180 protein-coding genes, 1 tRNA gene and 5 pseudogenes (2 of these 186 only partly in view) are annotated in these 230,686 nt (G+C 46.0%); 66 read left to right on the top strand and 120 right to left on the bottom strand.

The window, feature by feature from the left end; translation table 11 throughout:
- From ACXACM_RS05295 to ACXACM_RS05250, 10 genes and pseudogenes are all read left to right on the top strand, one after another.
- Positions 1 to 4,847, top strand: the 3' portion of a protein-coding gene (locus ACXACM_RS05295) for a discoidin domain-containing protein (RefSeq protein WP_474820287.1). 193 nt of this gene lie to the left of the window's left edge; 4,847 of the gene's 5,040 nt are visible here — the last part of the coding sequence; its start codon lies beyond the left edge, outside the window; its stop codon occupies positions 4,845 to 4,847.
- A gap of 216 nt (positions 4,848 to 5,063) precedes the next feature.
- Positions 5,064 to 7,319: a TonB-dependent siderophore receptor gene (locus ACXACM_RS05290; RefSeq protein ID WP_474820286.1), complete on the top strand. Its 2,256-nt coding sequence runs from the start codon at positions 5,064 to 5,066 to the stop codon at positions 7,317 to 7,319.
- 133 nt (positions 7,320 to 7,452) lie between these two features.
- Positions 7,453 to 8,679 carry a PepSY-associated TM helix domain-containing protein gene (locus ACXACM_RS05285; RefSeq protein ID WP_474820285.1) on the top strand — a complete coding sequence of 409 codons (1,227 nt, stop codon included), beginning with the start codon at positions 7,453 to 7,455 and terminating at the stop codon, positions 8,677 to 8,679.
- Between the two features lie 342 nt (positions 8,680 to 9,021).
- A pseudogene (locus ACXACM_RS05280) lies at positions 9,022 to 10,304 on the top strand (tyrosine-type recombinase/integrase).
- A 67-nt stretch (positions 10,305 to 10,371) separates the two neighbouring features.
- A complete protein-coding gene (locus tag ACXACM_RS05275) occupies positions 10,372 to 11,511 on the top strand; it encodes a hypothetical protein (RefSeq protein ID WP_474820283.1) in 1,140 nt (379 codons plus the stop codon).
- Complete coding sequence (locus ACXACM_RS05270) at positions 11,511 to 13,643, top strand: hypothetical protein (protein WP_474820281.1); 2,133 nt, start codon at positions 11,511 to 11,513, stop codon at positions 13,641 to 13,643. Before ACXACM_RS05275 ends, ACXACM_RS05270 begins: the two co-directional genes overlap by 1 nt.
- 120 nt (positions 13,644 to 13,763) lie before the next feature.
- Complete coding sequence (locus ACXACM_RS05265) at positions 13,764 to 14,741, top strand: hypothetical protein (RefSeq protein WP_474820280.1); 978 nt, start codon at positions 13,764 to 13,766, stop codon at positions 14,739 to 14,741.
- Positions 14,738 to 15,217 carry a Panacea domain-containing protein gene (locus ACXACM_RS05260; protein WP_474820279.1) on the top strand — a complete coding sequence of 160 codons (480 nt, stop codon included), beginning with the start codon at positions 14,738 to 14,740 and terminating at the stop codon, positions 15,215 to 15,217. Before ACXACM_RS05265 ends, ACXACM_RS05260 begins: the two co-directional genes overlap by 4 nt.
- Positions 15,218 to 15,551: 334 nt before the next feature.
- Positions 15,552 to 16,029: pseudogene (locus tag ACXACM_RS05255) on the top strand (transposase); the annotation flags it as partial.
- Between the two features lie 188 nt (positions 16,030 to 16,217).
- On the top strand, positions 16,218 to 18,932 hold the full coding sequence (locus ACXACM_RS05250; protein WP_474820277.1) for a hypothetical protein: 2,715 nt from the start codon (positions 16,218 to 16,220) through the stop codon (positions 18,930 to 18,932).
- A gap of 605 nt (positions 18,933 to 19,537) precedes the next feature.
- On the opposite strand, the gene ACXACM_RS05245 is transcribed toward ACXACM_RS05250, so the two are convergent.
- The 3 genes from ACXACM_RS05245 to ACXACM_RS05235 form a co-directional block, all read right to left on the bottom strand.
- Positions 19,538 to 21,337 carry a DUF2357 domain-containing protein gene (locus ACXACM_RS05245; RefSeq protein ID WP_474820276.1) on the bottom strand — a complete coding sequence of 600 codons (1,800 nt, stop codon included), beginning with the start codon at positions 21,335 to 21,337 and terminating at the stop codon, positions 19,538 to 19,540.
- Between the two features lie 9 nt (positions 21,338 to 21,346).
- On the bottom strand, positions 21,347 to 23,863 hold the full coding sequence (locus ACXACM_RS05240) for a hypothetical protein (RefSeq protein ID WP_474820275.1): 2,517 nt from the start codon (positions 23,861 to 23,863) through the stop codon (positions 21,347 to 21,349).
- A 228-nt stretch (positions 23,864 to 24,091) separates the two neighbouring features.
- Complete coding sequence (locus ACXACM_RS05235) at positions 24,092 to 25,183, bottom strand: hypothetical protein (RefSeq protein ID WP_474820273.1); 1,092 nt, start codon at positions 25,181 to 25,183, stop codon at positions 24,092 to 24,094.
- Between ACXACM_RS05235 and ACXACM_RS05230 the strand changes: the two genes are divergently transcribed.
- On the top strand, positions 25,160 to 25,489 hold the full coding sequence (locus tag ACXACM_RS05230) for a tyrosine-type recombinase/integrase (RefSeq protein WP_474824229.1): 330 nt from the start codon (positions 25,160 to 25,162) through the stop codon (positions 25,487 to 25,489). The two genes, ACXACM_RS05235 and ACXACM_RS05230, sit on opposite strands and share 24 nt — an antisense overlap.
- Positions 25,490 to 25,520: 31 nt before the next feature.
- Here ACXACM_RS05230 and ACXACM_RS05225 read toward each other — a convergent pair.
- From ACXACM_RS05225 to mutY, 3 genes are all read right to left on the bottom strand, one after another.
- Positions 25,521 to 25,596: transfer RNA gene (locus tag ACXACM_RS05225), tRNA-Phe, on the bottom strand.
- A gap of 196 nt (positions 25,597 to 25,792) precedes the next feature.
- Positions 25,793 to 26,065: an oxidative damage protection protein gene (locus ACXACM_RS05220; RefSeq protein WP_474820271.1), complete on the bottom strand. Its 273-nt coding sequence runs from the start codon at positions 26,063 to 26,065 to the stop codon at positions 25,793 to 25,795.
- Positions 26,066 to 26,093: 28 nt separating this feature from the next.
- A complete protein-coding gene (gene mutY, locus ACXACM_RS05215; RefSeq protein ID WP_474820270.1) occupies positions 26,094 to 27,134 on the bottom strand; it encodes an A/G-specific adenine glycosylase in 1,041 nt (346 codons plus the stop codon).
- 38 nt (positions 27,135 to 27,172) lie between these two features.
- Between mutY and ACXACM_RS05210 the strand changes: the two genes are divergently transcribed.
- From ACXACM_RS05210 to arcA, 6 genes are all read left to right on the top strand, one after another.
- Positions 27,173 to 27,904 (top strand): alpha/beta fold hydrolase, encoded by a 732-nt coding sequence (locus ACXACM_RS05210; protein ID WP_474820268.1) that lies wholly within the window; start codon positions 27,173 to 27,175, stop codon positions 27,902 to 27,904.
- Between the two features lie 139 nt (positions 27,905 to 28,043).
- On the top strand, positions 28,044 to 28,760 hold the full coding sequence (trmB, locus tag ACXACM_RS05205) for a tRNA (guanosine(46)-N7)-methyltransferase TrmB (protein WP_474820267.1): 717 nt from the start codon (positions 28,044 to 28,046) through the stop codon (positions 28,758 to 28,760).
- A gap of 21 nt (positions 28,761 to 28,781) precedes the next feature.
- A complete protein-coding gene (locus ACXACM_RS05200; protein WP_474820266.1) occupies positions 28,782 to 29,870 on the top strand; it encodes a methyltransferase in 1,089 nt (362 codons plus the stop codon).
- A 76-nt stretch (positions 29,871 to 29,946) separates the two neighbouring features.
- A complete protein-coding gene (gene glgA, locus ACXACM_RS05195) occupies positions 29,947 to 31,383 on the top strand; it encodes a glycogen synthase GlgA (protein WP_474820264.1) in 1,437 nt (478 codons plus the stop codon).
- A gap of 74 nt (positions 31,384 to 31,457) precedes the next feature.
- Positions 31,458 to 33,119, top strand: a complete 1,662-nt coding sequence (locus tag ACXACM_RS05190) for a sensor histidine kinase (protein ID WP_474820263.1) — start codon at positions 31,458 to 31,460, stop codon at positions 33,117 to 33,119.
- Between the two features lie 127 nt (positions 33,120 to 33,246).
- Positions 33,247 to 33,954: a two-component system response regulator ArcA gene (gene arcA / locus ACXACM_RS05185; protein ID WP_474820262.1), complete on the top strand. Its 708-nt coding sequence runs from the start codon at positions 33,247 to 33,249 to the stop codon at positions 33,952 to 33,954.
- A gap of 65 nt (positions 33,955 to 34,019) precedes the next feature.
- Here the strand turns inward: arcA and pmbA are convergent, their stop codons facing one another.
- Positions 34,020 to 35,351 (bottom strand): metalloprotease PmbA, encoded by a 1,332-nt coding sequence (pmbA, locus tag ACXACM_RS05180; RefSeq protein ID WP_474820260.1) that lies wholly within the window; start codon positions 35,349 to 35,351, stop codon positions 34,020 to 34,022.
- Positions 35,352 to 35,422: 71 nt separating this feature from the next.
- On the opposite strand from pmbA, the gene yjgA reads away from it, so the two are divergent.
- A complete protein-coding gene (gene yjgA / locus ACXACM_RS05175) occupies positions 35,423 to 35,974 on the top strand; it encodes a ribosome biogenesis factor YjgA (RefSeq protein WP_474820259.1) in 552 nt (183 codons plus the stop codon).
- A 70-nt stretch (positions 35,975 to 36,044) separates the two neighbouring features.
- On the opposite strand, the gene tldD is transcribed toward yjgA, so the two are convergent.
- The 25 genes and pseudogenes from tldD to ACXACM_RS05050 form a co-directional block, all read right to left on the bottom strand.
- Complete coding sequence (gene tldD, locus ACXACM_RS05170; RefSeq protein WP_474820258.1) at positions 36,045 to 37,487, bottom strand: metalloprotease TldD; 1,443 nt, start codon at positions 37,485 to 37,487, stop codon at positions 36,045 to 36,047.
- Positions 37,480 to 38,304, bottom strand: a complete 825-nt coding sequence (locus ACXACM_RS05165; protein WP_474820256.1) for a carbon-nitrogen hydrolase family protein — start codon at positions 38,302 to 38,304, stop codon at positions 37,480 to 37,482. Before ACXACM_RS05165 ends, tldD begins: the two co-directional genes overlap by 8 nt.
- Complete coding sequence (locus ACXACM_RS05160) at positions 38,297 to 42,154, bottom strand: YhdP family protein (RefSeq protein ID WP_474820254.1); 3,858 nt, start codon at positions 42,152 to 42,154, stop codon at positions 38,297 to 38,299. The genes ACXACM_RS05165 and ACXACM_RS05160 overlap by 8 nt, the downstream gene beginning before the upstream one ends.
- A 15-nt stretch (positions 42,155 to 42,169) precedes the next feature.
- On the bottom strand, positions 42,170 to 43,636 hold the full coding sequence (gene rng, locus ACXACM_RS05155; protein WP_474820253.1) for a ribonuclease G: 1,467 nt from the start codon (positions 43,634 to 43,636) through the stop codon (positions 42,170 to 42,172).
- Positions 43,633 to 44,214, bottom strand: a complete 582-nt coding sequence (locus ACXACM_RS05150) for a Maf family protein (protein ID WP_474820252.1) — start codon at positions 44,212 to 44,214, stop codon at positions 43,633 to 43,635. The genes rng and ACXACM_RS05150 overlap by 4 nt, the downstream gene beginning before the upstream one ends.
- 10 nt (positions 44,215 to 44,224) lie before the next feature.
- Positions 44,225 to 44,704, bottom strand: a complete 480-nt coding sequence (mreD, locus tag ACXACM_RS05145; RefSeq protein WP_474820250.1) for a rod shape-determining protein MreD — start codon at positions 44,702 to 44,704, stop codon at positions 44,225 to 44,227.
- Positions 44,697 to 45,566, bottom strand: a complete 870-nt coding sequence (gene mreC / locus ACXACM_RS05140; RefSeq protein WP_474820249.1) for a rod shape-determining protein MreC — start codon at positions 45,564 to 45,566, stop codon at positions 44,697 to 44,699. Before mreC ends, mreD begins: the two co-directional genes overlap by 8 nt.
- A 40-nt stretch (positions 45,567 to 45,606) precedes the next feature.
- Positions 45,607 to 46,650: a rod shape-determining protein gene (locus ACXACM_RS05135; protein ID WP_216024189.1), complete on the bottom strand. Its 1,044-nt coding sequence runs from the start codon at positions 46,648 to 46,650 to the stop codon at positions 45,607 to 45,609.
- 324 nt (positions 46,651 to 46,974) lie between these two features.
- The gene (locus ACXACM_RS05130; RefSeq protein ID WP_474820247.1) at positions 46,975 to 47,412 is read right to left on the bottom strand and encodes a type II secretory pathway component; all 438 of its coding nucleotides are present in this window, start codon (positions 47,410 to 47,412) and stop codon (positions 46,975 to 46,977) included.
- Entirely contained in the window at positions 47,399 to 48,244 is an 846-nt protein-coding gene (locus ACXACM_RS05125; RefSeq protein WP_474820246.1) for a prepilin-type N-terminal cleavage/methylation domain-containing protein, read from the bottom strand. The genes ACXACM_RS05130 and ACXACM_RS05125 overlap by 14 nt, the downstream gene beginning before the upstream one ends.
- Positions 48,241 to 48,819 carry a type IV pilus modification PilV family protein gene (locus ACXACM_RS05120; RefSeq protein ID WP_474820245.1) on the bottom strand — a complete coding sequence of 193 codons (579 nt, stop codon included), beginning with the start codon at positions 48,817 to 48,819 and terminating at the stop codon, positions 48,241 to 48,243. The genes ACXACM_RS05125 and ACXACM_RS05120 overlap by 4 nt, the downstream gene beginning before the upstream one ends.
- Positions 48,809 to 49,372 carry a prepilin-type N-terminal cleavage/methylation domain-containing protein gene (locus tag ACXACM_RS05115; protein ID WP_474820244.1) on the bottom strand — a complete coding sequence of 188 codons (564 nt, stop codon included), beginning with the start codon at positions 49,370 to 49,372 and terminating at the stop codon, positions 48,809 to 48,811. Before ACXACM_RS05115 ends, ACXACM_RS05120 begins: the two co-directional genes overlap by 11 nt.
- A gap of 420 nt (positions 49,373 to 49,792) precedes the next feature.
- Positions 49,793 to 49,886: pseudogene (locus ACXACM_RS05110) on the bottom strand (type IV pilin protein); the annotation flags it as partial.
- Between the two features lie 55 nt (positions 49,887 to 49,941).
- A complete protein-coding gene (locus tag ACXACM_RS05105) occupies positions 49,942 to 50,589 on the bottom strand; it encodes a pilus assembly FimT family protein (RefSeq protein ID WP_474820242.1) in 648 nt (215 codons plus the stop codon).
- Positions 50,590 to 50,608: 19 nt separating this feature from the next.
- On the bottom strand, positions 50,609 to 51,118 hold the full coding sequence (locus ACXACM_RS05100; RefSeq protein ID WP_474820240.1) for a hypothetical protein: 510 nt from the start codon (positions 51,116 to 51,118) through the stop codon (positions 50,609 to 50,611).
- Positions 51,118 to 52,353: a type II secretion system F family protein gene (locus ACXACM_RS05095; RefSeq protein ID WP_474820239.1), complete on the bottom strand. Its 1,236-nt coding sequence runs from the start codon at positions 52,351 to 52,353 to the stop codon at positions 51,118 to 51,120. The genes ACXACM_RS05100 and ACXACM_RS05095 overlap by 1 nt, the downstream gene beginning before the upstream one ends.
- Positions 52,346 to 54,088 (bottom strand): GspE/PulE family protein, encoded by a 1,743-nt coding sequence (locus tag ACXACM_RS05090; RefSeq protein WP_474820238.1) that lies wholly within the window; start codon positions 54,086 to 54,088, stop codon positions 52,346 to 52,348. The genes ACXACM_RS05095 and ACXACM_RS05090 overlap by 8 nt, the downstream gene beginning before the upstream one ends.
- Positions 54,085 to 55,242 carry a tetratricopeptide repeat protein gene (locus tag ACXACM_RS05085; protein WP_474820236.1) on the bottom strand — a complete coding sequence of 386 codons (1,158 nt, stop codon included), beginning with the start codon at positions 55,240 to 55,242 and terminating at the stop codon, positions 54,085 to 54,087. The genes ACXACM_RS05090 and ACXACM_RS05085 overlap by 4 nt, the downstream gene beginning before the upstream one ends.
- The gene (locus tag ACXACM_RS05080) at positions 55,239 to 56,153 is read right to left on the bottom strand and encodes an ExeA family protein (RefSeq protein WP_474820234.1); all 915 of its coding nucleotides are present in this window, start codon (positions 56,151 to 56,153) and stop codon (positions 55,239 to 55,241) included. Before ACXACM_RS05080 ends, ACXACM_RS05085 begins: the two co-directional genes overlap by 4 nt.
- 2 nt (positions 56,154 to 56,155) lie before the next feature.
- Positions 56,156 to 57,811 carry a pilus (MSHA type) biogenesis protein MshL gene (gene mshL / locus ACXACM_RS05075; protein WP_474820232.1) on the bottom strand — a complete coding sequence of 552 codons (1,656 nt, stop codon included), beginning with the start codon at positions 57,809 to 57,811 and terminating at the stop codon, positions 56,156 to 56,158.
- A 10-nt stretch (positions 57,812 to 57,821) separates the two neighbouring features.
- Positions 57,822 to 58,175 carry a hypothetical protein gene (locus ACXACM_RS05070; RefSeq protein ID WP_474820230.1) on the bottom strand — a complete coding sequence of 118 codons (354 nt, stop codon included), beginning with the start codon at positions 58,173 to 58,175 and terminating at the stop codon, positions 57,822 to 57,824.
- Positions 58,165 to 58,824: a hypothetical protein gene (locus ACXACM_RS05065; RefSeq protein ID WP_474820228.1), complete on the bottom strand. Its 660-nt coding sequence runs from the start codon at positions 58,822 to 58,824 to the stop codon at positions 58,165 to 58,167. Before ACXACM_RS05065 ends, ACXACM_RS05070 begins: the two co-directional genes overlap by 11 nt.
- Positions 58,821 to 59,435, bottom strand: coding sequence for a PilN domain-containing protein (locus ACXACM_RS05060; protein WP_474820227.1), 615 nt, complete (start codon positions 59,433 to 59,435; stop codon positions 58,821 to 58,823). Before ACXACM_RS05060 ends, ACXACM_RS05065 begins: the two co-directional genes overlap by 4 nt.
- Positions 59,435 to 60,289 (bottom strand): MSHA biogenesis protein MshI, encoded by an 855-nt coding sequence (locus ACXACM_RS05055; RefSeq protein WP_474820225.1) that lies wholly within the window; start codon positions 60,287 to 60,289, stop codon positions 59,435 to 59,437. Before ACXACM_RS05055 ends, ACXACM_RS05060 begins: the two co-directional genes overlap by 1 nt.
- A gap of 122 nt (positions 60,290 to 60,411) precedes the next feature.
- Positions 60,412 to 60,744, bottom strand: coding sequence for a histidine phosphatase family protein (locus tag ACXACM_RS05050; protein WP_474820224.1), 333 nt, complete (start codon positions 60,742 to 60,744; stop codon positions 60,412 to 60,414).
- A gap of 289 nt (positions 60,745 to 61,033) precedes the next feature.
- Between ACXACM_RS05050 and ACXACM_RS05045 the strand changes: the two genes are divergently transcribed.
- Positions 61,034 to 61,567, top strand: a complete 534-nt coding sequence (locus ACXACM_RS05045) for a DapH/DapD/GlmU-related protein (RefSeq protein ID WP_474820223.1) — start codon at positions 61,034 to 61,036, stop codon at positions 61,565 to 61,567.
- Positions 61,568 to 61,585: 18 nt separating this feature from the next.
- Here the strand turns inward: ACXACM_RS05045 and ACXACM_RS05040 are convergent, their stop codons facing one another.
- From ACXACM_RS05040 to ACXACM_RS05015, 6 genes are all read right to left on the bottom strand, one after another.
- Positions 61,586 to 62,653: a mechanosensitive ion channel family protein gene (locus tag ACXACM_RS05040; RefSeq protein WP_474820221.1), complete on the bottom strand. Its 1,068-nt coding sequence runs from the start codon at positions 62,651 to 62,653 to the stop codon at positions 61,586 to 61,588.
- Between the two features lie 113 nt (positions 62,654 to 62,766).
- Entirely contained in the window at positions 62,767 to 63,957 is a 1,191-nt protein-coding gene (locus ACXACM_RS05035) for a PQQ-dependent sugar dehydrogenase (protein WP_474820220.1), read from the bottom strand.
- A gap of 310 nt (positions 63,958 to 64,267) precedes the next feature.
- Positions 64,268 to 64,822: a single-stranded DNA-binding protein gene (locus ACXACM_RS05030; RefSeq protein ID WP_474820218.1), complete on the bottom strand. Its 555-nt coding sequence runs from the start codon at positions 64,820 to 64,822 to the stop codon at positions 64,268 to 64,270.
- A 297-nt stretch (positions 64,823 to 65,119) separates the two neighbouring features.
- A complete protein-coding gene (galK, locus tag ACXACM_RS05025) occupies positions 65,120 to 66,259 on the bottom strand; it encodes a galactokinase (RefSeq protein WP_474820217.1) in 1,140 nt (379 codons plus the stop codon).
- Positions 66,252 to 67,307 carry a UDP-glucose--hexose-1-phosphate uridylyltransferase gene (locus tag ACXACM_RS05020; RefSeq protein WP_474824227.1) on the bottom strand — a complete coding sequence of 352 codons (1,056 nt, stop codon included), beginning with the start codon at positions 67,305 to 67,307 and terminating at the stop codon, positions 66,252 to 66,254. Before ACXACM_RS05020 ends, galK begins: the two co-directional genes overlap by 8 nt.
- A 139-nt stretch (positions 67,308 to 67,446) precedes the next feature.
- The gene (locus tag ACXACM_RS05015) at positions 67,447 to 68,466 is read right to left on the bottom strand and encodes an aldose epimerase family protein (RefSeq protein ID WP_474820216.1); all 1,020 of its coding nucleotides are present in this window, start codon (positions 68,464 to 68,466) and stop codon (positions 67,447 to 67,449) included.
- Positions 68,467 to 68,712: 246 nt separating this feature from the next.
- Here ACXACM_RS05015 and ACXACM_RS05010 point away from each other — a divergent pair, with 246 nt between their 5' ends.
- Positions 68,713 to 69,714 carry a LacI family DNA-binding transcriptional regulator gene (locus ACXACM_RS05010; protein WP_474820214.1) on the top strand — a complete coding sequence of 334 codons (1,002 nt, stop codon included), beginning with the start codon at positions 68,713 to 68,715 and terminating at the stop codon, positions 69,712 to 69,714.
- A 132-nt stretch (positions 69,715 to 69,846) separates the two neighbouring features.
- Positions 69,847 to 71,778 carry an alpha/beta hydrolase family protein gene (locus ACXACM_RS05005; protein ID WP_474820213.1) on the top strand — a complete coding sequence of 644 codons (1,932 nt, stop codon included), beginning with the start codon at positions 69,847 to 69,849 and terminating at the stop codon, positions 71,776 to 71,778.
- A gap of 63 nt (positions 71,779 to 71,841) precedes the next feature.
- On the opposite strand, the gene ACXACM_RS05000 is transcribed toward ACXACM_RS05005, so the two are convergent.
- Positions 71,842 to 74,937 carry a beta-galactosidase gene (locus ACXACM_RS05000; RefSeq protein ID WP_474820212.1) on the bottom strand — a complete coding sequence of 1,032 codons (3,096 nt, stop codon included), beginning with the start codon at positions 74,935 to 74,937 and terminating at the stop codon, positions 71,842 to 71,844.
- Between the two features lie 112 nt (positions 74,938 to 75,049).
- On the opposite strand from ACXACM_RS05000, the gene ACXACM_RS04995 reads away from it, so the two are divergent.
- Positions 75,050 to 75,874: a helix-turn-helix transcriptional regulator gene (locus ACXACM_RS04995; protein ID WP_474820211.1), complete on the top strand. Its 825-nt coding sequence runs from the start codon at positions 75,050 to 75,052 to the stop codon at positions 75,872 to 75,874.
- On the opposite strand, the gene glpD is transcribed toward ACXACM_RS04995, so the two are convergent.
- The gene (gene glpD, locus ACXACM_RS04990; RefSeq protein ID WP_474820209.1) at positions 75,858 to 77,411 is read right to left on the bottom strand and encodes a glycerol-3-phosphate dehydrogenase; all 1,554 of its coding nucleotides are present in this window, start codon (positions 77,409 to 77,411) and stop codon (positions 75,858 to 75,860) included. The genes ACXACM_RS04995 and glpD overlap by 17 nt on opposite strands.
- A 246-nt stretch (positions 77,412 to 77,657) precedes the next feature.
- Positions 77,658 to 78,416, bottom strand: coding sequence for a DeoR/GlpR family transcriptional regulator (locus ACXACM_RS04985; RefSeq protein WP_474820208.1), 759 nt, complete (start codon positions 78,414 to 78,416; stop codon positions 77,658 to 77,660).
- 161 nt (positions 78,417 to 78,577) lie between these two features.
- Between ACXACM_RS04985 and glpK the strand changes: the two genes are divergently transcribed.
- The 6 genes from glpK (at position 78,578) to ACXACM_RS04955 (ending at position 89,272) form a co-directional block, all read left to right on the top strand.
- Positions 78,578 to 80,062 (top strand): glycerol kinase GlpK, encoded by a 1,485-nt coding sequence (gene glpK / locus ACXACM_RS04980; protein WP_474820207.1) that lies wholly within the window; start codon positions 78,578 to 78,580, stop codon positions 80,060 to 80,062.
- A gap of 399 nt (positions 80,063 to 80,461) precedes the next feature.
- Positions 80,462 to 83,176 carry a TonB-dependent receptor gene (locus tag ACXACM_RS04975; protein WP_474824225.1) on the top strand — a complete coding sequence of 905 codons (2,715 nt, stop codon included), beginning with the start codon at positions 80,462 to 80,464 and terminating at the stop codon, positions 83,174 to 83,176.
- 104 nt (positions 83,177 to 83,280) lie between these two features.
- A complete protein-coding gene (locus tag ACXACM_RS04970; RefSeq protein WP_474820205.1) occupies positions 83,281 to 84,813 on the top strand; it encodes a tryptophan halogenase family protein in 1,533 nt (510 codons plus the stop codon).
- 9 nt (positions 84,814 to 84,822) lie between these two features.
- Complete coding sequence (locus ACXACM_RS04965) at positions 84,823 to 85,572, top strand: SapC family protein (protein WP_474820203.1); 750 nt, start codon at positions 84,823 to 84,825, stop codon at positions 85,570 to 85,572.
- Positions 85,573 to 85,590: 18 nt separating this feature from the next.
- Entirely contained in the window at positions 85,591 to 87,057 is a 1,467-nt protein-coding gene (locus ACXACM_RS04960) for an SLC5 family protein (protein ID WP_474820201.1), read from the top strand.
- Positions 87,058 to 87,142: 85 nt separating this feature from the next.
- Positions 87,143 to 89,272: an alpha-galactosidase gene (locus tag ACXACM_RS04955; RefSeq protein ID WP_474820200.1), complete on the top strand. Its 2,130-nt coding sequence runs from the start codon at positions 87,143 to 87,145 to the stop codon at positions 89,270 to 89,272.
- 59 nt (positions 89,273 to 89,331) lie between these two features.
- Here the strand turns inward: ACXACM_RS04955 and ACXACM_RS04950 are convergent, their stop codons facing one another.
- On the bottom strand, positions 89,332 to 90,606 hold the full coding sequence (locus ACXACM_RS04950) for an alpha/beta hydrolase family protein (protein ID WP_474820198.1): 1,275 nt from the start codon (positions 90,604 to 90,606) through the stop codon (positions 89,332 to 89,334).
- 284 nt (positions 90,607 to 90,890) lie between these two features.
- Here ACXACM_RS04950 and ACXACM_RS04945 point away from each other — a divergent pair, with 284 nt between their 5' ends.
- Entirely contained in the window at positions 90,891 to 91,559 is a 669-nt protein-coding gene (locus ACXACM_RS04945; RefSeq protein WP_474820197.1) for an RDD family protein, read from the top strand.
- Here the strand turns inward: ACXACM_RS04945 and ACXACM_RS04940 are convergent.
- Positions 91,556 to 92,437 carry an alpha/beta hydrolase gene (locus tag ACXACM_RS04940; RefSeq protein WP_474820196.1) on the bottom strand — a complete coding sequence of 294 codons (882 nt, stop codon included), beginning with the start codon at positions 92,435 to 92,437 and terminating at the stop codon, positions 91,556 to 91,558. The genes ACXACM_RS04945 and ACXACM_RS04940 overlap by 4 nt on opposite strands.
- Before the next feature lie 107 nt (positions 92,438 to 92,544).
- Between ACXACM_RS04940 and ACXACM_RS04935 the strand changes: the two genes are divergently transcribed.
- Complete coding sequence (locus tag ACXACM_RS04935) at positions 92,545 to 93,156, top strand: hypothetical protein (RefSeq protein WP_474820194.1); 612 nt, start codon at positions 92,545 to 92,547, stop codon at positions 93,154 to 93,156.
- On the opposite strand, the gene ACXACM_RS04930 is transcribed toward ACXACM_RS04935, so the two are convergent.
- Together ACXACM_RS04930 and ACXACM_RS04925 are read right to left on the bottom strand one after the other, a co-directional pair.
- Positions 93,150 to 93,734, bottom strand: a complete 585-nt coding sequence (locus ACXACM_RS04930) for an HAD family hydrolase (RefSeq protein WP_474820193.1) — start codon at positions 93,732 to 93,734, stop codon at positions 93,150 to 93,152. The two genes, ACXACM_RS04935 and ACXACM_RS04930, sit on opposite strands and share 7 nt — an antisense overlap.
- 130 nt (positions 93,735 to 93,864) lie before the next feature.
- Positions 93,865 to 95,208, bottom strand: coding sequence for an MFS transporter (locus tag ACXACM_RS04925; protein ID WP_474824223.1), 1,344 nt, complete (start codon positions 95,206 to 95,208; stop codon positions 93,865 to 93,867).
- 166 nt (positions 95,209 to 95,374) lie between these two features.
- Between ACXACM_RS04925 and uvrA the strand changes: the two genes are divergently transcribed.
- Both uvrA and ACXACM_RS04915 read left to right on the top strand, forming a co-directional pair.
- Complete coding sequence (gene uvrA, locus ACXACM_RS04920) at positions 95,375 to 98,197, top strand: excinuclease ABC subunit UvrA (RefSeq protein ID WP_474820192.1); 2,823 nt, start codon at positions 95,375 to 95,377, stop codon at positions 98,195 to 98,197.
- A gap of 98 nt (positions 98,198 to 98,295) precedes the next feature.
- Positions 98,296 to 98,772, top strand: a complete 477-nt coding sequence (locus tag ACXACM_RS04915; RefSeq protein ID WP_474820190.1) for a DUF3299 domain-containing protein — start codon at positions 98,296 to 98,298, stop codon at positions 98,770 to 98,772.
- Positions 98,773 to 98,861: 89 nt separating this feature from the next.
- On the opposite strand, the gene ACXACM_RS04910 is transcribed toward ACXACM_RS04915, so the two are convergent.
- The 7 genes from ACXACM_RS04910 to ACXACM_RS04880 all read right to left on the bottom strand — a co-directional run bounded on the left by ACXACM_RS04910 (position 98,862) and on the right by ACXACM_RS04880 (position 106,041).
- A complete protein-coding gene (locus ACXACM_RS04910) occupies positions 98,862 to 99,572 on the bottom strand; it encodes a 2OG-Fe(II) oxygenase (RefSeq protein ID WP_474820189.1) in 711 nt (236 codons plus the stop codon).
- Positions 99,572 to 99,982: an acyl-CoA thioesterase gene (locus tag ACXACM_RS04905; RefSeq protein WP_474820187.1), complete on the bottom strand. Its 411-nt coding sequence runs from the start codon at positions 99,980 to 99,982 to the stop codon at positions 99,572 to 99,574. The genes ACXACM_RS04910 and ACXACM_RS04905 overlap by 1 nt, the downstream gene beginning before the upstream one ends.
- Before the next feature lie 108 nt (positions 99,983 to 100,090).
- Positions 100,091 to 101,596 carry an ATP-binding cassette domain-containing protein gene (locus ACXACM_RS04900; RefSeq protein ID WP_474820186.1) on the bottom strand — a complete coding sequence of 502 codons (1,506 nt, stop codon included), beginning with the start codon at positions 101,594 to 101,596 and terminating at the stop codon, positions 100,091 to 100,093.
- Positions 101,593 to 103,203 (bottom strand): ATP-binding cassette domain-containing protein, encoded by a 1,611-nt coding sequence (locus ACXACM_RS04895; protein WP_474820185.1) that lies wholly within the window; start codon positions 103,201 to 103,203, stop codon positions 101,593 to 101,595. Before ACXACM_RS04895 ends, ACXACM_RS04900 begins: the two co-directional genes overlap by 4 nt.
- Before the next feature lie 8 nt (positions 103,204 to 103,211).
- A complete protein-coding gene (gene cydX, locus ACXACM_RS04890) occupies positions 103,212 to 103,325 on the bottom strand; it encodes a cytochrome bd-I oxidase subunit CydX (RefSeq protein WP_474820184.1) in 114 nt (37 codons plus the stop codon).
- Between the two features lie 8 nt (positions 103,326 to 103,333).
- The gene (cydB, locus tag ACXACM_RS04885) at positions 103,334 to 104,470 is read right to left on the bottom strand and encodes a cytochrome d ubiquinol oxidase subunit II (protein ID WP_474820183.1); all 1,137 of its coding nucleotides are present in this window, start codon (positions 104,468 to 104,470) and stop codon (positions 103,334 to 103,336) included.
- Positions 104,467 to 106,041 carry a cytochrome ubiquinol oxidase subunit I gene (locus tag ACXACM_RS04880; RefSeq protein WP_474820181.1) on the bottom strand — a complete coding sequence of 525 codons (1,575 nt, stop codon included), beginning with the start codon at positions 106,039 to 106,041 and terminating at the stop codon, positions 104,467 to 104,469. The genes cydB and ACXACM_RS04880 overlap by 4 nt, the downstream gene beginning before the upstream one ends.
- A 208-nt stretch (positions 106,042 to 106,249) precedes the next feature.
- Here ACXACM_RS04880 and ACXACM_RS04875 point away from each other — a divergent pair, with 208 nt between their 5' ends.
- On the top strand, positions 106,250 to 107,428 hold the full coding sequence (locus ACXACM_RS04875) for a JmjC domain-containing protein (protein ID WP_474820180.1): 1,179 nt from the start codon (positions 106,250 to 106,252) through the stop codon (positions 107,426 to 107,428).
- A gap of 93 nt (positions 107,429 to 107,521) precedes the next feature.
- Here ACXACM_RS04875 and ACXACM_RS04870 read toward each other — a convergent pair whose 3' ends face one another.
- A complete protein-coding gene (locus tag ACXACM_RS04870; RefSeq protein WP_474820179.1) occupies positions 107,522 to 108,292 on the bottom strand; it encodes a sulfite exporter TauE/SafE family protein in 771 nt (256 codons plus the stop codon).
- Between the two features lie 76 nt (positions 108,293 to 108,368).
- Between ACXACM_RS04870 and ACXACM_RS04865 the strand changes: the two genes are divergently transcribed.
- Genes ACXACM_RS04865 through ACXACM_RS04855 form a run of 3 tightly spaced genes read left to right on the top strand, consistent with a single transcriptional unit; the run spans position 108,369 to position 110,178 of the window.
- Positions 108,369 to 109,016, top strand: a complete 648-nt coding sequence (locus ACXACM_RS04865; protein WP_474820177.1) for an energy transducer TonB — start codon at positions 108,369 to 108,371, stop codon at positions 109,014 to 109,016.
- A 24-nt stretch (positions 109,017 to 109,040) separates the two neighbouring features.
- The gene (locus tag ACXACM_RS04860; protein ID WP_474820176.1) at positions 109,041 to 109,592 is read left to right on the top strand and encodes an RNA polymerase sigma factor; all 552 of its coding nucleotides are present in this window, start codon (positions 109,041 to 109,043) and stop codon (positions 109,590 to 109,592) included.
- Entirely contained in the window at positions 109,585 to 110,178 is a 594-nt protein-coding gene (locus ACXACM_RS04855) for a hypothetical protein (RefSeq protein WP_474820174.1), read from the top strand. The genes ACXACM_RS04860 and ACXACM_RS04855 overlap by 8 nt, the downstream gene beginning before the upstream one ends.
- Here ACXACM_RS04855 and ACXACM_RS04850 read toward each other — a convergent pair.
- Positions 110,175 to 112,526, bottom strand: a complete 2,352-nt coding sequence (locus ACXACM_RS04850) for a glycosyltransferase 61 family protein (RefSeq protein ID WP_474820173.1) — start codon at positions 112,524 to 112,526, stop codon at positions 110,175 to 110,177. The genes ACXACM_RS04855 and ACXACM_RS04850 overlap by 4 nt on opposite strands.
- Positions 112,527 to 112,686: 160 nt before the next feature.
- Here ACXACM_RS04850 and ACXACM_RS04845 point away from each other — a divergent pair, with 160 nt between their 5' ends.
- The 3 genes from ACXACM_RS04845 to ACXACM_RS04835 all read left to right on the top strand — a co-directional run bounded on the left by ACXACM_RS04845 (position 112,687) and on the right by ACXACM_RS04835 (position 115,721).
- Complete coding sequence (locus ACXACM_RS04845) at positions 112,687 to 113,772, top strand: Gfo/Idh/MocA family protein (protein WP_474820171.1); 1,086 nt, start codon at positions 112,687 to 112,689, stop codon at positions 113,770 to 113,772.
- Positions 113,773 to 114,040: 268 nt separating this feature from the next.
- Positions 114,041 to 114,379, top strand: coding sequence for a BON domain-containing protein (locus ACXACM_RS04840; protein ID WP_474820170.1), 339 nt, complete (start codon positions 114,041 to 114,043; stop codon positions 114,377 to 114,379).
- Between the two features lie 550 nt (positions 114,380 to 114,929).
- Positions 114,930 to 115,721: a siderophore-interacting protein gene (locus ACXACM_RS04835; protein WP_474820169.1), complete on the top strand. Its 792-nt coding sequence runs from the start codon at positions 114,930 to 114,932 to the stop codon at positions 115,719 to 115,721.
- 37 nt (positions 115,722 to 115,758) lie between these two features.
- On the opposite strand, the gene ACXACM_RS04830 is transcribed toward ACXACM_RS04835, so the two are convergent.
- From ACXACM_RS04830 to ACXACM_RS04810, 5 genes are all read right to left on the bottom strand, one after another.
- Positions 115,759 to 116,292, bottom strand: a complete 534-nt coding sequence (locus ACXACM_RS04830) for a CC0125/CC1285 family lipoprotein (protein ID WP_474820167.1) — start codon at positions 116,290 to 116,292, stop codon at positions 115,759 to 115,761.
- 65 nt (positions 116,293 to 116,357) lie between these two features.
- Complete coding sequence (locus ACXACM_RS04825) at positions 116,358 to 116,786, bottom strand: antitoxin Xre/MbcA/ParS toxin-binding domain-containing protein (RefSeq protein ID WP_474820166.1); 429 nt, start codon at positions 116,784 to 116,786, stop codon at positions 116,358 to 116,360.
- A 121-nt stretch (positions 116,787 to 116,907) separates the two neighbouring features.
- Positions 116,908 to 117,468, bottom strand: coding sequence for a CBS domain-containing protein (locus ACXACM_RS04820; RefSeq protein WP_474820165.1), 561 nt, complete (start codon positions 117,466 to 117,468; stop codon positions 116,908 to 116,910).
- A gap of 51 nt (positions 117,469 to 117,519) precedes the next feature.
- On the bottom strand, positions 117,520 to 117,819 hold the full coding sequence (locus ACXACM_RS04815) for a hypothetical protein (RefSeq protein WP_474820163.1): 300 nt from the start codon (positions 117,817 to 117,819) through the stop codon (positions 117,520 to 117,522).
- 231 nt (positions 117,820 to 118,050) lie between these two features.
- A complete protein-coding gene (locus ACXACM_RS04810; RefSeq protein WP_474820162.1) occupies positions 118,051 to 119,424 on the bottom strand; it encodes a DUF4397 domain-containing protein in 1,374 nt (457 codons plus the stop codon).
- Positions 119,425 to 119,644: 220 nt separating this feature from the next.
- On the opposite strand from ACXACM_RS04810, the gene ACXACM_RS04805 reads away from it, so the two are divergent.
- Both ACXACM_RS04805 and arfB read left to right on the top strand, forming a co-directional pair.
- Positions 119,645 to 120,544, top strand: coding sequence for a DUF2608 domain-containing protein (locus ACXACM_RS04805; RefSeq protein WP_474820161.1), 900 nt, complete (start codon positions 119,645 to 119,647; stop codon positions 120,542 to 120,544).
- 4 nt (positions 120,545 to 120,548) lie between these two features.
- A complete protein-coding gene (gene arfB, locus ACXACM_RS04800; RefSeq protein WP_474820160.1) occupies positions 120,549 to 120,962 on the top strand; it encodes an alternative ribosome rescue aminoacyl-tRNA hydrolase ArfB in 414 nt (137 codons plus the stop codon).
- Positions 120,963 to 120,983: 21 nt separating this feature from the next.
- Here arfB and ACXACM_RS04795 read toward each other — a convergent pair whose 3' ends face one another.
- The 4 genes from ACXACM_RS04795 to ACXACM_RS04780 form a co-directional block, all read right to left on the bottom strand.
- Positions 120,984 to 121,682 (bottom strand): hypothetical protein, encoded by a 699-nt coding sequence (locus ACXACM_RS04795; protein ID WP_474820158.1) that lies wholly within the window; start codon positions 121,680 to 121,682, stop codon positions 120,984 to 120,986.
- Positions 121,683 to 121,714: 32 nt separating this feature from the next.
- Positions 121,715 to 123,007, bottom strand: a complete 1,293-nt coding sequence (locus ACXACM_RS04790; RefSeq protein WP_474820157.1) for an NAD(P)/FAD-dependent oxidoreductase — start codon at positions 123,005 to 123,007, stop codon at positions 121,715 to 121,717.
- 116 nt (positions 123,008 to 123,123) lie between these two features.
- Positions 123,124 to 125,187: a TonB-dependent receptor gene (locus ACXACM_RS04785; protein ID WP_474820156.1), complete on the bottom strand. Its 2,064-nt coding sequence runs from the start codon at positions 125,185 to 125,187 to the stop codon at positions 123,124 to 123,126.
- Complete coding sequence (locus ACXACM_RS04780) at positions 125,180 to 126,967, bottom strand: metallophosphoesterase family protein (RefSeq protein ID WP_474820155.1); 1,788 nt, start codon at positions 126,965 to 126,967, stop codon at positions 125,180 to 125,182. Before ACXACM_RS04780 ends, ACXACM_RS04785 begins: the two co-directional genes overlap by 8 nt.
- Positions 126,968 to 127,216: 249 nt before the next feature.
- Here ACXACM_RS04780 and ACXACM_RS04775 point away from each other — a divergent pair, with 249 nt between their 5' ends.
- Both ACXACM_RS04775 and ACXACM_RS04770 read left to right on the top strand, forming a co-directional pair.
- Positions 127,217 to 128,275 carry a Ca2+-dependent phosphoinositide-specific phospholipase C gene (locus tag ACXACM_RS04775; RefSeq protein ID WP_474820154.1) on the top strand — a complete coding sequence of 353 codons (1,059 nt, stop codon included), beginning with the start codon at positions 127,217 to 127,219 and terminating at the stop codon, positions 128,273 to 128,275.
- Between the two features lie 22 nt (positions 128,276 to 128,297).
- Positions 128,298 to 131,060, top strand: coding sequence for a TonB-dependent receptor (locus ACXACM_RS04770; protein WP_474820153.1), 2,763 nt, complete (start codon positions 128,298 to 128,300; stop codon positions 131,058 to 131,060).
- 45 nt (positions 131,061 to 131,105) lie between these two features.
- Here the strand turns inward: ACXACM_RS04770 and ACXACM_RS04765 are convergent, their stop codons facing one another.
- From ACXACM_RS04765 to ACXACM_RS04755, 3 genes are all read right to left on the bottom strand, one after another.
- The gene (locus tag ACXACM_RS04765; RefSeq protein WP_474820152.1) at positions 131,106 to 134,024 is read right to left on the bottom strand and encodes a TonB-dependent receptor; all 2,919 of its coding nucleotides are present in this window, start codon (positions 134,022 to 134,024) and stop codon (positions 131,106 to 131,108) included.
- 87 nt (positions 134,025 to 134,111) lie between these two features.
- On the bottom strand, positions 134,112 to 135,083 hold the full coding sequence (locus ACXACM_RS04760; RefSeq protein WP_474820151.1) for a FecR family protein: 972 nt from the start codon (positions 135,081 to 135,083) through the stop codon (positions 134,112 to 134,114).
- 78 nt (positions 135,084 to 135,161) lie between these two features.
- The gene (locus ACXACM_RS04755; RefSeq protein ID WP_474820150.1) at positions 135,162 to 135,689 is read right to left on the bottom strand and encodes an RNA polymerase sigma factor; all 528 of its coding nucleotides are present in this window, start codon (positions 135,687 to 135,689) and stop codon (positions 135,162 to 135,164) included.
- A gap of 288 nt (positions 135,690 to 135,977) precedes the next feature.
- Here ACXACM_RS04755 and ACXACM_RS04750 point away from each other — a divergent pair, with 288 nt between their 5' ends.
- A complete protein-coding gene (locus ACXACM_RS04750; protein ID WP_474820149.1) occupies positions 135,978 to 136,709 on the top strand; it encodes a FadR/GntR family transcriptional regulator in 732 nt (243 codons plus the stop codon).
- A 120-nt stretch (positions 136,710 to 136,829) separates the two neighbouring features.
- Here the strand turns inward: ACXACM_RS04750 and eda are convergent, their stop codons facing one another.
- The 11 genes from eda to ACXACM_RS04695 all read right to left on the bottom strand — a co-directional run bounded on the left by eda (position 136,830) and on the right by ACXACM_RS04695 (position 151,730).
- Positions 136,830 to 137,447 carry a bifunctional 4-hydroxy-2-oxoglutarate aldolase/2-dehydro-3-deoxy-phosphogluconate aldolase gene (gene eda, locus ACXACM_RS04745; protein ID WP_474820147.1) on the bottom strand — a complete coding sequence of 206 codons (618 nt, stop codon included), beginning with the start codon at positions 137,445 to 137,447 and terminating at the stop codon, positions 136,830 to 136,832.
- A gap of 51 nt (positions 137,448 to 137,498) precedes the next feature.
- The gene (locus ACXACM_RS04740; RefSeq protein WP_474820146.1) at positions 137,499 to 138,434 is read right to left on the bottom strand and encodes a sugar kinase; all 936 of its coding nucleotides are present in this window, start codon (positions 138,432 to 138,434) and stop codon (positions 137,499 to 137,501) included.
- Positions 138,435 to 138,505: 71 nt separating this feature from the next.
- Positions 138,506 to 139,813, bottom strand: a complete 1,308-nt coding sequence (locus tag ACXACM_RS04735) for an MFS transporter (protein ID WP_474820145.1) — start codon at positions 139,811 to 139,813, stop codon at positions 138,506 to 138,508.
- Complete coding sequence (locus ACXACM_RS04730) at positions 139,810 to 140,160, bottom strand: cupin domain-containing protein (RefSeq protein ID WP_474820143.1); 351 nt, start codon at positions 140,158 to 140,160, stop codon at positions 139,810 to 139,812. The genes ACXACM_RS04735 and ACXACM_RS04730 overlap by 4 nt, the downstream gene beginning before the upstream one ends.
- 11 nt (positions 140,161 to 140,171) lie before the next feature.
- Positions 140,172 to 142,391 (bottom strand): heparinase II/III domain-containing protein, encoded by a 2,220-nt coding sequence (locus tag ACXACM_RS04725; RefSeq protein ID WP_474820141.1) that lies wholly within the window; start codon positions 142,389 to 142,391, stop codon positions 140,172 to 140,174.
- A gap of 4 nt (positions 142,392 to 142,395) precedes the next feature.
- Positions 142,396 to 144,642 carry a polysaccharide lyase 6 family protein gene (locus ACXACM_RS04720; RefSeq protein ID WP_474820140.1) on the bottom strand — a complete coding sequence of 749 codons (2,247 nt, stop codon included), beginning with the start codon at positions 144,640 to 144,642 and terminating at the stop codon, positions 142,396 to 142,398.
- Positions 144,643 to 144,800: 158 nt separating this feature from the next.
- Entirely contained in the window at positions 144,801 to 145,679 is an 879-nt protein-coding gene (locus ACXACM_RS04715; protein ID WP_474820139.1) for an NAD(P)-dependent oxidoreductase, read from the bottom strand.
- A gap of 526 nt (positions 145,680 to 146,205) precedes the next feature.
- Entirely contained in the window at positions 146,206 to 147,438 is a 1,233-nt protein-coding gene (locus tag ACXACM_RS04710; protein WP_474820138.1) for a diguanylate cyclase, read from the bottom strand.
- A gap of 159 nt (positions 147,439 to 147,597) precedes the next feature.
- The gene (locus tag ACXACM_RS04705; protein ID WP_474820136.1) at positions 147,598 to 149,010 is read right to left on the bottom strand and encodes a TolC family protein; all 1,413 of its coding nucleotides are present in this window, start codon (positions 149,008 to 149,010) and stop codon (positions 147,598 to 147,600) included.
- 4 nt (positions 149,011 to 149,014) lie between these two features.
- The gene (locus ACXACM_RS04700; RefSeq protein ID WP_474820135.1) at positions 149,015 to 150,052 is read right to left on the bottom strand and encodes an efflux RND transporter periplasmic adaptor subunit; all 1,038 of its coding nucleotides are present in this window, start codon (positions 150,050 to 150,052) and stop codon (positions 149,015 to 149,017) included.
- The gene (locus tag ACXACM_RS04695; RefSeq protein WP_474820133.1) at positions 150,042 to 151,730 is read right to left on the bottom strand and encodes an ABC transporter transmembrane domain-containing protein; all 1,689 of its coding nucleotides are present in this window, start codon (positions 151,728 to 151,730) and stop codon (positions 150,042 to 150,044) included. The genes ACXACM_RS04700 and ACXACM_RS04695 overlap by 11 nt, the downstream gene beginning before the upstream one ends.
- 101 nt (positions 151,731 to 151,831) lie before the next feature.
- Here ACXACM_RS04695 and ACXACM_RS04690 point away from each other — a divergent pair, with 101 nt between their 5' ends.
- On the top strand, positions 151,832 to 152,743 hold the full coding sequence (locus tag ACXACM_RS04690; protein ID WP_474820132.1) for a LysR family transcriptional regulator: 912 nt from the start codon (positions 151,832 to 151,834) through the stop codon (positions 152,741 to 152,743).
- On the opposite strand, the gene ACXACM_RS04685 is transcribed toward ACXACM_RS04690, so the two are convergent.
- The 3 genes from ACXACM_RS04685 to ACXACM_RS04675 form a co-directional block, all read right to left on the bottom strand.
- Positions 152,740 to 153,777: a 5'-methylthioadenosine/S-adenosylhomocysteine nucleosidase family protein gene (locus tag ACXACM_RS04685; RefSeq protein ID WP_474820131.1), complete on the bottom strand. Its 1,038-nt coding sequence runs from the start codon at positions 153,775 to 153,777 to the stop codon at positions 152,740 to 152,742. The genes ACXACM_RS04690 and ACXACM_RS04685 overlap by 4 nt on opposite strands.
- A gap of 141 nt (positions 153,778 to 153,918) precedes the next feature.
- Positions 153,919 to 154,746 carry a DUF4198 domain-containing protein gene (locus tag ACXACM_RS04680; protein WP_474820130.1) on the bottom strand — a complete coding sequence of 276 codons (828 nt, stop codon included), beginning with the start codon at positions 154,744 to 154,746 and terminating at the stop codon, positions 153,919 to 153,921.
- Entirely contained in the window at positions 154,746 to 155,279 is a 534-nt protein-coding gene (locus ACXACM_RS04675) for a DUF2271 domain-containing protein (RefSeq protein WP_474820128.1), read from the bottom strand. The genes ACXACM_RS04680 and ACXACM_RS04675 overlap by 1 nt, the downstream gene beginning before the upstream one ends.
- 258 nt (positions 155,280 to 155,537) lie before the next feature.
- On the opposite strand from ACXACM_RS04675, the gene ACXACM_RS04670 reads away from it, so the two are divergent.
- Both ACXACM_RS04670 and gpmA read left to right on the top strand, forming a co-directional pair.
- The gene (locus ACXACM_RS04670) at positions 155,538 to 156,419 is read left to right on the top strand and encodes a LysR family transcriptional regulator (protein ID WP_474820127.1); all 882 of its coding nucleotides are present in this window, start codon (positions 155,538 to 155,540) and stop codon (positions 156,417 to 156,419) included.
- A 557-nt stretch (positions 156,420 to 156,976) separates the two neighbouring features.
- Complete coding sequence (gene gpmA, locus ACXACM_RS04665) at positions 156,977 to 157,723, top strand: 2,3-diphosphoglycerate-dependent phosphoglycerate mutase (RefSeq protein WP_474820126.1); 747 nt, start codon at positions 156,977 to 156,979, stop codon at positions 157,721 to 157,723.
- 16 nt (positions 157,724 to 157,739) lie between these two features.
- Here gpmA and ACXACM_RS04660 read toward each other — a convergent pair whose 3' ends face one another.
- The 3 genes from ACXACM_RS04660 to ACXACM_RS04650 all read right to left on the bottom strand — a co-directional run bounded on the left by ACXACM_RS04660 (position 157,740) and on the right by ACXACM_RS04650 (position 164,099).
- A complete protein-coding gene (locus tag ACXACM_RS04660) occupies positions 157,740 to 159,344 on the bottom strand; it encodes a serine hydrolase domain-containing protein (RefSeq protein ID WP_474820125.1) in 1,605 nt (534 codons plus the stop codon).
- Positions 159,313 to 161,193 carry a glycoside hydrolase family 3 protein gene (locus ACXACM_RS04655; protein WP_474820123.1) on the bottom strand — a complete coding sequence of 627 codons (1,881 nt, stop codon included), beginning with the start codon at positions 161,191 to 161,193 and terminating at the stop codon, positions 159,313 to 159,315. The genes ACXACM_RS04660 and ACXACM_RS04655 overlap by 32 nt, the downstream gene beginning before the upstream one ends.
- A 194-nt stretch (positions 161,194 to 161,387) precedes the next feature.
- Positions 161,388 to 164,099: a TonB-dependent receptor domain-containing protein gene (locus ACXACM_RS04650; protein WP_474820122.1), complete on the bottom strand. Its 2,712-nt coding sequence runs from the start codon at positions 164,097 to 164,099 to the stop codon at positions 161,388 to 161,390.
- A gap of 242 nt (positions 164,100 to 164,341) precedes the next feature.
- On the opposite strand from ACXACM_RS04650, the gene ACXACM_RS04645 reads away from it, so the two are divergent.
- Entirely contained in the window at positions 164,342 to 165,541 is a 1,200-nt protein-coding gene (locus tag ACXACM_RS04645) for an anhydro-N-acetylmuramic acid kinase (protein WP_474820121.1), read from the top strand.
- Between the two features lie 91 nt (positions 165,542 to 165,632).
- Entirely contained in the window at positions 165,633 to 166,940 is a 1,308-nt protein-coding gene (locus tag ACXACM_RS04640; RefSeq protein ID WP_474820119.1) for a methyl-accepting chemotaxis protein, read from the top strand.
- Positions 166,941 to 166,995: 55 nt separating this feature from the next.
- Here ACXACM_RS04640 and ACXACM_RS04635 read toward each other — a convergent pair whose 3' ends face one another.
- Positions 166,996 to 168,120: an S-(hydroxymethyl)glutathione dehydrogenase/class III alcohol dehydrogenase gene (locus tag ACXACM_RS04635; protein ID WP_474820117.1), complete on the bottom strand. Its 1,125-nt coding sequence runs from the start codon at positions 168,118 to 168,120 to the stop codon at positions 166,996 to 166,998.
- A 113-nt stretch (positions 168,121 to 168,233) separates the two neighbouring features.
- On the opposite strand from ACXACM_RS04635, the gene ACXACM_RS04630 reads away from it, so the two are divergent.
- The 4 genes from ACXACM_RS04630 (at position 168,234) to ACXACM_RS04615 (ending at position 172,807) form a co-directional block, all read left to right on the top strand.
- On the top strand, positions 168,234 to 169,097 hold the full coding sequence (locus ACXACM_RS04630) for a LysR substrate-binding domain-containing protein (protein WP_474820116.1): 864 nt from the start codon (positions 168,234 to 168,236) through the stop codon (positions 169,095 to 169,097).
- A 92-nt stretch (positions 169,098 to 169,189) separates the two neighbouring features.
- Complete coding sequence (locus tag ACXACM_RS04625; protein WP_474820115.1) at positions 169,190 to 169,744, top strand: hypothetical protein; 555 nt, start codon at positions 169,190 to 169,192, stop codon at positions 169,742 to 169,744.
- A gap of 24 nt (positions 169,745 to 169,768) precedes the next feature.
- Entirely contained in the window at positions 169,769 to 171,829 is a 2,061-nt protein-coding gene (locus tag ACXACM_RS04620) for a S9 family peptidase (RefSeq protein ID WP_474820113.1), read from the top strand.
- Positions 171,830 to 171,970: 141 nt separating this feature from the next.
- A complete protein-coding gene (locus tag ACXACM_RS04615; protein WP_474820112.1) occupies positions 171,971 to 172,807 on the top strand; it encodes a polyphosphate kinase 2 family protein in 837 nt (278 codons plus the stop codon).
- 22 nt (positions 172,808 to 172,829) lie between these two features.
- Here the strand turns inward: ACXACM_RS04615 and ACXACM_RS04610 are convergent, their stop codons facing one another.
- The 6 genes from ACXACM_RS04610 to ACXACM_RS04585 all read right to left on the bottom strand — a co-directional run bounded on the left by ACXACM_RS04610 (position 172,830) and on the right by ACXACM_RS04585 (position 178,941).
- Positions 172,830 to 173,570 (bottom strand): sulfotransferase-like domain-containing protein, encoded by a 741-nt coding sequence (locus ACXACM_RS04610; RefSeq protein WP_474820111.1) that lies wholly within the window; start codon positions 173,568 to 173,570, stop codon positions 172,830 to 172,832.
- Positions 173,570 to 174,478, bottom strand: a complete 909-nt coding sequence (locus tag ACXACM_RS04605; RefSeq protein ID WP_474820109.1) for an aminotransferase class IV — start codon at positions 174,476 to 174,478, stop codon at positions 173,570 to 173,572. The genes ACXACM_RS04610 and ACXACM_RS04605 overlap by 1 nt, the downstream gene beginning before the upstream one ends.
- Positions 174,479 to 174,555: 77 nt before the next feature.
- Complete coding sequence (locus tag ACXACM_RS04600; RefSeq protein ID WP_474820107.1) at positions 174,556 to 175,332, bottom strand: hypothetical protein; 777 nt, start codon at positions 175,330 to 175,332, stop codon at positions 174,556 to 174,558.
- 239 nt (positions 175,333 to 175,571) lie between these two features.
- Complete coding sequence (locus tag ACXACM_RS04595) at positions 175,572 to 176,567, bottom strand: LacI family DNA-binding transcriptional regulator (RefSeq protein ID WP_474820105.1); 996 nt, start codon at positions 176,565 to 176,567, stop codon at positions 175,572 to 175,574.
- Positions 176,567 to 177,943 (bottom strand): MFS transporter, encoded by a 1,377-nt coding sequence (locus tag ACXACM_RS04590; protein ID WP_474820104.1) that lies wholly within the window; start codon positions 177,941 to 177,943, stop codon positions 176,567 to 176,569. Before ACXACM_RS04590 ends, ACXACM_RS04595 begins: the two co-directional genes overlap by 1 nt.
- Positions 177,943 to 178,941 (bottom strand): LacI family DNA-binding transcriptional regulator, encoded by a 999-nt coding sequence (locus ACXACM_RS04585; protein WP_474820103.1) that lies wholly within the window; start codon positions 178,939 to 178,941, stop codon positions 177,943 to 177,945. Before ACXACM_RS04585 ends, ACXACM_RS04590 begins: the two co-directional genes overlap by 1 nt.
- A 466-nt stretch (positions 178,942 to 179,407) precedes the next feature.
- Here ACXACM_RS04585 and ACXACM_RS04580 point away from each other — a divergent pair, with 466 nt between their 5' ends.
- The 6 genes from ACXACM_RS04580 (at position 179,408) to ACXACM_RS04555 (ending at position 188,015) form a co-directional block, all read left to right on the top strand.
- Positions 179,408 to 182,014 (top strand): TonB-dependent receptor, encoded by a 2,607-nt coding sequence (locus ACXACM_RS04580; RefSeq protein WP_474820101.1) that lies wholly within the window; start codon positions 179,408 to 179,410, stop codon positions 182,012 to 182,014.
- A gap of 74 nt (positions 182,015 to 182,088) precedes the next feature.
- Positions 182,089 to 183,624: a sulfatase family protein gene (locus ACXACM_RS04575; RefSeq protein ID WP_474820100.1), complete on the top strand. Its 1,536-nt coding sequence runs from the start codon at positions 182,089 to 182,091 to the stop codon at positions 183,622 to 183,624.
- Positions 183,625 to 183,665: 41 nt separating this feature from the next.
- Entirely contained in the window at positions 183,666 to 185,222 is a 1,557-nt protein-coding gene (locus tag ACXACM_RS04570) for a sulfatase family protein (RefSeq protein WP_474820099.1), read from the top strand.
- A gap of 95 nt (positions 185,223 to 185,317) precedes the next feature.
- Positions 185,318 to 186,481, top strand: a complete 1,164-nt coding sequence (locus ACXACM_RS04565) for an aldose epimerase family protein (protein WP_474820097.1) — start codon at positions 185,318 to 185,320, stop codon at positions 186,479 to 186,481.
- Between the two features lie 362 nt (positions 186,482 to 186,843).
- Positions 186,844 to 187,311, top strand: coding sequence for a hypothetical protein (locus ACXACM_RS04560; RefSeq protein ID WP_474820095.1), 468 nt, complete (start codon positions 186,844 to 186,846; stop codon positions 187,309 to 187,311).
- A 92-nt stretch (positions 187,312 to 187,403) separates the two neighbouring features.
- The gene (locus tag ACXACM_RS04555) at positions 187,404 to 188,015 is read left to right on the top strand and encodes a Yip1 family protein (RefSeq protein WP_474820094.1); all 612 of its coding nucleotides are present in this window, start codon (positions 187,404 to 187,406) and stop codon (positions 188,013 to 188,015) included.
- Positions 188,016 to 188,080: 65 nt separating this feature from the next.
- On the opposite strand, the gene ACXACM_RS04550 is transcribed toward ACXACM_RS04555, so the two are convergent.
- Genes ACXACM_RS04550 through ACXACM_RS04525 form a run of 6 tightly spaced genes read right to left on the bottom strand, consistent with a single transcriptional unit; the run spans position 188,081 to position 198,154 of the window.
- Positions 188,081 to 190,321, bottom strand: a complete 2,241-nt coding sequence (locus ACXACM_RS04550) for a GH92 family glycosyl hydrolase (RefSeq protein ID WP_474820093.1) — start codon at positions 190,319 to 190,321, stop codon at positions 188,081 to 188,083.
- A 7-nt stretch (positions 190,322 to 190,328) separates the two neighbouring features.
- Positions 190,329 to 192,119, bottom strand: coding sequence for a sodium:solute symporter family protein (locus ACXACM_RS04545; protein ID WP_474820092.1), 1,791 nt, complete (start codon positions 192,117 to 192,119; stop codon positions 190,329 to 190,331).
- 4 nt (positions 192,120 to 192,123) lie between these two features.
- Positions 192,124 to 194,640 carry a glycoside hydrolase family 2 protein gene (locus ACXACM_RS04540; protein WP_474820090.1) on the bottom strand — a complete coding sequence of 839 codons (2,517 nt, stop codon included), beginning with the start codon at positions 194,638 to 194,640 and terminating at the stop codon, positions 192,124 to 192,126.
- A 34-nt stretch (positions 194,641 to 194,674) separates the two neighbouring features.
- On the bottom strand, positions 194,675 to 195,436 hold the full coding sequence (locus ACXACM_RS04535; RefSeq protein WP_474820089.1) for a copper homeostasis protein CutC: 762 nt from the start codon (positions 195,434 to 195,436) through the stop codon (positions 194,675 to 194,677).
- The gene (locus ACXACM_RS04530; protein WP_474820088.1) at positions 195,433 to 197,187 is read right to left on the bottom strand and encodes an endo-beta-N-acetylglucosaminidase; all 1,755 of its coding nucleotides are present in this window, start codon (positions 197,185 to 197,187) and stop codon (positions 195,433 to 195,435) included. Before ACXACM_RS04530 ends, ACXACM_RS04535 begins: the two co-directional genes overlap by 4 nt.
- The gene (locus ACXACM_RS04525; RefSeq protein WP_474820086.1) at positions 197,180 to 198,154 is read right to left on the bottom strand and encodes a glycosylasparaginase; all 975 of its coding nucleotides are present in this window, start codon (positions 198,152 to 198,154) and stop codon (positions 197,180 to 197,182) included. The genes ACXACM_RS04530 and ACXACM_RS04525 overlap by 8 nt, the downstream gene beginning before the upstream one ends.
- A 702-nt stretch (positions 198,155 to 198,856) precedes the next feature.
- Here ACXACM_RS04525 and ACXACM_RS04520 point away from each other — a divergent pair.
- The 4 genes from ACXACM_RS04520 to ACXACM_RS04505 all read left to right on the top strand — a co-directional run bounded on the left by ACXACM_RS04520 (position 198,857) and on the right by ACXACM_RS04505 (position 206,910).
- Complete coding sequence (locus tag ACXACM_RS04520) at positions 198,857 to 201,175, top strand: GH92 family glycosyl hydrolase (RefSeq protein ID WP_474820085.1); 2,319 nt, start codon at positions 198,857 to 198,859, stop codon at positions 201,173 to 201,175.
- Positions 201,176 to 201,239: 64 nt separating this feature from the next.
- Positions 201,240 to 202,487: a sugar MFS transporter gene (locus tag ACXACM_RS04515; RefSeq protein WP_474820084.1), complete on the top strand. Its 1,248-nt coding sequence runs from the start codon at positions 201,240 to 201,242 to the stop codon at positions 202,485 to 202,487.
- Positions 202,484 to 204,706, top strand: a complete 2,223-nt coding sequence (locus tag ACXACM_RS04510; protein WP_474820082.1) for a GH92 family glycosyl hydrolase — start codon at positions 202,484 to 202,486, stop codon at positions 204,704 to 204,706. Before ACXACM_RS04515 ends, ACXACM_RS04510 begins: the two co-directional genes overlap by 4 nt.
- Complete coding sequence (locus ACXACM_RS04505) at positions 204,703 to 206,910, top strand: GH92 family glycosyl hydrolase (protein ID WP_474820080.1); 2,208 nt, start codon at positions 204,703 to 204,705, stop codon at positions 206,908 to 206,910. The genes ACXACM_RS04510 and ACXACM_RS04505 overlap by 4 nt, the downstream gene beginning before the upstream one ends.
- Before the next feature lie 24 nt (positions 206,911 to 206,934).
- On the opposite strand, the gene ACXACM_RS04500 is transcribed toward ACXACM_RS04505, so the two are convergent.
- The 3 genes from ACXACM_RS04500 to ACXACM_RS04490 form a co-directional block, all read right to left on the bottom strand.
- The gene (locus ACXACM_RS04500) at positions 206,935 to 208,005 is read right to left on the bottom strand and encodes a glycosyltransferase (protein ID WP_474820079.1); all 1,071 of its coding nucleotides are present in this window, start codon (positions 208,003 to 208,005) and stop codon (positions 206,935 to 206,937) included.
- 32 nt (positions 208,006 to 208,037) lie between these two features.
- Complete coding sequence (gene glf / locus ACXACM_RS04495; protein WP_474820077.1) at positions 208,038 to 209,153, bottom strand: UDP-galactopyranose mutase; 1,116 nt, start codon at positions 209,151 to 209,153, stop codon at positions 208,038 to 208,040.
- A gap of 138 nt (positions 209,154 to 209,291) precedes the next feature.
- The gene (locus tag ACXACM_RS04490; RefSeq protein WP_474820075.1) at positions 209,292 to 210,167 is read right to left on the bottom strand and encodes a LysR family transcriptional regulator; all 876 of its coding nucleotides are present in this window, start codon (positions 210,165 to 210,167) and stop codon (positions 209,292 to 209,294) included.
- A gap of 153 nt (positions 210,168 to 210,320) precedes the next feature.
- Between ACXACM_RS04490 and ACXACM_RS04485 the strand changes: the two genes are divergently transcribed.
- Positions 210,321 to 211,046, top strand: coding sequence for a haloacid dehalogenase type II (locus ACXACM_RS04485; protein WP_474824221.1), 726 nt, complete (start codon positions 210,321 to 210,323; stop codon positions 211,044 to 211,046).
- A 9-nt stretch (positions 211,047 to 211,055) separates the two neighbouring features.
- On the opposite strand, the gene ACXACM_RS04480 is transcribed toward ACXACM_RS04485, so the two are convergent.
- The 15 genes and pseudogenes from ACXACM_RS04480 to ACXACM_RS04410 all read right to left on the bottom strand — a co-directional run bounded on the left by ACXACM_RS04480 (position 211,056) and on the right by ACXACM_RS04410 (position 225,065).
- A complete protein-coding gene (locus tag ACXACM_RS04480) occupies positions 211,056 to 212,339 on the bottom strand; it encodes a hypothetical protein (protein ID WP_474820074.1) in 1,284 nt (427 codons plus the stop codon).
- Positions 212,340 to 212,356: 17 nt separating this feature from the next.
- Positions 212,357 to 212,899: a hypothetical protein gene (locus ACXACM_RS04475; protein WP_474820072.1), complete on the bottom strand. Its 543-nt coding sequence runs from the start codon at positions 212,897 to 212,899 to the stop codon at positions 212,357 to 212,359.
- Positions 212,886 to 214,541, bottom strand: coding sequence for a hypothetical protein (locus ACXACM_RS04470; RefSeq protein WP_474820070.1), 1,656 nt, complete (start codon positions 214,539 to 214,541; stop codon positions 212,886 to 212,888). Before ACXACM_RS04470 ends, ACXACM_RS04475 begins: the two co-directional genes overlap by 14 nt.
- 39 nt (positions 214,542 to 214,580) lie before the next feature.
- Positions 214,581 to 215,360 (bottom strand): lytic transglycosylase domain-containing protein, encoded by a 780-nt coding sequence (locus ACXACM_RS04465; RefSeq protein WP_474820069.1) that lies wholly within the window; start codon positions 215,358 to 215,360, stop codon positions 214,581 to 214,583.
- Positions 215,357 to 215,815, bottom strand: a complete 459-nt coding sequence (locus ACXACM_RS04460; RefSeq protein ID WP_474820068.1) for a hypothetical protein — start codon at positions 215,813 to 215,815, stop codon at positions 215,357 to 215,359. Before ACXACM_RS04460 ends, ACXACM_RS04465 begins: the two co-directional genes overlap by 4 nt.
- A gap of 75 nt (positions 215,816 to 215,890) precedes the next feature.
- Positions 215,891 to 218,056, bottom strand: coding sequence for a bifunctional serine/threonine-protein kinase/formylglycine-generating enzyme family protein (locus ACXACM_RS04455; RefSeq protein WP_474820066.1), 2,166 nt, complete (start codon positions 218,054 to 218,056; stop codon positions 215,891 to 215,893).
- A 14-nt stretch (positions 218,057 to 218,070) separates the two neighbouring features.
- A pseudogene (locus ACXACM_RS04450) lies at positions 218,071 to 218,340 on the bottom strand (energy transducer TonB); the annotation flags it as partial.
- Positions 218,341 to 219,768: 1,428 nt separating this feature from the next.
- Positions 219,769 to 220,515, bottom strand: a pseudogene (locus tag ACXACM_RS04445) (serine/threonine protein kinase); the annotation flags it as partial.
- A gap of 145 nt (positions 220,516 to 220,660) precedes the next feature.
- Entirely contained in the window at positions 220,661 to 221,596 is a 936-nt protein-coding gene (locus ACXACM_RS04440) for a hypothetical protein (RefSeq protein ID WP_474820065.1), read from the bottom strand.
- Positions 221,596 to 222,069, bottom strand: a complete 474-nt coding sequence (locus tag ACXACM_RS04435) for a hypothetical protein (protein ID WP_474820064.1) — start codon at positions 222,067 to 222,069, stop codon at positions 221,596 to 221,598. The genes ACXACM_RS04440 and ACXACM_RS04435 overlap by 1 nt, the downstream gene beginning before the upstream one ends.
- On the bottom strand, positions 222,066 to 222,569 hold the full coding sequence (locus tag ACXACM_RS04430; RefSeq protein ID WP_474820063.1) for a hypothetical protein: 504 nt from the start codon (positions 222,567 to 222,569) through the stop codon (positions 222,066 to 222,068). Before ACXACM_RS04430 ends, ACXACM_RS04435 begins: the two co-directional genes overlap by 4 nt.
- Positions 222,569 to 222,985, bottom strand: a complete 417-nt coding sequence (locus tag ACXACM_RS04425; RefSeq protein ID WP_474820061.1) for a hypothetical protein — start codon at positions 222,983 to 222,985, stop codon at positions 222,569 to 222,571. The genes ACXACM_RS04430 and ACXACM_RS04425 overlap by 1 nt, the downstream gene beginning before the upstream one ends.
- Before the next feature lie 11 nt (positions 222,986 to 222,996).
- Entirely contained in the window at positions 222,997 to 223,869 is an 873-nt protein-coding gene (locus tag ACXACM_RS04420) for a hypothetical protein (protein ID WP_474820060.1), read from the bottom strand.
- A gap of 11 nt (positions 223,870 to 223,880) precedes the next feature.
- Positions 223,881 to 224,408 carry a hypothetical protein gene (locus tag ACXACM_RS04415; protein ID WP_474820059.1) on the bottom strand — a complete coding sequence of 176 codons (528 nt, stop codon included), beginning with the start codon at positions 224,406 to 224,408 and terminating at the stop codon, positions 223,881 to 223,883.
- A gap of 63 nt (positions 224,409 to 224,471) precedes the next feature.
- Positions 224,472 to 225,065 carry a hypothetical protein gene (locus ACXACM_RS04410; protein ID WP_474820057.1) on the bottom strand — a complete coding sequence of 198 codons (594 nt, stop codon included), beginning with the start codon at positions 225,063 to 225,065 and terminating at the stop codon, positions 224,472 to 224,474.
- A gap of 187 nt (positions 225,066 to 225,252) precedes the next feature.
- Between ACXACM_RS04410 and ACXACM_RS04405 the strand changes: the two genes are divergently transcribed.
- Together ACXACM_RS04405 and ACXACM_RS04400 are read left to right on the top strand one after the other, a co-directional pair.
- Positions 225,253 to 225,801: a YaeQ family protein gene (locus ACXACM_RS04405; RefSeq protein ID WP_474820056.1), complete on the top strand. Its 549-nt coding sequence runs from the start codon at positions 225,253 to 225,255 to the stop codon at positions 225,799 to 225,801.
- Complete coding sequence (locus ACXACM_RS04400) at positions 225,801 to 226,109, top strand: hypothetical protein (protein ID WP_474820055.1); 309 nt, start codon at positions 225,801 to 225,803, stop codon at positions 226,107 to 226,109. The genes ACXACM_RS04405 and ACXACM_RS04400 overlap by 1 nt, the downstream gene beginning before the upstream one ends.
- A 17-nt stretch (positions 226,110 to 226,126) precedes the next feature.
- Here ACXACM_RS04400 and ACXACM_RS04395 read toward each other — a convergent pair whose 3' ends face one another.
- From ACXACM_RS04395 to ACXACM_RS04370, 6 genes are all read right to left on the bottom strand, one after another.
- On the bottom strand, positions 226,127 to 226,573 hold the full coding sequence (locus tag ACXACM_RS04395; protein WP_474820054.1) for a hypothetical protein: 447 nt from the start codon (positions 226,571 to 226,573) through the stop codon (positions 226,127 to 226,129).
- Complete coding sequence (locus ACXACM_RS04390; RefSeq protein ID WP_474820052.1) at positions 226,573 to 227,469, bottom strand: hypothetical protein; 897 nt, start codon at positions 227,467 to 227,469, stop codon at positions 226,573 to 226,575. Before ACXACM_RS04390 ends, ACXACM_RS04395 begins: the two co-directional genes overlap by 1 nt.
- 53 nt (positions 227,470 to 227,522) lie before the next feature.
- Positions 227,523 to 228,098 carry an OmpA family protein gene (locus tag ACXACM_RS04385; RefSeq protein WP_474820051.1) on the bottom strand — a complete coding sequence of 192 codons (576 nt, stop codon included), beginning with the start codon at positions 228,096 to 228,098 and terminating at the stop codon, positions 227,523 to 227,525.
- Positions 228,099 to 228,113: 15 nt separating this feature from the next.
- Positions 228,114 to 229,028, bottom strand: coding sequence for a hypothetical protein (locus ACXACM_RS04380; RefSeq protein ID WP_474820049.1), 915 nt, complete (start codon positions 229,026 to 229,028; stop codon positions 228,114 to 228,116).
- Between the two features lie 166 nt (positions 229,029 to 229,194).
- Complete coding sequence (locus ACXACM_RS04375) at positions 229,195 to 229,950, bottom strand: PP2C family protein-serine/threonine phosphatase (protein ID WP_474820048.1); 756 nt, start codon at positions 229,948 to 229,950, stop codon at positions 229,195 to 229,197.
- Between the two features lie 2 nt (positions 229,951 to 229,952).
- A protein-coding gene (locus tag ACXACM_RS04370) for an FHA domain-containing protein (protein WP_474820046.1) crosses the window boundary here: on the bottom strand, positions 229,953 to 230,686 show its 3' portion. 1,537 nt of this gene lie beyond the right edge of the window; the window shows 734 of its 2,271 coding nt (coding positions 1,538-2,271); its start codon lies off the right edge, out of view; its stop codon occupies positions 229,953 to 229,955.

Raw genomic sequence — 230,686 nt, 5'->3', positions numbered from 1 at the left:
ATGCCAGAGCACGAATTCATGCCCAGCAAGAGCCTTGGTATTCTTACTATCTGGACATGACCGAAACTTCCTATGCAGCCATTGATACGCAATCGAGTAATTCCCTGTCTGACTCCCCGACTACACCGATATCAGTGGTCTTTGACAGCAAAGGCCAAAATGCACGTTTCATTCAGGACGGCCTTAAAGTGTATACTCAGGCCTTGATGTATTACATTACGGGGGAACCGACTTACCGCAAAAACGCCATTGATATTCTGACGATATGGAGCAAAATGGATCCAGCACAATATGCTAATTTTGCCGATGACCATATCCACACAGGTATTCCACTCAACCGCATGTTAACGGGCGCTGAGATTATACGGTATACCTCGAGCCCTATAGCTGAACTGGAGTGGACACAAGCTCAAACGGATGCTTTGACTGCAAACCTTATCACTCCGGTTATAGACACATTTCAGTACACTCAGGATGAATTTATGAACCAGCACTTGTACCCTTTATTGGGAGCAATGGCAGGTTATATCTACACCGGTAACTCTGAGCGCTATGCCGAAGCAGTAGAGTGGATGACCGTCAATAAAAACGCCAACAATCAAGGTTTCAATGGCTCGATAAAACGTCTTTTCCGCCTTGTTGATACCAACGCATTAACCGGAGAGATACTCAAGACACCCGTAATACAACATGTAGAAATGGGCAGGGATCAGGCGCATGGAGGTGGTGATTTGACCAATTCCGCGATTATCGCCCGAATGTTCTATGCTCAAGGTACATTGGTTGACCCCATCGAAGGTACATTATCAACAGATGCTGATGCCGTAGGTCTGTATGACTTTCTGGATGATCGTATTCTTGCAGCAGCGGATTACTTCTGGCAATACATGCTCGGATACGAAACTGACTGGGTACCCACACCATTTTCTATCTTCCCAAATGGAGATGTAAAAGGGATATACACACGCATATCAGATTCGTATCGAGGTCGAATGGAAACCGCCAATTTCTGGGATATGTATTACTTCTACACTTACGAGAAAGAAGAAGACCTCAGCGATATAGCGCCGCATTTTTATGAAGCGTTCACTAAGCGCCCACCCTCAAATCGCTATTACAAAAACACTCTGAAAACAAACTGGACTAATGTTGATGGTGGTGGTGACTTTTGGCTCTACATTCCAGCTGAGGCGGCAGGAGATGATTTTTTGCCACCTGAACAGGTGGAGAATATTATCGAGGTTGAAGAACGTTACACTGCCTATGACAGCGGCTCGGAGACATTAACAGATGGCGAGACAAGTTATATCCGATTACAGGCTAGTCCAACGGGAAGTCGCATAGGATTGCTAAACCTCTCGTATGATAATCGTGAAAACGACGTACTGGTTGGTTTAAAAGTACGCTCTTCTGGCAATGCAATTTTTGCTCTGAGTAAGGATCAATCATCACCACCCTATCAGCAAATTGTTTTACCAGACACGAAAAATACGTGGGTATATTTGGTCTATAACATGGGTATAGACGCCGTAAGTTATGGTCAATTGGACAAAGACTATAGCCTGGGTTTCGTTACCGTTTCAGGCGACAACTCAACTGTTGATATTGATCACCTAAATGTCGCGTCAGATGGAACATTAAGTCCTGCTGTATTTAACTCACCTTCGCCTGTTGCATATGGTTACGTTGGCAGTACGGTTACATTAGATTTATCTGCCAGTGACGACGAAACCCTGTCCTATTCGTTAAGCGGTGCGCCGGATAACGTGATATTTGATCCTGCTACTGGAGAATTTTCATGGACGCCACAAGCCGCAGGTAGTTATCAATTTGTTGCTATTGCCGATGACGGCAGCAGTTGGCAATCTGAAATTGTCACTATTCATATCGGAGAAAATCGCGAGCAGGCCATCGCGCTTGCCAGTGCGAGTTATGTTGAAAGTCTTGTGTATACAAGGTCTTCAGAAGATAACTATCTCAGCGCACTAAATTCTGCATTGAGTGCACAAAACAGTGACGAAGTCACTTTCATCAATAGCCTTGCTACGTTAGGACGGGCATCGCAGGCACTGCAAAAAGTCACTCCATTACTAGAAGATAACAGTATCGATTATACCGGACTAGTGGCCGAATCAACCTTTGGCACGGCAATCTCCATGCTAACGGACGGGAACAATAACACCTTTCCATTATCAGGACTTGCGCCGTTTCCAGATTTATACCACATCATTGATTTCGGGCAAGATTTCAACATCAAACTGTCTGCTGTTGGGATCCAGCCAAGAATGCACTTTATAGATAGGGGCGCAGGTACTACCGTTTTTGCATCTAATGATGCGGTAAACTGGGAGCGTATCACTCCTGAACAATCACCTTACTCTGGCGAATTATCAGTATTATCTGTTGCAACAGAATTCCAAGACCGGCAGTTTAGATTTATAAAAGTTGAAATGATTGACCCGCAGCCAGATGAGTTACGTAATCAAATCCTAAATATTTTCGAACTTGGCGAATTGCGACTCTACGGCGAGCGCGTTGAAACTGACAATAAAATTGAATCAACTCAATGGCAATCTGGTAATGATTCTAACGATGGGCTAACGGAAATCGGTGAATCAGTCACTATTACTTTTAGTACCACAGAACCTGTTGACGATGTCAGTGTTGTTATTCAAGGACTCGACGCAGTGGTAACGACTACAGATGGCATTCACTGGACTGCAACGGTTAATTTAAGCCAAGACGTCGACACCGGATATGTGCGCTACAGCATCGAATATACGACCACAGAAGGGACTACCAATACTTATTCAGATGTTACTGACCTCTATGTAGTGAACGGCCAAGACATGATTGCCGCGTTCTCAAGCAGTGCAGATTATATCGACCCATCAACGTCTTACGGTCGCCCTAGTGATGCGGTTACCCAGACACAGGTAGGCTACCTGTTTGACGAAGACATTACGACCAGCTCAGATTTCCGTAACGGCGTGAATGGTGCGGGAGGTTACATAACGTTTGATTTACGCAACGGCAATAGTGCCGCATTAACATCTGTCGATTTACTGGCTCGACAAGATCAATATTTTGGTCGAATATACGGCACAGTTATACAAGGCTCCAACGATAATCAAACCTGGAATACGCTGACCGAAGAAGCTTTTTCAAGTATTGATTGGCAGACGTTAACTGTCGAAGACACTACGCATTACCGCTACATCCGAATATACAACAGTAGGTCTTGGTTTGGTAACCTTGCTGAGGTGCGTTTCCACGGCGATTATGTTGGGCCGGTGAATCTGGTTAGTAGCGTGAGTATTGACTCCCCTCAAAAGCTAACAAGTGGCTTAGTATACAGTGGTGACGAGGCAGTCCTTACCGTAACGATGACCCAACCTGTCTACGATATGCGCATAACAATACAAGGTGAGGAAGCCTGGGTTGAGACTGCAGACGACATTAACTTTACTGCCTCACAGATATTATCAGCACAAAAAGAAGCTGGATTTGTTGACTTCACCGTCAATTATACAAGCAATAACGGATCCTATGGCATGCCCATAGTAGCCACAACAGACCAATCAAAACTATTTATTATTCATAATTACGACCTTTTGACAGAGACTTTGCTCGATGCAACCTGGTTTGATCCATCAACGTCGAATGGGCGCCCTAATGATACAGAAACTGCAAAACAGCTAAATTACTTATTCGATGATGATCCAGCCACCTCTTCCGATTTTCGGCTAGGTGGTAATGGCAGTGGGGCTTATATAACATTTGATTTAGGATCTGCTGATGCGATATGGCTGGCGGGCGTTGAGGTACTGGCTCGACAGGACAGATATTATACCCGAATAGAAAGCATGGTGGTACAGGGTTCTAATGACAATGAAACCTGGACAACACTCACGGAGCCGGCGTCAAAAGTGGAACACTGGCAGAACCTCAGCGTAGATTCTGACCAGTATTATCGTTACATCCGCCTTTACAATAGCAAGAATTGGTTTGGAAATATCGCGGAAATCCGGCTGCATACAGACAACACTGCTCCCGCCACGTCAAATGACAGCCCCACTGGCTGGCAAAACTCCGCTGTTTCAGTAAACCTATTAGCTATTGACGATTGGGATCCGACTCCAACTACTTATTTTACAATTGATAACGGGGAACAAGTCACTGGCTCAGAAGTTATTATCAGGGAAGATGGAGTCTACCCACTACACTATTATAGTGTAGATGCCGCTGGGAACGAAGAAGCCCCTACCATCGTTAATGTCAAAATAGACACTAAGAAGCCAACCTTAAACATATCAACCTCAGGTGGGCCATTAGCTGAAAACGATGTGATTTTGGACAATGAGATATTATCAATATCATTTGGCGATGATATTTCGGGTTTGGCACAGATCACTGTTACGCTGGATAATAAAGAGGTGCCGGTTCAAGATAGTGACGTATCTCTGACAATACCGCTAGCCGCCAAATTGGGTGATCATGCAGTGACAGTCGAAGCCATCGACTCAGCGGGAAATAGCGTTACTCAAAATATTAACTTTACCGTGACGACTAGCATTGAATCTATTTATTCACTGGTACTGGAATATAGGGAGAAAGGTCAAATTGAAGAAAGGTTTGCCAACGGAATACTTAAACGCCTTAAAATAATCCTTCAGAAAATCCAAATGAAAGCGCATAACAGCTCGGGGGTCAGGTTACTACATCAACTAAAGAGAAAGCTGTCTCACCCGCAAAGTAACTATTGGGTTAGCCAGGAGGCAAGTGCTGTGTTGCTTACCGATATTGACTATCTAATTGAACAATATGCCATCTTGCAAGAACACTAAATTATGCCCGACGTGCCCGTTTAGTTCACAAAAACCGCGATAACTTCGCGGTTTTTTTTATCTGTACTATCGGAAAGTATCGCCGTCCTAAGGACGCAATCGACCGTTTTAATGAGTGCGATATTTGTTTGCAAGACCATCCTCGCTAGATTAGTATAACCGCAAATAATAATAACTCGCATTATCACTTGCAAAGTTAAACTATAAAGATTTCCTATGAAAAAAACACTTTTAAGCACGCTTATAGCCACTTCATTAAATGCTAGCTTCGTTCCCACAGTACAGAGTCAAGAACAAGGAACCGCGTCTAAAGAAATCGAAGATATTGAGGTGATTAGTGTTGTCGGTACCAACCAATCTCGTTACATCATCCAGGCGAATGACGGTGCTACCGGCTTAGACCTTTCTTTTCTACAGAATCCCCGCAATGTCACCCTTATACCCGAACAACTCGTGCTGGACAGAAAAATCACTACTCTTGAAGAAGCACTTAGAAATGCTCCGGGGGTAAGTGCTGGTGATGGATTTGGCGGTACAAACGATGACTTTTTCATGCGTGGTTTCAGACGAAACTCAGTTTATCGTAACGGTTTTAGGGTAACGTCGAATTTTAAAACTAACCTTTCGAATACCGAATACGTTCAGTTAGTTAAAGGCCCTGCTGCGATTACTTACGGCCAGGTCGAACCGGGTGGAGTGGTTGACGTGCGAACTAAACGGCCTTTGGACGAACAGCGCATAGCGGGTGAAGTACGCTACGGTTCATTTAACGATAAGTTTGCGATGATTGACTATGCTCAACCAATCAACGAGGACTTGGATATTCGTATTGTAGCCTCTACTCAAGATGCAGAAAGCTTCCGGGATTTCTCTGAAATTAAGCGCGATACCATTGCCTTTTCGTCCCGCTATTTTGTAAGCGATGACACGAAGGTAAATTTTGCATATGAATGGCGTGATGAATCTCGACCACTTGATCGTGGAACAATTGCTATCGAGACCTCTGAGGGGCCGCGAATTATCAACGAGTTGCTTGATGTCCCCTTCAGTCAGCGCTTTGGAAGCCCTTGGGAAATTGCAGAAGTTGACTATCAAATTGTTGAGTTGGGCCTCGAGCACGAGTTTAATGCTAACTGGAATTTAGAAACAAATTTAGCTTTCGAAGACTCTACCGGTAATGACCTGCAATCTCGCCCTAGAGTTGCTTTTGTCGTTGATGCTGATACGCCGATCAATGACCAAGGCTATGCGACTGGTGTGTTCGATTCTTCCATTATTACATCCGGGGCTATTTATGATGACCCTACTGATCGCGTGTATTTGAATAAGCGTTTAGACGGTAGCCGCGATCGCAACATTGAATCTATCCTTGGCAATGTAAAACTGCGGGGAGCTTTCGACTTCGCAGGAATGACCCATCAGCTCATTATCGGGGCAGATTATATTGATAACAACACAACCCGTCTGTTTGTTACTGGTGCCGAGACTGATGGTGATACAGCTCCGTTTCACAGCTTTATTGACCCTGTCTATGAGCTTTCGGATAACTTTTCTTTAGACGGCGTACCCCTAGATACGTGGACTGAAAATGACAAAGGTTATTACGCCAACATTTTTACCGACATTACCGATAAAGTTGGCGTGCTCGTCGGTATTCGATATAGTGAAACGGATTACAAGTCTGATCGAGAAGGAACCGTATTAGCGCAAACCAGCGCATCAGGTACAACGCCACAATTCGGTTTCACCTATCGTCCATTCGAAGCCTTGTCATTCTTTGCATCCTATTCTGAGTCTTTCCAACCGAATACGGTTGTCCCTAACAACGCTGGGGACGTCAGGGAAATAGATCCAGAAGAAGGGGAACAATTTGAGTTAGGTTTAAAAACCGAACTGCTTGAAGGTAAAGTTCAGGGCTCCCTTACATTGTATAACATCGATAAGGTGAACGTAGTAGACGGTTTAGATGATGATGGAAATGTCATATTTATTGATGGGCGCTCCTCTGAAGGTGTTGAATTGAGCGTTACAGGTCAGCCACTGGACGGTATGAATATTTCGGTTTCTTATGCGTATACCGACGCGAAAGACAAAGATGCCTCAGGAGAATCGCGGCAAGCTGAGAGTATTGCAGATAACATTTTAAACCTCTATGCATCCTATGAATTCCAAAGTGGCAACTTTGAAGGGCTTGGACTTGGCGCTGGCTACTACTATGAGTCAGATCGAGTAATGGATGCGGAAGGAAACCTTTCGTCACAATTAAATTTGGGTGATATTTCTCTGGTCGATTTATCAGTGTGGTACACGGTTCCAACATCGAATATGTTTGGCAAGTCTGGCAATGTACGTCTTCAACTTGCGGCCAAGAACGTATTTGATGAAGAATACTACGGTGCTGGCTTTACTGTACTACGCATCCCATTAGGAGCCCCCCGAACTGTTACTGCTTCGGTATCCTTTGACTTTTAAAAAATCTAACGCGTATTAAGTAAGTGGGGTGCATTATTTTGTATTCCACTTTTCATTGGTTAATGATGCAATCAAACCTCAAATGTCTGCTCAGGCACGAGGCGTTTAATACATTAAACTTTAAAGGCAACACGTGGCGAAAGATAACCGAAAGAGTTTAAAAAAGCTGTACAACTGGCACGCTTGGGTTGGTTTTAATTTCGCAATTCTAATGTTTGTTGTGCTTTTAACAGGCACCATAGCCACGGTTTCTAATGAAATCGACTGGTTTATTTTTGACGAACTACGCGCATCTTCCAAGCCAGAAGGGCGAAGCAGTAAGCCCACCGCTGATGATTGGAGTGAAATATATGCATCGATTAAAGATGCATACCCCAACGGCCAGCCTCGATTTATGCTTACAATGGGTGAAGATTATCTGACATTTCGGGCAATGATTGATGACGAGGCCATAAACAACGAATTTGTTCAGGTCGATCAATGGACCTATGAGGTTACCGGCACCATGCCGAGGCTTAGCGTTCAACGCTTCTTTCGGGATTTTCACAGATACCTTTTCATGCCTGCACTACCCGGTATTATTTTTTCCTGTTCCATGGCGTTTATATTAGCTATATCAATATACACTGGGTTGAAAACCACCAGAAACTGGCGCAAAGCGCTGTTCCGTGTTCGCTTCGATAAAGGTGGTCGAATCGCATTGAGCGATCTGCATAAATTCATGGGCCTGTGGGGTGTATGGTTTACCACCCTGATGTGCGTTACAGGTTTGTGGTATTTTTACGAATTTGGTTATCGCCTTACAGGCAATAGCGTTGAACCTCGCGGCCCACAAGTTGAGCTCGCTGAGCAAAGCAATTCGCCTTTGTCTACTAATAATAATCAGTCAGCCAACGAAATTTATTTAACGGCTGAAGAGTTTACACAGGCGATCCGCACCGCACAAAACGTTCACGACGATTGGCATATCACCTCGATCATTATACCCCAAAACAAAACATCCCCCATTCAAATGCGCGGTGTAAAAAACAATCCACTGCTGCGAGATAGGGCATATAGAGTCTTTATTCATCCAGAAACTTTAAGAGTAATAAGCAGATTTACACCAGAATCAATTGGCGTAAACGCCTACTTGAACGAATATGCCGACCCATTACATTTTGGTACCTTCGGCGGCATTTGGACTAAGGTTATTTGGTTTATTTTCGGCATTGCGCTTACTGGAATGTCTTTAACCGGTGTATGGATGACGTGGAAACGTATCAAGTCTAAGTCGCTAACACGAACACAACTCGGTACGTTACCTATTTTCGTATTAGCGGCTATAGCGTTGTACTTTTATATTGGCCGATTTACATAGTAATTCTCGCTTACGCCATAACTGGGCATCACGCTACACCTAAAGCGAACAGCATTATAGCACCCTTGGAACGCGGGTAGTGCCATCCGAAAAGCGAATCTAGTTTTTGGAATAACCGGTTTTATTTAAAATGACGCATTGGGGGCTTAAAATCAAAAAAGCCCCGCAATCGCTTGCAGGGCTTCTTGAATAATGGTGCCTCGACCCGGGATCGAACCAGGGATACGCGGATTCTCAAAAGAAAGCTCAATCAATTCCTTTTATATTTCAATCAATTAAAATAAAAAAATAAGACTTTGCAAATTCTTTGCAAACACACACATTTCCTGTTCTACTATTAGCATGGCTAAACAGATTGCTCGACACGATATTAACGACGCATTGTATGTCTTCAAACAAGATAACAGCGAGCGTTGGTATGCGCGTTTCGTTCTATTCAATAAATGGTACTGTAAATCCACTAAGAAGAAAGATAAAGATGAAGCTATTGCTATGGCACATCGTATCTTCCTCGACCATGAGGTACGGATTGAGAACAACACACTAGTTCAAAGCAAGCGGTTTCGTGATGTTGCAGAACGGGTCATCGAAAAACTGCAAAATGAATTAGCACATGGGGGCGGTAAGCCTACCTACAAAGACTATATCTCTGTATTAAACAAATACCACATTCCTTACTTTGATAGAACATACGTCACCTCTATCAACCAAGACACAATTAAACATTTTGATACGTGGCGTATTGAGAAAATGAAGCGGACACCCGCGTCCTCTACCCTACTTACTCACAACTCAGCACTGCAATTAGTATTTAAAGAAGCGATTGAACAAAAGTGGATGATAGCCGCACAAGTTCCCGTACTGTCATCAAAAGGTGAACATAGTAAACGGCGCGCTGCATTCTCAGAGGACGAATACGATACTGTACTGGAAGAAATCTATGACGGAGAGCTAAACGCCCATAGTGACAAAACCAGACAAATTCGAGAACTACTTTATGACTACTGTGAAATAGCAGTTAACACTGGTATTAGACCCGGTACAGAGATGGAAAATCTAACGTGGAAAGACATTGAAATTAAGACTCAAGGTGCCAAAGCCCAGTTTTTCATCCATGTCACCAAAGGAAAAACGACCAAATACACTGGTGCGCGAAAAGTAGTCTGTAAGCGGGATGTCATAGGCGCATTAATTCGACTGCGTGAGCGTTTCCCGTTGCGCACGCCAAACCAAAAAATATTCTTACTGGCAAACGGTGAAGCTACGCCACAACTGGGCAAAGCATTTGAGAAAGCACTGCGAAGTTCTGGACTGAAAGATTCACCCAGAGGACCCAGAACGCTTTATTCACTGCGACATACATATATCACTTGGCAACTATTAGCCGGAACCAGCACGGACGTTATCGCGCGTCAGTGCGGTACAAGTGTAGCCATGATTGAGCAGCATTACAGCCATGTTAAACCTGAAATGTTTGCAGATACTTTATCTGGTGTGACATTCGATGAAGAGAAGCCAAAGCCCAAGTCGAAAAAACGTTAGCAAGGCAAGAAAGGAGTAAGGAGCGTGATGAGAAACAGTTCAAGGAATGGACAAAAGAGTATAAAGATAGAGGGTGTATTTGATACGATAGGTATCAATGCCTCGGGAGCTTAAGCAATACAATAACCAACAGGATGGTACTTCTGACTTATGAAAACTTTAATTATTCCGAAGGATTTAAATCCTAAAAATCAGAGCGCCGTTTTCAAAAAAGTATTAGACAATCCTGAAGCATTCATTCGTATGAGCTCTAAGGGTCTTAAATTTAGCGGTTCGCTCGGGTTAGAGACTCAAGTAATACAATTATTAGCCAGTTGGTTCCGTTCTAAAAATTCCAGCAAAACAATTCAAACCTATTTAGGCTACGTTGAAGACCCGCAGTTAGGTGACCTATGCCAAAGTTTACTTGGAATGGCTTACCTGACTTTATGTGACAACATCCTTCTCTCAGATGGAGAGACCCTTCTCTCGAAGGGCAAAGCCTTTTCACCAGCAATTAGTTCTATTGAAAAATTGCAAAAACTTGACTTTAAAAATGCGTTCAAAGGTAGAAAGCTTTTTTTTCCTTGCTTGAAACCATCAAAAAGTAACGGATTAATAGAGCCCTTGTACCAAGCGGGAGAAATATCAAAAAGAGGAGAATTCAAATATATATTTCAGGAGGCATTGGATTTTCTTCTAGGTCATGAACAAAGAAAAATAATAAAGCCAGAGCTGTTTATTAATCTGGCTACTTGCGTCTACGAACTTTTTAAAAATACTGATGACCACTCTTTACGGGACGAAAAAGGTAACTTCTATTTAAATTCTGTAAGAGGTATTAATTTAAACATTTCTCTTCTTGAAAGAAATCAACTCTTGTTACTTTTGGGTGAGAAAGAAAGTTCGTATATCAATTGCTTATACAACGGCCTCCCTAAAGTCACTTTTTTAGAACTGAGCGTTGTTGATACAGGTATTGGATACGCAAAAAGTTGGATTAGGAATACAGGCGACGCTGCTAAATCAATATCCATTAATGAAGAAATTAATGCAGTTCTAAGTTGTTTCAAAAAGCATAATACAACCAAAAATAAAAGTTATGCTGGGTCTGGCTTAACGAATGTTTTGGATAGCCTGGGTTCGTTGAATGCCGGCTTTATTCTTAAAACAGGTCACACAACAGTGTCAAGTTTCGCGAGGGATGGTGAGGTCAGTATCGATAAAAACTCAATACAAATTGAAGACTATGAGCTAGCTGGGACTTCGTTCACTATTCTGGTACCACTGATATTTAAGGATGAATATTGATGCTTCATTTCGAGATGGCACAAAGAGAAAAAATAAGACTTGTTTTGTTCATCCCCCTAATTCAGGAAGAATCATCTTCTCTCTCAGATATAGTTGAGCAAACTTATGAGAAGTACCATAGGCCTGATGAAGTAATTGTGGTTATCCCGTTATGTGAAAAAGACATCTTTAACGACTCTCTGAGTTCTTCTAAAGATTTAACGAATAATTTATATCGCTATGGTGAAAAAGTTAAGTTGTCTGTTGTCGCATTCGACGAACGAGGCGATCTATCTGGAGTGAGCGGAGTCGAGCTGAATAGTGATGGGCTTGGTCCACTGAGAGATGAACTTGTAGTGCAAGGGATCAGGCATTTGGCGTCGAAAAATCAAGTGGTAGAGATGAGTCCCCCTGGCTCCTCATTTATAAAACCTTCTCAAGATCAGCGCACAGAATTTATTGCAACAAATAGACTGGCGCAAAGCTATTCCGAATGTGTATTTGTTGGTTTTTGCGTATTGACCAAAATCAAAAACATCACCCAGTACAAAAAAATATACATTGATACATCTGCGATAAATCACATTGTCCTTGCGCTAATAAATTTAATAAACCGACTAAAGGAAAGCGTTAACTATCAACCAAAGTTTGAATCATTTCATTCCTATCGAGGACTAGGAAATCTTCGAATACCTCTCGGTGAAAAAGCCTTAATCCTCATATCAGCATCATCGAGCAACAATATGGCGAAAGAGATTTATCAGAAATGGAATAGGCTCCAAAACGAGGACGTTATTACACTTTTGTCATTCACTAAGTCTGAGAATGTTCTTTGCTCCCTCGAGTCTTCAATAAAAAGGAGACCGGACAATATTGAACGTTATGTAAAAAGGGTAGATGAATACTTCACCATAGAGCACTCTGAACCCAAAAGCGTGGTAATTAAGAAAATACATGGAGAGGAACTTTCTAAGTGGCCTTTCAAACAGCTGTATCAATCTCTTAGCCACGCATGTAATAGACCTAAAATAGCTGGGCATAAAGAAAAAGAATTAACTGTGGACCTGAATGAAATACCAGAGAGTCTACTCAGTAAGCTGGATGACTGGTGGAATGATATTGTCAATTGGCACATTCCAGTCACTACAAAATATATCATTACAGATAAAACGGACGCGTTTCTCAAAAAGTATATCGAATCATTGCAAACACACCTCACTGTTGAGGTTATCGACTTTGAAGATGTTATAAATCAAGAATTTCAGTCTGCAAACTCAGCTGCCGTCCTTCTCCTCCCTGTTCTGGGTTCCGGCGACAAATTTATTGCTGCCAATAGAGATCTTCGATTAGCAGGCCACGATGGACTGAGAGTATTTGTAACGTTTTTCCATTTATTCAAGGGTAAATCAGCCCTTGCAACATTCGAGAAATCCCTGATTTTTGGGCCAGTGTTTAAGAAGTACAAGTTCTTTTCCAAATATTCTATCAACGTTCCAGCAAGGATTGACAAGAGTAGTTGGCTGGCTGAACGTCACCTATTGCAGAAACACGAAGACCTCATAAATTCCACGGAGCTTCACGATAGATTCATGTGCTTGAATGACGTGTCAAAAGGACTGGAAGGAAAGATAGGCGTTAATGGACGGTTACACTCGGAACATCTTTCCTTTACTCGTCACTTCGCATTCTGGAACTTTGAATATGAGCCCGCTTCTGTGCAACCAGAAGCAGTATATTTAACAGTTGCGTCAATACTACAAAGCGCGAGAGATAACTTTAAGCACTCACCTGAGGATAGTTTGGAGTCAACACCACACCAGCAAGCAATCCTATCGCCTGATAACTTTGTTCGGTATAACGATCCACTACTACAGTCTTGTTTATGGCGTGCTGCTAAAGGCTCAGAACTTGATTACAGCTATGATGAAACGCTATCTGATGAATTTGTTGCGATTATGGAGCGACTATCACGCGCTACTAAAGAGGAGAGAGGAGAGGCATTTCCCGATTTGTTGTTGGCAGTGATTCTTGGGCGGGTTGTGCTTTGTAATACAGCTTTGGAGAGACTTCGTATGATCATCAACGAACTCGACCCAACAAATTTAAATCAGGTTACATCAGTTATGATTCAGATTTTCAATCTCGAACTCTGATTTAATAGTATATGACGTGGGAATAAATAGAACATATATCAAGCGTACAGTCTGAATGTATACGAAGGCATGTTAATGTAACTACGTAAAAGCAGATTAAATTACTAAGAATTGGAACCAATGAGTGATTTAAATTTTGGATTTACTGGAAGCTCTTCCTCATTAAAGGATTTCTCTACCAAATTAGGGCAGTGGTGGTACATATTTGCGGCAGCCGTTGGTTCAGCAATTGTTAGTGTATCAGCGTCATTCGCTGGAAGTTATGACATTTGTGGCAATTGGCAATCGACCTCTGGAGTTGCAGACTTTGCATTATTCGTACTTTTCATGCCTTGGGCTTGGCTAGTCTTGGGCTCTCTGATGATAATTTATGGAGGAAAAGGAACTTATATTGATCAAAAAAATCTCAATTTAAGAAATGAAGAGCTCAGTGAAGAGATAAAAAACGTTGATCAGCTAAAAGAGCAAATCAACAGTGTTAGTGAGGATTCTGAACTATTACAAAATGAGCTTGCAGAATTACAGGTCAAGTTAGTAACGACTTGGTTAAAAGGAAGTGCTAGGCAACTAAATCTAGGAACCCATTGCCGTGCAACAATCTATTACTATATTAATGAGAAGTTTTACTTAATAGCAAGATACTCACAAAACCCTAAATATGCAGAAATTCACAGACTAACATTTCCAAGAAACAAAGGCGTAATAAGCCAAGCATGGGAACATGGAGTTTGTGTAGATATTGAAAATATCCCTGTTTTTGATGAGGACAAACAGGAATACATTGAATATATGAAAGCACATTATGGTTATGAGCACGACAAAATCGAAAAGCTTACGATGAAAAGTTGTCAGTACATAGCCATCTCGGTAGTTGAAGCTGACAAGCACATAGGTGTAATTGTTTTTGAGTCTGACAAGAAATCATTATGGAAAGAACAAAAGGTAGCTCAAATCAAAAGATACTGCTCTGATTACCAAAGCTATATGGTCGACTTTATTCATGGGGCGATCAAATATGATAAAACTTTAAAAGTTACTCCAATTACTGATCATGATGTTGACGATGAATTCGTATCTACTTTTAGGAGGAAGTCATGAATAAATTGCGCTCGATCATGGCCTACATTGCGACAAGTTATCCTCACAAGAATGAATTGTCGAAGGCACGGTTGACTAAGCTGGTATATCTTTCGGATTGGTTTTCTTCGTTGCTAGATGAAAAGCAAATGACGGATATTGATTGGCTGTTCAATCACTATGGTCCTTACGTTGACGATGTATATGATGTTGCAAGTACAGACAGCGAGTTTTCAATAAAACCAGAAAAAACAATATATGGCGGTGATAAATTCGTTATCGCGTTCAACGGAAACCTGAATTCTTTAGAGCTCACTGACCGCGAGAAAGATATCATAGACACCATCATTGAGAAGACGAAATCAATGTACTTCAATGAATTCATCAGTTACGTATATTCTACGTATCCAGTGTCTTCTAATGAGAGATACTCTCACATGGATTTGGTTTCTCTAGCTAAACAATACAAATCTCAAAAAAGAACGGCTAATGCGTGAGATACGATTTTTACTTGAATTAGTTTGTTCAAATTAGTTCAAGTCAATTGAGCAGTAGTGAATTGGCTGATCAGTAAGTTACTGTTCAGTTAAGTCGTATTAATATAAGCTATTTTTTTCCTTCTCAGCTTATGACGTCGAAAAATTAGTGCTGTGAATCATTGTTCACAATACCAATTAGCTCTATTACTCCCCACTTCTCACCAGCGAATTTTCGCAGATGTTTATCAAGTTGCTTTTTGGTAAACGTCTTCTAAACCTGACCTTTCCCCCAAAAATAACACCATGACATTGATGAGATTTCCAATAAACTGGAGACAATGGAGATCTCAACATGAAGAAACGTTACAGCGAAGAGCAAATCATTAAGGCAATTAAGCAACATGAAGCTGGGGCCCATATCACGACATATGCCGTGATATGGGCATATCGTCCGGTACGTTTTATAACTGGCGAAGCAAATATGCGGGTATGGAAGTCAACGAAGCTAAGCGGCTCAAAGAATTGGAGTCAGAGAACAGTAAGCTGAAAAAGATGTTGGCTGACAAACTTCTGGAAGTTGAAGCAATGAAGGATGTGCTTTCAAAAAAGTGGTGACGCCAGCAGCAAGAAAGCCTGTAGCCCGCTATTTGATTGATGTATTTAAGCTCAGTGAACGGGTTGCTTGTAAGCTTGCTGGTGTCAGCAGAACGGGATTTCGCTATTGCCAAAAAGGTAAAGCTGATGAATCTGTTCGCTCACGTTTGAAAGAACTGGCGTCGCAGTATCCTCGATACGGCTATTTAATGCTTCATGGCTTACTCAAAGGAGAAGTGTAGTGGCATCCGTAGCTAAAGTTATATTTATAGCTGTACATCCTCTTATCGAAAGTCAACATCAAACCCTCCTTAAGTATGTAAAGTGAAGATTATTTTTTAAGCAACTATTGATGCCAAAAGCATCTGTATATAAAGTAAATACCTGCCGGTTATTTTTTAACCACCCATATCAAGGAAGAAATATGAAATTTGTAAAGCCTCCAAGCTGGGTACACGTTATTCAGGAGCCTGACTACAACGCACCACGTCAGGTTGTCATGTACATCAGAGTCATATTATGGCTGATACTTAGCCTATTTATAGCGATCGCACTTACAACATATATTTCGGAACTAAAACAACAAAATAAAATCGCTAAAAAGTATCAGAAAGATGTGACAGAGACTATTAAAGAGATAAAAGAGAATGGCGAAGATTCAAAACCAATTGATGAAGAACTAGATGAAGAAATAATAAAAATTGAAGAATATAGAGCCTTTTTCAACAAATCAATAACAAACGATCTCGAACTAGAAAAATACGCCGAATTCGAAAAAGCCTATCAAATATCAGCAAAAGAAATTGTGACTTACTTTGAAAAAATATCCTTAAATTGGAGAACTAATCATAATAGCTGTTCTGACATTCAATTTTTTGTAGATGATGAGTATGGAAAAGAAATAATTTTGAAAGAAACTGGTAGAACAGATAAAAAGCTAACGAAAGTAAAAGTTTTTGTAGATTCCAATGGAGGAGGATGGTGGTCTGATGATATTTATCAAAAAAGAATAAGCATACCATTTAAAGAACATGTTTGCGCTTTTATCGAAAACTTTATTGATAATCCAACTCAAAAAATTGAAAATACTGAAAATTATTCCCTGCCGCTAAAGTATTTAGTTATAAAGAGAAAACGAATTAATCGCAACGATGAAGATAGCAAGGAATACACAAACTTATTTACAATAAACAATTTAGAATATGTTCCGTTCACTGACACCGTAATCCCTTTTTCTGAACGACCGTGGTTGAGAGATGAAACACGGTTTAGAACTCGATCAGGACTTTTCGATTCTATAATTGATTCTAGGAAATCAATTATACCTATTAACGAAAGGATTCCAGATGAAAACTATGAAACCAATTGTTACCTTACTGAGTATTATGAAACAATAGCTAGGATAAATTCCTTCGACAATAACATGTCAAATGACAAAGATATTAGAACTGTGCTCTGTCAAAAAAACATGAGCTTCATAGATTTCAACACTAAATCCACTGAGAAAATTACACTATTCTATGCCATCGACATTGCCATTAGATTCAATATAAAAAACTACAACTCATCAATTAGAGAAAAAGTCGTGTCATTTATAAACAAAATCGTTTTTAGTGAAAAATTTAATAGCTTACTCACTGAGAAGGAAGAAGAAGATAGAAATGCAATTACGGACGTCATGGATAATGAAGTTACTGAGTTGAATTTAGAAGATATAATTGAATACACGCCGTATGATATGGTTATCATGATCATTATTTTTTCAATAGTATTTATTTTCCCCTTTAGAATTTTAGACATAGACACTGTGGTTCTTGTAGAAAAAAGCAACCACCATCCCTGTAAACCCAATACCAACTATCATTTCAATGGGAAAGTTTATAACAAATTTAAATCCTACCTAATATTAATTATAAGCACATTGGTTAGTGCTTTTAATTTAGAAAACTCAAAAATATATTTCACACAGTTAAAAACATCCCTTCTTAAGAAACTAAAAAAAATAGAAATAGAGGCTGACATAGAATTACAAAACAAAGAGAAAATCCTAGATAGACAGAGAATAACCTCAAGTTCAGACGAAAATACAACGACTTATTCCTTTAGACTAAAGTTATCAAAGTCTAAAAGGTTCTATTTTTTCAATCGAGCCATATATATTTATTTAAATCATGGATTATTTGACATTCAATTTAGATATGTTCCATCACGCGCATCCGTTAAACTTGAAATATTGCATAAGGATGACTTCATAGAAACGCTAAAATTAATTGACGAAAGCACCACTAATACAAAGTCTGAAACTCCCGAAATTTTCTATGCTATCAAATCTCTTATTTCAAAATCGGCCACGGGCAACTTCATATTCTATCAAAAAGAGTATTTTACGACACATTACAGGCCTGCCACAGATAGAATTTTCGCTGCTCGATATGGTTTATTAAACTCTAATTTCAACGAATCAATACGTGAAATTTCAGAGTCTGACATTTTCGACCTTCCTTTAGATAGATCAGGCATGGGATTTTGTAGAGATAGTGTTACTGCTGTCAAAAAAATCTTCCACAGTAACACAAGCAATGAATTATTTTCTGTCGTTAATATCTTAGATTTCAACTTAATAGAAAATGAAATTAATACTTTAGATATGAAAATAAGTCGTTGTGACGGTGTCAACTCTGCTGAAAAATCTAGATATGAGTTCGAAAGAAATGAAATTATAAATGCGTTGATTGATTGGTTTACATTTGGCCGTTCCAGATGCACAAAAATTTTTCTTTATAAAGATGAGCAGTCCTATAAAACTCAGTCCCGATTATTAATAGATTTAATAGAAAAAAGTAGACTAGCAAATGTTAATTTGTGTTACATTCTTCTGGAAGAAATTTCAAAATCCAACAAATTTAAAGATGAGAATATACCTCTCAAGGAGCTTGACTTCTTGCTATTGAAATGCAGAAATCAGAATATATGCTTTGAAACCAAGAGAATTAAAGCAATAAAGAAATTTAAAAGTGGCAGTACCAAAAACTCTAGAAAAATCGAAATTGACTCTATGATTTTGTGGGAAAGAGGAAAGGTAGATTACTATAAAAATCTCTACAAAAAATTAAAGAGCATTAGCAAACCATTAACATGACCTTTTGTACTACATATCATATATCCAAAATTAATTTCGCTTTAATTAGACTGGAAAATATTTTAATATAGACCACGGTCATGTTAGATATTAATTTAACTGAATTTGACGAAAAAACACCTATATATGGATTTTTTGCAGACTTAAGATAATTCCAAAAATTATGCGAAAGTCTGTCTGTCAAAGTAACTGTTACTTACGAATCAAGTTCGAAAGAATACCTCTCTTGGATTATGGGCACCCTAACCCATGGTCTTACTTTTTCAGTAGTATACCCAAACAATTATCAACTAAAGGTCGACTACTTTGGTTTTTCACAATCTAACATCCAAGAAGTTGTAGATTCCAATGGGTGCTATTGTAAAAAATATGACTCTTGGTTACTACCAAATAGCGGAATTGCAATTCAACTTTTAGACAAAGATTAATTCAAATCTAATATTGTGGATATATCAACCCTTGCGTTCTGACCACACCTTAATGCTTATTAACGTCACCAATTAAACAGTTCTATGAAAAACAGTGTGCAATACCAAAAGCCCTTACGTTCTGACCAGACTAATGCTAATTAAACTTACCTAGTTATTTCACTAAATACCAAAAAATTAGTCTATCAGATCAATAGTTTTCGTTATAACCGCATCAAGATCGCTTAACACCTTAGAGTTATCATCTTTCAAAGAAAGACCCAATGCCCCAAGTATTGGTTTTTGAGGACTGTCTCCGAATAAAGAAAATGGGTGCATGTGAAAATCCAAAAAGCTATTTTCAATGTCATTCCCAGGAAATAAGATAATCATAGAATGGGTAATACTCGGATTATCAATAGCTCCTATTCCATGAACGTATTTTATTACGCAGTCATTTAGATAGGTCCCATAAGCCAAATCTGGATTTGTGTATTTTGCATCGAAGATTAATAATTTTCTTACCCCATTACTATTTTCTAACTCCAAAACTATATCAGGGCAACGTTGTTGATATTCTCCTCGTCTAACACGAGTTGGATTGTCATTAATTGACTCGTTTACGGTTTTAATTTGTGTATTGAATATTGAAGTTGAAGTATTGTTATTAATATGCCCACTAGCCCAGAAAATAGGCTCATAATAAAGACGAGCTTTGTAATCAAACAGGTTCCCTTCCCATGAGCAGGTCGATGACCGATCCACTGACACACCATTGGTTTGGCACCATTTCCGCACTAATAAAATTGTATATAACTCGAAAAGCTTAGGAACATTATCAATTGCTATGAGTAACTTCCTAGATTCCCAATTAATTATAGAACCTTTGTACCAATCAATAATAGAACGAAAAATCAACGAATAGACTCGATTAGTCCTTACTTTAGGGGTGAATTTAGGTAGCGTGCTATCGCTCTTTGAAATATTCAGCTTGTTCTGAAGAACAGCTCTAATTTTCATAAGTTTTCTTTGATTGATGAATACCCGTTGCTTCTCAGGCATCATATTTTTAAGTAACTTTTCTGCTACAGAACCAAAAAAACTTACGTAACCATTATAAGTATTAAGTGATGGACGTGTCTGTTTTGTATTTTGAGTCTCTTTTAATATTTCCTGTAAAAAGCCTAGTAAGCTATCAATATAACCAATAATTATCTGATTTTCATAAACATCTGCACTTTCATAGATTACTGATGTTTGAACATACTTAGGAGCGAGCGACGAACCATACCATTCTAACAAGGTCGAGTCAGGGTCAGTACTCTGCTCAAATACGGAAACATTTTCGGCTAACCAAGATATTCCCTGCTCTTCAATATCAATATAAGGATTATGATGGATCGTTTTTAGCTTTGTATCTAAAGCAATAATTGGTCTATTGACAATAAAAGCAATATGTTCCTCTAAAACTTGTATATTACTCTCAAGCTTTTCAAGCAATCTGGATGGGGTGTCGCTGAAGTCGGGAGATACATCAGCCCCTCTTCTAGTCGCACCTCGCGAATTCAATAACTCAGACTCATCAGTAGAGAGAATAAAACTGATCATTGATTCGATCTGAGCTGCTGTGGCCTTTCTTGCAAGGACTTCTATCTGGCCGAGTTCAGATAATTCAACGCTACTATTTAACCCAAACCGTAAATAGAAGGTTGCTATACCAAAATAGTTGTAAAAAAGTGACTGTGGTCTGCCATCTTTATATACAGGATCAGCGTAATAATAGTAATCGCCGTGCCGCCCTTGATCTGGTCTTAAATTTATTTCAGCGTCTTCCAGTAACAAAGTAGGGTTATCAATCCATTCAGGCGAAGAGAGTACGATTCTGAACGGATCTGTTTCCAATATATACGGGAGAAGGTTATTTAAGTGCCTAGTTTGCGCAACATTTATTACTTCTCCCTTTCTTCTTCCTGCTAATATCTCAAGTTGGAGTTTCATTAATATTCCTTAAAAATAACTGAAACTTCCAACGTGCGCATCACCAGTAACTAGTATTGACTCTAAGATTTCACTAGTTCGATTTAAGCCTGAGCGCTGTGACTGATCTAAGATTTTCTCTATCCTTTTTTTGAAATCGGGCCCGAATCCTGTAATAGATGGCAGCATGTACTGTGATACAGCAAAGTCAACGGCTGTTGTTTCATCCATATACTCGTTAGTTCGCTTAAAATATGCTTGTATGGAATTAATTTTTCGCTTACTCACACGAATATTTTGTCCGAACTCTCTATTCGTATCTTCAAAAATATTAATTAACTGTTGAATTTTAGCTGGAACGTCTTCGTAACCATCATCGCTACTAATTTTTCCAAAGTACTTTTCTAAATGTTCATATTTTATTGAGCCGTTAATGTCACTTGCGGCAGAGCTCTTAATGCTCTGATAATCCTGTAAGTCCATTGAAATAATAGGAACTCTATCGCACAACCTAGGCGATAACATTTCTGTCGTTGCATCATTATTTATCGTCGCTATAAATCTTAGATTCTGAGGGACGTCTAAATACCTTTTTTTAGTATTAGTGTTACCAGTATCAATCGGACGATTCCGACCTTCACTATCAAAAAGGCCTAGGAAATCTGACATATAATGTTCTATGGGAGATAAATTAGCTTCATCAAGTAACACTAGCCTCATCGCTTTCTCAGCGTCTTTTAGGTTACCTTGAGCTAAAAACTGAAAAAGTCCTGTTTTGGCTGGCTGATAATTACCTTTCAACGCATTAAAGAAACCTATAAAGTCTCTTCCTGAAACCCAGCCTCGACTTACAGGTATATTCAAAAAGTTATCAAATTGGCTTACTGTTTTGTTAAGCCAAAGGGCTTCTGCAAGTCTTATCGCTGTTGACGTTTTACCTGCTCCAGGCAATCCCTTCAGTACAATCATAAATGATTGCTGGATAGTAATGAGGAGATTTGCCATCTCTTCAAAGCTGAAGGAGCGACCACCATCATCAAAACAGTTCACAAAGTACTGTATCAGCGAATCACCGTTACCTATAGGCTGCTCATGAAAAGTGGGTGGGGTATATGTAAGGTTTTCACTTTGTCTTGAAAAATCGCGCCCTTGCAGAAGACCTAATATTGTATTCTGTTTGACGACTTCACGAGCGATGTCAGGACTATTAAGTAATTTTTCTTGCTCTCTTACTGCATCTTGTAGCTCATTTTTTCTTCTCTCTAAATATTCCTTTTCACTTTCTAGATCATTTATCTTAGTAATATCTTTTAGTCTAGTAGACTCATTATCTACTTGTTCATTCAATTTCTTAAGATTATTTTCTTTTTCTGATATAGCTTGCTCAAGGTCTGCAATAACTTTCTTTCGTTCACTCTCTAGCTGCTCGCGAGTTTGCTGATGTATTTTCTGTATTTCTTGTTTCGCATTTTCTTGTTCTTGTGCGACTCGCCCTTTAACAAGAGTAATTTCTTTTTCTAATTCAGACTTTTCCAGCCTCAAAGATGATATTTCATCTTCAAATTGATTTTTTTGTGTTTTTAATGCGCTTGTTTGTGATTCAAATTTTTCAGGATTTTCCGTAATAAGGTTTTTTAAAAAAACTTTACCATCGCTACTCGATAACCAGTTATCAACAACCTCTTTACCAAGATCATTATCTGAAAGATATGTATCAAGTATACTTTTAATGCGACTCAATCTTTCATCATCATTTAATTTATAGTTTTTCTTTGCTTCTTGACTAATAGCCTGTTTCAACTGCTCTGCTGATTTTCTACTCAACTTCCCCGTTGATGAACCAAATCTGAATTTCGAAAAATAGGTTACCAACTGTGCATCATTGATATAGTCAATCTGTTCGATATTTTTTCCTAGTCGACTCGAAATATCTTTATGTGACGAAATAAACGCTTCAAATGGAAAATCTGTATTGTCTGTAATGGGAATATAGATACTATGCTCTGCGAGCTCTACAGCAGAGACCTTTGCCACAAAGTTAGTATTCAATCCGAGTGGAAGACATTGCGACGGTGTTACATATACTTCGTCATCAGCAGGCGCCGCAGTAAATGGTCCATATAAAAATGAATCATTTTCAATATAAAACTGCTTACTTGGAATAGATTGCTGTGTATATTTTAACAACCCCGTGCTCTTGTCCGGCAAATCGCTTTTTATGACTGGAATTAATTTTTCCGAGTCTAATTTTTTTGCATGTTTTCCTAAAGACCAGTGTTCAGCGATATTCGCATGTGCATTTATTTCATCTTTTTCTTTATCAATTTTTCCGTAAAAATCGAGAATGAAAGGTTCATCTTGTAGAAATTCTTGCTCAACACTGTCATAACCTTTTGATATCCATATTAAACCTGAAGGAAATTGTTTGATATCTATTGGAATTATATTATCGAATTCATCGAGGCAACAAAGGAGCTGCACAATTCCAGTGTCTTCAGCTTTCTGGTGGAATTTTCTAGTAACAATTAAACGCATGGTACCAGTCATATACATCCTTATAGGTATTGGATTGCTGTTTCTCCGATAGAGTAACGCAACTTAAACAAAGAGTTAACCGGAATTCAAATACTTTGCTACGAATATCACCTCATTTGCTTGAATTCAAAATTAAACTGGCTAGCGTATTGGCTAAGTTCTCTTGTTCTTTTACCAACCAGTCCTGGTCAATCTTGTTTACGGTTAACTTTTGGTCGTGATGTTTAAGCATTTTGCGTACTAGTTGTCTCCTTTTTTTACACTTACTTGTCGCTTGTCGGTAAGCATTGTTTGCAACATGTCATCGCTCAAGAGGTAAAAGTACTTAGGTGATATGATCCTGACTTGTTTAAGCCTTGACGGAAACTTAGCCAAATCAATTAAATCAGAATCATAGCCTTCACGGTTAGGTAAGTGTCGAAACTCTATACGGGTAGTGATAGCCAACTGCCCCAACAATTCCGACACTTCAGGATACCACTTTCTTTCCTTCAGTAGCTTTTCATAAACGATACAGTGACTAGCGTTAAACCTACTGCCTAGATAAGTAGTTTCTGCAACTCGTTGTTCACCGAACGGTATACAATCCGACTTTATAGATTTAGCGTTATATCTGTACGCCTGTATAAACGCTGATGTGATACCAGGTAATAAAACACCGAAATCGATTCTGGTGACCTTTGCCTTACTGAACAATTGTTTATAACGATATTCACCACCAATCCTTTTTTGAATATGCATTAGCGCCTGCTTTATTTCATCCCGTGTTAGCTTGTTCGGATTAAATGTCAACCGTAGTGAATACTTACCGGCCTTCTTTGTGTTCCCCTCTAGATATAAGAATACCGACTTATAAGTATCACCGCTGAACCGAAGCTCGTATCCATGTGAATAAAATGGTTTGCCGTAAACAGGCCCAGAGTATCCACCATTGAGTTCGTAGGTTGAGGTAGGATAAACTGTGAAGTCTGCAGGTTTTGCCGCTGTAGCTGCTTTATAAAAGCGAGGCTTACTTTCAACACCAATGGTTTTTTGTAGTGATTCGATATACTTCTTTGAACACCTCACTGTCAGTGTGATTTGATCGCAGTCTAATCTCAGGTATCGCTGCGGTTCATTACAATATTTTCGCAGCAGCGTGGCTTGGTATCGGCATAATGCTTTGTCTTGAAGCTTTGCTGTAACGTTATTAATTTGCTTAAAGCCTGGTTCAGTATTATCCAAATCAAGCAATGCCAATAGCTGCGAATTGTATTTGTTGTTAATAAGTTCATGGTGTGACTTATCAAAAGTGCTACGAATCCATGACTGTGTATTTTCGCGATCTGGCATCTAACTGCTGGTCTAGATGGGCTGCGTTTTCACGACTTACGTCATAATTGGGCATCACGCCATGCTGAGAGTGGCACCGACCTATTGGCTATTAAAGAATTAGGGGGCTGGAAAACACTGGAAATGGTTCAGCGTTACACGCATCCGTCGCTGGGATATTTGTTACAGCAAGCCAATAACATTGTGACAAAAGATTCTGATGATCTTGTCACAAAAACGGGCTGTGACAAAAAAAACGTCACACTTTGTGGAAATCAACGGATTGAAAATCAAAAAAAGACAAGGCCTAAAAATGGAAAAACCTGATAGTTTTCAATAAACTATCAGGTTCCAATAATGGTGCCTCGACCCGGGATCGAACCAGGGACACGCGGATTTTCAATCCGCTGCTCTACCAACTGAGCTATCGAGGCAAATCTGGTTAGCGATGCAGGCGTTTAGTGCCTGTTGCGCCGTGGGTGCGTATTAAACGGATTTCCGCGTAACAAGTCAACCGTTTTTCTTGTAATTTTTTTCAATTGCGCACACTTTGTGCAAATTAGCGAAAAAACACTCACCTGCGTGGGTATTTTAACCGTTTTTCAGGGTTAAATCGCTAAAAGTACTCATTTACTTTGGCGGTGGTACATACCCTTCGATGGTGGGCTCTTTGCCCTCGAACAAAAAGGCTACCATTTGTTCTTCCAGAAACTGTCTGTCAGAAGGTGCCATCATATTAAGTTTTTTTTCGTTGATCAGCATGGTTTGCTTTTTCTGCCATTCAGCGAAGGCTTCTTTAGATATATTGTCGTAAATACGCTTGCCCAGTTCACCCGGGTAAAGCTGGAAATCCAGCCCGTCAGCTTCTTTCTTAAGGTGCTGACAAAAAACTTGTCTGCTCATATGTGCCTCCTTCGGTAAGGCCACCAGTTTAAATGATTTGTTTGATTTGTGAGATAATTTTCTGTGTCGGCGCTGCAGTACCTACACCCAGAGGCTCGAATAACTGAAACCAGCGATAATTATTTTCTGCTACAGCTTTACTGTTGATGTCATCGGCAATGACCAAATACGGTGAAATATCCAGATGAAAATGACTGAATGTATGGCGAAATGCAGTTAGCGTTTTAATTTCTGCCTGCGTAAGTGGCAATGTATCAACGACTGCCTGAACATCGTCATCGGCTTCTATAAAACCAAATAATCCGCCCCATAAACCCGTAGGTGGGCGCTGGGCCATTAAAATACTGCCTTGATACAGTACAGCTATCATATTGGTTTTCTTCACTGGCAAAGTCTTCTTAGGCTTTTTCCCAGGGAAGTCCGCTTGACGACCCTGAGCATAGGCCAGGCAATCTGACTGCACCGGGCAATCGTCACAACGGGGCTTACTGCGGGTACACACCATAGCGCCTAAATCCATCATCGCCTGGGTGTAATGATTACACCTTTCAGTCGGTGTATTGGTTTCAGCGTAAGCCCAAAGCTGGTTCTCTACTGTTTTTTGCCCCGGCCAGCCTTCAACGGCGTAGTAGCGGGCCAGTACCCGTTTTACATTACCATCTAAAATGGCATGATTTTGACCACAGGCAATAGACAACACAGCACCAGCAGTAGAGCGCCCTATTCCCGGCAATGAAACCACGTCTTCCATAACCTGAGGGAACACACCATTGTGTTGCTCACAGATAATCACGGCCGCTTTGTGTAAATTTCTTGCCCTGGCGTAATAACCCAGCCCTGTCCAATGATCGAGTACAGCATCCTGAGGGGCTGCAGCAAGGGCATGAACGGTTGGGAAACTTTTCATAAAGCGCTGGTAATATGGGATAACTGTGGTTACCTGGGTTTGCTGAAGCATGATTTCAGACACCCAAACCCCGTAGGGGGTAATTGTTTCTTGCCAGGGCAGCGTTTTCCGCCCGTGTAAATCGAACCACGCCAATACGCGGTCACTAAAACCTGAAGTCATTTGTATATTTCATAAGCCTGCAACCCCAATATGATACCATGCTTGCTTTGTTACTAAACCTCGGGGTTGTTATTGTGTCGTTGCCTTGTCTGTTTTTACCGGGAACGCTTTGTGATGAACGCGTTTGGCTACCGGTGTGGAAAACTCTGTCTATTTCCCAGCGTCGTTACGTTCCTCTACAGTGGGCCACATCACTAAAGGATATGTTGTCGTTAACGGATGATAGGTTGCTGGATGGCGAGAAGGTGAATGTAATTGGGTTTTCCATGGGAGGATACATTGCCGCCCGCTGGGCTACCGAAAACCCTGAAAAAGTGGCGTCGCTGACATTGATTGGATGCTCCCCTTATGGTCTTAGCAAAGACGAAATATCCAGACGCCAGCAATTATTAGCGATGCTAAAAAAAGGGCAGTTTCACCCGCAAAAATCCGCATACTTGTCGCGTTTTATTCGCCCCAGTCATTTGCAAAGTGAGCACGTTGCCGGAGTGGTGACGGCAATGGGCCGGGATCTTGGCGCCGCCACTCTCATTGCTCATACCCAAGCAACAACACCACGGGAATCGCTGGTACCTTTGCTGAATAAAGCCCCTTTTCCGGTTCACATTATCGGAGCCGGCGAAGATATGGTTGTACCCCAGGACACCCTGCACAAAGCACACAAGGCCATATCAGGTTCTACCCTTACTGTTATTTCCGATGCAGGGCACATGTGCTTGCTGGAACGTCCGGAAGAAGTTGCCAGGCTGTTGGCTGACATTCTTCAGTGACTACCCTAATCTTTAAGAATTGCAGTATTATTGTTCAAAGTATTTTGCAATCATAAGTTCGACGGGCATAATGCCGCCCCAATCTATCAGGTCGCTGACGCTCAGCGACTTATCTGTACAAGCAACATCAGGCAATAAAATGGGTCAATACAAGAATCAACAGGAAGCGGAAGCCGCTGGCGTATATATCAGTAAAGTACGCAGCTTCGTAAAACGCGAAGGCAGGCTAACTAATGGTCAGGCTAAGGCACTGGAAAGCTACTGGCCAACCATGGGTGTCGAGTTTCAGGAGTCTATGCTGGATTTAGCTACATTGTTTGGCCGCGACGCTCCTGTTGTTCTGGAAATTGGCTTCGGCATGGGTAAATCTCTTGTTGAAATGGCAGCACAAAGCCCGGAATTAAACTTTCTCGGCATTGAAGTTCATCGCCCCGGCGTGGGAGCCTGCCTTGCAGATGCGGGAGAGCGGCAGCTAACGAATCTACGGGTAATGGAATACGATGCCGTCGAAGTATTCAAAAAGATGATTCCCGATGGATCATTAACCCGGGTGCAGTTGTACTTCCCCGACCCGTGGCACAAAAAGCGTCATCACAAACGTCGAATTGTGCAACCTGAGTTTGCTGAAATGGTGAGACAAAAACTGACTATTGGTGGTAAATTTCACATGGCTACCGACTGGGAGCCCTATGCTGAACACATGGCAGATGTAATGAATGCTGCGCCTGGCTATTCAAATACCGCCGAAGCTGGAAATTATGTACCGCGCCCCGATTACCGCCCCACGACGAAATTTGAAGTGCGCGGACAAAAACTAGGGCATGGTGTATGGGATTTAATTTACCAACGTACATAATAACTTAATGGAACTGCAGTTATGCTAAGCCCACAGAGTCAGTTGCTGGAACGCAATCTTGAGCTTTTTGAGGAAGGACGGTGGTTGATTATCAACCCCGCCGATGCCTATTTTTCCGATTTAATCCCCAATACCGATGCCACGTTTTTGTATCAGTATGCCGATGTATTCATTGAATCCGTTAAGGTTATTCCATCTTGCGAATTTGATAGCAGAGACGTAAGCACAAGAGAGCACGGTTTCAAAATAACGCAACGAATAGGCAGACACCTACACACGTTTGCGCCCTTCATTGACGACACCGACAACTATACTGACATTCTCATTTATTTACCCAAGTCAAAAGCCCACATGCAGATGCTGATTGCCATGGCTCATAGTGCCCTTGCTGAAGGCGGTAGATTGCACATTGTTGGTGAGAATAAAGGCGGTATTAAAAGCGTCAATAAGTTACTGGAAAATACTGGTCCTCATCAGAAAGTGGATTCAGCCAGGCACTGTAGCCTGATCACCGTTCTCCCGACAGCGGGTGCCGATGCTTTTTCCGTCTTACAATGGCTGGATACGTACACTTACGAAGCCGCAGGAATAGCCTGGGACGTTGTCTCTATGCCAGGCGTATTTAGTCATGGAGAGCTTGATGAAGGCACTCGACTGTTACTGGAAAAAGGGTCTGACCAGCTGCGTGGTGACGTTCTGGATTTCGCCTGTGGTGCTGGCGTGATCGGTGCTTTTTTATTGAAGCAATTCCCACATGTAGCCATAACCATGCTGGACGTCAGTGCTCTGGCCCTTTTTTGTGCTGCCAGAACCCTGTCGGCGAACAATCAGGCTGCTGCACTGATTGCAGCAAACGGCTTACACGGTGTAGAGAAGCGCTTTAACCACATTACCACTAATCCGCCATTTCATACCGGTGTAAAAACCGATTACACTGTTACCCGACGATTTATCGAAGACAGTAAACATCGTTTAAAAAATGGGGGCAGCTTACAACTGGTAGCCAACCGATTCCTGCCCTACCCTGGCTTACTTGGTGATGTATTCGCGCAAACACACACGGTGGCACAAGACACTAAGTTTTCCCTGTACAGAAGTATTCACAAATAATTGATGAGGCAGGCGTGCCAAACCGAACCACAACCATACCGGCTACGCGGTGGTTAAAACAACTGGAGACTGAACGTTGAACATTGTTTTTGCAATTTCTGAAGTAGAAGACCTGGTTAAAACTGGTGGTCTGGCTGATGTAGGCAAGGCGCTCTCACTTGCCTTGCGCGACGCCGGCGAGGATGTGGTGTTGTTCATGCCCTATTACAAAGCCATTGCCGACGAATACAAGCTAGCCGACGCTTGTAGCCAACAAACCCTGTTTGCTGAAAGCAAAGTATACCACTACAACATTAAGCAGCTCAGTTGGAACGGCCTCACAGTTTATTTTATCGACCACCCGGAATACTTTAATCGCGACGGTCTTTATAGCAACCAATATGAAGCCTATGCCGACAACGCTGAACGTTTCAGCTTTTTTTCCGGCGCTGTGTTACATGCTATACAGGCATTAGGCATTCAGCCCGATCTGATCCACTGTCATGACTGGCACACGGCAATGCTACCTTTTTTACTGGTTCACGAACAAAGTGGCTACTTTGCCGACACAAAAACGGTATTTACTATTCACAATGCCGCATTTCAGGGCGTGCACAAGCTAGCTGAGATCCCGTTTCTCAGGCACCACCCTGCCATTTTGCATCATGTTCATGGCGGCTATATCAACATGCTGCAATCCGGCATTCAGTTCGCCACGAAAATTACCACCGTTAGCCCGAACTATGCTCAGGAGCTTCTCACCAATTTAGGCTCACATGGGTTGCACGACAGATTGATGCTTCGCAAAGACGATTTAAGCGGTATTCTCAATGGTTGTGATTACGGACAGTGGAACCCCGAGGACGATGCATTTCTGCCCGAAAACTATTCTGTTGATACGCTTCATCTCAAAAAGGTAAGTAAAAAAGCGCTACAAAAGGCCAGTAACTTACCCCAACAACCCGATGTTCCGGTTATTGGAATGGTGTGTCGTTTAACCGAACAAAAGGGCTTTGGTTATATCGTACCCATTTTGGACGACTTGCTTCAACACAACCTGCAAATCGTTATCGTTGGTACAGGCGACCCGGGCGTGTGCATGGACTTAGATGAGTTTGCTCAGCACCACCCAACTCAGTTTGCATTTATCAATGGCTTCAGTATTGAGCATGCTCACCTGGTTGAAGCCGGTGCCGACTTCTTTTTAATGCCATCCCAATTTGAGCCTTGTGGTCTCAACCAGATGTACAGTTTGGCCTACGGCACCATTCCTATTGTTCGATCTGTGGGGGGGTTGAAAGACACGGTGCTAGATTGTGCACAAGCGCCGGAGACTTCTACCGGGTTTGTATTTGACGCCCCCTCTCCCAATGCGCTTCTCAATTGTATCCGTCGGGCTTTGTTGTTTTATCACGAACACCCAAACCGATTCCGACAAATGCAGATCCGCGGCATGAAAACCCGCTTTACCTGGGATGCCGCAGCTGAAAAGTATCGGGTCTTGTATAGAGAAATGGTGACAAACAAACAATAAATAAGCTGCTTGCTTTATTTTTCCGCAAACATAAGCCACTATTTACTCATAGGAATGGCGCGAAACGGAATACCATGAATTCAGCTCCAGTGCAGCTTTCGATACGCAGTTTGTTTTTGTGGGCGGTGATGTCTGTCACTGCTCTGGCACTTATCATTCCTGCCTGCTTTTCCATTTATTCACAAATCACTTTTTATGAAAAGACATTACGTAATGAGGTGATTACAACAGCAGAGCTCCTTGCCGCATCTGTTGGCAGTGAGCTCGATAACCCGGATGTACAAAATTCAAAATACGCCATCAATCGTAAATTAAAATCTCTCAAGGCTTCACCATCTGTGTTAAACGCTCATGTTTACCGGCAAGTAAGTACATTTGAAGTACAGCAAGTGAGCAATTATACCCGCGAGGGTGAAACCCAAACCGCATCTCACAGCCAAACGATTACCAATTATTTTCAACCTGTACTAACTGAAAACACTATTGAGGTTTCAAGAGCAGTAGTCAGTGATCGCGGCACCACTGCCGGTTATGTTTTTATTCAATCGACGATAGAACCCTACAAAACGGTTATACGACAACTCGTTATAAACCATATGGCTGTTACTATTATTATGATGTTTCTTAGCTTCATAGTTACATGGAAACTCCAGGACCTGCTTACTTCTCCGATTAAAAGCTTAGGTGAGTTTCTGAACAAAACCTCCAGGCAACGGGATTATGCATCTCGTGCTCGCCCCACTAAATTTAATGAATTGGCCATATTGTCAGATGCCATCAATGTCATGCTCAGCCGCATTCAGGAGTACATGCAAAAGCAAAAACTCGCAGAAGAACAGCTCCGCAAGCTCAATACTTCTCTGGAGGATATGGTAAGCCAGCGCACCCTTGCGTTGAGGGATGCCAACCAGGAGCTTATTCAGACATTAGAGAAACTGCACCAGTTTCAGCGACAAATGGTGCAAAATGAAAAAATGGCGTCTCTGGGTGACATGGTTGCAGGCGTAGCCCACGAAGTTAATACGCCAATCGGCCTCGGTGTCACTGCTTCAACGATGATGTTAGACAAATTAGCGATTATTCAAAAAGAGTTCGAGAGTAAAACATTAAAAGCCAGTACAATGTCACGGTTTATGAGTGAAAGTCAGGAAAACCTGAATATTATCTACAGGAACCTGAACCGGGCAGCGGAACTTATTTCCAGCTTTAAACAAGTCGCGGTAGATCAATCCAGTGAAAACAACCGTACATTTTGCGTTGAACAGCTGGTTAATGAGATACTGTTGTCATTGCGTCCGCGGCTGAAAAAACACAATCACGTAATTAACGTGACGTGCGACCCCACACTTGTGGTTAACAGTAAAGCCGGACCCATCAATCAAATTCTGATCAACCTGATAATGAATTCAGTAATTCACGGATTTGAGGGAAAAGAGAGCGGAGAGATAGATATTGTTGCGGAATTAATTCCTCCCGCTAAGCTAAAACTAACATATAGAGATAACGGCAAGGGGATCTCCAGCGATATTCGCAAGCGGATTTTTGACCCGTTCGTAACAACCAAAAGAGGGCAAGGTGGTTCAGGGTTGGGTATGCATTTGGTGTATAACCTGGTAACCCAAGCACTAAACGGGACCATTACTATCACCAGTGAAGAGCAAAATGGTGTGGAGTTCGTCATCATTTTCCCTGTAGAAAGGGCCGAATCAGGTAATTTACCGTTAAATAGTGAATAACCCCTTGTAATTTTTGTACAAATCCTTATACCGTAGACAAGTTATTCGAAAGAACTTACAAAATACGTTCGGGTAGTGTAATTTGTCAGAAGCTAGCTTAATCGATTGTAGAAGAGTGTAAAACACCATGCAGACGCCAAATATATTAATTGTTGAAGATGAAATGGTCACCAGGACCACGCTGAAGAGTTTGTTTGAAGCGGAAGGCTATAATGTGTTCGAAGCCGAAGACGGCGGTCAAATGCATGACTTTTTTGAAAACCACTCTATCAATCTGGTGATAATGGATATTAACCTCCCAGGTAAAAATGGGTTAATTCTGGCACGTGAAGTACGTGACCGTAAGAATATCGGCTTAATATTCCTTACTGGCAGAGACAACGACGTCGATCGTATTCTTGGCCTTGAAATTGGTGCAGATGACTATCTGACTAAGCCATTTAATCCACGGGAACTGACAATTCGCGCCCGTAACCTGTTAGCGCGCACTACCAATTCAGCAGAAGATGATGACTTGCCAAGCCGCGTTAGCTTTAACGGCTGGACATTGGACGGCGACAGCCGCTCATTAATATCGCCCAGCAATAATGAATTCAGACTGCCCCGTTCAGAATTCCGCGCTTTGCATCTGTTCTTGAGCAACCCTGGCAAGATCCTGACACGGGAACAGCTCATTATGGAAATGACTGGTCGCGAACTCCGTCCGAATGACAGAACGGTAGACGTTACTATTCGTCGTATTCGCAAACACTTCGAGTCTGAGCCAAGTGATGAAGAGTTGATTGTGACTATCCACGGCGAAGGCTACCGTTTTTGCGGCTCTGTAGATAGCTAAACCTGCTACATCCTGAGTACAAAAACAAAAAACGCAGCTTTACGCTGCGTTTTTTTATGTTGCCGTTAACTACCGGCTATATGCATTTCGCCAATCAGCACCGAGCCGGTTTGTACACCACCGCGAAGTTCCCGCTCTGCACCTATGGCCTGAATATTCATAAACATGTCTTTTAAGTTACCCGCTATCGTGACCTCGTGAACCGGGTACTGAATAACACCATTCTCAACCCAGAAACCGGCGGCTCCGCGGGAGTAATCACCGGTAACAGTGTTAACGCCCTGACCCATGAGCTCTGTTACCAACAACCCTGTCCCCATTTCCTGCAGCATTTGTGCATCACTATGACCAGTATCACCGATGATCCAGTTGTGAATGCCACCCGCGTGACCATTGGAAATTACACCGAGCTTTCTGGCGGAATAGGTTGTGTACAAATAATGAGATAACAGACCATCTTCAACAATGGTCATGTCTTTGGTGGCAACGCCTTCAGCATCGAAGCTTGAGCTAGCCAGACCAGCCTTAAGGTGAGGCTTTTCTTCAATATTCAACCATTGGGGAAATATCTGCTCGCCGAGCTTATCGAGTAAGAATGACGAGCGACGATACAAACTACCGCCACTGATAGCACTGACGTAGTGCCCGAACAATGAGCTGGCAACGTCTTTGTGTAACATAACAGGCACCTTCCCGGTAGCCAGTTTACGCGCGCCCAACCGGGCCACTGTTGCTTCTGCGGCTTCACGCCCTACCTCTTCAGCACCTTTAAGCAAAGATGGTATGCGGTTTACCGTATAGGCATAGTCACGCTGCATATCACCGTCCTGGGCACCTATCATCATGCAACTTAAACTGTACCGGCTGGAGGGGTACCCGGCATTAATGCCATGGGTGTTGCCGTAAACCCGCATACCTAAATTGGCATTGTAAGAAGCGCCATCAGAATTGGTAATACGCTTATCATGTTCCATTGCTGCTCGTTCCGCAGCAATGGCCATTTCGATGCCTTTTTGTGGGTCGAGTTCAATGGGATGATAGAGATCCAAATCGGGGAATTCCGTGGCGATCAATTCTTTATCGGCCAAACCGGTACAATCGTCTTCACTGGTATAGCGGGCGATGTCCACGGCCTTTTCCACCGTAAGCGCCAACCCAGCTTTACTCAAGTCAGCTGTTGATGCACTACCTTTGTGTTTACCTACGTAAACACTAATCCCCAAGCCGCCGTCGTTATTAAACTCCACGTTCTCGACGTCGCACATGCGAGAAGAAACAGCAATGCCCTGTACCTTTGACATGCTCGCTTCTGCTTGGGTGGCCCCTTTACTCAGCGCCATTTTCAGCACGTCATCAACAATGTTCTGAATTTCCGCAATTTGCTTTTCTATTTGCATAGTCAGTTTCGCTATTTCTGTCTGTATGTCACAATAACCGGATTCTAAAGTGTAACATTTATGAGTGCCAAATGAGCGAGAACAACCATCATTCTGAAGAAGAAAACTTATTTGACGACATCGAACAGGATGATGATGTTGAATTTGTCAGTAAAACCGAACTTAAGCGTCAGTCTGCCGAACTTCAGAAACTCGGCGAAGCCCTGGTAAACCTGACTCCAGCCCACCTGGCAACAATTCCACTAGACGAGGAACTAAAAGACTCTGTGGAGTTGGCTCAGCGTATCAACAGGAAAAAAGACGGATTCCGCCGCCAATTACAATTTATTGGTAAGTTGATGCGAAGCCGTGATGTAGCAGAAATTGAGGCTGCAATGGACAAGCTTGCCCATCAGCATCAACAAACCAATGCCGCGTTTCACGCTCTGGAGAAAGCCAGGGAAGCAATCATTAATGAAGGCGACGATGCTATTCAGCGCTTAATCGAATCGCACCCCACCCTCGACAGACAGAAGTTGCGGCAATATCACCGTCAAATCAAAAAGGAGCGGGAAAAAAATGCTGCACCGAAAGCATTTCGAGAACTGTTTCAGTATTTAAAAGAAGTGATACACGAAGAGTAAAAATACACAGACTAGTCACGCTCTCGTTAGCGCCATGCAAATTTTAGCTTACATGGCGCCTGTGTCACTATCAGGCTGTACCGCCTACCGTTAACTCATCTACTTTCAACGTTGGCTGACCAACACCCACGGGCACCGACTGGCCGTCTTTCCCACATACGCCAACACCGCGGTCCAGTGCAACGTCATTGCCTATCATGGATATTTTCTGCATGACTTCAGGCCCATTACCAATAAGCGTTGCACCTTTTACCGGCGCTGTGATCTTTCCATTCTCTATCAGGTAAGCTTCTGCACTTGAGAAAACAAATTTGCCCGAGGTAATGTCTACCTGTCCACCTGCAAAATTGGGAGCATAAATCCCCTTTTCAATAGACGCGATAATCTCCTGAGGGTCGTGTTGCCCTGCCAGCATGTAGGTGTTTGTCATTCTCGGCATCGGCAAATGCGCAAAAGACTCGCGACGTCCGTTGCCGGTAGGGTTCACGCCCATCAGTCGCGCATTCATTTTATCTTGCATGTAACCCTTCAAAATGCCATCTTCAATGAGCACATTGTGTTGAGTAGGGGTACCTTCGTCGTCTACTGACAATGATCCACGGCGATCCTGAAGTGTGCCGTCGTCAACAACAGTAACGCCTTTGGCAGCAACTCTTTCACCAATGCGTCCGCTAAAGGTAGATGCACCTTTGCGGTTAAAGTCGCCTTCCAGGCCATGACCTACAGCTTCATGAAGCAAGACTCCTGGCCACCCTGACCCCAATACTACCGGCATCGTACCTGCTGGTGATGCAATCGCTTCCATGTTAATTCTGGCCATGTGAAGGGCTTCATCGGCCAAGGTTTCATAATACGGACGACCGTCTTTATCTGTAGAGAAAAATTCGTAGGAATGACGTCCGCCGGCACCGGCGCTGCCCCGCTCTCTTCGGTCTCCCTGCTCCATTAACACAGAGCAATTCAAGCGCACCAGTGGGCGAATATCTGTGGCAAGGGTACCGTCGGTAGCGGCAACTAACACTTCTTCGTATACGCCACTCAAACTCACAACGACCTGATTAATACCAGGCTCTTTCTTGCGAATATAGCTGTCTACCGCTCTCAGCAAGGCGATCTTTTCTGCGTCTTCCATAGCCAGTAGCGGGTTGTTATCGTTGTAACGAACCTGATACTCGCCATTGCTTAAACTCTTCACCTCGTGTTTACCACCAGCTGGCGCGATACTTCTCGCTGCGCGACAAGCACTGAGTAACGCATCTTCGGTAATTTCATCAGAATAAGCGAAGCCGGTTTTTTCTCCACTGATGGCTCGCACACCTACGCCACGCTCGATGTTGTAGCTACCGTCTTTAATGATGCCATCTTCCAGTACCCAACTTTCGTGCTGACTGGACTGGAAATATAGATCGGCATAATCATTGTCATGATGGTAGATCTGGCCAAGGGCTTTTTCTAATGAAGACAGATCCAAACCAGAGTCTGTCAGTAAATGCGATTTCACGTTATTAAACAAAATGACTCCTGAATCGATTGTGTTCGCCCACGGGCATGTCCGTTTTCAGCGTTTTGCGAACGCCTATATCGATGTCTGCAATAACAGTACCTGTGTCGGTGGTTTTTTCCGCGATAACGTCTCCCCAAGGGGAAACAATCATACTGTGTCCATAGGTTTCACGCTTGTTTTGATGCACGCCAGTTTGGTTTGCTCCCACGACAAAACACTGTTTTTCGATAGCCCGCGCTCTGACTAATGTTGTCCAGTGCGCTTCGCCTGTGCGTTGTGTGAAAGCTGCCGGTAACACCAGTATGTCAACATCGTCCATTGCCGTGAACAACCCGGGAAAGCGCACATCATAACACACCGCCATGCCAATACGTCCTATTGGAGTGTCGATTACGACAACGTTTTTACCTGGTCGGGTATATTTTGACTCCCGGTAGGCTTTTGTAGCGTCATTGACGGCAGCGTCAAACATATGAATTTTCTGATATTCCGCCAGCAATTGTCCGTCAGGACCGTAGCACAAACACGACGCGGTAAACTGTGACGCATCATCAGTTTTAAGCGGTATGGTGCCACCTACAAGATAACAACCAAACTGTTTGGCAAGCTGGCTTAGCGCAGTTTGAATTTGTCCCTGGCCAGCTTCTTCAGCCACGCTAAGAAGCGTGCCGTCTCGGGTGCCAAAGCATGCAAAACACTCGGGAAGGACAACTAAGCGCGGCATCTTGTCATCAGACGGTATAGACGACATTGCCTGTTCCACAAAAGCCAGATTTTCGCTGATATCCGGCGTTGATGTCATTTGCAGCGCAACCGCTTTAATCATTGTTGATCTCCAGTTTTATGCGTTCCATATCAGGGTCTGCAAGGGGTTCTAACGCGGGATCCGCCGGTGTTGTCTGAGCAGGTAAACTGACTTCTTTACTGTCTCTTCCCACCTCATCAAATACCGGGTTACTGAGTGTTCCGGTAACACGATAATTCACGTTGGAAATTACCTTCGCAGAGGTAAGTACCTGATCAAGGGCCAGCGCAGCAAGCGCTGTAGGTGGTGTTGCCAGGAAATACACCAGAATAGGTAAGTTGCCCGTTACGTTAGGCGTAAACTCTACGTTGTAGTTAAGCGCGCTGGTCGCTAAATCCGTATACCCGCGAATATTAATCTCACCCGCGCCTCCATCAATTACGGTGTCATCAGTGAACGCTTTACCGTTATCTATGCGTAACGTCCCGCTCATATCGTCGTAGAAAAAGCCTGTTGCAAACACATCGCGGAAATCCAAACTCAGCTTACGCACTAAAGAGTTTAAACTGAACACTGTGAAGATTCGGGAACCTTTGTCACTGACCTCGCTAAGATAACCATCGGACAGCGACCAGGACACATCTCCGGAAACCTGCGATGGGTCAAAGTCCATTGGGGACTTCTGCCAATTTAGCGAAAATTCGACATCTGCGCCTGAATCTTTTATGCCGCTATCCAGCCCCCAGGCTTTGAGCATTAAACCCACATCGTCACTTTTTACCGTTCCTTCCAGCGATGTGCGGTTAACGTTTTCTTCAAACAACCACGTACCCGTTGCAGCAATAACGCCATGTTTACTTTGCGAGCGAAGTTGTCGAATATCAAGGCCATGGTCAGCTTTCACCACATCCAGGGTTACTTCGCCGAGATCTTTCTCCAGCACCGAGCACTGAGCACAATGAAAATAAACAGGTGGCAATGTGTCCGCATTCCACTCATGCTGTGCCTGCTCTTCGGTTTTTTCTTTCCACTTATCGAAGCGTAAATAATCAGCATCAATACTTATTCCACGGGTAAGCCAGTCATCGTACAAATTTACCGTAGCCCTGGCCTGAGCAGCATTGATATCCAGCATCCAATTGTTGTTCTGCTGTTTTGCGGTTACCCGAGCATTGGTAAGCTGCTGACCAGCAACAACCAGGCTGTCGGTAGTAATAAAAATACGCTCCGGTACCGAAAAGATCGCCGTCTTTTTAGTATTACCCTTGTTTGCTGATATACCGGCAACTAACAATTCGATAGTTTTATACCAGTCTGCCGTATCGACATAAGGTAATTCGGCGGAAATACTAAATCCGATCCCCATACCGACAAAATCACTTTCTCCCATGGCAAGGTGGGCACGGGAAAATTGCTTTTCCTTGTGAGGCAGCACGCCTTCAAAACGTACCTCATCTCCTAAACTTGCCTTTACGGTAGACGCCTGCTGATTACCTTCGCTAACAATATTTAGTAACAGAGTTTGGTCGGCCGCTTTTGTAAATGGAAGGGGCAATGCCGAATGGACCCCTTCTAAAGGCGCGGTGAGATTCGCTCCATAGGTAAATCCATCAGAATGAATGGTTAAATCGACAACTGCCTGCCAATCGGTGGCACCGCTAAGATACTGTTTGAAATCAGAATTGTGCTGGCTGAGTAATGGCTCTACATCCCAGCGACCAGAAAGTCCGATATCCACCTGATAATCCGCTTCTTCTTTATATCCAGAAAATGACAGCTCCACAGGCTGTTCTAATAGATCGGCAGTGATTTTCTCTGCGCTCACAGCGTCGTTTACGAAAGCAATGTTACCGCTTGCGGCAGAGAAATTCATATCGGTGCTGGCAATAGTGATGTCGTTGTTATCCAACTCCACACTCCCCTTTGCAACGACGTTCGGACTATCAAATGGAATAACAAGGTTTAGCGAGGCACTTAAGGGGCCGGACACTAAAATATCTTTATCTAACAACCTGCCTAACGACGCAGACAAACTGCTTTGTAACATCAACGAAGTGACCGCATCTGCATCACCCTCGCCTTCAGCATCAATAACAAGCTCACCGCCTTTGGCCAATGCCGGGATACTGGCTCGCATAGCACCCACACGAATATCGCCTAGTACGCCACCCGGGCTGGTAATTGTCAGACCTTTATTCCTGAAAACCAAAGTAGCGTCTGTGTCAGTTAACGGCAGCCAGCGTCTTGAAAACTTAAACGCAGCGTCTTCCAGATTAACTTCAGCCAAAAATACACCTTGGTTTTCAGCAAAAGGGAAATCAGTTAATTTTCCTTGCCACAGAATGGTTCCACCGGTCAGTTCCCCTGGCCCGGTCAACGCGCGATTCAGAAACGCTGTCGTGTTCTTGCCCATTAAGGGGCCTGGAAGTAGCGCCTGAATATTTTCCAACGAGCGCGGAGCAATATCAGCCCTTGCCAGCAATGCCTTAGAACCTGTTTGATAGCGAAAAGCAGGCGAAAATGACAACTTGTCTGAGCTAAACTGTAACTCACGACTTTCAACAACCCAGTCGTCTTGTGTGGAATACACAAATATTTTGCCCGTTAAGGAATCAATACTGAGGTTTTCCGGAAGCACATTATCAATGTCGAGTGAGGCGTCGTTTGCAGAAAGTAGAACAACGCCCTGATTTTTATACCAGTAGATGTCGGCATCAATGCTGTCCAGGCCAGGGATCTTTTTATCCTGCTGCCAACTGATATCGATAAGCTTTGCTGCAAGTTGTACGCCCTTATCAGTAAGGTGCAGTTGCATCGTGGCAAGCTGTCCTTTCGGGTTTAGCTCACGAACATTATCGTCTGCGGTGTCGTTAGTGAACAAGGGTAACAACACAAGAAAGGGGTTTACCGGTGCAGGCTTAACCGTATTGACGAGTATTTCACCCTTGCCATCTACTGTACCAACGAGGTCTGTAATCAGGCTTTGATCATTGGCCTCAAAGATCAATTGATCAACGCGAAAATGCCAGTGTTCACCAACGGGTAAGGCCTGAATACTTCCCCCGCGAATACCGGAATTAAATACCAGTTCGTCTTCCTCACCCCATGCGAGTTTACTGTCGTCAAACTGTGTATAAAAAGCACTAAATTCGCCGCTACTAACTTCTGCCCATACCTCAAAATTAGCACGGCTTTCCTGTAACGGACGATGGGTAGATAACAGGCCTTTTACCCAGGGAGAAATGTCCAGGTCTTTCGCCTTGGCATAGAGCACACCATTCAGTTCATCAGGTGTACCGGTTAAGTCAATGATAAAAGACGCAGAGTTGTTGGTTAGCTCCTGAACTCTTATTGCACCTGTCCCCTGGTGGCGTTCATGCTGGTTAAGCCAGCTTAATGCATCGATCTGCAGGACCTCACGGGCCCCATCTCGCAGCAGGACAACTTCTCCATCAACGAGGGTAAAGCGTTGTAGTTGCTCTAGAAAAAGGCTTTTCAATGCATCAACAACCGGAAAATCGCTGTCACCGGCATTGTGTAGTCTGTCAGTATCAATCTCGACACTGAGCGTATCCAGTGTAAAGGCGTGGGATGAGAGCATACGCAGGCGCAAACTCTCCCAGAAATCGATTTTCATGTGAACCCGTTCGATTTCCAGTGCTACAGGAGACAACTCGCTGTTGACCAGCACGACGTCGTTGAGAATAACACTGGGCCCTTCTTTCACCCAGTCCGCCTGAACACTGCCGATGTGCAATTCCACACCGTACTTGCCGTTGACGTATTCTTCGAGTATGTGTTTTTTATGGTCGAGGTGAGGCAATGCGTAGCGCAACACGCTAAGCATGACAGCAAAAAGCACCAGTAAAACTGCCAGTAACAACCACACTTTCTTAATTGTGTAGGCTGCTACCTCCCCTGCTTTTTTCACAAAACAGACACCACCTTACATCATTACAACGTCGTATTTATCCTGGTTATAAAGTGGCTCGGTTTGTACCTTAATTTGCTTCGATACGAACACTTCCAGTTCCGCAAGTACATGAGATTCATCTCCCAGCAATGCATCTGCCACTTTAGGTGATGCGTAAATTACAAACATATCCGCATCATAGGCGCGGTTCACCCTAACTACTTCACGCATGATCTCGAAGCAGATAGTTTCAATGGTTTTCACCGAACCACGTCCCTTACACACAGGGCATTCGCCACACAGTGTGTGCTCCAGACTTTCCCGAGTCCGCTTTCGTGTCATTTCAATCAGTCCAAGGGCGGTAAAGCCATGGATATTGATCTTTGCTCTGTCCTTACTTGTCGCCACTTCCAGACTATGTAAGACACGTCTTTTGTGATCTTGTTCCGACATATCAATAAAATCAATGAGGATCATGCCCCCGAGGTTTCGCAGCCTGAGTTGCCTTGCAATGGCCAGTGTCGCTTCAATATTGGTATTGAAAATGGTTTCTTCTAAATTCCTGTGACCCACAAAGGCACCCGTGTTGATATCGATCGTGGTCATAGCTTCCGTTTGATCGATAATGAGATACCCGCCAGACTTTAGATCTACACGGCGTTCAAGAGCGCGTTGGACTTCATTTTCCACATCATACAAATCGAAGATGGGCCGCTCGCCCTTGTAGTATTCGAGTTTGCTTTGCAATTCGGGCACGTACTCGCCAGTGAAATCCCGTAGTTCCTGAAAGGACAAATTCGAGTCGATGCGAATGCGATCCAGCTCAGTGCCAACAAAATCACGCAGAACCCGTCTTGCCAAGGGCAAATCCTCATAAAGCACATTTGATTTTTTGCGCTTCATTCGCTGCTGTATTTTATTCCACAAACGCCTTAAGAAGGCCGCATCAGACGATAATTCATTCTGACTGACACCTTCTGCAGCGGTACGCAGAATGAATCCGCCATCCTGGTCACAATACTCCTGAACCAGGTTTTTCAAACGTTCACGTTCGCTTTCATCCTCGATGCGCTGACTGACGCCTACATGGGTAACGCTAGGCATAAATACCAGGTAGCGGGAAGGAATGGTGATATCAGTGGTTAAGCGCGCACCTTTTGTGCCAATAGGGTCTTTTACTACCTGAACGACGATATCCTGTCCATCTCTTACCAGGTCCCGAATGTCCTGTTTTTGAATGTGACTGCTGTTAACTTCGTCAGCCACTTCATTGTGGATGACAATGTCTGAGGCGTGCAAAAATGCGGCCTTGTCTAACCCAATGTCTACAAATGCAGCTTGCATACCGGGTAACACCCGACTGACTTTGCCTCGATAAATATTACCAACCAGCCCTTTTTTGGTATGCCGCTCAACATGCACTTCCTGCAAAATACCGTTTTCAATAAGCGCAACCCGCGACTCAGATGGTGTAACGTTAATTAGTAGTTCGGCACTCACTGTTCTATTCCAAATTCTTTTAACAAGCAGCGTGTTTCATACAGTGGTAACCCCACCACAGAACTTGCGCTTCCGGTTATAGATTTAACAAATTGCCCGCCTATTCCCTGAATAGCATAACTACCAGCTTTGTCCGCGGGTTCTCCAGTGGCCCAGTAAGCCTCAATTTCTTTTTGCGACAAAGGCGCAAAATCCACATGGGTACATACATGAATGGTCTTTTGCTGTTGGCTGTCTTTCACACTCACCGCGGTAAGAACCTGATGGCGTTTGTTCGACAATGCACTTAGCATGTCCATACAGTCAGCTTTATCTACTGGCTTACCCAGTGGCTTCCCTTCAAATGAAATAAGTGTATCCGATGCGAGAATGACGCTGTTATCACGAGGGCCTTGCCAGCGATGCCATGCTGTAACTGCTTTCTCTGTCGCCAAACGGTTTACCAGTTCTAATGGCGCTTCTTCACGTCGTGGAGATTCATCGATGTCCACTGCAAATTGTTGATGAACAAAGCCCATTTGAGTTAACAGCGCGGTGCGGCGAGGAGACGCTGACGCAAGGATCAGTGCTTTTGCCATGAACTTTCTCCTAACTAATATTCAGTTGTCTGCGGACTTTGCGAAGTATCCAGAAGATCCAGGGCCACAACACCATGGAACTCGCCACCGGCCACAAGTAATTTAGCTGGAACGGGATCCCGGTAAGTAAGTGTTGTAACCAAAACAAAACCGCGTGGTAGAGCGCGCTAATGAGGCCAATAATAATGGCCTGCTGCCACACTGAGTAGTTGCGCAAACGCTGATAATTGGCAGCCAAAGTATACACTGCCAGGCTTAAGGCAAAACTGTGAATGCCTAAGGCTGTGCCCAGAAGTATATCGGTAGCAAGGCCGCTGATGAAGGCAACACCTACATTAGCTCGATGGGGCAGTGCCATTGTCCAGTACGCCAGCACGATGAGAACCCAATCAGGCCGATAGATATCAACTTGAATTGGAAGAGGCATAATTTGCAACACCAGCGCAATGAGTATGGACAGAGGAATGGCATAGTGACGGGTTCTAATCATTTGTTTCCCCTTCCACCGGCGCGACGACATTGTCCTGTATACCGTTATCACTGCCGAGCAATAACAGATATTTTAATCGGTCTAGACGTGCCAAAGGGCGCGCTGACACACTGGCAAAAGGGCGGCTTTCATCGCGCACAACCCGTGTAACAACAGCTACAGGGTAACCCTCAGGAAAAACATTTCCCAGCCCGGAACTCACCAACACATCGCCTTCTTCAATGTCGACACTGTGTGGAACGTGCTCTAAGGTGAGTGCATCAATTGAACCCGTTCCACTGGCAATAAATCGAATGTCGTTGCGCGCCGAACGAACAGGTATTGCGTGTGTCACATCAGTAATGAGCACTACCCGACTGTTGGTACTGCCCACTTCCATTACCTGCCCAACAATGCCTTTGTCGTCCAGTACTGATTGAGAGAGGTAAACATCTTCCAACGCACCTTTATTGATAACAATTTGCTGGCTGAAAGGACTGTTATCCACTGCCATTAACTCTGCCACCATTTTTTTTGTAGGCGTTTTTACCGGCGCTTGAAGAAGCTTGCGAAGTTTGTCGTTCTCGGCCTGCAACACGCCAAAGCGCTGCAGGCGCTCGCTCATTAGCAGCACCTGGTTTGTTAATCGCTGATTTTCCTCAACCAGTTCTGCTCTTGAGGTCAAACGTTGAGAACTTACATCCAGCAATACACTGGGAAGATTGGCAAAATATTGCAGCGGGCTCATCAGTGAGTTCATATAAACTCGGGAAGACTGAAATGCGTCGAATTTGTGGTCTGCGATAATCAAAACAACAGACATCACCAGCGCCATAGCGAGACGAATATTAAGAGATGGGCCGCGGGTAAAAATGGTATCCATAAAAACAGCAAGGCAACCTTACGGTTGCCTGATTACCTATTTATTCGTAGCTGAACAGGTCGCCGCCGTGAAGGTCAATCATATCGAATGCCTTACCACCGCCTCGCGCTACGCAGGTTAATGGGTCGTCGGCAATAACCACAGGAATACCGGTCTCTTCCATCAGTAAGCGGTCAAGATCTTTAAGCAACGCGCCACCACCGGTTAATACCATGCCTCGCTCAGAAATATCTGACGCCAGCTCTGGCGGAGATTGTTCCAGCGCTACCATGACCGCCGAAACGATCCCGGTGAGCGGTTCCTGTAAGGCTTCGAGAATTTCATTTGAATTCAGGATAAACCCACGTGGAACACCTTCAGCCAGGTTGCGGCCTCGCACTTCAATTTCCCGAACTTCATCGCCAGGATAAGCTGCGCCAATTTCATGCTTGATACGCTCGGCTGTTGCTTCACCGATAAGTGAGCCGAAGTTACGACGAATGTAGTTAATAATCGCTTCGTCAAACTTATCACCACCAATGCGCACAGACGATGAGTAAACAACCCCGTTTAACGAGATGATGGCCACTTCCGTAGTACCACCACCAATATCGACAACCATGGAACCGGTTGCTTCGGAAACGGGTAACCCGGCGCCTATTGCGGCCGCCATAGGCTCGTCAATTAAGTATACTTCCCGCGCACCTGCTCCAAGTGCCGATTCTTTGATCGCCCTTCGTTCAACCTGGGTTGAACCACAGGGAACGCAAACCAACACCCGAGGGCTTGGTCTTAAGAAATTATTGTCGTGCACTTGCTTAATAAAGTGCTGAAGCATTTTTTCGGTTACGTAAAAATCGGCAATAACGCCGTCTTTCATTGGTCGGATCGCACGAATATTCCCCGGCGTTCTGCCCAGCATTCGCTTGGCTTCAGCACCGACTGCAGCAACACTTTTAGGGCCGGAAGCGCGTTCCTGCCGAATAGCGACTACAGAGGGTTCATTAAGGACGATGCCCTGATCTTTAACGTAAATGAGCGTATTTGCCGTTCCGAGGTCGATGGACAAGTCGTTGGAAAACATGCCTCGAAGCTTTTTAAACATGAAATGCCAGTTCCTGTTAATGCGCCTGCACACCTTTATTGGGTATGGTTTTTGGCGTGACTGCAATAAAGAAGAAAAATATCCGCACACTTTAACAACGGGTGCCCGTTTCAGCAAGCAAATCGGCGGCTCACTCGCACATAAAGTGCGTTTCGAAGCGCTAGATTGTTCTGTTAGATGAAAAACTGTCGATTAATTCATCGTTGCCAGAAAGATTCACCTCAAACTAGTGATTTCCCGGATGCCAGATAGCGGACTGCAATTAGACCCACAGTGACAGGCTGGGTTCAATTATTTACGAAAAGAAGTTGCTATTCATCGCAGTTACTGTGGTCTGGTAAAACTCATCGACCGGGTAATGGTTGCGACTCCTTCGGCCAGTGCGCATGTACCGGTACTTTTCAGTTCATAATGATAAAACCCAGTGGAGGACTCAGTAAAAGGCTGAGTTTCACACCGGGCAATATAGCTGCACCCTTTGAAACCATCCACCGAGGAAAAAGCCGAGGGACTATTTATAGACCCAGAGCACTGTTGCGCATTGCCGTTAAGCGGTGTGACTGAAAGTGCCAATTGTCTCAATCCCGCATCGGCGGCCTGGGTAGCTCGCACGCCAAGGACGTCATACACCACCGACTGATTACTCGACGCTATCAGGCGGGTTAAGGTTAGTCCCAGCAACGCCATCACAGTCATTGCAAAGATAGCCATCACCAGCATACTGCCTTGCTGGCGCACCACCGCACTATTAAGGCCTGCCATTAGGGTACACCTCTTTATATTGAATGAGCGGTTCGTCACCATTACCAAATATTAGACGGAGCTGTACGCCGTTGCTTGCATCCTGACTGCCCGGGTATAGATGAAAAGGGTCGAGCGCACCGGGGGCCGTTGCCGGAGAGGCTGACAAGCTATTAACCAGTGCAGTGGCAACCAGATGAGCCCGAGTCAAAGATAACGATTGCGTTGCCGAGACCACATCTTCTTTGCGGTACAACGCGCCGCCCGAAACGCAATAGCTCACCGTTCTACTGCCGAAATAAACGTGTTTGCCAGGGGATTCTTCAGTAAAAGCGTTACTGAGTTGTAACTGAATAACGTCATCACTGTCATCTCGTGTCGGACATCTGCCATCCCCGTCGTCAGTACAATTGAGCACCTGCGCACGGCGGTTCTGACTAAGGTCATACACGTGCGCCGAAACAAGAGGGTTCACCACCACAAACTGATTGAAGGCAACCAAGTGTATTTGTCCATCTGCATCTGCGGGAAAAACCATGTCCATGATGCGATCAGAGGTAGGTAGAACAGGAATGTGGGTGTAGCCAGCAAGCCATTGCACCGGAACAAACTCCAGGCAGTGCACGCTACTATTCCCCGCTAATCGTAAACTGTTGGGTATGGCTTGTTGAATTTCTTTCGTCATGCGCGTTAATACAAACCGGCTTTCATTCATGAGCTGCTCACGCTGAACAACGCCATTGAAAAGCTGTACTGTATTTCCCATGAAAGCCGAAACCCCAGCGCCTAAAACGCCGAGCACGACGATCACAATAACCAACTCCAGTAAGGTAAAACCGGCCGCTTTTTTCATTGCAGATTCCCCTTGTAGCCAGAAAATGCAATTCGTTCACCACTAGGCGTGGTGACAACCACCAATACCCGCTTCATGTTACCGTGATACGTGCCGGTATCATAAAGACCATCGCCGTTGAGATCGTCGTCGTCGACCCCGTCCATATTGTCGTCATAGTGCACAACTACTTGCACTTGAAACCCCTGATAAACCGGGCTCCCGTTAGCAACTAGCGAATTTCCCAGACTGTCAGTTATATTGCCATTCGCCTGTGAGAGGCGATGGTAATCATCGATGTCATCGTAGGCACTGCGAGTTTCACCGGTATCTGGCCCCAGCGAACCGCTGAAGGTGCAATCTACACCTTCGTTGCACCTGGGATCACCAGTGGAGCCTGAATGTTCGTCAAATGGCTGCGCCATGATTTCTGCCAATAGTGACTCAGCCAGCACCGTCCCGCGGGTTTGCCATAATGGCTCAATACTGTTTCTGGATTGTTCGGCGAACAGCGCAACGGCGGCAAACATCACGATGGCAAATACAACCATGCCAACCACAACTTCAATGAGTGTGAAGCCGCGACTAACATTCATAAATATGCCCTTCTGCGTTAATGCACACACCCACAGTCTCTTCACCGGTAAACCAAATAGCACATCCTTCCAGAGAACGACAACGGGCTCCATCGGTAAGTGGTTTGCCAAAGTTGTTAAAACCAATGTGAGCAGGAACAATTGCCCGGCCGTCGTAGCCGCGCATAGTCACCTTCATGGTAGATAGTTCACCGGGATCAGTGCGCAGCGCTTGTGGGGATGTAAAATTCGGGGTGGAATGACAAGAATTGCCAGTGTTTGCACTACTAAACCGACTTACCGTAGGAGCAAACCCTTGTGCCCCGGGCGTGTAATCGAAAGCCATCCGATAACATACATCACGTTCGTCATGCATGGCTTGAAGTTGTATGTGTCGCAACGCGCTAAGTAATCGTTTTTGCAACACAATTTCATTGTAGCCGCTGTCGTCCTGAAAGCGGGCAATGGCGGTAATCGAAAGAACCGACACCACGACCAGTACAATGATAAGTTCAACTAGTGTGAAGCCTGCGGATGGGTGAAAAAACGCAGGGCGCAAAGGCCCTGCACTCATAGGCACAGGGATACTCGGATTAACAACCGGTAGACTGTACTTCAATAAGCGGACGCGCATTCTCGCTGGCAGCTTCGGTATAAATAACCTGGCACTGATCAGCTGCAGTTGCCGTGTAAGCTACGCCTTCAGGGGTGACTGCAAATGAACCTGCAGCTGGTGAGTTAGCAGTCACTGTCCAGTCGTTATTGTTTAAATCGGCCCAGGCATTTAAACGGGTAATATTCGTGCGTTCTGCATCCGGATACCCAAAATCAGTATCTACAGCAATATTGTTGATGGTAACCCGGGTAGTATTATTTCCCGCATAAGCAGTATCCTGCTCACCGGCAATGGCGGATTTTGCGTAAACTAGCTGCATGCCACTTTCAAGGGCAGCTTTAGCCCCTTGCAGTGTTGATGCGCGAGCATCACCTTGTAAGTCAATAAAACGGGGGGCTGCCGTGACTGCGAGAATGCCGAGAATAACGATCACGATGACCAGCTCAATTAATGTAAAACCACGTTGCTTCATAGTATGTGCCTCTTATGCAAATTTTATTTATAAGTATTATGATGTAATTTAGCGCTTAGTTAGTTATAGATTGATCGCCATTGTTAGTAAATACAATAACCTGACCAATTCTGGGGTCGTACACAAAGCCGTTACCCAGTCCGGTACCCGTGGGCGCACTGGTAAAGTTTTTAACTGTTTGACTGAGGTAGTAATAGCATTGGTCGTTACCGCCAACGCCAGAGCCATTGCTTACCGCGGTATAATAACGAAAGCGATCTGTTGACACATTCTGCCAGGTGGCAGTAATAGTTGGTGCGCTTTGCATGATCAGATTAAAAATACTCTGGCAATCATCACCTGTAATGCTGCTGTCTTCTGAACTTTGGTCATTTGCCAACTGGCCGGTTGGATAACCTGTGTCTTTATCGACGCCTACCTGCACACCGCTTAACGTGACAAACGTCAAATTGGTATTGTCGTTATCCATGGGGCGGGCTTCCAATTCCCATTGGGCGCGCACCAGGCCGACTCCAGTGGCAAATCCGCCGGCTACTCCCTCTACGGTGGCATCTTCCGCATCTTCAGTGACATCGAGAAATCGAGGAATTGCCACTGCAGCCAACAGGCCTAGTAACACAATCACAATAGTGAGCTCAATTAACGTAAATCCTGTCATAGATGCGGGATTGCGTGCAGGTACTTCTCTGGTTGTTTTTGTCATTGTATTTTCCACGTAAAGGTTATTCCTCATAGGTGACGTCGCCAGTGTTAACAGCATAGTCGAAATAATCGCCCGCGCTCAGTCGATAACGGCAAAATGCACTGTTCAGGGTTTCCCCGTCATCATCTGCCTGAAAGTATTCGCCAAGAACACGAAAACCATCCACTTCCATTGGCTGGTTCAGTAACATCTGCCAGAGCTTCTTACAGCCTTCGGATGTGTTTTCTACGTGTGGCCAGCCGTTTAATCCCATTCGCACCGGTCGTCTGTCGGTTTCTTTACCCGCACGGTTATAATGCACCAGCATTATCATTTCCGGATTGCCTTCAGCCCGCCATTGCCAGTGCGCTGAAATTGCGCTGTCCTCAAGCTTCTTACCAATTTGCTCCAGTATTTTCTTTTTCAGGTTGGGCTCTTCTTCATAAAAGTAGACGATCAGCGTTCCCATTAGCACGGCAAAAACGAGGGTCGAGACGATGCCAATAAACAACTTACGCTGTTCCTCATTTGCCTTCTTTTGCATTTTCATCACCGGCCTCCTTTAATGGCGCCCATCATATCCCACATAGGCGAAAAGATGCCCAAAGCCAATACCATCACCATGCACGCCACCACCACGATCAAAATAGGTTCTATCCTGGCGGTTAAACTCTTCAGGTCGTAGTCGACTTCCCGTTCATAAAAACCAGCCACCTCTGCCAACAATTCGTCTACCCGGCCCGTTTCTTCGCCTACGTTAATCATTTGCATGATCATGGGTGTAAACAAGCCACTGGCCTGGCTCACCCGGGTTAGGTTTTCACCTTTTTCAATACGTTGGCGCATTTGAGTGATTTTCGACGCCATAAAGGTGTTATCGACCGCATCAGCCACAAGGTTAAGCGCCGATGTGAGGGGAACACCGGCTTGCAGCATCATAGAAAAACTACGACTAAAGCGAGCCAGCAAAGAGCGCCTGATAATGTCGCCGATGATGGGGATCTGAAGTTTAAATTTATCCCACCGATGCCGCCCTTCTGTGGTACTGAGATAACGGTATACACCAAACCCCACTACCGCCAAAACAATAACCAGCCAGTAACTGCGGTTGACCATAAAATCAGATATTGCCAGGAGCGCACGGGTCATAGCAGGTAGCTCTGCTCCGAACTTGGCAAACATGGTGGCAAACTTTGGAATGACGAATATATTCAACACCACAAACGCCATGGCCAGAGCAATCAATACAAAAATGGGGTAGCGGGTAGCTGCTTTTATTTGTTTGCGGGTTTCTTGTTCCCGCTCCAGATAATCAGCTAATTGCAAAAATGCCTCATCGAGGCGACCTGTATTTTCCCCAACGTGAATAATACTCACAAACAGGTGATTAAAAATTTGTGTATGCTGATTCAGTGCTGTGGAAAGGGTTCTTCCACGCTCCAACTGAACAATGACGTCCCGTAGTGCCTCCTGCATTCGCAACGACTGACTGGATTCCGCAAGCCCACTGACCGACCGCAATATAGGAATGCCCGCTTTGGTCAGGGAGTACATCTGGCGACAAAATATGACCAGTTCGTTGAGAGATACGTTAGGCGTAAACCAATTAACTTTGGAGTTAGCGCTGGCACTGTTAGCTTCGCTGCCATTATCACGGCTTATAGAGAGCGGAATTACACTGCGAGCCATAAGGGTTTTCGCAGCAGATTGCTCGTCAGAAGCCTCCACCGAGCCAGATAAGAGCACGCCATTTTTATCCTTGGCAGTGTAACTGAACTTAGCCACTGTGCTCGCTGCCTCCACCGTCGTTGTGTTCTGCCTCATCTGGCTCTGACACCATTTCGGTTAGTCTGAGCACTTCCTCCACCGTGGTAAGCCCCATTTTCGCGTACGTAAGCGCAGCGAAGGCAAGCGGTCGGTAATGTTTACTTTGTGAGGCATATTCGGCAAACGACACAGTGTCACTTACCTTGAGTGCGTTCATCATGGGTTCATTCATTTCCAGTAGCTCGAACACGCCTATGCGCCCCCGGTAGCCTGTTTGATTACATTTTTGGCAACCAGCACCGCGCTTAAACTTAACTTGTGAAAGTGCGCTGTCGACATGTTTTAGCCATAACTGCTCGTCGTGGTTTGGCGTGTAATCTTCCTCACAACTATCGCATATGCGACGAACAAGACGCTGGGCAATAACACCTTTCAGGGAACTGGCCACCAAATATCCCGGTGCTCCCATATCCAATAATCTTATCGCGCTGGAAATAGCATCGTTGGTATGCAGGGTGGATAAAACCAGATGGCCGGTTAATGCGCCACGAAGACCAATCTCCACGGTTTCCTGATCGCGCATTTCCCCCACCATGATGATGTCCGGATCCTGACGCAGAGTTGTTCTCAGCACACTGGAAAAAGTGAGGTCAATTTTGCTATTTACCTGTACCTGATTCACTCGTGGTAAACGGTACTCCACCGGATCCTCGACGGTAATAATTTTTCGCTCCGGCTGATTCAGCTCACTAAGCGCGCCATACAGTGTGGTGGTTTTACCGGAACCGGTTGGCCCGGTAACCAACAACATGCCGTGGGGGCGATGTAACAAATTGCGAAAACGTTTCAACATTTCCGCAGGCATTCCGGTTTGATTTAGGGTTAGCAATCCTGCCGATTGGTCAAGCAAGCGCATAACAACAGATTCTCCGGCCTGAACCGGCATTGTTGACAGGCGTACATCGATGCGATGACCTTTTACCGTGATTTGTGTCCTTCCATCCTGAGGTAAGCGCTTTTCAGAGATATCCAGTCCGGCCATAAGTTTAAGCCTGAGGACCAATGCGGCAGCGATATTTGCCTGCGGGATAATGTTTTCTTGTAAAACACCATCAACCCTGTGCCTAATTCGCAGCGCATTTTCGTCGGGCTCAATGTGTATATCCGATGCTTTAGCTATAACAGCATCATCGAAGATGGATTGGAGTAAGCGGGAAACAGCTGTGTCCTGTTCCCCTTCCACACTGCCAGAAAGCGTGAAGTCATCATTATCTTCATATTCTTCTGCCAGCTCATGGGCAAAGGACGCAATCTCTTCGGTTTTGCGATAAAAACCATCATATGCGTCGTACAGCTGAGATTCGCTGACAACAGCAATATCAAAAGGCTTTGGCAACAATTCAGCAAGGTTATCCTGGGCGTTGAGATCAGCCGGGTCACTCATGACAACCAGCAGTTTTTCACCATGATCATCAATGACCAGAGCCCGGTTTCTGCGGGCCTGCATCTCTGGCAGAAATTTCACAGCGTTCGCTTTTACCTGATAGTCATCCAGGTTGATTAGCGGGACCTTCAGGTGGCGTGACAAAAGAGTGAGCAACTCCTGTTCAGACACCAGCCCCAGGGAAATTAGCGTTGCCCCGAGCTTGCGCCCAGTCTTCTTCTGCTCTGCCAGAGCTTGCATCAAAGCAGCCTCGGAAATGATGCCGTCACTGACCAGTAAATCGCCCAAACGAATGCGTGTTCGACTCATTGTGCTCCCTCCGCCAATACGGCTATTCTATTGCTTACGAAGGCTTCCACATTGCTGTTAACCCCGCCGTGTTGAAGTACACGTCTATACGCCAGTAACGCATCGTGAGCGTAGCTTAGTTTGTCGTTGGCAACCGCCAACCCCAGCCACCAGCGTGCTTGCGTCGGTTCTATTAGCAAAAGCTGCCGGTAATCTTGTCGCGCAGCTTCATGGTTCATCAGCGAAGAGGCTAAGGTCGCCCGGTAACTCAGTAACTCTGTGTCTGTTCCCCCTGCCTTGGCTATAGTTTCCCATGCCAGGGTGTCCTCACCCTGATGCTGATACAAACGGGATAACATCAAAAGCAAACTTGGAGCGTTGGGAAACTGTATTCTCGCTTGCTCTAACGTTGCCATGGCCTGGGTGATTTGTCCGGCGGCAAACTGCTGAGAAGCCAATTTTTTCATTGCCGACATGTCGTCGGGTTCTTGCCCCACCAATTGTTGCAACAACGTGATGCTTTGCATTGTGTCACCTTGTTGTATAGCTTGTTCAACTCGCGTTTGCAGGCTGACTTTTTCAATGGCATCAGTAGATTTGATGACTGTCATACGAGGCGTTTCATTGTCTTCGGTTAACGTCTCTGCCCCAAGCGGTTCCACGCCAGTTTTCGGTTCACTGGGGGCAATGGTAGCTGGTTTCTGAATACTGGCGTCCTGCCCTGGGGAAGTTGTAAGCAAGTCAGAGTCATCAACACTATTTGCAGCCATTGCCAATGATGATACCGGATTATTCTGCTGTGTATTCTCGCTGGAGGTCAGGGCTTCGCTACGCAGAGCTACCGGTGAATTGTCTGTAAGCGCTTCTTCTGGCAGCTCAATTAGCTTTAGTTCACTGTTTTTTTCTTCCATTTGAGGCGTTTCAGCCCTCGTTACCGGGTTTTGTGTCGATACAGTAACAGGCTGTTGAGAGATAACGTCTTTTTGTTGATGGCTCAGCCCCAAATTCAAATAAAACAGGGCTATAGCAACACCTGTCAAAACAACAACAAGCGCAATCAGCAGCCACATTTTATGGCCATGGGATGAAGGTTCGGGCGCAACGTATTGATTGTTCTGCGATGGGGTTTTTTCGCGATTTTCTAAATCTTGCAACATCTTGTTGATCACACTCATTGCGCTGCCCCCCAAATAACTACACTTACAGCTATGAGCCCGCTAATCAACAACCCCAGAAGGGTCCACATTGCCCATGAAAGGCGCGAATTTGTGAGTGGCTTGGCCGAATCAGTGTCTGTAGCAGCGTAGGACACATGGGCTTTGGTAATTTGCTTCCTGCCTTCTCCGTACGCCAGCATCATGCATTTATGAGCGAGAATATTCACTAAACGCGCGGTTCCCCCGCTGGCTTTCTCCAAAGCCCGGCACACAGCTGCGGAGAAAAGAGGTGCGCCATGATATCCGGCTACTACAAGGCGATGTTGCAAGTACTGTTCTATGTGTGGCGCTGCCATTGGCGTTAGTCGATAACTGAAACTAATCCGCTGGCGCAGCTGACGAAGGGCGTGTTTAGTAAGCTTTTCGTCAAGTTCAGGCTGCCCGAACAGAATTACCTGAAGCAACTTTTTTGATTCAGTTTCAAGGTTTGTCATCAGGCGCAATGCTTCTAAACTCTCCTCCGGCAACGCTTGGGCTTCATCAATAATAAGCACAACTGATTTACCCCTCGACGACAAAGCAAGTAGCTGGCGCTCTATTAGTTGGGTAAATTGCTGTTGATCGACGCCGTTGGCAGGATCAACGCCGAGCTCCGCAGCCACTGCGCGGCGAAGTGCCTCGGGCGACAGCATGGGGTTGGGAATATAAGCAGCCTGAAAATTCTCAGGCAGTTCTCTTAATAACTTCCGGCACAACAAGGTTTTCCCTGTGCCCACCTCTCCTGTGACCTTAATAAACCCCTCACCCACATCAAGGGCCGTCATCAGCACTTCCATCGCTTGCTTATGCATGGGCAAAGCAAAGTAATACTGTGTATTTGGGGTGAGAGAAAAAGGCAGCTCGGTGAGGCCAAAGTATTCCTGGTACATAGCTATTCTACGTACAACCAGTCAGCCATTTGCGCCCGGCTCATTTCGATCTGCTTACTCCAGGTGCCCGGTTCCACTACCGTTGGCTTCAGCAAAATAACCAGTTCCTTTTTCACTTCCTCTTCACGGCGATTCTTAAACAAATTTCCGAGTACGGGGATATCGCCAAGAACAGGTGTTTTCGATTCTGTGTTTGAGCGCGTGGTTTGCATCAGCCCGCCAATCACTACAATTTCTCCAGAGGAAGCGCGAATAATAGTGTCTGATTCACGAATTGTGCTCTGTGCAAGAGGCAGTACAATTTCCTCTTCGTTCAGAGTGACCACTTTTGTCTGCTCTTCAGTTTCAATTACCGACGGATGAACGTGTAACAGCACACTGCCTCTTTCATCAATTTGCGGCGTCACATCAAGGGCTATACCGGAAAAAAACGGGGTCAGTTCAATATCAGGAACCACTGATGTGGTGGTTGCGGTAATTGTATTTTGGCTGGACACATCGGTAACAAAATACTCGTCATCACCGACTTTGATCACAGCTTTTTGATTATTGGTTGCGGTAACCCGAGGGCTCGACAACACCTGCACATCACCTTGCGTTGAAAGTAACGACAATACGCCTGAGAAATCATTATTGAGGAACGACAGACTGGTCACGCCGCCCATGTCCAGAGTAACGTTGTTGCCAACAGCCCCCGCAGTAGTAGAAAACGTGAAGTCGGTACTGCCTACACTGGCGATAATTTCATTCCAGTTAATCCCCTGTTGGTATCCATCGCTAAGTACCACTTCAAGAATTCGAGCCTCTAATACCACCTGGCGCTGAAGGTGCTGCTCAGACACTTGCAGGAAATGCTTGATGGAACGAATTTCCGACGGCAGTGCCCGCACTGTCACCAGGCCCGCCTGGGGAGTCACAAACACCGCCCGCCCATTGTCGGTGCCAAGCATTGCAGCCAGACTGGCCTGAAGATCCGTCCAGAAATCTGTTTCTGTTCTGGTACTGATGGTAGTGCCATTACTGTTGCCCGCTAACCCGCTATTTCCGCCAACAGAACCTGCCCCCGCGCTGTTGAAGTCACTGAATTGCCCGCTACCATTGAGATTATTATTTGCACTTTGCGACACGCCACCAGAAATAATACTGGTTTGCGTAGCACCATCACGCTTCATGAGTAAGTAATTGACGGCAAAGGTTTCTGTCCGCATGCCTGCGGGCAATACCCGAAACACATTGCCCTGGCGCTGAATATCGTAACCGTACAAATCGGAAAGAAGTGACATAACCTCGTCTAAAGCGACCTGCTTGAGGGATAAACTCACCGACCCTGACACCTCAGGATGCACAGCAACACTGTACGGCGTTCCTTCGACCATACCAGCCAGGAAATCCTTAACATCCACGTTTTTCGCATTGATGTCGTATTTTTCCGGGCCTGATAATAAGTCAGCAGGGGACGCCGGCGGTAACGCTAGTGCCTGGGACACTTCCTCTGGCACGTGTTCAAGCGCTTGGCGTTGTTCGGCTTGTGCCCGTTCTGCTGCTATTTGCGCTTCCAGTTCAGCTTTTAGCGAACGCGCTACCACAGATTCGTTTTCAGTTGACTGACAACCCGTTAGCAGCAGTAATGTGATCAATGACGTAGTCGCTCGACGCATTGCCTGACCTCTAATTGTTATCCGCATGGCGGATTTTTATTTTTTTACTTGAAGCATTAACATTAAGCGTCACGCTTTGCCATGCATTATTTTTTTTCACGTTAAGCCGCACCGAAGCAGGAGCAATTGCCACGACAGTAACCGTATCAGACAGCTTATCGCCCTCATACACCAACTGATTGTTGATCACTGCAGAGGCGCGTTGTGGCGAAACAAAAATAGCTGAGACCACCAGTGCGGATTCAGCACTTTGCTGTTTACCGGTTTGATAACCGGCGCCTGGTCGTGTTGGATCTTGTTGTGCCTGCACCTTTGCTACGAGAACAGCGCACACGCCCAGGAGTATAAATGTTTTATTCCACACCGATAAACGCCTCTTGTGAACTCAGGGTGTATACCCGCATCGTGACTGACGCATTGGGGTAATCGGTTACCTGATAATCCAGAGAATGCCAATAAAACTGGCTGGTCTGCGCCTCCAATTTTGCAATAAATTCCTGCACGTCGAAAAACGTTCCCGTGAAAGTAAGTCGAATACCGTGCTGGTAAAGCGAACGCTCTTTTATAGGTTTCTGCTCTTCAGCGTTGGGTTTTATCATATCGATGACGGGCAGTGTGACCATTTCGTCCAGCGTTAATGGGCCTGCGTGTTGAAACACCTGCTTAATGAGCGGGCCCATAGCAGCTGGGTCAACCAACTTCGCAAATTCCGCTTCAAAGGCTGCGTTTAATTCAGTAAGAGACTGACTAAGTGCTGCCAGTTCTTCTTTTAAAGCTGCATCCGGGTCTTCACCCAAGGCTTCAACATAAACCTGTTGGCGTTGCTGTAATGGTCGTTGTCGCATTTCTTCAGCCGTAAGATCAGCGCGATACTTTTCCCAGTCTTTCAAGGCAGGCTCAATGAAAAAGGTAAAGCCTACCAACACAATAAGCACCACTCCTGCCGCCAGTGTCAGCACTTTTTCGCGCTTCGACAACAGGGAGAATTTATCTGACGTGGTTTGAAAACTCATGGCACCCCCCGCTTCGACTCATCCATGACTGAGGCAGGCTCAGTAGACAGGGTAAATTGCATATTTCCTTCATCATTTAACAGTGTAGTAGAAGAAAATTGTTTCTGGCTTAGTGACGCCGTTCCTCCTAGGCGTTGAATCCACTGTGGTAACGCCTGCGGTGATGAAACGCCACCTTTGAAGGTCATGGTATTTTCTGCTACCAGAATATGGGTTAACCACAGTGATGATTGCGAAGCGTCTGCCAGTTCAGATAGCAGCAGAGAAAAGCGTCGCTGCTTGAGTGGGACCTGAGTTTCAATGGCTTCCAGCAGCAAGGAATGCTCTCCAATGCGCTGCTTGGTGTTTTCAATTTGCTGGACAAGCACAGGATCATGAGCCCGATTCATTACTTGCTCTTCAAGCTCGGAAACTGACCGTTCGAGTTCCTGGGTAGTCATAGCCGTTTGCACATATTGCGATTCAGCCGAATTCGCCATCCCTTGAAGGGTAATTGCAGACAGCACTACACCACACAATAACAGCACAAGAATAAGCACAATGCTCGGCAGAGAAAGCCAGTCAACTTGCAGCTTATAACTGTCGTTATAGAAATTCAGGCGATGTTTCATTATGCCACTTCCGCCTCTTCACGCTGCACGTCAATTCGCGCATGTGCCATGCCCATGCTTGTGAGGTTTCCATACCGTGCTTTATGGGTTTGAAATGGCAATTCCATCACGTCTACCTGTGCATCCACCATATCTGACACAAGCATAGCAATGAGTGCTTCGTGATTGGAATTAACGTTGATGTATATCTGGCGAACAGGAGCCTGTCGCAATTGGCTCTCGAAAAAGTCCATCGACCGTTGCAGTTGAATTCCCAAGGTATCAAGTACACCCATTTTTAGCTCTTGTTCTGAAAAGCTACCGAGGTTTTCAAACCCTTTTAAACGTCTGCTGATATAGACCTTGCCTTTTACCACAACATTTAGAATGATTTCCTCCCCCACATCTTGAGTAAGGGATATTAATGGCTCGTCTGATTGAGGTAAAAGCTCGCAGTGGGCAAGCTCCTGAATACTGATTTGCTTTAACCGAACACCTGCATCTACACAAGCGGAAACCACGTTTGTTACATCATCTTGAGGCAGTGCAACCACATGTAACTTTTGTGAACCAGCCAGAGGAACCGGTAAATCGAAGTAATCTATTGCCATGGGAGTGTCAAAGCCCAGCATATCTTTTACCGTCCAGTTGAGGGCAGCATGTATTTCACTGTTATCAACGGCAGGCCTGTCGAGCTGTAAAAGCTGATAAGCATGCTGAGTAAAGGAAACGCAGCAGGGCACACCGGTAAGTTTTTGCTCGCTGACCCAGTTAGCAAACTCTGTCGACCAGTTTTCAATTTTGGCACTGTGCTCATTCACAATTGAGTTAGCGTTTTTGTCCATTACTGTAAAAAATGCGACTTCATGAGACAAAGCCACACCCAGTTGCAAATGTGTTTTCTGCGGTTGAAATTTGTGTTTTAAGTAGGTTTTCCAACCAACATACATAATGTGTGATTCACTTTAAGGTTTAAATTATGAATGACTAAACGTGTTCATTCAGATAAGTATAGCCGGTTAACACCCCAGTAATGGTTATCTTTTTCTGCAACTGCCCATCCTTTGGCGACCAAGAGTTTACGTATTGACCGATTCATCATTCCGTGTCCAAACAACACCACTTTATTGTGTTTTTTAACACGGGTTTCCAATAGGTTAACGGCTGCAATCGCTCTGGCTTTAGCATCGCGATAGCTCTCAAATGCCCCTTTATTCCCCATCATCCACAGTGCCCTGCATAAATAAACCCAGGTCCAGGCTCGACGCAGCCCTGGAATGCGATAATAGGGGATCTCCATTTCCCTGAATACGCTGTGATATTCCTGCACCGGGTTAAGACTATATTACTGCGCGCTCAACCGGGCCCTGTGTAAATCACTACACAAATGATAATACTCAGCCAAGTCAATCACTTTAAGGGGATTACTGTTAGGATCAAGGGCACTGCGATTATACTTTCGTATCCAGTTGGCATAGCCTGCGCTGTTTAATCTGCAATTTGACGCGGAAAGTGGCTTTCCATGACGAATTAAAATAATTTCCATCACCTGCTATGCGCAACCTGTTATTATTTTCATTTCAACAGTGTAATAAAGGACTTGGTAAAGGGAAAGAGCTGTGACCCCATTAACCTACTCTCCCGGAAAAATAAGCGCATTGCGTCATCAGTGTCGTGTGTCAGAAGCGCATCGTGATTCACTGGCGGTTTACAATGATATCAGTACGCCAATGAAGCAAAAAAAGCTAGCGCTAAAACAACTTGCAGATGTATCAATGCCCTGCTGGCTGGAAGGCAACCTCTTCATCGCCGGTTTTGGCAAGATAACAATCGAAAAAGGCGTTTTCGCCAATCATAACCTCACAGTGATCACTCATGCTGACGTGACGCTTTGCAAAAGTGTTTTTATCGGCCCTAACGTTGTAATCGCGGCCGCGAGCCTGATTACTCAGGGAATCGAAAGTGCACCACCAACTGACATAACCGTGCACCAACACGCATGGATTGGAGCTAACGCCGTTATTTTATCCGGAGTAACCATTGGCGAAGGCGCAATAGTTGGCGCAGGTGCCGTGGTGGATCAGTCAGTTGAGCCTGGCGCAGTGGTAGCTGGAGTGCCCGCGGTATTTAAACGATGGGTGAAAGACTCATAAGGGTACGAAGATCACGATTCATTCAGACGCCTTCTCTTGCTCAATATTAAGCGCTGTAATTGGGAACGGAATAACAATGCCTTCTTCGTCAAAACGCTTTTTCAACATTTTTATAAACGCGCTTTTTATAAAGAAGCGGTTAAAGTATTCACGGGTTCTCAGCATAACCGTTAAGTTAATACTTGAGTTATCAAAGGTGTGAAACAGCACAAAGGGTTCATAGGTTTCAACCCCGTATTCATGCTGTTCTAAAATAGTATTTGCCACTTCTAAACACACTTTTTCAACGTGTTCTAAATCTGAGTTGTAGTGCACGCCAACATCAACGGGCACCGACAGTTCGCGCTCGGGGTAATAGTAGTTAATCAGCTTAGAATTAGAAAGCTTACTGTTAGGCATAACGACTATGTTATTCGGTAGCATTTTAACCCATGTAGAACGCCATCCTATTTTCTCAACAAACCCTTGCTCTCCCGAGTCAAGTTCAATGAAATCACCTATCCGGATGGGTTTATCCATCACTAACTGAATGCCGGAAAAGAAGTTTTCCAGCGTAGGTTGAAGCGCTAACGCTACCGCGAGGGAGGTAATACCCAACGACGCAACAATGGGTGTTATTGATACCCCTAGAGTACTTAGAATAATAAGAATGGCGAGCACAGCGAATACTGCTCTAACTGCACCACCCGCTATAGCACTGGTATTTTTAACTATGGTTGACTGGTCGCTATAGCGATTCAGGGAGTAAGTGACAAAACGCTCAAAAAATAGAAACAGCGTGATAATGAGGCCAGCTTCAATAACAACGGTTAATGCTCTTATCGCCCCCTCGCTCTCTATTTTAAAAACCGAAACGATGCTTTTTACTAACAACAGAAAAATAACCCAGATGAGTAAATTCATCGGAGCATTTAGTGACAATACAAGCACGCGATAAATATCAGACATACTGCTATTTTCTGAACGGGCTTTCGCTTTCAGGCGCACCAAAATGATTCGTTTGACGATAAAAAGTACAACAACAGCGCCAATTAATCCGGCTATCGCTAGTGCCTGCTGATTTTCAAGAAGTTGAATACTTTCCACGGCTGACGGCGCTCCTGCGTAATAGTAAAACGCTTTTTACTGAAGACTACACGTTTGTTCGCGATAGAAGACGCAAAAGTTGCACCACTTTTATATTCAGAGCCTCTGAAGCGTTACTTGATGAGAGATAGTCTTATCAGTCGCCCACCCTCATTATCTTCAAGTACATAAATATTGCCCGAGCCGTCCTGCTCTACTTCGCGAACTCGCTTACCCCACTCATAACGCTCTGCCTCTTCAACTTTCCAATTACCTCTATCGCCCCCGTTAAAAGCCACGCGAACCAAGGCTTGTGAAGACAAGCCACCAATAAAGCCATTGCCTTTCCAGGCGCTAAACTTATCGCCTTTGTAGATGATAAAGCCAGCGGGGCTGATAGCGGGCACCCACGCCATTTCAGGTGATTTAAAAATAGGAATATCTTCGTGATTAGGGATCTTCACCCCTGAGTAGTGTTCGCCCTGCGACACGGTTGGATAACCGTAGTTGCGGCCTCTTTCAATAATGTTTAGTTCGTCACCATGGCGCGGCCCCATTTCATGAGCCCATAAATTACCTTGCTCATCAAAGTCGATACCAAGGGGATTGCGATGGCCCAACGTCCAGATTTGCTCAGTTACGCCACCCTGACCATAGAACGGATTATCTTCAGGCACACTACCGTCATCGTTTAGGCGAACCACTTTCCCCAAATTCATTGCCATATTTTGGGCCGGTGTGAATTTTTGTCGTTCGCCGGACGTTACAAATAAATAGCCATCAGGAGAGAAGGCCATGCGGTGAGAGTAATGTCCGTTACCTGTCATTTTGGGCGACTGACGCCAGATTAGCTTTCTGTCGTCTAGGGTCGCCCCGGAGTCACTCACAGTAAGGGTTGCTCGTTCAATTACCGCGCCACTGAACCCATCGTCTTTTTCATCGCGCTCAATGTAAGATAGATAGATAGTTTTGTTCGACGTAAAGTCGGGATGGACAATAACATCGCCCAGGCCACCCTGCCCGCGAGCGGTGACATTCGGCACATTGCTGACTGCAAAACGCTTTTGCTGATTTTTATCAAGCAACCACAGTTTACCGGTTTTTTCCGTTACCAGGCTGTGGCCATCAGGTAAGAAAGCCATGGCCCACGGGTTATCAAAGGATGACAGCACGTCACCAACCACAATTGTGCCCTGACTGCCCTTCATCTCAACCTGTGTAGATGAGCCAGATTGAGCAGAAGCAAAGAATGAAGTGACAAAGAAAGTAAGTAGTAGAGCTGTTTTATGACGCGTGTTTATTTTCTGCATGATTTTGTTTTGCATTGTATTTATACCTTGTTGAAGGTTCGCGTACTGCTGGCCTGTAAAGCTTGCCGCGCAAATGGTTATCTTTAGAGATGTTTACGTAAATTTGTATGGTTGGGATTGTTTAAGATAATAAATATAGTGAATAGTGGATTGCAATAGTTATCGAGCCGACTGTAGTGTCCGTCCGCGCTTTACACGATATAAAGGGGGATATTGTGAAATCGCCAATCAACTCTGTACACTAAGACCTAACCATAAAAACAAAAAAGCCCTTATAAATAAGGGCTTAATTAATATATTTTACAAAACAGATCTAAGGTAGATCCTAGAACGGAATATCATCATCAAAATCAAAATCTGGCTCTGCCATAGGCGGCTTGTTACCACCTTGATTAGCAGGTTGATTCTGGTTGTTGTAACCGCCGCCTTGGTTGCCTTGTGGACGCTGCTGATAACCGCCACCGCCGCCTTGTTGGCCGCCCTGGTTACCCTGAGGGCGCTGCTGATAGCCGCCACCCTGACCGCCTTGCTGGCCACCGCCTTCACGGCCGCCCAACATTTGCATTTGGTCAACAATGATTTCGGTTGTGTAGCGGTCCTGACCTTGCTGATCTTGCCATTTGCGGGTTTGCAATTTACCTTCTACGTAAATCTGCGAGCCCTTCTTAAGGTATTCACCAGCAATTTCAGCCAAGCGACGATACATGGTGAGTCGATGCCATTCAGTGCGTTCCTGCACCTGCCCTTGCTGATCTTTCCAGCTTTCGCTTGTGGCCAGACTCAGGTTTGCTACGGCGTTTCCATTCGGCATGTAGCGCACCTCCGGGTCGTTACCCAGGTTGCCTACCAAAATGACTTTATTGACGCCTCGTGTTGCCATCGATGTCTCCTGTAATTCTTTACTTGTTGCGCCAGGTCGCTCTCGACAGCGCATGGGCATAACTGATTGATTCGGGATGTAAGCGCTCTAGTATACCTTAAAATACGAGCTAACTAACGACATTTTCGCATTCATCATTTAAACACATCTGAGGTTACCCGATAACGTCGGACATGAAAAGCCGGACACGAGATCAGGCGAATGACAGGTATAAAAAAGGCGCTGCCAGCACACACTACCGACAGCGCCTTGCAGGCACACCAATGGGAGGCATGCCTGTGGGACTCGTTACTTTATTTAGGCAAACGCACCTTGTGTAGCAGTACAAACGTACACATCTGCAACGTAGCCAGTGACCGCCTGATAGTTGTCTTCTACTACTTTACGCACTGCATCAACCGAGTCTGAAGGTACCAGTGCCACCACGCAGCCGCCGAATCCTCCACCTGTCATGCGCACACCACCGGTTTCGCCAAGAACCTCGCCGATAATGTCGACAAGATAATCAATAGGCTTAACCGTAATTTCAAAATCATCGCGCATGGACACATGGGATTCCGCCATGGCCCGGCTTACTGCTGGAATATCGCCTTTGCTCAACGCCTCACTGGCTGCCAGCGTACGGGCATTTTCAGTAAGTACGTGCAGACAACGTCGATACACAACCTCAGGCATCTCAGCCTTCTTTGCTTCCAGCATGTCGAGAGTTGCACCGCGTAATGAGCTCACACCCATCACAGCTACGCCTTGTTCGCATTGCTCTCGGCGCAAGTTGTATTCACTGTCTACCAAACCGCGCTTCACATTGGAATTGATGATCACTATTTGATGAGAATCGGGTAGCGGTGCGTGCTGAACTGTCAGCGACTGACAATCAAGCAGCATTGCATGACCGGTATACCCCATGGCAGAGATCAGTTGATCCATAATACCGCAGGAGCAGCCCACGAACTCGTTTTCCGCTTTCTGACCCAGGAGAGAAGCCTTAATTCCGTCGAGTGGCAACGCGTACAGTGTGGCAAAGGCTTTTAAAATCACAATTTCAAAAGATGCAGAAGAGCTCAACCCTGCGCCTTGAGGCACATTGCCAGTTACCACCAGTTCGGCCCCACCTATTTGCGGAAAATCAGCCTGAAGAACTTTTACAACACCGCGAATATAGTTAGCCCAACCTTGAGTTTTATCGAATTGAATGTCATCTAAACCGAATGAATTGACCTGGTTATCATAGTCGAGGGCTTTTACTACAACCTGATTGTCGTCACGCTTGCCTGCGGCAATCCAGGTACCAAAGTTGATAGCTGCGGGAAAAACAAAGCCTTCGTTGTAGTCGGTGTGCTCTCCAATCAGGTTTACCCGACCTGGCGCATGCACGACGCAGTCTGGCTCACTCTGAAACGCGTCTTTGAAATGAGAAACCAGCGTTGAATTATCCATTGTTATTACCACTTTTTTTATAATGTACCGTTGGCAGTGCTTTTAATCTGTCTGCCGCTTGTTCTGGTGTCAGATCGCGCTGGGTCTCCGCCATGAGCTCATAACCCACCATGAATTTCCTCACGCTTGCTGAGCGCAATAAGGGCGGATAGAAGTGTGCGTGTAATTGCCATTCATCGTGACTGTCAGCGTCAAAAGGCGCACTGTGCCAGCCCATGGAATAAGGGAAAGACGTTTCGAACAAATTATCGTAACGCGTGGTGATATCACCTACAATTTGTGCCAACGACAACGACTGTGCATCGGTTATATCTGCCAGTGACTTCACGGGAAAACGGGGTAAGAGCAAGGTTTCAAAGGGCCATGCAGCCCAGTAAGGTACCACAACCACCCAATCGTCATTGCTGCATACTACCCGCGACTGTTTCTCCATTTCGCGCTCGGCGTAGTCAAGTAACATAGTGCGACTGTGCTTTTCAAAATAGGCACTGAAGTGAGCAAGCTTTTTAGTCGGTTCAGTAGGCAGGTGCTTTTGCGCCCACACCTGTCCATGAGGGTGCGGGTTCGAACAACCCATCATGGCACCTTTATTCTCAAAAACCTGCACCCAACGGTAGGTCTGACCTAAATCGGCTGTTTGCTCTTTCCAGCATTCAACCACAGCTAACCTTTCTGCATCGGTGAGCTCCGGAAGTGTTTTACTGTGATCCGGCGAGAAGCAAATTACACGGCTACAGCCTTGCTCTGCCTCAAAGTGAAAGAGCTCGTCTTCTTCCTTTGCTTCTATAGTATCTTTTTTTAATGCCGCGAAATCATTCTCGAACACAAACGTGCCCGTATACTGTGGGTTTACCTCGCCATTAACCCTTGTGTTACCCGCACACAAATAACACGTTGGCTCGTAAGCCGGCTTCTGTTCTTCTGAAGGAGGCTCAGACTGACCCTGCCAGGGACGTTTTGCACGGTGTGGTGAAACCAGCACCCATTCTCCAATCATCGGGTTGTAACGACGATGCGGATCGTTTGTAGGATCAAAAGGCGTACCCATAGTATTTCTCACGAGCTGATTCCAAACTAATTCGGAATGTAGGTTAAACGTTTACCCAACATGATATAGTAAGGGTTAGCGGGAATCAATTCCCGCTAAAAGAAAATTTTATGTTAATAACTATAGTACAAAATTTAACTTATTCTTGTGTGCCGAAATGATAGCGAATGATGGCCCTGTAAGGTTGCTCTGGAGTAATGATTGCACTGGGGAAACTCGGCTTATTGGGGGCATCGGGGAAGTGCTGAGGCTCTAAACAAAACGCGCCAAGTTGCTGTTCTCCCTGTAAATCACCGGTGTAACACTGTATCCCCGGCAAATCTGTATACAGTGACATAGTAATACCCGTATCTGCTGCGCTGGCAATAGCTGCAGGTTTATCTTCATCACGAGTATTCAGCACGTAATTGTGATCGTAACCACCAATAGGGTCAAACAAGGGATGAGCCCCCGAACACTGAGAACCAATTAAGCTTAGAGAAGTAAAATCAAACGGCGTACCACTTACAAGGGTGAAATTGCCTGTAGGCCTTAAGGTGCTATCAACCTCAGTAATGTTATCTGCATTCAGGTAAAGGGCCGTGGATTTGACCGATTTTTCACGACTCAGGGTAAAATATGCATGCTGGGTCATACTAAATGGTGTGGCTTTGTCTGTCGTCGCCTGCAGAGTGAGGGAAAGATCATTGTTATCATCCAGCCAGTACGTCGCTTCTACTTCCACGTTACCTGGAAATCCACTTTCACCATCAGTACTTGCGTGGGTCAGCTTTACTCCCACCGCACTTTCTGTAGAAACTGCGTCAGCGCGCCAGACTTTTTTATGAAAGCCATTCAGGCCACCGTGCAGACAATGTTCCCCGCCATTCTTATCTAACTGATAAGTTTCGCCGTCGAGAGTAAACTGGCCACCGCCGATCCGATTAGCGTAACGTCCCACCAGTGCGCCGCGATAACTTTCATCATTTATATAGCCATTTATATCGTCAAATTGCTGCACGCATTGGTGCAAAGCACCGTCTATATCAGGCACTTGCAGACTGTGTATGATGCCGCCGTAATTTAGTACTTCAACACTCATTCCGTTGCTATTTTCCAGCCGAAATAAGTAAACCGCCTGACCGTTGGCTTCCCCAAAATGCGTTTTGTGACTTTTCATCGTTCCTCAGTTCCCAGCAGGTGTCTTTTACACAAAAAATACAGTTTAATTACAACCGGTCTATTATGATAGTGCAAGGGTATACGTTTTCCTGAATTTGTTTTGAGCGTTATCTTATTTTCTTCCTGTTAACAATAGTCGTGGATTCGCGGGGACGGTAAAGGTAAAGTACAGCAAAATGTTGCGGCATATAAACCTAAGCCGCGAAAGAATATGCAGTTGCAATGAAATAGAAGTTCAAGAGTCATGGCCACTATAAAAGATATTGCCGAAGCCGCTGGAGTGTCACTTGCCACGGTGTCACGGGTTGTCAACGACGGCCCCAAGGTCGGTACTAAAACCCGTCAGCGCGTAAAAAAAATTATGGCAGAAATGGGCTATCGTCCCAACGCCAACGCGCGAGCGCTTGTCACACGGAAAAATACCGCTTTAGGTGTTGTGTTGGCCGAGTTGCATGACCCGTTTTTCGCTATGCTGGCTCATGGCGTTGAATCGGTCACCCGTAAAAAGAAAATTCAAATTCTCTTAAGCGCAGGCTCTATTGAAAAAGATACTGAGCTCAGAGCCATAGAAACACTGATGGAATACCGGGTTGAAGCCATGGTGGTACATAGTAAAGCACTGGATGACGACACCCTGATACGGTTCGCCAATCAAATCCCCGGCTTTGTATTAATTAATCGCTTTATACCCGCCATCGCTAATCGTTGTGTGTGGCTCGACAATGTTACCGGTGGCCGATTAATGGCAGAATATGCCATTTCACAGGGGCACACCAACCTGGCAGTAATTAGCAGCCAATACCGTATCGATGACCCAAATCACAGGCTTGAAGGCATTCGAAATGCTATTGCAAATGCCGGTCTGTCATTGCCAGACAGTCAGGTTGAGTACGCCACACCTGATCAGGAAGGTGGCGAACAGGCAATGCAAAACCTGTTGGCCACTGGTGCAAAATTTACCGCAGTACTAGCTTATAACGATGCCATGGCATCAGGCGCAATGACCATGCTGCAAGATCAGGGAATAGCAGTTCCTGAGCAAGTATCAGTGCTGGGCTATGACGATGTATTACTCGCAAAATATTGTCGCCCCAAGCTCACTACATTGCGTTACCCGGTTGAAATGATGGCGGCAAAAGCCGCAGAACTGGCTTTGCGTTATGCCAGTGGTGAAAAACCGGAACCTGGCATCATGTTTAAGTATACGCCCACGTTAATAAAGCGAAATTCGCTGGTCAGAGTCTAGCGCCCTTTGGCCCCCATTTTGACAACTGCATAGAAATCAGTAACTATTGAGGCTTATTTATCGTCATTAGCATTGTTAATGCTCATGGCAAGGGCCTCAATTCAAGGTCTGTTGTAACCAAGGATGGACAACATGAGTGTGCTTCGCGTATTGGCTTTTTTTATTGTGTTTTACGGGTTACAGTCGGTAGCAGTTCCCCTCCCAGCTTCCAGCTTCAGTCAACTTCCCAGCGCACAAAACCCACAACTTTCACCTTCTGGGAACAAGATGGCATTCATCGCAAATGTCAGCTCCCCCAAAGCGTCAGTCAGTTATCTTACTACCTTTAATTTTGACACTGGTAAAAGACAGTTATTGCTAAATTCAGATAACGAAACTGTTCGTATCCGCTGGTTTCGCTGGGCTAATGACGACCAAATTATCGTGAGTGCTGTTTATGCCGATAAGCGCCCGAACGGCTTCTCAAGAACAAAGGTAACTGAAACCCGGTTGTATGTACTGGATGCTAACACGCCGAAAGAACCAGAATTACTGATCAAACCCAGACGGCACCAGTACTATTCTCAATATCAGGATAACGTGATCGACTTTCTTCCTGACGACCCCGAGCATATTCTACTTGCAATAGATTTGGACCAAGCTCTACTGCCTTCTGTTTTCAAGGTGAATATCAATACGAAAAAGAAAAAGAGAATTGAGAAAGGCAAGCGCAAAATTCGTGACTGGGTAACTGATCAACAAGGTAATCTGCGCATTGGGATTAGTATAAGCTATAAGAACGGGGAAACTAAAATTTTACATGCTGAGCCCAATTCGAAAGACTTTGAACCGCTTTTTAGCTACAACGCTATGACTGAACCAGAAATAGCTATTCTGGGCTTTGGCCTCGACCCACATACCCTCTACTACAAAAAATATCACAATGGATTTCTCGCGCTTTTTCGCATGGATCTCAGAAACAAGTCTGAAAGTCTGGTACTGGCAGACGATAAAAGAGACGTGGATGGCAGGTTAATTTATTCCCGCAAATCCGGTGACGCTATAGGCGTAGGTCACTCGAATGCCAAAGGCGGAAAATACTTTTGGGACGAGGAGGCGAAATCATTTGCAGCGGCTATCAGCAATGCTCTGCCAGATACCAGAGCTGTTATTGTGAGCTTCGACAAAAAGGAGAACCGCTACCTCTTGTATACGGAAAAAGAAGACCAACCGGGCGAGTACTTCCTGGGAGATAGAACGACAAAGCAATTAGGATTCATGTTTGGTCAATACCCTGCTCTTGATGACGTTGTCTTACCAGAGCACAAACGCGTCACCTATAAAGCTAGGGATGGCATAACTATAGAAGGATATTTAACACTTCCCGACAACCCAAACAATGCGCCTCTCCCCACTGTAATTTTCCCCCACGGCGGTCCAGGAGCCAGAGATTACGATGGATTTGATTATTGGACGGGATTTTTTGTCAATCAGGGCTATGCTGTGCTGCGCCCCAACTTTAGAGGCTCTTCCGGCTATGGTTACGAGTTTGCACAAGCGCAGATGAAGGCCTGGGGGTTGTCTATGCAGGATGATATTACTGATGGCACACAATGGTTAATTGATGAATCCATTGCTGACCCAGATAAAATTTGCATTGTGGGCGCCAGTTATGGCGGTTACGCGGCGGCGATGGGATTAGTAAAAACACCGTCGTTGTTTAAATGCGGGATCAGCATCGCGGGTGTTATGAATTTGAAAATGTTAGTTTATCAAAGCCGCAAATATGTAGGTTCCAACTTCGTGGAAAATCAAATTGGTGATGACAATGACGACTTGGCCAGCCGCTCACCTTATTACGGAGTTGAAAAAATCACTTCCCCTCTATTGTTGATCCACGGAGAGGAAGATCGAGTTGTAGACGTATCACACAGCCGCCAGATGTTTGATGAAATGAAAGACGAAGACAAACAAGTTGAATATATCGAATTAGAAAATGGTTCCCATTTTCTCAAAATACAGCGCAATCGACATGCTGTTTTTGCGGCTATGGAGCGTTTTCTCGCCCATCACTTAAAGCAGTAAAAACTCTGGTCAGATTCAACCACACCGCTAGGGAACAGCAGTGTGGTCAATCAATCAAAAGGCTTACTGTGCCTTAAAGCAAACCTCGTAACGATACTGCTTTTTGGTCAGCAAGAACTCGTCGTGAGTACTTGGGCTCCAGGAGTCATCGCCTCCCACTCCCATGTGAGCATGGTCAATAAACACATAGAGATAACCGCTGTCTTGTAGTTCATTTGTGTGTTTTGCTTGCGCAAGCTGATGCTGACTAAAACGACTCACAGCAAAATGAAAATCGCCACTGACTGTTAGGTGCCCGGTGCTTAACGAGTGACAGTGGCTTCGAAGACCGTTATCCGAAGGAAAAATGTATGGTGTATGTAATGCATCTACAGGTTCTTTGTGCAAACCATATAACGCTCCTTCACAGCGATCAGGATAGTTTTCAAATGGTCCCAGCCCCTGCCACTGAACAAAGTCACTTCCATTCGCTGGGTCTACCGCCAGTTGTACCCCCACTCTCGGCATGGGTGGCAACTTTTCGTCAAAATTTACTTTCACATCAACCTTGAGTTGCCCAAGATTGCCAATTGTGTAGCTCCAACGGGTTTGCGCCTGTACCTGGCCTTCGTAGGTGTATTCGAAAAGTACCGTTATGCGCACATCGTCAATGCTTGTACTCTGAGTAACCCCTGCACAGGTTCTCTGCCACTTGCCCACACCCGATCGCTGCCATCGCGACTCCCATGCGTTGGGATCCGGGTTGTCTACCTCACTCACCCCAATGTCATTGTCGAGTGGCGCGCGGTAAAAATTATCTTCCATGGGTAACGCCAATACTGACTTACCCTCATATTTCCATTCACTTATCAAACCGGTTTCTTTACTCACTTCAAATGTAGAAGTGTTCACCTTAACTTGAATTGATTTCTCAGATTCGACAACATTGATCGATTCTTCTACTGAGGTACCAATTGACTGTGGAGCAAGGCCAGCATGATTAGCAACAGCAAATTGCTCTGCCATCATTTCGTGCCCCGATTGTGCCCAAGAGCAAGATTGTTTCAATACAATTTTAATATTGATATGATACATTACACCTGACTGGTGCTCATGTGTCGGATGGATGGAGTAACGCCTGGACTCTTGTGGCGCTAACAGAGCGTCTTCATGCCCGCTTTCCACTACCACACCATTTTCCAGTAATTCCCAAATCATTTGCTCATTATCGGAATGCCTGAACAAATACTCACTGGTGAGTTCAACTAAATAAGCATTGTCAGTTTCTTGTAGCGATGCTGTGATTTGACGCTGGCAGTATTTGGCCTCAAACAGTGACGGATGGGGCGAGCGATCGGGAAACAATAAACCGTTAATACAGAATTGCCGGTCGTTGTAGGTATCGCCAAAATCACCGCCGTAAGCCCAATAGGTGGTGCCTTCGCTGTCTGTCTTTTCTAAGCCCTGGTCTACCCAATCCCAGATAAACCCGCCTTGAAGCCTTGGATAGCTGCGAAACGCATCCCAGTAATCAGAGAAGCTCCCCAAGCTGTTTCCCATAGCATGGGCATACTCGCACAGAATAAGCGGTCGGTTCTCTCCGGGTAGCGATACCCACTTCTTAATTGACCATTTCGGTACTGCTTCATCCTCAACATCGGTATCTACTCTGGCGTACATTGGCGCAATAATATCAGTGGCACTGGTATCAGCACCGCCGCCCTCGTACTGCACCGGGCGAGAGGGATCGTAGGCCTTCGACCAACCATACATGGCATCGTGGTTTGGTCCATGTCCACACTCATTCCCCAACGACCACACTATCACCGATGGATGATTTTTATCCCTTTCGACCATTTGAGTATAACGGGCCATAAAAGCGCCAGCCCACTGAGGATCCGAGGCCAACCGGCCCATAGGAAACATACCATGGGTTTCAATGTTCGCTTCGTCTACCACATAGAGTCCGTATTCATCACACAGTGAGTACCATCTTGGGTGATTGGGGTAGTGAGCAGTTCTCACGGCGTTGAAGTTATTCTGTTTGAGCAAGCGAATATCTTCAATCATGTCAGCTTCAGTCACTGCGTGCCCCCGCGTTGGGTGGTGTTCATGACGGTTCACACCGCGAATAAGGAGCGGTTTGCCATTTACGCATAACTGCCCTTTGATCATTTCAACATTGCGAAAGCCAATGTCGTAGGCTTCGATGTCAATAGCGCAGTCTTGCTCATCCAGGAGTGTTGCCACTAAGCGATAACGGTAAGGAGTCTCTGCTGTCCAGTGTTTTGGCTCAGCGATTTCGACAGATTGAAAAACCACATCCTGCCAGCCGCCTTTTTCATCTATACGCCTGTTGTCGGTAGTTTCAGTACTTTGTGTACCGACTGGCACTTCCCCATCGAACAACTGGATCTTCACCTTGTAGCCTGCGGGCGCCTGAACAGCGGTACGCACACTTACCTTGCCATCCCGATAGCAAGCATCTAATGAGGGAGTAGCAAACACATCTTTGATGCAGTAAGTCGGTTTAGTCAGCAATGTCACATCCCGGAATATGCCGCTCATCCACCACATGTCCTGATCTTCCAGATAACTTCCATCCGACCATCTGATCACCATCACGAACAGTGTGTTATCGCCTTGTTGAAGCACCGAAGAGAGATCAAACTCAGCGGGTAAGCGACTGTCTTGGGAATAGCCAACGTATTGCTCGTTGCACCACAAATGAAAGGCACTGTTCACACCGTCGAAAATTATATGATTGCGTTTTTGCAGCTGTTCGGCACGAACATGGAAAACCTTTCGATAACAACCCGTGGGATTTTCATCGGGAACAAAAGGGGGGTTAACGGGAAAGGGATATTTCACATTGCAATAAATGGGTTTATCCACGCCCTGCAACTGCCAGTTTGACGGTACGGGAATGGTTCGCCATCCAGAGGCTACCTGTTCCGGTAGTAAATTTTTAAGAGCCTCATCAGGCACGGCTTCAGGACTCTGATACAAACAAAAATCCCACTCGCCGTTGAGAAGTTGCCGCTGCTGCCCGGTATTACTCAATGCATCTGAAAGCGTTGAAAAACCATTAAGTGGGCTATGAGCACGAACTTTGTTTCGCTGAATTACCGTGGGATTTTGCCATTCTTGCCTGGCAACAACGGTACTGATACTGGTCATAATAATGCTCCTGAGAGGGCCTCAAATTTCTGCTTCGCACTATAGCCAACTTCCTCCAATTACATTATGCTCAAAGCTCTCTTTTATTTATCCAAAAATATCATATTACATTTTGCTAACATCATTCACTGACATCGTAAACATTGGCCAAGATTGCGTAGAGCGCTTTATTGATAGTGTTAATGCACCTGAAATAGGCAGTTTAGACATAGAGTTAGCGGGTTGTTCAAATTTATCAGGCGAGTACCGGGTAGGCAGGGCCAGTCCCACCAATCACACCCTATTCTATACTCTTGAAGGCGCTGGTGTTGTGCGTACGCCAGATGGCGAATACCCTTTACCAAAGCATGGGTTGGCAGTTTTAAAAGCAAATGCGCCCTTTGAAGTAGAAATAGCCGATGTCCACTGGGATATAATTTGGCTTAATCTGTCTGATACATCCAGGTGGCATTCAATTTACGATGTCAAAGCGCCGGTAATCGAACATTGCGAACTCGAGGCTGTACATCACGCCATGGAGATATTGTATATTGAACAGCAACCTAGCCTGCGCGCCGCTTTATTGCCGATCATTGAAAAATACCTCAGCAAAACGGTGCTGTTTTCAAATACACAGCAGAAGCCCGACAGGCTGACCCAGCTTTTTTCCCATGTGAACAACCAGCTACAACTACCGTGGACAGTACGAGCCATGTGTGAACGGGCACATTATTCAGTTCCGCATTTACACAGATTGTGCTTGTCACAGTTTGGCAGAAGCCCTATACAGCATTTGATTTATTTAAGAATGGAAAGAGCAAAGAAACTACTTACTAACACAAACTGGCCAATCTCTCATATTGGCCAGTACGTGGGTTATCCGAATGTATTTAACTTTTCAAAACGGTTTAAAAAGTCAGAGGGATTATCACCTTCTGCTTTCAGGAAACAGCTTTAACATCTGAGATGGAGTCGCTGGCTTCAGAGGTCAGGGTGGAAACTTTTTCCACAATATATTGCTCTAGGTTCGCCTTTTGTGCCTCTGACAACCGCAAACCTTGTTTTGTTCGACGCCAAATAACGTCTTCAAGCGTACGGGCCCACTCGTGTTCAACGAGGTAATCTATCTCGGCCTGATGCATACCACTGCCAAAGTCCAGCCCCAATTCAGACACTGATGATTTACCTTCCAGGAATACATAGCACAACTTGCCATATTGACGTACGAAGCGTTGCACTTGTTTGTCGCTCAACCATGGAAAAGCCTGATTAAGCTCATCGGTAAGTTGTTGCTTGTTGGCAAACTCACCACCTGGAAGAGGCACCTTCTTAGTCCAGGCATCACCAGCATCAGAGAATACTTCGCAAAGCTTATTCACAGCGTGTTCTGCCAGCTTTCTATAAGTCGTGATTTTGCCACCGAAAATGTTTAACAGCGCAGGCTCACCTTCCCTACCCGTTAGCTCAAATTTGTAGTCCCGAGTAAGTTCTTGTGCAGACGCATTTTCTTCTTCAAGAAGCGGTCTCACACCACTGTAGCTGTGTACGATATCCTTAACGGTAATTTTCGTTTTGAAGTATTTATTCGTAATCGCCACCAGGTAATCGGTTTCTTCCTGTGAAATGCTGGCAGCACGTGGATCACCAGTGTAATTTTCATCTGTGGTGCCTACCAGTGAGAAATCATCTTCGTAAGGAATAACGAATACTATTCGCCCGTCTTCGTTCTGCAGAATGTACGCTTCATCTGTGTCATACAATTTCGGCACAATAAAGTGACTGCCTTTTACCAGGCGCATAGCATTGGGGTTTTTAATACCTGAAACCCGATCAAGAAACGAAATTGCCCATGGACCAGCAGCGTTTACAATGGATTTAGCCTGCACTATAAACGTTTCCCCCTGTTCATTGCGCATTGTCACAGTCCAGTATTTGTCACCTTTCTCAGCGCTAACCACTTCAGTGCGTACGTGAATTTGCGCACCTTTATCCTGAGCTGCCAAAGCGTTGAGCACAACAAGGCGAGCGTCATCAACCCAACCATCTGAATATTCGAAACACGTGGTAATTTCTTCTGATAGCGGGCTTTCCTTACCAACAGACAATTTCTTTGAACGGGGAAGGACATTTCGCTTAGCAAGTGAGTCATACAAAACCATGCCGATGCGGATCATCCAGGCCGGACGCAAATGTTTTTGATGAGGTAATCTAAAACGCAGTGGCCACATTATGTGTGGAGCCTTGGCAAGGAGCACTTCCCGCTCAGCCAGCGCTTCTTTTACAAGGCGAAACTCATAGTGCTCAAGATAGCGAAGTCCACCGTGAATAAGCTTGCTACTGGATGAAGACGTAGCGCCACCCAGGTCACCTTTTTCACAAAGTGCCACTGACAAGCCTCTGCCTACTGCATCAAGTGCAACACCAGCACCGTTTATTCCGCCCCCAACTACAAGGACATCAACGACATTCTGGCCTGTTTCAGCGTTATTCACCATGAACATATTCTCTTAACATTTATCACAATGCTGACTATTTGAACGCCAAAAAGAACACAAGTCAACACAAAACGAAAACAAACGAACATTACCAATGTTAAAAGTATGTTTCTAGTGATTTTATTTTATAGTGGGTATAACTGGGAGGAAGCAAGATATCTGTCGTGCATCATTTACTGATAGTGCGCGACTTCGTAGCAGCCTATGAAAAATGACTACAGTTAAAGAATACGTCGAGCCCTGATATCAGGCTTTCACAAACTTAATTTTATGCTCTTTAATGATTGGGGTAATTGAAGCAGGTGGTGTCTTATCACACACCAGATAATCGACTTGGGACAAGTGTCCTTGTTCCACCATGGCTTTACGTTCAAATTTAGAATAGTCAGCAGCTAAGATAACCGTTTGTGTATGTTCAATAATAGCCTGAGAGACCTTTACTTCGCGAAAGTCAAAATCAAGGAGCGCGCCATCAGCGCTTATACCACTAATACCGATAATGCCGTAATCCATGCGGAACTGGCTGATGAAATCGCAGGTCGCTTCCCCAATAATACCGCCATCTCTAAACCGCACTTCACCAGCGGCAATAATTACCGAAAAATCTTCCTTTGCAGACAATATGGTGGCCACATGGATGTTATTGGTAACAATGTGCAAATTTTTATGATGAAGCAATTTTGTGGCAATGAGTTCAGTTGTGGTACCAATGTTAATAAATAGTGACGATCCATCTGGAATCATCGCTGCTACAGCTTCAGCAATTCGTTCTTTCACTTCCTGATTCTGTGTTTTTCTTTCCTGATAGGGGGTGTTTTCCCAACTTTTAGTTAGCCCAGCACCGCCGTGGTAGCGACTGACCTTACCTGAATCCGCCAGTTGGTTGAGATCACGCCTTATGGTTTGCGGTGTGACATTGCAGTGAGAAACCAGATCGTCAATCGACATAAAACCAGTTTGTTTTAATAAGTTCAAAATTTTTTCGTGGCGCTGAGTTTGGTTCATTTGATCGCTATTTCCTTTTACACCTCAACAAATTATACAGTGTTAAACGTAAATTTAACATGTTCGCATTGAAGCTAAAATGTTCGTTTCCGAAAATTTACTATTGTTAATTGGCTGTAAATAATGCAAACTGCTGTCAAATAGCGTAACGGAGTGTTTACTTGAACAAGTTTATTCTTGCCATTGACCAAGGCACGACAAGTTCCAGAAGCATCATTTTCTCTTCTGCTGGTAGCATAGAGGCAATTGCTCAAAAAGAATTCCCTCAACACTACCCTAATGATGGTTGGGTCGAGCATGATCCTGAGCAAATTTGGGAAAGCGTTATCCTTACGTTAAAAGATGTTTTCAGCAAGTGCCAGGTAACACCGAATGATATAGCCAGTATAGGTATTACTAATCAGCGAGAAACCACCCTGGTATGGGATAAGCAAACTCGTGAACCCGTATATCCGGCAATAGTCTGGCAAGACAGAAGAACCTCGTCACTGTGTCGCGAGTTAAGTGAAGACAACGAGCTTGTTGACTACATTACCGAAACCACCGGGTTACTTCTGGACCCGTACTTTTCCGCAACGAAAATAGCCTGGATCCTCGACAACGTGGAAGGAGCCAGAGAAAAAGCTGAAGCAGGCCAATTGCTGTTCGGTACCGTCGATACGTTTCTTATCTGGCGTCTTACTGGAGGTCAGTCTCACAAGACGGATGCCACCAACGCATCGCGCACCATGTTATTCGACATTCACAGCCAGAAATGGGATGCCAAATTGTTGGATACCTTCCGCATACCTGAAGCTATGCTGCCTGAGGTGTTGGACTGTGCGGCTGATTTTGGCTCCCTTGATGAAAGTATACTAGGCACATCTTTGCCCATTGGTGGCGTGGCCGGCGATCAACAAGCAGCATTAGTGGGTCAAGCATGCTTTGAAAAAGGCATGGCGAAAAGTACCTATGGAACCGGTTGTTTTATGATTTTGAACACCGGTGACACCCCTCTCAAATCTGAAAACCGATTGCTAACCACTGTAGGTTATCGCCTGAATGGCAACACCACCTATGCGCTGGAAGGCAGTATTTTCATGGCAGGCGCAACAGTTCAATGGCTGCGCGACGGCCTTAAACTCATCGACGATGCTGCTGAATCAGAAGCCCTCGCCCAACGAGCCCGTCGCGATAATGGCGTATTTTTAGTACCTGCCTTTACCGGCCTTGGAGCTCCCTATTGGGATCCCGACGCCCGTGGCGCCATCCTCGGACTTACACGGGATACGGGCATTAGCGAAATCGTAGCGGCAGGTCTACAATCTGTTTGCTATCAAACTAAAGATCTTCAAAAAGCGATGGAAAGCGACGGTGCCAGACCGACCACTATTCGTGTGGATGGTGGTATGTCGCGTAACGATTGGGTAATGGGCTTTCTTTCTGACATTCTCGGTGCAGAAGTAGAACGCCCCGAAGTCACCGAAACCACTGCGTTAGGTGCAGCATTTTTAGCTGGATTGCAGGTAGGTGTATTTGAATCTGTGGATACCCTAACCGAATGCTGGAAGAGCGATAGTATTTATTCACCCAGACTTTCAAAGTCTGAGCGAGATCAGGCTTATGAGGGATGGAAAAATGCTGTTAATCGAATCAGATGTAGTTAAATTTTGCCGTTTTCGTGCAAAAAACACCTTGTAACCTTGATTTTATATACCAAAGTTAATTAATAACATTGTTATTACATTCTATAATTATGTTACTATTTACGGAATATTGGGGAAAACGTTTACATTAGTTTGACTCAAAATAAGAGGGAAGCCCTTATTTATTAGTGAATTATGCAAACTTTGCTGTAAATAAAGACAACCCAAAAAATGTGAAAGTCATGTTTAACACTTTCAGATGCAATTAGAAAATCACTAACTGCAGACTATTGCGAGTGTTACATGTTACCAAATCACGGAGAAAACACAGTGACACATAACACCAAGAAATCTAAGTTAGTCCCTATCGCAAAACGCTCTTTGCTGGGCGTTGCTATTGCCTCTGCTTTACACACGCCAATGGCTTTTTCTCAGGACGCCGCAGCGGACGGTAACGTAGAAGTTATCGAAGTTCGTGGTATTGTGAGCAGCCTGAAACGCGCCATGTCTGATAAAAAAGAAAGTATGGCTGTGTCTGACGGCATCGCTGCCGAGGATTTGGGTAAATTCCCTGATCTGAACGTTGCGGAATCGTTGCAGCGTATCACCGGTGTCTCTATCGACCGAAGTGGTGGTGAAGGTCAACAGGTTACGGTCCGTGGTTTTGGCCCGCAATTTAATACTGTACTGGTAAATGGTCGTCAATTAGCTTCTGACGCCGACGGTCGTGCGTTTAACTTTGACGTACTGGCAGCTGATCAAATCACAGGCGCTAATATTTACAAAAGCGCCGTTGCAAACATGCAATCCGGTGGTATCGGTTCTACCATAAATGTTAGCACAGCCCGTCCCTTTGATTACGACGGCATGCAGATCGTTGGTTCAGTAAAAGGCATGTACGAAGATCTGTCTGAGGAAGTATCCCCACAGGCCAGCTTCCTGGTGAGCAACACCTTTGCTGACGACAGATTCGGTGTATTACTTGCCGTTTCTCATCAAGAACGTCAGGTTCAAATCAACCGTATTCAAACTGGCGGTTGGCGTCCGGGTTTGACACTGTCAAATCGCAACGACGGCATTTTAGCTGACAATGTTTACTTCCCGAGAAACTGGGACCAGATTGTTGATCAGCAAGACAGAACCAGAACGAATGCGTCATTAGTAGCGCAGTTTGCACCTAGCGACGATATCACAATCACCCTTGACGGTTTTGTATCTAAGTTCGAAGTTGATTCACAAGTGACTGACTTAGCTTCTTGGTTCGAACCGGACCGTGTTGGTTCTGCAACTGTAAACCCAGACACTGGTACAGCTATTCAGTTTACCCAGGAAATCGATCTGCACCAAGGTAGTGGTAACCCAGCATCTGACTTTGTATCACACACTCGCAACCAACGTGATGTAACAAATGACGGCTTCGGGTTGAATGTTAAATGGAATATCACCGATTACCTGATTGGTAACTTCGATGTATCACACTCAACAGCTGAAAATGATATCGCTGGTGACGCGCGCTTTAACGTAGTTGGTATAATCAACAACTACGAGTTCGATAGCACGGGAAGCATTCCTACAGTTATCCACGACGGTTTTGGCAATGGTTCACTGCCAGATATCAACTTAAACCGTTTGCACTATAATGAGTTGGGTAACCCACGTGCGTCTGAAGATGAGATCACAGAATACAAAGCTGATTTCACCTATTATTCAGATGCTGAAGTATTCCAGCGCGCCGATTTTGGTGTATTGTACTCAGAACGTGAAAAGTACAGCTATCAGGAATTCGGTAACCAGTGTGCTTTCTGTGGTTACAACGAAGTGGCGCCAGTTGACGCCCTCAACATTCGCGAGTTTACTGCGAACAACTATTTCGACGGCCTGATTGATACTTGGTATACCTACGACGGCGATGCCTATCTAGACTACCTGGCATCACAAGGCGCTCCAGTAGTTACTTCACTTGCCTCTAACCACTACACGGTGGAAGAAGAAGTACTGGCGTTGTACGCACAATTCGAGTTCGGATACGACCTTGGCGATATGCCCCTTAACATCAACATTGGCGCCCGCTACGAAGAAACAGATGTGAGTGTTTCAGCGGTTCAGGCATTCTTGGAAGATATTATCCCTACCACAGACTTAACTTTGTTCCAGAACGTAGCTGGTCCTGAGGAAAACATCACTGGCACTTCTTCTTATTCAAGCCTGTTGCCCAGCATCAACGTGAAGCTGGAGTTGGAAGAAGACATGATTTTGCGTCTGTCGCGCTACGACTCTTTGAGCCGCCCAACCATGTCGCAGATGTCTCCAGCGACCACGTTTGGTGAGCCACGTCGTCAGAACCTGACTGCGTCAGGTGGTAACCCAGCGCTCAAGCCTTTTGAAGCGGAGAACTGGGACTTGTCCTTCGAATGGTACTACAGCGACGACAGTATCTTCAGCTTCGCGGTATTCAGCAAAGAAGTTGAGAACTTTATCGTTACTTTGTCTGGTGAAGAATCTTACACCATGAGTGCGCGCTCGGCGGACGACGGATTCCGTTGTACCTCTGCAGACTGTGCGGTAGGTGTTTCTCTTGACCCAGCCAACCCGGATGTAGATGTTGTTGCAACCACAGAAGAACTTAACGGTGCTGCTGAACTATTCACTGTTACCCGTCCGCAAAATGGGGAAACAGCTACAGTAACAGGCTACGAAGTGGCGATTACTCACGTGTTTGACAACGGCTTTGGTGTGACTGCGAACGCAACTGTAGTAAACAGTGATGCAGAAGTCAGCGGCGACACCACGCAAACCTTCGCACTTGAAGGCTTAGGTGATTCACAAAACCTGATCGTGTTCTATGAAAAAGACGCGTTCCAGGCACGTGTAGCCTTTAACAATCGCGAGTCCTTCCTGTTTGCCCTGGACAACACCTCTGTGGGTGGTGCAACTGGCGAACCTGTAACCACGAAGACTTACGGTCAGTGGGACGTAAGTGCAAGTTATGACATCAACGAGAATTTCACTGTTTTCGTTGAAGGCATTAACGTGACTGGCGAAGAGTTAACACAGGTCGGTCGTTTCGATGACCAAATCTACTCAGTTGAAGATAACGGCTCCCGCTTCGCGGTGGGTGTACGCGCTACCTTCTAATCTAATTGGCAGGGGCTTTCCCCTGCCATTTATCCATGGGCTACCTGGATTTTTGCCAGAGTCTATGGATAAATGGCACAACCCAACCAACCTGACGAATAACCATGATGCAAACCGGTTCAGTTTCTCAAAAACAACGTATTGTCATCGTCGGTGGCGGCACTGCCGGCTGGCTGACGGCAGCCATAGTTGCGGCTAAGCACAAAATAGCTAAAGGCGAGTGCGCCCTTGACATCACCCTCGTTGAAGCCTCCGACATACCCACTGTAGGTGTGGGCGAAGGCACCTGGCCAACCATGCGCAATACTCTTAAGGACATCGGTTTATCAGAAAAAGACATGTTCCGTCAGTGTTCGGCCGCCTTCAAGCAAGGTGGCAAGTTCGTCAATTGGGTGCATGGGAATGGCGATTTTTACTACCACCCGTTCACGGTTCCCTTAGGCTATGGACGTATTGAACTAGCGCCTTATTTAGACGATATCTCTCACTTCGCCACATCAGTGAACTTCCAGCAGCACGTGTGTGAGAGAAACCTTGCGCCGCGTACTTTATCTGATGCTGAATACAGCAGTGCGCAATCAAATTATGCTTACCACCTGGATGCTGGCGCGTTCGCTGATATGTTGAGAACCTTCAGCAAAGAGGAATTGGGTGTTAAGCACATCGTTGCCACGGTAGACAACATACGCAAAACGGATAGCAACAACATCGGCAGTATCACACTGAATAATGGCGATACCCTGCATGCCGACCTGTTCGTCGATTGCTCGGGCTTTCGTTCGTTATTGCTGGGTCAAACGTTAGGTGAAGACGTCACTTCCACCAGCGATGTACTGTTCAATGATACAGCGCTAGCGTTACACGTGCCTTATGAAGAAGACTACGAAATTAAACCATACACCCAGGCAACTGCTCAGGAAGCTGGATGGATCTGGGATATTGGGCTAACCAGCAGACGCGGTGTTGGTCATGTTTTTTCTTCCCGTTTTATGAGCGAAGATGAAGCCAGTGACACATTGATGAACTACGTGGGCGATAAACACAAAGACCTCAGCCCCCGCGTCATAAAATTTGAATCGGGCTATCGCAAGACGCTTTGGAAAGGCAATTGCGTTGCCGTTGGCCTGGCCGCGGGTTTTGTAGAACCACTTGAAGCCACGGCATTGATGCTCATTGAAATTTCTGCTCGTTACATTGCCGATCAAATGCCCATGCCTGCGGCTGCTGCGCCTGTTGTGAGCAAGCGATTTAATGAGCAGATGAATTATCGATGGCAGCGTATTATTGATTTTTTAAAGCTTCATTATGTGCTTACCAATCGTCAGGAGCCCTACTGGCAAGCGAATAGAGATCCATTGACGATTCCTGAGACGCTGAAAGAAGACATGGAAATTTGGCGATATCGAGGCCCACAAATAGCAGATTTTTCAGCGGCTATAGAGCTTTTCCCTGCGGCCAGTTATCAGTATGTGCTCTACGGTATGGGCTTCTCTCCGGATTTCTCTCTACACGGTCATTTAAACAATTTGGGTTCAACGGCGACGTCTTTGCTAAACCAAAATCAACTAATTACCGAGCAAAAAATGCAGGCTCTGCCAAACCATCGCGATTACATAGAACAATGGCTGAGCGCTTAGGATACTTTCATGCAGAATTTTGAACACGTTAATGCACTGGCTCACAGTGAATTACATATCGACGAACAGCAACTACCTCAGCTGTTTGAGCGCTTTCATCTTGTTAATGTAGAACTCAAAGAAGCGGTACAGGCCGCCAGCGAATATCCGCTGTTTTTTAGCAAGGTCGCCAACAGCCAACGCTGGGCTATTTCTGCCATGTGCGGGTTTGGGCTAAATGAAAATGTGTTTGTACAGGATGCCGAGTGGGTTGCCCACTACACGCCACTAAGTTTGCAGACACTTCCATTTTCTTTACAACGAAATGACGCAAATAGCGAAAGCATGTTGTTGGTGGACACAGCATCGCCCGCAGTAAGTGAAGAAACCGGCACGGCATTGTTCTTATCCAGCAAACGCCCTTCCGCTTTTTTAGACAGCAAGCGAAAATTATTAGAAGAGCGCAGTGCTGCCATGGTACAAACCGCCGCGCTATTAGATGAGATTGCATCTATGGGGCTTATTCGCACCGTCGATATTGTTATTGAGTTTACTGACGGTTCGCAGCAGCGTGTGGGCGGCCTGGCAGCCATCAACGAACAACAATTTCAGGCCTTAAGTGCCGAGCAGCTTTTGCTGCTAAATACGAAACAGTGTTTATCAGTACTGGCCAATATTCTTGGTTCAGTGTTTCAAATGAACCGGCTTATCCGACTACACAATAAGAAGTACCCAGGCAGAGCCATTTCCAACATAAAACTAGAAACAAGCAAAGCATAATCGCCTAAGGAGCTTTCGATGTATTCAAGCACTATTCAGGTGTCCGTATTTGTGTTCGTTACTGCCCTCATCGGGTTGTTAACCTACTTAAGTTGCCGGGGGCAAAATCGCAACGGACAGCAAAACCAAAACCGTGAGTTTTTCCTTGCCGGAGGCGGCCTTGCCTGGTATTTCGTCGCCGGTAGTATCACGCTAACCAACCTCAGCACCGACCAGCTTGTTGGTATGAACGGCAACCAAATGGCGTTATTAGCTTTGTGGGAATTGTCGGCGGTGGTGGGCTTATTCATACTGGCAAAAGTGTTTTTGCCCGTGTATTACAAGTTCAAATGCACCACTACCACAGAATTGCTCGAGCAGCGTTATCACAATAAACATATACGCGCGGTCATTAGCGCCCTGTTTTTCCTCGGTAGTGCACTTATTTTCTGCCCTGCGGTGATTTACTCAGGCTCATTATTTATGCAGTCTATGTTCAACGTTGAACTGCCGCTCATGTACATTGCTGTCGTATTTGTAATTGTCGGCGCCTTGTACGCTATTTTTGGCGGGCTACGAGCTGTTGCAGTTTCAGACACCTATTCCGGCGTTTTACTACTCTCTATGGCGGTAATAGTTACGATTCTTGCGTTGCAAGCCATCGACTACAACTTCGACGGCATACCCCAAGAACGCCTCACTCTTATTGGTGACAGTGATTCTCCGGTTCCCTGGCATACTCTGCTTACTGGTATGATATTCATACAAATGTTCTACTGGGGTACAAACCAGGTTATCACTCAACGTGCTATGGCAGCCCCGTCTCTGAAAGAAGCGCAAAAGGGTGTATTCGCTGCTGCTGGCATCCGCCTGATCATTGTTCCTGCAATAATCGTGGTTCCGGGTATTGTGTCTTACAAACTGTTTGGTGATGTTGGTGACAGCGCCTATGGTCGTATTGTTGCTACCGTGCTACCCGATTGGCTCTCTGGTATCTTCGCCGCCGCTATGGCAGCCGCTGTGCTGACAACCTTTAACAGTAACTTAAACTCTGCAACCGCATTGTACGTATGTGATATCCATGAAGCATATGTTGATAAGTCTCCCAACGTGCCTAAATTAAGTGGCTTTGTTACCATTTTACTGTGTTTTGTTTCGCTGGCGCTTATACCAGTTTATCAGCAAGCAGAAAGTATTATTAACCTTGTTCAACAATTGTATGGCTTGCTGAGCATGCCGATCCTTTCAGTATTTATTGTAGGCTTGCTGTTTAAAAATGTGCACGCTAATGCTGCCATTGGCTCGGTGGTTTTCGGCGTAGCGCTTTACGCCCTGCTGAGTTTTGAGTTTTCTCCCATTTACGCGCCGTTTGGTTTGCACTACATCCACTTGATGTTTGTTACCCTTATCGCTTGTGTAAGCTTTGCGCTACTGGTGAACAAACTTATTTTCGGACAAAGCGCACAGTTTTCTATGGCCATTAGCAGTAAAGAAAAGGTCACGTAACACGACTAGCAATACATCGTTAAATGTTTCACCCATGGAAGCTCTGTTGTAGAGCTTCTTTTTTAACTTTATTAATGAGGTTTTTATGGCTTCTCTTCCTCAATTTGTCAGGCTGGACAACGCTTACACGACTATCATTTTTGATTGTCAGGGTCGTAGCCCATCACTTTTGTACATGGGTGAACCACTAAGTACATCTACAGATGGCGCAATGCTGAGCCTGCTGCGTACCCGTCAGGAAGCAAAATGTGCTCCGGTTATTGAGCCACCGGTATCGTTAGTACCCACCCATGGTGAAGGTTTTACTGGCGCACCAGGCCTTGAAGTATTTGGCCAGCAAGACGAATGGTCAGCGGGGTTTGAAACCACATCAGTTGTTCAGCAAGGGCTTACCGTTACTTTTACCGGTACTGACGAGCATCGCAACATGACTTTGGTTACCAAGGTGGTGCTGGATGAAAACAGCAGCGTCGCTACTTATCAATCCACAGTAATAAACAACGGCGCACAAGCAATTAACCTTGGCTATTTGAATGCAGCCAGCCTTATACTGCCTATGAACGTGACCAAAATTAAAACCTTTGAAGGTCGTTGGTCTAACGAATTCCAAACCGCTGACCACGATCTCTTCTTCGGCAGCTACGTTAGAGAAAACCGACGTGGTAAAACTTCCCACGACACCTTCCCTGGCCTGATAGCTTTTCCCCAAGGAACAGGTGAATTAACCGGTGAGTGTTTCGGTTTTCATTTAGGCGCGTCTGCTAACCATAAGTTACGGGCAGAAGTCATGGCTGATGGCCGCAGCTATGTACAGTTTGGCGAGCTACTTTTCCCTGGGGAAGTACAACTGGCGTCGGGTGAATCCTATTCATCGCCAGTGTTATACAGCGGTTTTGGCGTAGATGGCTTTTCTTCATTGTCGCAACAATTCCACAATTATGTTCGCAGCAATGTGCTGACTCACAGCGCTGACAGCAAGCCTCGTCCTGTGCATTACAATACCTGGGAAGGTATTTACTTCGACCATGACGTAGACACTCTCAAAGTGCTGGCCGATAAAGTAGCGCCGTTGGGCGTCGAGCGCTTTGTTCTGGACGACGGTTGGTTCAAAGGCCGCCGCTCCGACAAAGCCGGCTTGGGCGACTGGACAGTTGACGAAGCGATTTATCCTGATGGACTTGACCCACTTATCAATCATGTCACTGACTTAGGTATGGAGTTTGGTATTTGGTTTGAACCTGAAATGGTAAACCCGGACAGCGACTTGTACCGCGCCCATCCTGAGTGGGCGTTACAGACAAAGAACAACCCCCACGTTCCTTTCCGTAATCAGTTGGTGCTCGATTTAACCAACCCTGATGTGGTGGAATATTTGTTCAAAGTGATTGACGATGTGCTCACTGCCTACCCTAAAATCAGCTACATTAAATGGGACATGAACCGCGATGTGAACCACCCGGGTAATCTGCAAGGCAAACCAGCCATGCACGGACAAATGCCTGCGCTCTATGCTCTCATTCAACGGGTTAAAGATGCCCACCCTGGCATCGAGATCGAAAGCTGTTGCTCTGGCGGCGGCCGTGTGGATTTAGGCATACTTCAGCACACCGACCGGTTCTGGACATCAGACTCGAACGATGCGCTGGATCGCTTGCGTATTCAGCGGGGTTTCTCCTATTTCTTCCCTTCAGAAGTAATGGGCGCCCATGTTGGCCCGAGAGACTGTCACATTACCGGGCGAAACATTCCCATCGAAATGCGCGCTGCCGTGGCCATGTTTGGTCACATGGGTATTGAAATGGACCCAAGAGAGCTCACTGAGCAGGAAACCGACGCATTGAAAGACGCCATTGCGTTGTATAAATCGTTCCGTCATTTGACCCACTCAGGCGACTTGTTCCGTATGGACGACGATGGCCTGAACGTGAAATTTGGCTATGTGGCTAAAGACAAGTCAGAAGCGGTATTTGCTTATAACAGCGTGGTTGAAACGCCTAAAACCACACCACTTCGATTCTTATTTGCCGGGCTAGATAGCGATAAGTCTTACCGCATTACCCGGGTGTGGCCAGAGAAACTCAAAGAGTACTCGCCTTCTATTTTGCAGAAGGTCGACGGTGAGGTGTTTACTGGCGAAGCATTGATGAAATTTGGCTTGCAGATGCCGGTGCTGTTCCCACAAACGGCCCTGCTTTACAAGTTAGAAGCTGTGTAACTACGGTGAACCAAGTTACGTTCTAACTAAGAGCGGTGAGGCGTACCTCACCGCTCTTTTTATTTATGCTGCATGTCGAGCCCTAACGCATAGCGGTGATCAAAACCTGTCCACACCTCCGGCACTACGCCGTTAACCGCCTCCTGATCGCTGCTTCCGGACACGGCAAGGTACTCACAGAATTCTGGCTTCTGCTTTACATAGCAATGCATCAGCGCAAGAGCAAAATGGGCGTTAATAGCGTTAAGTGATTCCGAACGCCATGCCGGCTCAAGGTAGTGACCAATATCAAACTCACTTCCGAAAGCTTCTGGCGGAGCTGGGTGCGGCGCAATATTATGCCGGGCATTCTTTATGGTTAATAGTTGAGAGTCTTTGTTTCCAGTTTGCTCAAACAACCACTTTATTCCCTCATACCCGGAAATATCATCGTGATCGCCCGCTACGTACAGCACGGGTGTATTAATTTCAGCCAGCGCTTTTTCATCAAATAACTTGTGCTGTCCACCCCAGGGAGCTAACGCCATCATGGCTTTAAAGCGTGGGTCGACGCTACCAGCGTCCTGTTTCCCTCCGGCACACGTATTAAGTAATGCTTTTACTTTTACGGCCGCTTCCGGCGAGGTCGCGCCCGTAAACTGTGCTGCTGATTTTTCATTAAACGAGTAACAACCACCTACGGTGTTCACTGCACCAAAACCGCCCATTGAATAACCTATAAGACCGGCATTAGTTTGGTCGGCATACATCTTAAACATTGGATGGGAAAGCACAGCTTGCAGAGTAAAAACCTGATCGCGGGAACGATTCATCAAGGTGCTTGGGAAGCCTGCAAATGGTGCGTTGGCAAAATCAACATCAGCATTGGTGGAATCGGTATGATCGATACCAGCAACAATATAGCCATGGGACGCTAAATGCTCACCAAGGTAATACATAATAGTGCGATAGCCGGTATAACCGTGTGACAGCACCACTACAGGGTAACTAGTATCACTCGCTAAAACGTCTGCATCCCGCGCCGCATGGGCAGTAACACTAAAAGGTTTACCGCTTCGGGTTTGGTTATCATAGCTACTGGTGTTCTGATGCTGTGTTGTGGGATACCACACTTCCAAAGTAAGAGCGCGGGACTCTTCTTCACCTTTAACGTTTATTACCGGCGTATCGTATTTTAACTTCAGGGTGGTAACGCCAACATCTAGTGCTCCGGGTTCGCTTAGTTCCGGCATCACATCAGCGGGATACCCTCCAAATACCTGCTCCTCTGCAACACCCTGTACGGAATATCCAAAACTAAACGCTGCTGCGACAAAAAGAGACTTTATCTTCACACTTGAAACCTACTGTTATTTTTATTGTGAAAGCGTACCTGTTGTTCCGCAGAATGCAACTTACAAAGTTGTATATAACTCCATGTAAAAATCGTTTCTGACAACATAAAAAAGTACCTTGTTATATCCGCTTACAATTCGTTTTTTTGTTCGAAACTTTCGCGTGCTTAGGTTTTTGCAGTAGGCTCTTACAACAATGATCACTACGCTTCCTACAACCTTAGCTCTTTTTTTTCCTCAAAAAAAGGCATTATGTAAGGTAAACAAATCAGGAGTATTTTTTCATGGCCGACCCAGGTATTTACGATGGACTTAGTCTGGATGAATTGCGTGCGCTGTCTGCAGCAATGAACAGAGAAGCTGACCCAGAACGGGCAGCGGAAATAGACGCCGCGATCGCGAGAAAAGAGGCGGCAATGGCCAGTGATGATATCACAACTGAAATAAGTACTGATGGCCCAGTGTTGTCTAACGAGGCAATACAACAACCGCAGGAAGTTGAAGACCTCCTGGCGTCAAGAGGTGAACGTTTTGCCGCTGCCCTGATTGATGCCGTGGTATCCATACTTATTACCATCCCGCTATTTTTCGTAGTCGGTTTAGAAAACCTGCAAGAACCGTCCATTGGCTTAACCGCCATGACCTTTTTATATGGATTTGCCAGCTTTCTTATCGTGCACGGTTTTCTGCTGTTTCATTACGGTCAAACGGTAGGTAAGCGGTTCTTAAAAATCCGCATTGAAGATCTCGACAACAACCAGGCCACTTTTTCCAACATCTTGTTAAAGCGCTACCTACCCATTAGCATCGTGGCTTATATCCCGGTGGTGGGCAGTATCTTGTCACTGGTAGATGTGCTGTTTATTTTCCGCGCAGACAAGCGTTGTGTCCACGACCTAATTGCCAATACCAGGGTTTGTCGCGTGCCTGAAGGTTTTAACGTGTCAGCCTAAGACGTAACTTTGGCCGCTTTTACCGCTTGTATAAACAGGCGGTATTGGCCTTTCACATCCGGGTAACTCATCGACTTATTGTGTTTTCCCCCGGGAACAATATAGATCATTTTATCTTCACTGGGCGAAGCTTCGTATAATTCCCGGCTAAAAGTGATAGGTGTGATCCTGTCTTTATCCCCCACCACTAAAAACAATGGTTTGTCGAATTGACGAACAAAATCATCGTTTTCGATAATAGCCAGTTCTGGCGAGACTTTTAAAAAAGTGAACACCCTGGTCCAGTCGGGCACCATATTTTGTACAACATCGTTCACGCGATTAATCGCGCTGTCTAAAACCAGACCGTCAATATCCCGTTTAACGGCAACGTAAGATGCCAGTATAGAACCCATTGAAATACCGTGAACAACAGTGGGAAGATCATTGGTGAATACTTCCTGAGCATAATCGTATACAACCAATGCATCCCGTTTAAGATTATACATTCTTGCTCTGGATGCCTTTTGGCTGGCACCTGTGCCCTGATAATCTATCCACAGTATGTTCGCTGGCAGTTTTCCAAATTCGTGAATTAACGCTGCGTTTTTACTAATACTCATACCGTTGTCTGCGTACAACACGATGTTCACGATTGGGTCAGGATAGGCCACAGCAACCCCTTTTAGCGTGAGTTCCTGCCCATTCTTAATTTCTACTGTCGTGATGGTCATGGCGGCTTCATCTTCGGTTACCGCCTGAGTTAACGCTGTGGTATCTAACCCCTTGGGTTTTGCATCCTGATGCAAATAACTGGAGGAACTCACATCGATGGCGCAGCCATGTATGAACGACAAACAGAATAGTAACGCAATTTTTCGACTAAGAAGATTGAACACTGTGGTTTACGCTCTGTAACAAATAAAAAGTAAAAACGAAATAACTCAGACCGGACATTACTGTAACATCATTACCAATTTCGCAGTGTAATGAGGATACGATTGGCATGCAAAAAAAGATGTTTTCCTTGCGCATAAAAACCATTGTGGCAATTGCATTTAGTTTAGGCCTGCTGACGGGATGTGTGTCTACAGACGAAGAGCAGTCACCGCAAACCCGCTTGTCTGAAACAGAAGAAAAAGCCATTCGCCAATCTCTGGAATCCCATTGTCCGGCAAGTCTGCAGGCCTACGACGACCAGCGCACATCGTTAAGCATTCCCGCCTCTGAGGCCAAAATAGGCCCGGACCAAATGAAACAGTGGGTCTTCTCGGCCCTCACCAGCGCTCACTTTTCTCTCACACCATCTCCACGGGATGGCCGCCTGTCGGTCATTCTTGAAAAGAGCTTTCTGCAAACCTATAGTGACAGTGTGATAGCTAACGTTGTGATTTCAGCCCAATATCAGGCACCAGACAGTGACGCCCGTACAACTGCCAGAGAGTTCAAGGGAATGGCTGTACAGCCTGCAACTGCGCCACTTGCTGCCGACGAGTTATTCCAACAAGCCATTGCACGTGCAGTGGTTCGAATGAATCGCACTTTTCGTTATGGCTGCGCCCTGGCAAAGCAACAGTCAACCGGGGTTAACCTAGCTAATGGGTCTGCTATTCAATAACGCACTTTCCCCTGCACAACCATAATGCACTGCATGCCGGCTCGAGTGGCAGCTTGCTTGCCGATTTCCGTATCTTCAAATACCACACACTCGTGAGGCGCTAAGCCCATTTGTGACGCTGCAGACAAAAACGTATCCGGCGCAGGCTTGCCGTTTTCTACGTCTGAAGATGTTACCAGTGCATCCAGAGAATCTAACAGGCCGTGATGTGCTAACAGAGATTCTGCATGGGCGCGGTCAGCCCCGGTACCTACGGCGACTTTTTTAAAAGGCCGGTAGTGATTAAAAATCCTATGGGTATCCTCAATAAGCCCTGGCATGTCTTGCATTGCAGCTCTCACTGCATTCTTAAAGTTCGCCACCGTGTTACGGTCGTGATTTTTGCCATATTTTTCATTCAGCAAATCTACCGTTGCAAGTGTAGGCACTCCCCCGAGGTTATACATGTACTCTGCATCAAACGGATATCCGAACTGCTCACAAGTTTTCTGCCAGGCTACATTATGACCGCCCATGGAGTCGATTAGCGTGCCGTCCATATCGAAAATAATACCTTTGAAATGGTTTAAATCTAGCATGTAACTCCACTCTCCTTATTTTTCCCATGTGTTTGAGCAGAAGACGCCCACCACGTCGATTTCATAATAATGTACGAACAATGACAAGCCGATGAATGTCATAGACTTAACGATAAATGTGGAGAAAAGATCAGATAAACCTGGATATAACCTTCCTTGCTTCGTCAGTATTAAACCCTTTGTCAATTTTCAGGTATACCGCTCTGTCTTTTGTTGATGTTACCGCATCGTTTACGCCGGGCAGGGCCATCAGTGCGGTATTGAGGTGCTGCTGACTAGACTCGGATACATCGGCCTCTAACACCAAACGCTTTAGTTTTGTTACTTCGCGCATACCTGCCAACACAATTATCCAGAGCGCTGCACCAATGGCTCCTGCAAGATAAGCCAGTTTTGGCGACCATATGTCTGTAACAACGCCCGACAACAGTCCACCGAGAAACGCACCGAAGAACTGAAAGCTCGCGTATATTCCCATCGCCGTGCCTTTCTTCCCGACTGGTGCAAGTGTGGAAACCAAGGCGGGTAAACTGGCTTCCAAATAATTAAAGCCGGTAAAGAACATCACTACAGCCGCCATAACAATCCACCAGTGGTGATCTTGCATATGCAGCATAAAGAAAGCCGCCATCATTAACCCGGCCGCTGTAAGCATCACTGATTTCGGTGTTCTGCCACGGCTTATACCCATTAATAGGATGAGCCCAACAATCGAGGCGCCTAGCACTGGCAAATAGACCATCCAATGACTGGCCAGGGTGACGTTGAAGTTCACTAATGTGAGTGGAAGTTGCACAAACAGCAAGGTAATTAACATGTGTAAAACCATGACGCTGATATTCAACCGCCACAGTCGGGGCGACACAAAAAGATTTTTCACCTCTGAAAGCTGAGGGAGTGTATCACCGCTGGCGCTGCTCGGCGCATTTGGTACCACCCACTTCACCAAAGGCATACAACAGACAGCCAGGATTCCAGTAATACCAAAAACACCAGGCAAGCCCCATCGCTGTGCAATGAGCGGCCCAATGAGTACAGCGAGGTAAAAAGAAAAACCGATAGCAATACCAATTACTGCCATCACTTTTGCCCGCTGAGCTTCACGACTAACATCGGTAGCTAGCGCCATTATTGCCCCTGCAATGGCACCTGCTCCCTGCAAGATTCGACCGACAATCATTGTAACCATGGAATCCGCAGACGCTGCGATAAGTGAGCCTAGCGCAAAGACCGCCAAACCAAGCAAGATAACTGGTTTTCTTCCCCAGCGATCTGACATCATTCCCATGGGAATTTGCAACGTTGCCTGGGTGAGGCCATAACCTCCCACTGCAAGTCCTACCAAAAGAGGTGAATAATCCGGGTAATCCATAGCAGCCACGGCAAGCACGGGCATGACCATAAAAAGACCCATCATTCTTAATACGTAAACCAGCGCCAGTGCCAAAGCAGCGCGAATTTCAGTAGCGTTCAACAGCATTGTCCCCATTCATTTCAGGGTGCGAAGTGTAACACAGATAATTAATCAACCCAGTTCGCCTGTCCTTTGTTCTGATCTCAGTGTCCTATAACACGTAAGTAATGATTAATTTTAGCGCCTAATGTGGCATAATTTCTCTTTTGGCAATTCTCAGGTTTCAATGGATAAAATCGAAATACGGGGTGCCCGCACCCACAACCTTAAAAATGTCGATTTAACCCTTCCCAGAGACAAACTCGTGGTAATTACGGGCCTGTCGGGTTCCGGTAAATCGTCTCTCGCCTTCGATACCCTTTATGCAGAAGGTCAGCGACGTTATGTCGAATCACTGTCAGCATACGCCCGTCAGTTTCTGTCAATGATGGAAAAACCCGATGTGGATCACATCGAAGGTTTGTCACCGGCTATATCCATTGAGCAAAAGTCGACGTCACACAACCCGCGTTCCACTGTCGGTACCATTACAGAAATTTATGATTACCTTCGCTTAATGTTTGCCCGAGTCGGCACGCCGCGATGTCCAGAGCATGACGTCCCCCTCGATGCACAAACTGTCAGCCAGATGGTGGATAAAGTTTTGGGCATGCCGGAAGGCACAAAGCTAATGCTACTGGCACCGGTTATTCAGGAGCGAAAAGGTGAGCACGTGAAGACGTTGCAGAATCTTGCCGCACAAGGTTTTATTCGCGCACGGATTGATGGCGAAGTATGCGACTTATCCGACCCACCTGAATTGGATTTGCGCAAAAAGCACACCATTGAGGTGGTTGTCGACCGCTTTAAAGTGCGTGACGATCTTCAACTTCGATTAGCTGAGTCGTTTGAGACTGCGTTAGAGCTGGCCGGAGGTAACGCCAAAGTCGCTTACATGGATGAATCGGATGCAGAAGAAATCATGTTCTCTGCAAATTTTGCCTGTCCCCATTGTGGTTACAGCTTAAGTGAGTTGGAGCCGCGATTATTTTCGTTTAACAACCCTGCAGGGGCATGCCCAACCTGTGATGGATTGGGAACACGACAGTTTTTCGACCCGGCGCTGGTTGTAACAAACGACGAGCTTAGTTTATCTGGCGGCGCTATACGCGGATGGGATAAACGCAGTTACTATTATTTCCAAATGCTTCAGGCTGTTGCAGACGAATACAAGTTTAGCCTGACGGCTCCTTTTGCTGAATTATCAAAAGAAGCGAAAGATGTGGTGCTCTTCGGGTCCAAAGGGAAGTCATTGAAGTTTAAGTACATCAATGAACGGGGCGATGTCATGGAGCGCAAGCATCCCTTTGAGGGAATCATTCCTAACATGGAGCGGCGTTATCGGGAAACCGAGTCTAATGCCGTTCGCGAAGAGCTTGCTAAACACTTATCACAGCAGCCCTGTAATAGTTGTGGCGGCGCTCGTCTTCGGGAAGAAGCCCGTCATGTTTATATCGAAAATACAGATTTGCCCACCATTACTGAAATGTCAATTTCAGAGGCTCACGACTTTTTCGAAACACTCAATTTGCACGGTCAAAAGGCCCAGATTGCTGAGAAGATCCTCAAGGAGATTCTCGACCGACTCGGCTTTTTGGTTAATGTAGGGCTAAACTATCTATCCATGTCTCGTAGTGCCGATACGTTGTCTGGCGGTGAGGCACAGCGTATTCGTTTGGCTAGTCAAATTGGTGCGGGCCTGGTTGGTGTTATGTATGTGCTCGACGAGCCCTCTATTGGACTACACCAACGGGACAACGAACGCCTGTTGAAAACCCTCACACGTCTTCGCGACCTCGGTAATACCGTTTTAGTTGTAGAGCACGATGAAGACGCTATTCGTGAAGCGGACTTCGTGGTGGATATTGGTCCAGGCGCTGGTGTTCACGGCGGTGAAATTATCGCAGCCGGCTCACTGGATGACATTTTAAATAGTGAAGACTCACTTACCGGAAAATATTTATCTGGCAGGGAGAAAATTGACGTTCCCACCAGCCGCACTCCTCATCAGAAAGACAAGTGGCTCAAACTGGAAGGCGCAACAGGAAACAACCTCAAAAACGTCACTTTGAATATCCCAACTGGCTTGATGACCTGTGTTACCGGTGTGTCCGGTTCTGGAAAGTCCACTTTGGTGAATGATACGTTTTACCGCATCGCCCATCGAGAACTCAATAAAGCGACCACGTCAGAAGCCGCTCCTTATAAGGCAATGACAGGTCTGGAGCAGCTGGATAAAGTGGTGGATATTGATCAAAGCCCCATCGGCCGCACACCCCGCTCTAACCCGGCCACCTACGCAGGTATCTTCACCCCCATAAGAGAAATGTTTGCTGGAACCCAGGAAGCTCGTTCACGAGGCTACAAACCCGGACGATTTAGTTTCAATGTCAAAGGTGGGCGCTGTGAAGCTTGTCAGGGTGATGGTGTCATTAAAGTTGAAATGCACTTTCTGCCAGACGTATATGTCCCTTGTGATGTGTGTAAGGGCAAACGCTACAATCGTGAAACCCTTGAGGTTCAATACAAAGGAAAGAACATCCACGAGGTTCTCGAGATGACCGTGGAAGACGCGAGGGGCTTTTTCGATGCCATCCCGTCTATTGCCCGTAAACTGCAAACTTTAATGGATGTAGGTCTGGGTTATATTCGCTTAGGACAGGCTGCCACTACCCTTTCTGGTGGTGAAGCTCAGCGGGTAAAACTTGCTAAAGAACTGTCGAAGCGGGATACCGGACAAACCCTGTACATTCTCGACGAGCCAACCACAGGTTTGCATTTTCATGATATCAAACAGCTTCTGGTGGTATTGCATCGCTTGCGGGATCACGGAAACACCGTAGTGGTTATCGAACACAATTTGGATGTAATCAAAACCGCTGACTGGATTGTAGACTTAGGCCCTGAAGGTGGCTCAGGCGGAGGGCAAATCATTGCTGAAGGTACGCCTGAAGATGTGGCTAATGCCAAGCAATCACACACAGGTCGTTTCCTTAAGCCCATGCTGTAATTTATCGACTAGCAAAGGGGTGAGTTCGCCGAACTGCCCCTTTTGCCTGGTTGGTTTGTGCAATAATACCGCGTTAAAAACAAAACGGTTTACATAATATGCGTTACATCAAAACCTTTGTACTTGCTGCAGCCCTGTTTTTTATTGCTGCCGCGAGCTGGGCTAAAACACCCAAAGAAGTCTTTTGGGAAGATCTGGTTCCACCAGGTTTCAACGAACTTGCCCCACCACCTGTAAGCAGCCACAACAGTACCATGGCTCAGTTACAACCCAATGCGCCGGTGGTCGATGCATTAGACGGTGAGTTTGTGAAGATCCCTGGCTTTGTCGTGCCATTGGAAGGGACTGATGAACTGACCACGGAATTTTTACTCGTGCCTTTTTTCGGCGCATGCATACACGTGCCCCCACCGGCTTCGAATCAGATAGTCTACGTAACCTTTGAAGAAGGCGTGGCCATTGAAGATTTATACGATGCAATTTGGGTAACCGGCACCTTATCCACAAAGGGTTGGGTAGGCGATATTGCCTCTGTGGGATACCGCATGAAAGGTGTATCAGTGGAGAAATACTAGTTAATATGTTGACAAAGAAGATTGAAATTTATTCTTTGAAGTCACAACAACACTATTAAAACCCTCCACCGATAGTAAGCGCTAACAAACTAAGATTGTGTGTAAATTCGATCCGCCGGGTTAAACAGCAGCCACGATGTAAGGATATATTTGTCGTTGCTCTTGGGGATCTGGCCACGATGTGTATGGGTAAAGCCAGCGGGAGCAATCACCATTCTCCCGGCTTTTGGCGTTATACTGCGCTGTTGATAATAAAAATCCGTTTCCCCGCCCTCTTCCACATCGTTTAAATAAAACATAAACAACAGCACACGGTGGAGTGCGTCGTTATGTGGTAATTGGGGATAAACTTCGGAGTGCCAATACGGATAGCCGCCCTCGTTCGCCAAATAACGCTGGGTGTTTATATCACCAATGCGAAATAGATAATTGACCAAATTCGCCAGATTAGGGCGTCCAACTTCTTCATAGTTGTCCCCAGTGAGTTTAACGGGTTCCCCAATAGAAGGATGACGCACCGTTAATCCAATAGGCCCAACAAGAGAATAGAAATAGTTGTCGATGTATCGAAGCAGGGCATTACCGGCGCGGGTCATGACGTCTTGTATGAAAGGTTTAAATACAGGGTCTTGGGTGAAAGACACATCCATACTGCGTTTCTTATCTTCATCTACGCCTCCACCGGTTTGGCCTTGCTGCAAATTGCTGCAGCTTTCAAAGGCAGTGATAATATTTTTGCATAATTCTACTGGCAGTACGTCATCTACTACCGTGATGAAATCGGTTTGAGCTGGATGCATCAGGCTTCTCTTAGGTGTGCTAGCATTTTTTGCCGAATATCATCGGGAATTGTTTCGGCTTTTTGGTTTTCATAATTGAAATGTACCATGGTTGTTACACCGGTTGCACAATGCTCACCATTTTGCCAGATTTCCTGATAGACATCGAATGAACTGCCTCCGAGGCGACCTACCCAGGTTTTTATTGTGACAGGTTTACCGTAATAAATTTGAGCGAGAAAATCGACTTTGTAACTGGCTAAAATCAAAGGCCATGCAGAAAGGTTTAATTCCGGTGAGAATAGTTTAAACAAAGGGTCTCTTGCAGCCTCAAACCAGCCAACGTGAACCGTGTTTCCAACGTGTCCTAATCCATCAGTTTCGTAAAAGCGAACATCAAACTGAACCTCAAACGGTTGTGATGTAGCCATGGCTGTCTCCTTAACAGGTTTATTGTCATCATTATTTGGCTCATTACTATTAGCGCCCATTTCCATGAAAGAATCAAACTGTGTTGAGGATCAGCACAATAGTGCTGTTTACAAATTAATACACTGAGGATGTTGCGATGCTATCGCGTCCGGCACAAGGTGGGTAGCAATCACCACCAAACCATGCTCACTTTGCGCGATTAGTGCGCTGGCAATGGCTTCCTGATTATGCTCATCAAGCCCCTCAAAGGGCTCGTCTACCAACCACACTCTCGGCGCAGCGATAAACGCCCGCGCCAGCGATAATCGCTTAGCTTCTCCCCCGGACAGTCTTCTTCCCCCTTTCCCAAGCCATTCTTTTAAATTATTTAAATAATCTAGTCCAAAGGCGTGTAATGCATGGTTGCATTCCGAAGCGCTAGGGGACGCATCAGCAGGACACAAATTCATCATCACTGTGGCTTCCAGAATGACAGGTGTTTGCTCAACATAAACCCAGCCGTCCCGCCGCCCTGCTTTTACCTTTTCGCTGTCAAAGCGCATGCTTCCTTTAGCAGGTGTCAGCCCGGCGAGGGCTTTAAGCAATGATGATTTTCCACAGCCTGACGCACCTGACACAATCACCAAGCCCTGTGTGGGTAGGGTTGCAGTTACACTATCCTTCAGCGTACAAGCCTGAAAGTTATCCAGGGTGATTTGATTAACCGCTTGGCTTTCAACGCGCTGTGGCAATGAAACCGCGTCGGAGTTGTCTACGGCGACTTTAGCCTGATGAAATTTGCCGTAGTGCGCGGCTGTACTGATTGGCCGGCCCAGCCAATCACTGATACTCAGTAAAAGCATTGGCACTATTAACGCCGTTGGTTCTCCAAAACCTTGCACGGATTGCTTTGCAAACAATACGAAAATACCGCCTATTGCCAGGCCTTGTAGCAACCATAGCGCCCATTGACCGGCCGACTCAATTACCTGATTGTGTCGCCACACACCACGAAGATCAGGAGCTTGTTGAAAGGCACCGTTATTTTCTTGTAACTGAAGATGCCACAAACTACTACTATCGAAAAAGTGTTCCGATTCAAACCGAAAACGACTCTCCAGTAAGGTTTGCTCAGCGGCTTTTTTAAAGCCAAAGTGAATAAGCCAAATTGTAAGCAACAGCCAGACTCCGGCAATCAGCCACATTTGGGTATATCCAGGAAGAGCAAGGTAGCTACAAATAGACACAGACAACAAGATGAGTACCACGCCGCTCGCCTGATGGGCAACCCAGCCCACCCAAACAGACGATAAAGTCTCGGTTTGTGCAGCCAGACGTTCTACGTCTCCAGACTTATCAGGAAGATGCTGATCTTTTAGCCGATGAAATAAAGTGCTTCTCAGCCATGTTGTTCGCCCCAGTAAGTCGTGGTGTGCCAACCACATATGTCCATATCCGGCACCAATTCGAATCAATGCTAATGCGCGGATTATCACCGCTGGCAACATGTAATTGAAGTTAACTGGCATCAATGCACAAGCAGCAATAAACCAACTGGAAAATATAAGAATAAGTAGTCCTGAACTAGTGTGGACCACGGCGAGAAACAAGCTGACAATAGGTATTCTTTTCATGAACTGACCTCGCCATTTACCACATTCCATTGCTGGGAGAACCATTGGTCTGGCAACGATTTGTGTGAAGCCCATATCACTGTGTTGCCAGCGCATTTTTGCCTGATAAGCTCACTTAGTGATTCATGTTGCTCAACAGGCAAATGAGCAGTTGGCTCGTCTAATAGCCAGACTGACGGACTTCTGAGTAACATGCGGGCGAGTGCCAAACGCTGTGCCTGCCCACCGGACAGTGGAGGGTATTCGCCCATCGTGGTATCCATCTGCGCTGGCAATGCGTTTACCCATTCGGTCAAGCCAACATCTTCCAACACGTTGAGTAATTCATCGTTGTTAAATGCCATCCCTAAAGACAGATTTTCTTTCACGCTGCCTGGCAATATCACAGGGGTTTGTGTAAGTAACGCATAGTCGGCAAGGGGTGTCATGAGGCCTGTTCGCTGCCCGCTCAAGTATTCCATCAAGACCGTTTTGCCTGCACCGGATGCGCCATTTAGCCTTACCCAGTCTCCCTTTTTAAGGGTTAACCCTTTTGTGAATAGATGGGGCGCTTGCGTTAGTTCGCCCTGGATATGCAAAGTTGTAAAGTCTCCCACGTCCTTGCATCCAGGTTGTTTATCGCACATCAATAAGTCGCCAAGCGCTTCTTTGGCGGCTTCAGCCTGCGCTTTTTGATGGTAGAACTGCCCCAATTTTTTCAATTCAGCTAATAACAATGGCGCAGTTAACAACAACCATAGGCCTTGATGCAAATTTATAGCTTCACCAAGGTTAAATTCACCCAACAACGTAAAGCCGATATAGACCGCAATGAGGGCGACCGCCAGGGTTGAGAAGAAATCGAGCACTGTGGTAGATAAAAAGGCCACGGACACCACTTTCATGGTTCTTTCTTTAAGTCTTTCTCCAGCATCATCTAGCAGGTCTGCCTGACGATCATGAGCATTAAACTGTGACAACAAGGGCAATGCGCGCAAGCGATCAACAAACAGCGTCCCAAGGCGTTCCAAAGCAACAAAGTGTTTGCGATGCAGCACCGCCGCGCCTTTGCCTACAAGGATCATAAAAACGGGCACTACCGGCAGCGTCAGTAATAAGCTGGCACCGACGACCAGATTGACAGTGAAGATAGCAATTAACGCAAAAAACGGAACAATTACTGCCACCATTTGCTGTACGCGGTAGTCGAAGTGCCAGTTGACGACAGCAGGAATGTGCAATTGCCACAATGTTTGCCAGTAGAACGAAGAATGTTGACGAACCAGTGCGTGTTGCTGGCGAGCGAAGGTCGACAGTAATCGGTTTTGTAGTTGGGAGAGCAGCTGTAAACGCCATTTATGATTTAAAAACTGACTCAGCCCCTGGCTAAGCCACATTGCCAACAGCGCCGAGAAAACGAGCCTCCACATGGGCTCTGTTCCCGGTTTGGTATTGACTATCCAATCGGTAACAATGGCAGCAAAGCCCCAATAGCCTGCCAGCAGGGTGAGGTCTCTGAAAACATGTAGGAAAACAAGTACCACCAGAGCACCGCGGGGGGCGATATCTCCGGTGGCAACCGTGCGCTGAAACCAGCGCGACAACGTCAGGGGTTTGGGTTGATTCAAATTGCCTCTTATTCTTCGCTGTCAGGACGATCCAAATTCTCGGTCGATTCAAGCCACATGGCATTGATAATACCGAAAGAACACGCCAACAGCACACCCAAAATCCAAGTAAAGTACCACATATTGCCTCCTAGTAAATGGCGTGTGATTTGTCTAAATCAGATTGTTTTACCCGACCGCGCATAACATAGAATGCATAGGCGGTGTAAGCCAGCACAATGGGAACGAAGATACAGGCAACAACAAACATTACCTTAAGTGTAAATTCGCTGGATGTGGCATCCCACATTGTCAGGCTGTTTCCAGGAACTGTGCTGCTTGGCATTAAGAATGGGAACATGGAGAAGCCTGCCGTTAAAATGACTCCGGCTATCATGACCGAGCTTGAAACAAAAGCCCATCCTGCACGACCTAGTTTTGAGAAGAACGCACATGCAAGCCCACCTGCGATGCCAAGTATTGGTGCAGCAATCATCCATGGATACAAATCATAGTTATTCATCCACGCGCCACTTTCTGTAGCTACCGTTTTGGCTGTGGGGTTTGATACTGCCATGGTGTCAACAGCAGACGTGATCACGTAGCCATCGATGCCAAAGGCTACCCAAATGCCCGCCAGGATAAACAACAGCACCGTTGCCAGCGACAACACAATAGATGTAGCACGGGCGCGCACCTCAATAAAACCATCGGTTTTCATCTGCAGAAAAGTAGCGCCATGGTTAAGTAACAAGGCTACAGATACCAAACCTGTTAGTATTGCAAAAGGGTTGAGCAAACCAAAGAACGAGCCTGTGTACGTTGATTTCAGCGTACTATCGAACTCGTAAGGCACACCGAGTAACAGATTGCCAAAGGCCACGCCGAAAATCAGTGATGGAACAAATCCTCCGGCAAACAATGCCCAGTCCCATCCTTTGCGCCATTTGTCACTGGGCAATTTGCTGCGATAGTCAAACCCAATAGGACGCATCCACAATGCTGCAAGTGTGAGAAACAAGGCAATGTAAAAGCCCGAGAACGCGGTGGCGTAAATCATTGGCCAAGCGGCAAAAATCGCACCACCGGCGGTAATAAACCACACCTGATTCCCATCCCAGTGAGGACCAATGGTGTTTATCATTACCCGGCGTTCTTCATCTGTTCTGCCGATAATTGTGAGCAGCGAGCCCACGCCGAGATCGAATCCATCTGTTATGGCAAACCCGATGAGTAGTACACCCACCAGCACCCACCAGATGACGCGGAGTACTTCGTAGTCAATCATGCGTTTGCTCCTTTTGTATTAAGGCCAATAACACTGTCTTCTGCTTCGCGTTCCTGAGGCGGTACGGGGCCTTTAGTGGCAAATTTTTTCATCAGGTAAAAGCCTATGATAAACATGACGGTATAGAACAGGGTGTAACCCACCATGGTAAAGATCACATCGGACACCGAGAGGTTTGATACCGATACATGCACGGGCAGCACCTCGGCAATCGACCATGGCTGACGACCAAACTCGGCCACAAACCAGCCTGCTTCACACGCAATCCACGGCAAAGGCAAACTAAACAGTGATGCTTTTAACAGCCAGCGAGGTTGGGTGATTTTGTGTTTTGTGCTGTACCAAAACGCTGCAGCAAATAAAGCCAACATAAGGAAACCAGCAAGCACCATAATGCGGAATGAATAGAACAAGGGCGCAACCGGAGGAATACTGTAATCTACGGCTTTATCCAATGCAGTTTCCGATGGCTGGGTAACATCTTCAGTATAAGGTTGCAGCAGCATGGCATAGCCTAAGTTACCCTTGTTTTCTTCAAACAATCTAACCTGTTCGAGGGTAGCAGTGCCGTCGCGTACCGCATCCATATTTTCGTAAGCGAGAATACCGGAGAGTATACGCTCGCGGTTGTGCTCTTTAAGGTCTTTAATACCAGTCACTTCTTCATCGAAACTACGGGTAGCAATAAGGCCCATTGCCCAGGGAATTTGCAGCGCATAATCCGTGCGCTCTTCTTCGTCGTTGGGTACACCAAAAATTGTAAATGCCGCCGGTGCCGGATGGGTTTCATATTCAGCTTCAACCGCAGCTAGTTTTACTTTCTGTACATCGCCCAGCTCATAACCACTTTCGTCACCCAGAATGATGACGGAAATGACCGACGCTAAGCCGAAACTCGCAGCGATGGCAAATGAACGACGGGCAAAAGCTACGTGACGATGTTTCAGTAGGTAGTAGCTTGAAATGGCCAGAACAAACATGGCACCTGTGGTATAACCTGCAGATACGGTGTGCACAAACTTCACCTGTGCTACAGGGTTAAAGATAACATCGGCAAAACTGGTCATTTCCATACGCATGGATTCAATATTGAATTCAGCACCAACAGGGTATTGCATCCAGCCATTGGCGATGAGGATCCACAATGCTGAGAAATTTGACCCAATAGCTACCAGCCAGGTGGCCATAAGGTGTTTTACTTTTGACATTCTGTCCCAGCCAAAGAAAAACAGCCCCACAAAAGTAGACTCAAGAAAGAATGCCATCAAACCTTCAATAGCTAGGGGTGCACCAAAAATGTCGCCCACATAGTGGGAGTAATAGGACCAGTTCATGCCAAACTGGAATTCCATGGTGAGGCCTGTTGCAACACCAATAGCAAAGTTAATTCCGAACAACTTACCCCAGAACTTAGTCATCTCTTTGTAGATTTCTTTGCCTGTCATCACGTAAACAGATTCCATGATGGCAAGCATAAAACTCAGACCAAGAGTAAGTGGAACGAAGATAAAGTGGTACATGGCAGTCAATGCGAACTGCCATCGCGATAGCTCGACCAGTGTATCGCTCATAGCGGTTATCTCCAGATTATTGTTAAAACGAATTTTTTAGCGTAAGAACAGAGCCTACATCCCAAAATATAGCGCTAGACTACACTTGGTAAGTTTTGGTCACATTGATCTGGCACAACATTTCATGTAGGTGAGAAAGAGAAACAAAGTCACTGCCATGCTTTCATCATGGTATGATGTGTTTATATGAATATTGAGGGAATCTTTTATGCTTTCTGATGCTAAGGACATCATCCAACAAGTGCTTTCTCCACTTCCTTACGACGCCTTCTTCGACGATTTTGTAGGCCGTAAACCAGCGCTTGTGAACGCCCCAAACTCACATCGCAGTGCCCTCGGTGGTCAGTCAGTCAAACAATTGTTGCTAAGCGATTACGAACGCTATGCCCCCACGTTAACCTGCCATGCCCACGCGCCTAAAGTGCCACCGCCGCAGGCCAGAGCGGTGAGCGATGCAGACGCGTTCCACGCACTTATCCAGGAGTATTTTGCACTAGGCTATACAGTAAGGATCCCCGATGTAGTTGCTCTGAGTGAACCCCTTAGTCTATTCACCCGGGCGTTAGAAAAAGTGTTGCAAACGCCGGTGAACGTAGTGACATTTTGGAGTGCACCTGGCGCCTCTGCGCCGGTACACCACGACGAAGTGGACGTGATCGTTATTCAATTAGAAGGCACCAAACGCTGGTTTATTTCTGATACGCCTACAACCTTTCCCAACCGTTGGAAAGAAGCCGGTGAGCTGCCGCCTGCAATGCCCAAATACAAAACTGTTGATGTAAAGCCCGGCGATTTTCTTTATATACCCCGTGGTACAGCCCATACCGTAGAATCCACATCTGAATCCATTCACTTGTCTATCGGTTTTGTGCCTCTCACTGCCAGAGACATACTTAATGCTGCTTTGGACCACTTATCTGACCAAAAGCTTGCCTTGCGCAAAGATTTTGGCCCCCGGGCAGATGGTCTTGCCACTGCAGGAAGCAGAGACTCAGTTACGACGGATGTATGTGAGCAACTACAGGCGCTGATTAGTGCTTGTAAAGACAAGGCCTTCGTCGACCTTGCCTTACAACGACGTCGAGCGAAGATGATTCTGGACCTGCCCAAACTTTCCGTGCCCCAGCCTGTCCCTACTGTGACTTTAAAGAGCAAAGTAAAGCACAACCCAATGGCCATATCTGAATGTATAAGCACAGATAAGATTGTAGATTTCACTCAACCCGGCGAACAGATACTGGTTCACCTCGGTGCCAAAGAGGGCATGGAATTCATCCGAAACAATCGCGAATTCCGAGTTTCCGACATACCTGGCAGTATTGATGACCAGGTTAGAGTTGCCCTGGCACAACGTCTGGTTAACAGTGGTTTTTTGCTAGTTGAGTAAGCCAGCCTCGATGCACCTGATATCATTGTATCCCTGAGTTTCGACACTAAACTGATGCTAATTCGAAAGGCCAGAAAAGGCTTCAAATTAGCGTCAGGCGATCAAGCTTTGAATGGCCTGCCATAACAATCTGATTGCAAGAATTGTTACAACGAACTTAAAGATCATGCTGAAGCGTTCGTTTGATACTCGCTTCAACAACTTCAAACCGACGTATGTGCCACAGAAGCCACTGGCCACCATCATGGCGACTAACGGTAGCCACTGAAAAAAAGCGAAACCAACAAAACTAAACACGACAGCTTTGAGTAAATGCTGAAACGTCATGCAGGTTGCAAAAGTGCTGGTCAGCCCCATTTTTTCAGTGCTATGGCGATGAATAAACCCAGCTACCAACGGTCCGGTGGCTCCCACGAACATGGTTGCCAGGGTGGTTAAAATACCTGCGACGAGACGACCGGTATTTGATATATCACGCGCTTTAGGCTTTTTCCCCCACACCAAAAATAAGATAAAACCTGCTACAGAAAATTGAATAACAACAAGAGGCAGCTGTACGACAATGAACGAAGCTGCAAAAGCACCGAGTCCGGCCCCCACACAAAACCACCTTACCATAACCCAGTCAATATGACGTCGGGTTAGCCAGGCCCGGTTGCCGTTGGCACCGAGCTGCACAAGACCGTGAACCGGAATTAGTACCGAGACGGGCATAAGGGTAGCCATTGTTGCCAGCAATAGAACGCCGCCTCCAACTCCCATTGACGCCGTAATGAGGGCCGTAAACGCAGACAGTAAAACAAGCCCAAGAGCCACCGATACAGATAAGACGCCATCAGCAGTTAACCAACTTGCGAATTCCAATTAATCTTCCTTTTTAAAAAATGTTTAACCCGTTTTAGATTTCTGCATCGTTACTTTAAAAAACGGGAGAACAATTATGCACATTCAACAAACTATCACACCTGCGTATATAGTACCGACGCTGCGTCTGTTTTTCATTGTCCTGGCAGGCTCTATTGTCACCCTGGCCCTGTTTGTTCTTATGGCAAAACTCATAGAGCAGGACGATGTATCGGTTGTTCCCGTGGTAACACCCACAATTGGTCCTGTTGTGTATGAAGCTCAAGAAGAAGATACACGTATAAAGACCCCGGTAAAACCAAGGCAGGAAACACCACCGCCACCTTCGATTCCAAAGGCAGTAAATCCAGAACCTCAGGAAACACCCAATGTAGAGTGGCAAGCCCCTAGCGTAGGGAGCCCCAGCCTTCAAATCAATAGTGCGTTAGGCTCAGGTATGCGTGACCAATCTGCAAGACCGGTAGTTCAGGTGGAACCTACCTACCCGCCAGAGGCTGCCCGTGACGGAACAGAGGGATGGGTCAAGTTATCATTCACCATTGACGAAACCGGTAATGTCATGGATATTGAGATCATTGAAGCTCAACCCAAAAGGGTATTTAACAGGGCCGCCCGTCAGGCACTCAGGCGCTGGAAGTATCAGCCAAAAGTTGTTGACGGCAAACCTCAGACCCAGCCCGGTATGCAAGTATTACTATCTTTTAATCTGAATAGTCAGGGCTAATCGATAAGCACTAAGGAGATGTAAATGAGCGCAGTATTTGCTATCCGTGAGTGGCTTAATTTCCCCGTAAGTAGTGAAGCGCTAATGCTGCGCTATGCAGAAGACGGTGATGAGCGAGTACTGGCGCTACTGTACGACCGTGTGGCGAGCGACCTTTACCATTTCTTGTTAGTCCTGACAGACAAAGACACTGCCATGGACATCGCGCAGAAAACATGGCTTAAAGTTATCGAAAAGCGTCACTTATATCGTCAGTCTGGTCGTTTTGAGGCATGGTTATTTACTCTTGCCAGGAATGCGCTTATCGACGATGTTCGCTACAATCAGCGCTTTGTGGCTGACGCATCAGTAGACAATATTGCCTATCGCAATACAGTGTCACCACTCCAGGATGCCCTGCCCCAGGCTTTATCGACTCTGCCATTTGATCAGCGGGAAGCCTTCTGTCTCCATCAGGAAGGCTTCGGCATTCAGGAAATCGCGATGATGTGTAACGAGAACACTGAGACTATTAAAAGCCGAATTCGGTATGCCAAACAGAAACTTCAAAAACTTTTGGAGAGACATCATGACTGATCGGCCTGACACTCCCGAACAATACTACCAGCAGCATAAAAAAAACACCCACCTTCCGGTGTCCGCGAAGAAAAAGCTCATGCTGCAGGCCCGGCGCGCTCGTCGTGGTTCAAAACCTGTGTCAATGTCACAGTGGGTTGTAGCTGCAGGTAGTGGTTTCGCTTTTTTGGTGCTGGTAGGTATGTGGCAATGGACACTGCTTTCATCACAACCCAGCAATATGACAGCCCGATTTGTAAATGTTGAAATGCACGGCTTTGAAGACAAGGCCAACCCATTGTTGGCTGAGACTTTTAATGTAAAACAAACCCGCTATTATCAGGATTACGCACGGCGAACTCTGACTACACAAGCCCGTTATCAACAACAAGCTACGGTAATTGAGGCGGTGGACAAAGGAGCATTAGTGTTGCTCACCTGCTCTGACACTATTATTAAAGTGTCGGAACAACTACTTTATTCACTGGCACGTGAGAACATGGAAAACCAGACATTCAGCGCAGGCCAACTGGTTTTACTCAGTACCAGCGAACAAGGGTATATTCTTGCAATTCAACCACAAATGACACCGCGCCAATGTGGCTAGTCTTGTCCTCTCCATCCATCACCTGGCGATAGCAACTTATCCTGCTGATAACGCGCAACTGCGCGTTCATAGGCTGCCAGAATTTTTTCCGTCACGACACGCTTAGACAGGGAATGTTTGTAGTGGTGGTAGTATGTGGCGATGTCAGTCATTGTCTGGCGCATAAAATCAGCATGATTGAAATCGTGTATTCCCAACCGCTCACTCATGTATGCTGGTAGCGTCTGAGCATTTAGAAATGAGAGCGCACTGCCATGTGCTGCCGAATTGTGACCTCTTACCACAAATAGAGACGGTAACTCGTGCACATCAGAAAAGAAAGCCACATCATCACAGCGTGCCTTTAGTAAAGGCGCAAACATCCTTTCAGTATTTTTCCTGCGCTGAAACACAGTGATAGCTCCAGGAATATGCCCCATCAGCTCAAGTATATGCAATGCCGCACCTTCAGCAAATACAATGTGCTCGGCGCTTTTGTAATAACGCAACTGCGTAATAATGTCGTGATCTTGCGGTCGAAACACGGTAAATCCATGCTGTTGCATGAGCGACGCGACAACACTCTCTGCGGCATATGCACCTCGAAGTAAGAAGCCATCCCGGGTTACATACAGTTTTCGGGGTAGTGTCGCATCGGCAATGACACTATTAGCCTGTTCCCGACCACATAAGAAGGCCCGGTAAGAAGGTGATATTTCTTGCCTGTCCCGAAACAGGCTCGCCTGGGGCGCTACCCATATCTCGTCAACGCACAGCGGTTCTTTAGGTAACTCAACGTACTTCGACTCTACACCTAGGTAAGCCAAAACTTCATAAAATCGCGCCGGCAGAACGAATTGGCGCTTTCTGAAGCTACGATTGAGTCGTTGAGGCTGAAAAATGACCTTTACAGGGCCGTGTTGTTGCACAATATCCTGATAGCAAGCCAGGCGGTGAACCGATTCCGCCAAAAAATGTCCGAAATTAGTGAACACCGGGCCGCCATAAAAGAAACTACCGCGTTTACGCTTTTTCACAGGCTTATGCTCAGCAAGGGCTGTCGTATCCGTAACATTTTGCGGCGCACCCTGCGTATTCGCAACCGGTGGAAAACGGAACTGGCAGGCATAATCTGGCAGCGCGTGTTGCCCACGTAGCCCACCCTTGACACACGCAGGGGATGAGCCTTCTCCCTGGGGAATTACCTCAACATGAGGCACACACGCCAACTTATCCGAGGTATCTGGCGGTAACCTTGTCGATAGGCGCTTACTGGCTCGCCATTTTCTGTCAATGTTCACCGCCATTGAGAGAAAGCGCTGCGCCACACTAGCAAGCTTTAACAATGGCCGAGAAGGAAACAAGGCTTTGTCTTCCTCTGTTTTTGCGGCGTTATTCACGACTGTCGCCAGCGCGAGATACAACAGCAACTTTTCCTTGCGCAAACGCGCGATCAACGACTCGTTTACGGTGGCGTGATCTGCCTGTAGTCGCATCGGTAATCGTTTAATTCGCCCGGAGGTTTCATTCACATGACGCCATTGCTTTTCGTCCAGTAGCGAGGTGAAATCAGCTTGTTTTTCGGCAAGTTCAGCGTTGTATTCATCAAGCGTGACATCGTTGATAAGTCGATAACCATGGTCATTTTCACTAACCGATTGCAGGTAGCTATCCAACTCACGCTGAATATTGGCAATGGGAAATCGGTTTAGCCAACGTTTGAGTTCTAACGCTTCAAAGGTATAAGACTTATTCACCGCCTGATTGTTAACACTCAGTTTGCCCGATAAGCCCAGTACGCTTAGCACATCACTGATTACACTTGGCCCCTGACCAGGCATTTTGTAAGCAAAGCTGTGGAATTTCCCTTCCGAGACTTGCTCCTTAAGTGCTAACAGCCGCCTCCAGAGCCCAACGTTTAAGGAACTTTCCCCGTTGAACTTTTTGGTATTGCTATGGCGCTTCACTGATTGGTTATAAATAGATAACTGATATTCAATAGGGTTGCGTACAAAGCAGATAATTTCAGCGCTTGGCACTGCTTGAGGAAGGGTATCGGCGATACGAAAAAAAGACTCAGAACTGAACAACAATATGTGTTTATCAGTGGCTTCAGCAAAATTATCCAGTACATGCTGAAGCTTTTCAGCACTGAGAACAAGGCGCCCTTCACGATCTTCTTCACAAATAGTTCGCGCATTACCAGAACTGATGCCATTTTCGTCAACGCGATGATGAGGATAAACCACCCCATGTTCGGCCAACTTTTCTCTGTGAAGATGGAGAAAATGCTGTATTGCCGAACTCCCGGTTTTTGGCGGGCCAATGTGAAAAATAATGCGTTTATTCAATACCACTGCTCTATCCATTCTGAACCGCAGTATGTTACCACATCAACCTGACGGGTCGACTACTTCCCTGCTAAGACGACTGTTTTCATAAAGCTAGTTTTTTCAGCCTGAGGCTCTTGATAACGAAATGAAACCCAATTAGTCTGTTTTTTAAACTCCAAGGAAAGAAGGGTAACGGATGAACACACTAAAACGCAGAGACTTCATAAAACTAAGCAGTACGGGAATATTATTAACAAACTCGCCGTCTTTACTCGCCTCCCCCCCTAAAAGAAAAGTAGGCGTAGCCCTCCTTGGCCTGGGTAATTACAGCACAAAGTTACTGGCACCAGCACTACAACACACCCGTCATTGTGAACTGCGCGGTATTATTACCGGGAGTCCGGAAAAAATCCCCCACTGGCAGAAAAACTTTGGCATTAAAGACGGGAATGTCTACACATACGATACTATGGATGCCGTTGCTAATAACGACGATATAGACGTTATTTATGTCGTGACACCCACTGGTACCCACAAAACATTTTCGGTACAAGCCGCCAATACAGGTAAACATGTGTGGTGTGAAAAACCCATGGCTATGGATGAAGCAGAATGCCAGGCCATCATCGATGCATGTGAAAAAAACCGGGTGAAATTGTCAGTGGGCTATCGTATGCAACATGAGCCAAACACCCGCGCATTTGCCGACTACCATCTGCGTATGCCTTTTGGCGCTTTTGATACTATCGAGAGTTTTGCAGGCTATGCGGGCAGAGGCCGTGATGCCAGTAATTGGCGAATGCAAAAACACATGGGTGGCGGCGCTTTGTATGATATGGGTGTATATGCTGTAAACGGAGCCCGTTTTATCACCGGTAAATCGCCCGTTGCTGTTACCGGTCAATTTGAAAAAACTCACCCTGATGTATTTAAAGAAGTGGACGAAACCACTCTGTTTACTATGGATTTTGGAAGTGGGCTTATCGCAGATTGTGGCACAAGTGTCGTTAGAGGCTTCAATCATCTCAAAGTCAACTGTGACAATGGTTGGTATCAACTGAAACCTATGCAGAGTTATTCCGGCGTTACCGGCACAACCAGTGATGGTCTGACACTACCGCCTATTTCCGGTATGCAACAGACACTGCAGATGGATAACGACGCCCTTGCCATTTTAGGTACCGGCCCGTCTTTGGTTTCTGGTGAAGAGGGCCTTGCGGATATACGTATCATCAACGCCATTTTTAAAGCGGCTGAAACAGGGACCCAGGTCTCTTTATAACCCACCCACTCAAATTGCTGGTCATTTCAAAAAGGGGCCAGCACTCTTTTTAATGTGTATGAAAAAAAAGACAACGCCTGAGTAAATTCTACCCACCGGTTGTACTTTCTCTTCCAAAGCAAAGTTTCACACCCTCAACAAAATCAAAAAATCCTTCACATTATCAACAATTTAAACTAAATACTCGCACATTCTTCAAACTTGGTACACATATCGCTTTACTTACATCAAGTTTTTAACGCGAACGCACACTAACAGGAGACATAGAATGAAGGTTGGTAAAGCAATTATCAGCGTACTATGTTCGGCAATGTTACTGCAGCCTGTATATGCTCAATTATCAGACGCTGATGCATCTATTGATAGAAAAGCGGAAGCTGCTCTGTTATTTAGCGGAAAGCTGGATACTCGTAGCATCCATGCTCATGTTTCAAACGGGCACGTGCAGTTAGATGGTCTGGTTGATTCTTACTCTGACCGCTTGCTCGCAGAGGATATTGTTGCTCGGTTAGATGGTGTGCGCTCCATTAACAATCAGCTTTCTGTCAGAAATAATTTTGACGACAAATTTCCATTATTGTCGGTGCAGTCTACACTTAGATTCTGACAGTACACATTTTGACCAACCGAGTGATTTGTGGAGAGCACTCAACAGGTCAAGAACGAACACTGATGACGTCTGTGACGTTGATGTGAACTGTCGATTTGGCAGTTAATCTCCCCTCCAGGCCACCTTGGCCTACTTTATACCTCTGATTTTCTCCCGCCTTATGGCGGGAGCTTTTTTTCAGCTGCATTTAATTGAGTGTCGACCCTTCACGACATTCTTATAACGTTCAAAGCAATGTCCAGGCAGAGAACGAGTTCGTTAAGTTGGTTACAAAAGGTATGAATTAAGAAACCCTGATATAAAGCTGGATGTCGAATATCTTAATAAACCTGTCTAATATTCAAACTACGGAGTCTTTGAGTGATGTCTTTGCCTCTGTTTCCATGTGTATTCCTAAATGTCTTTACCGGAGCCTGGTGCTCCGGTTTTTTTTATTCGTTTTTCACGGTTCAATACTCCTCTGTTATCCTATTTACTTCACTTTAATTGATAATTATTCTCATTTATAATTTGCCATAGTCATTTATCAAGAGGAAATAATTCCCATATGGAACAGAAGTCGCGAAAGAAACCCGCTTGCTTTACCGTTGTTAGCAATGAAGAAGTAACACCTAACATGCGCAGAGTTACGCTTACTGGCGAAGCATTGTCCCATTACCCGGAGATTGACAGTTCCGCTTATGTGAAACTGTTTTTTGATTTTGCGGGTAACCCGCTTTCGGCTCCTCCCGAGTCAATGGAGGAGGCACAACTTCGAACCTACACGATTCGTAAACTAGACCGTCAGAGGCAAACCATTGCTTTAGATATGGCACTACATGGCGAAGGACAAGAAAGTGGACCTGCATCACACTGGGCGAGACAAGCACTAAAAGGGGAAAAAATTATTGCTGGAGGCCCTGGCAGCTCCAAAGGATTAGCTGAACAATATGACTGGGTATTATTTGTCGGGGACATGACATCCCTGCCCGCTATATCTGTCTATTTAGAAAAACTCCCTGCCGATACTCAGGGCTATGCCGTTATTCAAATCACCAGTGATGAAGATCGTCAAATACTTGTGAAACCAGAAGGGGTTAAAATACAATGGGTTATTGACGGTACCCAAACCCTTGCCGACGCTGTAAATGAACTAAGCTGGCTAGCCGACACGCCTGCAATTTGGGCCGCCTGTGAATTTTCGTCTATGCGAGCATTGCGTTCACTATTTGTAAAGGACAAGGGAATTGCTCATGAACAAATCTATATCAGTAGTTATTGGCGACAAGGGCGGTCAGAAGACCAGCACAAAGTGGATAAGCGAAAAGATGCTGAAGCGTTTGCCAATGATCAGCAATAAATGACACTATTGCACCCAGTACAATAGGGCCGAAATGCTATTCAGTGGTCGTTGAATCTGTTTTAGGTAACAGGTTAGTTTTTACCTGATTTGCATCGAATATGTCCGGGTCATCGGACGCTTCACCTTTGCCTAAAACAATACTGATGATACTTTCAATTTCTTTGCGGTCAGTGCCCCCAATAAAGATACCCGTGTCAAAACCTGTCATTGGGTACAACACTTTACGACAACGATTACCGCTACACTCTGTGACTCTGGTGTAGCGTTGACGAAAACCAACATTAGGCTCCCAGCCCACGTTTTCTTTGTCTATCGTAGTTTGTCTGTTTGTTACTTTAAACCAGCTGTATCCGTTCTCAAGTGTAACTTCAGCAGCACGCAACATGACATAGTCCATCGCTTTCATCTTGTCTGTCCCAAAGGCCTTAAAATGCACCCGATATTGAGTTTCACTCAGTTTAGATTCCTGATAGCCAAACCCGCCATTTTCTGCCTGGCGATAGACCGGACGATTGGCACAGGCACTTAAAACTGTTATCGCAACCAGTAGACTAAAAACCCTTAACATACTACTCCCCCTACCGGGTAAACCTTATCTAAAATGTGCAAATTTTACTCAATGCAGAATTCATTTTACCGCGCATACCGCCGCACCTTTAAATCGTGAGTAGCGCGCATACCCTTCTTCAAATCCATCAAAGGCATTGGCTCTCCCTCCTGCATATCTTCGAGATAATCGGTAAGGTAGATTATACCCGCCATACTCTGGACAACTTGAACAGGCGTAGTATTGAGATGTGGGTTGTGACGATTTAACCACTCATAAATCGCCCTACTGTCGCCATCTGACAACGCATAAAGGAGGTGATACAAACGAATAAAAGCCAGTTGCAACTCGGTCTCTTTTGACCCTTCAGCAAAACCGATATAAAGACTTTGCTGCAGTCCTTCTTCGCTGATACTGAGAAGCTTTGCTGCTTGAGTCGTGCTAACCCCGAGGCCATCGCAGGCGATAATGAACGCCCTCATGATGACTGCGGGAGATGTGCCTATTGGTTGCATAATCGCTCCTTATGTTCAGCTGGACTCGTTGGGTTTAAGATTGCTATGCGAAATACGCGCCAAATGCATTGTCAGATAGATAGATGGGATATCCCTGGCTCGTTTGCCAGGGATAGATCAGTTACGCCGCGATGATTGTAGACAACGCAGCAAAGGAAGGTTGAGCTTGAATATCAAGAGGCAGTCGCAAATCTCGAGCAATGTCACTCACACTGATGATGCCTCGTATTACATGAGCACTCCTGTCTATCACTAAACAGTGTTGTTGCCCATTGTCTTTCAGAGTTTCTACAATGTCACCCACGGTTGATCTTTGAATTTGAGAGTAATCGAACGACTGCAAACTCGCTTTTGGCTGCATAAAATCTGCCGCAGTGAGTTCATCTCTCGCTTGACCTTCAGCCACTTTCTGCACAATCCGTTGTTCTGATAGATCACTCAATGTGACTATTCCAGCAAACTGCTCATGCTTATCAAGTACGATTTTCATTTTCACGTGAGACTGTTTCATCAACTGCTCGAGCTCTATGGCCTTCGCGTTATAGTCTATGACCATGGGTTCGTGAATAGTAAAATCAGTAAAAATAGCTTCAGCAGGCGATTTTAAATTCAATCTTGCTGGGTTTTCCGGCCATGCGAGCTGGTCGATAGTTTCCGTTTTAAACAGGGGTAATGAATGCATAATACTTTCCTCAAATAGACATAGGGGCGCGCGTGCGCCGTAATTAGTGAACTAAGAGAGAAAAGAACCTGGAGGCGCCCTTATTGTATTCGCGCCGGAGCATTGTACGTTTTGAGGATCTGTATGAAATGAATAAGCGTTACAATTGAAAACGTTGGCAACGACACAGTGACTAATTGCACTGTCACCACTGTCTTTTTCGTCATCAACCTCATCTGCCAGATCAGCAATAGCAGTCGCTTCAACGGCGTCAATGCCAATCAGGGTTTTAGTCTGAGACGCAGCGTGTTCACTGTTGGCCCCAAAGGGCAACAGTAGCAACAGCCACAATCCTAACAAACCAAATCTCATGAAAAGAGCTCCGCGTTGAGCGCTAAGTAGTGCGCTATAGAATAAGAATACGCCTGAATTCGATTAAAAGAAGGCTGCTTTGTCGCAAATATTGACGACTCATCGACAAACCGCCATAGATGCAAATTACACAAAGACGCCTCTTAGCATCCAAAGAGGCGTAAAACTACAAAAGAGTGAATCGGCTCTATATTCAATGAGCTATTTAGAGCCTGACTCTTGCGCCTGCGCTTAATTATTGAAATCGTCCAATAGAATAAGCTGAGGGAGATCACCCGCCATTGTGCCATCAGCGGCAATAGCCGTGTAAATCATGTTAGCTTCGAGATTGAGCACACCCGTTTCGATCACCGCCTCTTTAGACCCTGCTGCAGTTACAGACACAACGTAACTCCCGGCGTCTAAACTCACATAGCCAGTTTCAGCGAGGGCGTCAGTACTATAAGGTATTGCGGAAAAAGTAGGCATTACATCTGTGATGTTACCGTCACCTGTGACGTAAATATCCACGTCTCCGGCGGCAGGTGATGCGTGCACAATGCGAACCTGTGCTGCGGTAGCAACACGACGTGGCATATCCATAAGCAGGTCAAGCTCTGGTGCCGCTAGTAAGTTGTTGGCTATAGCGGTGTACGACTGACCAACTTCAAGAGTAACCTGGGCATCATCAATGGCCACAATACTCTTGTCGGCATCTGCCACTACGTCCACCAGATAAGTGTCGGGCGCAACAGATACATAGTCGGTTGTATTGGGGAAAGCCAGACCATCCACAAGCACCATATCGTTGTTAACAATTACGTCAACAGCGGGGGCATCACTGATCCCATGAACGACCCGCAAATCAGCAGGTGCTTCCGCATCCCACAGTAGGGCAGATGAAGTCCCGTCGGCTACCAGCAGTGTTACTGGTGCGTCACCTGTACCCGTGTTATTGGTGGCAGCAATGACTAAATCAGCGCCATCGGCAAGATTCACGGTGCCAGAGTCATAAACGACGTCCATTGAGCCGGCTGGTGTAATTCTGATTTGATAGTCACCTGCGGGTACCTGTAATAGATCAGTGAAATCGGTAAAAGATGCCGTTACTGTGGGTTGTTCAGTGCTCAGCGCTGTTTCTGGTGCAGTCACATAAATATCCACTGTGGGTGCACTTGAAGCAGCGTGTACGATCTGAACCTGTGCGTTTCCCGAGGCGACCTCGGTTTCGGAGCTTGTCACGGTTAGTAAATCTAACGAATCATCTGCGACCGAACCTACGGCGAAGATATCGTAGTTCATATCCATGTCCACGGTGAGATCTGCCGAAAGCACTTCCGCGGTAGTGTCACCTGGCAACTGAGCCTCAACTGCTACATCGTAGGTTCCCGTTTCCACATCGAAGCGGGCTGATGCAATTTGATAATCGACGCCCTCAAGATCATTTAAGATCGAGCCGTTGGCGGTAATATTAACTTTAGGCGCATCCGATGCAGCGTGAAAGATACGAATGTGACCTGTGGTCATTTCCACTGGCTCATCGACAGAATTGTCGTCGTCATCGGAACATCCGACCAACGCCACTGCGCTGAGAGATAAAGCAAATAAAGCGTGTAGTTTGTGCATGACTGATTCCTTGAGTTTTGAGTACACAGTCCTCTTACGCTGCTATCAATTGTTAAAGTTCAGTTAAAAAAAGTTCATATTATGCAGACTCCCTAATCGTTTGCTTGAAAAGATAAAGAATAAAGGGCGTACCTGGTTTTTCTTCACTGAAACAGGTCATGTATACAAGGGTTAATTTCTGTTAGTCTGTAGCGCATCAGACAAAAACTACATCTATTTCATGTTATCTATTTTTCGCATTCCAATTTTCGTCTCCGTGTTCACCTTAGCGTTGGCGGGCTGTTCATCAGCACCCGATACGTCAACCACACCACCGCTATCACCAACGGTGACGACCACCACTACCTTTTCCGACGTTAGTGAAGCCGTGAACAAACTCAACAAACGATATTCTGTTGACCGGGTATTAATCGTATCTGATATCGACAATACCCTCCTGACCAGTACTGCAGATCTTGGTGGAGATATCTGGTATCAGTGGCAAACAGGAAAACTTGCGATTAAACCTGAAGATACTGAGCGGGTGAGCTGTCTTTTTGAAGACACAATCGGTTTGCTTTATGAACTTAATCCAATGGTGCCCACTGAGCCCGCATTAGCTGACACAGTTTCTAAGTGGCAATCACAAGGCAACACTGTGTTTGCACTTACTTCAAGGGCCCCTAAATACAGAGCGGCAACGGAAAGAGAGTTGTTGCGCAATGGTTTTGATTTGTCTCTGTCTGCACTGACGCCTGAAAGACAGAAAAACCCCAATTACCGGGAGGCGCTGGAGCGAGAGCTTAGTTACAGCCGGGGCGTGATGATGACAACCGGAATGAACAAGGGACTCATGCTAAAGTGGATTCTGGATAAAACTGAACAAGAATTTGACGCGATTGTCTTCATTGATGATTCGAAGAAAAACATCGATAACCTCGCCGCGGCCTGGAATAACAGCAATGTTGAGGTGCAGTTATTCTATTACACTCGGATAGAGGAAAATCGTGTGCATGAGAACGGCGCCGTGCTCACCGAAGAACAGGCCCATGCAATGGCAAGCAACTACCAGCAACTAATGGCAACATTGCAAACGGTTTTTCCAGCCAGGAAATCGCAAAGTTGTCTGAGTGTAAACTAACCCGATGATTGCGATAACACCTGGCATCAGCTTAGATGAAACAGAAATAGACATGACAGCCATCCGCGCGCAAGGCGCGGGCGGCCAGAATGTAAACAAAGTCTCCAGCGCTATTCACCTGCGCTTTGATATAGGCAAGTCATCTTTGCCCGAAGCCGTAAAAAGTCGTCTTCTTCAACAATCTGACTCCCGGGTCACCGCAGAAGGCATTTTTGTACTAAAAGCACAAAGTTACCGCACTCAGGAACAAAACCGACAAGACGCTGTAGACAGGCTGGTAGAGTGGATTGCACAAGCGACCAAAGTGCAAAAAAAGCGAAAACCGACCCGTATCAGCAAAGGTGTAAAAAAACGTCGCGAGGCATCAAAAAAACAGCTTAGTGAACGAAAAAACATGCGCAAAAAAGTCGATTTTTAGAAGTCAGTGGGTTTTATCATCTCAATGAGTAAGACCGTTAAACTCCAGGGCAACAAACATCATTCGGTACGCATTATTCCCTGAACCATCTTTTTCCGAACTTACGTAAAACGCGTTTTGTCCAAACCCATTTAAGTCGCTGAATGTACTGGCACTCGTACTTCCTGAAGTAAAGCTCAACAGACAATATTTACCTGCGCAAGTCATTTGTTCAGCAAACATGTCGTATTTGTGGTTGTCATAGACCAGATGGGACAGTTGCTCTAACCTATTGGCACTGGCAAGGTCACCTGATTGAGATTCAATAAGGGTAAATAACTGAGGGAAACCTTCCTTGCTGACCAGCGACGACGCATTAATATTGTTAATTATCCCCCTGGGAGAAAATAGCAGGTAATCCAGTGTATCCAATTCCGGCGCGTACTGTAGTATGGCATTCACATCTTCCATCTTTTGTGTCTCGCCGGGTCTTTTTTCGAAATAATGGTTTCCATGCCCTGATGGAATGGAAACCGCTTGCTCTGAAGGTTGTGAGTCGTAAATGGGATGGTCTGGTTTGTTAGACGTAGCATCCAGCTGCTTTTGTATTTTCACGGTCTCTGTGGAGTCAGTAACCGGCTCGGCTGGGTGCATGTGCTTAGCTTGAGGCTCAGGCCCATGCATCCAGAAAAATAAGCTGGCAATAACAAGTACAATGACAACTCCCCATACCAGCCTCATCTTTATCCCTTACATGCTTTCGTTATACCTGACTAATGTAACTTTAGTTTAGGACCTACAAAGTTGCTCACTTTTCTGCCGAGCAAAGTCATGGTGCCTTTAAACCACCCGTGAACAGCGTATTGATGCATATTGTACAAAGAGATGTATACCAGCCGCGCCAATCGACCTTCGATAAACATACTGCTGTTAACCAGCGCCCCCATTAAACTGCCCACCGTGCTGTATTTACTCAAATGCACTAGGGAACCATAATCCCGGTATTCATAATTTTTTAGCGGCTTGTCTTTGAAAAGATTAATGATGTTATCTGCCGCAACACTGGCCATTTGATGAGCTGACTGCGCTCTTGGCGGCACCCACGAGCCATCTTTCTGCTGAAATCCGCAGCAATCGCCAATGGCAAAAATGTCATGGGAAGCCGTGGTTTGCAAATAACTATTAACTAAAATCTGATTAGCTCTGTTTGTTTCAAAAACACCCATATTAACCAGAAAATCGGGCGCCTTGACGCCCGCAGACCACACCAGGAGATCGGCATCCACAGCTTCCCCGGTTTTAGTGATAAAGCCTCTTTCTGTGGCTTCAGACACCATGGAGCTCTCCATGACATTAACCCCCAGATCTGTCAGCGCTTTTTTCGCAGAAGCAGCTATCCTCTCCGGCAATGCAGGCAGTATTCTGGGGCCGGCTTCTATGATTGACACTCGCAATCGCTCTGAAGACATCTCCGGCATGCCATAAGCACGGGCCAAATTCGCCACATGGTGTAACTGAGCTGCCAGCTCCGTGCCGGTGGCTCCTCCACCAACAATGGCGACGTGCAAAGACGATTGCGACGTACTTGACTGATTAACTCTTAACAGTTGGTTTAGAAGCGCTTTATGAAACCGTTCTGCTTGTGTCAACGAATCGAGAAAATAGCAGTGCTCTGCAACTCCGGGCGTGCCAAAGTCGTTGCATACGCTCCCCATTGAAAGCACAAGGTAATCATAATCGATGGTGCGCTCGGGCAAGATTTCATGCCCTTCATCATCCAGAAGCGGATCGAGAACAATAAATTTCTTCTCACTGTCGAGATGTTGCATGTTCCCAAGTTGAAACTGGTATTTATTGCGCACAGCGTGCATACGGTAATCCACACCATCAGAGTTTTTATCAATCACTCCTGCTGCTACTTCGTGTAGAAGTGGTTTCCAAACGTGAGTTTTGCTTCGATCAACTAAAATGATTTCTGCTAAGCCTTTGCGGCCTAACTTTTTGCTCAGCCGGGTAACCAGTTCAAGTCCGCCAGCACCACCACCAACAACGACAATTTTTTTCATGACGTATCCTTAAAACAATTTTTCCAGTTATATAAAATCGCGAGACATTACATAGCTCGAAAAACTGATGGATAACGTTGGCGGCGATTTACCTTTTCATGTGAGTGGGGATAGCTTTACGCGTCCCACCGATAAATCAGACTAAACATAAAATTTCTGGGCCGACCGGGAAAATAACGCTCTGCGGTAAACGAAGTAAAGTCTGCTCGCTCGGCGTAAGCAGTATCAAACACATTGTTAACTCTGCCATATACTGTGAGTGCCTGGGATAGTTTCCAACTACCACGTACATTCACGATATCGTGCCCTTTATACTCGTGTAGATTTTCCGGGTCGGTATAATAACTCCCCGTATGATACCACTCTGCCTCTACTTTTGCAGAAGGTGAAATAGCATAGGCAAGACGAATATCGAATACTGATCTGGGTGCCGAGTCAATCAAATTACCGTTTATATTGACGTCGCTAAGTACCTGATTATGGCGATACGTGTGCTCAGCCAAAGAGAGAGCCGATGTCAGTGTCCATGATGAGGAAATGAACCACTCAGTTTCTAATTCAATACCTGTATGGCGGCTTTTACCGTCGTTCACGTAGAAAAAGTCACTATCCCGGAAAATGAAATTATCTTTATCCATACGATAAATTGCGCCCGAGATACGCAGGTCACTAAAGTTTCCACGAAGCCCGAACTCAAGATTATTAGCTCGCTCCGAAGATAAAGAAGCAACGGTCTGTGCTCTTTGCAACCGGTAAAGTTCGGTTGCCTGGGGAGCACGAAAGCCCATCGACGCATTGGCGTAAAACTGCAGCGCTTCTGACCATTGATATACGGCGCCAAGTTTTGGCGAAAGGTTGTCAAATTGGTTGTTTCCACTCGGCGGCCGGGTATAGCGACAACCACCAAAGCCACAGGCAGTGCCATCCTCGCGAAGACGTCCGGAATTCATATTATTGGTGTACCGGTACGCCATGTGCTCATACCGCAAACCGGCATTAAAACGCCAGTTATTCAGCAGCCATTCAACAGCAACAAAAGGGGCAACAACGGTGGCATCTACGTCATAGTCGTAATGCTTGCCTGAAGGAATTGTTTCCATAAGAAACGCTGAGCCAGAAGTCTCGCCCTCCTGAAATTGCAGTAGCGTTCCCCGGGTGAACTCGCCATCCAACCCACTGGTTACAGTGATGTGTTCAGACAGCGGGTGCTCCCACAAAGATTGAATTCCCACGCCTTCCTGAGCATTTTCTTCTTCCGGCTGGCCGGGTAAAAAATGCATGAGAAAATCCATGTCCTGATTGCGGTAGTAGGGTGTTACAGTAACCTTATCGCCATTTTTTAACGTTGCTGCAAACTTACTCCACAACCTGAGTGAAGTAGCGTTTCGGTAAGCTTCGGGGTTTTCATTGCCTTGCGCCAGCGCACTGTTTTTATAACTTTCAAAACCGGTAATGTAACCTGCGGTTTCCTGATCCAGATGGGTGTAAGTTAACCCACTCGTGATGCTTAGCGCATCACCATTAAACTGATACCTCAGGTTTACTTTTTGCTGATCAAATCCCTCGTCAGTACGATAGCCACTATCATGGGTTGCACTTACATTCACCCCGACGCCATGGTCACCATGGGTAGTACCAGCGCGAAACTTACCTCTCTGATATCCGAACGAGCCGGTATCCAGTGCCAGTAAAACGCCGCCTGTTGTTGTATCAGGCGTAATCACATTAATCACACCATGCACCGCATTCGAGCCGTACAGAACCGAACCGGGCCCCTTTAAAACTTCCACCCGCTCGGCCATTTCGGTGTGCGCTTCAAACATTTCATTGATATTGCAAAAGCCCGCTGCACGCAGGGCAATACCATCTTCAGCCGTTAATAAACCGCCGCAAGCCCCCGCACCAGAGAACACCTGGGAACGCAGCGCCGGTAAGTACTCCTGACCATTTCCTCGCTGCAGTTGCGCGCCCGCAACAAGCTTGAGTACCTCTTCTACATGAGACGCTGACAACCTCTGTAGCGTCTCTTCGTCCACTATTTGTAAGGATAAAGGTAACCCTGACTGCCCCTTGGCTACACGACTCGCTGTGGTCGTTATACGCTCTATATCTTCCGGTGTCTGACCAATGGCAGAATGTGGTACCCAAATAACTAAGCACAGAACAATAATTTTAAACACCCGGAACCACCCATGTCGTGTTGTCAACGCGCTGCGCCGATATGGCCAGTAATTTCAAAAAAGCCTGTGCTTGCGCCGCCGGCTCATGGTTTGGTACCGGGCAAGCCTGCAGAATGGGCAAGAAAGAGATGTAACTCTCATCGCGATTAGCAAGATCAGCAAATTTCCCCGCATTGCGGATTCTATAGTAATCATTTGCCAAGGCAATGGCTGGTTTGGCGAGAAACTGTTCTGACAATCCGCTGACATGGGTGTTGCAAAGAGCGTGATTAAGTACCTCTGCTACCGTGAGTTCTTCAAAGTATTGCGCCATCTCTTCTGGCCACTCGCGACCAACGTACCTCTGCCTGACCACTTCTTTGAGGTGACCATCGGTGAAGTCGAGGTAATTTGAAGCCGACAGTATACTCTTGTCCCATTGTGATAAACCGGATTGCTGGCGATGTTGCCACTCTTTCACATAAAGTGGGAATAACTTATCAAAGCCGGGGACCTCTTTTTTTATGACGGTTTCTATGCGCGCAGTGCGTTCAGGAGTTAATGTCACAATGGTGTACCCGGGCTGATACGCTGCTAACGAGGGCACCTGAATATTGACCAGACCGGGCTCTTCTGACAGTGAAAATGGAGCCGGACCATGGACATCGTACAAATGCATATGCCCTGCCATGTGTAGCTTCAGCCCTGTTTGAGAAAGCGCTTCAGTCGTTTCTTTTGTTGGCATGCGCCTGAGTTGCATAGCAGTAGGGCCAAACAAATTTGACACTTCTTTTTCAGTATCATCATAGAAGTCAGCCATAGGAAAGTGACTGAATGCCACAAGCCGCTTTTCTTGCTTTTCTGCCCTTTCAACCACGCTGGTTATCCATGCTACCAATTCCGGTTTGTAAGTGAGTAATGCGTTATAACCGGCGTTTCCCGAACCGTTAAATTGCCTGTCGGCGTAGTTGCCTGTGGGCACATAGACGTTTGCATCAATGGCCAACAACCATACACCTTCTACTGGCTCTACCAGATAACTACTGTCAGGCATGAAAATACATGTGCCGTTGTCGTCACACCAATTCCAGCCACGCTTAGTCAGATCCTCAGTGTCGAAGGGGGTTTCATACAGCACATCCTCTGGACGAGGCGTGAAACCATGGGAATATAAGGTCTGTGTAATACCTGCATATCCCCATTCCCTCACAGCATGACTACATTGCCACGCCTTCTGATCCTGACAAAGTGAATGATCCGGACTAAAAACCCCAACTTCTTTACCCGATTGATGTAAAAAGTCGCCTTTACCACCGGCGCGGCTAAACGGCCGTGTGGGATCGTGATTCCCTGTAATAGCGAAAAAGCGCATGCCATAGCGTTCGTGATAAATATCCAGTATTCGCCGCAGTGCTTCAACATTGGCGGGCTGGCCGTCATCGGAAAAGTCCCCCGGCAAGGCAACCAGTTTAATGCCCCGCTGCGCAAGATCGTCCAGCGTGGCCAGAAACACAAAGTAGTTTTCATTAAATAATCGGGTGGAATTCAACTGTGCTTGCATACTTCGAACTAACACAGGGTTTTGCGTGCCAGGAAATCTTGGCAACCCTGTTGGCGATAAATTTTCTGCAGCTACGAAAAAATCATGAAGATGAATGTCAGCCAAAAACGCAATAGAAATGTCGCCATGCCTATTGTAAATCGTTTCGTCTTGAGTATCAGTTTCGCGATGATCAACTTTTTTCTGAAACCCCATGGTCGTCAGCACTAACGCACACAGCGCCCAAATACAATACTTCATCTTCAACCCTGTTTTTCCTTCCCAACCCATAATCCGCAGTGATATCAGGCCAACAAAACATTACTTAAATTTACGTCCTAAACCACAGACGTAACAACAAACCAAACGGGGACAACCCAATGCCAATGTTCATAAAAACTTCATCCATTATATTACATTTTTATGAATATTAATGACTTAAAGATTTTTTTCGTCCCCGTTAGTTCATTTCAACACTCTACCTCCACAGAACTTACTGAGGGCAGTTTTATGATTTTTCGATTATCTGTATTATTTTTGCTATTGATAGCTGATGTGACTGCTGCACCACTAAACCACTATCAATGGATTGGCTCTCATAACAGTTACAAACAAGCTCTGCCTCCTTCGGCATTTAGCTTTCTGGCCGAAAGGGATCGCCACAGCGCGATACAAATCGACTATGCCCACCCGGATTTAACTACCCAACTGGAACTCGGTCTAAGACAACTTGAACTAGATGTCGTAAATGACCCGAATGGTCATCGATATCACACTCCTGAGTTGGCGGTACGCTTACAAGAACAGTGGTTAAGCGAAGAGAGCAAAGCTCGTTTAGCAAAGCCGGGCTTCAAAGTACTGCACATTCCGCATGTTGATGTTCGCTCACACTGTATTGAATTCACTAGTTGCCTCTCCCAGTTAGTAGCCTGGTCTGATGCCAACCCTGAACACTTTCCCATTGTGGTCATGATGAACGTGAAAGAAAACCAACCTGCATTTCTTTCCAGCCCTGCCCCCGCTTTATTTGACGAGCAGGCTTTCACCGCACTCGATACGACTATTAAAACAGTAATGCAGGAGCGTTTAATAACTCCGGCAATGCTGCAAGGCAAGTTCGGCAGTTTACGGGAAGCAATCATCAATCAAGGCTGGCCAGACGCAGACAAACTCAAAGGAAAATTCTTGTTTCTGTTTGACGGCAATACTGAACAACGCCGGCGTTACTTACAGGGGCACCAACGCTTAATACATCAGGCCATGTTCGCGTCGTTTGATCCCGACCACCCCTCTGCTGCAATCATGATTCGGAATAACCCCATTGAACAGCAGGCTGAAATACGCGCTCTGGTAGCCAGTGGATTCCTCGTGCGTACTCGCTCCGACGCTAACTTCTCTGCGCCAGTTTCAGTAAAGGCAGCCCGTAAAGACGCAGCATTACGCAGTGGCGCACAAATAATTTCCACAGATTTTTATCCCCAATCGCCACAGGCAATAGAACTCAACTATCAGGTTAGTTTTGCCAACAGCGCATTGCGACGACCACACCCCTTTATTTCGCAACAATGAAATTTAATTGAAGGAACACACTATGCATCCACAATATAACAAACATATCCTCGCCCTTTCAGTGGCAGGTATTTTAAGCGCAACATCCGGTTACGCTGCGGCACAGCAAGGCAACACGCCATCTGCCGATGATCCTGCAATGGAACAAATTGTCGTCAGCGGTTATCGCAGTTCGCTAATTAAAGCGAAAGACTTAAAACGAGAAGCCGTGGGCTCTCAGGATTCAATAATTGCTGAAGACATTGCTGATTTCCCTGATCTTAACCTTGCAGAATCGTTACAACGCATTCCAGGGGTTACCATAAACCGCGAGGCGGGTGAAGGACGCCAAATATCACTTCGCGGATTAAACGCCGACTTCACTCAGGTTCAGCTTAACGGCATGGAAGCACTGGGAACATCTTCCTCTGCTATGGATAGCCGCGGAACTTTAAACACATCCCGCTCTTTTGACTTCAACATCTTCGCCTCAGAACTGTTTAACCAAATTGATGTGAAAAAGTCTTATTCAGCCGACATGGATGAAGGTGGTATCGGTGGTACAGTGCAGCTTCACACCGCAAAACCTTTTGACTATGACGGCTTCAACAGTGTCATTAGCGCCCAGGCGGGACAAAACTCTCTAACCGATGACACCAGCCCTCGAGTTGCCGCACTCATATCCAATACCTGGGATACTTTCGGCGCACTCTTCTCCATCGCGTATAGCAATCGCGACACCAGCGAACAGGGTTATAACACCTACCGCTGGCGACCAAGAACTGACCAAGGCTCTGATATTTCGGGATTGTCAGCAGCCAATCAGGCAGCAGTGGAAAGTGGCGAGCTTCGCTTTTCCCGAGGCAGTCGCTACTCGCAATTTAACAGTGATCAAACCCGAGTAGGCGCAACCGTCGCGTTACAATACCGACCTAATAACGATTTGTCATTCGGCCTGGACGCCCTGTACGGTAAGCTCGACAGTGACCGCAAGGAGTACCATTTGCAGAGTCGTGGCTCCAGCTCTACAGCATTGGGATGTACTGGTCCGGATTACAACGAAGGCGCCAGGTATTTCTGTTCAGAGCTAGTGGACTTATCGTACAACGACAACAATGAAGTTATCTACTCTGAATGGCGTAATACAGCGATTCACTCGGAAAGTCGTAGCCAGACAGCTGAAACAGAAATCGTTCAGGTAGTGCTAAACGGCGACTGGATTATCTCTTCAGATCTTATTGTTAGTGGTCTGATTGGGCATATGGAAAGTGATTATACGAGTAACAGCGCCAAGGTATACTTAGAATCCTTTGCTGATATGACCATCGATTACCGCGACGACCGCTTTTATGGTACTAACACATACATTAATGACTATGACCCCACAAATATTGATGAATTCCGCTACCATGAAATTGATTTAGCCGAAGATGAAGTGAGCAATAGTTTCGACGTTGCTAAACTCGACGTCGACTATGTGCTAACTGATTCCAGTAACCTTAAGCTCGGCATGTCATCCAAACAATTTGAGCATGTCAGCGGCAGAGTTCAGGAAGGCAACGTACTGCGCAGCGATTGGCAAAGTGGCGACGTTCCAGATGTAGTGGAAAGTAGTTTGACGTTCCTTAACGACAATCACAAACGACAGGACTGGCTTAGTGTTGATGTCGATGGCGTGTTGAACAGCTTCAGCGTAAACCGGGACATTGCCATGACAGATACGCCCAACAGAGTTACCGAAAAAACCCAGGCCGCCTACGCGCTCTATGAACTGGATCTTTTCTTAGGTGAAAGCGAATTGCGAGGAAATGTTGGCCTTCGTTACTACAATACAGAAATCGATTCCACTGGCTTGGTCAACGGTACTGAGTACGTCACGGTTACACGTGAGTACGACGGTGTATTACCGGCAGTTAACCTGGCTTGGTACGCTACTGAGCACCTGGTAGTACGCGCTAGCGCAGGTAAAAACCTCACCCGTCCAACTCTGGGTAGTCTTACCGTCACAGGGACAGTGAACACTGATCCTCTTTCTGGTTCGACCGGCCTGCAGATTAGCGCAGGAAACCCTGCACTCGAACCGTTTGAAACTACCAATATGGAAGTAGGAATAGAATACTACTTTGAAGATGTGGGATACGTTTCCATGTCTCACTTTAGAAAGGATATTGATAACTTCATCGCTACCAAAACGATTAGTATCCCTTATGGCGACACAGGTTATCCACTGGCACTACTAGAGGGTGCAACGGATGAAGACGGCAATGCCCAAACCGGTGCAACCTTGTATAATTTTTCACAACCACAAAACCTCACCGACAGCGATTTCTCAGGATGGGAGTTTGCGGTTCAGCGTGATTTTGACTTTCTACCGGCCCCCTTTGACAACTTCGGTGGCATAGCTAACTACACATATGCTGATGGCGATTCACTGCACACCATTCTTGTGGATGGCGAAAATGTTGAAGTATCACGACCCTTCTTCGGTCTGTCTAAAAATACCGTTAATATGACGCTTTATTACGAAACAGAAACTTGGGGCGCAAGGGTCTCTGCCGCACACCGCGATGAGTATCTGACAGTCGTCGAAACGTCAAGTTCAGATCAGGATGAAGCAGGCTTCCACGGTACCACCTATTGGGATTTCTCAGCGTTTTATAACGTATCAGAAGATATAAAGGTATCGTTAGAGGGGATAAACCTTAGTGATGAACGAGAGGAGCAATACTCCGATTCCGACGACCGTCTGTACAACACAACGGTAAGCGGACGGACTTTCTATATTGGAGTCACCTACGCTATGTAACTTTGGCGAGCGATTACCGCCATAGGGTAATCGCTCCCATTTACTTTAATGACGGTAAGTTAAGCCCAGATAATAGTTGCGCCCACTTAGCGTCGTATTATACGGGCGGTGTGACGAATCAGAATACTGTCGCTCTCTTTCGTTGGTCAGATTGACCGCCTCGGCGCGTAACTCCCAGTGTTCGTCAATTTGATAAGCGGCCACAGCATCTACGTAAATGCTCGATTCAAAGCCTGTTTCGTCCTCGTCAATTAACGTGTTACTGTCTACCCGAGCAATATAAGTATCACGAAAAGTAGCACTCAAACGGACGCTCATTGCATAGCCTTCCCAGTACGCAGTGACATTCGCCAGCCAGGGAGAGAGATAAGGCAGTGATTTTGTTACCAACGGCTGACCATTATTACTGTTGTGGTAGCGCACCTTTCCCTGTGTGTAACTGGCATTGGCCACCAGACCAATGTGATAACCTGGAAATACTGAAAGCGGCATTTCCAAATGGGAGCTGAGCTCCATACCGAAAAGGTTTGCGTTTTCTGCATTCTGTGGAGCCACCCTCAATAAAGATGTGTTATCAGATACGCCTATCATATCGACGATATCCTGTTCGGGTATTTGTCCTACAGGTAAATACTCGCCAAGAGTGACAATATAGTCATCAAGGTATTTATAAAAAAATGAAAGTGAGACGCGATTCAGGCCTGATAAATACCGCTCCCAGGCAATATCCACATTGTTGGCAACATAAGGGCCAAGAGCGGGATTAAAACCATAAAGCACATCTTGCTCTTCATTATATTCAACGGTTTGCGCGAGATCGGACAACAAAGGCCTGCCAATTGTGCGGCTGATAGCAACGCGGTACACATCATTCTGATTACTGTCATACCTCAAATTCAAAGAAGGCAGAAATGATGTATAACCCAACTCATTGCTGCGCTGTGAAACAAGGTCTTTTGCCCACACATCAATGTTTTCCCACTCAACACGCAATCCGCCATTTATCTGCCACGGCCCCTGTTGATAGCTCACCTCACCAAGCAGCGAATACCGCCATTCTTCAACGCGATCCTGCAGTTCGTTCCAAGGCCTTCTTCTTGCCACTTCAGAGCCTTGTATGCCTTCAATATGTGCGGGCAGGCCAAAGGCTTGAAATACATCTACGGAATTGAGTTTCATCCATGCCAGCCTGGGATGAGCGGTTAAGGTACTCCCTACAACCTCTGGAACACTGCTGTCCAAACTAATAAGTCTATTTTCTTCTCCAGCTTGCGCCGACCCCCCTTGCCGAAACACAGCCCACTCTTCAGCCAGCATATCCTGAACATTGAACCAACTTGTTGTGCTATTGAAATTAACGACTTCAATACCTACTTCCCAGTTCAAATTATTGCTGAATATATGTTCTATGGCGTAATTAGCATTACCAAAACCGGTACTGGAAAAATAGTGCTCAGCATCAAGCTCTTTCATATACCAGAAATCGCGCTCGGTAAGATCATCTGAGTAATTAATGTGGGCAAATCCGTAGTCATCCCGGTAATCAATAGTGACATCTGTTGAGCTTTCCATGTAAGCCTTGATTCCCAGCGGAATGTTGTAACCTGCCTTCTCCCAACCCAGTCTCAGCTTACCCGTCGTCGTGTTATTCCACTCATGCTCTGCGTTTAATACCCACTGACGGTAAAGGGTAGATACCTGCTGGAAACGACTTTCTGTACCCACTTGTCCACGTTGATACACACCATAAACCAGCTCGTTTCGATCATTGACCTGTGCATCCGTTACAATTGTCTCTCCTTCGATCACCGGCGTTGACCGATATCCTCTCGGATAGAGGTGATATTCACGACGATCGCCACTAAATTCACCAAACAGCCAGTCTACCGTGACGTGGTGCCGATCGCTCAGGTATTCCAGGGAACCACTTACACCGGCTCTGGTCATGTCACTTTGCCATACTGAATAGCGGTTTCCTCTGGGCACGAATAAATCTCCGCTTTGCCACGCAGACGCTATTACGTCGGGAAGTTGGGAAATGTCAGCACCTTCCGGTGTGATCTGACGCCATCGGAAAGTATTACCTCCAACCTCTTGAGAGAGACGCTCACCATAAGACATTGACAATAGCGCTCCCCAATGACCTTTTGTCGATGACACCATGGTAGAAAACCTGGCGGAAGGCTTATTGATGTACGCGTTTTTTCCGACCTGTGTATTCATGTGCCAGTTCAGTCCAGGATGGTCGAAAGGGTGTGCGGTTTCAAAGGCAACGATACCGGCTAAACCCCCTGTAGGCTGGCTGACATCATAGCTTTTAAAAACTTGGATATTGCTGAACAACTCAGTGGCAAATAGGTTTAAATCGAAAGAGCGATCACGATGCCTTTGTTGCCGGCTGTCCATCGGGGAATCGTTGTTTGCCAACACTGGCATACCGTTTAGCGTCACCAGAGTAAAATCAGGGTTTAACCCGCGCAACATAATTTGACGACCTTCACCGGCTTCCCGGGAAATAGACATACCGGGAATTCGCTGCATCGACTCTGCCAAATTACGGTCTGGATATGCAGCAATATCTCTGGAAGCAATGACGTCCGAAATGACCTCGCTTTCTCGTTTTTTTTGCCGCGACACATCGAGTGAGGCTCGAATTCCCGTAACCGCCACCTCTTCGATAGTCTTGCGTTTACTTTTAGGCGTTGCAGGCTTGAGCACTATACCTTCAGGAGAAAGCTGGTACTCGAGAGAAGTGGAAGACAAAATAATCTCCAATGCTTCGACGACGGTAAATTCCCCCGATATCTCAGGTACTGTGATATCTGCTGTCAGTGACTGATTAACAACGAACGGCCGATTGAATTTAATTGACAGATAACGCAGCCTATCTGTTAATGATTGTGTTTCACTGTGCAGTGAAATGGATTTGCCCTCTGCTGCAATTACTCGTGGCGGAAAAGACATACTTGATGTAGTAATAAGTACCACTACCAATAGCAACCGCAGTGAACTCTGGCAGGAAATAGTCTCCATCACAAGGTAAGTGGCGGTCTACTGCGATGCTGCACTGATGACAAACTGTCTGCCATCATCCTGAAACATGAGCCCGTTTGCCGATGCCAATAGCTTCAGGCTCTGCTCAGGTTTCTGTAGATTAAACCGTCCAGATAGTAACACCTGCTCAACACCCTCTGCCGTAACAGGTTTATCAATATGTCGTCCAAGACGCTCTAATACCGCTGACATTGACTCATTCTCTACATCAAGCCAACCACTGCGCCAGGCGGGTAGTTGCGAATGCGGAAGTCGAAATGTGCGAGACCAGTTGCCGTTTTTAAGCTCTACCCCTTCCCCTTTAACCAGCATCAGAGTTTTATCTGCCATCACTTTTACAACACCGTCATAAACACTGATTGTAGTTTTGTCTGCCAACCGGTCGATGTCGAAAGCTGTTCCCACTACTTGCACGCGAATATCATCTACCTGCACGACAAAAGGACGTGAAGGTTCATGTGAGACGTCGAAATAAGCCTGCCCTTTCGTCAGTCGAACATTACGCCACTGTGCATCGTGATTTACTGCAACCTCGCTATTTCCGTTGAGGTAAACCACCGAACCATCCCGAAGTACTTTTGATGCCATCTGCGCGGTATTTGAAGACAACCCGATTTTCTGTGTTAGTGCAAATTCTGTCGACTGAGTTGGTTGCGATTCATCGCCATCAAAAGGAACAAACCAGAATGCAAGAAACGATACGATGAGCAGGCTAGCAGCCGTTGCCAGCCACAATGGAACGCCTGACCGCTTAACTTTATGTGTGCTGGTTTGGCGGTTCTTAGCTGCGACCTGCTGACTGGCGCTTGCCAGTTCAGGCTGCCCCATGGCGGTAGCTACTCGCTGGAACGCCTGCTGATGTTCTGGTGTAGATAACCAAAGAGAAAACGCTTGTTTCTCCTCTTCGTCTAGCTCATTTAAACGGTCAAACCATTCAGCTGCTTGTTCTAGATGCGCTGATTCCGTCATACGTGCCTCTGTATTACTACTCTATGTAAGAAGAGTGTCGATTATGCTAAGTGGGGACAAAAGCCAATAAAAATAATGCTAAAGATCCGTCCATCCACCGTCTTCTAGTTTAAGGGTGAGTTCTACCATTGCCCTCGTCAGATGCTTTTTCACTGCCTCCACTGATAATTCCAACTTTTTAGCAATCGCATCTCGGCTCAAACCTTCTACTCTGCGAAGTAGAAACACTTCCCGTCGAAGAGGTGACATACTCTCCAGCGCCATCTCTATGAATGCGAGTTTTTGTTGATCGAGGTAACGTTGTTCGGGACAGTCATTTGCTGCATCTAAAGGCACTGACTGATAATCAACAGGATGGGGCAGTTTCTTTCTCTGAAAATCGTAGAGAACAGATTTAGCCACCGTAATCATGTAAGCGAGGGGATTATCTAGCTCAGAAAAACGTACACTCTTGCTTGTGCGAATAAGTGTTTCCTGTAGCACGTCATCGGTAAGTGCATTATCATTCGTCAATCCAAAGATGAACGATCGCAATGCTAAACGCGCTTTCCGTCCTTCACGATCTGTTAAACCCTGCCATAGATATTGTTGGGGAGGTATAGACACAAACATTCACTTCATTGACAATCAATGAATGAAAATACTGCAGAAATATGACAGCGACATGACTGTTCGTTCCCCATCAATGCCTCAAGAGCCATAATTTGACAAATAAATTTACTCAAATGATATTCATTACCACTTTTAGTAAAAAAAATTTACCAATTTTTCATTTAATACTTACCAGAACGGCCATTTTGATGTCTAATAGCAAGATAGGTTAGTTGGGTATTTCGCGCGTGGCATACAAGGTGAATCGCGTCATATATCCTTTGTTGAAGAGAGGAATCCTGTATGAAAAAGCGCAGACGTTTTTGGGCCGTAGTAGAAAAACTCGAATCACTCATTGATCAAGGCGTGTATTCAGTTGGCAGCCGGTTACCAGCAGAACGTGAACTGGCTGATGCCTATGATGTAAGCCGCCCAACCATCCGAGAAGCTATCATTGCCCTGGAAGTACGTGAAAGAGTGGAAGTGAAAACTGGCTCTGGTGTTTATGTAACGAGTACTGCAAGCAGAAATCAGCCAACGAAACCTATTAGCGCGTTCGAATTAACACAGGCTAGAGCTCTGGTAGAAGCTGAGGCGGCGGCACTGGCTGCAGCAACAATCAAAGAAAGTGAATTATCAGAACTAAAACAAACCCTGGAAGACATGGCTAATCCAGAGCAAGCGGATGAAGCCGATCAGCACTTTCATGAAATCATTTCCCAGGCAACACGAAACAACGCTATCGTCATGTCTATTCAAAATTTGTGGAACCTGAGACGTAATGAACCACAAATAATTGCGGCCTATGCCGATGTTTGTTCTCAAGGTTCGGAACAGCGCCTTAAAGAGCACCGGGCAATATATGAAGCAATCGCTAAAAAGGATTCAGCTGCCGCAAGAAAGGCCATGCATAATCACTTCAACAGACTAATCAATGCGTTATTCGAAGCCAGTGAAGCAAAAGCGTTGGAAGAAATAAAGCGCAAAACAGACGAGACCCGGGGTTTATACTCAATTTCTCACGTGACGCAGTAATCCAAATTTACTGAAAACGAAGCATTGAATAGAAAGCCGGCCATATGAAATCACTTCATATGGCCGGTTTTTCATTTTACGACAAGACGTAGTCTGTGCCTCATTACCATCCAATGATGATTATTTTTGTGCGTCGACACATGCGTCTGTAATAGCTTGCCAATTACCTTCTGCTACCCATTCTTTCTTCGCTACCCAGGTACCACCTACCGCAAACACGTTGGGAAGTGACAAATAATCCTGCTTATTGTTAGCGTTGACACCGCCGGTAGGACAAAAAGATACCGATTGAAATACTGACGATACGGCTGCTAAGAAAGGCGCTCCACCAGAAAGTGACGCTGGAAAAAGCTTTTGTTCTTCAAAGCCGTACTCTGTCGCCAGTAAAATATCGGCGGTATTTGACACGCCGGGAAGTACTGGAATATCGATGCTACCAAGGGCACCAAGCAAGGAAGGTGAAACTGCCGGTGTCACGATAAAGTCTGACCCTGCCTCCACGGCCTGGTCAAGAATTTGCGTACTTATAACTGTACCAGCACCCACGATTAATTCGGGTACTTCCTGCTTTATCGCTTTCAATGCCTGTAGCGAAACATCCGTGCGCAGGACAACTTCAACCAGCTTTAACCCTGCATCGGCCATAGCACGTGCTATCTGAACGCCCTCTTGTATTGAATTTGCCTGAATAATTGGCAATAGCGTCTGCGACGACATTAATTCAGAAAAACGTGTCATGGTGTGTTCTCTCACTTTTTATGACGTTGGACCTGGCCAACAAAATAATGACTAGGCCAACAAGAAGTCTGCCATAGCTTGTTTAAAGGCACCTGAAGGCGCTATTGCCCCCGGGTATTGAATAACTGTACCTGCCGCTTTAGCGCCACATGCCACTGACGCTTTTACGTCCAAACCAGACAATCGAGCGCCAAGGTAAGCCCCATTAAAGGCGTCTCCGGCAGAGGTCGTATCTACCACCTTTTCAACCGGTACAATTGGGTGTGTTTCCAATGCTCCATTTACGCTGGTAACCACCGAAGACGGGCCGTCTTTTACTACAATTTCCTGACAACCAGCATCACGACAGAACTGGATGACTTTGTCAGCACTATCGAGGCCGTAAAGTACCTCCAGGTCTTCGATTCCTGGCAAAGTGGTTGTAGATAAAGAGAATGCGCGGTCGAAAGCAGATTTGGCGTCTTGGGGCGATTGCCACAAACGGGCACGATAATTAGGGTCAAAAACTATATTAACCCCCTTGTTCTTCAATGTTGTTAACACCCCCCACAACTTATCGAGAGCTTCAGCGGCGAGAATAGCTAGTGAGATCCCCGACAAAAACACCATATCAGACTCAGCCAATTGGTTTACGACGCCATCGTCGATGAAGGTCATAACTTGCCTGGCCGCGGAGTCATTTCGCCAATAAGTAAAAGAGCGCTCTCCATGCTCGTCAGTTTGTATGTAGTACATCCCCGGCGCTTTGGTTGCATGGTTGAAAGTAAATTGCACTTCAATTTGCTCGTGTTCAAACTGTTCTACCATGCGCTTACTAAGCGCATCATCACCTACAGCGGTTATCATACCGCTGGCAAGAGAAGGGAAACACCGCTTCAGATAAACAGCTGAATTATATACATCTCCGGCAAAAGATTGTCGCATGGTAGTGTCATCGACGGATTTCAGTTCCACCATACACTCACCCAGGAAATAGATACTTTTCATGATTGTCATTTCTTTACAAAGTGAGGAAGCGCCGGACAGACAAGGTGTACTATCCGGCGTAACTAGGTTTATTACTTGCGTTTCAAAGGTTCAATTTTGGGGATCAACACCCACACAGCTAACATTGCGATGATCGCCAGGGAAGCTCCAATGACAAACGCAGGAGTATAGTTGCCGTCAGCAGTCAAAATTGGCACGAGTGAGGTTAGTCCGACTGCGCCAAGTTTTGCAGCCATACCTGAGAAGCCCGATAAAGAACCCACGGCTTTCTTACCAAACAAATCACTGGGTAACGTTTGCACGTTGCCAATTGCCGTTTGAAAGCCAAACAATATGACTGCCATGATCAGTACTGCAGTCACTGGTGCACCTGGATCTGCTAAAGCTATCAAGGCTGGTAACATGATGATACATCCCAGGGTAATTACCAACTTTCGGGTTTTATCTGTAGTCCAACCAGCCTTCAGGCGGTTTTGGGCTAGCAAGCCTCCAAACCAGGCGCCAAACATGGCTCCCACGTAGGGAACCCAGCCATAGATACCAATTGACTTAACATCCATGCCATAAACTTCGTTCAGGTAAATCGGAATCCAGAAGACGAATAGCCACCAGATAGGGTCGATTGCCGCTGAAGCAATGATAACGCCCCAGCTTTGCTTCCTCGATAGCATCTCTGAAGTAGACGGGTTGTATTCTTCCTCTTCAGCCTGCTCTGAAGCCAGCTCTTGACTCGCAGTAGTTCGCTGCCCGGTAAGAATATATTCGCGCTCTTCCTCAGTAATCCAAGGGTGAGAACCTGGAGGCGCTTTAACCAGAATAAGCCATGGAATAAGCCATAGCAGACCGATACCACCGACAATAACGAAAATTAATGTCCAGCTAAAAAATACGGTTAAATAAGCGATTAGCGGAATTGCAATGATTCCACCAATTGCAGCACCTGAGTTGAATATACCCTGAGCAAGAGCACGTTCTTTTGTTGGAAACCACTCAGCATTTCCCTTAGCTGCGCCCGGCCAGTTACCCGCTTCAGCAATACCTAAAATTGCGCGGAAGAAACTAAAGCTCAGCATACCTTGTGCGAATGCATGGGCAATGGTTGCTAAAGACCACACTCCGATGGAAAGAACAAAACCGAGACGAGTACCAATCCAGTCAAACAGTTTGCCAAAAATAGCCTGACCAAAAGCATAGGCAAAGACAAAAACAATAGAGATATTGGCATAAATTTGCTTTCTTTCCAGTGCGCTTTTATCTGGAAACAAATCTTCTACAATAGCAGGCCAGAGTACGCTAAGAGCCTGTCTGTCGATATAATTAATAATGGTCGCCAAAGCGATTAACGCTATGACCCACCAGCGCAACCCTGGCAATTTCATAACTCGTCCTTGATAAAGTCTTCCCGCGCAGGACTAAAGGTATCGATGAGAATGCCCCCTGTAGGGCAGATAGCGCCATGATCTGCATGAGGAGGTATATAACAACTGTCGCCTGGCTTCATTACTTTTGTTTCACCGTCAATGGTGAAGTGAAACTCCCCCTCGACGACATAAGTCACCTGCGAATGACGATGAGCATGTGTATAACCTTGCGCTCCTTTGTCGAACCAGATTTTGACCGCCATCAGCTCGTGATTGTAGCCCAACATCTGTCGCTTAAGCCCGCCACCAATATCTTCAATTTCTGTGGTGTCGCCCGATAGAAAAATTTCGCTGTGTTTTGACATAATTATTTCTCCTACTGACCATTTAACCCAATTACACTCAACCTATCGTGCAGAGTAAATCGTTGGTCCTGATATGAAAAGGTAACGGAATTAACGTCTTGCGCCCCGTTAATTGCAATTAAATACGCGTTGCCACTAATGTGCAGCTCCACCAGTGTTAGTTCGCCTTGCTGAACAATGGATAACGCAGACAACCGGCTTTTCGCTTCAAGCGTGTATTCCTTACCTGGGTTGTACTCGCCGTGCGGCTCTAATATTGATAAGAATCGATGAGAAGGCTCGCCTGAAACGCGTCGAATATAGCCGTTTTCATTTCGTAAATTGAAATTGGGATCGTTGGCTCCGACCTGAGTAAACAGAAACGTCTCATGTCCATCTACCAAACTGGTTTGAGTATAAAAACGCCCATTGAGCTCATTTAGCCATGTAACTTTCGCCAAACCGGCTGATGGCGTACTTTTTCCTTTGAGCCACAAATGTTGATAGCCATTTTCAGTACCCAACGCTGATAGCTGGGTGGTATTCGCACTAATTGGAAAACTGGTTTCTATAATTTGTCCCAGATAATGCAGCGGGAGGTCTATTTGATGACTGTTTTCGCCAGCCACGTCAAAGATATCCAATACCACTGACTGCTCAACCTCGGGGAGATTCACCAAGGCGACGGTACGCTGTAGCGAAACATCTGCGTAGGCTGTATTGATGTGCGCTTTAGAAACAGAACCGCTGGCACTGGTTTCAAAAAAATCCAGGGTGGGCGCATTTGCATTACCTCTTTTAACATCACCGTTGAAATGGCTGATTTCATCAATAACCACTGTATTATGGGCAACTGTTTGCTTGGCGTAGGTATTGTTCTCTGGTAGGTAACGTCCGCCAAATTTTGCTTCAACGTTAAGAAATCTGGCTGCGCCATAATCAGACACAATTTCCTGGCCGTGATCATAATACTGCCAGGTGAGTTTATCGAAATGCCCATGGCCAAGCCCCTGAGATGCAGGTTTGAACAACACTGCCTGCTCGCCACCCAACTCACCACGCATAATGACCAATGCCCCCTCATCGCCTTTAGCACCGTCACCCAGAGCCATTGACTTGTATTCATACGCTGTGGCCTTACTGGCATCTAGTGCTTTTGCAACTTTTAAACCATCACCTGTCAGTAAAATCGTGTTTTGCTCTTCAGCTATTTCCAGTAAACCCGTATTACCTGTTCGCGCAAAAGCAGTAGCGACGCCCAGTACTAATTCTATGGTATCCGTACCCTTGCTTTTTATGGCGTCGTTTATGGGGAAGAACTTGCCGTTGTAACTCAACTGAATAGTCGTATCGATGGCTTTCATAAGAACGCCATCCCGATAACCAAATACGTCGCGCTCTGGTTGATTATTTTCTATGGCCTTGGCGAAAGTAACAAACGGTAGTAAAGCAAAGCGTTGATAATACGGACCTTCATTGTAATAGCCGTCTGGAGAGAATAATTGCTCTAATTGTTTTAAGAACCCACCTTTTCCGGATTTTTGTAGGTCGTAAAGTGATATTTCAACCCACTCTGGCTCGTCCATAACGTAGCCGGCCATACCAACCCCTGCGGTAGCCCATGTACCATGGTTGTGAACTTTGTTAAATGTTGATGGCTGGCCCACTGAAAGAAAACGTGCTACCGGTTTCAACACATTGTTTTCAATTTTCGTTATTTCTGCCTTTGTGAGGTCACTGATCACCATGTCATATGCCTGGATGGTGTAAACCAACCACATGGCTTCATTCAGGCTTTGCCAGAAAAATTTACCGGGATTTTGCGAGTTCACTTTCCGTTTCGGGTGCACATCCAGCGAAGGATACAGCGACGCATATTCAAGCAGCATATCGCGAACATAATTGCGGTATTTTTTCTCGCCACTTATCTGATACAGCACGCCAGCCTGATACATGTTCTGGTAATTGCGTTTGTGCTGCTCGTGGGTATAGCCTCCTGCACCATCCTTAGGTACAGGAACATCCATGGGTGATGACAATACAGTGTCAAAATTCGACTTTGCCTGTAGATAAGCACTCTGGAACCTGCCAGGCTCAGATATGGCCTTTTGCATAGCTTGTACATCTGCTTTAGTAATGACTAAATTGGGATGCGCTGCAAGTACAGAGGCGGAAAACATAAAAAGGGTAACTGAAATAAACAGCCCTTTTAACTTTCCCGCCTTTGATAAGCCTTTCAACAATTCAGCCATCGGATTACTCCTCCATCGCCGACGCGAACTGGTTGTTATTTAAAGTAGCAGTATGTGACCCTTCTACGCGTAACTCTTCCACCGATGGTGCTGGAGTATCGATAAATGTGTTGTTACTGATAACCGTTTTCGGTTCACCCACTGTATGCTCGACAACAACCGGCGCTGAACTTTCGAACGTGTTTGCTTCCATGTCCGTTACTTGAACACCATGAAGATAAACACTGCCTTTGCGCTTGTTACGCTTGCCTTTACCTGCGTTCTTCACAGTATTGTTTTTAGCTATGAAGTGTGGCCCGAAGGTACTTTCATCAGTTCCACCACGATACAAAGACACAACAGTACCATCGACATTTTCAAATACATTATCAGCGAGTGTTACGTATTCGGCGTTATAAATGCCCAAATCTTCAATTTCTTTGTCCAGTACAAGTATGTGGCCTGTAACATTTGAAAACGTGTTGTTAGCCAGAACAATGTCGTCAGCCAGCGCACCTTTCCCTGATACAAAGAAGTCAAACGAGTGATTTATGTTGAGATCAGCAATCTGTGAGTTCGTCATTTCAAAGCGGTAGTTTTCTGTCATCCCCCATTTACGGGTACGCACAACACTGTTACCAGCGGCATCCGGGCTGTCTTTACCAGTTAACACCAGGTCTGCGAGTTTTAAGCTGCCGCCGTCGTGAATTTCGAACAGTGCTGTTCGTTCATAAGACAATGTGGTAGCTTGTGGATCTTTGGCGCGAATCGTCAATACCTTGTCGATAGTAAGCAGGCGAGGAACAACTATTTCACCTTCTTCAAGCACCAATACATCACCGTTTTCCGCACTTTCTATTGCATCAACAAAGGCCTGTGGATCTGCCATCACGGTGTGTTTCTTGCCAGAATCAAACGCGACTAAAGCAGGCACTTTTGGATACCAAGAAACACCAACGTCATTTTTATCAACAACAGTCAAATCATCACTTACACCAGCTTTCACATTAGATGAAACAGGGTATAACAGACCGTTCTCACGACGTTCCATTTTACTTGCAAAAGGTTTAAAGCCGTCTTCCAGTTCAGGCAATACCTTCTGGTTGGCAATGTTGTCTTCAAAACGAATACCACTAATGTCATCAAACAGCGTAAAAGGCTGATTTTGCTCATTAATGAGCAAGTTATTCTTCATCACACTATTTGTTGGCGCGGCAGTTCGTTCTGCGTCACTACCGGCAGCGAGTTGGATGTGGTCGACGTTTATCAGAGTATTATTTTCAATGACAGCATTTTCCACCTGATGATAACGATTGATGGGTGAATTCGGTACGCCGTTCATTACGGTAAGCCCACTGCCAAACCGATATCCGGTTAACCCTTCCAGATAATTGTTGCGGATCACCTGATCTTTGTTGATAACACGGATGCCGCCAGTGTGGTCCACACCGTTACCCAGAAAAACGTTATTCTCTACAATGTTGCCGTTTCCATGTCTGAGTGTAAGCGTACCGCGCGCTTCCAAAAACAGATTGTTAGCAAGGGTATTTTTCCCTGATTTAACTGAAATAATTTCTACTTCACCATTGGTTTTTTCAAATACATTGTGGTCGACCTGGGTGAAGGAATTCGTCAGAGAATAGTGACTGGTACCAATACGGAGCGTTTCACCACCGTTTGAACCAAATATAGGACGATAGCCAAAATAATTGTGGTCAATTCGATGATAATTTTCCTGGCTCTCTTTGTTATTTAGGCGCACTGCAACTGTGACACCTTTATTTTTCTTTCCCACTAAATGATTGTGATCAAAGCGGTTGTGCTTACCATATAACGCAACCCAGTAGTCAGACTCCTGCTTATCCGGATTACTGTAATTGTCGATAACGACTTCCGATACACGAGAATGGTAAGCCAATTCTTCTTTATTGCGCCTGAATTCAATGACGGCACTACTTGGCGTGTAGCCATCCTTAAAGACCAGACCAGATACGTGCAAATATTTACCAGCCAGTCTGAGATTGGATTCACCGGACAAAATAACGCGACCTTTAGTCTGCGCGGTCAGAGTGATAGGTTTTCCCTCAATACCAGAACCGGTAAAGAGTATTTCGAAATCGTTCCAAACACCGTCTTTCAGCACCAAGGTGTCACCTGGTTGAAGTTTACTAACGGTGTCAGTGTATTCTGCCGGTGTCGCAACAAGATAAGTCTTAGCCACCACTGAAAATGACATGAAGAAACAAAGAATCGTCAGGCAAGATTTTATCATTTTAAAATTCCATCTCTCACACAGTAAGTGTGGGGCTGACCCACTGTGTACGACCATTATCACAGTGAGCTCAGCGGGTTCGTAGGGTACTACGAGATAGCCTCTGCTATTATTATTGTTCAGAGACAAGTGAAACCAACGCAATTAAACGTTGATTGTTACTTTTCGAGTTTCAGAAAATAATCGTAAATTTCAGGTACGTTACCGCGCCCCATACCTGCGTCAAAAGCAGCCTGTAAGTTTGCTGATGAACCTTCGGCGATTTTTGATTCCGTGCCCAGGTCGCTCACCATTTGCAGGAAGTAACCCAAATCTTTATTTGCGTTCGCAATGGAGAAGCCCAAATCACTTACATTATCAACAGCATAGTTTTTACAGAATTGCATGAATGGTGAGCTGGAAGGCCCTGTAGACATGATGTCAAACAACTGTTGTCTGTCTACGCCCGCTTTTTCCGCTACGGCAAAAGCCTGAGACATTGCACATACTGTAGTCATACCCATGAAATTATTGATGAGCTTGGTTGTATGGCCAGCACCTAACGCGCCTAGATAGAATACATTCTCACCTTGGTCTTCCAACACAGGTTTTACTTTGTTGAAAGTCGCTTCGTCGCCAGAAGCCATAATGTTCAGTAAGCCGTCTTTAGCGTGAGCAGGAGTACGGCCAAGAGGCGCGTCAACCATACCAGCGCCCTTGGCTGCTAAGTCTGCACCAATTTTACGGGTAGATTCTGGAATCGACGTGCCGTAATCAACGAGGACAGCGCCTTCCTTGATACCTGCTAAGATACCGTCGTCTGCGTAGATAACTTTCTCTACAATGTCAGACGTTGTTAAGCACAACATCACAATGTCAACTGACTCTGCCAGTGATTTCGCAGAGTCTGCAGTTTTTGCTCCGCGCTCTACACAAGCGGCTACAGCGTCAGGGTTTAAATCCATAACGTATAATTCGTAACCTTTCTTCTGCAGATTTTCCACCATATTGCCACCCATCAGCCCGAGGCCGATGAATCCAATGACGGGTTTAGCCATGACGTTCTCCTAAATAATTGCTTTGAGTATGTGTGAATCTGTAACCTCACTTCTGTAACGATGAAGTGGTAAACCTACGGGCTCTTCAACACATACCAGGTGATTAAATATGACAGCCCGACATGGGCAACCACAAAACTTACCAAAACAATATTTTAGCACGACCAATTTGTCAACCAATTAATGTTAAATAATTTAACATTAATTGGTTGACTTGAAATTGTCAGCGTATAGAACACATACTGAAATAGGATTATGGTGCTGATTTTATTGGACAAACAACAAAAAACAAGCTTGCCAGATTATCTGACACGGAGGTGGGGCGGCATTTACACTGATAGAAATGCAATAAGAAAAAATATTTAAATTGGTCACCCAATTGAAATTATCAAGCTTACCTCGGAAGGGAACACAAAATCTGAAATTGGCTTCAACAAAGCATTTAATTACTTTGTTTGTAAGCCTTTCATCTACAATGATTAGACCTTGTGCTGGTTCGCTTTACTAACACAAGGTTCAACACGGGCTAATCTTGCTCTACTATCTGATCTTTACCTGTGTGCTTAGCACGATACAACCGTGCATCGGCTTTTTCGACCATCAGTTTAAGGCTTTCCATCTCCTCCGCACACACGCCAATACTGCAGGTCAGAGGGACCCTGTACTCTGTAAACTCAAACTCCCGGACTTTATCTAAAAAGCGATCCAAGCTATCAAGTACAGCTTCATAACTGCGGTCAGATATGACAGTGAACTCCTCTCCGCCGTATCGCGCTATGAGATCAGTTTCAAAGAAGTCTTGTAACAGGCTGGCAAATTCCTGTAATAGATTGTCGCCCGTCTGATGACCATAGGTATCATTAACCGGTTTAAAATTGTCTATATCTATCATAGCCACAGTGATACCAGCTTGCTTTGTATGGCTTTTGTGAAGCTCTTCTCCACGTTCAAATAAATAGCGACGATTATATGTTTTAGTCAGCGGGTCGAAATTCGCCGCTTCACGAATAGTCATCACCATTTCTTGCGCTTCGAGATTCTGTAGCACCCGGCAGAAGAACTCCTCGTGATAAAATGGTTTACTTAAGAAGTCATTGGCTCCACTTTTTATAAACTTGGCAGAAAGCACGCTGTTACCGTTTGCTGACAAACCTATGAAGACCAGGTCCTGAAACTCTCTGTCCTGACGAATCGATTTAACCAATTCAAAACCATCCATGTTCGGCATCATGTAATCGGAAATGACCAATCTTGTATCTGAGTGTTCTTTTAACAGCTTCAATGCCTCCACACCGTCACTGGCAGATAGCACCTGAAAGCGGAAGCGCTTTAGAAAGCTTATTAGGTAAGAGCGACTGGTAGACGAATCATCAACCACTAATACTTTTGTTGTGAGATTCTTTCTCAAGCGATCAATAAGCTTGATTACCTGCATGTAGGAGTAGCGGGATTCTTTGGTAATATAATCCAATACGCCCTTATCGATGAGAGCCGAGCGCAAATTTTCATCAAAGTTTCCTGTCAAAACCGCAGTGGGTATATCATGTGTCAACATTAAGTCAACAATCTCCCCCCGTGGCGCGTCAGGTAAATTTAAGTCGACAATGGCAGCGAGGTACGAGTCACCACTTTGCAGTTTCTGTTTTGCTTCAGCGTAATCTGAGCACAACACACTGTGAAAGTGAGGATTGTCTTCAACTAATTTGTTTAGGATCTTTCTGACAATCTGGCTGTCTTCGACGACGAGAATTTTAAACATCACTACCTACTTGCGACTACTTACTGTTGACCTGATGATAGCGAAAAATTGCTCTTAGCGCCCCTTTAAACTATAAAAATAGACGTATGTATAAGGTAATTTTTGTTAACCAGTAATACACAAAGCCTTACTACCACGTTCAGCCAAATCGCCAACCAATCAACCCTGCAAGTATGCACTGACTTCGCCAGCAGAAAAAATCACCTCCAGAGATGTCCTCAGAACATCTACGTGGGCTTTCACTGCATTTAGACGGCTGTTGATAGCGCTCGCTTCTCTACTGTTTAAAACGAAGAGATCGCTGGCACCGATATCAAACCGCTTTTTCTCCTGCTCAAATAAAGCCTCTGCAAGGGATGCCTGCTTGTCTTGCATGTTCGCTATTTGTTTGCTGTAGTGCCAGTTTCTTGAAGCTATTTCTAAATCGCGCTTCAGGGCATCTTCGACGGCTTGATATTTAAAGGTGAGGGCTTTTACCTTTTGCGCTGCACTACCCAGTTCGGCCTTGGCTTGGCGTCTGCCTAAAGGCATTGAAAATTGTAGGCCAATTTGAGTTTCAGTTTGTTGAAGGCTGCGCGGCCCATTCCCTAAATCCCTGGCAAGCTTGGCCTCGATATCTAACGATGGTAACAAGGCATTCTCTGCCAATACCACTTTGTTCTGAGCCAACTGCTGTTTAAAGCGCATTTCTCGAAGAAGCGGGTGTGCAGAAAGTGTTCTGCGGAAATACTGCAGTGCACCTTCGTCAATATCCCAGGGCCACTGAATATCGTCGGGCACTGTCGCTAAAGAATCGGTTTGCACTGGTTCAAACTGCTTATTTCTAAAATAAAAGCTAAGCTTTAATCGCGTCTGCTCCGCTTTTTGCTTTGCTGCTTGTAGTGCAAGTTCCCGCCGCATCACTGTGGCATCAAATTCCGTTAGCGCAATAGCAGCCAAATCGCCTGCATCTACCCGTGTAGCTATGGCTTTACGACGTGCGCGAGTGGTGGTGACGAGAGATTCATACACATTGAGCGCTAAATGCGCCTCATACCAAGCTAAATAGGACACTATACCATTGTAATAGAGTTGGTTTTTAATTGCTTCCTGGGTAGCCTGCCATTCATTTATGGTAATTTCAGCATCTGAAATGGCCATACGTTTTTTGTCTACGTCTCTATCTCGAAGCAGTGACATGCCAATACCCAAACTGGCCTCGCCGCCAGAGAGTGTGTCAAATTCAGCCTCGTATACGGGGAACTGACCGTCTGCATAACGATATTCTGCTTTTAATTTAGTATTGCCGTAGGGCAAAGGCTTTACCACCCGCTGAGTGAGCATAAAACCATCGTAGTAACCACTAGCCCTCACCATGCTGTCTTGCTCTAGCTGTACGTCAAATGCAGCAGACGCGGCATCTCGTGCAAACTGGCGCTGAAGCCCCTGAGCCTCAAGCTCCATGATTTTAGGGTGATGGGCAGAAAGCGAGGCCATCAGCTCAGTGAGAGTTGGTGAACTTGCCTTAGCCTGCAAACCAGCAAAAGCCAACAATAAACACCCAACGGCAAGCTTCCATCTACATGATCCCATTCGCTTATTTTCCATTTTGCCCCCACTGGGCAGTTGCATTTGGATTCTCTGGCGGAAAATTATTTAACTGACGCCAGAGTTCGTAACCAAGCTTTACTTCTTCCAGTAGAATCCAGGCTTTCACCCTGCTATCGAGCCTTACGACAGAGTCATCCGGCCAGGGCTTATCCTTTAAATCTGGTTTTACCCAAACACTAAACTGGCCGCTCTGAGTCGCTACCGGATCAACGGCCACCACTTCTCCACCAAAGGTTCCAACCGAGGTACCCGGCCACCCGCTAAACTGGAAAATAGGCCAGCCTTCAAATTGTAAACGCACTTTTCTGCCAGGTGTTACAAGTGGCGCGTCCAGCCCTCCCACAGAAACCCGTACCATGCGCTCCACACCATCAGGTACAAACCAGGCAAGTATGTCACCCGACTTGACCAGTGTGGAGGTGCCTCCAGATTGTAGCCTTGTGACGGTGCCATTCTGCGGCGCGAATTTTGTTTGAGTAGATTGTCGTGCCAGTGACATGCTAATTGTGTTTCTGTCTTCTTCCGTTTTTGCAACCGTGGCCAATCGCTCTTGCAAGCTAATTTCCGCAGCTTCAATATCCCGTGGTGAAACCAACCCTTCGGACAACAAAACTTTTTGTCGGGCCAGATTGTTTTTAGCATTTTCCACGGCCAATTTGTTGGCTTGTAACCTTGCATCGGCGGCATTGAGTTGAGCATTAAGTTTGTCCACCAGGCCCGCATCTGTGTCTATCAAAGTCACCAGCGGATCTCCTTTATTAACGCTCTGACCCTCATTTACGTGCCACTGTTTAATTTGACCGGGAACCAGCGCAGAAATAGGTTGTGCTCTATCTGCCGGACTCAGGGTACTAACCACACCTGAAGCTTGTGCTGTTTGCTGCCAGGGCACGAAGTACAGCATTAGCCCCGTTACTATCATAAACGCAACCATCATTACGGCTAATACCCGATACCACCTTGGAATAGTAATCGACGACAGGGTTGTCATTTTGTTCATAAAGACATTTGAATCAAAGGTCATGGCTGTCGTCCTTACTAATGGCATTTTCACCGTGATTGTGAACAACGGCCTGATCATGCAAGGCTATGGTTGCCTGGAAGTATTCCAACTGAACAGCACTGGTAAAATATAGTACTGTGAATTCAGCTTGCTCCAGATAACGCAAGAGTTGCTGTCGCAAAGGGAGAGGTACCGCATCAAAGTGCTGATTTAGCACCACCACACAAGGGGATGACAACACGGCTGCTGCCAGCTTAAGAAGTAAAAAGGAGATTGGCTGCAAAGGATTCCCCAAAGGGCTTAGTTTGGTATCTATACCATCTTCCAACTGTTTGATGGTGGTTGACAAATGAACGTCCTTGAGCACTTTCCACATTTCGCCTTCCGAAGCAGATGGTGCTGCCATACGAAAATATTCCCGTACTGAACATTCCACAATTAACGAACGGTCTACCACTGCTATGGCTTGTCGCAATGCATATGTATGATAGTCTGCCAACGATAGCGTTCCCAGCTGTATCCAGCCATGCTTGGGTTTGTCATAACACTTAAGTAAATGAATTACATCGCGCTGCAACCAGCTTCTTTCGGTAGTAACAAAGTACTTGCCGGCACACTGCAACGGCAGATCGATAGTACTGTATTCATCCCCATACCGCAGCTCGACGTCGTGAAAGTGCAATTGACTGTGTTGAGGAATGGGTTTATCTGCAGATACCACTTCTTCCTGAGGAATATACAGTGCTGAACCCATTTTTTCTGCTGCGCCATACAATTCATAATATAACTTCAGATACTGGCTAAAGCGGGATATACCGAAGAAAACCACCGACATAATGAGCTCTGCTGCAACCAGTTGTCCAACAGACAGTTGGCCCTGTACTACCAACCAACCTCCTAACCCTAGCAGTGAGGCGCTGGCTAAGGCATACAACATCAGATATGACACAGTTTGCGCAAAGGTGAAACGAAAGTGACCGGCATGCTGTTTCGTGTAATTGGCGATAAGGGCCTCTGTTTGCCCCGCAGCGTAACGCAAATGCTGGCTGGATTTGAAAAACGCATGAGCTGATGAAATATCCTGCAACCACTTCGCTGTATCATATTTAGCATGAGACAACATAATTGCGGTGCGCTTAGCCTGGTTAGCCCATAGTCGCCAAACCAGATAAACCAGAAGCAGTACAATAGCGTTAAATGCAAACAGTAATGGATGGTAAAAAGACACCAGGGTAAAGCCCACCAGCATCTGCAATACCAAGGCGAAACCATCAACCATTAGAGAAGGAATATTCTTCTGTAAGGTCATGATTTCAAAGTATCGTTGGGTAAGCGCTGCATTCCTTTGCCCTTCGAAAAACGAATGAGGCGCCTGAATAGTTCGCAAACTCAAACTAGCAGTAAGTCGCGCGTAAATCCGGCGTTCATAATATTCCATCACCCGTGTTCGCATGGCGGCAAAAATACCGGAAAAAACAAGCGTAGCCATAAGTATCCCGGCCAGCAGCAGAACCGCTCTGGTGGATGCGATATTTACAACCGTGTTAATGAGCGTTTGCACGGCGATGGGAACCGCCAGTGTAAGCAAACCAATACCCATACTGTATACAATTACTACTGTAAAAAAACCGGTCTCGGGCCGGAGAATATCGAACAATAATTTTTTGGTCTTTCTGAGATTGATCGGTTTTGCAGCCATGAGTAATACAAATCCACAATGATTTTAGTCAGATTACCCTATCTAGAAATAAGAAAATATCTGTTATATTCTTAAAATAACTTCGAAAATTCCTGACTATTATGCAACAACTAAATTACCATCAGCTCTATTATTTTTATATGACAGCTAAAGAAGGTGCCGTTGCACGCGCCGCGGAAAGGCTTCACGTCACGCCTCAGACGGTAAGCGGTCAAATAGCAACTCTAGAAGAAACACTCAGTTTTCGCCTCTTTATACGTCAAAAAAAGCGATTGGTATTAACTGGTAAAGGCAGAATGGTACTTGAACATGCCGAAAAAATTTTTGACGCAGGTCATCAGCTGATGTCTGCGCTGCAAAATAATTTTTCTGAGCGAATCGACAAAATTACCCTGGGGATCACCGATGCCATTCCAAAAGTTCTGGCCTACGATTTTGTAGCTCCGATAATGAAACAATCTGCTGAAACGCAATTCGTTTTTGTCGAAGGCGCATATGACGAACTTCTGGGTGAATTGGCAGTTAATCACATCGATGTGATTCTTGCCGACCATGGCCTCCCTCCAGGCAGTCAAATACAGGCCAATGAAACCGTTCTGGGTACATCGGCGGTGAGTTTTTTCTCTGCAGCAGACAATCATAGGGAGCTCACCGAGCAATTTCCTCAGAGCCTGAGTGGTCAGCGATTTCTGATGCCAGGCATTAACTCAGGGTTGAACATAAGCTTATCATCCTGGTTTCAAAGCGAACAAGTTCACCCTACTTTGATAGCTGAATTTGACGATAGTGCCTTACTCAAACTGTTTGGCAGTGAAGGACATGGTATTTTTTGTGCGCCAAGCTGTATTGCACGTCATGTTGAAACCCAATATAAGGTGCATCAAATTGGCGTGGCGAATACTATTCGAGAGCAATTCTACGCAATTACTCCCCGGGCACTAGCCGGTCACACGCTTATCACAGCGATTTGCGACAATGCCCGGGGAATCCTAAAACGCAAACCTGACAATTAGCTGTCAGCGTTTGCCAGAGCATCAAGTACAGCGAAAAGCACGTTTGCGCCGACTCTGGATACTTCCTGGTCGTAAATGTGCTCTACATTGACGCCTTCCTGTCCGCCCGCGAGATCACTAATCGCCCGGATAATTATCCAGTCAATATCGTTAATGGTACACACCTGACCCACGGCAGCAGATTCCATTTCGGTGACCTCAGCATTGAATACATCACGGGTCCACTTCCGATACTCCCGGTTATCCAAGAATACCGACCCGGTTACACCGTTTCCTCCTACCGTCAATCGCGCCTTTCTCTTCGACAGGATCATTTGATCAGGCATGGCGGTTATCGCTGAGCGGGCTGCATCAAGAAGACGAGGTGTGGCAGAGAAATACGCAGTGTCCTGAGGTTTATCCATGCCTTCTTTGATGATCAGAACTTCATCTGGCTGAATAAATTTAAAATTCTTGTACTTTGGTAAGTGCGGATCCACTTTGCGTCTGTCTTCCTGCTCACTGAGAAAACGCGCATAGTATTCAGGCAGTATAAATTCGCCTTCGCTTTCCGGATCTGGGTTGGTGTACACACTTTCATCGTGATAATACCAGCGTTCGGGAATGATCACGTCACCCGGTTGCCATGCAGGATTCACAGCGCCGGCAATCCCCATGTACACCACTTGTTTAACTGGGAAATAATCAAACGCCATTTGCATGGTTAGCGCAGCGTTAGCGATACTCATGCCCGTTGCGAAAATTATCACTGGCTCGTCGTGGTAGGTACCTAAACGATAGGTCACACCTTTAAACTGAACAGCACTGTCGATACGAGCAGCAGGGTCAGCGCTTATGCGCCCGAGTATACCTTTCATTTCAGGTTCGTAAGCCACTACAATTGCAGTGTAACCAGAATGGTCGAACACCTTCGGTCCAAACTGCTCTGCAGCAGTATTCCCAGGTTTCTCACTATTGCCGGCGCAAGCGGTAAGACCGACAACAACAATCCATAGCACGACACTTCGCGTCCAGGTGGTAAAAAGTTTTCGCATGTTCAAAGTACTGAAGAGGTTGGATGGAAATACTTTACCAGCTTTTTTCAGTGGATGTCGGCAATATAAAAATGAATGAGGAGGAGATTTAACAGACTGCGGGCGGCAGAGTTGAATCCACCACCCTAAACCTACAAATACTTAATTTGGCAATACTTCCATCACTAAAACAAAAGTGCCGCGACGTTTTTGTGCTGGTGCTTTCGCTTTTTCATCATCATACTCAGCTTCAAGCCAGTACATGCCGGGCTTGTCAAAGGTGACCGCTATATTGCCTTCGGCGTTGGTGGTGAAAGTCATGGCGTCATCAACATCACGGTACTTTTCCCCTTCGCGCACAATAGTAACACTGGCATTAGCTGCTTTTTCGCCATTGATCAAAAAGCCCAAACTGACCTCTTCACCTGTGTATAAATCGTTAGGATGCGTGTTGCCATCGAGTTCGAGGCCTACTCCACTTGGCATGATGCTATTTTCAGTTGGTGCTCCGGAAGTTACGAACACATTAACGCGACGTGCTGAATCTACAACCTGTAAATCCGTCGCTTTTTGGGGTACTTCAGCATGAAACTCTTCTACAGTGCCCGTTTTACCACGTCCAGGCCACATTTTTCGCTTACCGTTTTCGTCCTTCCAGAAAGCCATCAATGTTTGCGATGCCAGCTCGACCCGATACGTTCCTTCTTCTTTCAGGTTAATGTCAAACACACTTCGATAACGCAGTTTCTGCGTGTGTTGTTTTTCAACGTCCTTGCCAGAGGGAGAAGTCACTTTAATGGCGTCTGTAGACAAGGCAACGTGATCAGGAGAGAAAATACCGTTCGCGACTGCAGCATCAAAACTAATCCACTCATCATCTCCCGACACGTTGGTGGTAGTGGGCTTGATCCAAATCCGGTGTGCCATTGCGGGGGCGGCAGCAAGAGAAAGGGCAAGTACCCCAGTTGTGAAAAGACGAGATAACTTCATTATTTAGGCTCCAGTAATAGTTCAATAGACGCAAGCTCTTGGTTTCCTTTAACAAGCTGCGTTTGAGAAGATGAAATGGGTAAAGTAACAGGTATGCTTAACACTTCCCGACCACCGAGTTCACGAGCAGCTTCTACGTACAGGGTGTAGTCACCCGCTTCGATGCCATCGAATTGTCCGTCAAGGTTAATTTTGTGCTCTCCGGGACGACGGGTTGCGCCACTCACACCATCGATTGGCATGTCGGCACTTCGACCACTGCGACGCCACCACAGACGCATGTCTTTTAACCATTTTTCGCCTTTGCCGTTTTCCATATTGATGTCGTACCAAACGGCCAAATCTTTCACTCTCTTATCTTTGCTATCAGCCAACCATACAGCCACATAAGGTGCATGGTACTCAGCCACCGACATACGTGGCAAAGTAACGGTTACTTCATCAGCACTGGCCGCTATTGGTTGTATTAAAAGCACGACTGCGCAAAGTGCAGCGCTAATCAACCTGGGTCTAGAGGTGAAAATAGACTCCATTAATTACACTCCTTTATAGATAAATGACAGTGTTCTCATTGACAAACTTACCGATGGAAAATGTCCGAATAGCTTGTCCGTAATATGCCGCTAACCTAGTTTTCTTCTAGCTTTGTCTAAGAAATATCGACAATTCGAGGGATTACTTATAAGTTATAAACAAAAATCGTGCAAATGAGAATAATTTCCATTTATATTAATCTGAGTGCGTGAGATTCTCAACCACTTTATAAACTGCAAAGAGACCTACTGAAATTTATGAATACCAAACTGCTGCGCTCCCTCCAGGTTTTTGTTGAAGTTGCTAATAGCAACAGTATGAGTATGGCTGCGAAAAATCTTCATATGACGGTATCTGCCATTAGTCAGCAGTTGCGAAAACTGGAACAGGAACTGGGTATGAGTTTGTTCAATCGAAACACTCGGCATATCAGTCTTACCGAAGCCGGTCGCATTTATTATCAGAGCAGTATGGAGCTAATCGCAGTGGCCGAGCGAGCGCAGTACAAAATCGAACAACTACAGGAGACTCCCTCAGGAAAATTAAAAATAATTGCGCCTGAGGGCTTTGGCGGCGGGTTGTTAAGCAATCCTATAAACGAACTGATTACTGCGTTTCCAAAAATTTCTGTGTCTCTGATTTTAACCGATTCTCCCTATGACATCATTGCTTCAGGTACAGATTTGGCTATAACACTGGAAGCGGTATCAGATGTCAATTTACACTGTGAGCAATTAGCTTCATGGGGGTTACTGCTATGTGTTGCTGGTTCTCACCCGCTGGCACGACAGATGCCAGATTCTCCCGAAGCGCTATATAATTACCCGCATATCGGACACAGCGACCTGGACGCCTTTGAACTCACATACGAAAGACATACTCATCTGTTAAATAACCCTCGCATGGAAGTAAACTCTATGCAGGCTCTCATTCAACTAGCGCAGGATGGGCTGGGTTTCGCAGTGTTGCCAGAACCGGAAATTAGGCAGCAGTTGTTGAGACGCGAACTAGTTCAGATTTTGCCTGAGTGGCAAATTGCAAATTATCAGGTTTACGCAGTCTCTCCGAAGCACGACGCCATTCCGGTTAAGACGCAGGCTGCAGTAGCCTGCCTGAAAGCCGCTTTTTCCCGAATTTGATACAAGCTTGATGGCCCGGCAAGGGCCGGTTCACGCCTTTCCAACTGATGTAATTGCTTTGTTTACCAGCGGTGATGTTCTTGTTCCTCTTACCTTATAACGATAGTGCTTACTTGCTTCACAAGGCATTTCGTCTTTTCCAGGTATCACCTTTCTCAGTTTTTTCGACTTTCTTGATATTTTAATAGCATCTAAACACATCTTCAGCTCCACAACGTTACAAACGCTAACCAGGTTCTGACAGGTTCCATCATGCCGGGCATAACTTGAAATGGTTATAAGGCACCAACCAGTCAGGATTTTGACGAATACTGATATTTCGTTACAAATCAGATGTCGAATTGCAGGATACGGGCCAGCAATATCTCTAATTTAAAATTTTTACCAGCTATAAAAAAAGCATTACAGTTCAAAGAGATCTGTTATTAGCTGTTGCGAAAAACTGGATTTTTGTTAACGAATAATGGATGATAGTTTCACAATCTGATGTAAAAATGGCATAGCACTGTGTATGCCTTTCCTTTTTCATTTCAATACCAAGTCTTAGGGAACCTATAATGTATAAACTGGTACTTATCCGACACGGCGAAAGTCAGTGGAATCTGGAAAACCGCTTCACCGGCTGGCACGATGTGGATTTGACAGACACTGGTGTAGCTCAGGCACAAAATGCCGGTAAACTAATGAAAGATGCAGGCTTTGAGTTTGATATTGCATATACGTCGGTATTACTGCGCGCCATCAAAACCCTTAATATTGCGCTGGAAGAAATGGGTCAACATTATCTTCCTGTACAGCGTCACTGGCGATTAAATGAACGTCATTACGGTGCGCTGACTGGCTTGGATAAAGCAGAAACCGCGGCGAAACATGGGGAAGATCAGGTAAAAATCTGGCGTCGTAGCTTTGATGTGCCACCTCCGCTGGTTGATGAAAGCAGTGAACACTTCCCTGGACACGACAGACGTTACAGCAATGTAGACCCTTCCATCTTACCTCGTGCGGAAAGTCTGGCTTTGACAATAGAGCGTGTTCTTCCTTACTGGCACGACGTAATTCGTCCGTCCATACAAAACGGACAGCGAGTGGTTATCGCCGCTCACGGCAACAGCTTACGTGCTTTGGTGAAATACTTAGACGGCATGTCTGAAGAAGAAGTACTGGAACTGAATATTCCCACTGGCGTTCCACTGGTTTACGAACTTGATGAAAACCTCAAGCCCATTTCAAAAGAATACCTGGGTGACCCTGAAGCCATTAAAGCCATGATGGATGCAGTTGCCAAACAAGGTAAAGCCAAATAAATGTCGAAAAGGCGTCCTACGGCGCCTTTTTTGTATCGGGTAGCTTATCTATGACACTGAGAACACTGTCCCATGCTGGTTTTAAGGATGGATAGCGACCCGACTCAGGCAGTCCATTGTGCTGACGATTCGTCAGCATGATGACAATTAGCTTGTCGTCAGGCCTGAACATTATTTGTGTACCCGTAAAACCCGCATGTCCAAAACTAACCCGACCATCACCACTTTCATATCGCCAGAATCCATGGGCCTGATTAGTGTCAAAAGGCGTGGACAAAAACGTTGCGACTGTTTCCGGGCTTGCTATCATCGCATTATCGTACCCGCCTTCGTTAAGCATCATCTGGCAAAATCTGGCCAAATCAGTAATATTAGAAAATAGTCCTGCATGTCCTGCCACACCATTTAAGCCATACCAGGCGTTCCCATCGTTAACTTCTCCCACTAACGTGTACTCCCTGTACCCCGTAAAAGTGTCAGTAAAGGCTGGCTCAGACAATATAGGATATGGTGTGGATGTGGCCACCATGTTTTGCTCATACTGATTACCTTGGGAAGTAGCCGCAATGTTCTCACGCCATGTTGCTGGCGGCGTATAGGTGGTTGACACCATGCCCAGAGGTGTATGAATGTGCTTTTTCACGTAATCATCAATATCCTCACCTGATACGCGGCTAACGATATGTCCGAGCAACATGAAGCCAATATCAGAGTATGCCCGTTTTTCACCGATGTCATACCGACGTTCCAGGGCCGCGAGATAAGTATATACCGAGGCATTACTGAGCTTGCGGTGTAACCAGGTGGGTTGCCATTCCCACAAACCACTGCGATGCGTTAATAATTGTTGAACGGTAATGGTAGCTTTGTCCGTTTCAGCAAAACCGGGAAGTAGTTCACCCAGAGTGTCAGACAGAGACAATTTATTTTCGCTTACCAGATGCATAATCGCAGCCGTCGTACTGGCTACTTTGGTCACCGATGCCAGGTCGAAAACAGTATCAACAGACATCTTTCGCGGGAGCCCGTCACGTTCAACTCGCCCGTTTGAGAGGCGCTGAAATTGTGCCATGCCATGGCCTTCGGCAAACAAAATCTCACCGTTTCGTGCTACCAAAAGTGCTGCGCCCGGAAATAGATGCTGCTCGGGATCTGTGCCAATGTAAGGCTGTAAAGCTTTTCGAAACTCGCGTTTCTGCGCGATAGTAAGTGCTTGCTCGGAACTGACTTCTCGCAATACCGGATAGTCAACAGTGACTGCCACATCTCCTTTGCGCAAATGTACATCGAGATTGTTATTACCCGGTTTTACTGCGTTTGAATCACTTATCATGAGTACTGCATTTTGGCTTGGTCGTACCTCACCATCAAAAATAACCTTATTGTTAACAGATAGTTGTATTTCGCTTACTGTCGCCGGATATACCCGCAATTGAACAAACTTGCTTAAGGCCTGGAACTGGCCGGTTACGGTGTCATCGGCAGTCTCCGACTGGAGTACCAATTGCCCCTGGTAGTCAGCGGCGCTGGCAGGAAAACTGGCGATAACAAATGTTATTGCCAGGCGCGTTAAAGAAAGGGCACGCCGTTTAATGCCCATTTGACCCCACAGGCTGCTCATCAAGAAACACAGGCACTGAACCGCTGGGAATGAGCATGCCGTTTAGTACCCGAGTAAGACTGTCGATAATTGCGCCTGTGTAGGGGCTGTTATCATCTTCAGCCAGACGGTAGACATTGGCGTTGTAAGTAGCCAGCACGGCGTCGCTGTATTTGTCTAAACGATCTTCATCATAGGGCATGCGCAGGTAAACCAATACACTGCGCTTACCTGAAGCTTTGATGTCTTTCAGCAAATCTGGCAATTGCGCTTGAGCCTGCTCGTAGCCGAGAATTTGTTGAGTGTTCTCCTTCATATCTTCCATGCCCCCAAGTTCTACCAAACTCGGTGACGGTGTCATACTGCCTAATACCACGGTATCTGCTTGCGCAATACCCTGCAAAAGTGCGGATTCCGTAAGGGTTTGCAAACTCATACAATTCACGGTTTGTTCAGCGCGATACAAGCTAAAGTGGTAGGTTAAAGCTTTACACACAGGTTCAGCAGGCATGAGCATAAGTACATTATCCCCTTCGCTAATTTGATAATCTGTCGGCTCGCCTTTCAACAAGGCTATCGCTTCATCTGCCATGCGCTGCGCCTGGCGTTTGTTATCTGCCAGATTATCCGACAGCGTAGCAACATCGGGCTTGCTCCACTGCGCTAAGGCAAAACGTTTTTTTACCCGGCGTATCCGTTCTGCCGAGGCAGCAATCTCGCCGCGATCCAGCTCGCCTGATTGCACTTTGGCGACGAGTTCATCCAGCATATCGTTGTACCTGGCAATATCTTCGACAGTATGAACAGGTAATGGCATTACAGCCATATCGGTGCCTGCAGCAAAGGTTGCAGCAACGGCTTCTGTTTTATCGAAGAATTTCGCAATACCCGCCATATTCAGTGCATCTGTAACAATAAGCCCTTGGTAGCCCCATTCTTCCCGCAAAATACCCGTTAGGATTTTTCTGGACAAAGTTGCGGGCTTTATTTGCTCGTTACCGTTTTTGTCTTTCAATGTAGTGCTGTCGAGCTGGGGATACTGTATGTGCGCCGTCATCACGACTGCCGGATCCGCTTTTTCGATGATCTCTTTAAAAGGATATAAATCAATGGCATCCACAGTCGCTCTATCGTGATCCACTACCGGCAAACCAAGATGGCTATCAGTTTGTGTGTCACCGTGACCGGGGAAATGTTTCACCGTTGCCAGAACACCTTCGCGCTGCATTGCGCTGACTTGCGCTTCGCCAAGCTCAGCTACTCGCTGTGGCGATTGCCCAAAAGAACGTATATTTATGACCGGGTTTGCCAGATTTGCGTTTACATCCACGTCGGGCGCAAAGTTAGTGTTAATACCCAGCGCTTTAAGCTCTTGGGCCATAATAGTCCCGCTTACCGTCGCGTGGGCGGTGCCTGATTTTTCCCAGGTTGCCCCCAATGCCATATTTCCTGCGAAATCAGTAGTAAATACCCGTGGTGTACGAAACACCCTCCCTCCTTCCTGATCTATACCAATGAGCAGCGGTTGGGGGTTTTCCGCTTGTTGTGCTGCTTTTTGTAAATCCTGAGTCAACTGCGCAATTTGTTGGGGATAAGCGAGGTTTTCACTGAATAAAATGACTCCACCAAGACCAGACTCTGATACCAATTCAGATAGTTGTGGGGGTAGCACTGTCATAGGTTCACGGCACCGTTTGACTGCTCCTTCGCAAAAGTAGCGAAAATCGAGCATGAATTTTTGCGCGAGATCCCGGCGAATTTGCTGTGTATCGCTATCAGGTGGCATAGCACAGCCATTTAAAACCGCAAAACCACTCACACAAATTACCGTTTGAACGACGCGCTTACTCCGCTTTAGAAAGTTGTTCATGCAACTCCTTTTAATAAATCTTTTATTATTAACAGTGCACCAAGCGTAGAATTAAATATACATTGAGATGAGACTATTTTTAGTCCCCATCGTATCAACTACAGCTTAATGATTGTTATGCTGCCAGTAAATCGTCTGACAGACAGTTTATTTCGACTGGCAGACGATTAATTCAGACAACCGTGTTTTTAGCATTACAACGCTGGACTATAGCGCAACGAAACACCAAATGAACGACCCACTACATCATAACCATCAACGGTGTTGTAGCGCGACGCTCCTGCTGCCGGAACAGGTGGGGCCTTGTCGAACAAATTGTCGATTCCAGCACCCACGGACACTTCTTCACTTACCTGCCAGGACGCAGCTACATCAATGTAATTCTGTGAACCAATGGTTACGGAAGGGTCACTGGCATATTCAACATCACCAATTCTGCGCCAGCTCAATTGAACAGTGTATTCATCCAAAGACCAGCCGACACTCAGCCTGTGTTTGTAGTCGGCCTGCAGAGAGCTTGCATAGTCACCTGTACAAGCAGAGCCGTAAGTTCCCTTACAATCTTCCACCGGCAGTGTTGGATCGAGACGCTTCTCTGCTTTTGTTACGGCGTTTGCTGCATAGTTAAGGGTCAAATCTCCCCCCATGAATTCGGGAGCTGCAAAGCGGTACTGTGCGCTAACATCTACCCCTTCTTGTAAGAATGAAGACACGTTGAAATCGTTAACTAAGGCTGTGGTTATGAAGCCAGTACTAGGATCGCGCAATACCGCGTCGCACAGCGGATTCCCCGCAACTGGATTGTCGATGTAACAATTTTGCAGCGCCGCTGCAGGCTGTATCACCCAAATTGCATCGTCAATTTCAATTTTGTACCAGTCAACGGTAAGGTCGAATCCGTCAAGGTAAGTTGGTGTATAAACAAAACCTACAGTTGTAGAGTCGGCTTTTTCCGGTCGAATGTTCGGATTGCCACCATAGGTATACTGGGCTGACGAAGAATCCCACTCAGTGCCTACCGCAGGAGCGCCGTAGCGACTACATTGCTCTGCATCACCTGTACCCAGTAAACATGGGTCCCCTTCAAAGCGTCCCGCGAGCCGGCTAATAAAGGCTTCATTGTATGGGTCAAAAAGGGCCAGAGATAATCCGGATACAGGGCCGGCAAATTCACCGAGGTTAGGCGCTCTGAACGCAGATTGCCTTGTCCAGCGAACACGCCAGTCGTCGTTCACAGTCCAATTGAGGCCCAATTTGTGGGTATCGTCTGCATCTGTATTGGAGTAACTGGAAACCCGGTACGCGCCTTCAAAGTCCAACGATTGGATGAAAGGCTGGTCGTACACGAGTGGCACTAATACTTCTGCATAGCTCTCTTTACTGTAAAAGCTCGCATCAATTTCCACAGAACTACTGGAAGAAAACGTCGTGCCTCGTCTGAAGGCATCACCTGGCATTTGCACACCTGCTTCACGGCGATATTCATATCCAATGGCGAAGCTAACTGGTCCAGCCGGCAGCTCAAACAAAGGGGTTGATTCACCTGAAAAGGTGATCGAAGCCACATTTTGAGTACGCTCACGATCGTGATAGAGAAGTGTGGTTTCAAGTTCACTCAACGCCACATTCGGATTAAACAAGTCCACACTGTTGGCTATCGCTGCAAAACTGCTGCCACCCGATGCCGTGGTGTCGTAACCGGAATTAAGCACCTTATCTGTTTCATCGGTTTTGCCATGCTGGAAATAGGCGTCGTAGCGGAGGAAATCAGTGATGTCACCGCGCACACCGACCTGAAACTGGAAGCGATCTCGTTCGGTGACTGTTTTCTGTAGCCCCAAGCCTAAGTTACGCTCTACCTGCACCAGAGCCTGACCGTTTTCATCAAAAGTAAGCTGATCTGCGATAGCCGATGTTATGTAAGGGTTGTCAGCTTCCAACACTACTTGTTCATTTACAGAAACAGGAGTTTGGCCTGCGCCACCGGCCGTATATACTTCCATTTGCGAGAACAGCGCACGGCCGTAAAGAGTAACATTGTCGTGCAGATCCACATCCCAGAATAGTCCGGTAGATTTACGAGTCATCGGCGATACAAGATAACGCCCGGCGGTGGAATCTACCGTATTTCGACCTTCGGTTATCGCGCCGCTGTCGTCAATGCCAAAGGTGTTTTCACTAACAACATCCTCGTAAAACCCCCCGGTATTAATCACTTGCGTGCCGTTTTCCATGGCAAAGTCACGGTCGCCTGCAAACAACGCTTTACGGTCAGCAAAGCTGACGAAACCTGTTAAGTGACCTTTTCCATCAAGAATATCCCCACCAAAAATCGCTTCGGCGCTAAACATCTCGGCACCATCCTGGGGCATCTCATAACTGGTAGAAAACTCCAGCCCCTCAAACGTATCATCCATTATAAAATTAACCACACCCGATACCGCATCAGCACCGTAAACTGCTGCCGCACCTCCGGTCAGAACATCAACCCTTTTTATAAGTCCGGCAGGAATGGCATTTACATCAACGGCATTGCGGAAGCCGAAGGGAACATCACGGGTACCATCCAGCAAAACCAGTGTTCTATTTTGTCCGAGTGCTCGCAAATCAATAGTCGTTGCAGAGCTACCACTAGCGCCACTACTTGGGGCTTGGGGAAGCTTAAAAATTATATCTTCAACATTCACAGCCCTGTCCAGCTGTAATTGAAATTCATCAACCGATGTAACTGGGCTGGTAGACACCACTTCTGTTCGGGCAATCCGAGAGCCAGTTACACTCACCACTTCCACATCCTGATCGTTAATGGTTTGCGCCACACCTACGCTGGAGAATAGCGCCAAATGAATTGCGGCAGTTAATTTGCCAATAGGACAAAGTGAAGATGACTTAAACAAGTGCTGCATAAAAACTCCGAGAAAACAGAAAAAATAACCATCACTAACCTACCGGTATTTCGGTGACGGTTTACATCGTGGGATAATGAAACAAATTTTGCGTTCGTCTTGTACAATTTTTTATCTCAATTGCAGTTTTATTTCAAGAATATTTTATTTTTATGTTACTATTAGCGCCTCTGAATTATGATTTTTTACCGTTATAGGCGGGACTTGTAACAGCATGTCTGTAGGGAAGTAAGAAAAGTGCTATGAAAACTTCTATTGAAAAGCTATATCAAAGCAGTGAAAAGCAAAGTCGTCGTATCATTGGATTAATGAGTGGCACTTCTCTGGACGGATTAGATATTGCTTTATGCAGAATAACGGGCCACGGCGTAAAAACTTCAGTTGTACTGGAAAGGTTCATTACTGTGAGTTATGAAAACACTTTTCGTCACGCTGTTCAGCGAATATTCGCCAAACGCCATGTTGATTTACAAGAAGTAACGCTTCTCAACGGATGGATTGCCGAACAACATGCTGAAATGATAAATCAAGCGCTGGAAACATGGCAGGTATCAGCGAGTGAAATCGATTGTATCGCCAGCCATGGCCAGACCGTTTTCCACTGTCCACAGGAGCAGCATGGCTTGGGGGAATATGGCAATGGTACATTACAAATCGGCGACGGAGACCGTATTGCAGTTCTCACGGGTATCATTACTTTGTCTGATTTCAGGCAAAAGCATATTGCAGCTGGTGGTGAAGGGGCGCCCTTAGCTGTGTATGGGGACTACCTGATGTTCAGCCACCCCGTCGAAAACCGGCTACTACTCAATATGGGAGGTATTGCTAATTTCACCTGGCTACCCGCCGGTGATGACCCGCATTCTGTTTTCAGCACGGACGTTGGTCCGGGCAATACTATTATCGACGCTTTCGTCGCCAAGCACTACAGTCACCTGCGTTTTGACAAGGATGGCGCTCTCGCCGCTGCAGGTGAGGTTAATGAAGACTTACTTGACTCACTTTTAACCCACGAGTTTTTCAGCTACGCCATGCCTAAAACAACTGGCCCGGAAGTGTTCAATCTGGACTATCTAAAACACGCTCGTACCACTAGTCAGACGCTGTCTATTTCAAATTGCGATGTGATAGCAACTCTCACGGCATTTTCAGCCCGGACAATTTGTGACAGCATCATAAAAATGGCAGGCACTGCTAATGAAAACGTCGTATACGCCAGTGGCGGTGGTGTTCATAACCCTGTGCTAATGTCTATGATAGCCACCTTACTTCCGGATAATATTCAGATCCGTGTTCTATCCGAGATTGGTATTAGCCCCGACGCCAAAGAGGCTGTGTTATTTGCGATTCTGGCAAACGAAGCCCTCGCCGGTGCACCGTGTTTTAAGGGCAACCAATACGGTATTCCCAATACCACCATGGGAAAAATTAGCTTGCCTTAGGAGGCGCAATATTAAACTATCGATTAACTACAATTACTGTAACAAAAAAGTATTATAATGTGCCAAAAGTAAATAACATTGGAAATATTGTATGTTCACACTGTCCTCCACACACTCTGCAAAAGTAGGCGCATTACACGAGGAACTCTACAAATCCTGTGCTCTTATTGATGCGTTAAAACGCAGCGCTCTATTTGCTCTTTTCAGTCCAAACGGACACGTGATAGAGGTAAATACGCTCTTTGCAGACTTACTTGGTACTGTCCCATCGGCGCTCATCGATGAACATCATCGAACTTTATGTGCACCAGCACTCGCAAACAGCCATGCCTACGTTTCATTTTGGAAGCACCTCGCTGACGGACGAGCACAACGTTGTGAACAGGAGTATGTTAACAAAAACGGTAATACGCTTTTGTTTGATTGCACTTATGAGCCGGTGAAAGATAAAAATAACAACGTAACACACATCATCTGCATGGCGTCGGATATTACCCGTCAGTGCGCAGAAAGTGATGATGCGAAAGCCATTGCGTCGGCGTTGGATAGATCGATGGCGGTTATCGAGTTCCACCCCGACGGAACCATACTTCGTGCCAATAAGAATTTCACCGATACCGTGGGTTATTCTTTAGATCAGATTGTTGGTCAACATCACCGCATGTTTTGTTTCGACGATTTTTATATCGACAACCCTAATTTTTGGGATAAATTGGCCAGTGGAAAATTTGAGTCAGGACAATACAAACGCAAAGACTCGTCGGGGAATGTGCTCTGGCTGGAGGCGACGTATAACCCCATTTTCTCTGCAACAGGAAAAGTGGAAAAAGTCATTAAATTCGCCTCTGACATCACTGAAAAAGTAATTCTTCAACAAAATATTGCCAGCGCCTCTGAGCATGCAGTGTCCATTTCAGAAGAAACCTCACAAATTGCACTTCGGGGTACCGAATCATTAAATAGTTCCGTAGATGTATTTAGTGCCACACTTGAGGAAGTCGACCAGGCTAACGTCCTAATTGCACAGCTAACAGAACAGTCTGCCAATATTGAGTCAATTGTCTCTACGATTAGAAGTATTGCTGATCAAACGAACTTACTCGCTCTTAACGCCGCTATTGAAGCTGCAAGGGCCGGAGATCAGGGTAGGGGTTTCGCCGTAGTGGCAGATGAAGTCAGACAACTGGCCAAACGCACCAGCGACTCAACCATTGAAATAGAGTCTGTTGTTAATGAGAACCGAGGGTTGGCGGAGCAAGCCAGTAATAAAATGGGTGAAGTTAAAGTGAAGGTTGATGAGAACGCTAACCAAATTAGTAGCGTTAAAGCCGTGATGGATGAGATTCACCAGGGCGCTGTGAGCGTCACTGAAAATGTTTCCCGCATCATGCAAGCCTAAGAAGTCCAACCGACTGGAGCAGGGAAGCTCCAACTCCAATCGATTGCCAGTGGCACTAGGCCATATGGATAACAGTGCGGATACTCTTGCCTTCGTGCATCAGGTCAAAAGCATCGTTCACTTTTTCAAGCGGCATGGTATGAGTAATGAAGTCATTTAGTTTGAATTCACCCTGCATGTAGCGCTCTACGTAATCAGGCAGTTCGGAACGCCCTTTTACACCACCAAAGGCAGAGCCGCGCCATACGCGTCCCGTGACTAACTGAAACGGTCTGGTTGAGATTTCCTGACCAGCGCCAGCGACACCAATAATGACCGACTCACCCCAGCCTTTGTGGCAGCATTCCAAAGCTGATCGCATCACATTGACATTACCGATACACTCAAAAGAAAAATCAACACCGCCGTCTGTCATTTCCACAACGACTTCCTGGATCGGCTTATCGAAAGATTTGGGGTTAATGCAGTCGGTAGCACCCAATTTCTTCGCCAACTCGAACTTACTTTCGTTAATGTCGATAGCAATGATCCGACCCGCTTTAGCCATGGTCGCGCCAATAATAGCCGACAGACCGATGCCGCCAAGACCAAAGATGGCAACAGTATCACCTTCCTGTACCTTAGCCGTATTCATAACTGCGCCCATACCCGTTGTTACGCCGCACCCCAATAAGCAAACTTCTTCAAGCGGCGCTCCAGGGTTTATCTTTGCCAATGAAATTTCGGGTAAAACGGTATATTCAGCAAACGTTGACGTTCCCATGTAATGATAAATGGGCTTGCCATTAATACTGAAACGGGTTGAACCGTCGGGCATCAGTCCTTGTCCCTGGGTATGTCTAATAGCCTGACACAGGTTAGTTTTGCCAGATAAACAGAATTTACATTTTCCACATTCAGGGGTGTATAGGGGAATAACATGGTCACCAACTTCAACACTGGTAACACCTTCGCCGACCGATTCTACAATGCCGCCGCCTTCATGCCCCAAAATTGCCGGAAATACACCTTCCGGATCATCTCCTGACAAGGTGAACGCATCGGTGTGGCAAACGCCGGTAGCAAGAATTTTAATTCTGACTTCGCCAGCTTTGGGCGGAGCCACCTGAACTTCTTCGATAGATAAAGGCTCACCTGCTTTCCAGGCAACCGCTGCTTTACACGTAATTGTCTCTGTCATCTTTCAACCCTTATGGAAAAACATGTCACTATTGTAAACTCACCAATATATGAAACAATACCCTCTTTTTGAAATTAACTTTTGCATTTTTGCAAAAATAACGGGTAAGCGCTATGAACTGGGATGGAATTTTTGAATTTGTTGCCGTGATCGAACAAAAGAGCTTCACCCGTGCCGCCGAGAAACTGCATATTTCCACCGCCAAAGTGAGCCGTCAGGTAACCGCACTGGAAAAACGACTTGATAGCAAATTGCTCAACCGTACTACGCGTATTGTGACGCCCACTGACATAGGGCTACAGTTTTACCATCAATGCAGACAAATTACAGAATTACTGGAAGATGCACACAGGCTGGTTAGCGAGCAACAGCACACACCCACTGGACACCTGAAACTCACCGCACCTGTAACGTATGGCGAGCGGGTGATTGCGCCTCTGATTAACGATTTCACACTACTTCACCCGGGTTTGCGAATACACCTGGAATTGACCAACAAAGTTCTCGACCTGGTGGAAGAAAGCTATGATGTGGGCATTAGGTTGGGTCATTTGGAAGATTCCACGCTCCGAGCGCGGAAACTAGGCGCGCGAAAGCTACATACCTGTGCATCACCAGCGTACCTCCATAATGCTGGGGTGCCTTTGCGAATTGCGGATCTAAAAGAGCATCAGTGTGTTGCAGGCACATCGGCACTCTGGCAATTTGATGTGGAAAAAAACCACAAAACATTTCGCCTTGCGCCACGACTGCGCTGTAACAGCGGTTTCGCTGTTCGTGATGCTGCGCTAAAAGGGCTGGGAATCATTCAGTTGCCCGATTATTACGTGGCTGACGACATTGCCAATGGACGTCTTATTCCAGTATTAAGTGATTTCGACACGGAGAACGATGGTATATGGGCTGTGTATCCCCAAACCCGACACGTCCCCAATAAAGTCAGATTACTACTGGATTACCTGGTTAAGAATCTTTAGTCGCAATAACTTTTGCCTGTGTATACAATTAAAAGAACAATACAGCTGCAATAGCTAACCCACGGATATCAATAAAATAAGTTGGAATAACAATGAAGAAAATACTGTCCCTTTTCGCTTTTTTACTCTCTTTTAACGCCTGCGCACTAGATGCCTACAGCTCGGCAGATGAAGGTGTGAAAACACTGGTTAAGGCGGTCATGACAGAACTAAAACTCGAAGAGTCGTTAGAAACAGAAAAAAAGATCTTCAATGCAATAAGCTTTGTTTTTACAGACGACAATGACTGGAATAGTTACTGGCTCGGCTACAACGATCTAGGCGACTCAAAAATATCTAACCCGAGCATTACTTATATCGAGCAATTCATTAATACCTCTGACAAGGGAATGTTTTTCCTGAGCTTCTTATACGACAAGCGAGTGAATCAAATTTTGCTCAGTACTAAACAAATACGTCATGGCTCAGATAAAGAGGTACTCGATGTTTTTTCAGGTTTGAAATCAGACGATGAGTATGAAGTTACACACGAGGAAGATAGCTATGCGTTGACACAAAAAAGCGGTTGGGTAGACTTCGCTGGATTCTCAGTGATGGGTGGTACGGCTGCCATCGTCTATTTTGATCAAGTCACCATCGACCTCTAATTACACGACTCAAAAGGATAGCTCATGGAAATCCAGCGACAGGTAATAGCGGCCTTGTGTGTAGGCCTGTGTGTTTGCTTCGGTGCGCAAGCGACATCTTTGCCTGCGTTTGGTGACATGGATGTATTCGAGCTTGAATGGGCCGATAACCCTGCAATTTCGCCTGACGGCAAGCATATTGTTTTCAACCGTCGCTACATGGATGTGATGACTGATAGCCGACAGTCGAGACTGTGGATTGTATCGTCAGATGGCTCAAACATGGAAAAACTCACCCATTCAGACAAATCGGAAAGCGCCGCTGAATGGTCGCCTGATGGCAATAAACTTGTGTACACAAGCAAAGGCCTGAATGGCAGTGAAATATTCACTTATCACATGTTGAGTGGCAAATCTGTTCGCCTGACTGAGTTACCTTCATCGCCTTCAGGGTTATCCTGGTCTCCAGATGGGAAATACATCGCTTTTTCCATGCTGGTTGCTGAAAAGCCACCAGTGTTAGTTACTATGCCTCAACGCCCTAAAGGCGCGAAATGGGCTGAAAGTGCCAGAGTCACCGATCGTCTTAAATACGAACAGGATGGCAGAGGTTATCTGGAAACGGGTTTTTATCACTTGTTTGTGGTGCCTTCTGAAGGCGGTACACCTCGTCAAATCACTTCCGGCGACTTTCATCACAGCGGCCGTGCGCAATGGACGAATGATAGTCAGCAACTGGTATTTTCAGCCAATCGCCACGACAATTACGAGCATGATTTTCGAAACAGCGAAATCTACGTCGCAAATATTCTAAGCGGTGAGATAAATGCCCTTACTCAACGCCAGGGCCCGGACCACTCCCCAGCAATCTCACCAGATGGGAAACGCATTGCCTGGCTGGGATTCGACGACAAAATTCAGGCGTATCAGCTCACCCGCTTGTATACCATGAATATCGACGGTTCAGATAAGAAAGAAGTTCCTTTATCATTTGATCGCAGTGTGGGAAACATCGCGTGGCAACCTAAAGGGATTTACTTCACCTACGACAGCGAAGGGAATACTAAAATTGCAGTCACTACAACGTCCGGAAAAGTGACAGCACTGGCTGACAATATGGGCGGAACTGCGGTAAGCAGACCGTACGGAGGCGGCCATTTCTCGGTCAATGCGAAAGGGCAAATAGCCTACACTTACACAACGCCTTATCGTCCGGCCGACGTCGCCTTTGTTACTAAGGCAGGAAAAAAACCGACACTTGTCACTCACCTGAATGAGGACATTTTGGCCTACCGTGAGTTGGGTAGAGTAGAAACAATATGGTACAAGTCGAGCTTCGACAAACGGGATATTCAGGGCTGGGTAGTATTTCCTCCCGACTACCAAAAAGGTAAAACTTACCCGCTGATTGTTGAAAACCACGGTGGTCCTATTTCCAATTATGGTGACAGATTCTCTCCGGAAGTTCAGCTATACGCCTCTGCCGGTTATATTGTTTTTTACCCAAACCCAAGGGGAAGCACTTCCTACGGTGAAGAGTTTGCGAACCTGCTCTACCACAATTATCCCGGCGAAGATTATCAGGATGTGATGGATGGCGTTGATGAAATGATCCGCCTAGGTTACACCACCGAAGACCAACTCTATGTAACCGGCGGTAGTGCGGGCGGCATTATGACCGCGTGGATGATAGGTAAGAACAATCGCTTCGAAGCCGCTGCTGTTGTAAAACCGGTGATGAACTGGATAAGCAAAACCCTTACTGCTGATAATTATTACGCATATGCGAATTATCGCTACCCTGGACAGCCATGGGAGAATGCTCAGGACTATTGGTCTTTTTCTCCCCTTTCGTTAGTCGGAAGTATTAATACGCCAACACTGGTGATGGTGGGAGATGCTGATATGCGAACGCCATTGTCCGAAGCTAAGCAACTTTACGGTGCGCTAAAAATTCGCAATATCGACACTGCACTGGTGGAAATGCCAGGTGCGTTTCATTTCATTGCTAATCGCCCAAGCCAGCTAATTAGCAAGGTCAAGCACGTGCTGGCGTGGTTTGAAAAATACCCATCTTCTGGAGAGAAAAATAATAGCGAGAAATAGCGCAGAAGTTTTGCAAGCAAAAAAGGCGTCACTTAATCACTCGGCGCCCAATGCTGCCTCTACTATCACTGCCAAAACCATAACTTCTTGGAGTGGACAGTATGCCAAATCTGACATAACCTGAATTCAGGGAGTATCGCTATGCCAGAATACGTTTCAAAAATTAGTCCTGCAAACCGTCAGATCAGACTGAAAGACATTGATACTACACAACAAATCACCAATAAATCGCTCTACAAAAAGAAACTCAAAAGATTGCAAACTGCTTTGCTTCATACTCAGCAAGCGTATTTTCATCAACAAAAACGTGCCATTATAGTTTTTGAAGGCTGGGACGCGTCAGGTAAAGGCGGCGCGATAAGACGAGTCACTGAGCCTCTCGACCCCCGCGGCTTTTCAGTTCATCCTATAGCTGCACCTCAAAAAGAAGAACAAGGTCGACACTACTTGTATCGTTTCCAGCGACGACTACCTAAGCCTGGCACTATTGCCATCTTCGATCGCTCCTGGTACGGACGGGTGCTTGTTGAAAGGGTTGAAGAATTTGCCACGGAAAACGAGTGGCATAGAGCCTATCAGGAAATCAACGAATTCGAACGCTTGCTCATTGACGACGGTGTTCGCTTGGTTAAATTGTTCATGCATATCACACCGGAAGAACAGCTTACTCGTTTTGAGGAACGGTTGCAGAACCCCTACAAGCGCTGGAAACTTACTGAGGAAGACATTCGCAATCGGGAAAAGTGGCCCGAGTACGAAGAGGCCATTGAAGCCATGTTCGACAACACTGATACCGAGGCTGTGCCATGGCATGTCATTGCAGCTGAGCACAAATGGTTTGCGAGGATAGCCGTACTCAAAACGCTCGTTGAAGCACTTGGAAAAGGCGTGGATATTTCACCGCCACCCATCGATGAAAATGTGGTTAGTCTTGCAAGAAAAAAACTCGGTATAAAGAATATTGGTAATGAGGACTAGTACAAAAGAGATCTTGGCTCCACTAACAGTTATCGGGCCCGATAGCTAATTTATGGCCAGCGAGTAGCTCGTAAAAGGGCATAGACTGCGCAAGAACGCTCTGCAGAGACGCGGGTAACTGAGGGACGGGTTTTCTCTTTGTCTTTGTTAGTCCACTACTTTGCCAAACAGCATTGTACCAATGTTTTGCCCACACTCCATCAGCAGGGTTACCACCCGGCTCCCATGATAACATGGCACTATCAAATGGAATGCCAATTGCATCACACAGTATTTCTAGTCCAAGCGCGGGGTCAGTGAGTAAGTCATCACTGTCGATAACTACCGGAACCTTCCCGCTTCGCAGATACTGACGTTCGAAAATAGCTACTTGCTGCTCTACGCCAATGTCCTGCAGGTTTGGCAGCGCACGTTTTTCATGATAGCTGGCAATAACACGCGCCGGGTGGCGTATGAGAAATACATTATTTAATTTATCGGTAAAATCCAATGGGAAATCTGGTAAAAAATGATGCGCCATGTGTTTTTGATAGCTGAGCTTTTTCCCCTCAGGTAGTGAACTCAAGCACGCTTGTATCACTTCTTCAGGCTCAGTAGGCTGGGACGAAAGAATCTCATCCTGCATGGGATGCACTTCCCCACTAGCTTTAAGATAGGCAGCATAGAAAGGTTCATCCATAACTACGCAGTCTTGCCTGGACGCAAATGCGTACATCATGGCTGTAGACAAGTTGCGGGGCCCCGACCACATGGCAATACGCATTAATGCTGTGCCTTAATCAACTGATAATAAGCATGCCGAATTTTTTGCGTGATTGGGCCAGGGTGAGCCACGCCAATTTCCCGTCCGTCGATATGACTTACAGGCGTTTGCGCCCCAAACGTTCCGGTTAAGAATGCTTCGTCTGCACCATAGGTTTCCACCAGGGAGTAATTGCGCTGATGTACTGTTATGCCGAGTTTTTCACATACTTCTATGACTTTTTGCCGTGTGATGCCGTTCATGCAGTAATCACCTGTTGAGGTCCAGACTTCACCTTTGCGCACGATAAAGAAATTACACGCATTGGTGGTATTCACAAAACCGTTCACATCAAGCATTAACGCTTCGTCTGCACCGGCCTTTTCGGCAGCAATACAGGCCAGAATGCAATTTAGCTTAGAGTGAGAATTGAGTTTTGGATCTTGCGTCATCGGCAAACCCCTAACGTGAGGTACGGTAGCCAATTTAATAGGACGCCCTATGGCAGGAATGGAGTGTTCGCAAATAATGACCAGTGTGGGACCTTGAGTGGACAACGCCGGATGCTGAAAGGGCTTGTTCTTTTTGCCTCTGGTAAACATCAAACGCGCATGCACATCGGTTTGCATTTCATTCGCTAAACGGGTTTCCTCTAAAGCAGCCACCACGTCTTCACGGGTCATACCCAAATTCATATCTACCGTTTTCGCGGCTTCAAATAGTCGGTCTAAGTGTTCGTCCAGAAAAGCCCATTTTCCGTTGTAGAGGCGCAAACCTTCCCAAATGCCATCCCCCAACATAAAGCCGCTGTCATATACAGATACTTTGGCTTCGTCGCGATGAACAATATCACCATTAACATATATCAGTATGTTTTCGTTGCGTATATCCTCCGCTGCCGTGTGGGTAGATACGTCACTGATACTCATAATATGTCCCTTCAGTTTTTCACATCGCCAACAGGCTCAGAGCAACTCAACAACATGAGCCTGTTGACTAAAGCGGATTAGTTAAAGATATCTTTAAGCTTATCTTTACCTTTTTCCATTAGCTTTTCTTTTTCTTCGTCAATTTTTTCCTGAACTTTTTCTTTGGCCTTTTCTGCAAGCACTTTCTTGGCTTCGTCTTTTGCCTGAGCAATAACGTTATCCAACATTTTGCTAACGATGGCTGCACCAACCTGATCAGCTGGCAGGCCATCAGGCTGACCGATTGCACCAGCACTGAAAGTAGGAAGTGTCACTTCATAGGCTTTCTTGTCAATTTTGAAATCACCGGTTTCCAGTTTTTCAAAGTTCAGCGTAAGTTTCACATCGCTCACCGTTACATTGTCTACGATAAGCTTAGGGTTAGCGCCTTCTGACTGAGTAGGCTCGCTCTCACCCTTTGGCAAATTAGCCATGAGATTGTCTTTAATTACCAGTAGGTTGCCTTTTCCGTTGACATCCACTTCATATAAAATTTCCGGCGCATTAATAGACACTTCCTGAATGCGGTAAGGTTCTTCTGTGGCACCGGCTAAATCAAGGGTAACACTGTCAAGGCTAAAGGCGTCTTCTTCGCTAAAACCATCGGGATTCTCTACATCAATGTCTGAAATAGTAATTTTGCCTTCGGCAAAGGATAAATCCACTGCAGCAACAGTTACTGGCGTGCCCAAGAAAGTTGAGCCCTGGGTTTCCATTTGCTTGCGAATAAACTCGTTGGCACCACTGGCGAGATAAATCACACCACCCACAATTACCGCGACAATTAACACTAAGACAATCAGTACTTTTTTCACGCTTTCATTCCTTCTGAAAATATAATGAATAGACAACTACGATACCTTGTTCAGCGCCGACTTGCTATTAACCATTGGACGACACCCTGGCCCCATTTATGGTGTAGAGCTTTTTGAAAACTCTGCCAACTGATATGGTTACGACATGCTGCCGGTAACTGTATCAGGCAGCCATCAGACTAAATTGAAGAGTAAAGGAAAGCAATGAATAAACTCTCATTGACGCTAACCGCGAGGCTTTACAGACCAATCAGTGAGGAGCGTTCGACGAGCTTAGGTTGAAAAATGCGCTCTGACTCAGGGGGAATATAGCTTCCCTCGCTTAATGCCATGCGAGTTGCTAGTTCAGCCATCTCTTCAATAGAGTTGTGAATAGTGGTAAGTTTCGGCTCGATGCAGTTTGCTAGAATGAGATCGTCAAACCCCACAACCGAAATGTCCTGTGGTACAGAATAGCCTTGTGCATTTAGCATTGCGATAGCACCAATTGCCATACTATCGTTATATGCGGCTATTGCTGTGTAGTCGCGGCCGCTCGCAAGTAAATCCTGAACAGCAGCCTGACCGCCTTCGTAAGATGCGCTATTGGTCTCTATTGCAATGTCACTATCTTGGATACCGTTTGCATTGAGCTCAGAGATCAATGCGCTCATTCTGAACCGACTGTGGCTTTCACCACAATCTACCCCCAATACTGCAATTTTCTTATGGCCTTTTTCAATCAGGAGTCTAGCCAATAATCGTCCTCCCTCCTTTTCATCAAGCCAAACACACCGAGTCGCGATAGGAGCAATATACCGATTCAGTAAAATCATACCTGGAATAACATTGGCAAACTTGATTAACTCTTCGTCGCTTAGAAAAACACTGTAGACAACTGTAGACTTGTAGCGATGCTCAAGGAGAGTTTCTATCGCCTGGCGTTCGGCGTACTCGTTATCATCTGAGGAGTTCAGCAATATTTGTACATCAGCATCCGTGGCTACTTTTTCAATGCCATGAGCCATCGCAGCAAAAAATGGGTCTTGTAGATTAGGTAAAACAATCCCAATAGATTTGGTAGGTTGTGCATTAATGGCCTTAGCTGCTGCGTTAGGAAAGTAGCCCATTTCTTCGATAATTCGGAGTACTTTATCTCTAGTAGCAGCACTAATTTTAGAACCGTTATTTATGACTCGGGAAACACTAGAGGGAGAGACACCCGCTGCGTTTGCAATGTCACGAATGGTAGGCATTAGCTATCCCCTATTGTATTAATGATCGTGTTCACCCTGTTTTTCCCGAACCACATGCTGGGAATACTCAACACTAAAAGAAGTGAAACAATGTTAAGTACTGCGGACCCAGGGGAAAGCGCAACTCTAAGAAACAAAATGGTATCACTATGTTGAATACCTTTAAGTGCCGCATCAAACCCAGACATGTTTATCAAAATACCGCTTAACAGTAACGACACGATAATAGACCCCTGCATTACGAAAGATTGCCAGGACGCAAAAAAGCCGTGTTGAGTAATGCCTGAGAGCTGGCTATGACGAATACTCAGTTGATTAATCATTGATGGGATTATTGCCCCAATAGCCACAAACGAAGCTGCGCCGAGCAACGCATCCAGTATTAGCCAGTATTGATTACCCGGGAAGAAAATAAACCACTTCGACACTGCTCCTACAAAGCTAATGGTAAAAATTAAAATCAGGGTATTTTTGGCACCTAAACAGAGGGTGACCTTACCTAGTGGCACTATTAAAATAAGACTGAAAATTGCGAAAGCAGAAGACAAAACGCCTTTCCACAGCGCTCCTTCTGTTAAATCCCCACCTTCTACAAAGTAGACCAATAAATAAAAATCGAGACTGGTAAGTGCAGTGATAAACGCTAGTTTCGTAAATAATAGTAAAAGAAGAGTGACAAATACCCGCTTAACCAGAGTGTGCAAGGCGACAATATCTTTTTTTTGAGACGGATTATTCTCCGTAATTTTTACGTGCGTTTTTAGATCAAATAAACTGGCAGAGATATGGGTAAGTAGTGCAATAAAGCATATTCCTACCAAAACACCAACGCCTCTGACACCTTGAGTCAGCGATGCCCATCCGCTCCACTGCGCCAAAGGAAAAAGCCAAAAATAGAGAACCGCTCCTAGACGTTCAAATATGCTCGAAAAAGACATCACGCGAACACTTTGCTCTGCATTGCATGAAACTGAATAAGTGATACTTCGAAGGTTGATTAACTGAACACTAACTGCAACATAGAAAATCAAACAAATACTGGCCAAGTACAAAAGTACATGTGTACTAGGCCAATTGATAGGTGCAAACCAAAGCAACGCGAACATTAAACCAGCTAACCAACCACTTAGTTTTAGTAGACTTTTTTTATTATTATTGCTGAGTCGGTCACAAACTCTCCCAATAGCTGGGTTCAGTAGCATACTCAGAAGTAGAGGGCTCGTGATTGACACATTGAGCCAGAACGGATCAAGTGCTAGAGACATTTGATAATAAGGTGTCGCTAATGCATGAATCGCCTGAGTAGAAAAGAAAATCGCTAAAAAGCCAGTCGCAATGGCTACCTGATTATTTATGCTGAGGTGAGCAATGCGCATTATACCTTAACTACCGAATCTCTTTTGACAACATAAGGTTTATAAAGGTAACCATCACTTTTCACCGGCTCATTTTGAGCAAGCTTTAACGCGAGTTCTGTGGCTTTTGCTGCCATGACATCGATAGGATAATTCACTGTAGTAAGTCCAGGTACGCAATATTTGGCCAACAAAACATCATCAAACCCTATAATTGAAACATCCTTTGGTATTGAATATCCGTGATCGAGCAACTTTGAAATTGCGCCGGTAGCCATGGCATCGTTGTAACAAAGAATAACTGAATAACGATACTTTCTTTGTTGCAAGTCTTCTACTGCACGTTGTCCCCCTAAATAGTCCGGCGTTGCATGAATAATTCTTTCTACGGGCAATTTGATTCCCTGCGATTGAAGCGCTGCCCGAATCCCTTTGAGCCGTCTGGAAGCATCATGGTCTTTATTTCGAGTGCTGAAAACAATGAGTTCTTTATGTCCCATGCTTAATGCATGGTTTGCCATTAACTTGCCGCCGTGAATATTGTCAAACCAGACACAACGCCCCCGAATCTCATGTATATATTTATTAATAAGTACAAAAGCAGGATTCTCATTGGCGAGCGTTATTAGTTGCTCTTTTGAAAGAGCTTTACTGTTTACAATAATCGCGTCACACCGCTGTACTAGCAGGTTCTTAATTGCTTTCATTTCTCGATCTGCATTCATCGAACCTGTGCTAATGAGTACTTTAAAATTTAATTGTTTCGCAGTCAGTTGGATACTATGAATCATTCTTGCGAAAAAAGGGTCGGCTAACTCCGAAATGACGACCCCTAAAGTCTGAGTTGATCGATTCACAAGCGCCCTGGCATTTGCGTCCGGTCGGTAATCAAGCTCGGCTGCGGCTTTCAGCACACGTTGACGTGTTCCTTCATTGACCGTACTTCCCTTTTTCAGCGCTCTTGATACCGTGGCCGGCGATACGCCTGCCAACGTTGCGACATCTTTAATAGTTTTCATAATGAATAATTTTAGTGCCCAATGACACCTACAAACATTGTATGTTTTCGACACTACCACGAATTTTAAACCCTGTTAATCAGCTGACTGTTCACATTCGTCCACTCAGACAGGACATGACGTAAAAAACATATTAAATATATTTACAACTAAAGGAAACCGTTTTCACAAATGAAATCAAAAAGCCAAAAATAGCCGGGAAAATATATAAAAACAAAAGATAAAGATCATAAAAGACATGAAAAAACAACAGTTTAAAACAAAAGCATATTTAAACAATATGATTTATATGCAAAAAACTGAGGAAACGGTTTTCAATATGTATATTTTATGTTAATTTTATCGGCAGATTTGGTTTGTAATTTGTTTAATCACGAGGGTACAGGCTGTGCAACATGCTAAGCACTGAAGCTGATACCAATACGTTCTGTACAGATATCTATTTGAGGGAAATATGAAAATGGCAATGAAATTATCTAAACTGGCAGCGACTATAATGCTAGTTACAGGCACCTTTCAGGCATTAGCACAATCCGTAGAATCCCCCCAGGACATGGAAATAATTAGTGTTAAAGGAGTTAGAGCCAGTGCGGTGACTTCAGTGAATACAAAACAGGCTTCTGTACAGGTTGTTGATGCCATTACTTCTGAAGAGCTTGGGAAGTTTCCTGATACGAACATTGCAGAGTCACTGCAGAGGGTTCCTGGTATTCAGGTATCACGTTCCAGAGGGGAAGCGTCAGGCATTTCTATAAGGGGATTAGATGAGGTTGCAACATTACTGAATGGCCGTAATTATTTCGGTGGCTCTGGCGGCACCAGTATTAATCGCTTCGCTAGCTTTGAAGATATTCCTGCAGAACTTGTCGGTTCAGTTGAAGTATTTAAATCAGTGTCTGCAGATTTGGTTGAAGGTGGTATCGGCGGTGTAGTCAATATTCGCCGTACAGATGCACTTAGTCTGAATGATTTTAGTTTTGCCGGTAGCGTAAAAGTTCATCATGGCGATCTTTCGGATGAGTGGAGCCCTAGAGGCTCTCTGGTAATAGGTGATTCTTGGGGCGTTGGAAACGAAGGAGAGGTAGGTGTTATTTTCGGTGCCTCTTATGTAAAGCGAGCTTTTCGGGAGGATCTGGTTAGAAATTCCAATTTTGCCGATATCGGTGGTGAGTACCCATCAGGCACAGTTCCACAAGGCTCATTGGTTACCACATCGCTGAACTCCTCTCCAGCTTGGGGGGAGCGGGAACGGGCTGTTTATACCCTTGGCGTCGATCTAAGAACCAGTGACCAAACCCGTTTCTTTTTTGATGGCGGTTACACTGAATTCACTACTGAACAGTTTCGAGAAGAATTCGTTTGGGGCTTTAATGCGGCAAATGTTATCGATGCGACTAATACTGGTGGTGGCAGATATGCTGATGTCGTGACATTTAATGACATGACGTTTGATGTTCTGAATATGATTGATTCACGGGACACTGTGACGTTTGACTTGGCAGTAGGGTTTGAACACGTCGCCGACAACTTTGAATTAAGCGGAGAGATTAGTTACGTTGATACCGACAACGACACAGCGTTTCGCAATACACGAATTCGAGATAACTCTGATTCGCTCACTGCAATTGTCGATCAGTCAGAATTTCCTAATACCCCTCCGTCAGTATCCTTTAGCAATTTTGACTACACAAATATAGATAATTTTAACATCGTCCAATGGCGCCACGAAAGTCGTCAACTTACCGCTGATGAAACCGCTGCCCGAACCGATTTTAAGTACTTTTTAGATGACAACTGGCTAACTAGCGTTGAAAGCGGATTGAGGTTTGCCAATGTAGATACTCTAAAAAATATTCAGAATAACCATGTTTTTGATGCTTCAGGAAACACCTATGGCACTGACGACCCACTGGGCTTAATTGGTGAAAGCCGTTGGAAAGATTTTATGAACGAGTGGCCCGGTGCTCAATTTCCTTCATCATACCTCGCGGTTGACCCCTCACAATTGAAAACCAGAGACAACGAAATTCGTCAGCAATATGGTTTGCCGGCTCAATCTGAAATTGCAAACCCACGAGATTTTTTCGACTATTCTGAGTCAGTTGCCTCAATGTACGTCAAAGGAAACTTATATTTTCTTATCAATGACATCGAAATAGAGGGTAACGCCGGTGTCCGCTACGTGCGCACAGATACGACAGCCGATTATTTCTTTAACACAGGAAATTTTGATGCGAATGGCATTGCCATATATGAAGGAAAAACTGACAAAGGGAACTATAGTGAACTCCTCCCTTCCATTAATCTGCGAGCAGCGTTAACCGACGAAACTGTATTGAGATTTGCAGCTTCTCGAACGTTTGCCCGACCTGCATTTGGCGATATGGCCCCATCGCTCAACTTAAACTTTGAACAAGGCCGTGGCAATGGAGGTAATCCGGGGTTGACCCCATTTACCGCTGAAAACTTCGACCTTTCCCTAGAATACTATTTCGACGAAGGAAATATTCTTTCATCCACACTGTTTTACAAAAATGTTGACGGTTTTTTGCAGACCAGTGAGAGTGCAGAAAACATTGGCGGACAGGACTTTATTATTCTCAGAAAGTCCAATGGTGGCTCAGGAAAAATTAAAGGAATAGAAGTTGGTTATCAGCAGTTTTTTACCACTCTCCCCGCGCCGTTTGATGCTTTAGGCATACAGGCTAATTATACATATGTAGACTCTGACGTACCTTCACCCAATCCAGAGCTTCCTAATATCTCTTTGGAGGGACTTTCTGATAAAAGTTACAACCTTGTGCTGATTTACGAAAATGACTTGATGTCAGCCAGGATCGCCTATAACCATCGGTCCGATTTTCTGGTGACCACCGAATACACGCAAGAAGGATTTGGCCAGCTAGACGCATCATTCTCATACACGATTAACGATTCACTAAAACTCACCCTTGATGCTCTGAATTTGCTACGACGGGATCACTTTGAGTATCGCGCAGGGTTTAGTGACAACCCGTACCACTGGATTGCTACCGAAAGACAAGTCCTGGCGGGGGTTTCGTACTCGTTCTAAAACAAAGCAAATGGCTTTGCAAAGCCATTTGCACCTCGTTTTCTACCAAACCTGATTTAATAAAAGATATCCATATGTATAAATTTTCTTTTACGATAACACTACTGTCAATTTTGATATTCACGTCGAGCTCTGCATTGGCGAAATCACCTACAAGAGACGGCGTCAAACCAAACATCGTTATATTTTACGCCGATGATGTGGGCTACGGAGACTTAAGCAGTTATGGTGCTTCAGCAGTTTCAACGCCTATTATAGATAAGCTTGCTGCAGAAGGGATTCGCTATACGGATGCTCATAGCCCTGCTGCAACATGCACACCTTCACGATACTCTCTATTAACAGGGGAATATGCCTTTCGTAACAATGCAGCGGTTCTGCCAGGCGATGCACCTCTAATTATCGACCCAGAGAAACCCACATTGCCAGCAATGCTACAACAACAAGGATACACCACTGCGGTTGTTGGGAAATGGCACCTCGGTTTAGGGCGCGGAAAAATAAATTGGAACGAAGCTGTCAAACCCGGTCCACTTGAAATTGGTTTTGATTACAGTTTCCTCATCCCCGCAACTGGCGATCGCGTGCCAACAGCCTATCTAGAGAATCACCATATAGTAGGTTTGGACCCAAACGATCCTATTGAAGTCAGCTACGAAAAAAATATAAGTGACAGACCAATAGGTACTGAGCATCCCGAACTATTGAAACAGCAGGCAGATCTCCAACACAGTGGCACCATTGTTAATGGGATTAGTCGAATTGGATGGATGAAAGGCGGTCGCGCAGCCGAATGGAAAGATGAAGAGTTTCCCATGGTCATGACACAAAAAGCGTCGAATTTTATAAGCAAGCATACCGATAAACCTTTCATGCTGTTCTTTCCTTTCAATGACATTCACGTTCCACGTGTGCCAAACCCAATGTTTCAAGGTGCTACAGATATGGGCCCCCGAGGTGACGCTATTGCACAAATGGATTGGATGACCGGAAAAATAATAGAAGCACTTAAAGCAAACAACGTACTAGACAACACGCTGATAATTTTCGCGAGCGATAATGGTCCAGTATTAGATGACGGATATGCAGATCAGGCCGTTTCAAGAATAGGTGATCACGAACCCGCAGGCCCCTTTAGCGGCGGAAAATACAGTATTCACGAAGGCGGTACCCGCGTACCGATGATCACTTGGTTTGCTGGCCGACAGAAAGCAGGAGTAAGTACTGCTCTTATCTCTCATATGGATTTTTACGCCTCAATTGCCGAGTTAGTTGGTTACGAGTTAGCTGATAAAGAAGCGATAGACAGCGAAAGCGTATTAGCAGCACTACTCGATGCTAATGCGAGTGGTCGCAATGAAATGCTTGAAGAAGCTTATACGCTCGGGCTTCGACAAGGCCCATGGAAATATATCGCGCCATTTTCGGGTACTACCCCTGACTGGCTGGCAAACAAGGACGTTAGAAGTGGCCTTCAGAGTGAGCCACAACTTTACAACCTTAGCGACGATATAGAAGAACAGCGAAACCTAGCCAACGAAGACCCCAAAAGAGTAGAGCAAATGGCACTAAGGCTCAAAGCCATCATAGCCAGAACTCATCGTGATTAAGTAGGCACTACACTCTTAATGTAGGCTGAGAGAAAACGAGCATGAGACTTCTATTTGCAATGATATTCAATCTCGCATACTTTGCGTTTTGCACGCAAGTTTATGCTTCAAACCAAATCACGGAACAAAAAACTGAGCAAAACCAGGTAAAACCTAACATCATTTGGATAGTCCTCGAGGATATATCCCACGATTTAGGCACATATGGAACAAAAGAAGTAAAGACTCCAAACCTGGATAAACTGGCAACAGAAGGAATAAAATTTACTAACGCCTTTGCCACTGCAGCCGTTTGTTCAACCGCACGAAGCTCATTTTTCACGGGCATGCATGCCACTAGTATAGGAGCTCAACATCACCGCAGCCACATAGATGATGGATATAACTTACCCGAACACGTGAAAATGCTATCTGAATATCTGAGGGAAGAGAACTACGTTAGTCTTTTAATGGGGCCTAAACAAAAAACTGATTTTAATTTTTCGCCTCAGGTAAAAGCTTATGACTTGCAAGATGGTGAAATAAAATATTCAGGTGGCGCCTACACGCATGCCCCAGTCAATATGAAACTTTTAGATCGTCCCGCATGGCGAGCTTATGAAGAGCATCACAAAGGCCAACCATTTTTTGCTCAAATTAATTATAGTGAAACACATAGAACATTTATCAACGATAAGGAAAATCCGATAGCGCCGGAAGACGTTAAGCTGCCCAGCTATTATCCTGATCATGATATTACTCGCAGAGATTGGGCGCTGTACTTAGAAACCGTACAAACGGTGGATAAGAAGATTGGTGACCTTTTTCACGAATTAGAACAGGCGAACGCGCTCGATAATACTATTGTTTTTATTTTTGGTGATCACGGCCGTCCAATGCTAAGAGATAAACAGTGGCTCTACGATGGTGGTTTACGTGTTCCTTTAATTATTTGGGGGAAAGGCATTCAGGGTGGAAAAGTTAACAACGAACTGGTCAGCCTAATAGATCTTATGCCTACAACCATGGATATGGTGGGTATCAAAATACCAGATTATATTGAAGGAAAAGTTATCTTGGGTGAGAAGAAATCTCCCAGAGAGTATATCTATGCTCATAAAGACAGGTGTGATGAAACCGATGACCGAGTTAGAGCGGTTCGAGACACTCGTTTCAAATATATACGCAACTTTTTCCCAGAGAAACCTTACACTGATTTCAATACCTACAAACGCTTACAATACCCTGTTTTAGCCCTTATGCAGAAGCTACATCAGGAAGGAAAATTAACTAAAGAACAAGCGCTATTCATGGCTGAATCCAGACCTGAAGAAGAACTATATGACACTTTAAACGACCCTGAAGAAGTCCATAACTTAGCCGGTGATCCTGCTTATCGTGCGCAGTTAATTAAAATGCGAGGCGCTTTAGCAGAATGGCAAAACAAAACCAATGATCAAGGCATGTATGATGAGAGTCCCGTAGTAAAAGCATACTGGGACAATTTCTATCGAGAGCACTATGAAAAACAAATGGCCCAGAGAGGCTTATCACCAGACGTAAGCCCTTCAGACTATTTGGAGTTTTGGGATGAGTTTCTCACCAAACAAGGAAAATAGATTGCCCAAGCTCGTTATGTCAGAACGCATCTCGAGGAAAGTGAGCCTAGTATTGACCAGTATTATTTATTTTAAACCGGCGTCGAGGTAAAGCTATGCAATATTATGTCATTTTTGTGCTTTTTTTACTGACGTTATCACAATGCTTAGCCAGTGAGAGGGAAAGCGGCCTAACTACCGAAACCTCCCTGTATGGCACGCTTTCAGACGGCCGTGAAGTGATGATCGTTAGCCTGATTTCGCCGATTATGCAGGTCAATATTATTAATTATGGAGGTATCATTACACACATATATGTACCCGATAAAAACGGTGCAATGAAAAATGTAGTGTTAGGTTACGATAAACTTTCCGATTATGAGCATCGAAATCGTTATTTTGGTGCCATTGTCGGCAGATATGCGAATCGGATCCGAAACGGGGAGCTAGACATCGACGGTCGCAAGTACCAGTTGGCTCTCAACCGTCCTCCGCATCACTTACACGGCGGTGAAAAAGGGTTCGATAAGCAGTTATGGCAAATCGCTCCTTATCAAAACAATTCCAATGCCGGTGTAAAGTTGACTTATGTTAGCCCAGATGGCGAACAAGGATACCCTGGAAATTTATCCGTGACGGTAATTTATGAGATTGATTCTTCCGGGCAGCTTACTGTGGATTATCAGGCCGAAAGTGATGTTGCTACGGTATTTAACCCCACTCAACACACCTATTTTAATTTGTCCGGAAAGGCAGATGAGAACGTGTTAAATCACAAACTTCATATACACACCAAGCATTTCTTAGAACTTGGTGAAGATGGCGTACCAACGGGGAAAACGTTAAATGTAAACGCTACGCCGATGGACTTCACTTCACCTAAATTGATTGGTGAAGATATCTTTGAAGAGCACCCACAGATAGCCATCGGCAACGGTTATGATCACTACTTTTTGCAAGATAAAAAGCGAGGTAAATTTACCAAATTTGCTCATTTGTCCCATGAAAAAAGTGGTCGTACGCTAGAAGTGTGGACCACTGAACTAGGTGGACAAATATACTCTGGCAATTACCTCTCAACGACAATTATTGGGCAGAATCGTCACCCCATGCAAAAACATCAAGGGATCTGTATTGAAACTAGTCAATATCCTAATGCTCCCGCGGAGCCAAAGTTTCCGCTTGTTATTATAGCGCCTGATAAACCTTTTCACTCCAAGACGCAATTTAGGTTTAATCAACATACTAGCCAAAATAATGAGCCGATATTGATTCCATGAAAATGGAGCGTTTCCGAAAGAGTCTCATTCACGTCAACGAAGGGTTTATCACCGACAATAAGTAATATTTTGATACAAATGAACATCAACAGCCGCACTAGCGGCTGTTGTTTTTTTGGCCATACTCTATATACTTCTGCCATGGTGTGCAGAGACGCCATTCCGCTGAAGATGACATCACTCTGAGGAAAATTACTTATTGGTTTTGGTTCATATGAACCTAAGTGTGGTATTGCGGAAAGCCATTGTTACTTAGGAACAATTGAACATGAAACTAACTTGCCCTGGTCACTTCAGGCCGCTTTATTGTTTTTTCTTATTCGTGCAATCTCCGTCGCCGCTTCTCTGTGGGGAGGTATGTAATGATTAAGGCTATCAACGAACTCCGCTTCCACGCTAAAAAGTGTCATTTATCGCTCAAGGAAGAAGGCGTAACAACGACGCTTACCCAAGCCAAACAATTGGTTTCCCGGCAAGCAGGTTTTGCCAGCTGGCAGGACGCCAACCAATTATTAAACGGCAACGGAAACTTTCAAAATTGCACATTGTGGCACCATCACGCCTGCGATGCTCACATGAACCATTGGTTTGCTGATTATCAAGAAGCCAGAGCGTTTGCCCTATCAGCATCTGGGCTAGTGTTGTTCCCTTATCGACATCAGTTTGTGGTGGGAGATGAACACTATATCTATAGCCTTGGCTTATCTGAACACGATGAACTTATCTATGAACATTGCCAACGTGATATGGTCAGCAGCTACTATACTCCAGCGTGGGATGAATTGGCCGCCTATTGCATAAAGCAAAAAATAGTACGATGCAAAAAGTGATACCGCTCAAAATGTAATTGAAGTGTGGATTAATGTTATTTTTATGTTAATAATAAAGGTGTGCATTATTTCCACAGCCAGGAGCGTTGCTTATGAGTAATCACCTTTGGGGGCTTATCCACCACCCTGATAAAGAATGGCGGTCTATTAACGAAGAACACGAAACCGTTAGTCACCTGTATACCCATCATGTTCTCTGGTATGCGTTGATCCCCGTGGTCTGTTCTTTCATAGGTACAACCCAGTTTGGATGGACTTTTGGCGGCGAAGAAGTTTTTCAAATTTCTGTTGCCAGCGGGTTGGCTTTGGGTGTCGTATTTTACGCGCTGATCCTCGGGGCGGTGGCGGCAGTGGGTAGCATCATTCACTGGATGGCGCGAAAGTACCCGGAGAGACCATCAAAAGCGGAGTGTATTGTGTTTGCTGGCTATACTGCCACGCCGCTATTTTTAAGCGGTGTGTTCGCTCTTTACCCGGTATTTTGGTTGTGTGTACTGGCTTGCGTTATCGGGGTCTGCTACACCGCCTATCTGCTTTATGCCGGCACGCCGAGCTTTTTAGGGATAAGCCATAAGCAAGGGTTTATCCTGTCCACTTCAACCTTGTGTATGGGAGTGTTGATCCTTGAAGTACTGATGATTGCAGTCGTTTTGCTGTGGAGCATGGGCTCAGAACACAGCATGGTGTGGCGCTTTTTCAGCTAATCTTTCATAAACCTACTAAAAAAAGCCGCGATTGCGGCTTTTTTTAGTGATTGTTATATCTTTAACTACTCAACATCTTCCATAAAGAACACCAGTTCTCCACCAGCCATCAGCTGGCTGTAAGTAATAACCGGAGAGGTCAACGTCTTGCCGTTCAACGTAACCGACTTTACATACTGGGTACCTTGTTGAGTGTTTCGCTTCACCACAAAAGGCGCATCGCCTAAGTTTAGTACCACTTCTTCAAATTGTGGCGTACCTAACACAAACTCACCGCCCACCGGATTCATAGGATAAAACCCAATGGCACTAAAGGTGTACCAGGCTGACATTTGCCCCAGGTCGTCATTTCCCGCTAAACCGTCTGGCTGTGCTAAATACATGGTGTCGCGAATTTCTTTAATTCGCGCTTCACCGTGTCGCTTGTTGTCGGTAAACGCGTAGAGATAAGCCACGTGATGCACAGGTTCGTTACCATGGGCATATTGACCGATCAGCCCGGAAATATCAGGGGAGACATCGCCCTGTAACTCAGAACTGGTAGAAAACAGCTCATCCATCTTGGCAAGGAAAGGCTTTTCACCACCAAATAAATCAATCATTCCTGGCACATCGTGGGGAACAAAGAAGCTATATTGCCACGCATTTGCTTCGGTGTAGTCGGTTTTTCGGTGCTCTACATAGGTAGGGTTAAATGGAGTAACCCACTCGCCTTTTGCATTTTTACCACGCATAAACCCTGTAGACTTGTCGAACAAGGTACGGTAACTGTTGGCCCGCTTCGTATATTCTGCATAGTCATCAGCTTTACCCAGTGCCTTGGCCATTTGAGCAATGGCCCAATCATCGTAGGCGTACTCTAAGGTTTTAGATACCGCTTCTAATTCCATTTCCGAAGGAATGTAACCATACTCACGATAAAGATCGATACCAAACTTATTCTGCATAGCAGAGGTTTTGATGGCTTCATAAATGTGTTCAGGATCCGCACTAGTAAGCCCTTTCAAGTATGCATCAACCAGAACTGGTACGGCGTGATAGCCAATCATCACGTCGGTCTCGTTGGACATCAAATCCCAGGTAGGCAACAAACCAGTTTCATCGTAGAAAGCTAAAAGAGACTTTACGATATCGTCTACCCGTTCCGGGTTGCTCAATGTCATCAGTGGCTGCTGTGCACGAAATGTATCCCACAATGAAAACAACGAGTTGCGTTCAAATTTAGTACTGTTGTGTGACGCACCGTCGGCACCAAAATAGTCACCGTTCACATCGTTAAACGTCTGAGGAGCAACAAAAGCATGGTACAAGGCTGTATAGAACTTAGTTTTGTTTACTTCGTTATTGTCGGTAACGTCAAACTTGCTCAGTTGCTGTTCCCACGAAGCCTCTGCCGCTGCTTTAACAGTTTCAAACGACGCTGATGCTAACTCTGCATTGAAGTTGGCTTTTGCCCCTTCAACACTCACATAAGACAGTGCGACTTTCGCTTCTACGGGCATCTTGCCGTTAGCATCAAAATTCAGTACTAGCTGACTTTTTTCCGCTTGCAGATTATGACCGTCTACGGCCTGTTGATCGTTATAAAACTGGTAAGTAAAGGGTTGATTGAATTCAGCCTTAAAGTAAATGGGCTGGTTTCTCGCCCACCCGGTGGAGAGTCTATACCCAACAACAGTTTTCTCGTCTACCACTCGCATAAAACTCACCACTGGTTTGTCGTAGTTTTGTGCATAGGCCAAATCAATTAACAACTGACGGTCGTTTGTGCCCTCAAAGTCGTATCTGTGCATTCCACCACGACGGGTGGCTGTAAGCTCTACGTTAACCTGTTCTTCTGGTAGATAAAGCTGATAATACCCGGCCGTTGCGGCTTCTTTATCATGCCCGTAGTGAGTAAAAATTCGCCCTTTCTCATCCCTTTCCCTCGCTGTATAGTCTCCGCGAAAAGGCATGAATAGAATATCGAGCAAATCGCCTACACCAGTGCCCGATAAATGGGTATGACTAAAACCCACCAGTACGTTGTCAGAGTAATGATATCCAGATGTCCAGTCCCATCCCTTAGACGGGTTATCCGGGCTAATTTGTACCATACCGAAAGGCATTAGCGCGCCAGGGAAAGTGTGACCATGACCACCGGTACCGATAAAGGGATCCACGTAGTTAAGTACCTGAGATTGCGCCGTAGCCGGGACCATCGGCGATACCTTTTGCGTGTCCTGGGTTAAGGTTGATGCGCAACCGGCAACAATTAAGGTGGCTGTAATGCCCGCTACAATCCGGGATAAAATACTTTGCTTCATGTTTTTCTCAGTCTTGTAATTTGTCTAACCAGTTCTTTTTAAGGAACCACATGGAAATAATCGTAACAACGAGGGCGGCAGCAACACCATCCCAGTCTCGAATGACTAAATAAATTGGCAATACAACCAGGCTGATCTGCCAACCCATTCCAACCAGGATATTAACCACATCCCGGCCTGGGTTATCATCGCGGATGAAATGCGGATCGTCCGCTAACACTTTATCTCTGATTGGCCCCCAAAAACCCCAGGGTCTTACCTTGCGGTAAAAGGCACACAATACAGACTCATCTTCGGCTGGTGTCAGCAATGTTCCTGCAATACAGCCTACGGTACTTAAGGCAAGCAATACGGGAAACGCCATCAGCGGGTGCACATCAGGCATGAGTAATGGCAGGAACAATGAACACAGCAAGCCCGCCATCATACCCCAGAAATAACCATAAGCATTGAAGCGCCACCAGTGCCATTTGAGTAAATTTGCAGCCGCATAACCACCAAATAGTGCGCCAAAAATCCACTGCATAATGTCGTTAATTGAACCGAGCACCAAGCCCAGTCCGATACCAATGGCAACCATGGTAAAGCTCACCAGGTAACTCACTCGTACATAGGTTTTCTTGTCTGCGTCGGGGCGAAAATAGCGTTTATAAATATCATTCACGAAATACACAGGTGCAGCATTAACAGACGCAGCAAATGTGGACATAAATGCCGCCAGTAAACCTGCAATCAGCAAACCTGTTAAGCCAACCGGTACAAAATTGTTGATGGCGTAAGGCAATATTTGTTCAAAGTCAAAATGTTCACCTTGCGCTTGTATCTCTGGCCCCATATAAACCAGTGCCAACACCGTGAGGCCCGCCACCATCATGTACCGCGGCAAGAACATTACCAACGACACCAAGCCGCTCATTTTGGCGGCTTCTTTAGGAGATTTTGTGGCCAAAATCCGCTGCATGTCATAATTGGGAACCGGGCCTGCCATGGAAAACAGGGTACCTTTGAACAACATCATCATGATCATCAGCCCAAATAACTCAAAGCCATCGCTGTGAATTTTGCTGTTTACGCTGTCAATTAAACCTGTCCAGTTGAGATCTAATTGCCATCCAAAAAGAATACTCGACCAACCATCCGGCGTTGCCGCATTGATTTGTTCAGGAGAGACCAAGTTCATAGCTATCACACCAACTGCTACCGCAGCAATGGTCATGATGATAAATTGAAGCACTTCGGTGAATACCACCGAGTACATGCCGCCTTTGATGACATACAGCGTAGTGATGGTGAAAATGACCAGTGCGTACATGTCTGGTGATATTTCCCACGGAAAAAAAATGGCAGCAAACTTGCCAATGCCTTTGAATGCATAGGCGATAAATCCAATGGCACTGATAAGCGCAAATACCACAACCACAAGTTGGCAAAGCTCTGCACTTCGGCCTTTACCAAAGCGGGTTTCAAGCCATTGGGCTCCGGTCATCACATTGGAACGACGCAGCCATATTGACAGATACACCATCAAGAAAATTTGATTAAAGATAGGCCAAATCCAGGGTAGCCACGCACTTTTAAGGCCGTAAACAAAGCACATTGACACCAGCCACATGGTACCGGTGATATCGAACATCCCAGAGGCGTTCGAGACCCCTAACGCCCACCAGGGAATCTTCTTTCCCGCCAAAAAATAGGCGTTCATGTCTTTGCTGGCTTTTTTGGAAATGTAAAAGCCAAGCATTAAGGTGCCGAGCAAATATCCGGCAATCACCACTAAGTCGATAACACTTAAGTTCATGTTATTACCCCGTGAAACTGTCTATCAGGGATTGGCAAACAACCCCGTGCTGACATTGTTCGCGCTCGGTTTCTGAAAGACCTGCCACAGACACTGAAATGACTTTTTGTACCCCTGCTAACAAATCAAAAAAGTTATCCGAGAAATTCGCTTTTGCATCGGGCACTTCTACAAAAACGTGACGATGCAGCACCGGGGCCTGTAATATCACGTTTAACGTATCACCATCGATAGTGGCGGTGACGTCGATGTCGCTGTGAATCAACTTCAACGCTTTGTGGGGTGTAAAATAGTGGTTCATAACGGCGAGGTTTGCCGCCCCTTCATCAAGTGAAGCCACCAACACACAGGCGTTTAATGGGTTGCCTTTAAATTCAGTAATATCGATACTTTGCAGTGACTGACTGGCCGTTGCGGGCAAAGTCACCTCCGTTTGTTGATGCCACAGCGCCTTGCCGTGGAAATCTTGCAGTGACAGTGTCAACGTGCCTTGTTTAGTTTCAAGGGCGTCGTTTACGACCTGAATATTCACTGTGTTGTTGTCACTGGTGATCACGAGTAACTGCTTAGCAAAACTCCTTTTTGCTTGGTAGTGCAACGCCTTCCACTTACCGTAGTAATCGATACCTGACCAGGATGCCGCCGGCCAGGTATCATTTAACTGCCAGTACAAGCTTCCCATACAAAACGGCATGGCTGCGCGGTGCGCCTCAAACGCCAATTTCAAGCCTTCAGCCTGCTGAACCTGGCTAAGATAGAGTAACTGGGTAAAGTCTTTAGGGGGCTGAAATTCTGCTTCCATATAACTGTGGATCAGTTGATTACCACGGGGATGCTTTTGATGCACCCGCAATACGTTCGACTGTAAATCGCGATCGGCTTGTTCTGTGAATTTGTTCAAAGAACTGGCAACAGGGAACGACTGAAAACCGTATTCACTCATAAACCGCGGAATGCGTTTTTGATATTCACTGAAGGGCTGTTCTCCGTGCCACACACCCCAAAAATGGTGATTCCCAATGTGATCAGCGTCTTCTTCCCAAAATCCTATGGGGGAAGAGCGCATGTAAAAGCGATTGCTGTCGAACTTAGCAACCATTGAGGGCAGCAAGGTATCAAACAAGGCTTTATAATCGTCCCTAAGACCGTTATAAACTGCCTCTGAATAACCAAATTTCTCTGGCCATTCCCAATGTTTGATGGCCATATCCACTTCGTTATTCCCACACCACAATGCAATACACGGGTGATTGCGCAAGCGCTTAATGTTGTACTCAGCTTCCGCTTTTACGTTTTCAAGGAAGGCGTCATCCCCTGGGTATAAAGTACAAGCAAACATGAAATCCTGCCAAACAAGCAAGCCTTTTTCATCAGCCATACGATAGAAGACATCATCCTGGTAAATGCCTCCGCCCCACACTCGGAGCATATTCATATTAGCGTCCACCGCCGCATCCATCAGTGCGCCGTGGCGTTCAGTTGTCATGCGGTTTAAAAAGCTATCAGCCGGAATGTAGTTTGCGCCTTTCATAAATACGGAGTGACCATTCACTTTCACGTAAAAGCTTACTCCAAGGTCATCCGGTTGATTAACCACTTCAATGGTCCGCAAGCCAATGCGGGTTTGGTGGCTATCAATAGTCTTTTCATTCTGGGTTATTACAACGTCTATGGTGTACAAAAATGCTTCGCCAATGCCGTTGGGCCACCAGCGTTTGGGGTTGTCGAGGTTGCAGGTAATGCACACCTGATTATTGTTAAAGGCTTCAGCTGTAACGGTTGCTGAAAGCTGGTCACTTTGCTGGCTACTAAGTTTCAATAAACTTTGTTTGGGTAATGTACCCTCTACCGTCACGGTAAACTTTACCTCTGCGCGCTCATCTGTTAACGATACTAAGGTGTAATGAACATCGTCGATGCGCGCATGGTTGTACGCCTGCACACTTATATCTCGCCAGATCCCACTGGTGACAAAACGCGGCCCCCAGTCCCAGCCAAAATGACAAGGCGCTTTGCGGCAGTATACGCTGAGCTTTTCTTCCGATTTATCATTCTCAGCTGGATACGCATAGCCTGCTTGCAGATAACGCGGCATAGTTTCATTGATAGGCGAACGGAAAAAAACTTCTATGAGGTTTTCGCCTGCGACAAGGTGGGTTTTACAGGGAATACGATGGCCAACAAACATGTTATCGGTACTGGCCAGTGGATGGCCATTAATGCGAATATCACAAAAAGTATCCAGCCCATCGGCAACCAAGTCAATAAATTCCGCCGACAGCATGTCGCCGTCTATCTCGAATGTTTTTCGATAAATCCAGTCTTCTTTTTCAATCCACTGAAGTTGCCCCTCATTGTCGCGGTAAAAAGGGTCTTCGATTCGACCGGCGGCCACTAGGTCAGTAAAATTACATCCTGGTACGGTTGCTGCAAACCAATGTACCGTGCCTGCCTGTTTACATTCCCATGCACCGTTTAACGAGACGGAACCGATTGATTGAATTGATGCCTTAGTTGCCATAGTGTTTAAATCATCTTGATTGGCTGTCTGTGAGCTAGCGAATGTTATCGATAGCCCCGCGACAGATATTTAAAAGGCGGGATAATTTTTCTACATCTATCATCCCATTACTTAGCACCGACGAATAACAATGAAGAGAAAAGTCAGTGCGATTGTTGTGTATATTGCAGCCCTGTTGCTGATTAAATCCGGTGATGATCGCCGCTGCATTGTTTGGCGACACGCCACCACCAATGACAAGTTCAACATGTCCGTTTGTGATGGTGGTGAGCTTCTTCAGCAAATTTAGCCCGTCGATGGCGTTCAAATTGCTTTCCCACGGAGTGCCAGAAGTGAGTACTCTGGAAACACCCATATCAATCAGTGTCAACATGGATTCCAGGGGGTTGTTGACAGCATCAAACGCACGATGAAATGTCACCGCCATGTGTTGACGACGAGCAAGATTAATTAACTTTGCTGTCTGTCTTCTGGCGAGTGTTTGAGTACTGTTCAGTACGCCCAAAACCACACCATCGGCCCCATTGGCTGCAGCCATGTCAATACTCGACGACATTGCCTTACATTCAGCAGCCGAATAACAAAAGTCACCATCTCGTGGCCGTATCATGACGAGCAATTCACCTGTGCTGAACACCGATCGGGCTTTCTCAACGGCATCGGCGCCTGGCGTTACGCCCTCGCTGGCCATATCAGCGCACAGTTCAATTCGGGCTACTTTGCACGCCTGCACATTCTCCAGGTTGTCAGTGAAATGCGGGGAATCGGCGTCCAGGCAAATCTCAAGCGGAATCATGGTGTCACCGTTAATGCGCCAATCAAGCCTTCAATGCCTTCCCCCTTCTGACTGGCCACAAAGCCAATATGCACAACCTGTGTCCCGTTTAGCTCATCTAACGCGAAGGCATGCGTTTCCCAGTCGGTACTGGTTTGCAATTCGAATGTCCAACGCTTGCCCTCACTATCCTGGATATACACGGCCAAGCCGCTTAATTTTCCTTTGCTGACCAGTGAAAGCGCGCTGTTTTCTGTAAGGACAAACGCTGTGGCGAATAGCGGGATGCGCTCCCCCCTCGCAATGCCCTGCAGACGCAAAGAGCTGCCGCCTTCGTAAGCATCATCAAACCAGTAATTCACTGAGAATGGGTTGTTCTTTTGGGGCTGAAATACAGCAAACTGCCAGGTCGGTAGTGGTGATTGTTCACTGATATCTGTCCAATCACCCTCCATTGGCTCGCCCTTTTCAAACCACGCCCGACCATGGCCTGTATTGAATGTGGTGTTAAAAGGCAAACTCAAATGAGGGGTTGTGGCGGCAAGTTTACTGGCCAGACCCGGCCAGCCCGAATGGTCATACTCGGCAAGGTTGAGATCATCACCTACAAAAAGACGTTGCTCCGTAGTATAAAAACGTTCCACATCGCTGCTGTCGCGGTCAAAATCACTAAAGTTGTCGCGCTTTTCATCGCCCGCAAAGTTGTAGTTGAAATTAGGTGCAAAAATAGCGAGGGAGGTTTTAGCCCGATTGCCATCAAATAACCATTGATACCATTCAAATTCACGGAATGCAGCCTGGGCATTGCGCTGAGGCCAGAGATCAGCGCCGGTATAAACATCGTAAGGGGAACGACGAATAGCGGTGGCTTTTGCTACTGATTTATCCACCATGGCTTCATTCCACCAGTAATTGAGAAAGATGGCATCGCTGGTACGCACAATGCCATCTTGCAAATAGTGGCTATTCTCATCATTCAATGTATTTTGCCATTTTACTTCGCCACTGCCGACCATGGAATCGTACCAATGAATCTCCATGCCCACAGGAGCATTGGCGGTAAGGTACTGAACGAAAGCCCGCATTTTTTTTGCCAACGCCTGGCCGCGAATACGATCTTTTTTATTTTCTATCAGATTGTTATGCTCATCTTTCACCGCGGTTAAATCTGTTTCCTGGTTTATTAACCAACCATCAAACCCGTAGTACTGTGCGATTTCGAGCAGTTGGTCTGCCATTACAAAATGCCCATCAGCATCTTGCCTCAACAGGGTTTCAACAGTGTCTGCACTACCACCCCACCGTGACACACCGAGAAATACAGAGCCAATTACTTTGACACCATTTTTATGAGCCGCATCAACCCAGGGACGAGCGGGAATTTGAATAGTATGCTCTGCCGTTCCAGCAAACCAATTCAACACATCTATGTCAGCCCAATGCGTAAAGTTATATAAATTAAAAGTCGGTTGGCGGGTAAGATAATTGCCGAAGTTGTTCATACCATCTGGCGCATACAATACGGCAGCGCGATTATCCGTTTGCTCCTTCGCCGATAAATTTGGATTCAGATACGCGGGCATGCGGCGAGCAAGTTTTTGCTGTGCAACGTTCTCTTCGCTCGCTAACCCTGATTCTGCAGTCCATTGTTCAAGTTGCGACAAAGTAAGGGCAAATGGCGGGGCATTGGCCATTATTGTGGTGGCCGATTCTGCTTTAGCCCCTACAAGTAGCAGTGTCAGGACGCTGACTATAGTGAGCAGCTTACCCATTATGTCGTCCCTCTAGCAAGCTGTTGCCATCTATCAACTGACTGCCGCTGGCATCTTGTACCGCATAATTGAAGCCGGGCTGAATACAGTGCGCACCGTACTGACCATGCTTGTTTAACGCTAAAAAGCCCACCTGAAAGGCTTTGTAATTGCCCAGCTTTTTCGCAATTCTTTCCACCGCTCCTTCGCATGCCTCTGCGGGAGATGCTCCCTGACGCATAAGCTCAACAACCAAGTGGCAACCCACGGTTTTCATCATCAATTCACCCATGCCGGTCGCTGTAGCCGCACCCACCTCATTATCGACATATAACCCACTGCCAATAATAGGTGAATCTCCTACCCTGCCAGGCATTTTGTACGCTGCTCCAGAGGTAGTACATGCGCCTGAAAGATTACCCTCACCATCCAGCGCTAACATGCCGATAGTGTCGTGATTTTCTATATTTATTTGTTTTACTTCCCGGGTTTTTAACCAGGTTTGCCAGTCTGCTTCTGCTTCTGGCGTTAACAGGTTGGTTTCAGTAAAACCTTGGGCCAGCGCAAATTGCTTTGCCCCTTCACCCACTAACATGACATGGGGGGTATCATCCATAACGCGGCGTGCAACAGATATAGGATGTACAAACCCTTTTAAATACGCTACGGACCCACAGTTCATCTTGTCATCCATAATGCACGCATCCAGTGTGACTTCGCCTGATGCATCCGGGTATCCCCCAAAACCTACTGTACGCACAGCGGGATCTGCTTCAGGTATTCGCACGCCTTGCTCCACAGCATCAATAGCTCGTCCCCCTTGTTCCAACACTTTCCAGGCTGCCGCATTTGCTGGCATGCCATGTTCCCAGGTAGAGACAACAATGGGTTTATTTACTGTACGACCTCCCTTGGAAAATGCGGGCAGGGCTGTACTTATCGCGCCGGTGAGAGCAGATAATTGTAAGAAGCGGCGTCGTGAAGTCATAAGTTACCTCGGAGAATCCCTGTGCTGTAATAATTTTTTTACGTTCAACATTGCGCCTTCCTGAAGTGATGCGTCGGGCTCGCTAAGCAACGCATTGATAGCCAGTTGCAATCGCGTTTCATTGCATACAGATGCGTTAGAACCGCCCTCTCCAGGTTAAACACCAAGATCATGTAAACGATTACAATAATTTATGGTATGTGGTGAAATCTTTGATGTCAACCAAATGTTAACGCATCTCTTACAGTAAAATGCGATTAGCAGCACACTACTTTTGAGTTTAAAAAAGAATATGCACTTATAATCAGTGTCTTATATAGCCAATTCCCAATGAGTTTGAAAGGAGACTGTGTACGCAGCCATTACGTTTCATCGCATTGTTAGATTTGATTTTAACAACGCTTGTCACGCAACGACGATGATCCCGGATGATTTATGAGCACTCATGTCTAACATGTGCTTCTATTTAATGATCTAAACATCACCGATAAAGGTAAATGAGGTTTCCTTGCCATTGAAACCGGTTTCAAGTCATAAAAAGTTGCTTGTGAAACCGACACAAAGACTAAAATGTCAATTTTTTTCACCTTCCGTCTAGCCCACCAAGCTGTAATCGATTACACTGATTACAATTTATTAACGAATCATCCTTCGATGTCTCTCCTTATGTGCATCTGAAGGCCAGACAGGACGGTTTATTTGATGTTAAGACAATCACTTACGAGTATACCTTTGTTAGTAGCTCTGGTTGGCTGCGGTAGTCAGCAAGCAGCAGAACCTACGCCAGTAAACCTGGTAGAACAGGATGTTGTGCAGTATGTAAACCCATTGATGGGGTCCGACTCTACTTTTGCACTATCAAACGGTAATACATATCCTGCCGTTGCCACGCCTTGGGCAATGAATTTTTGGACGCCTATGACAGCGCCAATGGGTGACGGTTGGGCATACAAATACGACGACAATAAAATTCGCGGGATAAAACAAACCCATCAACCTAGTCCATGGCTAAATGATTACGGCGCATTTTCTTTTATGGCCGTTACCGGTGAACTGGCCTTCGAAGAAGAGGCGCGAGCGTCCTGGTTTTCGCATAAAGCGGAAGAAGCCAAACCTGATTATTACAGTGTCTATCTGGCAGATTATGATGTAACAGCAGAAGTGACTCCCACAGAGCGTGCCGCACAGTTCCGGTTTACCTTCCCGGATACCAACAACGCCTATATCTTGCTGGACGCTTTTGAAAAAGGCTCTATGGTAAAAATTTTGCCCGAGCAACGGAAGATTATCGGCTACGCGAGAAACAATCACGGTGGCGTTCCAGACAACTTTCACAACTATTTCGTTGCAGAATTCGATAAGGATTTTACCGTCGCTCAGACCTGGCACGACAACTGGACACTACAACCAGACGCACTGCAATCAGAAGGTGATCACGTTGGTGCCATTATTGGGTTCAACACAGAACGCGGTGAGCAGGTAACCGTGAAAGTTGCGTCGTCATTTATTAGCCATGAGCAAGCGGAGCGTAATTTAGCGCGAGAAATTGGTGCTGATAGTTTTGACGATACACGCCAAAAAGCACACGACACGTGGCAAAAGGAACTTTCCCGTATACAAATTGAAGATACGGATATCGAGCAAGTCCGCACCTTTTACTCAGCACTATATCGCGTACTACTCTTTCCTCGTAAGTTTTATGAATATGACGAAAATAATAACATAGTGCATTACAGCCCTTACAACGGTGAAGTACTGCCGGGTTATATGTTTACTGACAACGGTTTCTGGGACACTTTCCGTGCTGTATTCCCCTTCTTTACCTTGATGTACCCTGAACTTGATGCGCAAATTATGGAAGGGTTAGCGAACACCTACAAGGAATCAGGCTGGCTACCGGAATGGGCAAGCCCGGGGCACCGCAATGTGATGGTTGGTTCAAATTCAGCCATCAACATTGCTGATGCATATTTAAAAGGTATTCGTGGCTTCGATATCGAGACCCTCTATGAAGCGGCGCTTAAAAACGCGAACGTGAACGAAGGCCGCCCTATGACATCAGTGGGCCGTGAAGGTGTCGATTACTACAATGAACTCGGCTACGTGCCTTACGATGTTGGTATTCATGAAAATGCTGCCCGCAGTCTCGAGTACGCTTTTGCTGATTTCAATCTTTACAAACTGGCTAAAGCACTGGGTAAAGAAGATGATGCCAAGCGCTTTTACGAGCAAGCCTTTAACTACAAGCATTTGTTTGATAAAGAAACAGGTTGGATGCGAGGCAAAAACGCCGACGGCACCTTCGACGAGAACTTTAATCCATTAAAATGGGGAGATGCGTTCACAGAGGGTAATGCGCTGCACTATACCTGGTCTGTATTTCAAGACATCGAAGGGCTTAAAAACCTCATGGGTGGTAATCAGGCATTCGTCGATAAGCTTGATCAGGTTTTTGAGATGCCGCCGGTATTTGACGACTCATACTACGGCTTCACTATTCATGAAATTCGCGAGATGCAAATTGTAAACATGGGCAATTACGCCCACGGTAATCAGCCTATACAGCACATGATTTATCTGTACAACTACGCCGGCGCACCGTGGAAAACCCAATTCCATGTTCGCAATGTAATGGACAAGCTGTATAAGCCCACGCCAGACGGCTATTGCGGCGATGAAGATAATGGCCAGACATCTGCTTGGTATGTGTTCAGTGCCATGGGATTCTATCCGGTTGCACCGGGTACAAATCAGTACGTATTGGGTAGTCCACTGTTTGATAAAGTGACAATGAAGCTTTCAAATGGTGAAACCTTCACTATTACGGCAAAAGACAATCATCGCGACACGCCTTATGTGCAATCAGTCAACCTTAATGGCGGTGCTTACAATAAAACCTGGCTAAGCCACGAAACCTTATCTCAAGGTGGCGAAATGACATTGCAAATGGGCGACTCGCCAAATAAAACCCGTGCCACAGAGATAGACGCTTACCCTTATTCACTGTCACTCGAAAAATAGCTCCTTTACAACCAATAACTAATGCGCGATCACGTTTGGTCGCGCCACAGCAAGTGAGATAATTATGGCCGCGATCCCAGGAAACACGCCGGTAACGAGTAAAGGAAGTGCAAGCCACTTCGCTTTTGCCGCCATGACCACCCTATTTTTCATTTGGGGGTTTATTACTGCACTGAACGATATTCTTATCCCGCACCTAAAGGCATCGTTTTCGTTAAATTACACCCAGGCTATGCTGGTACAGTTTTGCTTTTTTGGCGCGTACTTTGTGGTATCGCCCTTTGCTGGCAAGCTGTTAGAAAAAATTGGTTATTTACGGGGCATTATTACCGGTTTATGTACCATCGCCGTTGGATGTGCTTTGTTCTATCCAGCCGCAGAAATAGGTGCCTATTGGGTGTTTCTTTTAGGACTATTTATTCTTGCATCTGGCGTCGCCACATTGCAGGTTTCTGCTAACCCATATGTTGCGATATTGGGCCCCGAAAAAACAGCAGCAAGCCGACTGAACCTCGCCCAAGCCATTAACTCCCTTGGGCATACTGTCGGGCCGTTATTTGGTGCAGCGTTAATATTCTCCAGTGTGGCCGATGCACAGGTTGATGCGAAATCTGTTCAATTACCTTATCTTATTTTGGCTGCTTTTGTGATAGTAACGGCAATAGCCTTTAAATTCCTTAAGCTTCCGGAAATTACTTCTACCGGGTCAACAAGCCCCACCACAGTAAAACAAAGTATATGGCAACAGAAAGGTCTGGTGCTAGGCGCGCTGGCTATCTTTCTTTACGTAGGCGCAGAAGTATCCATAGGTAGTTTCCTGGTGAACTACTTTGCCGATCCGCGTATCGCAGGCTTGAGTCAGCAAGATGCCAGCACTATGGTTTCATATTACTGGGGTGGAGCGATGGTAGGCCGTTTCGTGGGGGCCGCGCTCACTCGTTTTATCAAGCCAGCTTATGTGCTTGCAGGCAACGCAGTCATGGCTGTTTTACTGTTGATTGTCACCACACAAACCACCGGTGCCATAGCCATGTGGTCTGTTATTGCTGTGGGCTTTTTCAATTCCATCATGTTTCCTACTATTTTCTCCCTGGCAATTCGCGGTTTAGGCGAATTAACTAGCCGAGGCTCTGGTTTATTATGCCAAGCTATTGTAGGTGGCGCGATTTTACCCATGGTACAAGGAGTAGTGGCTGATATAAGCAGCGTCCAACTAAGTTATTTTGTACCGGTACTAGCCTACGTTTATATCGGATGGTATGCCCTTAACAGCAGCAGTTTTGTCACTAAGCAGCAGGTAGGTGAGGCATGATCAAACACGCATTGGCAGGTGCTGTGCTGCTTGCTTCGTTTGCAGGGTTAACAGGCTGTGAGCAAACCGTATCTCAAGTGCCTCAGAGAGACGGTGACGATGTACTTAGGTATGTCGACCCTTTCATAGGCAGTGATGGTAAAGGCAAAACCTTTCCTGGCGCCACCGTCCCCTATGGCATGGTACAACTCAGTCCAGACAACGGTAGAGGCGGCTGGGACTGGATTTCTGGGTACTTTTACCCTGACAACATCATTGCTGGTTTCAGCCACACACATTTATCGGGTACAGGGGCTGGTGATCTGTACGATATTTCGTTTATGCCCTTAACCAAACCTTTCACGCGGGTAGAAACCGAGGGCGGGCCTGCTGAAGGCACTATTGTTTCTCACTTTAATCACGAAGATGAAATGGCCTCACCGGGGTACTATCAGGTCAAACTTCAAGATTACAACATCGACGTGGCACTTACCGCCGGTTTACGCACTGGTTTTCAACGTTATACCTTTGCTGAAAAAACCACAGAAGGTTTTGTGCGAGTAGATTTGGGGTACAGCCGAAATTGGGATGCCACCGTCGATACTCAACTTACAGTCGTAGACGAATACACCATTTCTGGATACCGCAAATCCACCGGTTGGGCAACTGATCAGCGCGTGTATTTTTATACCCGCTTTTCTCGCCCTATTTCGGCCTACACATTGAGCAATGGCAGTGATAAAGCCGATGGCTCTGTAGCATCTGGTAAACACGTTGTGCTTGAAGCCGCGTTTGATGTGTCCAGTCTGAAGGCTCTCACCGCACGTACCGCAATCAGTTCTGTGAGCGTTGATAATGCCCGCGCCAACCTCGAGAGTGAAGGCGCTGACAAACCTTTTGATGTGGTAAAGCACGAAGCCGAAAATGCGTGGCGTGCAGAATTAGCCAGTGTGCGAACCGATGCGCCCACAGACACGAAAACCCAGTTCTATACTGCCATGTATCATGCTGCTCTGGCGCCGAGGGTATATTCCGATGCCAACAAACAATACAAAGGGCCTGACGGTAAAGTGCATATAACGGATGCTGAATACCGCTACGACTTTTTCTCCTTGTGGGATACTTTTCGCGCGCTGCATCCATGGAAAACACTGGTCGCGCCATCTCAAAATGAGGAAATGATGCGCACCCTGATGTCTCATTACGATATCTTTGGACGCTTACCTGTTTGGATCTTTCAAGGCAACGAGACCGACATGATGATGGGCTATCACTCCGTCCCCGTTTTAGTTGATGCCTACCTGAAAAACCCTGACAGTTTACCAGGCGACGCGATACTGGAAGCAGCATTACAAAGCGCAATGCAATCGGAGTTTGGGCTCGATCACTATCAGCGTCTGGGCTATGTGCCCTATGAGTACGGTGGCTGGAACGTATCGTTAACACTGGAATACGCCTATGACGATTGGGCCATTGCGCAACTGGCTAAAGCACTTGGTAAAGCGGATATATACGATGCTTATGTAATGCGTGCGCAAAATTACCGACATCATTTCGACAGTCAAACTGGTTTTATGCGCGCAAAAAGTCTTGTGGGTAGTTTCCGTGAACCCTTCAACCCCGATGCTTATCATCCGGAAGATTATTGTGAAGCGAACGCGTGGCAGTATTCTTTCTTTGTGCCCCACGATGTTGAAGGCCTTATTAGGTTGATGGGCGGCAAGGCACTGTTCGCAGAAAAACTCGATGCCATGTTTGATGCCCAACAAGACGACACAGATTTTCCAGAATGGATTTCAGGTACCATCGGCCAGTATGTGCATGGCAACGAACCCAGTCACCACGTACCTTATTTATACCAATATGTAGGGCAAGGGCATAAGACTCAACGCATCGTTCGAGAAGTCATGCGAGATTTGTACACCAACGAACCAGACGGGCTGGCAGGTAACGAAGACGCAGGCCAGATGTCAGCATGGTATTTGTTCAGTGCTCTGGGTTTCTATCCGGTTGATCCTGTCGCCGGAGAATATGTGCTAGGTAGCCCTGCGGTCACGTCGGCCGATATTACATTAGAAAATGGTGCAGTGTTTTCAATTCGTACCAAGCATCAATCGCCAGACAATGTCTACGTATCCCGTGTCACGCTAAATGGTGAAGATGTGGATGGCTTCAGATTGTCTCACAGAGATATTATGACCGGTGGCGTTTTGGAATTTACCATGAGTAATCAACCATGAAAGCGATGATAGTAGCGCTAACCGCCTTATTCAGCAGTGCTGCTATGGCGGGCAACAGTGAATATGTCGACCCATTTATCGGCACCTCAAATTTCGGGGCAACCCACCCTGGCGCACAATACCCTAACGCACTGGCGTCGGTAGCTCCCTTTAATGTGGCGTACGGTGGTGAGTACAACCCTACAAAAAAAGATGATGCCTGGAACTCTCGGGGCTACATCAACGAAAATGGCTATCTCACCGGGTTTAGTCACCTCAATTTAAGTGGTGTAGGCTGCCCGGAAGCCGGTGTCATGTTGCTGATGCCAACCACAGGGGAACTCGCCTTAGAAGCCAGCGAATACGGCTCGACTTATTCTGACGAGTCAGCCAAGCCGGGCTATTACCGCACAGAGCTCGAAAAATATGGGGTCACAGCTGAAGTAACCAGTACACTTAGAACAGGGTTGAGTCGCTTTACCTTTCCAGCAGGGCAGTCTCATATCCTTATGAACCTGGGCTTAGGCCTGACGAACGAAACCGGTGGCACTATCAAGGTGGTTTCTAATACAGAAATAGAAGGAATGCGAAATATTGGCACCTTCTGTTACCACCCCGAAGACGTACGACCGGTCTACTTCGTTGCAAAGTTCAGCCAGCCAGCGGTTGATCACGGCGTATGGAAGCGCATGCCCGCTTACAAAAATGTAGAGGCTGACTGGATTGGCTATAACGATACCATCAAACCCTATCATAATTATCAGGCTCCCATGGCCGGAGACGATGTGGGTGCCTGGCTGAGCTTTAACACCTCCGAAGGCGAACAAATTCAGGTAAAAGTTGGTATATCTTTCGTCAGCATTGAAAACGCCAGAGCTAACCTGAACGCTGAGCAGCCAGGGTTCGATTTCAACCGAGTGCAAGCCAATGCCAAAAAGGCTTGGGATGGTTATTTAGACAAGATCCAAGTAGAAGGTAAGCAGAGCGACAAGGTGAAGTTTTATACCGCTTTGTATCATACCTTGATCCACCCAAATATTTTTCAGGATGCCAACGGAGATTACCCATTAAATGGGCGTCACGGTACAGGAAATAGCAAAGACAAAAACCGCTATACGGTTTATTCACTGTGGGACACTAACCGAAATGTCCACCCACTATTGAGTTTATTGTACCCCGCTTTACAGGAAGACATGGTAAACAGTGCGGTGTCTATGGCAAAGGAAAGTGGCTGGCTGCCTAAATGGGAGCTTTATGGCATGGAAACGCAAGTCATGGTTGGCGATCCTGCCACCGCGATGATTGCAGATACTTACTTACGAGGTATCCAAAATTTCGATGTGGAAGCCGCTTACACCGCGATGAAGCGTGCCGCAGACCAAGCTGATGACAACCTTCTTCGACCTGAGAATAAAGACTACCTTGCTTTAGGTTATGTACCTTTTGATGACGAGGGGCCGTACGACGGCAGTGTCTCTACAAGCCTTGAATACTACCTGGCTGATTACGCCCTTGCACAGTTTGCCAAAGCGTTGGGTAAACAAAACGATTATCAGCATTACCTGAACCGCGCCATGCAATACCGAACCTTGTTTGATAGCGAAACCGGCATGCTGCGGCCAAAAAACCGTCAAGGAGAATGGCTAACGCCCTATGACCCTGAACTCGGTCGTAATTTTGAGCCTGCGCCAGGTTACATTGAAGGTAATGCCTGGAATTACCGCTTCTACATTCCCTTCGATACGCCCGGATTAATCGATTTGCTGGGGGGCGAAAGCGCGTTCATACATGCCCTTGATGCAACCTTCGATACAGATAATTTTGATATGGCCAATGAACCGGACATTACCTATCCGTTTCTCTACAATTTTGTTAAAGGGAAGGAGGCCAGAACAGGTGAGCGTGTGCAAACTTTAATAGACAAGCACTTTCTTACCACACCAGGCGGTATTCCCGGCAATGATGACACGGGTACGCTGTCGGCGTGGTTGGTATTTAGTATGATGGGGATTTATCCTATCAGCCCCGGCGATATGGACTATGCCCTGTTCACGCCGACTTTTTCAAAAATTACCATTACCCTTGATGAGGCATACTACGCCAATAAGCAATTGGTGATTAAAAGAGAGAGAAACGGCACGTTGAGTTTTAACGGCCAGGCACTGAGACGGCCGTTTATTTCTCACAACGTGCTCACAGAAGGCGGAACCCTCACACTTCGTTAGTATTCAGGTGCACAGTGCTAAGCGCTAAGTTATTTTATTGTGCACCTTCTCGTTTTGCATTTGCGACAGGGCGCGTTTTACGCTATCGGCAAAAAAGCCGCCCTGAGCCATTTTGGCCTTCACCCTGCACACGTTTTCTTTTAGTTGTGCAATATCAGCGTCAGTTAACGCTGCCAGCGTTTCAGGTAACGTCTTAAGCGAAGACAAAGCAAATCCAAGGTTGTTATCTGTTACAAAGTCGGCCATGGCAGCTTTATCCCAAATAATAATGGGCATTTCGCAAAGGATATACAAAGACAATTTGTGCGGGTTGTTGTATTTAAGATACTGGCCGGTGTCGCAATCGCAGCAATCTAATGAGTCGCCGTACCACACGATGCCAAAGTCCCCGTCAATCCGGTCGATAACTTCATCAGCAGGAAACTTACCTTGGTAGTGCAGGCGCGTCTTCGATGAGTCTTTGACTTTCTCAGGCTTAAAACCCACACCGTATAGGTCAAAGCGAAAAGGGCCCTTCGGCAAGGTGTCTAACTCATACAAAAATTGTTGTTTGCCGCCCATATTTCCGGCGAACACCACACGAAGCATATTGAGATCGGGCGCTGTTTTCTGTGCCTCAACTTTTGGCTCATGCAAATAATCAAAGGCATCAATATGCACCAATTTGGCATTTACCTCCTGCTCCCTGAACCAGGTCGCCATGGCGGCGTTATGAACAATCAAAACATCAGATTGCGACAAAAGTGCAATTTCACCGGCGGGGTTTAGGTGACGCTTTTTTAGCGACGTAACATCGTGGACAATGGTGAGCAAAGAACACTTTTTAAGTCTCGCTCCCCACACAGCGTAGCGGTAAAACTTCTTGAACGGGTACTGTAGGCATACCCTGCTTTCACGTTTTAATCTAAGCAGTGCCCATGTCACCCCCAATGCACTTAGCAAGCTTCCCACCGGACCGTTTGCTATCCAGGTTTGCCGAAAACCTATATTTTTCCATCCATTGTTAGCCAGAATGGTTTCACAATCCATTTTAGCCTTGCCCGCCGCATCAAATTTAGAGCGATAATTTCTCGCAATGTAAACTTTTTCTGTCATTTTGCTTTCGTTCTTGTTCTTGTTTTAGCAATTTAAAGTGCTTGTTTTGTCAGAGCCAACGCGGCTTCGATGGTGTCATCCATGTCATAGTACTTATAATCTGCAAGCCGGCCGCCAAAGAGATATTTATCCTTGTATTCAGGCTCGTTGGCCAACGCTTTGTATTGCGCCAGCAGGGCGTTGTTGGCGTCATCATTAATGGGGTAGTAGGGTTCGTTATCTTTACTAAACTCGTGCGGGTATTCTCTGGTTACCACAGTTTTTGGCTGTGTGCCAAATTCAAAGTGTTTGTGCTCCAAAATACGCGTGTAAGGCACCGATTGCTCGGTGTAATTAACCACTGCATTACCTTGAAAATTGTCTTGCTCAAGTACTTCAGTCTCAAAGTGCAAACTGCGATATTCGAGCCTGCCTAACTTACAATCAAAAAACTCGTCGATTTTACCGGTGTACAAGACCTGCTTAGCTAAGGTATCCAGCTCTTCTTTGTTTTCGAAATAATTAATGCCAGTACGTACTTCCACGCCGTCAAAAAGGGCATCGGTGAGGGCGTTGTAACCACCGTGGGGAATACCCTGGTACAAGTCATTAAAATAATTGTTATCAAACGTAAAGCGAAATGGCAGACGTTTGATGATAAAGGAAGGAATTTGTATGGCCGGGCGTCCCCACTGTTTTTCCGTATAGCCTTTTATCAGCGTCTCATAAAGATCTTTTCCACCTAAAAATAACGCTTGTTCTTCTAAGTTTTGTGGGTCGAGATGTTTGTATGGCGCTCGCTGCTCTTCAATTTTAGCTTTGGCCTCATCCGGTGTAGTCACGCCCCATAATTGGTAGAAGGTATTCATATTAAACGGCAGGTTATAAAGCTTCCCCTGATAATTCGCCACAGGGGAATTGACGTAACGATTAAAACTGACGAACTGATTCACATAATCCCACACCTCCTGATTACTGGTATGAAAAATATGCGCGCCGTACTTGTGCACATTGATGCCTTCTATCTGCTGGCAATAGATATTGCCGCCGCTGTGCGAGCGCTTGTCTATAACCAGTACCTTTTTACCAGCCTGTGTTGCCTCGCGTGCAAACACAGCACCGAATAACCCCGCACCCACAACTAAATAGTCGTATTGAAATGTCGTCATGTTCTTACCTGAATATGCGCTTTTTTAAAAAATGTAACAGACAATTGCTCTTCTTGGTAGAAGACTAATGATGTATAAGCGCAACTGACTACAATTGAAAAAATACTGCGTACCCTGTTTTTACCGGGTGTTAGCCACCTAGTTGAAAACACTTTGCATAAACTGGAAAAAAACATCTGTTTTGCGGGTCACCAAGCTATTTTGTGGTTTGAGAAACCACACAGGTGCATCATTATCGGCAAGCAACCCAGGCAGAATTTCCACCAAAGCCCCTGTTTGCAACTCTTCTTTCACTGCAATTAGCGATTTAATGCCGATACCGTGGCCAGCGATAACAGCCTGGGTCATGTTGTCAGAGTTTGATACGGTAAAACGAGTGCGTACGTTGAGTGTAGAAGTACGATCGTTTTCCCTCACCTTCAGTTGTCGCTGCCAGGGCAGGCAAACCCAATAGTGGTGTTCCAAATCTGCCAATGAAGTAGGCACACCATAACGGGCAAGATATTCTGGCGAGGCGCACAACAAGCGATGATTTTTAGCAAGCTTTCTGGCTATAAGAGCAGAGTCCGACAACTTTCCCACCCGAATGGCAACATCCTGTTTATCTTCGACTACATTGACGAAATGATCGTTAATTAAGAAATCTAAGGTTAAATCAGGATAAGCCTGCTCAAACCGAACCAGATTAGGCATAACAAACCGGGAAAACACCCACGGCGGCATAGTAGCCCTCAAGGTACCTCGAACATCGCTGCCTTTTGCGCCGATCTGATGCTCGGCTTCACTCAGGGCATCAAGGATGTGGCCTACCCGCTGGTAAAACACGTCTCCAGCAGGAGACAATTGCAACTTTCTGCTATCGCGAAATACCAACACGGTTTTTAGTGCCTTTTCAAGCTTACTCAAACGCAAGCTCACTGTAGCTGGCGATAGCCTGAGCGCCGACGCTGCTGACACAATGCCGCCGTTTTCAACTACAGCCACAAAGGTTTCTAATTCTCGAAGGCTATACATGAACACTTTAATAAAATTAAATACAGGTTTTAATTATCAGGCCTTCATTTAACTATTTCAAAGAAATACACTGTATTTTGTCTATCGTGTATTTCTACAACAGGAAATGTTATGTCCTTTTTTCGCAAACCTTTAGTGGCGATAGCGCTATTAATGGCGGTTTTCATAGTACCACAGACGCTGGCAGATACTTCTCTACCAACACCCAAAGTAATCATTTTTGATGTCAATGAAACACTGCTCGATTTGACCTCCATGCGAACATCTGTAGGTGACGCGCTGGGTGGCAGGCAAGACTTACTTCCATTGTGGTTTTCAACCATGCTGCATTATTCACTGGTTGCCACTACCACAGGCGAGTACCACGATTTTGGGAAAATTGGTGTCGCTGCCCTGATGATGGTGGCCGATATTAATGACATTGCGCTTACACCTAAGCAAGCGAAAACTGCCATTGTTACTCCATTGCTGCAATTGCCTCCTCACGGCGATGTAAAAGAGGGCTTAACTGCACTCAAGGCCCAGGGTTTTAAGCTCGTGAGCTTAACCAACTCGTCGAATTTTGGCGTTAAAACGCAGTTTGAAAACGCGGGTTTAATGTCGTTTTTCGAAGCCCGTTACAGTGTGGAAGACATTGAAATTTACAAGCCAGACCTGCGATCCTATGCATGGGCGCTTGAAAAACTCGGCGTCAAACCAGAAGAGGCACTCATGGTGGCAGCCCATGGCTGGGATATTGCGGGCGCGAAAGCCGCGGGATTACAAACAGCGTTTATCACTCGCCCCGGTAAAGCGCTCTACCCACTGGCACAACAGCCCGATTATATCGTCAGTAATGTCAATGAACTGGCAGCGCTACTTAACACTAAGACACAGTAAAGCAATGCCTTACCGCCCTTCGCTTTGCAGCGTGTGTTGATATACCGCGAAGGGCACGCCAAACACACTAAGTTTCCTCTGCAAACTGGCCGAAGTAAGGGTGTCGGGCCTTGCCATTTCAAACAAGAAGCCTTTTAGCGCATTAGTGGCTTTCTGACTTAAAGGCGATGCCAGTGCCACCAGAAAATACCGCCGCTCACCGCTAAACTGCGCGGGACGAGGTAGCGACATCGAGTTATCACTCGCCTGTTTTACCATTGCTTGCCGCTCGCCTAAGCCAATGAACAGTATGCCACCTACGGTATCACTTCCCCCAGCCTTCAATACGCAAACTTCACCGATGACAGTCAGGGGCTCAAAGGTAAAATCAGCTTGTTCAATCTCGGTAGGTGTTGGCATGCTGTCGTCACAATTAAGTGCAGTGGCCGCAGTTAAGGTAAGGGACAGCGCTTTATCAGCTGATACGGGCTTACCTGTGTGATTACCCGGTCTGTCATCTGCCGGGGACACACTGCTCCCTACCGATGCATTTATCGTGTGTGAAGCCTTAGGAGATACGCCCTGAACACCCAAAAAGTACGCCGCAGCCGCTCCAACACACAACAGTAACGCCGCAGCGACTGCCACTTTACCACCGCGCATTGTTTTTTTAGTGTCCGTTTCATGTTCTTCACCAGGTGTAACGGTAACGGATGTACCTGGTTCTCCAGGTACAACAACGCCATTTCCCCCTGGCCTCAAACCGGCAGGGTCTGGAAAATAAATAGCTAAATAATCAAGTTCATCGGCTGTATTGCAAGTGATACCCTCAAGCTCAACAAGCTCGTGCTTATTGGCTTCAGGCACCAACATGACGATGTCACATTTACCTTTGTACGGTGTCAGCGCTTCGTCTGCTAAAGCCAGCTTGCGAGGGACCTCATCCACCGCCCCAACTCGTCGCTCAGCCGTATTGATACACCCTGTGGCCACAATGATCATCTCACCATCTTTGGGTTTACCATCGCCCAATGCGTCGAGATCTTTCGCCATGTGGGCCAAATAAAATCCTAACTGCCAGCTGTTGCCCTGGGTAATTTTATCGCTGAGATCGATGCGAAACGGGCCAGGTGAAAAATCAGCTTCGATAATCCCAGACCCCAGTTTGACAAAGCTGTGATAGCTGTTCGTGATAGGTAACGGGTCGGCAAACCCTCCGGCAGTAACTGTCGAACTTGCTACTGCCGGCAGTGAGTATAAATTATTGACCGCCACCAGGCCCTGAGTTGTCGCGATAAAAATATGAATACTCACCTAACTTCCTTATTTTACTAGTCTGTAATTACGATGCTAGCGTCGCAATCGAGTAATGCTTGTAATGCCGCTGATGACTCCTCAAATAGCCCCTGGGTTTTGTTGTCGATAAGCGGTGGCAACCTGAGTTGCTGCAACGTATCATTCAGCTCGATATGCATTGTGACCCCGTTTTTCATTTGCTTTTCCGTGGGGAAATGTACCGCAAGAATAACGTAAATTTGCGACTGTGAAACCGGATCCCGACTAAACGACAATGAGAATTTGTCGGTGGACCGGCCTTCCAGCGCTTCAGTAGTGCTGGCGGCAGCTTGCGCTGGACTCACCTCGTAAGCAAATTGCCTGACCAGCGTCATATACTGGCGGCGCAAAGGCAAATATTGGTTCACCCTTTCCATTAGTTGTATTGTACGCTCTCCAGCACGGCCGGTAGCCAGCAGCATCAGGTCGTTAAATATCAGGGTTTGCTGGATGTCGTCACCCATACCGTTTTGCAAGGTATCGTAGTGCCGTTTGGCCGTGAAGATGGCTTCTGCCTGCTCATGATTAGATGGCAACATGAACTTCTCCGTATAATTGATTAAACATAGCTGTGAATATAGAAACATCAGAGGCAAAAAGTGTGTCCAATGACGAAACCGCGCTGATTTTTTCCAAGTGGCTAAGATGAGCAGCCGTTAACTGTTTTGTGGCTTCCACACACACTAATGCCTGCAAGTAGGGCTCGATTTCCCATCTCTCCGGCACGGTTTTAAAGCCAGCTTTGTTGTTTGCCTTAAAGGATTTTTCCAGGCGACCTAGCAACGCAGCAAAATCGGGCCAACGCTCACAAAGCTCGCGAATCACGCTATGCATTTCCGCGGGACCAGTTGCCTGCTCCAGCCGTTCACTTAAAAATTGTTGCAAGTCAGCAGGGACTCCGGGCAGCTGCGTGATCAGCTCAGCGAGAATGGACTTGGGCTCGTGAGGCATCAACACATAGTGCAGGCAATCCGTGCTGTAAGTCAGTGTATCTTCGCTGGCAAGGATCTCTTGCTGATACAATAGATAGGTATAGTCTGGTGGCGTTGCCAGCTTCGCTTTTACGGCTGCAGGCGATGCACGTTTGGCTTGTGTTAACATCGCTTGCCACCGACCAAAAACCTGCACCCGCATTAAACTTAAGGCAAAACGTGCCAATTGAGTTTTATGCCGGTGGAGTGGCTCACACAAGATTGCTTGTGCTTTCGTAAGACATTTTGGCGCTGTCGTTAAGCTTACTGGTGAAGGGGTTTCATTGTGTTGGCCGAACAATGCTGACTGCACCCACTGCCCGGGTTCGGTCTGGAACTGGTCATCGCTGTCGACATCGGAGAGCGACAGCCTGTCTAAATCCACATCGCCTTGTTCGCTATCGTTACCTACACTGTCACTGTGCTTCACTGCTTTCTGGGCCTGTACTACCGACAACGCGAACAGGGTATCCAGGATGTCGTCTACCGCGGTATCAAATCGTACATGACTCGGTTTATTTGGCGTCGCATCATTATTGGCATCCTGCCAAAAACAAACAATATGGCTGTCATCCAGCGCACCATGATCAGTCTTCGTATGGTTAAGCCAATCAGTAACATAGCGATAGCGGTTTTGTTCCTGGACTTCCGGCATATGCAATTTGAGGTAATCGTAAATCGCTTTTTGCATCTGTTTCGATAAGGTGTCGATGATCTCTGCGCCAGGTGCACTGAGCACAGTTTTCATATTTTTCACTAAAGGTGGTGCGATGGTAGCCATAAACTCCATCATCACCGCGAGCACTCCTGCCCGGGTAGGAGAGATATCAAACTGTGTACCGGAAACGCAAAGATGCAGCACATCAGACTGCATCTCTACTTTGCTATCATCTTCTTGCCAGGGCGCGGAAAACGCTTCGCGAAAGGCACTGGCGCGGGTTACACCATCCAGCCAGAAATAGCTGAAAAGCGGCTCTTGATAAACCTCGTCGCGATAGGCCCTTACAATGGCCCAGCTTAGAAAGCACAGTTCGCGACATAAAAAGCCGTAATTACGGCAACAGATATATTGGGCAACTCTGTCAATATCATCGCAGTGGTACTTTCTGGGGGCATCGCCACTATCATCAGTCGTAGTTGTAGTTTGCCGCAGTCCGTCAAAAATACTCAATAGCGTTTCACTTACGCCATAGCCAATTGTTGATGTCATCGTTCACCTATCCCTTTTCTGATTATACTGACTACCGTGTTATTTCCTGTAAATTGACTCCCACTGGGCCACTTTGGCGCGCTTACTCACCGTTGTAGGCTGGGGGCGAGGGGTGATATTCGCACTTTGGTAAGTGTGCGCTGTTCCACCCGCTCTGGTCAAGTTATGAACACGGAGATCTTGCAACATGGCGATGCGAGGGTCGCTCTCATTACCTGAAGACACGCTGTTATTTGATGAATAGGAAACTGCGGCAGTAACCCTGGCTGGTGCCGCCACTTTGTTGTCTGGGTTGCCAGCCAATTGTCCGCGATACGCGGCTGAATCCACACCTTCATTGATATACTCTCTTTGATGCGCAAGCACTTTGTTCACATAGCCTCGTGTAGCAGGAATAATGCGATAGTTATTGTAACTGTCGCGTACTGCTGAACCGCCGTTGTAATGCGAAAGCGCGATATCTACACGACCATCGTAAGAGGCAATTAACTGCTTTATGAATGCGACGCCCAGTTTGATATTGGTTTTAGGGTCGTAAAGACGCGATGCCTGTACATTGTATTCCCCTAACGCTGTCGCAGGCATCATTTGCATTACGCCTCGTGCACCAGCATGGCTTAACGCATACGGGTCGAAGTTCGATTCTACCCTTGCAATAGCTAACGCCAGCGATGGCGGCACACCTTGAGCAAGCGCTTCTGTTACCACCATTTGCTCAATATCCGTTTTTTTGTAGGGGCTGTATGCCCAGCTCGTCGCACTCACAGCGAGTAAAAAGCCACACAATAACGCTTTCGTCATAACTGTTATGGGTTTCATGGTAATTGCTCCAATCGTGTTTTCCATGCTTGGTTGAGCAGGGTTATAGAAAGGTTTGGATGATTTATTTGCGCTTTGATCTTTATGACCTCGTCCATGGCCGCATTAGCAGGCACAGCAAGGTATACAGGCTGACTTTTTTCCAGCATTGCCGCTTCAAAGGGTTTAAGTGCACTGTTATACAAGTTGCCCTCGTACAGAAACACAAACTGAGGTTGTTCTTCCAGCGAAGCAGTAGCATTACCCTGAGGTTCTGAGGTGTCTCGACTCTCAACCAGGGAAAACTTATTCTCTGTATTTGGGGTAGCTTGTGCGCCGGTTTCAGCATCTTCTGAGGGCGGCACACCCATGGATAGAAGCGCCACAATGAGTATGGCAAAAAACGCCATGGAAAGTCCCAGCGCCACCTCGGTCATGGCCTGGGTTGTAGTATCCTGATTGATTGTATTTTGCATAGTCACCTCCTAAGAGGGCTATACAACGGTTAGGACGTTTTTTTGCTTTGCTGTGAGAGAAGGGTGGTCAGTGTGCTAGTCTTGGGCTAAACGGAAGCCGATATTGTTGCCAAAGCGTGTGACATCCGCAGAAGTGCGACTTGAGACGCGCATATAGCTTGCTGGCTCATTCCACGACCCACCTCGAAGCACACGGGTTTTAGTATTTCCCCACCATGGCTCACCCGAAATGGATCCAACGCTGTAGTTGTCACGCCAGTGATCAGTTGTCCATTCAAACACATTTCCTTCCATATCAAACAAGCCAAAAGCATTGGGGGAAAACGACTTTACTGGCGCTGGATGCTTGTTGTCCCATCGCGAGCCGCAATCCTCGCAATTCGCATTATTATTACCAACAGCGTCGCCCCAGCTGTACTTTGTTTTGCTGCCCGCTCTGGCGGCATATTCCCATTCCGCTTCGCTTGGCAAGCGAAACGTTTGCCCGGTGACACTATTTAGCCAGGGTATAAATTGTTCAGTAAAGAACTGATGAGTCACATTGATAAGTGGCTGTTCTCCTCGCCCCCAGCCTTCATCATCAGGGTTATACCTACATCCGCCGGATGACAAACAAGCATCCCACATTGCAAACGTCACTTCGTGCGACATTAATTTGAACCCGGGCACCTCGACATTGTGAACTGGGCGTTCCCAGCTTAAACATTGATCATCCTGAAGACTGCATCCCATGTGAAAATTCCCAGAAGGGATATCTACCATGGCATTCAAAATACTTTTTACCGCTTTATCTCTTTCTATTGATGTCGTGTAAAGGGTGTATCCATACAATACCGCACCAATGCACACACACATCATAAAAGAACGAACCACCCATCGTTTCTTGCGCTTCGGCTTTTCCTCAACACTTGTTTCGCGGTTCACTTGAGCAGTCTCTTCAAAAGTATTAGGGGTCTCTTCTACTTCCTTATTAGAGAGCTCTGAAGGCAACTTTTCGTCAATAAAATGCTCCAGAGTGGACGCTTGCATGCCCGTACTGGCTTCACCCGCTTCTATCAATACAGCTTTCTGCTGTGCACTTAGCGACTCACCTTTGACTTGCAGACTGCTGAGATGCGCCACCCATTGCTGGAAAGCCTTTTGCTTAGGATTTTGATTAGCTTGTTGTTCTGAAACTTGCTTTATTAATGCACTGAGCGCGTCATTATCTAAACCGCCTAACTCTGCCAGCGCTTGTAATACTGGTAAATCATTCTCTTTTATCTCGCCTTGACGCGTCAGGAGTTGAACGATTTTTTGTTCCAATGGTTGTAATTCAGTTTTTATACTGGCACTGCCACCAACCCAGGTGCCCGTCGCTTCATCCTGAGTAGAATTTTGTGTATCAATACCTGCCAGAGCCTGCTGGAACCGGGCCAAAAAGTCACTGGCGTCTTGCGGGCGATGGTTTTCATTTTGCGAAATCGCCTTGTCTATCAAGTCGTTTAGTGGCTTACCTATTTCGGGGACGAAATGACTGACATCATCAAATTTTCCCTGCGGTAGCTGGCCGGTTAGCATGCGATACGCCAAGATCCCTAAGCTGTACACGTCTGATGTAGGGGTAACGTATTTGGCACTTTCTCGTTGCTCCGGGCTCATATAGTTACGACTGCCCATTCCCACTCCGCTTTGGCTGTATTGTGCGTCCGGGAGTTTGGCGATACCAAAATCACACACCTGCACGTTGCCTTGCTCGTCAAACAGGATATTAGCGGGTTTCAAATCGCGGTGAATAAGCCCAGCGTCGTGAACCTGGGCCATTGCCTGTAACAATTGCTCTAAAATAGTCAGCGCACGATACATAGGCAACTTGCGGGGGTGTTGGCTTGCTGGAATTTCTTCTAACCGACCACGGCTAAACGCGTCTTTGCCAATTTCTCCTTCCAACGACCGGGGCAGATAAGGCATGACGTAGTAGGGCGTGCCGTCTTGTAGTTCGTCGTAGTCTTTTATATTGACAATGTAAGGGCTGTGCGACAGTTGATGCAGGGTTTTTGCCTCGGCCAAAAAGCGCTCTCGCAGTACTTGTCCGGCATCCTGCGACGCACTTGTGATCTGGCCGACGAGGTTGTCATCTCTTACCTGAAATACTTTAATCGCGACTTCCACGCCCAAGCGGGGGTCTTCACACAGGTAAACTGCACCGAAGCCGCCGGCCCCGAGTTGTTTTATGATTCTATATTTACCGATGTTTTCCATTACCCGCTTCTTTTTTATTGCGCTGCTAGTTTAAAATCGAGTTGAACCACCAGCCCGGGTTGACGAACAGGCCTGCCATTAACCACTTTGGGCGCGTACTTCCATTTTGATAACGCTCTTCGTGCTTCGCGATCAAAAACCCGTAGCGGATTTGAGTCAATCACTTGTATGTCTTCTACGCCGCCCACTTCGTTCACCGTAAAGCTCAACTGCACCCAACCTTCAATGCCATCACGAGCAGCCATGGTGGGATAACTCGGATTAATAGTCACAATGGGAAGAGGTTGGTCATCGTCCGCTTTCTCGCCAACAGGTTCTGTCCCCGGTGGGCTTTTGGCTACTGTCGTTCTCGCCGTTTTTTCTGTGCCCGGAGCGCTTGGCGCAATCTTGCTTTTTTGCTCTTGCGCTGTCGGGTTGTCTTGCGTGCTTGCTTCGTCAATTTCCGATAATAGCGCATCGGAGAGTTCCCGCCCCACAGAAGGTGGTGTCGTGACATCGTAATCGGGCGATACCGACCTCTGCTCCGCTACCGAAGGCACAGTTTCGTTTATTTCTATACTCAGCGTATTGTTTACCTGGCTTAGCACATACCAGCCAGTATACGTATCAAAACCTGGCTTGCTAACTTCTACCTCATAGCGACCCGGCAATAGTTGCATGCCGTAATCGTAGCCAGGTCCAATATTTAGTATCCGAACCTTGGCGTCTTGCGGCATGGTATTGACGTAAAAGGGAATGCGTTTGCTCGCTTCTAACGCCGCTTCATCCAGGGCGCGTTTTGCCTGACGAGCTTCAGTAATATGTTCACCCCGCGGCCAATTATCGATGTAAGCGGCGTAGCCGGCTGCCGTATGTGTTGCTTTTGCCGTCTCCCAGGCTGCGTTGGCTTCCTGCCGGGTTTGTTCTAATTTGCGTTTCGCCGCAGCGGTGTCGCGGGCGATGCGCGCAGCCAGGGCTTCCTGCTCAACAGCGTAATAGTAATAGCCGCCACCCACACTACCGATAAGCAAGATAATCAAGGCAAGCCATACCCACCGACGTGAGTTGTTGTCGCTTTCAGGGTCAGGCGAAGGTGAGGCTTCATGCGGTTTGTCTTGTGTTGTCGCCTTGCTGCTAACTGGTTTTTCTTGTGCAGCGCTATGAGCTTGCGCTTGCTGCGGTTTTTGCGAGCCAGCACTACCTCTTGCACCAGTTTGTGCCGTTAGTTCGCCCAGGTAGTTGGTCATAATAGTGGATAGCGTTGCTTTATCACGACCGGTTGTCATAACGGCGGCTTCAAGTAATGCTTGTCGTGTGGATTGATTCGGTATTTCGCCGCTTTCTCGCAAAGCACTGAGTTTAGCCACCCATTGCTGAAATGCTTTTTGCTGAGGATTTTGCTGGGCTTGTTGCTCGGCTATTTGATAGATGAGTGTGTCTTGTTCGTCGGGCGTCAAACCTCCTAATTCAGCCAGTGCACGCACTACTGGAAGTTGATTCTCGGAAACTTCTCCGTAGGCATGCAGTACGGCTATAATTTTGTCTTCTAACGGTTTAAGCTCTGGGCGAAGTTGACTCGACGACTCTCCCACCCAGGTACTCGTGCCTTCATCAGGTATGATGTTATCGCCAGATTGCACGGCCTTCAACGCACTTAACATATCTCCGCCATTGGCAAAGCGTTGATCTTTTTGCTGACTGAGTGCTTGTAATATAAACGCATTTTGCGCTTCATTCAGTGCCGGTTGATAGTGAATAGGGTCTGCATAGCGGCCCTCGGGCAAGGTACCGGTGATCATGCGATACGCCAGTACGCCCACACTGTACACATCACTTCTGGCATCAACGTGCTTTGCACTTTGCCGTTGTTCCGGGGCCATGTAATTGCGGCTTCCCATGCCGATACCACTGTAGCTATGCTCACTGTCGGGTACCTTGGCAATACCAAAGTCACACAGTTTCACATCACCATGGTCGTCAAATAATAAATTTGCAGGCTTAATATCCCGGTGAATCAAGCCTGCGTTGTGTACATCTTTGAGAGCAATAAGCAGTTGCTCCAGATAAAGCCAGCACTGGGCGAGAGGTAAACGGCGTGGTTTTTCTTCGGCGGGAAGTTCAGCTATTACCTGGGCATCGGTGGCGTCACTGCCCAGTTCGTCTTTTAACGAACGGGGCAGATACGGCATTACGTAGTAAGGTGTGCCATCGTCTAGTTCATCAAAATCAAAAACTTCAACTATGTGTGGGTTGCGCTGCAGCTTTCGCAGTGTGCGGGCTTCGTTTAAGAAACGGCCTCTCAGTACATCACCAGCATCGCCGGTGGCCGTTGTGGCTTGTTGCGCCAGATTATCGTCGCGAATTAGAAATAGCTTTATAGCGACTTGTTCACTCAAACGTGGGTCATTTGCTAAATACACCGCACCAAAGCCGCCTGCACCCAGCTTTTTTATTATTTGATACTTACCGATGCTTTCCATACGCTTAACTACTGCTTATCCGTTTCATTTGCGTCAGCGCAATTAAACCTGGAAGACCGGGTAAGCAACGCTGCTGTGAGTATTTTGTTTACTATTCAATCAGGGTAACTGTAACTCATAACTGTTATTTTTCAATCATTAATGGTTAACAGCGGCCTTTCGGGTTGTATAAAATCCAGTCTCCCTCCACCGGGACATCGTTAACAATAACATCAATTAAATAGAGCTTGTTCTGACGGAGTGCGTAGCGTCCACGTAAAGCCTTGAGTGTTGTTTGGCTATGAGTAAGGGTGCTGGCAATATGTGACGACAGGTTTATATCCATCTGTTCAGGTACAATACGGACCAATGTCCCTGGTATGGTATTGTTATTACGCCATGATTTCTCCTGGCGGCTTAACTCACCTTGTGCCACCCGCAACCAGCTACTGGTCGCACTGTATTGCTGTAGCGAAAGGTAAGTAAGTGCTTGCCCATCATACACAGCAAACTCTGCACCCACGCATTGATACAAATAAGCCAACACCGTTTCTCTTTCCTGCCGATCCCCAGGCCAGGCTAGTTGAATATTTAAGCTTTCATCTTCGCTGAGTTGTTTATACACGTCACGGGTTGTCACCAGCGGCTGTGGTCGCACTGTAGACATGTTACCAGTTTTAGAATCAGCTTCGAAGCTGATGTCGATATCTTGCTTGACTGAAACCTGCGCTGTTAGCGTGGCTTCCTTCTCCGGTACGCCAGGAGCTGCGCTTCGCTGTTGATTGACAATGTCTGCGTCCGAAGCAACGACTTGCTGTGATATCGGCGTTAGTCGCTCCGGTTGCTCTGGTATTGGTGGCGAGGGCACAGGCGGCAATACAACCTGTCTAACCGCCACTTGTACCTCAGGTTCAGTGATAGTTTCAGGTTTCTTTTCTTTCAGCTTTTCTTTTTCATCCGGTTCGGCATCCAGGTTTTGAAAATGCGCCAGCGCTTGCTGAAAAACCACCGTTGATTGATGTTTCGTCCACACAACCAGTGCCATCCATACCAGCACAATCAATAACAGCAACCCAGGAAACTGACGCGCCATCCTGCTCATTACTGACCACCGTTATCCAGACTAGAAAAAGACAAGTTTTGCATGCGATTTGCAATGTCTTGCAATCTTGCTCGTTGCTGTTCTGTACTTGTCTGGCTTACAGGCACGGTTCTGGCAACGTCATTGGATACATCTGGCCCATCGAGTGTTACGCCCTTAACCGGCTTTAGCGGCTGGTACGCCAAAGGCCCGGTAGAACCAGTCAACTGCGATGGACCTTGCAAGGCCGCTACTTGCTGCTCAAGCTCTGCTATGCGTTGGTGTAGTGCGTCTATGTGCTTCTGATGCTTTGCATGTTGCTCTTCTCGCACCTGAGCGATACGCTTTTCAACTTCATCAATTAACGCATCCGTGGTTTGCTGAATATTGGTATTCGCCACCGTATCGTCCACCCATTCAATTCCCGTTTCATTCTGGCTTATCAGATATGCACCAGCCCCTACAACAGCAGCTAAAAAGATCATTGTTTTCATGTGATATTCTCCTTGAGACTTAACACAGCCTGATAGCGAACACTGCTCCAGGCCCGGAGTAAAGCGGCGGTGGGCAAGCCCACTACAGTAGTCATAAATGCAGTGGAAAATTGTCCGGTCAGCTCGCCAATGGTGTCTTGGATTGTGTCTGGCGTTAGTGGTTGTTCAGACAGCGCTCCAATACCCAGGCTGATGCCTAACAAAGTGAAGGTGAGCGCCAACGTGGCGACACCATTCCCGGTTTGCTGAGCAATTTCCCAGTAATACGCGGCTTTGCTGTTTGCCTGAATTGCCTGACAAGCAAGAACGCCGGTTATCAACAGTGCGATATAAAAGCCCGCGAACCCCCAACCGAACACGTTTTGTGCCCAGACAATGAGGTCCGGCAGTGACATGTTGGTAAAGTAGGTTGCTGCGGCGAGCAACACAATAATTGCCCCGCCGCCAGTGACCATCCATTTACCAAACAACGTTAGTGGTTTGTGATTCACGGCATCCATTAGCGCATACCCTGTTCACTGCGCTCGATAGTTTTAGCCGTTATATTCAGTGTACGCAACCAATGGCTGTAGACGTCGCGATTTGCCTCTGTACTGGCGTGGGCCAAAAAAGTGAGGTCGTAATTATCGAAGGCCTTTTTCACAATGAGCTTGTCACTTTGAGCGATTCGCTCATCGCGCAGCACCATGCGTTCGATATCCACCATGCGCTTAAAACTCATTGCAACCTTGCTTTGACGCTCATTAATATCAAGGGACGTGTCTGTCATGGTGCTTAACATGACGGCGCGCTCACGCTCGAGATTTTCCAGACTAAACAATGCATTCGCCTGACTAGTACCTGATACAAGAGACGCCGCAAAGGCCAGCCCTGTGAAAAGTTTTTTAGCAGAAAGTGATTTTGCTTTTATATTCATAATGGTGCTCCTTATAAAGTAAACAAATCAACGGCTTTACTAGCCTTGTTTACAGTTCGCGAACGGGTGAAGTCGGCATCTTCGCCATAGGCAATTTGGTACTTCAACTCCTCGGCATCCAGCGCAACGATCCTGGCCATGTATTCCAGCATCACGCCTTCTTGGTGCAGTAAGGATTGCTCCATAGAGATGTTGAGCAGTAACTGGCGGAGGTATTCTTCCGAACTCACCTCAGCCCCATTCAACATGGGCGATGCATTCGCTTTGTGCGTGGCAACTTTCTCTCGAAGCCGGTCAATGTTCGCCACGTTCTGTGCGTATTCGTCAGCATATGGGCTACTTTCATTGAAACCAGCATGCATCAGGTTTTGATCTACCTGCGCCATCACTTGTTCCATTCTTGCCAGTGCCGATTGTTGCCTTTGTTGCAGTTGCAAGCGGTCTGGGTTTTGCGCCGTTCCATGCTGATTACGGTATTGCTGTAACACGTCCTGATAGACACCTTGTTTCTGCGTCGCCGCTTGCTTACGCAGCGTATGGCTTTCTTGCAGCAAGTCGAGATAATCTGATTTCTGCTGAACCAGCTCGTACTTGATGTTTACCCTCGCGTCACCGCTGGTTTGTTGCAATGCTTCTTGCAACTGTGCAATGCGGGTTGTTTTATCCGTCATCTGGCTATCTACATCTGCCAGGCGACGTGCCATGGGCGAAGCACTGAAATCCTTCTCCACACGTTTTTCGATGATGTTGGCAGGCAGCTTTATCAGCCTGTCGCTCGCCTCGGGCTTCCATTCACCAGCCGACGCCAGATTAGACATTACCACCAAAGCAACCATGGCTACTGTGGCCTTTACGCCGCCTGTTTTTACAATGTGCTGTTTCATAGTTTTGCTCCTTAGTGGGTTAGCCAGTACTGCTGACGTTCAATTTCCTGACGCAATTCCCGGCTGATGTTCAGCGATGCCAGTTCCTGGGTACTCAGGTGACTGCCGCCAATCAGGGCCGTTAAGGTGTCACGAAAAGACGTGTAATCGGGTAAATACAGATCCTGTCCAGGGAAATGAGTTTCAAAGCGCTGCATTTGTGCCGCCGCGGCGTCCATTTCACCTGCTTTCATGTAAGTAAGCGCAGAAATTGCCATTACTTGCATAACACTTTGCGTATCGCTGTCACTCAATGACGGCGGCAAGGGATTAGCAATACAGTGCTGTAGGGCATTGGCTGACGAGCGCATCTGTGCAGCTGAACGACTGCTTTCTGCATGTGCTGCCATATTACTTGCGCGGTCTACACAGGCATTGTCCACAACCTCTGTAACTGTTTTTTCAGTGCTGGAGCAAGCCGACAAAGCCAGCGCCATTGCCACACCCGCCACGAACTTTACGTGCTGGGATTTCGATTTTACGAGAGCTATCTTTTTCATCATCTTGTCCTTTTAGTTGGTACACATAGCGTTATGAAATGCTTTGGCGTTTTTTTTGCGTTCCTAAGAAGGAAGGAGTGAAATAACTTCTTTTGCCCATTGAAAACCCATGGCGTTACAGGCAATGACGATGATTGCCCCTACAAAAGCCACCTGAATAACAAACGCCGCAACCTTGATGGCGTAATAGAGTAGAAAAAGACCCACGTAAGAGGCGATAAAGAAGACGCCTCCTGCCAGAGCTACTTGCACAATGTTCAGGTTGTTATTGTCATTCCACAGGATCACCGCACCAATAATGGCAAACAGTACTGCAAGGCCTCCGATTTCTTCAGATACCCTTTTTTGTTTTTTCTCCGCTGATGTTTGTGCTGAGGTTTGCGGCTTTTTGATTTCTTTTTTTGGTTTTGTATTTCCACCGGTGCCTGGTGATACGGGGCGCTTAGGTTCATCGGGTACATAAACACTGCCCTCGCCGTGGCAATGCAAACAGGATTCCCGAGCTGGCATGGTTGACTTACCGCTGCCGTTGCAGCTCATACAAGCCACATTCGTATAGCTGCCATGGCCAGAGCCTCCGCAGCTTGCACAAGCTTCGTAGTTACCACTTTCTACCGTGCCGACGCCGAAACAATAATCGCAGGTTTTTCTAGCCATGATTCGTCCCCTTAGTGATAAAATCGTATTGGTTCACTTCAGGTAACGCATAGGCTTTCCCTGCCTGAAGTTGTTAACTGAAAATATGAAAAGGTTTGGTGAGAATTTTGGCGCACTGGGGCGAAAACAGACGTTAACTGATATTATATGCCGCAAAACGCGACACCCTGCATGAACCGGAACCACAATGGCACTTAAAGCAACTATTTTTAAAGCTGACCTATCGATAACCGATATGGATCGCAACTACTACAACGATCACAATCTCACCATTGCGCGCCACCCATCAGAAAATGATGAACGCATGATGCTAAGAATCATCGCCTTTATTGCTAATGCACATGAAAGACTGCAATTTACAAAAGGGTTATCTGACGACGACGTGCCCGATTTGTGGCAGAAAAGCTACAGCGATGAAATTGAACTCTGGATTGAACTTGGCCAACCATCTGATCAGCGTATCAAAAAAGGCTGCAACCAAAGTCAGCACATGATGATTTATGCTTATGCTGACAATAGCTTTGACGTGTGGTGGAAAAAAGAGGCCAACAAACTGCAAACCAGAAAAAACCTGTCTGTGTATACCTTACCTGAGCATCTGGCGGCTTCCCTGGCCGGCGCAGTACAGCGCTCAATGCAAATTCAGGTAACCATACAAGATGGTCAAATGTGGCTGACCATTGAAGGCGCAGACATTACAGAAAGTGTGGAAATCGCCATAGAGAAGCGCTTGTAATGAAGCCATTATCTGCTGTACAACGCAAACAACAGGCTGTCGTATTTAGTGTTGCTGATTCTCTTGAAGCGCAAGGCCGTGAAGCTCTCCAGGGCATGGTGCAATGCTGGTTTGACTTGCAATATCATCATTTCCCCGATTCACTGTTATTGCGATTCCAATTCGACAGTGAAGCAACACTGACAGCTGCCGAGCCTGAACTCAAAAAATGGCAAAGGCGTTTAAGCGCTGCCTTACTAAAAAAAGGTGTGGTGCTTAAAGACATGCGCAGACATCTTATCTTTACCCTCGATGGCCCGGAAGACTAGTCCTTTATATTTGCGGTCTATCGCCGGGGTTTATATGTATTTATGTAAAGCGTGCGTCCATCAATGCCTTTTTGCTCAAGTATCGCTTCCAACTCTGCAGATGTTTTGCCAGTAGCGGCCACGCCTTCATGTAAAAGTGCGGCCACATCTGGAACGGTCAATAGTGTCTTTTGAGCGAGTGTGTCGTTTAGTTTCTCAACCCACTGCTGGAAAGCTTTCTGTCCAGGGCTTTGTTGGGCGCAACTTTTCATCACTTGCGCTATTTGTTGATGCAGGTCTTGGGCTGACAGTCCAATTAAATCAGCCGTTTGCTGCAACAAGGAAAAGCTATCCTCGTCTATTTCGCCGCGTGAGTACAACCTCTGGATAATGTCTCGCTCCAGGTGCACCGCAAAATACTCTCTCTGTTCAGTGCTAAGCGGCCAGGCTTCTATATCATCGTCTTGTGGCCGCTGATCACTCATTACTCTTCCCAGCTATGTAAATCATCGAGTTTGGTGTTGTGCGTAGATTTAATAATCTTTGCCGTGTTGCCCGTCAACCTTACACTGCCGTTGAGGTTCAGTTCAGACAGTACGCGATTTAAGTTCTGCGTCAACTTGTTACGACTAATAGCGGCCACATAGTGAATTTCTGCGTAATTCTGGCTGGAGTCGACGTATCGCATATGACTGTAGCCGGAAAATATGGGCAGGTAGCTGTCGATATCTTCCATCTCCTGAAAGTTAAATCCAGAGAATACCAGGGTAAATTCCACCGCTTCTGGTCCATCTGAGTTAACCGGCACCGGTGCTTTATCGCGGGGCCTGGAAGATTTATAACCAGTAGGTAACGTAGACAGTATGTGTTCACTAACCTCATCTGAAACAAGCGTTAGCGAACTGACTAAAAGGCCATTCACACAACGGGCAGGACAATTGTCTTTACCGTTTTGTGTTGCGCCATCTACATTAAAAGAACCATGTACACGACCAGACCCCACCGCAATAGTTTGTCCAACTACATCCGCACTGACGCGGGTAGTGTAATTACTGCGGGTTACTTTGGCGTCTGCGGTTAAAATAACCACATAATCGATAGCTGCACGTTGATAACTACGGGCCATATCGAGCAACATTGCTTTGTCATGGCTACCGTTGTAGTTAAACTCAGCACGGTGGTCGTATACATTCACGCCGTGGTGAGATAAATCACCAGACACTTCGCTTATGAGCCTTTTTACCGCCTGATGAGAGTGCGGTAAAGCGTCGGCACTATCGTCCTGCACCATAATCATTACGTTAACCGGTTGTACACGGGTATCCTTACTGGCGCATGCGCTTAAGCAAGTGATAAACAATAAGGTAATTAGCTTTTTCATATCTGTTCCTGATAAATGTCGGATACCCTAAGCTATAAAAAGCTTTGGACGGTTTACCACTCGATATCAACGTTGCCGTTTTCGTCGCCGCTTACTCGACCGGCAGACTGTACCGCCAATTTACAGGCTTCAGGGTTTGTTAACGCCACCTGAACACGGCGATGGCGGGCATCGTTTTCCGCTAAGCCTTGCAGTAAAGCCGTTTCACCTTTCCCAATGGCGATTAGCTTGTTTTCACCTACCCCGTACCTGTCTATCAGGGTTTGCTTGACGGTTGTCGCCCTGGCAGCCGACAAAGACAAATTGTTTTCAGCACTACCTGACGCATCCGTATGCCCGGTTAGGGTAATCTCACACGCAGAAAGCGTAGAACCTGCCAGCGCTTTTCCAAGAGCAGCCACTTGTTCAAAAGCACTGTCTGTTAGTGTTGCTGAATTAAGGGCAAAGCGAATATCAAGGTCGATACTCATGCGCACCCCATCGTAATTCGCGATTGTTTCCAGAGGGTTAAGCGCCGCTTCTATATCAGCGATAGATTTAAAACCATCGTCTTGCGCTAAGCATAAAGAAGGGAAAAGGCTGGCACCGCTAAATAGCAGTGCCGATGTGAGGTAGCCGATGTACTTCATATTATTAACGCCGGTTTACCAGCCGTCATCTTCTGACGGTTTACGGTTTTCACCGCGACGGGTAATGCGTTTCAGGGTATAGGTATTACCTTCAAACGTTACCGTTGCCCGCATATCCAGCTCACCCAGCATTTTTTTCAGGTTGCGGCTTAACTTAGCAGTACCAATACTTGAGCGATACATTACTTCAGTTCGGGTATGGCGCTGTTCAGTAGGGCGGTGGGAATCATAACCACTGAAAATAACCAGGTATTCTTCAATGTCCATAAAATCTTCGGCACTGAATCCATCGAACACCAGGTAATAGTCAGTCACCATTCCGTTAGTTGCACTGCGATCTTTACCGCTACCGGAACCATTACTCTCCACTAACCAGTCGAGTTTTTCAGCCAGTACTGAACCAAGCTCATCTCCCAGGATTTTGGCCTTGTCACCCACAGTTTCAAGGATACATTCGCGGTTACACTCATTGGGTGCATTCCAGAATTTACCGCTATCCACTTCGAAGTTATCTACAAACTTACCAGTTTTCGCGTTAATCATTCGCCCTTCAATACGCGCTTTCACTTTGGTGGTGTAATCTTTCTTTTGCGCACTGGCATACATGGTGAATACAACAACCACATCGATGGGTGGGCGCTTCACGGAACGGGCAATGTCATACAACTCTGCGTCGGTGCGTCTTACCCGGCCTTGTTTGAAATTGTCCATGGTGACGTAAGTTTCATCGTACACATCGAAACTGTAATAGTTCATTTGGCTTTGCAGCGCATTTACGACCCGCTTAAACACGCGGCTGTTTCTGGGTACTGAATCTTCATCGGCATCTTCGCCCATCACTAGCAAATTGGGGTTGTCCGCTGCGGTTGCTGGAACGGCACAGAGGCCGAGGGTAAGCGTTAAAGCCAGGGTTTTGAATAAGTGACGCATAATGGTTCCTTAAATAATGTGTTCTTCACTACCAGCATTTATAAAAATATCAGGCAGATTTTCTTCCATCGCATACAAATTGTTAAATTTGGATACCTTGCCACGTTCACATTCCACAGTGTTGCTTATGAAACATTGTCGCTGCGCTGCCCGTCTTATGTACAACTCAGTCAGTATTTTCTAATACTGACACAGTAATATTGTCTTTACCTCCAGCTCCAAGTGCCGCCTCAATAAGCGAATCCAGAGCCTGGTTCGGTGACTGCTTTAATAACGCGGCGATGGTATTGTCGTCGACCATGTCTGTAAGGCCATCACTGCACAATAATACTTTGTCACCAGTTTGCCAGCTAAACAAGCCGCTATCTGGGGCAATAGGATTATTTACGCCTTCAACTCCAAGGCAATACATGAGCGTATTTTTGTCAGGATGAGTGGCGACATCGCCTGGCTCGATCCGCCCTTCTTTTAACAATGCCATCGCCACGGTTTGATCTTCGGTAACTTGTGACAGCGTGCCGTCACGCCAATGGTAAATGCGGCTATCACCAACACAAACCCAACCCACGTTTTCACTATCGGCCAAAACACATACCAGGGTACATGCCATGCCAGAATATTCTTTGTTTTCCCGGCCCATAGCAGAAATTTCCTGATGAGCCCGACGCGCGCTCATATCGAGCATCGGCCCCCGCATATCCGGGTCGGCAGCCATTTTCAGCTTATTCGAGTTCACCAATTCCTCGAAGACGTGGCACGTCTTCGCGCTGGCAATTTCGCCGAATTCCTTCCCCCCTACGCCGTCACTGACCAAAGAAAGTACGCAGGAAGAGGGCTCAGGTAAGGTCGCAAACCAGAATGCGTCTTCGTTATTCTTTCTGACTTTGCCCACATCAGTCCGACTTACCACAGTCACAGGCATGATTACTGGCACTCCTCAAATTGCAATGATTCTCCGCCAATGTGTATAACAACTCCGGGCGACACCGGTACCTTGCCATGCACGGACTGCCCATTTATGAACACCTCTGATTGCTCCGGATGACACGTTGCAGGCTCAATGAAATAGCGCTCATTGAAACTGAGTGTCGCCAACTGTTTAGATGTTGAATCAATCGCAATACTAAGTTGTCCCTCTTTATTCATCCCCAGAGGTATTTCACTGTCGAATAACACCCAACGCTTGCTCATATCTTCATCCATTGACGGCCACATTTGCCCCATGTTGGTATCGTCAATAAAGCGAACCACCGAGTGAGCTAACTTCATTACCATGCACCCGTTAATGTGTTCTGGCAGGATAGTATCTATTTGGCAGGCGCCTGTAGTGGCATTTTGCACACCGCTCCCGAGTAAAAGGCAGCCACCAGAGGTGCACTTAACCCGACTAAAAGGTGCCAGGGTTTGGCCGTTGTAATGGGTGCCGTTTGTACTGGCTAAGTCTTCAATAAAATACTGTCTGTCCTGACGAACAATGCGGGTTTGCTTACCGGTTCGTGAAATGCGCTTAAAACCAATCACCAGGGTAGTATCACTTTGCCCGGCTGTGCGCCCGATTTGCACTTCACTATCGGTGTAGAAATAGTGTCCTGCAAGTGCGCCACCACCTTGCAATGCGCCGCTTAGTACAGACACCTGTGCAGACAACTCCTCACGCA

The organism is Alteromonas sp. AWQ4_252, from assembly GCF_056158205.1.
The sequence above is the reverse complement of the archived record's forward strand: the minus strand, read 5'-3'. Positions and strand labels throughout refer to the sequence as shown.

What these genes read in the sequence shown, in the direction of transcription:
- ACXACM_RS04685 (WP_474820131.1), bottom strand. Translation starts at nt 153,777, where the DNA reads ATGCGAAAACTTTTTACCACCTGGACGCGAAGTGTCGTGCTATGGATT.
- ACXACM_RS04400 (WP_474820055.1), top strand. Translation starts at nt 225,801, where the DNA reads ATGAAGCCATTATCTGCTGTACAACGCAAACAACAGGCTGTCGTATTT.
- ACXACM_RS04815 (WP_474820163.1), bottom strand. Translation starts at nt 117,819, where the DNA reads ATGAGATTTGGTTTGTTAGGATTGTGGCTGTTGCTACTGTTGCCCTTT.
- ACXACM_RS05010 (WP_474820214.1), top strand. Translation starts at nt 68,713, where the DNA reads ATGGCCACTATAAAAGATATTGCCGAAGCCGCTGGAGTGTCACTTGCC.
- ACXACM_RS04380 (WP_474820049.1), bottom strand. Translation starts at nt 229,028, where the DNA reads ATGCGTCACTTATTCAAAACCCTGGCTTTAACGCTTACCCTCGGCCTC.
- ACXACM_RS04655 (WP_474820123.1), bottom strand. Translation starts at nt 161,193, where the DNA reads ATGAACAACTTTCTAAAGCGGAGTAAGCGCGTCGTTCAAACGGTAATT.
- ACXACM_RS04715 (WP_474820139.1), bottom strand. Translation starts at nt 145,679, where the DNA reads ATGGCTAAACCCGTCATTGGATTCATCGGCCTCGGGCTGATGGGTGGC.
- arcA (WP_474820262.1), top strand. Translation starts at nt 33,247, where the DNA reads ATGCAGACGCCAAATATATTAATTGTTGAAGATGAAATGGTCACCAGG.
- ACXACM_RS04405 (WP_474820056.1), top strand. Translation starts at nt 225,253, where the DNA reads ATGGCACTTAAAGCAACTATTTTTAAAGCTGACCTATCGATAACCGAT.
- ACXACM_RS04660 (WP_474820125.1), bottom strand. Translation starts at nt 159,344, where the DNA reads ATGAGCAGCCTGTGGGGTCAAATGGGCATTAAACGGCGTGCCCTTTCT.
- ACXACM_RS04620 (WP_474820113.1), top strand. Translation starts at nt 169,769, where the DNA reads ATGGAAATCCAGCGACAGGTAATAGCGGCCTTGTGTGTAGGCCTGTGT.
- mshL (WP_474820232.1), bottom strand. Translation starts at nt 57,811, where the DNA reads ATGCGTCGAGCGACTACGTCATTGATCACATTACTGCTGCTAACGGGT.
- ACXACM_RS05290 (WP_474820286.1), top strand. Translation starts at nt 5,064, where the DNA reads ATGAAAAAAACACTTTTAAGCACGCTTATAGCCACTTCATTAAATGCT.
- ACXACM_RS04475 (WP_474820072.1), bottom strand. Translation starts at nt 212,899, where the DNA reads ATGTTGCCATCTAATCATGAGCAGGCAGAAGCCATCTTCACGGCCAAA.
- ACXACM_RS04875 (WP_474820180.1), top strand. Translation starts at nt 106,250, where the DNA reads ATGCTTTCTGATGCTAAGGACATCATCCAACAAGTGCTTTCTCCACTT.
- ACXACM_RS04430 (WP_474820063.1), bottom strand. Translation starts at nt 222,569, where the DNA reads ATGGATGCCGTGAATCACAAACCACTAACGTTGTTTGGTAAATGGATG.
- ACXACM_RS04970 (WP_474820205.1), top strand. Translation starts at nt 83,281, where the DNA reads ATGATGCAAACCGGTTCAGTTTCTCAAAAACAACGTATTGTCATCGTC.
- trmB (WP_474820267.1), top strand. Translation starts at nt 28,044, where the DNA reads ATGGGTCAATACAAGAATCAACAGGAAGCGGAAGCCGCTGGCGTATAT.
- ACXACM_RS04640 (WP_474820119.1), top strand. Translation starts at nt 165,633, where the DNA reads ATGTTCACACTGTCCTCCACACACTCTGCAAAAGTAGGCGCATTACAC.
- ACXACM_RS05190 (WP_474820263.1), top strand. Translation starts at nt 31,458, where the DNA reads ATGAATTCAGCTCCAGTGCAGCTTTCGATACGCAGTTTGTTTTTGTGG.
- ACXACM_RS04440 (WP_474820065.1), bottom strand. Translation starts at nt 221,596, where the DNA reads ATGAGCAGGATGGCGCGTCAGTTTCCTGGGTTGCTGTTATTGATTGTG.
- ACXACM_RS04595 (WP_474820105.1), bottom strand. Translation starts at nt 176,567, where the DNA reads ATGCCTACCATTCGTGACATTGCAAACGCAGCGGGTGTCTCTCCCTCT.
- cydX (WP_474820184.1), bottom strand. Translation starts at nt 103,325, where the DNA reads ATGTGGTACTTTACTTGGATTTTGGGTGTGCTGTTGGCGTGTTCTTTC.
- ACXACM_RS04735 (WP_474820145.1), bottom strand. Translation starts at nt 139,813, where the DNA reads ATGAAATTGCCAGGGTTGCGCTGGTGGGTCATAGCGTTAATCGCTTTG.
- ACXACM_RS05000 (WP_474820212.1), bottom strand. Translation starts at nt 74,937, where the DNA reads ATGACCAGTATCAGTACCGTTGTTGCCAGGCAAGAATGGCAAAATCCC.
- ACXACM_RS04540 (WP_474820090.1), bottom strand. Translation starts at nt 194,640, where the DNA reads ATGGCAACTAAGGCATCAATTCAATCAATCGGTTCCGTCTCGTTAAAC.
- ACXACM_RS05260 (WP_474820279.1), top strand. Translation starts at nt 14,738, where the DNA reads ATGAATAAATTGCGCTCGATCATGGCCTACATTGCGACAAGTTATCCT.
- ACXACM_RS04530 (WP_474820088.1), bottom strand. Translation starts at nt 197,187, where the DNA reads ATGGGTAAGCTGCTCACTATAGTCAGCGTCCTGACACTGCTACTTGTA.
- ACXACM_RS04795 (WP_474820158.1), bottom strand. Translation starts at nt 121,682, where the DNA reads ATGAGGCTGGTATGGGGAGTTGTCATTGTACTTGTTATTGCCAGCTTA.
- ACXACM_RS04505 (WP_474820080.1), top strand. Translation starts at nt 204,703, where the DNA reads ATGAAAGCGATGATAGTAGCGCTAACCGCCTTATTCAGCAGTGCTGCT.
- ACXACM_RS05080 (WP_474820234.1), bottom strand. Translation starts at nt 56,153, where the DNA reads ATGTACCAGGAATACTTTGGCCTCACCGAGCTGCCTTTTTCTCTCACC.
- pmbA (WP_474820260.1), bottom strand. Translation starts at nt 35,351, where the DNA reads ATGCAAATAGAAAAGCAAATTGCGGAAATTCAGAACATTGTTGATGAC.
- ACXACM_RS04415 (WP_474820059.1), bottom strand. Translation starts at nt 224,408, where the DNA reads ATGAAAAAGATAGCTCTCGTAAAATCGAAATCCCAGCACGTAAAGTTC.
- ACXACM_RS04855 (WP_474820174.1), top strand. Translation starts at nt 109,585, where the DNA reads ATGACTGATCGGCCTGACACTCCCGAACAATACTACCAGCAGCATAAA.
- mreD (WP_474820250.1), bottom strand. Translation starts at nt 44,704, where the DNA reads ATGATTAGAACCCGTCACTATGCCATTCCTCTGTCCATACTCATTGCG.
- ACXACM_RS04525 (WP_474820086.1), bottom strand. Translation starts at nt 198,154, where the DNA reads ATGACTTCACGACGCCGCTTCTTACAATTATCTGCTCTCACCGGCGCG.
- ACXACM_RS04840 (WP_474820170.1), top strand. Translation starts at nt 114,041, where the DNA reads ATGAAGGTTGGTAAAGCAATTATCAGCGTACTATGTTCGGCAATGTTA.
- ACXACM_RS04610 (WP_474820111.1), bottom strand. Translation starts at nt 173,570, where the DNA reads ATGCGTATTGCCATGTGGTCGGGGCCCCGCAACTTGTCTACAGCCATG.
- ACXACM_RS04650 (WP_474820122.1), bottom strand. Translation starts at nt 164,099, where the DNA reads ATGCAGCACTTGTTTAAGTCATCTTCACTTTGTCCTATTGGCAAATTA.
- ACXACM_RS04395 (WP_474820054.1), bottom strand. Translation starts at nt 226,573, where the DNA reads ATGAGTGATCAGCGGCCACAAGACGATGATATAGAAGCCTGGCCGCTT.
- ACXACM_RS04910 (WP_474820189.1), bottom strand. Translation starts at nt 99,572, where the DNA reads ATGCATCCAGCTCAAACCGATTTCATCACGGTAGTAGATGACGTACTG.
- ACXACM_RS05235 (WP_474820273.1), bottom strand. Translation starts at nt 25,183, where the DNA reads ATGCCAGATCGCGAAAATACACAGTCATGGATTCGTAGCACTTTTGAT.
- mreC (WP_474820249.1), bottom strand. Translation starts at nt 45,566, where the DNA reads ATGGATACCATTTTTACCCGCGGCCCATCTCTTAATATTCGTCTCGCT.
- ACXACM_RS04790 (WP_474820157.1), bottom strand. Translation starts at nt 123,007, where the DNA reads ATGAAAAAAATTGTCGTTGTTGGTGGTGGTGCTGGCGGACTTGAACTG.
- ACXACM_RS04825 (WP_474820166.1), bottom strand. Translation starts at nt 116,786, where the DNA reads ATGCAACCAATAGGCACATCTCCCGCAGTCATCATGAGGGCGTTCATT.
- ACXACM_RS05120 (WP_474820245.1), bottom strand. Translation starts at nt 48,819, where the DNA reads ATGAATGTTAGTCGCGGCTTCACACTCATTGAAGTTGTGGTTGGCATG.
- ACXACM_RS05020 (WP_474824227.1), bottom strand. Translation starts at nt 67,307, where the DNA reads ATGGGTACGCCTTTTGATCCTACAAACGATCCGCATCGTCGTTACAAC.
- ACXACM_RS04490 (WP_474820075.1), bottom strand. Translation starts at nt 210,167, where the DNA reads ATGTATAGCCTTCGAGAATTAGAAACCTTTGTGGCTGTAGTTGAAAAC.
- ACXACM_RS04695 (WP_474820133.1), bottom strand. Translation starts at nt 151,730, where the DNA reads ATGGCTGCAAAACCGATCAATCTCAGAAAGACCAAAAAATTATTGTTC.
- ACXACM_RS04385 (WP_474820051.1), bottom strand. Translation starts at nt 228,098, where the DNA reads ATGAAGTACATCGGCTACCTCACATCGGCACTGCTATTTAGCGGTGCC.
- ACXACM_RS04520 (WP_474820085.1), top strand. Translation starts at nt 198,857, where the DNA reads ATGTTAAGACAATCACTTACGAGTATACCTTTGTTAGTAGCTCTGGTT.
- ACXACM_RS04615 (WP_474820112.1), top strand. Translation starts at nt 171,971, where the DNA reads ATGCCAGAATACGTTTCAAAAATTAGTCCTGCAAACCGTCAGATCAGA.
- ACXACM_RS05005 (WP_474820213.1), top strand. Translation starts at nt 69,847, where the DNA reads ATGAGTGTGCTTCGCGTATTGGCTTTTTTTATTGTGTTTTACGGGTTA.
- ACXACM_RS04535 (WP_474820089.1), bottom strand. Translation starts at nt 195,436, where the DNA reads ATGATTCCGCTTGAGATTTGCCTGGACGCCGATTCCCCGCATTTCACT.
- ACXACM_RS05100 (WP_474820240.1), bottom strand. Translation starts at nt 51,118, where the DNA reads ATGAAAATGCAAAAGAAGGCAAATGAGGAACAGCGTAAGTTGTTTATT.
- ACXACM_RS05035 (WP_474820220.1), bottom strand. Translation starts at nt 63,957, where the DNA reads ATGCAAAACAAAATCATGCAGAAAATAAACACGCGTCATAAAACAGCT.
- ACXACM_RS05245 (WP_474820276.1), bottom strand. Translation starts at nt 21,337, where the DNA reads ATGAAACTCCAACTTGAGATATTAGCAGGAAGAAGAAAGGGAGAAGTA.
- glf (WP_474820077.1), bottom strand. Translation starts at nt 209,153, where the DNA reads ATGACGACATTTCAATACGACTATTTAGTTGTGGGTGCGGGGTTATTC.
- ACXACM_RS04820 (WP_474820165.1), bottom strand. Translation starts at nt 117,468, where the DNA reads ATGCATTCATTACCCCTGTTTAAAACGGAAACTATCGACCAGCTCGCA.
- ACXACM_RS04860 (WP_474820176.1), top strand. Translation starts at nt 109,041, where the DNA reads ATGAGCGCAGTATTTGCTATCCGTGAGTGGCTTAATTTCCCCGTAAGT.
- ACXACM_RS04750 (WP_474820149.1), top strand. Translation starts at nt 135,978, where the DNA reads ATGAAAAAGCGCAGACGTTTTTGGGCCGTAGTAGAAAAACTCGAATCA.
- ACXACM_RS04740 (WP_474820146.1), bottom strand. Translation starts at nt 138,434, where the DNA reads ATGAAAAGTATCTATTTCCTGGGTGAGTGTATGGTGGAACTGAAATCC.
- ACXACM_RS05275 (WP_474820283.1), top strand. Translation starts at nt 10,372, where the DNA reads ATGAAAACTTTAATTATTCCGAAGGATTTAAATCCTAAAAATCAGAGC.
- ACXACM_RS04675 (WP_474820128.1), bottom strand. Translation starts at nt 155,279, where the DNA reads ATGGAGTCTATTTTCACCTCTAGACCCAGGTTGATTAGCGCTGCACTT.
- ACXACM_RS05240 (WP_474820275.1), bottom strand. Translation starts at nt 23,863, where the DNA reads ATGACTGGTACCATGCGTTTAATTGTTACTAGAAAATTCCACCAGAAA.
- ACXACM_RS04500 (WP_474820079.1), bottom strand. Translation starts at nt 208,005, where the DNA reads ATGACAGAAAAAGTTTACATTGCGAGAAATTATCGCTCTAAATTTGAT.
- ACXACM_RS04770 (WP_474820153.1), top strand. Translation starts at nt 128,298, where the DNA reads ATGCATCCACAATATAACAAACATATCCTCGCCCTTTCAGTGGCAGGT.
- ACXACM_RS04845 (WP_474820171.1), top strand. Translation starts at nt 112,687, where the DNA reads ATGAACACACTAAAACGCAGAGACTTCATAAAACTAAGCAGTACGGGA.
- ACXACM_RS04390 (WP_474820052.1), bottom strand. Translation starts at nt 227,469, where the DNA reads ATGAAAAAGCTAATTACCTTATTGTTTATCACTTGCTTAAGCGCATGC.
- uvrA (WP_474820192.1), top strand. Translation starts at nt 95,375, where the DNA reads ATGGATAAAATCGAAATACGGGGTGCCCGCACCCACAACCTTAAAAAT.
- eda (WP_474820147.1), bottom strand. Translation starts at nt 137,447, where the DNA reads ATGACACGTTTTTCTGAATTAATGTCGTCGCAGACGCTATTGCCAATT.
- ACXACM_RS05090 (WP_474820238.1), bottom strand. Translation starts at nt 54,088, where the DNA reads ATGAGTCGAACACGCATTCGTTTGGGCGATTTACTGGTCAGTGACGGC.
- ACXACM_RS05220 (WP_474820271.1), bottom strand. Translation starts at nt 26,065, where the DNA reads ATGAGCAGACAAGTTTTTTGTCAGCACCTTAAGAAAGAAGCTGACGGG.
- ACXACM_RS04945 (WP_474820197.1), top strand. Translation starts at nt 90,891, where the DNA reads ATGGCCGACCCAGGTATTTACGATGGACTTAGTCTGGATGAATTGCGT.
- ACXACM_RS04565 (WP_474820097.1), top strand. Translation starts at nt 185,318, where the DNA reads ATGCAATATTATGTCATTTTTGTGCTTTTTTTACTGACGTTATCACAA.
- ACXACM_RS04765 (WP_474820152.1), bottom strand. Translation starts at nt 134,024, where the DNA reads ATGTCTTTTCCGCCACGAGTAATTGCAGCAGAGGGCAAATCCATTTCA.
- ACXACM_RS04420 (WP_474820060.1), bottom strand. Translation starts at nt 223,869, where the DNA reads ATGAAACAGCACATTGTAAAAACAGGCGGCGTAAAGGCCACAGTAGCC.
- ACXACM_RS04560 (WP_474820095.1), top strand. Translation starts at nt 186,844, where the DNA reads ATGATTAAGGCTATCAACGAACTCCGCTTCCACGCTAAAAAGTGTCAT.
- ACXACM_RS04590 (WP_474820104.1), bottom strand. Translation starts at nt 177,943, where the DNA reads ATGCGCATTGCTCACCTCAGCATAAATAATCAGGTAGCCATTGCGACT.
- ACXACM_RS04720 (WP_474820140.1), bottom strand. Translation starts at nt 144,642, where the DNA reads ATGATAAAATCTTGCCTGACGATTCTTTGTTTCTTCATGTCATTTTCA.
- ACXACM_RS05270 (WP_474820281.1), top strand. Translation starts at nt 11,511, where the DNA reads ATGCTTCATTTCGAGATGGCACAAAGAGAAAAAATAAGACTTGTTTTG.
- ACXACM_RS04975 (WP_474824225.1), top strand. Translation starts at nt 80,462, where the DNA reads ATGGCTTTTTCTCAGGACGCCGCAGCGGACGGTAACGTAGAAGTTATC.
- ACXACM_RS04835 (WP_474820169.1), top strand. Translation starts at nt 114,930, where the DNA reads ATGGAACAGAAGTCGCGAAAGAAACCCGCTTGCTTTACCGTTGTTAGC.
- ACXACM_RS04470 (WP_474820070.1), bottom strand. Translation starts at nt 214,541, where the DNA reads ATGACATCAACAATTGGCTATGGCGTAAGTGAAACGCTATTGAGTATT.
- ACXACM_RS05210 (WP_474820268.1), top strand. Translation starts at nt 27,173, where the DNA reads ATGCTTGCTTTGTTACTAAACCTCGGGGTTGTTATTGTGTCGTTGCCT.
- ACXACM_RS04965 (WP_474820203.1), top strand. Translation starts at nt 84,823, where the DNA reads ATGCAGAATTTTGAACACGTTAATGCACTGGCTCACAGTGAATTACAT.
- ACXACM_RS04930 (WP_474820193.1), bottom strand. Translation starts at nt 93,734, where the DNA reads ATGCTAGATTTAAACCATTTCAAAGGTATTATTTTCGATATGGACGGC.
- cydB (WP_474820183.1), bottom strand. Translation starts at nt 104,470, where the DNA reads ATGATTGACTACGAAGTACTCCGCGTCATCTGGTGGGTGCTGGTGGGT.
- ACXACM_RS05015 (WP_474820216.1), bottom strand. Translation starts at nt 68,466, where the DNA reads ATGAAAAGTCACAAAACGCATTTTGGGGAAGCCAACGGTCAGGCGGTT.
- ACXACM_RS04605 (WP_474820109.1), bottom strand. Translation starts at nt 174,478, where the DNA reads ATGAGTATCAGTGACGTATCTACCCACACGGCAGCGGAGGATATACGC.
- ACXACM_RS04780 (WP_474820155.1), bottom strand. Translation starts at nt 126,967, where the DNA reads ATGAAGTATTGTATTTGGGCGCTGTGTGCGTTAGTGCTGACGACCATG.
- ACXACM_RS04410 (WP_474820057.1), bottom strand. Translation starts at nt 225,065, where the DNA reads ATGGCTAGAAAAACCTGCGATTATTGTTTCGGCGTCGGCACGGTAGAA.
- ACXACM_RS04465 (WP_474820069.1), bottom strand. Translation starts at nt 215,360, where the DNA reads ATGAAACCCATAACAGTTATGACGAAAGCGTTATTGTGTGGCTTTTTA.
- ACXACM_RS04880 (WP_474820181.1), bottom strand. Translation starts at nt 106,041, where the DNA reads ATGAGCGATACACTGGTCGAGCTATCGCGATGGCAGTTCGCATTGACT.
- ACXACM_RS04900 (WP_474820186.1), bottom strand. Translation starts at nt 101,596, where the DNA reads ATGAAAAGAATACCTATTGTCAGCTTGTTTCTCGCCGTGGTCCACACT.
- ACXACM_RS04630 (WP_474820116.1), top strand. Translation starts at nt 168,234, where the DNA reads ATGAACTGGGATGGAATTTTTGAATTTGTTGCCGTGATCGAACAAAAG.
- ACXACM_RS04725 (WP_474820141.1), bottom strand. Translation starts at nt 142,391, where the DNA reads ATGGCTGAATTGTTGAAAGGCTTATCAAAGGCGGGAAAGTTAAAAGGG.
- arfB (WP_474820160.1), top strand. Translation starts at nt 120,549, where the DNA reads ATGATTGCGATAACACCTGGCATCAGCTTAGATGAAACAGAAATAGAC.
- galK (WP_474820217.1), bottom strand. Translation starts at nt 66,259, where the DNA reads ATGGATAATTCAACGCTGGTTTCTCATTTCAAAGACGCGTTTCAGAGT.
- ACXACM_RS04680 (WP_474820130.1), bottom strand. Translation starts at nt 154,746, where the DNA reads ATGAAGTTATCTCGTCTTTTCACAACTGGGGTACTTGCCCTTTCTCTT.
- ACXACM_RS05065 (WP_474820228.1), bottom strand. Translation starts at nt 58,824, where the DNA reads ATGAGTTTTCAAACCACGTCAGATAAATTCTCCCTGTTGTCGAAGCGC.
- ACXACM_RS04460 (WP_474820068.1), bottom strand. Translation starts at nt 215,815, where the DNA reads ATGCAAAATACAATCAATCAGGATACTACAACCCAGGCCATGACCGAG.
- ACXACM_RS04645 (WP_474820121.1), top strand. Translation starts at nt 164,342, where the DNA reads ATGAAAACTTCTATTGAAAAGCTATATCAAAGCAGTGAAAAGCAAAGT.
- ACXACM_RS05085 (WP_474820236.1), bottom strand. Translation starts at nt 55,242, where the DNA reads ATGAGTGTGATCAACAAGATGTTGCAAGATTTAGAAAATCGCGAAAAA.
- ACXACM_RS05130 (WP_474820247.1), bottom strand. Translation starts at nt 47,412, where the DNA reads ATGGCAGGCCTTAATAGTGCGGTGGTGCGCCAGCAAGGCAGTATGCTG.
- ACXACM_RS04690 (WP_474820132.1), top strand. Translation starts at nt 151,832, where the DNA reads ATGCAACAACTAAATTACCATCAGCTCTATTATTTTTATATGACAGCT.
- ACXACM_RS04570 (WP_474820099.1), top strand. Translation starts at nt 183,666, where the DNA reads ATGAGACTTCTATTTGCAATGATATTCAATCTCGCATACTTTGCGTTT.
- ACXACM_RS05115 (WP_474820244.1), bottom strand. Translation starts at nt 49,372, where the DNA reads ATGAGTGCAGGGCCTTTGCGCCCTGCGTTTTTTCACCCATCCGCAGGC.
- ACXACM_RS04830 (WP_474820167.1), bottom strand. Translation starts at nt 116,292, where the DNA reads ATGTTAAGGGTTTTTAGTCTACTGGTTGCGATAACAGTTTTAAGTGCC.
- ACXACM_RS04730 (WP_474820143.1), bottom strand. Translation starts at nt 140,160, where the DNA reads ATGTCAAAACACAGCGAAATTTTTCTATCGGGCGACACCACAGAAATT.
- mutY (WP_474820270.1), bottom strand. Translation starts at nt 27,134, where the DNA reads ATGACTTCAGGTTTTAGTGACCGCGTATTGGCGTGGTTCGATTTACAC.
- ACXACM_RS04955 (WP_474820200.1), top strand. Translation starts at nt 87,143, where the DNA reads ATGGCTTCTCTTCCTCAATTTGTCAGGCTGGACAACGCTTACACGACT.
- ACXACM_RS05250 (WP_474820277.1), top strand. Translation starts at nt 16,218, where the DNA reads ATGAAATTTGTAAAGCCTCCAAGCTGGGTACACGTTATTCAGGAGCCT.
- ACXACM_RS04850 (WP_474820173.1), bottom strand. Translation starts at nt 112,526, where the DNA reads ATGGATAGAGCAGTGGTATTGAATAAACGCATTATTTTTCACATTGGC.
- ACXACM_RS04515 (WP_474820084.1), top strand. Translation starts at nt 201,240, where the DNA reads ATGGCCGCGATCCCAGGAAACACGCCGGTAACGAGTAAAGGAAGTGCA.
- ACXACM_RS04580 (WP_474820101.1), top strand. Translation starts at nt 179,408, where the DNA reads ATGAAATTATCTAAACTGGCAGCGACTATAATGCTAGTTACAGGCACC.
- glpD (WP_474820209.1), bottom strand. Translation starts at nt 77,411, where the DNA reads ATGGTGAATAACGCTGAAACAGGCCAGAATGTCGTTGATGTCCTTGTA.
- ACXACM_RS04435 (WP_474820064.1), bottom strand. Translation starts at nt 222,069, where the DNA reads ATGAAAACAATGATCTTTTTAGCTGCTGTTGTAGGGGCTGGTGCATAT.
- ACXACM_RS04775 (WP_474820154.1), top strand. Translation starts at nt 127,217, where the DNA reads ATGATTTTTCGATTATCTGTATTATTTTTGCTATTGATAGCTGATGTG.
- ACXACM_RS05105 (WP_474820242.1), bottom strand. Translation starts at nt 50,589, where the DNA reads ATGACAAAAACAACCAGAGAAGTACCTGCACGCAATCCCGCATCTATG.
- ACXACM_RS05265 (WP_474820280.1), top strand. Translation starts at nt 13,764, where the DNA reads ATGAGTGATTTAAATTTTGGATTTACTGGAAGCTCTTCCTCATTAAAG.
- gpmA (WP_474820126.1), top strand. Translation starts at nt 156,977, where the DNA reads ATGTATAAACTGGTACTTATCCGACACGGCGAAAGTCAGTGGAATCTG.
- ACXACM_RS04575 (WP_474820100.1), top strand. Translation starts at nt 182,089, where the DNA reads ATGTATAAATTTTCTTTTACGATAACACTACTGTCAATTTTGATATTC.
- ACXACM_RS04905 (WP_474820187.1), bottom strand. Translation starts at nt 99,982, where the DNA reads ATGGCTACATCACAACCGTTTGAGGTTCAGTTTGATGTTCGCTTTTAC.
- ACXACM_RS05125 (WP_474820246.1), bottom strand. Translation starts at nt 48,244, where the DNA reads ATGAAAAAAGCGGCCGGTTTTACCTTACTGGAGTTGGTTATTGTGATC.
- ACXACM_RS05165 (WP_474820256.1), bottom strand. Translation starts at nt 38,304, where the DNA reads ATGATTAAAGCGGTTGCGCTGCAAATGACATCAACGCCGGATATCAGC.
- ACXACM_RS04635 (WP_474820117.1), bottom strand. Translation starts at nt 168,120, where the DNA reads ATGACAGAGACAATTACGTGTAAAGCAGCGGTTGCCTGGAAAGCAGGT.
- ACXACM_RS05135 (WP_216024189.1), bottom strand. Translation starts at nt 46,650, where the DNA reads ATGTTTAAAAAGCTTCGAGGCATGTTTTCCAACGACTTGTCCATCGAC.
- ACXACM_RS04935 (WP_474820194.1), top strand. Translation starts at nt 92,545, where the DNA reads ATGCAAAAAAAGATGTTTTCCTTGCGCATAAAAACCATTGTGGCAATT.
- ACXACM_RS04455 (WP_474820066.1), bottom strand. Translation starts at nt 218,056, where the DNA reads ATGGAAAACATCGGTAAATATAGAATCATAAAACAACTCGGGGCCGGC.
- ACXACM_RS04960 (WP_474820201.1), top strand. Translation starts at nt 85,591, where the DNA reads ATGTATTCAAGCACTATTCAGGTGTCCGTATTTGTGTTCGTTACTGCC.
- ACXACM_RS04375 (WP_474820048.1), bottom strand. Translation starts at nt 229,950, where the DNA reads ATGCCTGTGACTGTGGTAAGTCGGACTGATGTGGGCAAAGTCAGAAAG.
- ACXACM_RS04625 (WP_474820115.1), top strand. Translation starts at nt 169,190, where the DNA reads ATGAAGAAAATACTGTCCCTTTTCGCTTTTTTACTCTCTTTTAACGCC.
- yjgA (WP_474820259.1), top strand. Translation starts at nt 35,423, where the DNA reads ATGAGCGAGAACAACCATCATTCTGAAGAAGAAAACTTATTTGACGAC.
- ACXACM_RS04585 (WP_474820103.1), bottom strand. Translation starts at nt 178,941, where the DNA reads ATGAAAACTATTAAAGATGTCGCAACGTTGGCAGGCGTATCGCCGGCC.
- ACXACM_RS05150 (WP_474820252.1), bottom strand. Translation starts at nt 44,214, where the DNA reads ATGGCAAAAGCACTGATCCTTGCGTCAGCGTCTCCTCGCCGCACCGCG.
- ACXACM_RS04545 (WP_474820092.1), bottom strand. Translation starts at nt 192,119, where the DNA reads ATGAACTTAAGTGTTATCGACTTAGTGGTGATTGCCGGATATTTGCTC.
- ACXACM_RS04760 (WP_474820151.1), bottom strand. Translation starts at nt 135,083, where the DNA reads ATGACGGAATCAGCGCATCTAGAACAAGCAGCTGAATGGTTTGACCGT.
- ACXACM_RS04915 (WP_474820190.1), top strand. Translation starts at nt 98,296, where the DNA reads ATGCGTTACATCAAAACCTTTGTACTTGCTGCAGCCCTGTTTTTTATT.
- ACXACM_RS04670 (WP_474820127.1), top strand. Translation starts at nt 155,538, where the DNA reads ATGAATACCAAACTGCTGCGCTCCCTCCAGGTTTTTGTTGAAGTTGCT.
- ACXACM_RS04810 (WP_474820162.1), bottom strand. Translation starts at nt 119,424, where the DNA reads ATGCACAAACTACACGCTTTATTTGCTTTATCTCTCAGCGCAGTGGCG.
- ACXACM_RS04550 (WP_474820093.1), bottom strand. Translation starts at nt 190,321, where the DNA reads ATGAAGCAAAGTATTTTATCCCGGATTGTAGCGGGCATTACAGCCACC.
- ACXACM_RS04555 (WP_474820094.1), top strand. Translation starts at nt 187,404, where the DNA reads ATGAGTAATCACCTTTGGGGGCTTATCCACCACCCTGATAAAGAATGG.
- ACXACM_RS04805 (WP_474820161.1), top strand. Translation starts at nt 119,645, where the DNA reads ATGTTATCTATTTTTCGCATTCCAATTTTCGTCTCCGTGTTCACCTTA.
- ACXACM_RS04705 (WP_474820136.1), bottom strand. Translation starts at nt 149,010, where the DNA reads ATGGGATCATGTAGATGGAAGCTTGCCGTTGGGTGTTTATTGTTGGCT.
- ACXACM_RS04510 (WP_474820082.1), top strand. Translation starts at nt 202,484, where the DNA reads ATGATCAAACACGCATTGGCAGGTGCTGTGCTGCTTGCTTCGTTTGCA.
- ACXACM_RS04710 (WP_474820138.1), bottom strand. Translation starts at nt 147,438, where the DNA reads ATGTTTAAAATTCTCGTCGTCGAAGACAGCCAGATTGTCAGAAAGATC.
- ACXACM_RS04700 (WP_474820135.1), bottom strand. Translation starts at nt 150,052, where the DNA reads ATGACCTTTGATTCAAATGTCTTTATGAACAAAATGACAACCCTGTCG.
- ACXACM_RS04865 (WP_474820177.1), top strand. Translation starts at nt 108,369, where the DNA reads ATGCACATTCAACAAACTATCACACCTGCGTATATAGTACCGACGCTG.
- ACXACM_RS04485 (WP_474824221.1), top strand. Translation starts at nt 210,321, where the DNA reads ATGGCGGTTTTCATAGTACCACAGACGCTGGCAGATACTTCTCTACCA.
- ACXACM_RS05200 (WP_474820266.1), top strand. Translation starts at nt 28,782, where the DNA reads ATGCTAAGCCCACAGAGTCAGTTGCTGGAACGCAATCTTGAGCTTTTT.
- ACXACM_RS05060 (WP_474820227.1), bottom strand. Translation starts at nt 59,435, where the DNA reads ATGAAACATCGCCTGAATTTCTATAACGACAGTTATAAGCTGCAAGTT.
- ACXACM_RS04985 (WP_474820208.1), bottom strand. Translation starts at nt 78,416, where the DNA reads ATGAACCAAACTCAGCGCCACGAAAAAATTTTGAACTTATTAAAACAA.
- ACXACM_RS04425 (WP_474820061.1), bottom strand. Translation starts at nt 222,985, where the DNA reads ATGAATATAAAAGCAAAATCACTTTCTGCTAAAAAACTTTTCACAGGG.
- ACXACM_RS05030 (WP_474820218.1), bottom strand. Translation starts at nt 64,822, where the DNA reads ATGGCAACACGAGGCGTCAATAAAGTCATTTTGGTAGGCAACCTGGGT.